Here is a 225,322-nt window from a genome sequence, read left to right on the forward strand (position 1 = left end):
GTGCAAATTGGGGGCGCTGAGCCAAACGCTGCAGGACAATGCCATCGAAAACCCGGCCATTCTGTTTCTCAGCCATAAAAAGACGGCAAGCCACCTCGTATCTGTGCAGCGAGGAGCGTAACGCCCCCCTGTACACGCGGATCTTATCCGCACCCTTGTTTCCCCTTGGCCAATCACTAGCGGGCCGACCTGTCATGTTAGGCAATAGTTCACGCCTGACGCAGCGACAGCGACGCCAGTGCGCGTATCCATCCGCAACTTTCTATGGCCAAGGCTATGAAGACAGTGATCGCCGGATGCCGGATATCTCGAAGCTGTCGTCGATCGACTGGAAGCCACAGTTTGGGCTAGAGGAAACTGTTCTCAATTCCATGGAATATTTCGTGCGCAACAAGACGCGTCTTGTTGAAATGCTGGGTGACTGAGGTCTAGCAGGTGCGACCACTCCTTAACACATTAAAAATCAATGCGTTAAGGAGTAACTCAACCCTATCGTCAGCCAAATAAAGCCCGCTCTGACGTGTTCTTACGGTTAATCAGAACGCAGCGATATTCGGCCTCGGCCTGCCGTGATATCCGCGCGATTTCAGCGTTTACATCGGCCCGCGCCCCAAGCCCGCCAAACGACTGCTGATTGCCGGCGACGCGGCGCTCGGCCGAGAGAATCCCGCTGTCCACATATCGATGCGCAGAGGCCGCATTCGATCCGTTCAGGCAGGCATAGGTCAGAACATGGATGCCATCGGCGCTTTGAAAGGAATGCTGGCTACGATCAGGATAGGCCTGGCTGCCAAAGCTCGATACATCACAGGCGGCAAGGGCACAACATACGCCGATCATGGCAAGTTTCTGGATATGACCCATCTGAAATCTCCTCATTGTTAGGAAATTGTTAACGCGTAAATGAGGCCGATTTTCGGCATAAATACTGCGTACAGAAGCTGTACATAAGGCGTATGTACAGCATGGCCGTCGCCCCCGGGGCAGGCATTTTTAAAGGTGAGTACCGAATAGGACAGCGGATCTTTCTTCAGCTTCTAACGTGAACTGAACGAAGATCATATTCAGAGATAGCACATGTCCTATATCGACAACATCCCGTCAGCCCGCCCCATCCTGCCAAATGAAATGAGCCAGATCAACGCAAATGATATTCCGCTGGCCGAAGAAGTATCAAACCTAGGTAGTCAGCCCTTTCAACCAAATGAGGGACGGCGACCTGCAGGCAGGCTACGTCAAGCTGGGAACCGCGCCCTATCCAAAGCCAGTGCTTTCAAGGATATGGTTTTCAGCAAATTTGGCCGCGATCATGGGGATGCCCAACGCCTTCCCAAACTGAAATGGAAACAACTGCCCGAGCCAAATCAACAAAGGGTCAATGCACTGACTGAACGAGGCCCGCTTGAGATCAGCCAGATGCTCGATGCGACCGATACAGCCGGCGGGTTGGATCAAGACATCCTGACTATGCGCCACCCAAAAATTGAGTTGCTTCAGGAGCAGATGAAGGAATCCAAACCGTTTTTGGCCGCCATGACCCGTTTAAAAGATATGGGCGTGACGTTGGTCTTTGATGGCACCGGCGACACGCTGGGCCTGGGGATCAGGGACCGTGTTTTCATCGATCAAGATGGGACGCGCAAAATCAAGATTGCGACGGGCACTGAAGAGAGTGACGCGCAGTTTGCAAAACGGGTTGCCGAAGATGCTTTGACAGTGCTTGCAAGCCTTCAGACATCTGACTTTGCCACCACAAAGGCTGCGACATACCTTGGTGCGATCAGGCAGGATCTGGATGCCGCTGAGCAATAACTGCCCAGCCCCAAAACGCACAAAATGCAAAATTTCGCGCACCCAAAGATGATCATCACAAGCAGTACCGTTTGGTACATTGGGCGCAGATAGAACCTGCATAATCAGCACAACGCAACACCTATCGGGGCACAAAATGACTCATATCGACGGCGCCGGAAGCGCAGCCCAAATGTCACGCGCGAGCCTGGACAATTACTTGGACGATAACTTTCTTGATGATGAGGCAACCGCGACATTCGGCGGGCGCGCATTCGCACCAAACGACGAAGCAAGACCAGCGCAGAGCAGGATTTCCCAACTCTTTGACAAATTTACATCGACCGTCAAAGGGCTGCCCAAAATGATCAGCAAGAAGATCTTCGGCGATTATCATGGGACGGCCCAAGGCGATCTTGGTGTGAAATTGAAGCGATTGCCGACACCCAACCAGACTGCCGTCAATCGCATGCAAGAGAGGGGTGCGGTTGAAATCACCGATTTAGGCAAATGCACCGATCTAACAACCGATCTTTGCGGCGCTGGTGTAAATCCGAAGGTGCGGGATAACCTTTGCAGCGCCTTGAGTAATTCCAAGCCGTTGTTTACGGCCTTATCCGTATTAGAGAACCGGGGCTTCACATTAAGCATTTCGGATGAGGCAAGAGATCAAGACATAGCGGAGCGCGCTACGCTGAGCCGCGACACAAAATCCATCACGCTCCATTTTGATCCTTCTGAGTCCGCTGAGGAATTCGGAGCGCGGGTTGCCGAGGATGCGTTGACTGTCCTGGCCAGTTATCCAGGCGTTACAGTTTCGTCGAAACTGGCGGCAAATTATCTGAAGGCCATTTCAGAGGATCTTGACGTCTAAGGCGTGAAAGCAATTTGCGTCAAACCTCGATCATCTGACGCGCCCCCGTGGCTTGGGTTTTACCTATCCTACGGGGGCTGCTAAAAGTGTCTGGGCGTTCGGCCAGCTTGGCAATCAGCCATTGTGCAAAAAGTGCATCACGTCGCCGTCTTTGACAATATATCCCTTGCCTTCGGCCCGCATCTTGCCAGCTTCTTTGGCGGCTTGTTCGCCGCCCAGTTCGGTGAAATCCTCATAGGCGATGGTTTCGGCGCGGATGAAGCCCCGTTCGAAATCGCCATGGATCACGCCTGCCGCCTGCGGTGCTGACGCGCCCTCTTTGATTGTCCAGGCACGCGCCTCTTTCGGGCCGACGGTGAAATAGGTTTGCAGATGCAAGAGCGCATAGCCCGCCCGGATCAACCGGTCGAGACCTGCCTCTTCCAGCCCCATTTCGCCCAGGAACATCTCGGCCTCATCGGCCTCAAGTTGGCTGATCTCTTCCTCGATCCGCGCTGAGATAACGACGTGGGAATTGCCCTGGGCTGCGGCCATTTCGCCGACCCGGGCCGATTGGCTGTTGCCTGATCCAGCGCTGTCTTCTTCGACGTTGCAGACGTAAAGCACTGGTTTTGTGGTCAAAAGCTGCAACATGCGCCAGGCTTTGGCGTCGTCTTCATCCACTGCGACGGTGCGGGCGGGTTTGCCGTTTTCTAGCGCCTCTTGCGCTAGCTTCATCAGGCGTTCCTGTTGCACTGCGTCTTTGTCACCGCCGCGCACTTTGCGCACGATGTTCTGCAGGCGTTTTTCGATGCTTTCGAGGTCTGCCAGCATCAATTCGGTTTCGATCACCTCTGCGTCGGCGACCGGGTCGACCCGCCCGTCCACGTGGGTGATGTCGTCATCTTCAAAGCAGCGCAGCACATGGGCGATGGCGTCGCATTCGCGAATATTGGCCAGGAACTGGTTGCCCAGCCCCTCGCCTTTGGAGGCGCCTTTGACGAGCCCGGCAATGTCAACGAAGGTCATGCGCGCGGGGATCACCTGTTTGGAACTGGCGATGGCCGCAAGCTTGTCGAGCCGCGCATCAGGCACTGCAACCTCGCCCACATTGGGTTCAATTGTGCAGAAGGGGAAATTGGCGGCCTGCGCCGCGGCTGTTTTGGTCAGCGCGTTGAACAGGGTCGATTTGCCCACATTTGGCAGACCCACGATACCCATTTTGAAACCCATGTCGGCACTCCTGTTTGTCGGGCTGCTTCTAGGCGGCGTTGGCCTTGCGTGCAATGCCCCATTGATTTTCCCCGCTTCATCGCGCACACCGTGCCGAGTTTGCAGACCAGAGGCCATGACATGAGCAGAATTGACGCGAAATTTGCTGAATTGAAAGCGCAGGGCCGCAAGGCCTTTGTGGCTTATGTTATGGCAGGCGATCCTGATTACGACACCGGTCTTGAGGTCGTCAAAGGCCTGCCTGGCGCAGGCGTTGACATTATTGAGCTGGGCGTCCCGTTCACTGATCCTATGGCCGATGGCCCCACGATCCAGCTGGCCGGACAACGCGCCTTGGAAGGCGGCCAAACCCTTGAGAAGACCCTGGAATACGCCCGAGAGCTGCGCAAGAGCGATGACACTACCCCGATTGTCATGATGGGATATTACAACCCGATCTATGCGCGCGGTGTCGATGCCTTTCTCGCCGATGCTGTGACGGCGGGTATTGACGGGCTGATCATCGTCGATCTGCCCCCTGAAGAGGACGAAGAGCTTTGCATTCCCGCCCAGAAGGCCGGTATCAACTTTATCCGTCTCGCCACCCCAACCACCGATGACAAGCGCTTGCCTGCTGTACTGAAAAACACCTCGGGCTTTGTCTATTATGTCTCCATGACCGGGATCACCGGCACAGCCGATGCCCAGGCTGGGGATGTCGCCCCAGAGGTTGCCCGAATCAAATCCCAAACCGACCTGCCTGTCATCGTCGGCTTCGGGATCAAAACCCCCGAAGCTGCCGCTGCTATTGCAGGCGTTGCGGATGGTGCGGTTGTTGGTTCGGCGATTGTAGAGCGTATTGCAAAGGGCGACAGCACCGCCGCAGTGCTGGCTTTTGTAAAATCACTGGCTGACGGCACCCATAGCGCCTGAGCTGCCGTCAGGCCCCATTGATCATAAAGCGCAGCGCCTCTGGCAGCCGCAATTTCCAGAACGTGTCATAGTGCGACGCGCCTTTGTCGATCACCATCTTAAAGTCCTGCCCGAAGTTGTAGCCCTTTCGCAGCAAGGCCTCGGCCGTGGCTGTGTGTGATCCGCCATAGAGCGCGTCCAAATCGACCGTTCCCCGTTGGAAATAAAGCCGGTTGCCGTTTGGTGCGGGCAGATGCGCCACGAGCGCTTCACGCAATGCAGCCTCAACCCGGGCCCCGGCATCAGCCGGGTAGTCGGAAAATTGCAGCCCCGGCCCGAACAGGACCAGATGCGCTGACATGCCAATCCCGCCCGCAAACACATCCGCATGGGACAGCTGTGCCTCAAGCGGAAGCATCCCCCCCATCGACGCCCCGATCATATAGGTGTTATCCCGGTCTGGCAGCGTGTCGAAATTCGCATCGACATAGGGTTTGAGCTCATTGATGATGAAATCAAAGTAGTCGCCGGTCAGGTTTTCGCCCCCGCAGGACCGGTTCAGAAGATCGCCAAGCACATCATCGAAATATGCCGCCACAGTGGGCAGGTTGTATTCTCGCGACCGTCTTTCTGCATCGGCCGCAATCCCGACCACCATCACCGGCCCCACCCCTTGATGTGCCAGCATATGCAGGATCAGGTCCATTTCCCATGACGTGCCATAGGGCGATGCATTGGCGTCAAAGATCGCCTCGCCATCATTGACATAGATCACGGGAAGCGGCCCTGTCCGCATTTCTTCGGGCGGCAGCCAGATCACCACGTCGCGCGCGGTGACGGCTTTGGCATCAAACATCGGCAGATAAATAATCTCGCCTTTTTCGACTTTTGGTTCCTGGGTGAGTGGCATGGCATTTGCAGGCGCCCCGATCAGCGCGGGTGCGGCCAGACCTGTGGCGCCCCCGGCCATCAAGAGGTGACGCCGGTTGAGTTGTTGCTGTTTTGCTTGCTTTTTTGCGGTCATGAGGTGGTCCTGCCGTGTTGGGAATTTGTTTGCGATTTCCATAAGCCTAGCGCGCTCTGCCCTGTCCTTGCCGGTCAATTCCTGTTCATTTTAGGTCAAATATTGCGCAGATCAGACCCGCAGCACCTCGGGCGTTTCGGTGGCGTCTGCGGGCGGCTTCACTGCACTGCCCGCCGCATCCCGGGGCGCAACCCCAAACTGCCGCCGAAAGGCCTGCGCAAAGCTTGAGCCATTTGCATAGCCCAGAAGATGCGCCACTTCCGATGGTTTCCGTCCCGATACGGCCAGCAAATGCCACGCATACCCCATCCGGCGCGTATCCAACCACGCTTTGGGTGACATCCCATAAAGCGCTTGCACCCGCCGTTTAAACGTGGACGGCGACATCGCTGCCAGAAAGGCAAGTTCGTCTACGTTCAGCCCTTCTTGCCAATGTGCCTCAAGCACTTGGGAAATCCGCGTGTCCCCATCGACGGGCTGGTGGCTGCGCAAGGTACTGAAACCCACGTCCCCATGCGTGTCGTACAGCCCGCGCAGCGCCTGATGGCACCACAAGCGCCGCATCTGGGGCGACATCGCCCCATGTTTGCCCGCCAATTCTGCCATGGCTTGCCCCATATCCCCCAGAAGCGCTGACTGCGCAAAGGCCCGGTGCCGCTGTCCGTCAGCATCCCCCGTAGGCGTGATATTTTGCGTGTTCAAAAAATCGGCCAACACGTCATTCGAAAAGAACAGCATGAGCGAGCGGTAGTCAGGGCTGTCTTCGACAACAAGCTGCGCGCCTTGCGTGTAAAGCATCATTGCCCCTGCCGTCAGCACAGTCGTCTGCGCCCCATCCGCCAGCCGCTTTTGCCCGCGCAGCACAAATGAGATCGCATGGGTCGACAGGGTGATCATGATCCGCCGTGGTTTGCGCGCACCGTCATGCAGCACAATCGCCACCCCGCCTGTTTGATCCTGGACGGAAAACACATCGGGCAAGGCAAAACTATGCGCCGTGTCCATCAGGCCTTCATCCTTCGGTAGGAATTCCTGCTTTGGCACATTTCCCTCCCCAGACCTAACGTCAGGGTAAGTGCGTTCATTGCGCCAAACAAGACAGAGGATTTTTGCTTTTCTTTCTGCTGCCCCCTTGCTCAAAATAGTCAAACTGGTAAGTAATAGTTACCAATTTGAGGATTTAGCATGTCTGTCATTACCACAATCGCCGATCTCAAGCGCCTCCATAAACGCCGGACACCGCGGATGTTTTATGATTATGCCGAAAGCGGCAGCTGGACCGAACAGACCTTTCGCGAGAACACATCAGATTTTGATCAGATCCGCCTGCGCCAGCGCATTGCGGTGGATATGACAAATCGCAATACCGCGTCCCAGATGATCGGCGAAGACGTCGCGATGCCCGTTGCCCTTGCCCCCGTTGGTCTGACCGGCATGCAATCTGCCGATGGCGAGATTAAAGCCGCCCGCGCCGCCGAGAAATTCGGGGTACCCTTTACCCTATCCACGATGTCGATTTGTTCGATTGAGGACGTCGCTGAACATACCACCAAGCCATTCTGGTTTCAGGTCTACACATTACGCGATGATGATTTCATGAAGCGCCTGTTCGACCGGGCCCGCGCCGCGAAATGTTCGGCCATCGTCATCACCCTTGATCTGCAAATTATGGGCCAGCGCCATAAGGATTTGAAAAATGGCCTGTCCGCCCCGCCTAAATTTACGCTTTCGAGCATGGCCAACCTGGCCACCAAGGTGCCTTGGGGACTTGAGATGTTGCAGACCAAACGCCGGTTCTTTGGCAATATCGTTGGCCATGCTGCCGGCGTTGAAGATCCGTCATCCTTGTCGTCCTGGACGGCTGAGGCCTTTGACCAATCGCTTGATTGGGACCGCGTGGCCGAGCTGATGAAGATGTGGGGCGGCAAGGTGATCCTGAAAGGTATTTTGGATGCCGAGGATGCCAAGAAGGCTGTCGCGCTGGGCGCTGACGCAATTGTGGTTTCAAACCATGGCGGCCGTCAGCTGGATGGTGCCCTGTCCTCAATCCGGATGCTCCCTGAGATCATGGATACGGTCGGCGACAAGATCGAGGTGCATCTGGATAGCGGCATCCGGTCGGGGCAAGACGTGCTGAAGGCGCTGTCATTGGGGGCGAAGGGCACTTATATCGGCCGGGCCTATATTAACGGGCTGGGCGCAATGGGCGAAAAAGGGGTCACAAAGGCGCTGGAGGTCATCCACAAAGAGCTGGACACAACCATGGCGCTGTGCGGTCGGCGCGATGTTAAGACGCTTGACCGAGATGTCCTATTGGTCCCCGAAGGTTTTGCCGGAAAATGGGAATAACTGCCTAAAACGCAGCATGAGTTCAGGTTTTCCGGAAATTCTGGGGAAAATATGCCCGTTCTGCACAAGAATTGATTGACGTTGCGCCAAGGCAAGTTATCAAAACGGGCGTAAGGCGTCCGTAAGAGGCGCATTTTATCTGTATGTCCAACTGAAGGAGCTTTTACATGCGCATTTTTCAAACGCTGGCCGCGACGGCTGCGATTTCTGCATTTGCTACAACAACATTGGCTGGCGGCTTATCCGACGAGATTATCGAACCAGAAGTTGAGGTCATGGAAATCGATGAGCCACCCACATCATCCGTGAGCCCGGTTTACATCATCGTTGGCGTTCTGGCCGCATTGCTGGTTGTGGCTGCGCTGGATGAAGATGATGACGACGATGAGGTCGACGACTTATAAGGGCAAATTGCTTGTTTTGATCAAACGCAAACTTGTGTTTGGTACCAAAATTGTTGTTGCCAGATCAGCTTGAGAAGGCCCTGGCGACAACCAACGCTGTTTGCTGCCAGCAAACGCAACTTTCTCATAATCCAAACGAGGGACAAGGATTAACACTATGAAAATCAACAAAGCACTCATTCTTGCAGCACCGATCGTCGCTGCTTCGACTTTCGCCTTTGCCGGTGGCCTTTCCGACGAGATTGTCGAAGCACCCGTTGAGGTGATGGAGGTGGAAGAACCATCCACATCGTCCATCAGCCCGGTTTACATCATTGTTGGCGTTTTGGCCGCATTGCTGGTTGTTGCTGCGCTGGACGAAGATGAAGAGGACGACGATGACGACGTCAGCTAATTGAAAAACAAGGCGGCGTCTGTAACCCGCCGAAGACTCAATTATTATACAGAGGGCAGCATCTGCGGATGCTGCCTTTCTGTTTTTCGGCGGGTTCAAATGGGCTGTTCACCATCCTTTTGATCGCACCAGGCCCGGATGATCTGCTGCAACTCATCCCGTTTTGCCCCAAGATCATCAAGATCGTGCACTTTGAAACTGCGCGCCTCTTTTCCATCGCCGATCAGATTTGGAAAATCGCCGGCGATCTGGGCCCCTTTGTGAAACATCAGTGATGCATGTTTGCGTGCCTTGGGAAAGAAGCTGGCGATGTTCCCCTGATACACAAATGTCGGCGCCTGCCATTTGATGCACTCACCCACCCTTTCATCAGCGCTTAGGATCAGATCGCGCATCGCTGCAACCACGGGCTTCATGGGATTGTCATAGGCGTCCAGCCAGCGATCCACTTCGGGGGTTTTCATGGCATATCCAGTGTTGTCACAAGCGATTTAATCAGACCGTCCTGCATTTCAAAAACATTCGTTCCGCTGCCCTGCCCGCCTGGTATGGCCTGTGAAATGCAGGTCCATTTGACGGTGATTTGCGTATCCTGAACGCTGACGGCCCCAAGGCTGATCAATGCATCATCAAAGGCGTCAGTCCTGCTGGCTTGAAATGCGGCCATGATCGCCTCGCGCCCCTGATGCGGGGTGCTTTGTGCTGAAAAAGGCTCTGCATAGGTTGCATCAGGCGCAAAAAGCGCGCCCAGCCGCTCGAACCCGGCCGGTCCGGCTTGCATTGCCAGGAAGAAATTGCTGATCTGAAGTGGCATCTGGTTCATAAAAAAGGCCCTTTGTGATGTCGGTTGATCCTGAAGTTCTTGCTGCGCTGCGCCACAGTCTGGTTGCATTGCAAAATGGCGCCCCCCGTCCAATCCCGGAAAACGTGATCGCCGCCCTTGCCGATATTGCCAAACCCGGCACCCAGCTGAGCATTGATCTGGAGGCCAGCGCCGCCATTGGAGCACCGCTTGTCACCGTCCGGGCGCAACCGGGTATCGACAAGTTTCTTGCCCCCCTGACGGCCCGCCAACGCGAGGTCGCGAGCCAGATCATCGCGGGTAAATCGAACAAACAGATCGCTGCATCTTTGGGGATTTCGCTGGCCACCACAAAGGATCATGTTCACGCTATTTTGCACCGGCTTTCCCTTCCATCGCGCAGCGCTGTCATCGCTGCTGCACAAGCATCGCAATCAGGTTAAGCCGCGCCCAACTTTCGAACAATCCATCCAAAGATGGATAGGCAATCTGCTTTGCAATCCTGCCGCGCCGGGCTAGCGTGGTTGAACCGATTTATCCTGACGCGTGTAGATTTTGGAGCCAGCCTAATGCAAAACACCGATGCGCACACCGTCCGATGGGGTATCCTGGGCTGCGGTGATGTCACCGAAGTCAAAAGCGGCCCTGCCTTGCAAAAGACTGCACGCTCGCAACTTGTCGCGGTCATGCGCCGCGACGCACAGAAGGCGGCCGATTATGCCCGCCGCCATAATGTCGCCCGCGCCACGGATGACGCGGATGCGCTGATCAACGATCCTGATATCAATGCGATCTACATCGCGACACCGCCCAGTTCCCATGCGGGTTATGCCATTCGCGCCCTGCAAGCGGGCAAGAATGTGCTGGTCGAAAAGCCGATCGCCTTAAATGCCAATGAGTGCGACGCAATCGAAGACGCCATCCGTGAGACCGGCGGCAAGTTATGCGTCGCCTATTATCGCCGCGCCCTGCCCCGGTTTGAGAAGCTCAAAGAATTGATCGCCGACGGCACGATAGGGCCCTTGCGCCTGATCGAAGTCAGGCAATTCCGCCGGGCCGACCAGCAATCTGCCCAGCACTGGAAAACCGATCCTTCGATTGGCGGTGGCGGCAGTTTTGTGGACATGCAGACCCATACGCTGGACTGGCTGACTTATGTCTTTGGATCGCCTGCAGCAGCCACGGGACTAAGAAAGAACCAAGCCAATTTGCATGCCGCTGAGGACCTGGTCCAATTCATGCTGGATTTTAAGGAATTTCCGGCAATGGGGCTTTGTGCATATGCCGCTGCGGCGGATGAGGAAGCCGTTATCTTTCATGGCGCAAAGGGCCGTGCGGAAATGGGCTTTTTTCGCCCCTCTGCGATTGACCTGCAGATTGAAGGTGCCCATAGTCAGATCGACCTGCCGGACCCGCCCCATGTTCATCAACCGTTTATTGCCCGGGTCGTTGCGCATTTTCTGGATGATGCGCCCAATCCGTGCAGCGCCGCTGCGGGCCGTCAAAGCACAGAATTGGTCGAGACGATCTTTGCCGGGCTGAGGTCTGCATAAACCCCTTTCCAAAAAAACGAATCCCCCCTATAGAGCGGGCTTCACCGGGCTCGGACACCCTTGGAGGCGGGCCCCTACATATCGGAGAAATACTATGGCTGGAAAGATCCCAGATCTGAACGCCAAGGTACGCGCGGGGACAGGCAAGGGGGCCGCCCGCCAAGCTCGCCGTGATGGCGACGTACCTGGCATTGTTTATGGCGGCGGCGCAGACCCGCTCGCGATTAGCATCCCATTCAACTACCTGCTGACAAAGCTGCGCAAAGGCGGCTTTATGTCCACGCTTTTCAACCTGAAGGTCGAAGGCCAGGAAGATGTCCGCGTGATTTGCCGTGGCGTCCAGCGTGACGTTGTCAAAGATCTGCCCACGCATATCGACCTGATGCGCCTGAAGCGCACCAGCCGCGTGAAGATCTTTATCCCTGTTGAGTTCCTGAATGCAGACACATGCCCCGGCGTCAAAAAGGGCGGCGTTCTGACTGTTGTACGCAACGAAGTTGAGCTGGAAGTTCTGGCTGGCGACATTCCTGAAAACATCGAAATCGATCTGGCCGAAGTTGAAATCGGCGATACGATTTCCATCAGCGATGTCACATTGCCCGAAGGCGCAACCCCGGCCATCACCGACCGCGACTTTGTGATCGCTAATGTGGCTGCGCCTCGCGCGCTGCTGGCTGACGACGACGACGAAGATGAAGCCGGCGATGAAGCCGAAGCAGCAACTGAAGAGGCCGCTGAGGAGTAATTCCTTCGCCATCTTCAAACGATTAAGAGGGCACCCCAGCGGGTGCCCTTTTTCATTTTCTGTTCGGGTCACGCTCACACGCGATCACGTCAAATTTAGTCATCCTTGCCCGGGTTTTGTGACAGGTTCCCTGCATGAACCTGAGGATGTCATGAAAAAGCAGCGCAAACGCCACCAACCCAAAAAGAAACCTCACGCCGCGCAGGCCGAGGCCGGGCCAGCGAAGGCCCCAAATCGCCGTGCTTTGCTGCGCAACGGGCTGATTGGAGCCGCTGTTTTGGGTGTTGCTGGTTTTCTGACGGCAAGCACCGTGATGGCAACCATATCCGAACATGATCTTAGCCGTGTTGGCCAAGGTGTTCCCATGGTTGTTCAGGTCCATGACCCGCAATGCCCGTCATGCCGCGATTTGCAACGCGAAACCCGCACCGCATTGGAAGCCTTTGACGAATCCGAGCTGCAATATGTGATTGCCAGCCTCACCAGCACCACGGGCGCCGCCTTTGCTGCCCAATATGCCGCCCCGCGCATCACCCTGCTACTCTTCGATGGCGCGGGCAATCTGCAAGAGACCATCAATGGCGTGCATCCCTATACCGACCTTCAATTACGCTTTTCCCAGCTGGTTGCATTAGACCGCTAGCGCCGCATTGCAGCATCCGTTAAGATGCGCGCATGAAGTTACTTGTTGGTCTTGGCAATCCTGGCGCAAAATATGCGCGCAATCGCCACAATATTGGTTTTATGGCCATGGATCAGATCGCCTCTGATCATGGGTTTGGGCCGTGGCGCACGAAATTCCAGGGGCTAGTCGCCGAGGGCCGTTTGGGCTCTGATAAGGTGACGCTGCTTAAGCCCGAGACCTTTATGAACCTTTCGGGCCAATCGGTTGGCGAGGCGATGCGCTATCTTAAGCTTAGCCCAAGCGATATCATTGTCTTTCATGATGAGCTTGATCTAGCCCCCGGCAAAGTGCGCCTGAAGACAGGCGGCGGCCATGCCGGCCATAATGGGCTGCGTTCGATCCACGGCCATATCGGCCCTGACTATGATCGGGTTCGGCTGGGCATTGGCCATCCCGGCCATAAAGACGCGGTGCCTGGCTATGTACTGCGCGATTTCCCCAAGGCCGATGCTGACTGGCTGGATGATGAAATGCGCGGGATTGGCGATGGTATTGCTGATCTGGTGGCCGGTGATGGCCCAAAGTTTCTCAATGCGATTGCCTTGCGTGTGAACCCGCCCCGCTCGTCAAAATCATCCCCGAAACCCAAACCTGGCACGGCGCCGGAGCCTGCCAAGGCATCGCCCGCCGCCCCAGCTGATGACAGGTCCGCCTTGCAAAAGCTTGTGGATCGGTTTCGCTAGCGCCCCCGCACATATCAACCGCTTTCCAGCGGCAAGCCAAGGCTTGCGAAAGCCTCGGTTCGCCCTTTATGGGGCAATTGATCCGACTTTTCGAGACCCGCCCATGGCCTGAGGGCCAGATCCGCGACCGTATGTTTCATTGGCCCGGCGATATCAGCCCGCGCAGCCAATCGATTACGTTGCGCCTGACCGGCGCCTTGCACGCGCTGCGGCTGGATGGCCATGATGGTCTGGCGCAGGTCTATCCGCCTGCGACGCCTGATGATGATACGCTTTGGGGCGCTATTTCAGCTGCGCTGATCACGGATGCGGCAAAGATTGACCGCTGGCTTGATAGCCCGCCGCAAACGAATGAAGTCCGCCGCTCGGCCACGTTGATCGCTGTGGGCCATTGGCTGGCCGACCGTTTTGGGTTGCCGATCCGATGCTCGGAATTGGGCGCAAGCGCTGGGTTGAACCTGAACTGGCATCGCTACGCGATGACGGCCCAGGACAATCATTTCGGCGCGGCGGATCCTGTCCTGACATTGTCCCCTGATTGGACCGGCGTTTTGCCCCCAAACACCCGGCCTCAGATCGTCGCCCAAGCCGGTGTCGATTTGAACCCGCTTGATCCACACCGCGATGCATTACGCCTGCAAGCCTATCTGTGGCCCGATCAACCACATCGTTTGGCCTTGACCAAGGCCGCGATTGGGGCGGCAGACACAGCCGTGACGCGGGGCGATGCGATTGACTGGCTATCGGGGCGGCTGTCGCATGAACCTGGCCAGTTGCATCTGATCTACAGCACGGTGGCCTGGCAATATTTCCCCGAAACAAAACAGCACGAAGGCAGGGCGCTGATTGAGGCCGCAGGCAAAGCGGCCACAGATGCCAATCCGCTTGCCTGGTTTGGGATGGAAGATGATGGCGGCAATGCCGGTGCGGCCCTGACACTGCGGCTGTGGCCCGGTGATCTGCGTATTGATCTGGGACGCGCTGATTTTCACGGTCGCTGGATCAATTGGACGGCGCCCGCAACCAACGCTTGAAACGCACCCCACCGCGCGGCATGCTCACCGCTGGGCGGAGAGGAATATCACATGAAAAGACTGTTGAAATTAATGCTGGTGACGGCGCTTGTTCTATTGGCGTTTGGCGTCTGGAAACGGGCCGAAATCATCCGCTTGATGGGCGTGCTTGATCTGTTTTCAGATGAAAAGATCGTCGCCAATTTTTCTGGTATGGACCAGATATTCCTGCACCAACAGCTTAGCGGTGAAGAAACAGATGTCAGCCCCCTGCCCCAAGCTTTGCCCGCCACGCTGCCGCCCGAGGTCACCGATTGGGTCACAGCCCGCAGCGTGACATCACTGGTCGTGCTGAAGGACGGCGCGGTGGTGTTCGAAGAATACTACCAGGGCACCGCCGCCGATGATTTGCGGATCAACTGGTCGATCTCAAAAAGCTATCTCTCCGCGCTTTTCGGCGTGGTTCTGGCAGATGGCGATATCGAGAGTATCGAAGACCCGGTGGTGAAATACGTGCCTGAATTGGCCAATTCGGCCTATGCCGATGCGCGCATTGTCGATGTTTTGCAGATGCAATCAGGGATCACGTTCAACGAAGACTACCTGGATTTCTTTTCGGATATCAACCGGATGGGTCGCGTGCTGGCGCTGGGCCGGTCGATGGATGCGTTTGCTGCCAGCCAAGACGAAAACTTTGCTGCCCCAGGGGAAAAGTGGCAATATGTCTCCATCGATACGCATGTGATTGGCATGGTCATTCGCGGTGCGACAGGCCGTACGATCCACGATCTGATGCGCGAAAAAATCCTGCAACCGATGGGTTTTGAAGCCGATCCCTACTTTCTGACAGATGGGTATGGCACGGCCTTTGTGCTGGGCGGGCTGAATACGACGACCCGCGACAATGCCCGGTTTGGTCAGATGTTCGCAAATGGCGGCGCTTGGAACGGGCAACAGGTGGTCCCTGCCGATTGGGTCGCCGCATCAACCCGCGCCAGCGCCAATACAGCCCCCGGTGCGATTGGCTATGGGTATCAATGGTGGATGCCCGATGGATCAGAGCCCGGTCAGTTTTTGGGACGTGGCATTTACGGTCAGTATCTTTATGTTGATCAGGTCAATGACGTCGTTATCGCCACCCATGGGGCGGACCGCCTGTTTCGCGAACCGGGTGTGCAGCGTCAAAATGAAGAGATTTTTCGCCTGATCGCAGAAAGCCTAAACTGATATGGAAAAAGACCCCTCATTCAATGTGCTTGGTAGCACGCTTGCGCCCTGTTCAACGGAGCCGATGACCGGTTTTTTCCGTAACGGAGCCTGCGACACCTGCGCCGCCGATACCGGCAGCCATACGGTTTGCGCCGTGATGACGGATGAGTTTTTGGCTTTTTCAAAATATGTCGGTAATGACCTGAGCACTCCGCGTCCTGAATATGGGTTTGCGGGCCTCAAATCCGGGGATCAGTGGTGTCTTTGCGCCAGCCGGTTCCTGCAAGCGCACGAAGAAGGCTGCGCACCGCAAGTGAACCTGCATGCGACACATGTCCGTGCGCTGGATATCGTGCCGATCGACGTCTTGCGCGAATATGCCGTGATTTTGGATTAAGTGCTGATCAACCTACGGGTTGAAAGCGCGGTTTTCCCCCGCCAGAGTGATCGCACTGGCCCATGATTGTTGCTAGATCGGACCAAACAGCATTTGGAGCAGCCAAGATGAAACATTCCCTTGCCATAGCCGCCTTGATCATTAGCCTAGTACCGTCTTTGGCCATCGCGCAGGACGCGTTTGACGATGCCACTGGCGCTTATGTATTGGCGCAAAACCGCGATTATACGGACGTCATCGGCGGCCTGCAGGCAACCAATTACGACATCGAGGATGTGTCCACGACCCTTTTGGGCCGGACCATGATCGTTGCCAATAACGGCCTGCATCGCCGCGAAATCGTGGTCAGCCGCGCCACTGGTGAAATCCTGTCTGACGTGCTGCTTGATATGCCCATTGATGACGATGCCGCCGCCCTGCAGGCCGCGATGGCCGCGGGTAGTGAGCCTGTTCCCGAAGATGATGGGATCAGTTTTGACATCAGCGGATCGGTTACGGTTGGGATCAACAGCGGTTCTGGCGCTTATGGCAGTGGCTCAGTCAGTGCCAGCCAGGACAATATCGGCGGGTCCGGCGTGGACGCGACGGTGACGTATTCGCGTGGGTTTGACTAAACCCAATGCGCCGCCCGACATCCCAAAAACAGATATCCCTCGTCTTTCTAGGATGTCTGACGGCCTTTCAAATACTCTGCGCCGGGTTTTTCGTGGCCGAGTTTTTGACTGAAGTCCTGGGCCTGCGCCATTGGGCGCTGCCCTTTGTCTGGCGGGAAATACTACAGATCCTGGCGAGTCTCGGGCTGGTGATCGGTTCGGTCACAGCTATCCTTTTGCTTCGCCAGATGCGGCGGCGCATGAACGATGTGGACCGGCAATTGCGCGCGGCCTCGGGCGCGTTTGGCGACGTGATGACCGAGTTCTTTGACGAATGGTCCTTATCCCCGTCCGAACGGGATGTCGCCATGTTCGCCTTGCGCGGTTATTCCAATAGCGAGATCGCGGATTTGCGCGGCAAAAGCGAAGCAACCGTCAAAACGCAAATCAATGCAGTGTTTCGCAAAGCCGATGTCACTAGTCGGGCGCAGCTGATGGGGCTGTTTGTCGATGCGATCATGTCGGAGGCGCCGCAAAAGACAGCGCCAAATGCGGTCCCCGCGGCCGCATAGTCGCAAAAGTCTGCACCATTGAAATGCTCACTCAGATGTGGATTTCGGTGGTTTTTGGAGCAGCGCCTCATCAAGCAATGCGTTGGTCTTCCGCCCCATATTATACAAGAACAGGAAATATGCCCCTAGCAATATCGGGAAAATACCAATCAGGAATTTCAACAAGGACAAGCCAAGCAACACAAAGGCCCCGCCGACGACCAATAACCAGTTTTTAAGCGGCTCACGATAGGTATTGCCGGTGGTGTAGTTATGCATGCCCATCACAACAAGTTCTGAGTTGCGGGAAGCGCCGGCGACTGCAACCTCATCGCCATCTGCGACGCTGGCCGAAATCGGTGTGACAACGGGCGTTCCGTCGACCCGAAAACTCATCCATTTGTCAGAGCGGACACGCCCCCCGCGTCCACGGATTTCGGTCGACTGGTTCACATGGGACACTGTCCCAGAGAGTGATGAATACTTCATATTTTGTTGCGCTCCATCTTATTTTGGCACGCTTTGCCAGCAATCAATCAGTGGCGCGCCCATCGCGGCGCAAACAGTCTTAAACACGTGGCACAAAACAGATCATAACAACGACGATACGCAAGCCGCGCCAAAAACACCCTTCATTATATGGATTTTTGATATCAATTCCGGGCCCAGCCCGCAATAACCCACCCGAGGTTCCCCCCGGATGGGCCGTTTTTAGTCACGCAATTTGGCCACGTCGCCCAAAAGGCCTGCGGTGCCGTTATGCACGGTCAGCCGCTCGACCTTGCCTGCGATCACCTCGAGCGCTTCAAGCTCTTTGAGCCGCAGCATCACGGGGTTTTCGGCCATCACCTTGGCTGTGTTCAACAGCGACCGGGTGGCGTTGGTTTCTTCGCGGCGCCGGATCACGTTGGCCTCTGCCTCTTTTTCGGCAGCGACCACCGCGGTCAGGATATCGCGCATCTCGCCCGGCAGGATCACGTCCTTCAACGCGATTGCCCCGACTTCGACCCCCAAGGTGGCCATTTCTGCACGGACCGCATCAGCGGCCTCGGCATCCACAGCGACCTTATCGGCCAAGAGCGCATCGAGGGTCAGTGCCCCCAATGTCCGGCGAAAGGCCAGACCCAGTGCCCGGTGCAACGCTTCTTCAAAGTCGCGGACCTTGGTGACGGCTGTCACAGGGTCCACCACCCGAAAGTCAGCGGCGAGGTTCACCCGCAACGTGACACGGTCACGCGTCAGGATCTCATGCCCGGTGACGTCATGGGACCGCAGACGCATATCCACATGTTTGACCGCCACGCGCGCGCCCGCGTTCCAGAACATATGCGCCCCGGATGCCAGCACAGTGGGGTTGGCCCCATCGAGGGTCATAACACCCACATGACCTTCGGCCACCTCGGCTGCGGTCATGAGCGATGTCAGGCGCGCCCGCATCAACCGTTTGGCCAGATCATCGGGTACACGGACATCGGCCGCCACATCATGCCGGGTCACATCGAAGGGCCCTGCATCAGCCCACAAATGCATCCGGCTATCAGGTGCAAGTGCCGTGAAAAGACGCCCCTCGCGCATGACGACCGCCACCTCGTTTGCGTCCGTGCGCAATTCGACAAGGTGCTTTGCCGCCAAATCAGGTGCATCCCGCAACAGCGCATCCACGTTTCCGCCCGAGAAGATCGCCGAAGTCAGCTTGTGCTGTTCGACAACATCGTCGCGTTTGATCCGGTGTTCGCCAGCGCCCAGCATATCAACGGTACGCCCTTTACGCGTCAGGATGGCCCGGTCATTTTCTGTCAAGACCAGCCGACGATGGCCAGTCAGTGTATCAAATATCCGCAACATGATGTTTTCTCCTTATATATCTTGCGGTTAACGTCGGTGTCGCAATGCGATCTCCTTTGAGGGTTTGGTGGGTTGCATCCAGAATGGATGACAGGTGTGAAAGATATCCGGGGCCGCCCCGCGCCATGCCCGTTCAGGGGCAGACAAGAGAGCGGACAGCCAAGGCCAAGGGCGCGGTCGTGGATGATCGAAATCACCGCTGACCGGACCCAAAGCCGTGGATGCCATCACCTGCCGCCGCCAAACCAGCAGAGCAGTGATGACCAGTCGTTTTCCGACAGCAGTGCCATCGAAAGCGGGCAGATCACCCCTGCTGAGGCAACCCCGGATACCCACTTGAAAGACGTTTGGAAGACGTCTGAGAGAGGAGTCGAACCTCAATGCTTTCGCATTTACCGTGGTTTCAATGGCGGGAATCGAACCCGCTACAGATAGATTAAAAGTCTATTGCTCTACCAAATGAGCTACACTGAGTGGTGCCTTTAAGGGCATCCCAGATGACATTTCGGCCCTGGCATACGGGGCTGGCAGCGCCGCCCGCACCGGCAGAGTGATCACCTCTGGCCGCTAGGGTCCGATCCGTCTGATTGGGAGGCGTTGAATAGGCGAAAGGGCTGGATTCGCTCAACAGAGAACATGCGCAGTCGAGGACAGCTGTGGCGAAGACGCAACAAAATTACCCACTTGCGCAACAAACGAAAAGCCCGCTGCGCAGAAAACGCGGCGGGCACCAGTTGACCACGGGTCAGCTTTGCAATTGTTTCAAATCACAGCGCCCTATTCAGAGGACATATCGAAGCCAAGATGTTTGGCCACGGTGAAAATGTCTTTGTCCCCGCGACCACACATATTCATCACCAACAGATGGTCCTTGGGAAGCTCAGGCGCAATTTTCATCACATGGGCCAGGGCGTGCGAGGGCTCAAGCGCGGGAATGATCCCTTCTTGCGCGCAGCAAAGTTGGAATGCCTCAAGCGCTTCGACATCTGTAATCGCGACATATTTGGCCCGCCCGATATCATGCAGCCAAGCATGTTCTGGCCCGATCCCGGGGTAATCCAGCCCTGCAGAGATGGAAAATCCTTCAAGGATTTGCCCCACATCATCCTGCAAAAGATAGGTCCGGTTGCCGTGCAAAACGCCCGGCCGTCCGCCTGTGAGCGAGGCGCAGTGTTCCATCTTTTGGTTGACGCCTTTGCCGCCAGCCTCAACCCCGATGATGTTCACCTCTTTATCGTCGAGGAATGGGTAGAACAGCCCCATCGCATTGGAACCGCCCCCGATGGCCGCAATAATCGTATCGGGTAGACGCCCTTCGGCGGCCTGCATCTGCTCACGGGTTTCCTTGCCGATGATGGCTTGGAAATCACGTACCATTGCAGGGTAAGGGTGCGGACCAGCGACAGTCCCGATGCAGTAAAACGTATCACGCACATTGGTCACCCAGTCGCGTAGCGCGTCGTTCATTGCGTCTTTCAATGTACCGCGCCCGGATGTGACCGGCACCACCTCGGCCCCAAGAAGACGCATGCGGAACACGTTAGGTGCCTGCCGTTCGACATCATGCGCGCCCATATAGACCACGCATTTCAACCCGAATTTGGCGCAAACGGTGGCCGTCGCCACGCCGTGCTGCCCCGCCCCGGTTTCAGCGATGATCCGGCTTTTGCCCATGCGCCGGGCCAGAATAATCTGTCCCAGTACATTGTTGATCTTATGCGCGCCGGTGTGGTTCAGCTCATCCCGTTTGAGGTAGATCTTGGCGCCGCCCAAATGATTGGTCAGCCGTTCGGCAAAATAAAGCGGGCTGGGACGGCCGACATAATGCGTCCAAAGATCATGCATCTCTGCCCAGAAAGTTTCGTCCGTCTTGGCGTGCTCATATTGCTGCTCAAGCTCAAGAATAAGCGGCATCAGTGTTTCCGAAACAAAACGCCCGCCAAAATCGCCAAAACGCCCCTTTTCATCGGGACCGGTCATAAAGCTGTTAAAGAGATCATTGGCCATCAGAACACCTGCTAGTTTGCGCCCGCCAGCAGTACCGTCTTCGTCGGCAATGGTAAATCCCAGATGCGGGGATCGGGTTGCGTCAAATGTCGCGGACCGCAGCCATGAATGCCGCGATCAGCTTGGGGTCTTTGACACCAGGTGCAGATTCGACTGCAGATGACAGATCCAGCTGCTGCGCGCCCGTTACCGCGACCGCCTCGGCCACATTCACCGGATCAAGCCCGCCCGCCAGCATCCAAGGCACCGGCCAGCGGCGCCCCGCGATCAGCGTCCAGTCAAACCGCGCACCGTTGCCACCGGGCAGTTTGGCGTCTTTGGGCGGCTTGGTATCCACAAGAATTTGGTCGGCCACGGCGGCGTAGCTGTCGATTAATACCAGATCATCCGGGCCTGCGACACCAACGGCCTTCATTACCGGCAGCCCGTACCGCGCCTTGATTTCCGCCACCCGCGCGGGCGCCTCGGATCCGTGTAGTTGGATCATGTCCAGCGGTACAGTGTCCAAGATGCGATCAAGCAGCGCATCGTCAGGGTTCACCACGAGCGCGACTTTCGCTACGCCCGCAGGCACACCGGCCGCAAGTTTTGCCGCATCCGCAACACTGATGTGACGTGGGGATTTTTCGAAGAAAACAAAGCCGATATAGGCCGCGCCCGCCTGAACAGCCGCATCAATGGCCGCCGCATCGCGCAGCCCGCAAATCTTGACCCGCATGTCAGTGGCCATCAGCCTGTCTTTTCAAGCAATGCCAGCACGTCATCATCGTCTTTAGCGCCGGCGGCAGCCCCTTTGAGCTGGTCAACTTCGCGTTTGAGCCGTTCGACCTCACGCGCTTTGACGCGCCTTTCGGCGCGCATCCGGCTTTCGCGCAGCCATTCCCACAAGAAGCCAATTAACAAACCCGCCCCGACGCCGATGAATAGCACGACGTAAAGCGGCAGATCGATATCTGGTGAAATCCCAAACAAATCACCAAGCGCGACAGGCATCGCGCGCAGTGTGACATAGCTGCTATTTGCCAGCCCAACGAGCACAAGCAAAACAAGGATGATGCCCCAAAAGGCGTAACGGATCGTTTTCATGGGTCTGTCCTATCGCAAACGGCCAGGGAAATGAACCAGAATTCAGTTCCCGTTCAAGCGATCACGCAAGAGTTTCCCCGTCTTAAAGAAAGGAACGTGTTTTTCTTCGACATCGACAGATTCGCCTGTACGGGGGTTCCGGCCGACGCGTTGATCCCGCTTTTTGACCGAGAACGCGCCAAAACCACGCAGTTCGACCCGGTCACCATTCGACATCGCAGTCGTGATTTCTTCAAAAATGGTATTTACGATTTTCTCGACATCGCGTTGATAAAGATGCGGGTTTTCATCGGCGATTTTCTGAATCAATTCGGAACGGATCATAATTTTGGCCTCCCGCCAGTAATCTAACACTTAACACGCAGTTCTTCTTGCCTTTCAGCGACTATAGGCAGTTTGGTGCCATGGTGAAATAGCAGGAATCCCCACTTTCGCGTCAAAATCAGGGCAGATTTCGAATAATTCGCTGTGTTTTGATGGGATTACCGCAATCAAGGGGCATCGGCCAAACCATGCTCGCCTGTTTTGACAGCTTGCGATTCGGGTCACAGTTTCGAAGGGTTCGCCGTGGACATACCCTGCCTTTTTCGACGTTGCGTTCAGCAAATGGACATAGAAAAGGCCCCACCGCATGAATGCGATGGGGCCCAATGTTGCTTCGAACTCAGTTCGGGTCTTTAGTCGTCGCCCTTCAGAGCTGCACCAAGGATATCGCCCAAGGATGCGCCGCTGTCAGAGGAACCGAATTGCTCAACCGCTTCTTTTTCTTCTGCGATCTCACGCGCCTTGATCGACAGACCCAGCTTGCGGGTCTTGCTGTCGATATTGGTCACGCGCACGTCGACCTTGTCGCCAACGCCGAAACGCTCTGGACGCTGCTCGGCACGGTCACGGGACAGGTCAGAGCGACGGATGAAGGATTTTGCGCCTTCATAATCCACCTCGATGCCACCATCTTCGATCTTGGTGACTTCAACGGTGATAACCGAACCACGCTTGACGCCGCCAACAGCCTCGGCGAACGGATCACCGTCCAGGGCTTTGATCGACAGGCTGATACGCTCTTTTTCCACGTCAACTTCAGCAACCTTGGCCTTGACCACGTCACCTTTGCGGAAATCACCGATGACGTCTTCGCCGCGGCCTTCCCATGTCAGGTCAGACAGGTGCACCATGCCGTCGATATCACCTTCAAGGCCAACAAACAGACCGAATTCGGTGATGTTTTTGACTTCGCCTTCAACTTCAGTGCCTTCAGGGAACTGCTCGGCGAAGACTTCCCATGGGTTGCGCTGTGTCTGCTTCAGGCCAAGGGAAACGCGGCGCTTGGTGCTGTCGATTTCCAGAACCATGACTTCGACTTCCTGAGAGGTCGACACGATCTTGCCGGGGTGGACGTTTTTCTTGGTCCAAGACATCTCGGAGACGTGTACCAGACCTTCAACACCCGCTTCCAGCTCAACAAATGCACCATAGTCGGTGATGTTGGTTACGCGGCCCTGATGAACCGAACCAAGGCTGAACTTGGCTTCAACAGCATCCCAAGGATCGTCCTGCAGCTGCTTCATGCCCAGGCTGATACGGTGAGTTTCTTTGTTGATCTTGATGACCTGCACCTTGATCGTTTCACCAATTGTCAGGATCTCGGATGGGTGGTTGACCCGGCGCCATGCCATGTCAGTCACGTGCAACAGACCGTCAACACCGCCAAGGTCAACGAACGCACCGTATTCGGTGATGTTCTTGACGACGCCGTCAACTTCCTGGCCTTCGGTCAGGTTGCCAATGACTTCGGCGCGCTGTTCGGCACGGGATTCTTCAAGGATCGCACGGCGGGAGACAACGATGTTGCCGCGGCGGCGGTCCATTTTCAGGATCTGGAATGGCTGCTTGAGACCCATCAATGGGCCCGCGTCACGCACTGGGCGGACATCAACCTGAGAGCCTGGCAAGAACGCCACAGCGCCACCAAGATCGACGGTAAAACCACCTTTGACGCGGCCAAAGATCGCGCCATCGACGCGTTCTTCGTCGGCATAGGCTTTTTCCAGACGGTCCCAGGCCTCTTCGCGGCGGGCCATTTCGCGGGAAATGACGGCTTCGCCTTTGGCGTTCTCAACCTGGCGCAGAAACACTTCAACAGTGTCGCCAACGGCCAGTTCGGGGTCTTCGCCTGGGTTTGCAAATTCTTTCAGCTCAACGCGGCCTTCCATTTTGTAGCCTACGTCGATGATGGCTTGGCCCGCTTCAATTGCGATGACTTTGCCTTTGACAACAGACCCTTCGCTGGGCGTGTCCATTTCGAAGCTTTCATTCAGGAGCGCTTCAAACTCTTCCATTGTGTTAGCCATTTGGCGTCGTTTTCCTAACGTTTGGTTTATACGGGCCGAGCGGTTGTCTCCGCCGGTCTTTGGATAAATGCCCATCAAAGATGAGCGGGGTTTCATTGGTCTGGCGTCACCCACGGACATAAAATAACAGGGCCGGTATAGTACCGACCCCGCTCAAGTCTCACGCCCGCGCCTGTCTCGACGCTTCGACAAGGCCGCGTATAAGGCCCCGCGCCCCTTAAGACAAGGGGTTTTGACGCCTATGCCACGGCCTTCATGGGATGTCCTTGTCCGCCGCTTTGTTCGACCTCAAAGACGGCGACCATTTCCATCATGGAGCGCGATCCGTTGCTCAGCTCATGCGCCAATTCGGAAGTTTCATTGACCACGGCGGCATTTTCCTGCGTGCTGCGATCAAGATCGGTGATAGCCGAACGGATTTCATCAATAGCGGTCGCTTGGTCGCTGGCCTTGGCCGAAATGTCTGCAATCTGGTTGCCGAGTTGATCAATCGATTCGACGATCTCGCCAATGGATTGACCCGCTTGCTGTGCCTGCTCCACGCCAAGCGAGATTTCCTCTGAACTTGTCGCGACCAAGGTCTTGATGCTGGACGCGGACTCCGACGTGCGCTGCGCCAGCGCCCTGACCTCTGAGGCAACGACAGCAAAACCGCGCCCGTGCTCACCCGCCCGGGCAGCTTCGACACCTGCGTTCAAAGCCAACAAATTGGTTTGAAACGCAACATCATCGATCAGTGTTACGATATCCGAGATACTCATTGAACTGTCGCGAATACCGTTCATCTTTTCGACTAAGCCAGTCACAACTTCCTGACCCTTACGTGCGTGCATATTTGCGGTATCTGAGATTGATTTGGCATCATGCGCGATCTGCGCCGTGCTCGATAGCGCGTCCGACACCACGGAAATAGAGGCAGTGGTTTCCTCAAGCGTCGCAGCATTATTTTGTGACCGGCGGGACGATTGATCTGACGAAGCGCTGAGCCGGCCTGCCGCTTGCTGTACTTCTCTGGCCCGTCCTTGGATCGCTTGGATGGTCGCATTCAGCTCACTTGCTGTGCGGGCGACATCGTCGCGCAATTTGCCAAACGCACCTTCACCATCACCGCCCATACGAACGGTGAGGTCACGGTTGGACAGCCCTTCAAGCGCGCGTATGGTTTCCTTCAAACCGGTATCGACCGCCACCATCAGACCGTTGACAAGATTACGCAGATTATTCCGCTCATCCGCTGCATCACCCTCAATCTGAACACGCCCTGAGAAATCACCGTGCTTTGCCTTTTCCATGACGACTGACAGATCCTCAAGCAACCGCGCCCGTTCTTTCGTGATACCCAAGAACACCTCAACAGTGTCGACCATTTGACGCACCTCGGTCGTGTTAGAACGCGGCAAATGAACGTCCGTGCGCCCCTGCGCTACAGCAGTCAATGCGCTGACCATCCCCGAGAGCGGGCGCCCGATAATCATGTAGATGCTGATCATCAAGGCCAATGCAACCGCACCGGCCGTCGCCAAAAACGCATTACGCAGAAAACCGGTCAAAGCCGCCGCTGATCTGAGATATTCTGACTTATCCCAAACGACCACAAGTTCGCCAACCAGCGTGGCGTTCTCACCCGCCCCCAAGATAATTGGCGCACGCACTGACATGAAGCTGCCTTGAATCTCGGTGGTCGGCTCTAGTGAAAAATCCGGTGCAGACATCGCAGGGATATCGCTGGCAACCTGATCCTCGGCCACCAAATTGGCGACCTCAACACCTTCGACATGCGTAACGCGCAAGGCTGCCGCATCCAGTGAAGGATCTTGCAAAAGCGCGTTCAACTGGGGCTCAATCATCGCCGCACGTTTTAGACGCGTTCCCGTGTTAATTTGGTTGGAAATGAAGCCGGTGATTTCGATCGACTTTTTGGCGAAATCATTCTCCAAATTCAATTGGATTCTGTTATTGGCCGTCGACAACAGAACTGCCATACAGGCGCCAAGTACCAGCGTGGTGACCAAAACCGAACGCGTAATAACCGACTTCATAAACTTCATTTTACGGCCCTCAAAAATATTAACGGCACACCATGATGAGTGCTGTTCCTTCGATTGCCCACTCGCTGTAACACGCGTAGGTGTACTCAACTTCTGTGTCGTAGTGGTACCATTCCAACATCGCGTCATCGCGCATATCCGCTGCCGCAACGATCCGAGGCCACATTGGCTCGCCCGTCAAATCCTCAACCTCAGTATAGGCTGCAGCAAGCAATTCAGGCTCTCGGTTATCGCCGACGATAATACCGTCCTCAAACAGGTGAATCCCCAAGGTTGATGTCGAAAACGGTTGGGAAGGGTCGTGCATTGCGTCAATCCCAGCGTCTACGCCGCCGGTTTGCACGATCGCGGACAATTGACCCGCGATATCTTGTGATTGTTCCTTTGTACCAAAATCGCTTGCCACGGCCACCGAGCCGCAAGACAACAACAGACTTACGAAAGTTATCAGTCGCTTCATCATCATACCTCCTACAAAGCTTGATGATGGCTACGCACCAAAATTTAATATTCGGTCTACGACGTCCAAACTCGTTCGAATTTGCGATACTTTGGCTTAGGATTGCAGCAATCCCTGCTTGGCATAAGAGGCAAGCGCGATCATGCGCTAAATAGCGTCCAGCGCCTTCTGTACTGCTGCGAAATAGGCACCAACCTGCGCGCCATCCACAAGCGCGTGGTGGACTTCCAGCGTCATCGCCATGTCCCAGCGCCCGTCTTGTTCGACGAATTTGCCCCATGACACGCGCGGGATGCAGTCATCCGGGCCCGGCAAGGCATTATTCATCGACGTGTAATCAAGCCATGGCATACAGGACAGATAGGCCAAATCATCCCGTTCACCGCTATTGGCGTTCAACGGCCCACCGCGTGCGGCCTGCGCAATCAACGACTGGGCCTGAGCATCAAATGCTGCGAAACCCGCCAAATAAGGCACATACGCATAATTGAAAGACCCCGCATCTGTCGGCACCGACATCGAAAGCGTGACCATGTCATAACGTAAGACCTGATCGCCGCGAAAACGCATCAACAGCTCGGGCACCGCATGCAGGCCGGTGCCAATCGCATAAAGGCAGGCGCGATAGGCCGAAACGCCCTCGGCTTTGCGGGCCCTCAGATGCGTTACATCCAGCCGCGATGTCACCGCATAATGCGGCTTTTCATAACTGCGAAAGAACCGGAACTGCGCGGCGCGCGGCCACGTAGATTGATCAACAATGTGATGGGCCATGGACGTATCATGTCAGATATCCTGACCGCGCTCCAGCAATTCTTCGATCAACTCGCGTTGCAGATTGCCACTGTCACCAGCGCCAAATTGGCCCGCGCCGCTGGTGTAAAGCGTGCCATAGGTCTTGGCCACATTCACTGTCTGCGCCAGGCCAGAGATCAGCTGGTCGCGCTCCAGCTCTTTGAAAGGATGAATGAATATTCCCCAAAGGCGGCCCTGGGCCACAGCATAGCGCGCATCCAGGGCACTATCGAAATTGGCCTGCATGACGCGCAGCATTTCCTCGGGTGTCATCCCCTCGGCCGAGCGGATCGGCACCATTGCCCGCATCCGGTTGGCCCTGACATCCGTCACAATCAACACAGGGATATCATCAATGGAAAACTCAAAACCTGCGCCTGCGATCCGGGCATCGGGGTCAAGCGCCTGCACGATCTCTGCCATGCGTGGCAGGGTCATATGCGGCTCTGCCTCTTGGGCAGGCAAGCTGATAGGAAATAAGATGGCGATCAGGGCGAGGATACGGATCATGGGGCAAACTCCTTTGCACCCACGCTGCCCCAAAACAGTGCAGTTTGCCTATGCAAGCTTTAGTGAGTTTCTGAAACGCGGCTGATGACAGCGACCGCACGGGCCACCGCATCGTCGATCGCCATATCGGTTGTGTCGATCAAAACAGCATCTGGTGCAGGGATCAGGGGGGCCGTGTCACGGCTGCGGTCCCGTTCGTCACGTTTGCGCACATCGGCCAGAACGCTGTCATAGGTCAGCGACATGCCTTTATCCGAAAGCTCTTTGAAACGCCGCATAGCCCGGCATTCGGGGCTGGCGGTGACGAACAATTTCACATCTGCCTGGGGACAAATCACTGTTCCGATATCGCGGCCATCCAGCACTGCCCCGCCGGGGCGCGTGGCAAAACTGCGTTGAAAATCCGTCAGGGCCGCCCGCACCTGCGGATCCACCGCGACCTCACTGGCTGCCTGCGCCACTTGCGGGGTGCGCAATTGATCCCCCTCAAGGTCTTTGGGATCAAGCTGCTGCGCTGCGATTAGCCGGTCAGCGCCTGCCAGAACCTTGGCCCCCACCGCACGGTAAAGCAGCCCGGTATCCAAATGCGCAAAACCAAAATGCATTGCCACAGCCTTGGAGATCGTGCCCTTACCCGCCGCTGCAGGCCCATCAATTGCGACAGTGAAAGTCACCAAATGCTCCTCAAAAGATGCGCAAAGCGGGGCCAGATTGCAGACATCCGACACCAAGGGGCCGCCCATGCGCATCACATTGCTTCACCCACCGCATACATCCATCGGAAGCCGTATTCCACGCGAAAATCTACCGCCGTTCGGCCTGCTTTGTATTGGTGGGCCGTTGATTGACGCAGGGCACAGTGTGAACTTGATCAACGCTGATATCGGGCCGATGACATCGGCCCAAATCATCACAGCCATTATCGACAGCGCACCAGAGGCCGTTCTGATCGGGCATTCCGGGTCAACCTCGGCGCATCCGGTGGTGGTCAGGCTTGCGACAAGGATCAAGGCAGTATTGCCGGATGTGGCGATCATCTATGGCGGGGTTTGGCCCAGCTACCACTGGGCCGAAGTGCTGAATGAATGCCCTGCAATTGATGTGATCGTGCGCGGTGAAGGCGAGATGACCGCGCCAAAATTAATGGCCGCGCTGGGACAGGACCTACGAAGGATCAATGGTATCGCTTATCGGCGCGGCGGCACACCCTATGCCACGGCGTCCGCCCCGATGGTCCAAGACCTGGATGCAAACCGGATCGGATGGGAGCTGGTCGATATAACCCAGCACGGGTATTGGGGCGGTAAGCGATCAGTAATCATGCAATTTTCCCGAGGCTGCCCGCATCTTTGCACCTATTGCGGGCAGCGGGGCTTTTGGACACGGTGGCGGCACCGGGATCCTGTGAAATTCGCAGCCGAGATCGCTTGGCTGCATCGCACATATGGGGTTGAGCTGGTCAATCTGGCGGATGAGAACCCGACCACCTCGCCCAAAGCATGGCGCGCTTTTTTGGATGCCATGATCGCAGAGAACGTCCCAGTTCAAATCATTGGCAGCACCCGCGCCGATGATATCGTGCGCGACAAAGATATCCTGCATCTTTATCGCAAAGCCGGGGTCATCCGCTTTTTGATGGGGCTGGAAGGCACCGATGAAGCAACGCTTGAGGCTGTGAAAAAGGGCGGCAGCCGTGCCAAGGATCGACAAGCGATCCAACTGCTCCGGGCGCATGGGATCATTGGATTATGCACATTTGCAGTCGGGTTTGAGGAAGAAACAGATCGCGACTATTGGCGTATTCTCAAGCACTTACTAGTCTATGACCCAGACCAGATCATGTCGGTTTACGCGACACCGCACCGCTGGACCCCCTTTTTCGACAAGGTGAAACATCGGCGCATTATCGACGCGGATCTGCGCAATTGGGACTACAAGCATCAGGTCATAGAGGTCCCCGCCGTCCCCGCCTGGCGTGTGTTTCTTTGGGTCAAACTGATTGAGATTTGCCTGCAAGCCCGGCCCAAAGCGCTTTATCGCAGCTACCTGCATCCAGATCCTGATCTCCGGCACGCGATGCGTTGGTATACCGCAATGGGCCGCCGGGTCGTCCTGCGCGAGATATACCATTGGCTGCGCCACAAACGGCGGCCTGGGATATCCGTCGGTGCATTCCTGGGGCAAGACCGGCTCGAGGAACATGCATTGGCACTGCCCCAAAAGACCAAATCACGCGGCCGCGTCTAAACGCCCTCTTTGATCATCTGGCGAATTTTCACAGCCTTTTCAAAATGATCCAATTCATGGGTTTTAATCCACCATTCGGCAGCTTCCATCAGCAAAGCGGGATCGTCATTCTTATTGGCAAAGAAAGCATAGAAGGACAGACCGACGCCCTCGCCTTTCTTGGCGATCTTATCATTGCAGATGGCAATGGCCTTGGTTCTAAGGGATTGGCGCATTTGTGATAGTAGACCCTAGCTTGGCAGCGTTCCGTTCAGCACATAGGTCAGAATATCAACCACTTGCTGCGGTTCAGTGACAACTGCAAGGGCGGCGGCGTCGACCTCTTTGAGCGCATGTTGATGATCATCGCCATGCATGACGATCAACGATTTGCCCAAAGCCGCCGCATAGCCCGCATCAAAGGCGGCATTCCACTGTTTGTACTTTTCGCCGAAACGAACAACGACAATATCGGCCATCTCGATCCCGTGGCGGGTGCGGATAGCGTTCAGCTTGGCGCCCTTATTATCGTGCCAGAACTTATTCGGCTCATCACCCATGATGGCCACACCGCAATCATCCGATGCAGCATGATCAGTGACGGGCCCGGTAAAATGCACGTCCAGACCTTGTGCGCCGGTCGTGATCTGTTCGCGCCAATCGGTATGGATTTCACCGGAAAGATAGATTGTCAGCGTCATCAGGCAGCTCCTTTAATTCAGTTGCGTCGCAAAATAGACCTTGTCGCCATCACGGCCAGTCTCGGTCCAGCCATGGCGGCGGTAAAAACCCTGCGTGCGGGTCATGCCACAATGGGTCACAAGGTGCACCTGCCCGTGACCGGCAGCCTTGGCAGCGGCCAAGGCCTGGGCGATCAGTTGCGGACCAACCCCCTGCCCGCTGGCATCAGGATGGACCGCGAGATTTGCAATATAGGCCCGTTTACCAAGAACCAAAACGACACCACCGCGTAAGGTGCCGTCTACTTCAGCAACCCACACATTGTGATCGGCGATGTCCGCATCGACACCTTCGGTTACCGGGGGCAGTCCCAGATGTTGAAACGGCGCATAGGCCGCTGCGTAACAACCGGTCAGGGCCGGAACGTCAGCAGAGGCGGCCTTGCGGATGATCAAGCTCACCCGCGCAGCGTCCCGCCAGTGGCCTTTGTGACCTTTTCGACAATCTTGGCGCTGACCGCCTCGATATCCGCCTCTTTCAGGGTCTTTTCAGTGGGTTGCAGGCGGACCGTGACGGCAAGCGATTTTTTACCTTCACCCAACGCGCCGCCGATAAATTCGTCAAAGACGCGCACATCAGCGATCAGTGCCTTATCGGCGCCCGAAGCCGCATTGACCAAGGTCAGCGCCTCAACTTGCGCATCGACGACAAAGGCAAAATCACGCTCAACCGCTTGCAGATCAGTTGCAGCAAGCGCTGTGCGGGTGGTGCTTTGCTTCTTCGGTTCAGGCACTTCGCCAGGCCAGATGGTAAAGGCCACGGCAGGGCCTTTGATATCCATTTCGCGCAGGATTTTGGGGTGCAATTCACCAAAGACGGCCAGGACCTTTTTGGGGCCAAGGCAAATCTTACCATGGCGACCAGGATGCCACCAATCTGCAGCGCCGCGCAAAATTTGGACCTTGGCCGGGGCGCCTATCGCTGTCAGCACGGCCTCGGCGTCGGCCTTGGCATCGTAAAGATCAACCGGCCGCGCAGCACCATGCACATCTTTCGGCCCGGTGCGTCCGATCAACAGACCCGAAACAAGCATATGCTGCTCGCCCGGCTCACCGCCATGAAAACCCGCACCGACCTCAAACAAGGCCATATCCATAAAGCCGCGCGCCTGATTGCGGGCTGCAGCACGCAAAAGCCCCGGCAGCAAGCTTGGCCGCATATGCGACATCTCTGAGCTGATCGGGTTTTCAAGCATCGTCGCGTCGTCACCGCCACCGAACAAAGCTGCGGCTTGGGCATCAATAAAGCTGTAAGTGACGCATTCATTATAGCCCAGCGCAGCAGCAGTGCGGCGTGCGGCCTGCTGACGGGTTTGCGCGATAGTCAAAACCGGCTTGGGCACGCCTGCATCCAGGCGCGGCAGGGGTTTGCCTTCCAACTGGGTCAGCGACGCCACGCGCGCGACCTCTTCCACCAGATCAGCCGTGCCCTGAACATCAGGTCGCCAGGATGGGACATGGGCCAAATCGCCGTCCATCTCAAACCCGAGCGCCGTGAGCGTCGCGCGCTGGGTCTCGGCCGGAATTTCCATACCCACCAGCGAAGAACAGCGGGCGGTGTCCAGCTTATAGGACCGGGCCGTATCTGGTACGGCACCCGCAACGATCACTTCAGAAGCTTCGCCGCCAGCATGATCAACGATCATTCGCACAGCATGTTCCAGCCCAACTGGGGTAAATTCCGGATCAACACCGCGCTCAAACCGGTACCGCGCATCCGAATTAATCTTGAGCGCGCGCCCCGCATAGGCGATCTGCACCGGATCCCAATAGGCGCTTTCAACAAAGACATTCACGGTCTCATCGGTACAGCCAGTTGCCGCCCCGCCCATGATACCGGCGATGCTTTCGGGGCCAGTATCATCAGAGATGACCATTTGTCCCTTAAGGAAGGTGTATTCCTTGTCATCGAGCGCGATCAGGGTCTCGCCGCCTTTGGCGCGATGAACCCGCAGATTGCCATTGACCTTATCAGCGTCAAAAACGTGCAGCGGCCGGTTCAGATCGTAGGTGAACCAGTTGGTCACATCGACGAGGAAACTGATCGGGCGCAGGCCGATGGCGCGCAGCTGTTGTTGCAGCCAATCGGGGCTAGGTCCGTTTTTGACGCCCTTGATCAGGCGGCCATAGAAAACCGGGCAACCATCCCGCGTATCATCATCAATCGAGACCTTCAGATCGGTCGTGAAAGACGGCGCAACCGGATCGACGCTAAGCGATTTCAGCACGCCAATGCCGCGGGCGGCCAGATCACGGGCAATGCCATGCACACCCAGCGCATCGGGGCGGTTGGGTGTGATCGCGATCTCAATCACCGGATCGACTTTGGAGGGGTCATTTGCGCCCAGCCAATCGGTAAAGCTTTGCCCGACCTCGCCTGATGGCAGCTCAATGATGCCGTCATGTTCGTCTGACAGCTCCATCTCGCGCTCAGAGCACATCATACCGTAGCTTTCGACGCCCCGGATTTTGCCGACCCCAATCGTGGTGTCGATACCAGGCACATAAGTTCCGGGGGAGGCGATGACGACGGTGATCCCTGCACGCGCATTGGGCGCACCGCAGATGATCTGCGTCGGGCCATCCTTAGTGTCGACCTGGCAAATTTTCAGCTTGTCCGCATCGGGGTGCTTTTCGGCCTGGGTCACCTTGCCGATGGTGAAATCGGCCAGCCGTTCAGCCGGGTTTTCGATGCCTTCCACCTCAAGCCCCAGATCGGTCAGCGTATCTGCGATCTCGGCAACCGAGGCGTTCGTGTCGAGGTGGTGCTTTAGCCAGGAAAGGGTGAATTTCATCAGTCAGGCCCATGGTTCAGATAAGTTGATCCGGGCTTAGCGGATTACAGAGATAGGGGAAAGAGCCGGGGCGCGATCTTGCCCTTCAAACCGGGCTTTGCCGTTAACTAGCTCACTAAAATCAATCTTGCTCAAACAAATTTGTATCGTATTAGAGACAATATTGAAGCTTCACATATCAGGGGGCGGCACAATGACAGGCTTAAAATATATCGGAATAGCGTTGATACTTGCGGTTGTAGCGGCCTTCATCGCGCTGGACTTTGACCCGTTTGGCGAAAACGGGCCTGGCCTGACGTTGTTCTCAACAGCTAATATGTGCACGGACCCAGAACTGAAAGAATATGTCTTCTGGCCGTTCTCCTGCGACGAATTTAATCAGATCAAGGTTGTCGATTTTGGCGGCTCGGGGCCGATCAGCTCGCGCGACAAAATCCACGAGCTTAATCGAAACACCGATATCGTGCATATCGGCCAGTAGCTGATATCGACTACACACCACCATGCAATGTCGGAACGTCCAGCGCGCTGAAACCGTAATGGCGCAGCCACCGCAAATCCGAATCGAAGAAGGCGCGCAGATCAGGGATACCGTATTTCAGCATGGCAATCCGGTCGATCCCGACGCCAAAGGCAAAGCCTTGCCATTGATCGGGGTCAATCTTGGCCGCTTGCAGCACTTTGGGATGCACCATACCGCTGCCAAGCACCTCTAGCCAGTCATCGCCCTCGCCGACTTTCAACTGCCCATCAACCCATGAACACTGGATATCGACCTCAGCCGAGGGTTCGGTGAAGGGGAAGTGCGAAGCGCGAAAGCGCGTTTTGACCTTGGCGCCGAAATAGGCGCTGAAAAACTCTTCGAGCACCCATTTCAGGTTCGCCATGCTGATATCCTTATCGATAGCGAGTCCTTCGACCTGGTTGAACATCGGCGTATGCGTCTGGTCGTAATCGGCGCGATAGACGCGGCCAGGGCAAATGATGCGCAAGGGCGCGCCCTGCGCCTCCATGCTGCGGATCTGCACGGGGCTGGTATGGGTACGCAACACATGCGGCGGGCGGTTATCGCCTTCGCGCCGGTGGGTGTAGAACGTGTCCATTTCCGCCCGGGCGGGATGGTGGCCAGGGATGTTCAGCGCGTCGAAATTGTACCAATCGCTTTCGATCTGCGGACCTTCGGCAACAGAAAAGCCCATTTCAGCAAAGATCGCCGTGACCTCTTCGGTGACCCGGCTAATCGGATGGATGGTTCCTTGTCCGCGCCCGCGCGCGGGCAACGTCACGTCCAGCCATTCGGTGCGCAGACGTTCATCCAGCGCCGCATCCGCAAGGGCCGCTTTTTTGGCCGCCAGCGCGCTGTTGATCTCGTCCTTCAGCGCATTCAGCGCGGGTCCCGCGACTTGGCGTTCCTCGGGGGTCATCTTGCCCAGCTCGCGCATTTTTAGGCTGATCTCGCCTTTTTTGCCAACGGCCTGCACGCGCAGGTCCTCAATCGCCGTCTCATCCGCGGCATCAGCAATCAAAGAGAGATATTTTGCTTTCAGATCGTCCATGGCACTGCCCTTTTTGTCCGGTCCCCTGCTAACGCGGCTACGAAGGCCTTGCAAGCCAAGGGTGGTTAAGGGTTTACGTAACGTTAACCATTACGAATTAGGTTTTTTGGATGGGCGACACGAGGATACTTGCTGCGCTTTTTGAACAAACGCGTCCATTGCTTGATAACGCGTCCAAATCGGACGTGTCTTTGCCCGTTTCTTTTCTAGATGATCTGTACATGTCCCGGGATACTGAGGACCTGCTGCTTATCTATTCCAAATGGTGCCGCCGTCTGACCAAGTCGGATCGATGCTCGGTCTCGCTTGATGACGGGGCCGATGCGGTCGTCAAACACGCGCTGGACAGTGATTTTGCTTACGGCAACGGGATCCGGCATGATGTGAACAACACCGCGGTGGGTGAAGTTTTTCAGTCCTGTGAAACGGTCTTTATCCCTGATCTGTCAGAAATCTATCTTGAGGACACACAGCAAGTGTCGGCGATGGGGTATCGCGCTGCCATTCTGGCCCCGATCGTCACCGGCAGCCGCAGCTTTGGCACCCTTGCCAGCAGCTATCGCGAGCTGCCTTGCGATACCGGCATCCTTCTGGTTCTTACGCAGGCGATTGCGCGCTGTCTTGCTACGCAGCTTTTGGTCATCAAGCAGATGGAAAACCTTAATGAGATGGCACAGACCGACGCGCTGACAGGTGCCAAAAACCGGCATTTCCTGATGAAGCAACTCGGCCCCCTATGGGAAGGTTGGCGCAAAAGCGCAGCACCGTTTTGTTATGTATCCATCGATATCGACCATTTCAAACGGATCAACGATGCGCATGGTCATGATGTCGGCGACGCTGTTCTGTGTGAGATCGTGCGCCGCCTACAATCGGTGTCCCGCCAAGGCGATCATGTTGTGCGCACCGGCGGCGAGGAGTTTGGGATCATCCTGCGTGACTTGCCCTTGGCGCAGGCCATTCCGATCACCAGACGTCTCAAGGCCGCCGTCACCGCCAAGCCATTTGATGTGGGTGACACCGCCCTTGATGTGACAATCAGTGTTGGGCTGGCAAATGTCACAGATGATGACCGGGGTATCGATGATGCGCTCAAACGCAGTGATGCAGCGCTCTATCACGCCAAGAAGGTGGGGCGCGATCTGATCGTCGTTTCAAAAGAAAACGAATTCTTCCCGCAGGATGAGGTCTTGACCTAGAGCATTTTGCGTCGGAACGGGATCGCAAATCGCTGCCTCTCCCTGCGGTCGAACGCAATTTGCGATGCGGGTGGCTCAGATAAAACGCAGAACGTTTTAACAGCGCGATAGACAAGCCAGCATTTTCAGCTTGGCCTAATCTTGGCGATCTCCGCCCGAAAATAGGCAAGGGTCACAGTCGCGCGGTTGCCAGCGACGCCGTGATATTTGGAACGCCCCGAGGTCGAAGGCAGCCCAGCCCAGATTGCAGCCAGATTATTCATGAACCGTTCCTGACTGAGTTGACCGGCCATGAAGTCGGCGAAACCAGCATCATCCAATAACACGTCAGCCAGACGGTCCTGCATTGCGGGGCTGAAGCGATCTTGCGGGCGCGCACCGACCTGATGGACAACGCGGGCCAAGGTATCGGGAATGAATTGATAACGGCCAATGGCATGCGGCTGGCCAGGGGTGGCTTCGATCCATGCAAAAATCTCAGCAAGAGTCATTTGGGTGGGCGGTTTCGTGGGTTTGATCCGGGCACCGTGCTGGACCGCATCATAACCGTCACGCGGCGATTCGGCCTGACCGATGATGTACCGCAAATGCTGGACGGCATTTGTATTCCGCCCAAACAGGCCCAGCGCAGGCGGCGCAAAGAAGGTGCCGTCAGACCGGCCGGCAAACAGGCTGGCGCCGCCCTGCATCGGCGTCTGCGCATCATCACCGCCAAGCAACGCATCGCGGCTCTGCGCGAAACCCGCCCCCAAAAGCGAGGCGGTTTCAGACCAGCACAGGGCGGGCCAGGCAAGAAACACACAACATATGATCCACCGAACCAACTCCATGATGATCGGTATCGATCAAATTCGTTGCGTTTTCGTTTCGCATTACGCGAAAGACACAAAAAAGGGCCGCGTCAGCAATCTGACGCGGCCCTAATATCATTAACTGGACCGGCGATCAGGCCATTGCAGCCTTGGCTTTGCCAACAATGGCAGCAAATGCCTCAGGCTCGTTCACGGCCAGGTCAGCCAAAACTTTCCGGTCAACTTCGATACCGGCCAGGTTCAAGCCATTGATAAACTTCGAATAGTTCAGTGTTTCATCAACCGAACGCACACCGGCGTTGATCCGCTGGATCCACAAAGCGCGGAAGTTGCGCTTGCGGTTGTGGCGGTCACGGGTTGCATATTGGTTGGCTTTGTCGACGGCCTGCTTGGCGACCTTGAAGGTCTTGGAGCGGCGATCGTAATATCCTTTGGCAGCGTCGAGAACTTTCTTGTGCCGACGGTGCGTGACGGTTCCACCTTTAACGCGCATATCAAATTCTCCTTATTTTGCGTAGGGCATCATAGGCTTGATGATACCTTCATCAGCCTTGCACAGGGTTGTTGTGCCGCGTGCATTACGCAGGAACTTGTTGGTGCGCTTGATCATACCGTGGCGCTTGCCCGCCTGGGCCGCCACGACACGGCCGGAGGCCGTCGTTTTGAACCGCTTTTTGCAGCTCGACTTTGTCTTCATCTTCGGCATTTCCGTCTCCATCTTTTGGTCGGTCGGACGCGACGCCTCGGCATGCCATATCGGCCGGACGCGCGGGTTAGGTGGCGGCGTATAGGACGCATTGCGCTATCGCGCAAGCACTATTCGTTCAAAAAACGCCCTATCACAGTGAGGATCGTGTCATCGATTGTCGCCAGACTATAGGCGCCCGGGTTCATGATAATTGCATAGTAAATCATGGCACCGCCAATCAGGAAAACCACGATCGCGCGGGTCGGCCTACGCTTTTCCGCATAAGCCCCCGCAAAAGACGGTATCCCAAAGGCGACAACAAGCAGCCCCAGCACAAAGATAATGTCAAATTCCACGCGATCCTGCCCTTTTGATATCGCCCCCGGCGCAGACTACTCTGTCTCGGAGGCGTAAATCAAACGCTCTTCGCATGGAGCGACGCGCAGGATGTTTGTTGAGCCCGGCGTGTTGAACGGCACACCTGCGGTCACAACAACCATGTCCTGCTCGGTCGCCAGACCTTGCGCGATCGCTGCCCGCACCGCCGCGATCACGGCATCCTTAAAGCGACTGACTTCGCCGGTGACGACGCAGTTTGTCCCCCAGGACAAACACAGACGGCGGGCCGTACGGATATGGCTGGTCAGCGCAACAATAGGCACGCGCGGGCGTTCACGCGAAACCAAAAGGGCCGTGGTCCCCGATTGCGAGAAGCAGCAGATCGCCTTGATATCGGTTGTCTCTGCAATTTCACGGGCAGCAGACACGATCCCGTCCGCAACGGTGATCCCGTCTGAGCGGCGCGAAGCTTCGATAATTTCAGTATATGTCGGGTCGGTCTCAACCTCGCCTGCGACATTGTTCATCGTGGTCACAGCCTCAATCGGATAGGATCCGGCGGCAGATTCCGCAGACAACATGATCGCATCGGCGCCTTCATAGATCGCTGTGGCCACGTCCGAAACCTCGGCCCGCGTAGGCATCGGGCTGTCGATCATCGATTCGAGCATCTGCGTGGCCACGATAACGGGCTTGGCTGCGGCACGGCATTTGCGCACCAGTTGCTTTTGGATAGGCGGGACGTTTTGGACCGGCAGTTCAACACCCAGATCACCCCGGGCAACCATGATCCCGTCAGACGCCTCAAGGATCGCGTCAAAAGACTTCACTGCATTGGGCTTTTCAATCTTGGAAAGAAGCGCAGCGCGGCCTTTGGCCAGTGCACGCGCCTCTTCAACATCCGCAGCTCGCTGCACGAACGACAAGGCCAGCCAGTCAACGCCCAGATCGCAAACAAATTCCAGATCCTTGCGGTCTTTTTCTGACAACGCCGCAAGCGGCAGCGTCACATCGGGGACATTCACACCTTTGCGGTTGGAAATCGTGCCGCCGACAACGACCTCGCAATCGGCAAAATCGCCGCCGCAATCCTTGACGCGCAGCTTGATCTTACCGTCATTGACCAGCAGATGGGCACCAGGCTCAAGAGCGTCAAAAATTTCCTTATGGGGCAGCTTGACGCGGTTCACATCACCTTCGGCATCATCCAGATCCAAACGGAAGGCAGCGCCTTCGACCAGCTCTTCTTCACCGTTTTTGAAGACCCCGACACGCAGCTTGGGGCCCTGCAGATCAGCCAAAATGGAGATCGGGCTGTTCAGATCCTTTTCCACCTGGCGAATGATCTCATGGCGCACCTTGATCTCGGCATGATCACCATGGGACATGTTCAAACGGAAGACATCAGCACCTGCTTCGTGAAGCGCCCGGATCATCTCGTAATCGTTTGAGGCCGGTCCAAGGGTGGCAACGATCTTTACATTCCGGTGGCGTCTCATTTTCATTCCTTCGCATCATATCCGTTAGCGATAACGGGCTTTTGAGGGGTCTTATAAGCAATTCACGCTGCGTCACAACTGCCGCAGACCGGTTTTTATCAAAACGTCACACAGGCGATGCCCGTCACGCCGCCGCCGCTTTCAGCGGTTCCCAATCCGCAGCCTTTGCCATACATCGCATGGGAAAGGAAAGCAGACATGACCGATCACCCCTTCGAAATTCTCGGCGCCGCGCGGCAGGGGCGCTGGCTGATCACAGCCGATCACGCATCAAACCATGTGCCATCCTGGGTAAATGGGGGGACCTGGGGCTGACTGCCGCCGATATGCAACGCCATATCGCCTATGATATCGGCGCGGCCGGGGTAACCCACCATTTGGCGGCGCTGATGGACAGCCCCGCGATCTTGTCGCATTTTTCGCGTCTCGTTTGCGATCCCAACCGGGGCGAAGACGACCCGACCATCCTGATGAAGCTGTATGACGGCACGATCATTCCCGGCAACCGGCATGCGGATGCCACTGAAAAAGAACAGCGCCTTGCACAGCTTTATCGGCCTTATCACGCGGCCTATGCGGATTTGCTGGATAAGATGTCACAGCCAGCCATCTGCGCCGTGCACAGTTTTACGCCGCGACTGCGCGGCAGACCGCCCCGCCCGTGGGAGATCGGGATCCTTTATGCAAGCGACGACCGGCTGGCAAAGCCCTTGATCGAAGCCTGCCGCGCCGCAGGGTGGTGCACCGGCGATAACGAACCCTATGCAGGGCATCTGCCGGGGGACGCGATTGACCGGCACGCCTTGCAACATGGGCGGCCCAATGTCTTGATCGAGCTCAGACAGGATTTGATTGCCGATGACGCGGGGCAAAAACTTTGGGCCGCGCGTCTTGCACCTATATTAACAGATATACTGGCCCGATCCGGCCTTTGAATGGGAGAGTGACCATGGATGATCAAACGCGTATCGAAATCGAAGCCGCCGCCTTTCGCCGTCTGCAGCAGCATCTGATGGACGAGCGTAAAGACGTGCAAAACATTGATATGATGAACCTTGCGGGCTTTTGCCGAAACTGCCTGTCGCGCTGGTATCAGGAAGCCGCCAATGAACGTGGCATCGCGATGACCAAAGATGAAGGGCGCGAAGCTTATTACGGAATGCCCTTTGCCGAATGGAAAGAGAAGTACCAGACCGAAGCCAGCGCCGACGCGCAAGCTGCTTTTACGGAAAGCCATAAGTAACGCACCGGTCGCAGCATCGGCATCTGAGGCAGGGCGCCCGGTTTAGGCATCGTCCTGAAATATCTCTTCAATCGATTTGCCAAACAAGCGCGCAATCTGAAAAGCAAGCGGCAAGGACGGATCATATTTTCCGTTCTCAATCGCATTGACCGAGTTGCGCGACACGCCAAGATGCTTTGCCAGATCGGCCTGCGTCCAGCGCCGCTCAGCACGCAAAACACGTATAGTATTCTTCATCTAAGGCCTTTCCCGGCAGCAACAACAGCAGACAGGCACCCGGTCATCGCTTGGCGGCCCACCAGCTCAGAACACCGGCCACAAAGGCCAGGGTCAACGTCAACATGGTGAAGGTGACGCCCATTCCAAAGCCAGCCGCCGCAGGGTGCAACCCGCTTCGTGCATAAGAGGCAAGCGATGCGATCTCGTTTTGTATGCCGCGTGTTTCAATCATCAACACAACGAAAAGACATGTGCAGGGCACGCCGACGCCACTGGCAAAGGCCAACGCGTATTTGATGCCCGCCGCCACTACCTCATCCCGGCCGCGGAATATGGATATGAAGTGCCAGGCAGACCAGCCGATACAGGCCAGAACAAACAAGATCCGCACAGCCCGCGGTGCCCCGATCAAAACGCAATAAGCGGTACCAATGACGACAGCCACAAAGGCCAAAATTTGTGTCGGTTTGTTAAACAGCATTACAAGCACCCTTTTCATAATGTAAAGTTAACTTGTCACCGAGTCGTGAAAATGTAAAGGCCCCAAGGAGCCGACAAAGCAAAGACCAGCGATCACCCGCACAGAATTGCCAAACTATTGCTATGACTTGTGCGCTTTTTGTTAGAATAAGGGGCCGACATCAAAGGCATTGATCCGCAATTGGGCAAAGGACGCACCCATGGCCTTACGAAAACAACAAGAAAAAGGGCCAAATATCCGGTGAAACAGGGTTTTCTGACCTTCGCGCTTATCTCTGGGACGGGGTGGTTATTGGATGTGGGAACAACCATGGGACTAGTCCACATGGGAACCACGCCGTTTGTGGCCAGCATGGCGGGTGCAGCGCTGGCTGTCACATTTGTATATGTCGTCTCGCGATTGGTTGTTTTCAGCGGGGGTCAGATTGGCACGACCACCGATTTTGTTCTTTATATAATCTGGCAAATATGCGCGATTTCGGTCGCATCTGCGCTGGTTGGCTGGATTGCATTTGCAATCACACCAGCCCTGAACGGGGCAAGTGCTTTCACAGGGATCGCGCCGCTAACGCTTGGGGCTGGCCTTGCAAAAGCGATTGTTACGCCCTTGACGCTCGGTATGAACTTTCTGTTTATGAAATGGCTGACACATCGGGGCAGCAACCCGGCACGTAAAGGACAAACATGAGCATCCTGGTCTTCATCCCGATGTATAATTGTGCGCAACAGATCCCGCGCGTGCTGGATCAACTGCGTGATCCACGCATCGCCAAACTGATTGACGGGGTTGTTTGCGTCGATAACCGGTCGACCGATGGGACCGCCGAGGCAGCCGAGGCCGCCCTTGCGGACCTGCCCCTGCCGTCACGCACGCTTTTGCGCAATGATGACAATTACGGGCTGGGCGGGTCGCATAAAGTGGCGATCAACTTTGCCCGTGACAATGGATTCACGCATTTAATTGTCCTGCATGGGGACGATCAGGGCTCTATCATTGATATTGCAGCGCATCTGGAAAACGGCACGTATGAAAACTGCGATTTTCTGATGGGCGCGCGGTTCATGCGCGGATCACAGTTGCAGGGGTATTCGGCACTGCGGACCATAGCGAACCGTGTTTTTAACATGATTTTCTCAGTTGTTTCGGGCAAGCGGCTGTATGATCTGGGCTCAGGTTTGAACCTGTTTCGCGTGTCGGCTTTTCAGGACGATTTCCATCTGAAATTCGCTGATGATCTGACCTTTAACTACTATCTGATCCTTGGGGTCGTCGCATACAAACACCGGGTCACTTTCTTTCCCCTGACCTGGCGCGAGGATGATCAGATTTCCAACGCCAAGCTCAGCAAGATGGGTTTTCAAATCCTGCGGCTTCTCGGCGCACGGATCATGAGCAAACGTAAGTTTTTGCAAAGTGACCACCGCGCCGTGGCACGGGGCAGCTACCCATCAACACAAATCGGCCATTGGACAGAATGAGCATCGCCCCCCTCACCTATTGGCGCGGCGCGGGGCGGTCGCAGCGGCTTGGTATTTTAGCAGGCTATCTTGTCGTCTACGCCGCAACCGTTGGCATCCTGCTGATCATAAGTAACGCGGTCTCGCCATTTGTGGCGATCGCAGCCGGGACAATCTACATTTTCAGCCATATTTTTCGGGCATTGCGGCTGGCCGCCTTGTCGGTTGATGCGTTGGGGCTGTCGGCGCGCACCACCGCGGCAATGCATTTTGCAACGGCACCCTTTTCGCTGCTGCTGCCATTCAAATTGGGCGAGCTGGTACGCTTTTTCGCTCTGTACAAGATGGGCGGCAAAGCGGCCCATGCGGTAACGGTTCTGCTGCTGGATCGCATGTTCGACTCGCTCTTACTGGTGCCGATTCTGATGCTGCTGATCTTGCAAAGCGACGCCTCTATGGCACTGGCAACCTTCACGCTTTTGGCGGCGACACTCCCACTGGCAGTGATCTGCATTGGCCCTGGCCTTCTAAGCGAGGTGCAACGCTATGTGGTGGCCAGCCATGACAATCCGATGTCACTCAAATCGCTCAAGACGTTGGACCGGCTACGCCGCCTTGTTATTCACGCCACCCAAGTTGCCTGGCGTCAGGCCCCGCAGATGTTCGTTTTATCCCTGCTGATCTGGCTTTGCGAATTTGTGGTTTGCATGATCCTTGTGGCACATGCAGACGCGCTATTTCAGGCCGCACTTGATCTGCTTGGCGCAAGACTGGTTGCGTTCTGGACCCATGGCGGAATGGCACAGCCGCTGGCCGTCGCGATCGGGGTGACCTTGATGGCACAATTATTACTGTGGCCTATGATGGCGCTTTATTTCATGGACCGCTTAACGTCGCGCGGGGCAGATCCCGAGCAGAAAAAGAAAGAGGTCGCAGGATGACCCCGGAATTCAATGTCATCATCGATGATCGCGAAGCCCCGCCCCCGGAACTGGAAGGGCTGATCGGGTTTATGCATTTCGGCGATCTGCTCCGCCGGCGCAAACGGTACATTGATGAGATAACAGTCGCCGCGGCCAGCGCCGACGACACGATTGTCCTGCGCACACAAGCCGATGCCGAAAAGCTGGTCAGCCGGATCGAAGCCACACGCGGCGAGGCGCTTTGGCTTCGCCTACCGGCGGTCTACGCACCGCTGAACATGGACGCCTTGGATCACGTCATTCAAAAGATGCGCTTTGCACTCGACCCGATTTTGCTGGCGCCCGTGGATATCGATGATGCGCCTGCAGTGCTGTTCGGGACAGACGCCATTGACCTTATTGCCGCCGCCCCTGGAAAAGAACGGCGCTCATACCTGCTGCAATTCGCCCAAAAGGCCCAGGACATAAATCACAAGGCGCAGTTCATCGATCTGCGGCAACCCGGGGCGCTGCGCGACTTTCTTTCCAATGCGACTGAGCCCCGAAACTTTAACAGCTTACGTGCCGAAACCGGCGTTTTCGTCAAAAGCTCATCTGACATTGCGAAGATGAAGGCGGAACATTCTTATTTCGGCATCGCACCCGAACAGATGCGGCGCTTTTTCCTGCCGACATTCGGCTACGAAGAAACCAAAGATGGCGCATCCTACCGGATGGAACATCTACGTGTTCCGGACGCCGCATTGCAATTCGTCTTGGGTGCGATGCAGCCGACGCAATTCGATCAACTTCTGGACCAGTTCTTTGCGTTTGCAGGGTCGCGCGAACAGGACACCATCGGGCGCAAAGCGGTGTCAGCCAAGGGCAAAACGCAGATCATCGATAAGATGCATGACCGCCTGACTGTGTTTCAAACGACGGCTGAAGGGCAGAAAGTCAATGCGCAACTGTTGGCCGGGGGCATTCCAGACGGGCTTGACGGGCTGACAAAGCGGGCGGCCACATTGCTTGGCAAGGCCCTGGATGACTTCACGGGCAGCACATTGGCCTTTAGCCATGGCGACCCCTGCCTGTCGAATATCCTGTTTGACGCACGGATCGGGCTGCTGCGCCTGATCGATCCGCGCGGCGCGCTGGAACGGGCGGACGCGATGATGCACCCGCTCTATGACATTGCGAAGCTGTCGCATTCGATCTTGGGCGGCTATGACTTTGTCAATAACGGTCTGTTTTCGGTCGAGGTGAACAGCGACCTTGCGCTCGAGCTGAACCTACATCGCGGAGGCGCCGCAACCTGGATTGGCGCGGCGTTCCAAAAGCGGCTCGCGGCCGAAGGGTGGGATTATCAGCAGGTCCGCGCCGTTGAGGCCTCGCTCTTTTTGTCGATGCTCCCGCTACATCTTGACCATCCGCGCAAACTGCTGGCCTTCGCGTTGATCGCAAACACCATTATCACAGAGCTGGAAACATCCGCATGATCGAAACAGACCGCGCACTTGTCGTCGATATCGACGGTACGCTTTGCCCGATAAAGCAATCGCACGAAGACTACGCGGATATGGTGCCCGAACCATTGATGCTAAAGAAAATCCGCGAATTGCAGGCAGAAGGCTGGCATATTATCCTGTCGACCGCACGCGGGATGCGCAGCAATGATGGCAATCCGGGCAAAATCACCAAACATGTCGGGCCCACCCTGCTCAACTGGCTGGCCAAGCACGATATCCCATTTGACGAACTTCACCTGTCTAAACCATGGCCTGGACGACAGGGGGTGTATATCGATGACCGGGCCGTCCGCCCCCGTGAATTTGTCGAACTCAGCTTTGCTGAACTTGAGGCGCTCATGGAACGCGACCGTATCGCAGTACCCACGCCGGACCGGAACACATGACCGGCACACTTGCAATCACAATGGCAGGGCTGGGAAGCCGGTTCGCCAAGGCCGGGTACACACGTCCCAAATATGAGATTGAGGCCCATGGCAGACCGCTCTTCGATTGGTCGATGCTAAGCCTCGCCCAATTCAGGGATGCAGGCTATCGCTTTCGCTTTTTGGCGCGCGATGGGCTCGGCGCACCGGATTACATTGCACAAAGGGGCAAGATACTGGGCCTTGGGGATGTTAATGTCGATGTGATTGATCACGTGACAGATGGGCAGGCCACCAGCGCATATCTGCTTGCTGCCGATGCCCAACAAGACGCGCCCTTCGCCGTCTACAACATCGATACGTTCGTCAATCCAGACGTCATCGCGCCGCCGCAGGAAGCAGGGCTCGCCGGTTGGATCCCGTGTTTTCCCGCACCGGGCGACAGCTGGTCCTTTGCGCGGCTCGACCCCGATGGCAAGGTTGTCGAATTGCGCGAGAAGAAAAGAATATCAGATCACGCCACTGTTGGGCTTTATTGGTTTGACAGCGCCGCGCGATATCGCACGCTTTACGAGACTTATTTCGCATCCGGTGACGGCGAGGAAATGGGCGAACGCTACATCGCCCCGCTTTACAACCAAATGATCGCCGAGGGTGCACCGGTGAGCATATCGCAGATGACAATGGATGATGTCGGCATGCTGGGCACACCAGATCAGGTTGCCAGCTTTGCCGCAGCCCCGCCGGGTTCGGCGCAAAAATTCATTAAACTGGGTTGAGTCGCGGATACAAAGCACACGCGGCGGATAATCGCCCCCTGATCGGTTAGCCTTCTGCAAAGATTATGAAACTTCCGTAACAAAACGGGCATTCTTTAGACACATAGCGTAACTTCGCCGCTTAAATGGTAGGATTTCGCTTATCAAAATGTCACTTTACGCGCGTAAAATCATTTCGGACTTGATTGACCATAAGTTAACGGCGAGGTTTGCTTCAGTTTAAGGTTCGTCTTTCATGTGGGGGGAGGAAGAACCGCAATGATATTTTTTGAAAGACGCGCCGATAGCCGGGTTACCGGCACTTATTGTTGGATCGTAAGTGTTCTTGATCGCAAAGCCCAAAATGGGCTGCGCCAGCGGGAACACGAGGAGTTTAAAGTTGACCAAGTTTGAAGATTTTCAATTGGCGATCACGCCACCCAACCGCGGTTCCAAACAAACCGTATTGGTGTCAGATCGTAATCCGATGTTTGCCGAAATGCTGGTCAATGAACTCAGCGTGACAGCGGCTCTGGATTGCCATTTTGTGCCGCAAGGCGCCGATCTCTTCACGCTTGTGACATCTTTGAAGCCCGACATTCTAATCCTGGACCCCGCTAATCTACAGCTTAGCCCAAATCAGGATCTGGTATCATTCGGGCGTCAAATCAGACACGCCAACCCAACAACGCGCTTGCTTAGCTATAGCTTCAAGATCAGCGATTCGATGGTGCGCGGCGCGCTTGAGGCGGGATTCTCAGGCTGTATCGCAAAGGACGTCAATCTGCGGCAGCTGACAATTGCACTGGCGGTCATTCTTGATGGTGGGCTGTATTTCGACAAGCGCTATGGCGCCTTCCTGCGGCCCGTTATGGCCGAGCGTACGCCATCAAATGGCCTTAGCGAACGTGAACAAGAGGTCCTGGTGGGTTTCGCGCGCGGGTTGAGCGCAAAGCAAATATCGCGTGACCTGAATATTAGTGACAAGACCGTCGATACGTATAAGGCGCGCGCCTGTAAGAAGTTGAACCTGACGGACCGTGCGTCATTGGTCCAGTATGTGTTCGACAACGGCTGGATCACTTCAGCCTAAATCTGCCCTCAGTTTTTCAAAAAGTATAATGCAGATGCAGCATAAATCGCCCCTGCATTGTTTCCATTATTACGAAACAGTGTTTCGCTTACTTTACAGTTAATTAAGCAGCAAATCGCCTTTTATTCGCAAAACCCCTACAGTGTAGGGGATTTTCCTGACTGGCTTATTTTCTGCATCGCAGCAACTCTCCTCATACATATTTTGAAATCACGCCGAGGGGAAAATGGCTCGTATAAGTATATTTGGAATTGGGTATGTCGGCGTCGTTGCGGCGGGCTGCCTCGCGAAAGATGGTCACACCGTTATCGCCGTTGACGTCGATCCCGGTAAAATTGATGCAATCAACTCTGGATTGTCACCTATTGTCGAAAACGGCCTTGATGATCTGATCAAAGAAGTCGTCTCGGCAGGCCGGCTCAGCGCGACCGATGATGTCGCATATGCGGTCGAAAACACCGATGCGTCATTCATTTGCGTCGGCACACCCAGCGCCCCTGATGGCTCGGTCGGTTTGAAATTTGTAGAAATCGTTTGTCAGAATATCGGCGAGGCGCTCGCCAATAAAGAGAGCTTCCACTCGGTCATCATCCGCTCAACGATTGTACCGGGTAGCTGCGAAGGCACCTGCATTCCGACCCTCGAAAAAGCCTCTGGTAAGACAGCGGGCACCGAGTTCGGCATCGGCTACTATCCTGAATTCTTGCGGGAAAGCACCGCTATCGAAGACTATTACGACCCCGGTCTGATCGTCTTCGGCGCGATGGATGACGGTACACGCGCGATCCTGACCGAGCTGAACGAGAACCTGAACTGCAAGATCCACATGGTCGATCTGCGCACCGCCGAGATGGTGAAATACACCTCGAACACATGGCGTGCGGTCAAAGTGACCTTCGCCAATGAGATCGGGAATATCGCCAAATCTTGCGGCCTTGATGGGCAAGAGGTGATGGAAATCCTCTGCTCGGACGACAAGGTCAACATCTCTCCCTATTTCATGCGACCCGGATTTGCTTTTGGCGGCTCTTGCCTGCCCAAAGACGTCCGCGCTTTGCGCCATCTGGCCGCCGAGAAAGATACACCGGCCCCACTTTTGAACGCCGTTTTGGACGCCAATGAGGCCCAGATTGTCAAAGCACAAAGCATGATCGTTGCGGCCAAAGCGAAGAATGTCAGCATGATCGGCGTCAGCTTCAAGCCTGGTACAGATGACATGCGTGAAAGCCCGCTGGCTGAACTGGCCGCTCGGCTGATCAAGGACGGGATCAACGTGGAAATCTACGACCCCTTCGTTCACGAAGCCTATGCGAACGACAATTCCACTGCCGGGCGGGGCAATGATGTGATCCCCGATCTGAAACAGCGGCTGAACCCCGACCTGTCAGCGGTGATCGATGGGTCAGACATGATTGTGGTCGGCAATATCTACAAAGACACGCTGCCCCAACTTGATGCTGCCATTGCCGCCAAACCGATGGTTGATTTGACACGCATCAGCCGTGCCCGCGCATCGGGCGGTGGTTACGACGGGATCTGCTGGTAATCCACCATGATCAACGCCCTCAGCCATATTACCTATCTTTCGGTCGCCGTCATGCTTGCCGCGCTTGTCCCCGCTGGCTTGCTGGGCGAGGTCGAAGGCACGATAATTGTGCTGGGGGTGCTTGGTGCCTGGCGGTATTCCTGGGCCGTCATCAATTTCACACGCGCCGCGATCTTTTTGCGGCTCGTGTATCCGCGCCGCAAAGCCAGGGCTATGGCCCGCTATGCCGAACGCGGCGTCGGTGCACATGCGTTCTTTTTGACAACATCCTACATGATCGAAAGCAGCGTCACGATTCCGGTCTATCGCAGCATCTTTTTGGCGGCGTCAAAGTCTGAAAACGGGGCAACAATCGTATCATCTGTCGTGGATGGCGCTGATGAACGTCTGATCCAGGACATTTACGCGACAATGCCAGTGGACATGTCGTCGGTGAAGCTGATCATTGACCGGATCCCCGGCACTGGCAAACGCGATGCGCTGGCCAAATCCCTGCACTTGATCGATCGCGAATGCCCTTCGCACAATGACATCGTCATCTTTGTAGACGGTGACAGCTGCGTGCCCGAAGATATCGTCGCACAAGCCGCCCCAATGTTCACCAACCCCAAAGTTGGCGCGCTGACAACCGACGAAGCTGTTGAAATCCCCGATCCGGGTCTTTTCCGCGATTGGTTTGAGCTGCGCTTTGACCAGCGGCAGGTTATGATGTGCTCAATGGGGCTTAGCAACCGTGTGCTGACACTGACCGGGCGCATGTCTGTTTTCCGGGGTGATCTGGCGACCAACCCTGATTTTATTCGCTCAGTACAACATGATTATATCGATCATTGGCGCCTGGGCCGGGTCAATTTTTTGACCGGCGATGACAAATCGACATGGTATTGGCTGATGAAAAACGGCTTTGAAATGGCCTATTTGCCGGATGTTGCCAGCTCTTCGATGGAAACCCAACCCAAGCCAACCTTTGTCGGCAGTGCAAGCGCGCTGATGGTCCGCTGGTTCGGCAATATGCTGCGAACGAACGGGCGCGCGCTGGAATTGTCACCGCGTCAGATCGGCTGGTTTACATGGTGGTCCATCCTGGACCAACGCATGTCGATGTGGACAACCCTGGCCGGACCACTTTGCATGTTGGCCGCCGCGATCTTTTTCGACCCGATGGTTGTGCCCGCCTATATCGCCTGGGTGATGCTGACGCGCTACGTGTTCTGCACAGCGATCTGCCTTTTTCGGGGGCACAGCTTCCCGATTGTCTATACAGGGCTGCTCTATTTCAGCCAGCTCTTTGGCGCCGCAGTCAAAAGCTATGTGCTGTTCCGGCTGGACCGCCAGAAATGGACCCGCCAAGCCAGCGCTTCGGCTGGCAAGAGCGCCCGCAAACCACTCGGCGAACGGCTGCGCACCGCCAGCTCTGCCTATCTTCACGCACTTAGCCTTGGATGGCTCGCCATGGGTACGCTGTACCTGACCGGCGTTCTTTAAACCTTTCGCGACGAACGGATCTTCAAATGAGTGATACGCAACCAACGCAGACGACCGAACCAAAAGCTGAGGTTTCAGGCAGCTTCATCTACGAGACCGAGCATCCTCAGCTTGCCCTGCCCTTTACCGCGCGCGTCGGTGACCGCCGGGTCGAAGGCAAATCGATCTCAATCACTCATGCGGTGGTTTCTGGGTTGATGCCGCCCAATGGGAATTTCGAAAAGGTGCCGACATCGCTGCAATTCAACTTCGAAGGGTTTTCCGTGAACCTGTTCGTCGAGGTGAATGTCGAAAAGATCGGCGATGCGGAAAACCCCGATCTGCGGCTGCAGTTCTGCGATCCGGCAGGCAGTCATCTGCCAACTTTGCGCTACATCATGAACAGCCATCTGGCGGGCGATCTCGTGACGGTGGGCCGCTTTTTGGGCTATACCGGTCCAACACAAGTCAAAACCAAACCGCCCGCAGCCAAGCCCGGCACGGTCCAGCGTGTCGCGCGGACCATCCGGCAAGGCGGGATCCTTGCGCTTAGCCTGGTTCTGATCGGGCTCGCCGCAAATGTGGTGCACGAACGGATCATGTTCCAATATGAAGGACGGCCCGTTGTCATCGCGCAAAGCGGCGAAACCTTGCGGGCCACCACAGCCGGTCAGATCACATATGTGAACGAAGACGCAGGCCTTGGGGATGTCGTCTATTCGGTCGCGGCCAATTCAGGCTCTTTGCTGAGCGTCAGAATGCCATGCGACTGTACGATCTTGCCAGGTGCCGAGTTCTTTGAAGGGGCCACGGTTTTGGCAGGCGCACCGCTTGTGACATTGACCGAAGATAGCGCCGCGATTGAGGCATCGGCCCTTGTCAGTTTTGAAGGGATCGCCCGCATGATGGCGGGCGACACGCCCCAGCTTGAATTCAGCGACGGGCGTATTCTGCCCGTCTCGCTAGAGGTCACAGAAACGGCGGACACGGCCCAAGCTAACGCTGCTGTTCCGGTGCAGGTCATCCTGCCCGAAGAAAACATCGATCAAGTGGCGATCGGCGACACGGCGCGCTTGCGCTTCAAACGGAACATTCTGCCCGAAGGTCTGCAGCAAACCATCTGGGGCAGCATTTAACCACGGCCCCATCCCGCATCCAGCCAGATCGGGGCAGACCATCTTCATCTACCAGTAAGTCAGGTTTCAAAACAGGACGATTAGATCAATGAGAGATATTAGACCAATTATTCTTTGCGGCGGGACTGGCTCGCGCTTGTGGCCCATGTCCCGGACCAAAAGCCCAAAGCAGTTTCAGACTGTGGCCGGTCCCGGCTCCCTGACATTTTTTCAGGCAACCGTTCAGCGGCACCGGACCAAAGGTTTTGGTAAGCCCGTTGTCGTCACGGCCCTGCAGCATGTGCGGACAGTGCAGCAGCAGCTGACCGAATTGCAGTGTGACGCCACCATCATTTGCGAACCAATGGCGCGCAACACCGGGCCCGCTGTGCTTGCAGCAGCGCGGGTGCTGGCCAAGGAAGATCCCAAATCACTGATGCTGATCCTGCCTGCTGATCATATCATTTCAGGCAATCTGAACACGCCAATCCTAGCGATGCGGCAAGCGGCCTCTGATGGGCGGATCGTGACTTTTGGGATCACGCCAACCTATCCCGAAACGGGCTATGGCTACATCACTGACGGGGGCAAATTCACGAATTACAACGGTCTGCATAACGTAGCCGAATTCGTTGAAAAGCCCCCCCTCAGCCGCGCGACCTCGCTGGTGGCAACGGGTATGGCCTATTGGGCTTCGGGCATTTCGCTATATTCGGCACAAACGATTATGGATGAATTTGCGCGGCTCGACACGGTCTCATCCGAGGCCGTCGCGCAAGCCGTCGATCAGGGCGAATGGGCCGATAACTGCCTGACGCTCCATCCTGACAGCTTCCGCAAATCCACCAATGAACCGACCGAGCGGATCATCTTCGAAAGAGCCAAATCTGTCGCGCTCGCACCACTTGATGTGGAATGGAGCGATGTGGGCTGCTGGACCTCTATGCAGGCGATCGGCACCGCCGATGACAACGGCAATGTGCTGACAGGTGATGTGATCTCGGTTGATACCAGGAACACGCTTGTCCGCGGTGACAAACGTCTTGTGGCCGTTGTGGGTGTGTCAGATGTGATCGTGGTTGATACGCCCGATGCGGTTCTGGTGACAGCGCGCGGTAAATGTCAGGACGTCAAGAAAGTGGTCGAAACGCTCAAAGGCGAATCCCGCCGCGAGGCCGTGCGCCACAGCGCCCAGGATCACCAATGGGGGCAAAGCCAGCATGTGATGACATCGCAGGATCACGACATGACCATGCTCAGCATCAATCCAGGCTCTTCGATCACGGTTGATCCGCTGCCCGGGCGGCAAATCATCGCCGGGCGCGGCGGTCTGTCGGTCTTTGACGGGATCAGCAACCGAACCTTGGAACAGGGCGAACGGACGATGCTGGATATTATCGACCGGACCAAGCTGACCAACACCTCTAGCGACAAGATCGATGTGCTGATGGTGACGCTGCATTCGTCCATATCGACACCCGAAAAGGTGGATGCAGTTCTGAATGCTTAACCGCTGCCATCATATGCTTTGGGCCGGCTGCATGGCCGTCTGCACCGCCCTGCCCCAAGGGGCAGCGGCGCAACGCGACATGCAAAGCTATGCTGCATTGCAGGCGCAGCTGACCGATCTGGACGCAGCGCTGACCGATGTGGCGGGCACCATCCTGTCGGTCAGCGATCTGCCTGAAACGGCCACACAGGTGATCCCTGGCGAGAACGCGGCGATGCGACCTGCCATGGACGCGCAGCAGATGGCGCCCGCCTCGATCACAATGGTCGATCTGCGGGTGGCGCTGTTGCAACTGGCCTTTGCAGTTGGGGGCAATGATCAGATCCCGTTGGTACGGGCACAAAATACGCAAGCACCCCAGGTGATTGGAATCCGGGGCGGCAGCGTTGATCTGGCCACGCTGCAGGAATGGGCGGCAGAACAGCCCGGCGCTATCTTCGACGGAGATACACTGCGCCGACCCATCATCATTTTTCAGGACGGGCGGCTTGCGCTCAAAGCCGGCGATCAGCTGACCTTGTCACGCGAAGACGGGGCATTTGTCGTCAACCTAGGCAAACTGACCGCCCAAAACGCCATGATCCTTGGCACAGCCGAGGCTAGTCCCGGCGATGACAGCTTCGCCCCCTTCGTGACAACGGTCGGCACCGGCATGGCGCAGGTGTCAGATAGTTTGATCGAAAACCTGGGCTTTGGATCAACCATCGCATTCTCGGGCTTTTCTGTGGTCAATCGGGGGCTTTACGCACCCGTTGGAACCTCTTTTTTGACCGATAGCGTGCTACGCGATGTGGGGGTTGTCGGATTCGACAGTACCGAAGACACGGTGATTGCCGGGAACCTGTTTACCGGCGGCGATGCAGGCGGGTTGGAACTGCGCGGCGTTGAAAGGGTGCAGGTTTCAGAAAATATCTTCGCAGCTAATGAAGATGGCAGCGCGCTGCTGGTCACAGACGGATCAACCGGCGGGACGATCGCGAGCAACACGATCCTCAGCAGCGCCGGCACCGGGATTATCGTGAACAAGGGCAGCGACAATACGGTGATCACCCACAACGTGATCTGGAATGCAGCGGGCAGCGGCGTGACTATTGCGGATTCCGATTGCGGCTATCTGGATGCGAATATCGCGATCGAAAACCGGCGCAAAGGGATCGAGCTGCGCAGTAGCCAACGATCAGCGGTCGTCGATAACAGCCTGATGGGCAATCGCAGCGCGGGACTATTCATTAGCGATCAGCCCCAAGGGACCGAAACAACCGTGCGCGGGAATGCGTTTATTGGCAATCGGATCGGCCTGTCTTCGGCATCGGCCGATCATGTGCAGCTTTATGGCAATGATTTCACCAACCAATTCCCACGCTTTCTGGACGGCGATTTCGCGTCAGACAGCTTGGCGATCATGGCCGATTTACGCGGGCAGCAAAGCCTGACCCTGACAGCAACCGGCATCGCCTCATTCACCGGCGCCCCCGCAACCTGCACCTACAAACTGGAAGGCTAGAACATGGTTTTCTCATCTGAATCGTTTCTCTTCCTGTTTTTGCCAGTGTTTTTGCTGGTCTATTACGCGACACCAGAACGGATGAAATCCTACGCGATCCTGGCAGGGTCTTATGTGTTCTACGCCTGGTGGCGGGTGGATTTTCTGGGGCTTTTGTTCCTGACCACGGCCTTTGCCTATGTGATCGGACAAAAAATATCGCAGCACCGGGGCACCGCGAAAGGGCGGAGCTATCTGACCATCGGGGTCATTGGGTGCCTTGGGGTGCTTGGGGTGTTCAAATACCTTAATTTCTTTATCGACAGCTTTGCGGTGCTGCTGGGTACAGATGCAGCGGGGCTTGGAATTCACTGGCGGCTGATCCTGCCGATTGGGATTTCCTTCTATGTGTTCCAGGCGCTCAGCTACCTGATCGATGTGTATCGGGGCGACGCCAAGGCAGATGCACCCTTCATCGATTTTGCGGCCTTTATCGCGCTGTTTCCGCAGCTGATCGCCGGGCCCATCCTGCGCTACAAAGACCTTGAGGATCAGTTCCGCAAGCGTACCCATTCGGTTGAAATGTTCTGCGACGGTTTCGCGCGGTTCATCATCGGGCTGGCCAAAAAGGTCATTCTGGCAGATGCGGTCGCGCCGCTGGCCGATTTGGCATTCGCCACCGAAAATCCAGGCATGGCTTTGGCTTGGGCAGGGGCGATTGCCTATATGCTGCAGCTCTATTTCGATTTCTCGGGATATAGCGATATGGCCATCGGTCTGGGCAAGATGATGGGGTTCAATTTTCTGGAAAACTTCCGGTTCCCCTATATCAGCAAATCAATCACCGAGTTCTGGCGGCGCTGGCACATTTCGCTATCGAATTGGCTGCGCGATTACCTCTACATTTCGCTTGGCGGCAACCGCAAAGGACCCGGGCGCACCTATTTCAACCTGATGGCTGTGATGGTGCTTGGCGGGCTTTGGCACGGGGCCAACTGGACCTTCGTTCTCTGGGGATTCTGGCATGGCGGTCTGCTTGCGGCAGAACGCTATCTCGGCTGGGACCGGAACGCAGCACGCTACTGGTTTGCGCTGCCGATGACACTGACCTTCGTGCTGATCGGCTGGGTAATGTTCCGCGCAGCCTATGTCGGCGAAGCGTTTGAGATTTACGGCGGAATGATCGGTCTAAACGGCCTGCTGGGCGACCCCGCGGTCTGGATGCAGATGACCCGCGAAAGCGTGGCGCTGATGATGCTGGCGATCCTCGTTGTCTTTGCAGAGCCGCATGCCTGGAACGCAGTCGCATCACTGCGGTCCCAAGATGGGCAAATCAACCCTGACGGGACAATGTCCGCATCCGCGACGGGTCAGGCTGTTCTGACCACGGCTGTTTTGGTGATTGGTACAATCACGATTTTGAAGCTGGCCGAGCAAAGTTTTTCACCCTTCCTGTATTTCCAGTTCTAGGTGGCAATGGGCATGATGATCACAACTGCAATCAGATTAACTGCACCGCTTGCGTTCTTTGGATACGCCGCCTTCGCCAATCTCAGCCTGCTCCAGGGCGATGTCGAAGGCCCCGATGCGGGCGGTTTCCTGAAGGGCGAATTTTCCCAAGAACTCGACACGCTCTATCGGACGAACCTGCCCCACCGTGAAGTGGCCGTCGGTTGGGTCGGCATGGCACGTTATGCGCTTTTGAATGAAGGGCGTGATGGGGTCGTACCGGGATCGGATGATTGGCTTTTCAGTTCGGAAGAATTCCGCAGCCATGATCCCGATACGATCAAACTGAATGATACGCTGGACTACATGTCGCAAGTTCATATGGCGTTGCAGGCGATGGGCAGCGAGCTGGTCATCGTCCCCCTGCCCGCCAAAATCGACGTTGCGCGCAGCTATGCACCAAGCGCCGATCAGATCAACGTGATGAGCGCGGCCTATGACCAATTCCTGACCGATTTGGATACGCGGGGCATCAAAGCCGTCGATACACGGCCCGCCCTGGTAGCGGCTGACCAGCCGTTCTTTCAGACCGACACCCATTGGACAGATAGCGGTGCGCTTGCGGTCGCCGGCGCTGTCGCGGCCTCTGGCTTGATCGCGACGGGCAACACCGAATTTACTCGTACCGATCAAGCGCCCGTCTCTTTCGCAGGTGATCTGGTGGCATTCGTAACATCAGAAACCCTGGGGCCAATTGTCGGGCTGCATAGCGAAACGATCACGCCCTATGTGGCCGAAAGCGCCACCGGCGATACGGGCGGCGGCGGGATCGATCTGTTTGGCAATAGCGGACCAAAGCCGGTTGATCTGGTGGGCACCAGCTATTCAGCCAACACCAATTGGAGCTTCGCCGAAGCGCTGAAACTGAGCCTCGCACAAGACGTTTTGAACCATGCCGAAGAGGGGCAAGGACCCGTTGCTCCGATGCATGCATATCTTGAAAACCTAGACCCGGCCGACGCACCGCCCGCCGTGATCTGGGAATTTCCTGTGCGGTATCTCAGCGATCCTAAACTAATGGATGCACTGACGGATGAAGAGGAGGCCAGCGATGAAAACGCTTAAACTTGCCGCCGCGCTTGTCCTGATGGCCGCACCGGCCTTTGCGCAAACAAATGATGCCTCTGTCGATCCGAACCGGATCACGGTGCAGATGATGCCAGGGCTGACCTCGTCCAATCAATTGCCAACTGAACGGCTGATCAACGCGCGCAAGGCGCTGGCGGCGGGGCAGTCGATCTACGTGTCCGACATGCGGGCGATTGCCGATTTTGGGGATGGTTTTGCCGCCTATCGCTTTGCGGACTGGCTGGCCGAAAATTCGGACGATCCATCTTATTCGGATATCGCGCATTACTACGGGATTGCGGCCGCAACAGCACGCGGCGGGGCGATCCGGCAAATGATCCGGGCCCTTGACCAAGTGAACCCCGAAACGCTTGTCCGGGCGCGCAGTGACGTTCTGGAAAACATCCTGTTTACCTATGCCAAAGCGGGCAATGCGCTCGCGGTTGAGGCGGTGATCCGCTATGATACCGCCCAGCGACCCTTCGGCAGGCTCGGATCCGAAGTTGCAACCTTGCTTGACCATATCGACGGGGAAAACGCAGTGCAGGTTTCCCTGCATCTGGCCGCTGGTATTTTGCAGAACCCGCAAGCCACGCAATTCGATCTGGATCAGGCACAGACCTATCTGGACATCGCCATGAGCTCGCAATCGCTTGAATCGCGGCTTGTGGCGTCCAACCTTGCCCCGCTTTTGGATGAGGCATCCATCAAACTCACCAGCGCGTCGACGGAGACATCCCAATGAACCAGCTCCCCCGCCAGATTTTCACCATCGCCCTTGGGATCGGATTGGCGCTTGGCGCCAGCCCGCTTGCAGCGCAGTCGCAATATGGCTGCACCGGGCTTGAACTGCATGACACGGTACCCAGCTTGGAAGGCAAGGACGGTGTGTTCTTTCGCGTGAATCTGGATATCCGCATGCACCACCCCTTTTCGGACGAAAGTGTCGCTTTTCTGTCCGATTTCTCCGATGCGCTGGCAGAAAGCGGCACGACGCTGGTTTTCGTGCCGGTCCCAACAAAAAGCGTCACAATGCCAGACCATCTGCCCGAAGAGGCTGCGCTTTACGGCTTTGATCTTGATGTGGCGACAGCCGTGCACGACGACATCTTAAACCGGCTCGAGGCGGCAGGGGTCGCGACCGTGGATGCCCGGGCGGCAATGCGGCAAGCACCAGAAGGGGAATTGCCGTTCTTTAAAGCCGATTTCCACTGGTCCGCCGTTGGCGCGCGCGAAACGGCTCGGGCAGTGGCAGAACGCATCAAAGCGCTGCCCCTCTATGACGAGTTGCCCAAAACCACATTTGAGACAAACGAAACAGGTGTTTCGGTCGCGTTCTCAGGGATGCGGCGCGAGCTGCAGGAACATTGCCTTGAAACGCTGCCAGAAGCCGAAAGCATGACCTATGAAACGACGATCGTACAAAGCGGCGGTCAGGACGGCACTGTGGATCTGGGGCTTGGCACCGTTGATTTGGGGCTGGGCGGCGACAGCGGCGGGGGCATTGATATTTTCGGCAATACCGAAGAATCGACCGTGCCTATCGCGCTGCTGGGCACGTCCTTTTCGGCAACAGATATCAACAACTTCTCCGGTTTCATCGCCGAATTTACCGAAGTGGAATTGGTCAATTACGCCCTGACAGGGGGGAACCAATTCGGGGCGATGATCTCTTATCTGACCTCTGCCGAATTCCGCGAGACGCGGCCGCGCGTGCTGATCTGGGAAAACCCGATCTATACCAATCTGGCCCAATTCGGGGATCAACCGACCCGTGAACTTGTGGCGGCTGCGGGACAGACCTGCACCTTGCCGCTTGATCCGGTGGTCAGCGAAGACCGGCAGGTCATGAATGTTGATCTATCCGGCTATGATTTCGGGCCCGAGGACACGCTTTTCGTTGATCTGAACCAATTGGCAGGCAGCGAAGCCGTGTTCAGATTTCATTCCAGCGAAGGATACACCCGGACCAAAGTCATCGAACGCGGCGAACGCCTGAAACGAACCGGGCGGTTCTACATGCCACTTTCGGGGCTATGGGATGACGGGGCCGTTTCCGTCGATATCACCAGTTCACTACCGTTTACCAACCAACCAAGCGTGTTTGCTTGTACCACTCAACCAACGGAGAAAACATGAGACAGACATTCCTATCCACCTGTGCATTTGTATTGGTGAGCAGCGTGGCGATCGCCGATACCGGGCTGTATGAAGGTGTTGTTGATCCCAATTCCAGTTTTGTACGTGTTGTTACCCAGGACCAAACAATTGCAACCATCGGCGGCGAAAATATCCGTGATATCGACAGCGGGATCTCGGGCTATGTGAATGTGATGCCCGGTGAAATCGACGTCGTCTTGCCAACCGCTTCGGAAGTGATCGAAGTCGGGCCAAGCAGCTTTTACACCGTCGTCTTTGACGCTGATGGTGAGGCCGAAGTTTTCACCGATGACATCACAAACAGCCCCTCGAAGGCAGATGTGTCTTTCTACAACCTGACCGATACAGCTGATATCTCTGTCTACGTGCCGCAGGCAGACGCAGTTGCGCTTGAAGCCGTTGGCGCCATGCAAGGGCAATCGGTTGCAATCAACGCACCGCTGACCTTGGATTTCGAGCTGAGGGCAGGCGATGAAACGCTTTCCAGTGTCTCTGGCGTCGATCTGGTGCGCGGCGCGGGCGTGTCCATCGTGCTGCTGGAATCCGATCAAGGCTATGCCGCCTTTGCCACGGCCAATTCCTATCTGAAATAAACGCCACCGACAGGAGTTTCACATGCTTAAAAGAATATCCTTTTCGCGACCTGCACTCACGGTTTGCGCCGCTTTGTGGACTTCTGTCGCGCCCTTTGCGACCAACGCACAAGAGACGAACGCCAACGCGCTCGCACTTTCATTTGTCCCGCCCGAGATTGACCCGGTAAAGGTCTGCGTCCCACGCGAACCCGATATCGATACGGTCGCCAAATGGGAAGAGTGGGACGGACAGCGCCTGCCGAATATCTCGCCTGCGCTGATCAAACGGGATGTGAACCGCCTGCTCCAGATCGACCCCGATTATTGGGGGGCAACGGTCCAGCTGGTCATCACCCGGCTGGAAGAAGCAGACCCTGCATATGCTGGGCATAATGCACTTCTGGCGCGGATTAACGCTTATGTCGCTGCTGGTGATTATGCGACGCTGAATGATCAACAATTGGTCGCCCAACTGGCCGAAGATGGCACGACGCATTCACCGCGCATTCAAAACGCACTCGCCGAATTCTACCGCGATGGCATCGGGGTAGAACGCGATATTGACCGCGCGAACGCACTTTTGGTCGAAGCCGGTTTTGCGGGCAATGCCGACGCGCTTTTGGCACTGACAAAGATGCAGCTCGACGGCGATGGCGTTCCCGGCTGGGATCTTGACCCCGGCCTGGCGGTGACCATGGCCTTTGGTAGCCTTGTGGGCGAATTGGATGCGTCCATTTGCGACCGGGTGACACGTATCGCCCGCGAATATCACAACGGCGAAATCGTCGCGCCGAACACGGATCTTGCCCATGATTGGTACCGTTTTGCGGCGGATCTTGGGGATTCGAACGCGGCTTGGAAGGTGGCCGAATACCACCTGCAAGCCGAAAACTTCACAAAAGATAATGACCTGCTTTTGCATTATCTGACGCAAGCCTCTGACGACGGTCTGCCATATGCGCAGATCGCACTCGGCGGCATGTATGAGGCTGGATCCCTGGTCGAGCAGGATCTCGACAAGACGCTGGAACTTTACCGCGTAGCGGCCACATCAGGCCTGCGCCCGGGACTGACCCGGTTGACCCTGTTCCTAGAATCCCATGCAGATCGTTTTGGGGAATTCGATATCGAAAGAGTGCGCGCACTTCAGGCGCTCGCGACACTCGATGATGTTCCTGGCTGGGTCTACACCCGGCTCGCGAAAGAAGTCTATGAAGACAAGGGCATATGGGCCGGTCAGGACGAAGCCATTGTTTATCTGGAACGTGCCGCTGAGCTGGGCGACATGGATGGGATGATTGCTCTTGCCGAAGCGCTTGTCGCGCGGCGCGGCGATCCTGCCGAATTTGAACGTGCGGTTGACCTGCTCAGCTACTCGGTTTCGACCTTGGGCGGCGTGTTGCCATCGCAAACACTGCACGGGATGTTCATGTGTCAGGCCACCGATAGCCCGCGCGTCGCTGAGGCCGAACATTGGGCCGCGACCCAGTTTGCGACAGATACCGCAAATCTCGAAATCGCTGCGCGCGAACTGACCCAGCTGGACCCTAGCGAAAATGCATTGACGGTCGCGTCGCTCCAGTCGCATGCACTTTATGGACGCCCAGGGGCTTTGGCCAACTATCTGAAATTCCTTGAAAGCTCTCCCGACACCGATCCGGCGCTCCTGGCCTTCTGGCAGGAATATGCAGACCGGTATTCCAGCGTTCTTGAGGCGCTTGCCGAGCTGGAATTCGAATTGGCCGCAAACCCGCAACAACGCCTGGTCGCTTTTGATCTGCTGCGGCGGCAATATCAGCGCGCTGGCTCGGATGCGGCCCTGGCGCTGGCGCAGGCGATGCTGGACTACGAAATCAGCGATGAAGATTTCAACACAAACGAAGTGCGGGCGCTACTGGAGCAACCTGCATCACGCGGTCAAGGCGCGGCGATGCACCTGCTGACCTCTCTTAGCGGGTCAGAGAGCGGCGGGCGCCACGTTTATCTGCAATATGCGGATGTGATCGCGGCCAATGGTGATTTCGACGCCCTGCTGTTTGCGGTGCCATTCGTCGATGAACAGACGCAGAAAACCTACCTTTCGCGGGCGGCAGGGATCATCCGTTGCGACTACAAAAACACCATGACCATGGCGCAGATCTATCTCGATATCGGCGATCAGGATTTAGCCATGCACTGGATCGACGTGGCCGAGAACCTGTTGGGCGACAATACATGGGCGATGATCGATCTGGCCGAAGTCAAACTGGACCTGCACGGGACTGCGGCGGCCGAAAGCGCGATGGCGCTGTTTGAAACAGCATTGGCCAGGGGCGATGTGAATGCGGCACGCGGGGTCTTTGATCTGGCACTCGACACCGAAGCGGCAACCTTTGACCCCACCCGTGCGGCCGAATTGATCACTGCGGCGCTTGAGGATCCAAATAAGGAAAATCTGGCGCGGTTCCTGGGGCGCTACCGCCGGGCGGGCGAAGCCGTGCAGGCGCAGATCGGCCAACAGCTTGATATGCCGCAGGTGTTCCTTGCCTCGGCACAGACGGGCGATATCTACTCAATGCGGGTCTATGCAATGTATCTGCGCGAAACTGCGGCAAACGGCGATCAGCTGATGGAATCGACGCAATGGCTAGCGCGTGCGGCCGAAGGCGGGGACACAACGGCAATGGCCGAATATGGCTATGCGCTGGCCTTTGGCATCGGGACCGAGGCTGACTTGCCCAGCGCGCTGCAATGGCTTGAACAGGCGGCCGCAAACGGATCAATCAAAGCCGGGGCAATCACTGCTCTGCTCGACCTGAACGGAGACACCTAATGCGTGGATTACTGGCCATCACAAGCACCGCCCTCGCCGCAGGACTGACCACGCCTGTGCTGGCCGCAGCCGAAGATTGCATCGCAGCGCCCACACCGGTGATCGCGCTCGGGTTCGGCAGCCGCTACACCGATGAAAGCGAAACACGCTCTGATATCGATGAAGCAGGCAATGCCGAGGTGAACGCGGCACTTGGCCCGATTGATGATTTCATCCGGGATCTGACGAACACAGCGAACGACGTGACCGAAGGCAAGGACGGACAGCTTGAGATGGCCGAATGCGCAATCGCGCAACTGGCCGCCTGGGCCGAAGCCGATGCTCTCAGCGAGATGAACACGATCACCGCGAATTTCTCTGTCGGATCACGGATCGCGGGGTTTGCGCTGGCCTATGTGCAGCTGGCGCCGTTCAGCACCAATCTTGAAGCACGCAGCACAATCGAAGACTGGCTGGGACGCCGGGCGGCAGATCAAATGACCTTCTGGGAAGAAGACGCGACACAAGGGGCCAAATCAGGGAACCTGCGGGCTTGGGCCACACTGGGGATCAACGTGGTTGGCGATCTGCGGGATGATCCGGTTGCACTGCGCTGGTCGGCCTGGTCGGCGACCTTCCTGCAATGCGAGGCGCTTGACGATGGCAGCCTGCCGCAGGAAATGCGGCGGGGGAAATATGCGCTGCATTACCAACTGCATGCGGTGGCACCACTGGTGCTGACAACGCTGCTTTTGGAAAAGCAGGATCTGTCGATCCGGGGCGTCTGCAACAATGCGCTGGATCGGATCGTGGAATTTACGATCAATGACCTAGAAACAGGCGCCGCAAGCGAAGCCTATTCCGGGGTACCGCAAAGTCTGTTTGACGGCACGGATGAACTAGAAAGCTTCCAGCTGGCCTGGCTTGAGGCCTATCTAGCGCTTGAACCCAACCCAGAGCTTGATGCATTTGCCGAAGCCTACCGGCCCTTCGGGCACAGCAAAATGGGTGGGGATCAGGCACTGCTTTGGGCGGTCGATTAGGACAGCCCGAATGGGGGGCGGTGCCCCCCGGGTCAGGACCTCAAGCATACAGATCAGTCATCCTTGGCCAAAAAGCCACCCGATTGGCGGGACCATAGATCGGCATAAAGGCCGTTCTGGGCCAATAGCGCCTCATGGGTGCCGTCTTCAACAACGCGGCCCTGATCCAAAACCACGATCCGGTCCATCTGGGCGATGGTGGATAGACGGTGGGCAATGGCAATAACGGTCTTGCCTTCCATAACGCCATAAAGGGTCTTTTGAATGGCGGCCTCGACCTCACTGTCCAGGGCGGACGTGGCCTCATCCAAGATCAAAATCGGGGCGTCCTTCAGGATGACACGGGCGATGGCAATCCGCTGACGCTGACCACCGGACAGTTTGACACCGCGCTCACCAACTTGGGCATTGTAACCTGCGCGGCCCTCAGGATCACGCAGGTCCTGAATGAACTGATGGGCCTCGGCGCGTTCAGCGGCGGCAATCATCTCGGCCTCGGTCGCGCCGGGCTTGCCGTAAAGGATATTAGCACGGACCGAACGGTGCAAAAGCGAACTGTCCTGCGTGACCATCCCAATCTGCTGACGCAAACTGTCCTGGGTCACACCAGACACGGACTGACCGTCAATCAAGATACGGCCACTTTCGGCATCGCGAAAGCGCAGCAAAAGGTTCACAAGGCTGGATTTACCCGCGCCGGAACGACCAATCAGACCTATCTTTTGACCCGCAGGGATCGTCAGGCTGACATTGTCCAGACCGCCATGGCCTTTGCCATAATGATGGGTCAGGTTTTCAATCTGAACAGCTGCATTCGTGACAACCAGTGGCTTTGCATCCGGGGCGTCGACCACATCCTGTTTGACGGCGATTGAACGCAGACCTTCACGCATGACACCGGCATGCTCAAAAAGGCGGATCGTGACCCACATGATCCAACCGCTCATGCCATTCAGGCGAATGACCAGTGCAGCAGCCGCGGCCACCTCACCCACTGTGACCAGCTCAAGGGTCCACAGCCAGACAGCCGGGGCAATGACGCCCACCATCAACAGGCCATTCAGCGCGTTCAGGCCAAATGACAGCTCGGTCATCAAGCGCAGGAACCGCTGAAAGCGCAGACGCAAACGGCGCATCGCGGACAGGGCATAGGCCTCTTCCCGGGCGCCATGGGCAAATAGTTTCACCGTTTCGACATTGGCATAGGCATCAACAACGCGGCCCGTCACCAGCGACCTTGCATCGGACCATTTTTCCGAGGCCGAGGCGACACGGACCGCAATTTTGCGCACATACATTATGTAAAGCGCCAGCCAGATGGCCATCGGGATACCCAGACGATAATCGATCTGGGTCAGCACCAATGTGGCACCGACAACATAGGTGACCGAATACCAGATCCCTTCAAACGCCATATAGACACTGTCTTCCAGGGCGGGGCCCATCTGCATAACGCGGTTGCTCAGACGGCCGGCAAAATCGTTCTGAAAAAAGCTGGTCGACTGGCCCAGCAGATGTTTATGGGCGCGCCAGCGCACCTGCTCTTGCATGTTCGAGGCCAGGGTTTGCTCAAGAAACAGGTGGTTAAAGGTGATCACCAATGGACGCAGAAACAGGATGAAGAAGGCGACGCAAAGCACTTCAACCTTATGGGCGTCCCAAAAGGCTGCCGCGCCCGCCGCGTTCATCAAGTCAATCAAGCGGCCTGAATAAAACACCAACCCGCTTTCCATCAGCGCAACCAACATACCCGTCAGCGCCATCCAGGGCAGCCATTTATGGAACGGTTTCAGCTCGGTGCGCAGATAGGTCCAAAGCGACGCAGAGGGCGTCCCGTGGTCAGCAGGCGTAAAAGGATCGATGAGGTCTTCGAATTTGCGAAACATGTCTGCCCTCCAACGGGCGAAAGTAGCAGTAAGATGGAGAAAGAAGGGGGGTGGCATTTGCCAACCCATCAGGACCGGCTTCAGCGCAGCGGTGAAAAGATCCTGATATTATCCATCTGTATGCTCTCCGACATGAATCGTTATGGAGTGCATAACGCATTGATCACCTTCTGTCAGGCCTAAATTTGAGGCGATCCGCAAAGAGAAGGTCATGGCCCGCGCCCCATCATCATGGAATGGCGCAATTGGGGGTCCGGGGGCTGGCCTGCAGTTCTTCCGTTTCGTCAGCACATCTGTACGTACAGATTATGTACGCGGTATGTACGGTTTCTGTACGGCGATCAGACCATCCCTACGGCGATGACGCCCCGCGAACCGAACCCAAAAGACCTCAGGCCAAAGTGCGGCTATGGTCCGCTATGAGCCCTTCGTGTACGATGCTGCGCGGCGCATGAATGTCGGCTTGCGCCAACTCGACAACCCAATTGCTGTCTGGCAGTCTCGACATCATCTTATCAATTGCAGTTGGTGACTTAAAATGGACCCAGTCCTTTTCGCGGCTTTTTTGACGACAACTGTGGTGTTCTTGGCTGTGCCAGGGCCATCCGTTGCATTTGCCACCGCACAAGCCATCCGACATGGACCAAGAGCAGCTTATATTGCTGTTGCAGGCGACGCCCTCGGAACAATGGTTCATGTCACTGTTGCTGTTGTAGGGCTAACGGCACTGGTCGCGATCTCAGAAATGGTTCTCCCATTCCTGCAAATCTTGGGCGGTTTGTTCATTCTTTGGATGGCGGTGAGTGCGTTCAAGAACATGGGCAAACCAGCTGGATATGTCGCTATGCAATCGGACCGGACAACGTTTTGGGCGGGCTTCTTTGCCTGCGTGACAAACCCCAAAGCAATAGTGTTCTTTGTGGCGCTGTTCCCGGCCTTCATTTCATCCGACCACAACGTGTTTGTTCAAGGTGCTGTTTACGGCATCATCTTTATTATCTTGGACGCAATGTCCATTTTGGCCTACGCATTTTTCGCCACCGCAGCGGTAAAACGCACGACATCTCGTTGGCTGAATCCAGAGCTTTTAAGTGGCTTAGGGCTCACTGGGGCAGGCATTGGTATGGTCATCAAAGGATACCGCTCGATTCCATCAAACTAGCTCCAGAACGGACATTGGCGCAGCCGCAGCGAAATGGAACTTCGTCCCGCACATCGGAACCGAATTTAGCATCGCTGCAACGCCGCAAGTCCGCTTCGCGCCCAAACATACCGAGGATAACCCATGTCATTGTTCTAGCTCGGTTGCGAAATCCCATGACATTTGTTCCGGAATTGGTCGATCTTTGGTCGCGCGCAGGTAGAGAACAGGAACGTCCAAGTTTTTCAGCGCATCAACGACATCGACCTGTAAGACGCTGATGAGACGCTTGGCTAGGGTTGCAGGCGGGAGGTTTTGCAATGCTTGCCGGAACTGATTTGTGAATGCAGGATTTGCCCATTTTCCCATCAAAAACGGCTGCGCCAAGTTGGTCATGAGCGAAGACTGGAGCGCAAAATCTCGATTAGATTCGCGTGAAAAGCAGGCAGTTTTCGCGGTTTTCGGGCGAAGGTGGCAATGAACACGATACCTTTCAGGCCAAGAGGGTTTTGCGCCCCAACAAGTACCGCAACAGGCCCGGAAAACGACTCTGCAACCAGAATGTAATCCTCGCGGGGAAGCCGTGGGAGGATCCATTCAAGTATATCTTCGTACCGAAATAGGTGATGTGGATAAGAAAATACTGTGACGGAATGGCCGCCGTACAGCGCATCTTGCAGTTTTGGAATGAGCCGCCCGGTGCCGTCCAGGCCAGGTAAGACAACAATCTTCATTCGAACACGCTAGCGCCCGCGCTCAACAATGTCTTCAAGGTTTGAACGGCAGTTAGGCCCGCATTCAAGAACAATTCCACGTGATAGAATCCTGGCGCGCGGCAAGCGAGCACTGGGCCATTTCTGCAATTTTAATAAGCAACAATATTGCGAGAGCGCTCCCCTATTTGCCGTAAAATTAGCCATATATCTAAATTTTAGTCATTTTTTTGGGCAAATGCGGTGAATCGATAGTGTCACCGATCCATTTTCTGGAGAATCTTTAATCATTCGCCCCAAGTAACTGTGCCTTCATCTTAGAGGGCGCACGCCGTGCGGAGGGTTATCTTGGCAGATTACGCCCATCGCGCGACTACAACAACACTGTTGCGGGTTCTGACTTTGTGAGTTGGGCTGCCTTTGGTACGCATGTTGCGTCCCTAATTCGCCCGCAGCAACAACTGGGACGATGAACCTATGACAATTAAATTCTCATCTCTTGTGACGGTTGCTTTGATGGGCTCCGCAAGTATTGCAGCGGCTGAATGCGCTGACCCGATCAAGGTCGGTGTTCTGCACTCGCTGTCGGGCACCATGGCGATCTCCGAGACGACATTGAAAGACACAATGGAGCTTTTGATCGAAGAGCAAAACGCCGCTGGTGGCCTGCTTGACTGTCAGATCGAAGCCGTTGTGGTTGACCCCGCATCCGACTGGCCACTGTTCGCTGAAAAAGCACGCGAGCTTTTGACCGTCCAAGAAGTTGACGTGATCTTCGGGTCATGGACCTCCGTCAGCCGCAAATCCGCCCTGCCTGTTCTGGAAGAGCTGAACGGCCTGATGTTCTACCCAGTGCAATACGAGGGCGAAGAAAGCTCGCGCAACGTATTCTACACAGGTGCGGCACCAAACCAGCAGGCTATCCCTGCGACAGATTACTTCCTGGAAGAGCTGGGCGTTGAGAAGTTCGCGCTGTTGGGCACGGACTATGTCTACCCACGTACAACAAACAACATCCTGGAAAGCTATCTGCAAGATAACGGCATCCCTGCCGAAGATATCTTCGTGAACTACACCCCATTCGGTCACTCTGACTGGGCAACAATCGTCGCAGACGTTGTGGCACTTGGCGAAGACGGCAAGCAGGTTGGTGTGATCTCAACCATCAACGGTGACGCAAACATCGGCTTCTACAAAGAACTGGCTGCGGCTGGTATCTCGGCTGATGACATCCCTGTCGTTGCTTTCTCTGTAGGTGAAGAAGAGCTGTCCGGTCTGGACACATCCGACCTTGTTGGTCACCTGGCTGCCTGGAACTACTTCCAGTCCGCTGAATCTGACCTGAACGACGAATGGGTTGCCGCATGGAAAGCCAAAATGGGCGAAGACCGTGTGACCAACGACCCAATGGAAGCCCACTATATCGGCTTCAACATGTGGGTAAACGCGGTCACTGAAGCAGGCACAACAGACGTGGATGCGGTGCGTGAAGCCATGTACGGTCAGGAATTCCCGAACCTGACAGGCGGTACAGCGGTCATGCTGCCAAACCACCACCTGGCCAAGCCAGTGCTGATCGGCGAAATCACAGCTGACGGTCAGTTCGACATCATCAGCCAGACAGAAGAAGTCCCCGGCGATGCATGGACAGACTTCCTGCCAGAATCTGCTGTTCTGACATCTGACTGGAAAGATCTGGGTTGCGGTATGTACAACACCGAAACTGAGACCTGTGTTCAGCTGACTTCGAACTACTAATAAGCCTCTCGTGTGGCGCGCGACCTTTCGCGCGCCGCACACAAATGACAGATCGGCCCCTTCCCATGCTACGAATATTCCTTCTGGCGCTCGCGATGTGCCTGATGACCCCTGCGATGGTGGCAGCCCAGTCATTACAATCCCTGCTGCAAACCCACGCAGAAGAAGTTCTTAAACCCGGCCGCCGCACTGTCGGCGTTGTGCTGGATGATCTGGTCGATAGCGGCCTGCCCCAAGCCCTGCCCTTTCTCGAAGCCTGGCGTGACCGCGCCATTGTCCAACGCACCAGCGACGGGCTGTTTTTCCGCGCCGAGGAAACCGGGGATGAGGTCGCCCTATTTGATCTGGACAGTGGCGAGGCCGTGGCCACAGTGCCGGAGGATGACGTCACAGAATCCCGCCCCAACGGCGGTGTCCGCCGCGCCATTGGCGACGCGCTGGTCCAGTTCCAACTGTCCGATCCCGATATCGAAAAACGCCGCGCGGCGGTTGAGGCGATTGCCCGCAGCATGGACGCCAGTCAATTGGCACCGCTGCAAGCCTCAATCGAAGGCGAACCCGACGCGGAGCTTCAACAGATCAAAACCCGCCTGGCAGGCATGCTGGGCGCGCAGTTCGCGGAAACAACCGACGAACGGATTGCGGCAATCGAAGCGCTCTCAGGCGATCTGTCCGTCGACGTGCGCGCCGTCCTGAACCGTATTCTGTCAACAGACACCGGCGTCGCGACCGACGTGCCCGAAGATGCCAACATCGCCGCGATCCTGACCCCCGGCGTGGATTTGACCGAGGCCGAGGCTTACGACCAACTTGTCGCCGCAGAACTGGCCCCGCCCCTGATCACAGCCGCCTATATCCGCGCAGAGCTTGAGGCCAATATCGAAGGCGCGTTCGTCGGCGGCCAGCCTGTCGCAAAATTGAACACGGATGCGAACCGCGAAATCGCCTATGATGCGCTCGCAGATGCAGGCATTGTTCCACCGCGCGTCACACCGGCGCAGCAGTCCGAAGCACTTGATGCCCACGTCTTCTTTGCCAGCTACGCCGAGCCCGACACCGCCATCACCGATGCCGCACGCAGCGCGTTGGACGCGATTGAAACCCGCGTGGGCTTTAGCCAAGCCGCTGACCTGGGACTGGACGCGCTATCGCTCGCTTCGATCTACTTTCTAGCCGCGATTGGTCTGGCGATCACCTTTGGTGTGATGGGCGTGATCAACATGGCCCATGGTGAGTTTATCATGATGGGCGCCTATACGGGCTTTGTCGTGCAGCAGTTTGTGCCGGATTACACACTGTCGATCCTGATCGCCCTGCCGCTGGCCTTTGCCATCACCTTTGGCGCGGGCGTTGCCATGGAACGGCTGGTGATCCGCCATCTGTATCACCGCCCGCTTGAAACACTTTTGGCCACCTTCGGGATTTCGATTGCTCTGCAGCAGCTGGCCAAGAACATCTTTGGCACACAAGCCCGCCCGCTGACCTCACCTGAATGGCTGGACGGCGCCTGGGTGCTGAATGACGTGATCGCGATCAGCTATATCCGGATCGCCATCTTCGTTCTGGCGCTGATCTTCCTGGCGCTGATCCTGTTTGTGCTCAAACGCACCCGGCTTGGGCTTGAGGTGCGCGCAGTCACACAAAACCCCGGCATGGCCGCATCCATGGGGATCAACCCCGACCGGATCAACATGCTGACCTTTGGGTTCGGCTCTGGCATCGCCGGGATCGCGGGTGTTGCGATTGGGCTTTATGCCAAGGTGACCTCGGAAATGGGTGCGGATTACATCGTGCAAAGCTTCATGACCGTCGTTGTTGGCGGTGTGGGGAACGTCTGGGGCACGCTTGCGGGTGCGTCTTTGATCGGTTTCCTGCAAAAAGGGATCGAATGGTTGAACCCGTCCAACACGTTGGCAGCACAAACCTATATGATCCTGTTCATCATCCTATTTATTCAATTCCGGCCCAAGGGCATCGTCGCCCTCAAAGGCCGTGCGGCGGCGGATTAACCCATGCGCAGACCATTTCTTATCGAAAATCCCTCCGTCATGTGGTTTCTGGCCGGGCTTGGCCTGTTCACCATCGTCGTGACGCTGATGTCAGAAGTGACAGGGGTTGGCCTGATCTCAACCTCATTCGTCAAGACCTTGGGCAAGACCCTGTGCCTCTGCCTGATCGCCATCGCGATGGATGTGGTCTGGGGCTATTGCGGGATCCTGTCGCTGGGCCACTTCGCCTTTTTCGGGATCGGCGGCTATGCCATCGGCATGTGGCTGATGTATGCGCGGACCGAGATCGTGGTGCTGGACAGCCTTTCAGGCCAAGCCATCCCCCCCACCCCGCAAGAGATATCAGATGCTATCGGCAACCAGATCTTCGGGGTTGTGGGCAGCTCTGAATTCCCCCTGATCTGGGCCTTCGCGGACAGCCTGTTTTTGCAGCTTGTGATGGTCATCCTGATCCCCGGACTGCTTGCGCTGGTCTTTGGCTGGCTCGCCTTCCGGTCACGGGTCACGGGTGTCTATCTGTCGATCCTGACGCAAGCGATGACCCTCGCCCTATCGCTCTACCTATTCCAGAACGACAGCGGGTTGCGCGGCAACAACGGCCTGTCCGGGTTGCAGAACATTCCCGGCTATGAAGGGACATCGCAAGCGACGATATCAATCATCTTCTTTGTCGCTTCTGCCATCGCCTTGGCCGCAGGCTATGTCTTCTTTGCCTGGGTCGTCTCGGGCAAGATGGGCAGCGTGATCAAAGGCATCCGCGATAACGAAGCCCGTGTGCGGTTTCTCGGCTATCACGTCGAAAGCTACAAACTGTTCATCTTCACCATCACTGCCGTCGTGTCGGGCATCGCAGGCGCGCTCTACTACCCACAAGCGGGCATCATCAACCCCGGTGAGATCGCACCTATCGCGTCGATCTATCTGGCGGTCTGGGTCGCCATTGGCGGACGCGGGCGGCTTTACGGGGCGGTCATCGGGGCGGCCTTCGTGTCGCTTGTCTCAAGCTGGTTCACCGGAGGCGGCGCGCCGAATGTCGATCTTGGGTTCTACACCATCCAATGGACCGATTGGTGGCTGATCGTCCTCGGGCTGTCCTTCGTGGCCGTAACCTTATTCTTCCCCAAAGGCATCGGCGGGTTGTTCGATTATCTGGTGAGGAAGCCATCATGAGCATGCTTCTGGAAGTCTCGGGCGTGTCCGTCACCTTTGACGGGTTTCGCGCGATCAACAACCTGTCGATCAACTTTGCCGAGGGTGAATTGCGCGCCATCATCGGACCGAATGGTGCAGGCAAGACGACCTTTATGGATATCGTGACCGGCAAGACGAAACCGGACGAAGGCACCGTGATCTGGGGAGAGCGGAACATTTCGCTGCTGGGCATGTCCGAAAGCAAGATCGCGACCGAAGGCATCGGGCGCAAGTTCCAGAAACCCACCGTGTTTGAGGCCCAGACCGTGCGCCAAAACCTGGCCATGGCGCTGAAAAACCCGCGCAGCCCATTTGATGTGCTGATGCATAAGAAAACCAAGCATAACGCGGAACGGATTGAGGCGATTGCCGAGAATATCGGCCTGTTGGACAATCTGACCCGTATCGCCGGTGAACTCAGCCACGGGCAAAAGCAATGGCTTGAGATTGGTATGTTGCTGGCGCAGGAACCCCGGTTGTTGCTGGTTGATGAACCTGCGGCAGGTATGACCGTGGAAGAGCGGGAAAAGACGACCGATATCCTCAAAGAGGCCGCCAAGACACGCGCCGTTGTGGTGGTCGAACACGATATGGAATTCGTGCGCCGCTTGGATTGCAAGGTCACCGTGCTGCACGAAGGGTCTGTTCTGGCCGAAGGTCGCTTGGACCACGTGACCTCTAATCAAACCGTCATCGACGTATATCTGGGACGCGGCCATGCTTGAAGTCAGCAATCTTGATCTGCATTACGGGCAGAGCCAAATCCTGTTCGGCATTTCCATGTCCGCCGTGGTGGGTGAAATTACAGCCGTGATGGGCAACAACGGGGTAGGGAAAACCAGCCTGCTCAAGGCCATCGCCGGGCGGCACGGCGCGAGCAGCGGTGATGTGCAGATCAACGGCACAAACGTGCGTCTCTCCTCGGCTTTTCACGCCGCACGCGCCGGGATCGCCTATGTCCCGCAAGGCCGCGAAGTCTTTCCGATGATGACCGTGTTGGAAAACCTAGAGACCGGCTTTGCATGCCTACCAAAGACCGATCACAGCATCCCCGATCACGTGTTTGAGCTTTTCCCCGTCTTGGCCGAGATGCGGTCACGCCGTGGCGGTGACCTGTCCGGCGGGCAACAGCAACAGCTGGCCATCGCGCGGGCGCTGATCATGCGCCCCAAGGTCTTGTTGCTGGATGAACCGACCGAGGGCATTCAGCCCAACGTAATCCAGCAAATCGGCGATGCGCTGGAACAGCTGCGCGCGGGTGGCGATATGGCGATTGTTCTGGTCGAGCAAAACGCCGACTTCGCCTACCGGCTGGGGGATCGGTTTGTGGTTGTCGAACGCGGGCATGTGAAGCAAAGCAAGCTGCGCGCTGACTATTCCCGCGATGATCTGTTAGAAGACTTGGCCCTTTAACGCCCTTTCCAGACCGGGTCGCGCTTTTCGGCAAAAGCGCGTGCGCCTTCCAACTGGTCTTCGGATGTATAAAGCCGCTCAACCGTTTCAAACTGGCTTTTCGTGATCTTGTTCATCGCGTCTTGGAACTTCATATCCTCTGCCTCGCGCACCACCTCCTTGATCGCGGCATTCACCAAGGGCGGACCAGAGGCGATCAGGGCCGCCATTTCGCGGGCCTGTGTCATCAGATCAGCTGCAGGCACAACCCGGTTCACTAACCCCCAACGGGCCGCCTCTTGCGCGTCGATCCAGCGCCCGGTTAGCAACATCTCCATCGCGATGTGATAGGGAATACGTTTCGGCATTTTGATTGATGCGGCATCTGCGACCGTACCTGACCGGATTTCAGGCAAAGCAAATGATGCATGATCCGCCGCCAGCAAAATATCTGCAGACAGCGCCAGTTCCAGCCCGCCGCCGCAGCAAATCCCGTTAATGGCGGCAATCACCGGTTTGTTCATGCGGGGCAATTCCTGCAAGCCACCAAAGCCGCCGCGCCCGTAATCCCCGTCCACCGCGTCGCCGTCAGCCGCCGCTTTCAGATCCCACCCGGGGCAGAAGAATTTCTCGCCCGCACCCGTGATAATCGCCACGCGCAAATCAGGATCATCCCGAAAATCGGCAAAGACATCGCCCATGATCCGGCTGGTCGCCAGATCAATCGCATTGGCCTTGGGCCGATCCAAAGTCACCTCAAGCACATGGCCGTCGCGTTGCGTCTTGATGGGGCTGTCGGTCATGGGGTGTCTCCTGTGATGATCAATGCGTCCGCCGCGATGGCCCCGTCAGGGCAACACAGCAGCGGGTTTACTTCAACTTCGATGGGCCTCTGCGCGCAGACATAGGACTGGATGGCCAAGACCGCGTCAATGACCGCCGCGCGATCCGCGGCAGGTGCGCCGCGATAGCCTGACAGCACGCGGTCGATCCGCAAACCGGCGAGGGCTTGGTCGATGTCCAGCGCGGTCACGGGCAACAGCAAGGACACGCGGTCATCGAAAAGTTCCGCCAAGACACCGCCAGCGGCCAGCGTCAGCACAAACCCATGCGCCGGGTCAGACACGACCCCGACCAGCAACTCGGCCACAACGCCTTGGATCATTTGCTCGGCCAAAAACTGGGTGCAAGGCATGGCCTCCGCCGCAGCCAGGACCGCAGGCAAGTCTGCTAGGTTCAACGCCACCGCACCGGCTTCGGTCTTATGGGCCACCCCCTCGCCTTTCAGGACCAAGGGGAAACCTACGGCTGCAACGGCATCAGGCAATGCCTCAGGCGTCGCGGCACGTTTGGCGCGTGGGACGACCAAACCGTGCTCCTGCAAAGCCAGTTTCGCCGTAACCTCTGACATGGCGGTGCCGGTCAGGGCATCTGCAAAGGGCAACACCAACGGCCCAGAGGCATCAGATGCTTGGCCAATCGACGCCGCAACCGAGATCGCCTGCATCGCCTCAGGGATACCGCAGAGCGGCACAACCCCGCGCGCGACCAATGCCCGTGCGACGTCCTCTGGCATGGTTTCCACCAACGAGCTGAGCAGACCAACGGGCTTTCCTGCGGCGGCCTGCGCGCGGGCAACGGCGTTGATCACCAGTGTCCATGCCTCAAAACTGCAGCGATCAGAGCGCGGAAAGTCCAAGACAACGACCCCAAAGGCCATCCGGTCATCCATCATCGCGGTAAACGTCGCCGTCATCGCGTCCTCATCACCCCAGATATAGGTGTGGTAATCCAATGGGTTAGCCAAGGCGACCAAGGGACCAAGGGCGGCACGCAGTTGCGACGATTGATCCTCTGTCAGCGCCGGATAGAACACGGCGGTGCCATGGGCCGCATCCGCCATCAGGCTGGCCTCGCCCCCGAACATGACATCGATGCGATCTGCGCCGACGGCAGGGGCCCGCAGACATGCAGCAGTTTCAACGCCTCAAGTAACCCCGACAGCGAGGTTGCCTGCCCAATCCCAAGCCGCGCAAATAAGGCACGCGCGCCCGCATCACTTCCCGCAAGCGAGGCCGTATGCGACACCGCTGCGGTTCGGGCTTGCTGAGATGTCCCAACCTTCAACGCCACAATTGGCTTGCCCTTTTCGCGCGCCATCGCCGCCAGTTTTTCAAACGCTCGAAGGTCACCAACCCCTTCGATATGCAACCCCAAAGCCGTGACGTTAGGATCATCCAGCAAGGCCATCCCAATTTCCGCAAACCCAGTCTGCGCCTGATTGCCGACCGTGACCACATAGGCAATCGGCAAGCCGCGCTTTTGCATGGTCAGATTGATCGCAATATTCGACGACTGCGTGATCAGTGCGACCCCTTTGTCGACCCGCACGCCGCCATGCTGATCCGGCCAAAGCGTGGCCCCGTCCACATAGTTCAGCAGCCCATAGCAGTTCGGCCCGATGATCGGCATATCACCAGCCGCCGCCAGCAGCTCAGCCTGCAAATGCGCGCCGCCCGCGTCTTCACCCGCAGCTTCCCGAAACCCCGAGGCAAAGCAAATCGCCCCACCGGCCCCCATGCCCGCCAGATCACGCACGACATCAATCGTGGCCTTGCGGTTCACACCGACAAACACGGCGTCGGGTACGCCGGGTAACTCCGCAAGGCTCCGAAACGGGCGCAGCCCTGCGATCTTGTCTTTGGTCGGATGCACGACCCAGAGACCACCTGCAAAGCCGATTTTTTGGCATTGCAGCAGCATATCCCGGCCCCAGGTGCCTCCGCCGACCACAAGGATCGACTTGGGGCGCAGCAGACGATCAAGCCGCCCCATTTAGGCGCCCAAAGGCCGCAATAATTCGCGGCTGATGATATGGCGTTGGATCTCAGACGTACCGTCCCAAATCCGCTCCACACGGGCATCGCGCCAGAACCGTTCAATCGGGAAATCCTGCATCAGCCCCATGCCCCCGTAAATCTGCAGTGTCGCATCCGTCACGCGAGCGAGCATTTCACTGGCATAGAGTTTAGCCGACGCAATTTCCCGGTTCGCGGGCAACCCCTGATCCAACCGCCAAGCTGCTGCGAGGGTCAGCATGTCAGCCGCGTCGATCTCGGTAATCATGTCTGCGATCTGAAAACCCACACCCTGAAACTTGCCGATCGGCTGGCCAAACTGTTCGCGCTCAGCCGCGTAGTTCAACGCATAGTCAAAGCATCGCCGTGCCCGGCCCACCGACATCGTGGCAACGGTGATACGCGTCGCATAGAGCCACTCATTCATCACAGCAAAACCGCCATCGACGTCACCTAGAACCTGCGCATCGGGCAAGCGGCAATCGTCAAATTCCAGAATGCAATTTTTGTACCCTTTGTGGCTGACCGAGTTGTAACCATCGCGCACCACAAATCCCGGCGTGTCCCGATCCACCAGAAACGTGGTGATCCGTTTCTTGGGCCCGCGCGGGGTTTCATCCACGCCTGTGGCCACAAAAACGATAAAGAAATCGGCATGATCCGCGCCCGATATAAAATGCTTGGAGCCATTGAGTACCCAATCGCCCCCATCGCGCACAGCCGTGCATTTCATGCCGCGCACGTCCGATCCGGCGTCCGGTTCCGTCATCGCAAGCGCATCCATTTTCTCGCCCCGGACAGCAGGCAGCAGATACCGGTCTTTCTGATCCCCTTCACAGGCCATCAGGACGTTTTGCGGACGTCCGAAGAAATGGTTCAAAGCCATCGATCCGCGACCCAGCTCGCGCTCAACCAGCGCGAAATCGAGATGGTTCAGGCCTGCGCCGCCGACGCTTTCAGGGAAGTTACAAGCGTAAAACCCCAGCTCAATGGTCTTGCGCTTGATGTCATCGGCAATCTCGGCGGGCACTTCGCCAGTCCGTTCGACCAGGTCCTCATGCGGGTAGATTTCGTTTTCGACAAAAGACCGGACCGTGTCGACGATCATCTCTTGTTCCTGGGTCAGGCTGAATTGCATGGGCAGGCTCCGCTTGTTGACAGCAGCGTAATCCGCCTTGCGCAGGAAATCATGCCAATTTGGTCATCACATGCATAAAACAAGCAGGGCATTCAGGCCATCTTGTTCGACGATTTCTCAAACTCCTGACTTACCAATGCAATGAAACCGCTGCGGCTACGGTTTGGGATGACGCCATCAACGCTTAAGCGACCTGACGCCCCTCGGACCACACCGACCGCACCACAGGCATATCATCCAGCACAGAAAAGCGAATGATATCAGCGCGTTTGCCGATCTCAATCACCCCGCGATCCGCCAATTGCACATGCCGCGCGGGGTTCGCCGTGACCGTCGCAATGCCCTTGGCCCAATCATCCCAAAGCTGGGCGACACGCACCGCCCCCATCAGCAAGGCGGCGGGCACATAGTCTGATGACAGGATATCCAACCGGTCCAGACGCGCCAATTCATGTGCCGCGACATTGCCCGAGTGTGATCCGCCGCGCACGAGGTTCGGGGCACCCATGATCGTGGCGATGCCAGAGGTGTGACACGCCTCGGCGGCTTCCACCGTTGTGGGGAATTCGGCCAAGGTCACGCCGTGCGCTTTGCTGGCCGCAACCTGATCTGCTGTGGTGTCATCATGGCTGGCCAAGGTCGCGCCATAGCGCTTGGCGGCGGCGACGGCGGCGGCCTCGTGGACCTTGCCATATTGGTCCTGCAATCCGTACAGAAACTGTACATATTCGGTAAAGCCATCGCGGTCGAGATTGTGCTTGCCGCAAACGTAATCCTCAAACTTGCTCAAATCCCGAAACTGGCGCTGCCCGGGCGTGTGATCCATCAAGGATACGATGCCCACCCGGTCGGCCTCGCCGAATTCGGCCAATTCATCGGCCAAAGTCTCGGAACAAATCTCGGCCCGCAGATGGATATGGTGCGATATCTTTAGCGCTCCCGCCGCGCGCATCTGCAAAATTTCATCCGCCATCTGACGCGCGTATTTACCGTAGCCCTTGCTGCCGGACAGGATCGAGCCTACCCGGATCGCATCAAACACCGTGGTAATACCCGTACCCGCCAATTCGCGGTCGTGGGCCACGATGGCTTCGCGGTGCGGCCAGTCGACCTTGGGACGCGGGGTCATGTGCCGCTCCAGATTATCGGTGTGTAATTCGATCAGGCCCGGGCAGACGAAATCAGCCGCGCAATTAATCGCCCCAGCGGGCACCACTGTGCCTTGGGCAATATCCGCGATCTGCCCGTCTTTGATCTTTAGGCTGCCCGTAACCACCTCATCAGATAGGATAATCTTAGCATTGGCGAGAATTGTTTCTTCTGTCATGGGTTTGTCACGCTACCTTGGCAATGAGGGTTTCATGTTTGAACGCTACGCAGTCTTTTACACAGCGCCACCGGGCGCATTCGCGGATTTTTGCGCCAGTTGGCTGGGCTGGGATAGCCGGGCGGGCGCCTATATCCCGCACCCGAATATCGGCGATCTTGACGTGGCCACCTTGACCGCTGTCCCACGCAAATACGGGTTTCACGGGACGTTGAAAGCGCCGTTTCGGCCGGCCCAAAACGCGGGTGAGGCGGTTTTGCGCGACGCGATTGCAGCTTTCGCCAAGACCGCCGCTCCGATTGAAAACCTGCCGATGGCTTTGCAACTGCACCGGGGCTTCATTGCGCTGCGCCCGACGGGCGAGACGCCCGCGCTGAATAAGCTCGCCAACCGGATTGTGACCGACCTTGATAGCTTCCGCGCCGCCGCCCCGCCCGAAGAGCTGGCGCGCAGGCGTGCGGCCGGGCTGACCCCCCGGCAGGACCACAATATGATGACCTGGGGCTATCCATACGTGCTGGAGGATTTCCATTTCCACTTGACCCTGACCGGCAGGCTGGATGACGCCATCGGCGCCCATGTCATGGATGTGCTGAGGCCGCATATGGAGCATGTCTTGCCCCACGCGATCTCGGTCGATCATATCGCCCTGATGGGGCAGGCCAGCGATGGGATGTTTCATGAAATCCACCGCTATGCGCTGACCGGATAAAGCGCAGCAAGGGCCGCAGTGACGGTCGTCTGCAGCGGTCCATCATTGGCGATTGTCAGCGGGGTAAATTCCGGCGGTACATCGAAATCGGCCTGCGCCAAACGCCGCGCGACCTCATCCGCATTTTCGCGCCCCCGGGCGGCAAGCCTTTCGGCCAAAACCTGGCGCGAAGCTGTCAGCGAGATGACCATGAAGTTCTCATACCGGGCCTTTGCCGTCGCCAGACTGCGTCGCGACAGGTTCGCCACCACATCGCGCCCGGCATCCAATTCCGCATCCAGCGTCACGGGAATGCCATAGCGCAGCCCATGCGCGGGCCAATGCAACGCGAATGCGCCCTCCGCCACCATATTAGTGAAGCGGGCATCATCGACGCCATCAAAATCCTCGCCCCCTGCATCTGAAGGCCGGGTGATCACGCGGCGGGCCAAGACGATACGTGGTTCGGCTGCGGCCATCGCCCGCATAACGCTGTCCTTGCCCACACCAGAGGGGCCGACGACCGCGATGAAACGCCCCGTCATGCAGCGGCCTGTGGGGTGAAGCCGGTGACGTCGATCTCCTTGTCGCAAACCCGCGCCCGCGCCGCGTCATCGTGGAAAATCCCGATGATGGCGGCACCGCGCGCTTTGGCGGCCTCAATCATTTGCAACACAACCTCGCGATTGGCCGCATCAAGGCTGGCTGTGGGTTCATCCAGTAACATGGCCGGGTAATCATAGGCAAAGCCGCGCGCGATATTCACGCGCTGCTGTTCACCGCCCGAGAACGTCGTGGGGCTAAGCGCCCAGAGCCGTTCGGGGATGTTCAGATTGGCAAGCAAGGTTTTTGCCCGCGCATGTGCCGCATCCCGGTCAGTACCTGTAGCCAGCAAAGGTTCGGCCACGACATCCAACGTGGACACACGCGGTACCACCCGCAGGAATTGGCTAACATAGCCCAAGACGTGACGGCGCAACTGCAAAATCTCGCGCGGTTCGGCCTGGGCCACATCCACGTCGCCAATCATGATCCGACCGGAGGCCGCCAGATAGTTCCCATAGATCATCCGCATCAGCGTGGATTTGCCCGCGCCCGAGGCACCTACAAGGGCCACGCATTCGCCCGCAGCGACCTGCAAATTGGCCTCGGCCATCACAGGAATGACCGCCGCCCCTTGGTTATGCAGCGTGAAGGATTTTGAGACGTTTTCGACGTTGATCATCGGTTCATACCTGCAAGACTGAGGAAACGAGAAGCTGGGTGTAGCCATGCTGTGGATCGTCCAGCACCTGATCAGTCAGGCCGGTTTCAACCACATGGCCGTCTTTCATGACCATCAACCGATCCGCCAGCAATCGCACCACGGCCAGATCATGGGTGACGATAATCGCGCTAAGGTTCATTTCCCGCACCAACCCGCGTAGCAGATCAAGCAGACGTGCCTGCACGCTGACATCAAGGCCGCCGGTGGGTTCATCCATGAACACCAGACGCGGGCCAGTGACCAGATTACGGGCAATCTGCAGGCGTTGTTGCATACCGCCTGAAAAGGCTGTGGGGCGGTCATCGACCCGGTCGGCGCTAATCTCAACCCGGCCGAGCCAGTCGGTCGCGCTCTCCCTGATATCGCCATAATGCCGGGCACCCACAGCCATCAACCGTTCGCCCACATTGCCGCCCGCGCTGACATTCATCCGCAGCCCGTCCCGGGCATGCTGATGGACAAAGGCCCAATCGGTGCGCGACAACATCCGCCGCTCAGGCTCGGACATGGTGACAGTGTCGCGCAACCCGCCCACACGTGTGTCGAAATTGACCTGGCCCTGATCTGGAGTCAGATGCCCGGCAAGGCAGTTCAGCAGCGTTGATTTGCCCGAACCGCTTTCGCCGACGATGCCCATGACTTCGCCGGGGTAAAGATCAAAGGACACGTCCTTGCACCCAATCCGGTGGCCGTAGAACTTTGCGATATCAGTGACTTGTAAAAGCGGTGTCATGCTGCGTCCCCCTGCACTGGCACGCCTTGTGCGCCGACATGGCCTGCGGCGCGGCGTTTGGCGCAGTAGTCCGTATCCGAGCACATGAACATCCGCCCGCCTTCGTCATCGACGATCAATTCGTCCAGATAGCTGTCCGTGGCCCCGCAAAGATCGCAGGCGCAATCGGCCTTAGAGGCTTCAAACGGATAGTCTTCAAAATCGAGGCTGACGACTTGGGTATAGGGCGGGATCGCATAGATGCGCTGTTCGCGCCCCGCCCCGAAGAGTTGGATACCCGCCATTTCCAGCTTGGGGTTGTCGAACTTCGGGATCGGCGATGGATCCATCACATAGCGCCCTTCGACCTTGACCGGATAGGCGTAGGATGTCGCAATCGCCCCGTGCTGGCTGATGTCTTCATACAGTTTCACATGCATTAGCCCGTATTCCTCAAGGCTATGCATCTTGCGGGTCTCAACCTCGGAGGGTTCCAGGAACCGCAGGGGTTCAGGGATGGGCACCTGATAGACCAATATCTGATCGTCCCTCAGGGACTGTTCAGGGATGCGGTGACGGGTCTGGATCACACTGGCCTCGGTCGTGGCTTCCGTCACAGCTACCCCGGCGGTTTTTTCAAAAAACCGCCGGATTGAAACCGCGTTGGTTGTGTCATCCGCCCCTTGGTCGATGACTTTGAACGTATCTTTCGGGGTCAGCACAGCGGCTGAGACCTGCACGCCGCCCGTACCCCAACCATAAGGCATCGGCATTTCACGGCTGGCGAAAGGGACCTGATAGCCGGGGATCGCCAGACCCTTCAGAATGGCCCGGCGGATCATCCGTTTGGTTTGCTCATCGAGATATGCAAAATTGTAATCAGACATAAGATCGCTCATGTTGCGAAGAAATGGTTGCATTGCGCAAAGGAGGCCACGGATGTTCGACAGCTGCCGCGAGACAGTCAGTATCCTTCACGCGTTGATATTTGGCGCAGATGGGGCTTGCGTCAGTATCGGGATCAGTTCGCTTTTGTGGGCCTTCGGCGCGTTCATGGTGTTGGTCGTCATTGCCCAATTTGCCGCACGCAAACTGTGGAACGCGCTGCTTGGCACAGGCCCACGCAAAGAGGCCCGGAGCGTCGGCACGATCTATGACGACCCGCCCCCGCCCGATGACGGACCGATACGCTAGACCGGTCATTCGGCAGCCTCTTGCAAGCCTTGCGCCTCGCGGCGCAGTTTGCGGATCAGTTCCAGCTCGGACTGGAAATCGACGTAATGGGGCAGTTTGATATGCTCCAGGAACCCTGTCGCCTGGATGTTGTCGGAATGATAAAGGACAAATTCTTCGTCCTGCGCAGGCGCGCCAACGTTGTCTTCGCCCAGTTCCTTCCAGCGCAGCGCCCGGTCAACCAGCGCCATGGAAATCGCCTTGCGTTCGGTCATACCGAACACCAGCCCATAGCCCCGCGTGAATTGTGGTGGTTCGGTTTTTGAGCCTTTGAACTGGTTGACTGTTTCGCATTCGGTCAGGGTGATCTCGCCAATTTCGATGGCAAACCCCAGCTCGGGGATTTCCATTTCGACGGGCACCGCGCCGATGCGCAGCTCGGCCACAAAGGCGTGGTTGCGCGCATAGCCGCGCTGGGTGGAATAGGCCATGCCGAGGATAAAGCCCTCATCCCCGCGCGTCAGCGATTGCAGCCGCAGGGCACGCTCAGCTGGAAGTTCTAGCGGCGTTCGGGTCAGATCGGGTGGTACATCGTTGCCGGAAACTTCGTTTTGGATCAGGTCTTCACGATCCAGAAAGTCCATGATGTGGGGCGTGGGGGCTTGCGTGGCCTCGGCCTTGACGCCCTCGGGCACCTCACCATCTGCGGCCAGTTTGAAATCCAACAGCCGGTGCGTGTAGTCAAAGGTTGGCCCCAGCACCTGCCCGCCGGGCGCGTCTTTGAAGGTGGCCGATACGCGGCGGTCGCAGGCCATGGCTTCGGTATCCACCGGCGCGGTCCCGCCAAAGCGCGGCAGGGTCGTCCGGTAAGCGCGGATCAGAAAGATCGCCTCGATCAAATCGCCACGGGCTTGTTTGATCGCCAAAGCCGCCAAGTCAGGATCATAAAGTGAGCCTTCGGCCATCACCCGGTTCACCGCCAGGCTCAGCTGTTCGCGGATTTGTTCCACCGACAGTTCAGCCACAGATAAATCGCCACGCCGCTCTTCGGCCAGCCAGGCATGCGCATTGTCGATGGCCTTTTCGCCACCCTTTACAGCCACATACATCAGGACACCTTTGTCGTTCGGGGCAAAGCCGCCAAGCGGCTGTCGCAGGTGAAAATGAAGTCAAGGCCCAGCGGGAACAGGGCGGCGTTGGCCTGAAAAGCTGATATTTCAGGCAGGGATAGGGCGGCGCTGTCCTTGATCCCCGGCCCGCTGAGCGCGGCACCTTGGGCCGCAAGCTCTGCGCATTCCACGATCAGGGTCGCAGAGCGGTCAGGGTACTCGGACGTACCAATGGCAAAGTCGCTCAATTGCAGGTCGGTCCAATCACCGATGGCGAACATAGCCTGATTTGCGGCAACCAAGGGGGCGCTTGTGTGAAAGGTAATCCAGTCGCGCAGCGCGTCGGTGTCAAACCGCCCCGCCAGATGCACCGGCGTTTCAGCATCGCAAAGCGTCAGCACTGCGGCACCCGCCGCGACAGACAAAGGTGCGGGGGGCGCGGCGCCCGCAACCGTTTGGATCGTGCCGGGACAGGCCATCGCTGTCATGATCCCGCGAAACGCCTGGGCAGAGGCGATGGGTGCGTTTTCGAACCCGCCTTCAAGTGCGGCCAGCTGCATCAATCCTCTCCTCGGACCATGGTAAAGAAATCCACTTTGGTGGCAGCCGCCTTGGCCGCCCGCGCCGTTTTGGCCGCGTCATAACCTGTGCGCAGAGGGGCCAGCACCTGCGCCTCGACCTTATCGGCCTGCGCGGTCTGCATCAGCGCATCGACCAGCGCCGCTTGCAACGCTTTGTCCCGGCTGCGCCCTTGCACATAGGCGTGACCGACAGCGCCGCAACCCAGCTTGACCGAACAACGAGTGATGGTCATTTCGCCCAAGTTGAACGGAGCACCCACGGCCCCGGCCCGCCCGCGGACCATAACGCCGCCGATCTCGGGGGCGCGCAGCAGGCTGTAGTCTGGCTTGGCATCCAAGGCGTTCCACAGTTCGGCCAGCGCTGCCTCTGGCGCTTTGGCAAGAAGGCTCATCCACACTTTGCGCGGATTTTCGGCCTGAAAACTCCCGTCCATCTAGACACCTTGCGTAGTTGTCGAAATAAATATACAACTAGACAACTATAAAATTTCGGGCCGCCACGCAAGGCGCGGCATGTGAAAGTTTCATGACAAATGGCACGCACAGCAATCTGGACATCCATCAGCGAGGCGCTGACCAGCGACATCGCAGAAGGGCGCTATCAACCCGGGGACAAACTGCCGACCGAGGCCGAGCTGTCGGTCCGTTTTGGTGTCAATCGCCACACCGTGCGGCGCGCTTTGCGCGCCATGGCCGAGGCCGGGCTGGTGCATGCGCGGCGCGGCGCGGGTGTATTTGTTGCTTTGACACCAACAGATTACCCCATCGGGCGCAGGGTTCGGTTCCACCAGAACCTGGCGGCGGCGGGGCGCAGTCCGGGTAAGACCCCCCTGCTGACCGAAACCCGCATGGCGGGCGAACGCGAGCGTGAGGCTTTGGGGCTGGAAAAGGACGCCGAAGTGCATGTCTATGAAGGCCTTTCCTCTGCTGACGGGCAGCCTATCGCCCTGTTTCGCAGCGTTTTTCCGGCGGCGCGCTTTCCCGAGTTGCTGACCTATCTGAATGAGACGGGGTCAGTGACCCAAGCGCTTGGGAAACATGGGGTCAGCGACTATACCCGCGCCTCAACCCGGCTGACGGCCAAATCCGCCACCCCGACCCAAGCGCTGCATTTGCGGATCGCTGAACGTGCGCCCATTTTGCGGACTGTGGGGATCAACGTTGATGGCAGCGAAGCGCCCATCGAATACGGGCACACCTGGTTTGCCGGGGACCGGGTGACGCTGACGGTCGACAACCTCTGACAAGCGACAAGCGAGGCGACCACCGAACGGTACCCGACAGCCAGCTTCGGGCCTGTCCAGCCGAAGCGTTGGTTAACGCCTATTTTGTTGGGAATCAGGTGGTGAGACATATGTCGGCCTTACGTCTGCAAAACGTCGGTCGACTGCTGGGACATACACATGTTAACGATACGCGTGCTGGGTTTTGAAACCATACTGAATTGATGCTCGCTACCCGCATAGCGGGACGAAGTTGTCATTGGTCGTCAGGCTTCCTTCGGCAACTTTGGGATTTGCCAGTTCATACATTCCAAACTTTTGTTGCGACCTTCAGCAACTTCTGGAAGCGAGAGCATTCGAAGTGATCCTCGTGCGGGCAGTCCGCGACATGGCGCAGCATTTTTGCGAGGTTGACCAGCCGCTCAGCCTGTTTTTCCAGCATGTTTGCCTTATCGACCAGAGCGTCGCGAGGTATTACTGCCGTTCCGGGTCGGCGTAAAACGGAGCCTATCTCATCAAGCGAAAATCCTGCGGATTTGGCCAAGTTGATGAGTGCCAGTTCCTGAAGGACTGTCGGCTCATACTGACGCCGTAGCCCGTTGCGGGCGACGGCTTCGATCAGCTTCCTTTTCTCATAATAGCGCAGGCCCGAGGGGCTGATACCAGAACGGCCTGACACCTCGGCAATATCCAAAAGTGTTGTCATATGAATGTCTCTTGACTTAAACTTGGCTTCAAGTTGTAGGGTGATTGCTCCGAATTTGCAATGGAGCGTTTAGTTGATCAATTCCTCTCTATCCACGGACCCGAAAAGAACGTTAGCGGTACTGTCGGGGCCTGGCCTCTCGATCATGCTTGCGGCTTATGGAATAAGTTCTGCTGCCGTAACGTTACCGGACATATCGTTAGCCTTCGGTGGCCAAAGCCCTAACCCAACATTGGTTGTCTCGATGTACATCCTCGCCGTTACAGCACTTATTGTGCCGGTGGGACGCGCAGGCGATGTCTATGGCAAGCCAACTGTGCTGGCTTCGGGCTTGTGCCTCTTTACTCTTGGCGCAGTTCTTGCGTTCCTCGCGCCGACGCTGACGGCTTTGATCGCCAGTCGATTTGTCCAGGGCGCAGGTGCAGCGGCCATGATGGCGATACCTTTGGCGATGGTACGCGATCTGGTGCCTTCTGGCCAAATCGGGCGTTGGATGGGCGTGCTAGGAAGCATGACAGCCATTGGTACAGCGTCAGGCCCTGCGATTGGGGCTGCTGCTGCGGCCGCTTTTGGCTGGCGTTCGGTGTATTTTCTTCAAGTCCCCTTTGCTCTGGCAACACTTGTGCTTTGCCTCGTTTGGCTTCGAGGCAGCACAGAACATGCGGAGAAAGGTTCAGTTGATCTTCCTGGCGCGGGTGCATTGGCCGCTTTCCTCACTGCCCTGACGTTCCTCGTGACTGAATTGGCCAATGGATTGGACGTCACGGATGGTTTGCTCGCAGCTCTAGCGATTGGCGCATTGATGGCGCTTTATGTGATCGAAAATCGCAGTTTTTCGCCCATCATCCCGCTTGATCTACTAAGTTCCAGCCGTTTGCGCATAAGCCTTGCAATGAACGTTATCGTTTCACTCGTTATGATGGGCATGTTGGTGGTTGGGCCTTTTTTCCTCATTGATGGACTTGGGCTAACGACCGCGCAAATGGGCCTAGCGATGTCTGTCGGCCCGATATCGTCGGCGCTGAGCGGCATTCCTGCGGGGCAGTTCACAGAGAAAATGGGGACAGGTTATGCGGTGACGGCAGGCGCGTCTGCAATGGCCTTTGCGTGCGCTGCCATGGCGACGCTTCCTTATCTGCTCGGCCTTGGCGGATTCATTCTGGCATTCATTTTTCTGGCACCCAGCTACCAAGTTTTCCTAGCCGCGCTAAACACCTCGGTGATGGAGACTGCGTCAGAGCAAGATCGGGGCGTAACGTCGGGCATCCTCAATCTGAGCCGCAACTTTGGCTTTATCCTCGGGGCCGGATCGGTCAGCGCAGTATTCTGGTCCCTTGCTTACTTTGATTCCGGCATCGAAGACGGGACGCCCCTCGTAAGCTTTGCCATGGCGGGAACCTTTGCGATGTGCAGTGTCCTGATACTGGGTGTCGTTTTGCTTTCGGTGTTTTCGCACCGAAACACCGGCACGCGACGGGGAACCGGACATTCATAAGCAGTGCAGCATTTGTTAAAGTGGGCTCATACCCGCAATGCGGCGCGTTTATTGCTCAAGGCAAGAAGAACCTTGGCCTGAGCGGGCTATTCGTATTTTTCCAAAAAGGCTTCTGCCTTCAGGGTGCGAAAATCGTCCAGCGCGGTCCTTAGCAGGTCGTGCTCCCAGTCCCACCAGGCGAGCGACATCATCCGCTCTGCAATCTCCTCGGGGAACCGTGCGCGCAGGGGTTGGGCGGGGATCCCCGCCACGATCATGTAGGGTGGGACGTCCTTTGTCACAATCGCTCCGCCCGCCACGACGCTGCCGTGCCCCAGTGTTACTTCGGGTCGGATTTGTGCCCCGTGTCCGATCCAGGTGTCATGCTCGATTACCGCTCGCCGTGACCTGCGGTGTGCGAACCAGGCTTCATCGTGTTCCGCATCGTCGAAGTAATCCGCTGACCGGTAATGAAAATGGTGCTGGCTTGCCTTATCCATCGGGTGATCTGTGGCCCCAATCCGCACGTAGCTGGCGATGTTGGAGAACTTGCCGATCTCCGCATTTGCGATATCCGCAAACCGGTCGCAGTAGGAATAATCGCCCATATGCGAATGGGCGATGCGCGTGCCTTGGCCCACTTCGGTGTAACGCCCGAAGGTACTGTCGGTCACGCTGCAATCAGGATGCACAAAGGGCGCGTCTTCTGTGAGCCGTGCCACTTAGTGCCCGCCCTCATCACCTTTGATCAGCTTGCGCCGGAGCCAGCCTGATAGACTATCCATCAACATCACCATGATGATGATCAGGATAATGTAATAGGTGACCTCTTCCCAGTCTTTTTGCGTGATGATCGCTTGGGTCAGGAGTAACCCGATGCCGCCCCCGGTGATTGCCCCGATGATCGTGGCGGACCGGGTGTTGGATTCCAGATAATAAAGGATTTGGCTGAGCAAGACCGGCGTGACCTGCGGGATCACCCCGAACCGATACCGCTGCAGTGGTTTCGCGCCGGTTGAGGCGATCCCTTCGATTTGTTTGTTGTCGATATTTTCAAATGCTTCCGAGAACATTTTGCCGAATGATCCGGTGTCTGTCAGCAAGATCGCGAGCGAGCCGGTCATGGGCCCCGGCCCAAAGGCCCGCGAGAGGATGATTGTCCAGATCAGCCCGTCGACACCGCGCAGGAAATCGAAAATCCGCCGCATACCGAACCGGATCGGCCCCAGCGGGGTGAAGTTTTTGGCAGCAAGGAACCCAAGCGGAAGGGCGATGATTGCCGCGCCGAAGGTGCCCAGGAAGGCCATCAGGATGGTTTCCCCAATCGCCCAGACCACATCGGAATGCCGCCACATGTCGTTGCCCCAGAAGTCTGCCCAGATCGCGCCTGCTTCGCCGCTGACGGCCCGTGACAGCACCGCTGCGAACCCCAGCCCGTGATAGGGGCTGTCGAGCGTGAAAAAGAATAGCTCCCACCCGCCGAAATATCGAAAGACCTCGGTTCTGTTGCGGGTGACGGTCAGCCGTCCTGCTTCGGTTGTGATCGCCAGCCGGTTTTTGGAGGCGTTGATCCAGGCGGGCACATCCCCTGCGGGGAGGGTCGCGTTCACCCCGTCGGAATTGGGCCGCGCTGTGACCAGACCGTAGCCGGGGATATCGTAGCGGATTTCTTCGGGGTCAAAGATGACCTCATGCCCGTCTTCCAATTGAATGACGGTGGTTTCGCCAAGCGTGACCCAGGATGGTGCCTCGCCTTCGGGGTATCGCCCTTTGCGTTCGCCCTCGATAGAGACCCCCACACTGCCGTCCCGGTTATCGCGGGTGACGTGCGTTTTGTAGCTATAGCTGTCGGCCACCAGAATACGGGCATCGTCCCCATCGATATCGCTGATCACTTCGGGGATATCGAAAGCAAAGAAGATGTAGGTCAGATAGACCAGCACGGCGGCCACGATCCCGAAACCGACCATCCGCTTGCGGCGCATGCCTGCGACGGTCACCTGCATCATATCGGTCATATTGGTGTCAGCGGTGGTCATAGCACTGGCTTTCCGTGGGTCAGGCGGTCGCGCACTGTCGATGACAGTTGGTCCACCAGAACGATTGTGACGAACAAAAGGATGAAGATCGCGGCGGCTTCGTCGAACTTGCCCATCCCGAAGGTGATCGTGTTGCGGAGGTCATAGCCAATGCCCCCTGCCCCCACGAAGCCCAGAATGGCGGAGGCGCGGATGTTGATTTCAAACCGTAGTAGCGCGTAGCTGAGGTAGTTGGGGGCCACCTGTGGGACGATACCCAAGAGCATCCGTTGGCTCCAATTTGCGCCCACGGATTCGAGCCCTTCCAGCGGGCCGAGATGCGCGTTTTCGTTGATTTCGGAAAAGAGTTTGCCCAAGGCACCGGCTGTGTGCAGGGCGATAGCGATCATCGCGGGCACCGGCCCGCCGCCGATGATAAAGATCAGCACCAAGGCGATCACGATTTCGGGGAAGGCACGCAGCAGATCCATGGTGCGCCGGAAGACGGGCACGAGCCGGGGGTATTTTGCCAACCCGCGTGTGGCGAACAACGACAGCACAATGGCGGCCAAGCCACCCACAAGGGTTGAGAGGGCGGCGATATTGATTGTCTCAATCAGGGACGGGAAGTAGGTCGCCAGAAAGCCCGGCAATTGCGCGCGGTTTTCCCAGGCCTCGCTGACCACATCGCTCGGGAACCCCAACACATTGGACAGGCCGGGCAGGAAATCCCCTGCGTTCCGTTCTTGCGCGACAAGAAAGCCGCTGACCAACAGGACGACGAAAATCGCCAGCATGATCCCGGACATCATCCGCTTGCGGCGGATCATCGCCATATAGCTGGATGTCACGGAGGGAGAAATCTCTGAGGTTGTTTCGGCAAGGGCCATGGGGGGTCCTGTTCACACAAAAGGCGCACCGACCCCGCAAAGGGATCGGTGCGTTTTTTCAAACCGGGAGGGTTTAGTTGATGACCGAGCGGCGTGCTGCCACGATCGATTCATATGTTTCGTGTGTCACTGGCTGGAAGCCCAGGCTTTCACCGGCAGACACGCCATATGCACAATCGCGGTCTGCTTCGTAGAGGTTGTCAACCAGCTCAGTCATAGTCGCTTTCACGTCAGCAGGCAGTGCTGTGCGCAGAACGATTGGGCCTTCTGGGATCACGTTGGAGCGCCAGATTTCAACCAGGTCGTTCATGTCCACAAGACCTGCATCAACCGCACGGCGCAGCGCCCCAGAGTTGTAGCCATCTTCCCAGTTGCCCTGACCATCGGCCCAGGTCACACCGCCGTCAACATCGCCTGCGTTCACAGCAACGATTGTTTGCTCATGCCCACCAGTGAATTTCACTTCGCCGAAGTAATCACCGGATTCCATTGTGCCGCCAGTGGCCGCAGGGATTTCGATGGATGGGATCAGGAAGCCTGAGGTTGAGTTTGGATCACCGAAGCCAAAGACCTTGCCTTGCATGTCTTCCAGCGATGTGATGCCGCTGTCGGCGCGGGCAAAACCGATGGAGTGGTAGCCGATGGACCCGTCGAGGTTCACTTTGACCAAAACAGGCTCAACTGCGTCGGGGTCCTGAATGTGCACGGCTGCGTAGGATGACGCACCCATCCATGCCATGTCGATTGTGCCGCCCAAAAGGCCCTGGATCACACCGTTATAATCGGCAGGTGTGAAGATGTTCACGTCGATGCCGCCCAGCGCTTCTGAAGTGTAATCAGCCAGGCACTGGTTCGCTGTCATCCGGTCTTGGGCGTTTTCGCCGCCAAGTACACCGATGTTGAATTCTGTGATCTCTTGCGCAAAGGCCGCACCGGTCAGCGCGGTTGTCGCAAGTGCAGCAGCAACTAGGTTTTTCATTGTCTTCTCTCTCGTTAAGCACCCCAGCAGAGGGGTACGGGGGGTTGATAGGTGGGGATGGCTCAGACGCTTTCAGCGACCTCAGCCAGCTTGACGACCTCGGCATTCAAGGTCTCAATCTCGGTGGATGTGGCGGCTTCTGAGAACGTCTCATCCGCGCCGTAGATGTCGCGGGCGACACCGGTGGTCAGTTGGTCAGGCGTGCCATCAAACACGATTTTACCGTCCCGCATGCCGATCACACGGTCGCAATAACGGCGCGCCGTATCCAGCGTGTGCAGGTTGGCGATGACCATCCGGCCGTCTTCTTCATGGATCTGGCGCAAGGATTGCATCACGACCTGCGCATTCATCGGGTCGAGCGAGGCGATGGGTTCGTCCGCCAGAATGATCTTGGGGTCCTGCATCAGCGCGCGGGCAATCGCGACCCGTTGTTGCTGTCCGCCGGACAAGGCCTCGGCCCGTTTTGGGGCGTGTTCGGCGATGCCCAGACGGTCTAGAATGGCGATTGCCTTGTGGATATCTTCGTCTGGATAAAGATTGAACATGGTCGCCAGCGTTGAGCGGCGGTTCAAAATGCCGTGCAGCACGTTTGAGACGACATCCATCCGGGGCACCAGATTGAACTGCTGAAAGATCATCGCGCATTGCGATTGCCAGTTCCGCTTAGCCGCACCGCGCAGCGCCGTTACATCGACGCCATCAAACATAATCGTGCCCGCGCTGACCTCGGTCAGGCAATTCAACATCCGCAAGAGCGTTGATTTTCCCGCGCCAGAGCGCCCGATAATCCCGATCATTGCGGGCTTTTCAACGGTAAACGTCGCCGCTTTGACGGCCGTCTTCGCCCCAAATGTTTTGGTCAACTGATCAATCTGCAGCATCTACACCCTCCAAGGTCCGGACTTGTTTGCGGGCGCTCATTTGCAGATTTGTTTCAAAAATATGAAATTTTTGTAACGGCGCCAGATGCGCTTTGGATTGGTCTTTGACCCACAGCTTTATGCATAAAAAATGGGCGCCGCAGCCTGTGCTGCAACGCCCAATGTCAAAGCCGCGCCTTATCGATGCGGCATTTCTTGCCGGATTATTCGGGATCTTTGGGCAGAATCAGGTTCAACCCGATTGCCATCATCGCTGTTGGTGCAACGGCTGATGTCGCCAAAGTCTTGATCACACCCGGCAGGTACTGCACGGCTGTTGGCACCAGATTCAGCCCTAGCCCAAAGGCCAATGACACCGCGATGATGATCATCGTCCGGCGGGTCATCTTTTCCTCAGCCAGCACGTTCAGACCTGCAGCAGCCACCATCCCGAACATCACGATCACACCGCCGCCCAGAACAGGCAAAGGCATGGAGGCGATCACGGCACCGATTTTTGGGATCAAGCCGCAGATGATCATGATGATCCCCGCGATCGTCACAACGTGGCGGGACATGATCCCGGTCATCCCAACGATCCCAACGTTCTGACTAAACGACGTGTTGGGCAATCCGCCAAAGATACCCGCGATCGCCGTGCCCAGGCCATCGGCATAGGTGGCCCCTGAGATTTCCTCATCCGTCGCATCGCGGCCTGCACCGGCCTTGGCTGTAGCTGACGCATCGCCAACGGTTTCAATCGCCGACACGATTGACACCAATGTCACAGCAATCACAGCACCGAGGTTGAATTCAAACCCATAGGGCAACGGGCTAATTGGTGTGATCCAGGCGGCACCGGCGACGGGTGCGAAATTCACCATGCCCAAGGCAAAGGCCAGAACATAACCCGCCAGCAGGCCGATCAGAATGCCCGAGGCGGACAATGTGCCCTTGGTGAAAAACTTCACGCCCAGCGCCACGACAATGACTGTTAGGGCCACAGACCAATGCTTGAGCGAACCAAAGCTTTCGGCCTCCATCTGGAAATCAGCCGCCCCGCCCGCGGCGTATTTGATCGCCACCGGGATCAGATAAACCCCGATGGTCAGGATCACGAGGCCGGTCACCAGTGGTGGGAACAGCCACCGCAGATGTTTGATGAAGGCCCCAAGCGCAAAATGTACTACACCGCCGATGATACATGCGGTCAAGGCCACGCTGAGCCCCATGGTCGCGGCCACACCGGCCAAGACGCCCACAAAGGCAAAGCTGGTGCCTTGCATGATCGGCAGGCGCGCGCCCACAGGCCCGATACCCACAGTCTGGAACACCGTGGCGATCCCCGCAAACAGCATCGCCATCTGGATCAGGTAAATCTGTTCCGGCCCGCCAAAGGCCAGCCCTGCGGCCCCTGCCACAATAATCGAAGGCGTCACGTTGGATGCAAACATCGCCAGCACGTGTTGCAGTCCAAGTGGCACCGCCTGCACCAGCGGCGGCGTCACATTCGGATCGCTATAAGTTGTATCAGTCATTTCATTGTCCCTTGTTGCTTGGCCGGTCTTCCCGCCGGACCAATCCCTAAACGACCACGCGGTAAGGCGTGGCAAACACATGTTCCTCCAGATTTGGGCCATCACCGATCCGGTCGATCACCGCAAACAAGCCCGGGCCCGACAGGGGGGTCAGCACCCCATGCCAGACGTTGCGATGAAAATTGATACCTTCGCCCGGGGCCGTGATGAACGCTTGCGGGCGCAGGTCATCGTCTGCCACCACCACCAAAAACGGATCGAGGCTCATAGGAATGAAGGCCTGTGATCCTTCAGGATGCCGCTCGACCAGATCTAGCTGGTAGGGCAGTTCCCGCAATTCAGACCGAAATAGGCTGATCCCGACCCTGCCGTCGCCCGCATCGACCTGCGCGCGGTCGTGGAACCGGCCACAGAGCCCTGCATTGATCATCTTGTCCGGATCACCGTCACAATTCAGGACATCCCCAAACGGTGCAAAAGCCGCAGCCGTCAGTGGGGAGATACGGATATCTGAGGTCATCGAGGCAGCAGTTCTTTCAAACGATGAAACGCGATCCGCTCAACCTGATGGCAGGCCTGCGCAAATTCGGCATCGCGATCATTCTCTAAACGCGCGGCAAACGCAGCCTGGATCGACGCCTTATCATGGTCCCGGACCGCAATGATGAAAGGAAAGCCAAACTTTTCAACATATGCCGCATTTTGCGCCGCAAACGCAGCCCGCTCTGCATCCGTCAGCGCGTCGAGCCCGGCGGATGCTTGCTCTGCCGTGCTTTCCGCCGTCAGTCTTTTGGCCGCCGCGAGTTTCCCTGCCAAGTCAGGATGCGCGGTCAGCACGCCAAGCCGCTCTTCCTCAGAAGCTGACCGAAACGCCCGGCACATGGCGTTATGCAAGCCCACAACAGTGTCATGCGCAGGGCCAAGTTCCAGATCAAAGGCCCGTTCTTCGACCCATGGGGAATGCTCAAACACATGGTCAAACTTGGCCATGAACGCGCCCTTATCCATTTGTGAAGGACGCTCCCAACGCTGATGCGGGTGCTTTGTCGCCCAATGATCCGCAATCTGTTCCCGGGTAGCGAACCACACGCCTTCATGCCCTTGCGCGTATTCAATGAACTGACGCAGGGCCTCGGCCCGCCCCGGACGGCCCACAAGGCGGCAATGCAAGCCCACCGACATCATGCGCCCGCCTTCGCGGTAGAGCGTGTCAAAGCTGGCCTTGAGATAATCAAGGAACTGCGCGCCCGCGTTGAACCCCTGCGGCGTCGCAAAGCGCATATCATTCGCGTCGAGTGTGTAGGGCACGATCAGCTGGTCCCGACGGCCAAATTCCATCCAGTACGGCAGATCATCGGCATAGGTATCGGCCACATAGGCAAACTGGCCTGTTTCAGCGGCCAATCGGACCGTATTCACCGAACAACGCCCCGTATACCAGCCGCGCGGCGGGGTGCCCACAACTTCGGTATGGAGGCGGATCGCCTCGGCCATATGGGCACGCTCCACATCTTCGGACGCGTCTTTATATTCGATCCATTTCAACCCGTGGCTGGCGATTTCCCAGCCTGCATCCTGCATCGCTGCGACCTGCTCGGGCGCCCGCGCAAGGGCCGTGGCCACGCCGTAAACCGTCACCGGCAAATCGGCCATCATCCGGTGCAAGCGCCAGAACCCGGCCCGCGCGCCGTATTCATACATGCTTTCCATGTTCCAATGGCGCTGATCAGGCCAGCTGGCGGCACCCACAATCTCGGACAGAAACGCCTCGGACCCCGCATCCCCATGCAGGATGTTATTCTCGCCGCCTTCTTCGTAATTCAGCACAATCTGAACCGCGATGCGCGCACCGCCCGGCCATTGGGGATCGGGTGGCGTCGGGCCGAAGCCGCTCATATCTCGGGGGTAACGGTGCATTCTTGACCTCTTGTTCATTCACACCGTATTCCTAAAGAATAGGTGTGTTTTTCAAATAATTTACGAAACACTTTCGGCGGCCCGAATGGCGCCGGCGATGCGCTCGATCATGAAATCCATGAACAGACGCGTCTTTGGATCTTGGTGGCGACGATGCATGTAAAGGCAAGCCATCTGCACGGGCATCGGCGGGGTCGCTGCGGCCACGATCACCAGCGCGCCTGCGGCCAGATGATCGGCCACCTCAAAGCGCGGTTTCATCGCAACCCCTTGGCCCGCCAGCGCCCAATCGGTCAGCACATCACCATCATCCGATTCCAAACGGCCCGCGATCCGAAACCGTTTGGGACCTGCGTCTGTTTGCAAGCGCCACTGGAACTCCGACGCGCCGGGAAACCGCAGGTTCAGGCATTCATGCTTGCCCTTGACCAAAGCATCGCCATCCACCGGATGCCCATGTGCGGCGATATAGGCAGGCGAGGCCACCAGCACCCGCCCCACATCGGCAATCTTGCGGATCCGCAGATTGCTATCGGCGGGCTGCCCCAGATGAAACGCCAGATCGAGCCCCTCCGCCGTCATATCCACATTCCGATCCGTCATCCGCAGGCGTACATCAATCAACGGATAGGCCTGTGCAAAAGCGGGCACATGGGGCGCGATCAACCGGCGCCCCACGCCTAAAGGGGCCGCCACATGCAGCAGGCCCTTGGGGTTTTCGGTCAGCTCAGTCACCTGCGCTTCGGCATAGTCCACCGCATCCAGCACACTACAGGCCCCGCCATAAAAGGCCTTTCCTTGGGCGGTGGGGGTCAAACTGCGCGTGGTCCGTTGGAACAGGCGGACGGACAGATGATCCTCAAGCTGCGATATCCGGGCCGAGGTGACCGCCGGTGAAATCCGCAAATCACGGCCCGCTGCAGACATTGAGCCCAATTCATAAACCCGCACAAAGGTGCGTATGTTTTCCAGATAAGACATTATTCCGCATTTTTTGATAGAGCCTTGCAATATCAGGGAATACAAGAGAACCAAAGCGCTGACTAGACTGCCCGCAAAAGGGGACGCCATATGTATGATATCGCAATACTCTGGGACTGGATCGCCTTTGCAGTGCGCTGGTTGCACGTGATCACAGCCATCGCCTGGATCGGATCGTCGTTCTATTTCATTGCCCTTGATCTGGGGTTGAACCGCGACATTGATGGCCCGGCCGACGGCGAAGAATGGCAGGTGCATGGCGGCGGATTTTACCACATCCAGAAATACTTGGTGGCCCCCGAAGCCATGCCCGAGCACCTGACCTGGTTCAAATGGGAAAGCTATGCCACATGGCTGTCCGGGGCTGCCATGTTGGCGGTGGTCTATTGGGTCGGGGCAGAGCTTTACCTGATTGATCCCAACAAAGCCGATATCAGCATTTTCACAGGCATCCTGATCTCAGCCGCATCCCTTGGGGTGGGCTGGGTGATCTATGATTTCTTATGCAAATCCCCATTGGGCGACCGGCCGACGACCCTGATGGTGTTGCTGTTCATTCTGCTGGTGGTGATGTCTTGGGGGTACAACCAGATTTTCACCGGGCGGGCCGCCCTGCTGCATCTGGGTGCGTTCACTGCCACGATCATGACCGCCAACGTCTTTTTCATCATCATGCCAAACCAGCGGATCGTGGTGGCCGACCTGAAGGCCGGGCGGACGCCCGATCCGAAATACGGCAAAATCGCAAAGCTGCGCTCGACCCACAACAACTACCTGACGCTGCCGGTGATCTTCCTGATGCTATCGAACCACTACCCGCTGGCTTTTGGCACGCAATACGCGTGGATCATCGCGGCGCTCGTGTTCCTGATGGGCGTCACGATCCGGCATTACTTCAACTCGATGCATGCGCGCAAAGGCAAGCCCAACTGGACTTGGGCGGTCACTGTGATCTTGTTCCTCATCATTGCATGGCTCTCAACCCAGCCCGGCCATGATAGCTATGAGCAGGCCGAAGCCAGGGCGCTGACACCCTACGAACAAAGGTTTGCCAGCGCAGACGGATTTGATGAGGCCCATGACATCGTCATCGGGCGCTGCTCAATGTGCCATGCGCGCGAGCCTGTCTGGAACAACATGCAATGGGCGCCCAAAGGGGTCTTTTTGGAAACGGAAAGCGATATCGCGAGGCACGCAAGGCAGATCTATCTGCAGGCGGGGGTCAGCCATGCGATGCCACCTGCAAACATCACCAATCTGCCTGCCGAAGATCGGCAAAAACTGATTGCATGGTATCGCAGCGGGTCCTAACCCATGACTATCCGGCTTGAAAATCCGAAATAATGCGCCGGGCAAGCCCGCTTGATTGGCCATAACTGACCAAGAACACCGAAAGCCCGGCCTGCGCGTGCAGACGTAAGGCGCGCAGCACCGCTGCTGCAATCCAATCAGGCCGGTTTCCAAAGGCGCCCCCGCCCAGCATTGTCAGAAAAACCCGTCGGTTTCCGGTCCGGGCGGCATTTTCGATAGCCGCCAGCAATGTGGCCTCATAAGCCGCCTCAAGAATGATCTGCGCAAAACCGGCCCAAAGATCAGCGGGCAGATCAGAATAGGCGACCGGCATGGCGCTACAATAAATCTGGGAAACCAAACGACCTGTATCATGCAGCGTCACCTGCACATCGCGGTGCACACCCACACGCAATGCGGCGCGCACGGCGTCCGCATCCAACTGAGCAAGCCGAGCATTGATCAAATGCAGACTTTCAGACGTAGGCAATGCATAACCATTGCGCATGTCCCACAGAAAATCCTGACCTGCGCCAAGCATCACCCCAATATCGGCAAGACAATCAATCTGCCGATCCGTGCTTTGGCCGATGCCCCCCTTAAGCGGAACAAAGTAATTGCGGTAGATCGTTCCGGCCAGACAGGCCAATGCGCAGGCCGGGCCTTGCGTGCGATCATGCTCATATCGTGCCACGCCCATTTCGGGTGTCACTGACGGGCCGATCATCTCCAGCAGATTGAATTGCGAGGCAACCTGAAAAACGGCGCCCTCATTCTCTGGGTATGTATGAAGATGCTGAACGTCGGTGACCATTTCTTCAACGCTCAGCGGTGCTGGATCAGGGACAGGCACATTTGCGCGCAAATGCCCAAGGGACGGGATATCAAGCGTTCCGGCCTCGGCCCGCCAGCCCGATTTCGCCGAAACCAGCGTCGTCCCTTCCATGGACAGGTATTTATAGACCTCTTCAGGGGTCTCATTGGCAATGCCAGTCTGTTCTTCAAACCAATTCATTGCGGCTTATCTGATCACATTGCGGGATGGGTGAAAACCCATCTGGCGCGGTTTCAGAACCGTATCTCAAAAACGGCGCCTGGCCCCTCTGCCAAAGTAATTGCCGCGCCATGCGCCTCAAGCATCTGGCGCACAATGGGCAAACCCATCCCTGTCCCGCCTGCATCGCGGTTGGTTGTGAAAAAGGGTTCAAAAATGCGTTCTCGATTGCCGCTTGAGACGCCGGGGCCGTCATCGGACACGAGCAGCACATCACCCCGCACCTCAAGCGTGACTTCGCGGGCACCGTGGGTCATCGCATTATCGATCAAATGCCCAAGCACGATCTGCATGACCTGATCGCTGAGCGGAACAATACCATCGGATATGATCCGCACAGCGTCCCGGCCTGCGGCGACATCTGACAAAAGACAGCGGCCATCGGCCATCGGCTCATGCGCGCGGGCCAAGGCGCGTTGGCTTTCCAGAAGATCGGCCATGCGCGCAGCCGCCATGGCCACATTATCCACCAATTTAGCGCGATCGGCGGCGGGCAAACTGTCATCTGCAAGCAGCTCGGCCGCGCCGCGAATAGCGCTAAGCGGCGATTTAAACTCATGCGTCACATGGTCGGCATATGACCGCAAGACGGCTTCGCGGCCACGCAGGCGGGTCGCCATCGCGATCACTGATTGGGTCAGTTGGGACAATTCAGGCGTTCCGACATGCACGGGGGCGTCAGTCTTACCCTCGCTTTGGGCATAGCCTGTCAGGGCGCGCACCGGGCGCAGTACAAGGCGCCAAAGCAAGAAACCCAATATGGCGGTGGCGACAAAGGCCATCCAGCCGATCATCCATGATGTCTCGGCCCAGCCCAGAACACCGCCAGCGACACGGAAATAGGCGATACCGATCAGCGGCAAACAGAAAACAGCCGCCAAAGTGCCCCCCAGCACAAAGGCCAGCGGTGGGCGCCATTTATGAATCACGCGTCGCGGCACGCACCCATCCGTATGCCCACGCCATGCACGGTCTCAATCGCATCACCGCAGCCCGCCTTGGTCAGTTTGGCGCGCAGATTGCGCAAATGGCTATCCATCGTGCGATCACTGACATGCACATTGGTTCCATAAATCGCGTCCACCAATTGCGGGCGCGACATCACGTGATCGGGGCGGGCCATCAACCGTTCCAGCAGGTCCATTTCACGGGCTGTCAGCGTGACCGGCAGATCCCTGACATGGCATAAATGCCGGTCAGGATCGACGCTGAGCACCCCACGCCGCAGCACCGCCTGCGCCGCAACCACACCGTTTGTACGTTTCACAATAGCTTTGATGCGCGCGATCAATTCGCGCGGGGAAAACGGTTTTGAGATATAATCATCAGCGCCCAGCTCAAGCCCGACAATCCGGTCGATCTCATCCCCTTGCGCGGTCAGAAACAGCACCGGCACGTCAGAGGTTTTGCGCAGCTCGCGGCAGACGGAAAGCCCGTCCATCTCGGGCATCCCGATGTCTAAGACGACCAAATCCGGCGACAGGCTTTGCGCCATTTCCAGCGCGCTGCGGCCATCTGCAGCCTCTGCCACCGCAAAGCCCGCTTGGCGCAGCGCAATCCGCACAACGTCGCGTATCTGCCCGTCATCATCCGCCACAAGGATCATTGATCGCTTCCCTTTTGCGGCAGATTAGGACGCGGGCCACCGGCTTGATAGCCCCAATCGCGCTTGGCCCCTGCTGGAATTGGATCGTCGAGCCACCAAGCATCTTGCGCCAATCGCTCCGGTACGCCGCGTATCACCATGATTGTTCCCTTCATCCTATGCGTTGGATGCCGGGATAAAGCGATGCTGTGCATCAAGGCCTGCAAAGATGTGCAGATTTTGCGCAGATCGGTATATGTGCGGCTATCCTGCCGCGGCGGCGCGGATCGCCCGGATGTTTGCCCCATAAGGCGCAGGATTATCGACCGATCCGCCCCGAAAAACGGCCGAGCCCGCAACCAGCACATCCGCACCGGCACCCGCCACCAAAGGCGCAGTGGTCGGATCAACCCCGCCGTCTATTTCAATATGGATCGGGCGATCACCGATCATCTGGCGCAGCGCGGCCACCTTCGCCACCTGAGAATGAATGAATTTCTGCCCCCCGAAACCGGGGTTCACCGTCATAACGCAAACCAAATCAACCATGTCCAGCAGATGCGCAATGGCATTGGCAGGGGTTGCGGGGTTCAGCGCCACACCCGCCTTGGCACCTGCGCCGCGAATGGCTTGCAACGTGCGGTGAATATGCGGGCCCGCCTCAACATGCGCCGTGATGATATCAGCGCCGGCCTTGGCGAAATCCTCAATAAAGGGATCAACGGGGGCGATCATCAGGTGAACATCCATGACCCCCTTAATATGGGGCCGGATGGCCGCGCAGGTGGCCGGACCAAAGGTGATATTCGGAACAAAATGCCCATCCATCACATCCACATGCACCCAATCGGCGCCCTCAGCCTCAACCGCGGCGCATTCCGCACCGAAATTGGCAAAGTCAGCCGCCAGAATAGACGGGGCGATTTTGATGGAACGATCAAAAGACATCGGCGCAGGCCTTTCATATAGAAGAACGCCTTGCGGATAACGCGCATCGGCGGGCTTGTCACCATGGGCCGTCAGTTTCCACAAGCCGGATGCAAAAACATGTGCTAGTTTGAGATCATGCGCATGACACTGCATCACAAAGACATCCTGCAGACGGGCCAGCAAATCCGGCTGACCCGGGCCACGCTGACATCGGCGCGGCCGAAGATACTGCACGATCACGACTTTTTTGAACTCTTCTGGGTGCAAAACGGGCAAGTGCGGCATCATTTGCCCAAAGGCGCCCAGACGCTGACCGAAGGCGACATGGTCTTTCTGCAACCGGGGCATCATCATGGTCTGCAAGGGCGCGGCGATCACGCGCTGGTGGTTTCGCTCTGCATTCATCCGCAAACAATCAAATCGTTGGCCAAACGCCATACCAGCCTGAACGGCCATCTTTTCTGGTCCAAAGCCGGGCCGGTGCGGATGCACCGGGACATCCGGCAGTTGGCCGCGCTGAACCATGCCGCCGTCATGCTGGAACGCAGCGCGAATGACACGTTAGCGGCCGAGGCATTCCTGCTGCCCCTTTGTGCCGATCTGACCGCCGAGGCACATCCCGATACAATCCCGCAATGGTTGGCGGATGCCTGCAATGCAGCCCGCGATCCAGCGGTCTTTCGCGAAGGGGCTGCCGGGCTTGTCAAACGCAGCGGCAAGGCACACCCGCATGTCAGCCGAATGATGCGCAAACATTTTGGTGAAACACCGTCCGACTACATCAACCGGATCCGTATGGAACATGCATCGCGCGCCCTGACCACCGACAGTGACCCGGTCAGCCAGATTGCAGCCGATTGCGGGATTCCCAATATGTCGCATTTTCACAAATTGTTCCGGGCGGCGCATGGGCTGACACCGCTGCAATACCGGCAAAAATACCAACGCCAGATTGTCCAACCGCAATAGCATTTGACCAACTGGTCAAAACTTGCCAAACCATAGGCAAAGTGCGACCCTACCCGCACGCAGGAGGCTGACTTGCAAACCACGACAACGTCCCCAATCACAACGGCAACGCAATTGCCGCAGGTGCATTTGCCGCGCAATACAGGCACAGCGCTGGATCTTGATTGGGTGATGGCAGTGCAGGCGAATACATCCGCAATTGAACGGCGGGCCAAAACCCTGCCCGGGCGGCGCAGCGTGAAAAAGGATTATCAGGCGGCGTGGCTGTGCAAAGCGATCAGCCTGATCGATCTGACAACGCTATCGGGCGATGACAGCGAAGGCCGTGTGCGGCGGCTCTGCGCCAAAGCGCGCCAACCTGTGCGGGCCGATATTCTGGACGCTCTTGGCATGACCGGGCTGACCACCGGCGCGGTTTGCGTCTATCACGACATGGTGGAAACCGCCGTTGCCGCGCTTGACGGAACGGGCATACCCGTCGCCGCCGTCTCGACAGGCTTTCCCGCAGGCCTATCCCCTTTTCATCTGCGCATCGCCGAGATCGGCGAAAGCGTCAAAGCCGGCGCCGAAGAGATCGACATCGTCATCAGCCGCCGCCACGTGCTGACGGGCAATTGGCAGGCGCTTTATGATGAGATGAAGGAAATGCGCGCCGCCTGCGGTGATGCGCATGTCAAAGCGATCCTGGCCACGGGTGAGCTGGGCACGCTGCGCAACGTCGCGCGCGCCTCGCTGGTCTGCATGATGGCCGGGGCTGATTTCATCAAAACCTCCACTGGCAAGGAACCCATCAACGCCACCCTGCCCGTCACCCTGACAATGATCCGGGCGATCCGGGATTATGAGGCGCGGACAGGGATCAAGGTCGGCTACAAACCCGCAGGCGGCATCAGCAAAGCCAAAGACGCGCTGGTCTATCTTGCGATGATCAAAGACGAACTCGGTGACCGCTGGCTGCAACCCGACCTCTTCCGCTTCGGGGCCTCCAGCCTCTTGGGCGACATCGAACGCCAACTCGAACACCATATCAGCGGCGCCTATTCGGCTAGCTGGCGGCATGCGATTGGATAACGCTATGAATTCGGACTGGTCGATACTATATGATATGAGATTAAGCTTCGGCTTTTTTCTTATTGTATCACTGACATCATTGGTCATGATAGCCCGAGCACTCAAGCGCTCGCGAGAAGTGGATAAAGGTTTCAGCGCTGATGAAATCGAATATTATAATACAAACTTCGGGGGCCCAAAAAAACGGAAGGACGCGCCTTTAAACTTCCAGCCTATCACTGAGGCGCTAGAACATTTTCTGAAGGTCATTCGCTGGAGTACAGCAATAATGTTTTTGGCGGCTCTAACAGTTCCAACCCAGGCGTTTTTCGTATTATGACCATCAAAGAAATCTTCGACACCATGGATTACGGCCCCGCCCCCGAAAGCGCCGCAGAGGCGCTGCAATGGATCGCCGATCGCGACGGCAATGCCGGGCATTACATCGGCGGCAAATGGGGACCCATCCGCGATGATTTCCCCACGAACAACCCGGCCACGGGCGACAAGCTGGCAGGCGTCACCAAGGGCACGGCCGAGGAAATCGAAACCGCCGTCGCTGCCGCCCGCAAAGCCCAACCCGCATGGGCCAAGTCAGGCCACAAACGCGCCCGCGTCCTCTATGCCATCGCCCGGTTGATGCAAAAACATGCCCGCCTGCTGGCTGTCATGGAAAGCCTCGACAATGGCAAACCGATCCGCGAGAGCCGCGACATTGATGTGCCTCTTGCGATCCGGCACTTCTACCATCACGCAGGCTTTGCCCAACTGATGGACAGCGAACTGCCCGAACGCGAGCCGCTTGGCGTTTGCGGGCAGATCATTCCGTGGAACTTCCCGCTTTTGATGCTGGCCTGGAAAATTGCGCCCGCACTCGCGATGGGCAACACAGTCGTCCTGAAACCCGCCGAATACACGCCCATGACCGCGATGATATTCGCTGAAATCTGCGCGCAGGCAGGCGTCCCCCCCGGCGTCGTCAACATCGTCACGGGCGATGGGGATACAGGCGCGGCTCTCGTCAACGCGGACGTGGACAAAATCGCCTTCACCGGCTCCACCGAAGTCGGGCGCAAAATCCGCGAAGCCACCGCAGGCTCCGGCAAAGCGCTCTCGCTCGAACTGGGCGGCAAAAGCCCCTACATCGTGTTTGAGGATGCGGATATCGACAGCGCCGTCGAAGGCCTCGTCGACGCCATCTGGTTCAATCAGGGGCAGGTCTGCTGCGCAGGCTCGCGGCTTTTGGTGCAGGAAGGCATCGCCGAGGCATTCTACGCCAAACTGAAATCCCGCATGGACGGGCTGCGCATCGGCGACCCGCTCGATAAATGTATCGACATCGGCGCCATCGTAGACCCGGCGCAGCTGGACCAGATCAGTAAAATGGTCAGCGCCAACACCGAAGGCGAGACCTACCAAACCAAAGCGCCCGAGGGCTGCTTCTACCCGCCCACGCTGATCACCGGCCTGTCGCCCGCATCGACGCTGATGCAAGAGGAAATCTTCGGGCCCGTGCTGGCCGCAACCACCTTCCGCACGCCTGCAGAAGCGGTGCAAATCGCCAATAACACGCGCTACGGGCTGGCGGCTTCCGTCTGGTCCGAAAACATCAACCTCGCCCTTGATATTGCACCTAAACTGGCCGCCGGGATTGTCTGGATCAATGGCACCAACATGATGGACGCGGCCGCTGGCTTCGGCGGGGTGCGCGAAAGCGGGTTTGGACGCGAAGGCGGCTGGGAAGGGCTGGCTGGCTATACACGCGCGAAAGGAACGACCAAAGCGCTGAAACCCATCGCGCCCTACACGACCAAAGATGGCACACCCGCCGACCCGCTCGACCGGACAGCGAAACTCTATATCGGCGGCAAACAAGCGCGGCCCGATGGGGGCTATTCCAAACCGGTCTACAGCCCCAAAGGCAAGCTGCTTGGAGATGTCTCTGTGGCGAACCGCAAAGACCTGCGCAACGCGGTTGAGGCGATGAACGGGGCCAAATCCTGGGCCAAAACCACTGGCCACCTGCGCGCACAGATCCTCTATTATATTGCCGAGAACCTATCGGCCCGCAGCGAGGAACTGGCCAAACGGATCAAGGACATGACTGGCAAATCCGGCCAGGATGAGGTGGATTACTGCATCGGGACCCTGTTCACCTTCGCCGCCTGGGCCGACAAATATGACGGGCAGGCCCATGGGGTGCCAATCCGGGGCGTGGCGCTTGCCATGAAGGAACCGGTCGGCAACATGACCGTCTTCTGCGACGACGGCTGGCCGCTTTTGGGGATGATCTCACCGATGGCGGCGGCGATGGCCATGGGAAACCGGATCACCTTGGTGGCATCCGAGCCATTCCCGCTCATGATTGCCGAAATGTATCAGCTCCTGGAAACGTCTGACGTGCCCGGCGGAGTGGTGAACATCCTGACAGGTGATCACAGCGAACTGGCGCCACATGCCGCCGCACATATGGATATCGACGCGGTCTGGTCATTCTCGGGCGCCGATATCTCAGCCGTTATCGAAAAGGGCAGCGCGGGCAACCTGAAGCGAACCTGGGTGAACTACGGCAAACAGATCGAACCGTCAGCGACAGATATGCTTGCCGCGGCCACCGAGGTCAAAAACATCTGGATCCCCTACGGCGAATAACCGCTCCCCCAATTTCTCATTCAACAAATACTCTGGGGAGGCCGCAAGGCCGGGGCGAAGCCCCTAAGCCCAAGAATCGTGTCGGCGAAGCCGTCATTCTGGCGGCTGGCGCTTATTCTCTTTTGAGCGCCATGTATCCAGCCAACGGTTCAAACGGCCTCGGCGTTCGGCGACACCGGCCTGCACCTCATCGACGCGGTCACCGGCGCTGTCCAAAAGCGGATCAATGCTACGTTCGCGGAACTGGCGCCACATTGAACGGATGAACACCATCGCGGCGGCCAGAGAAATAAAGAAGAAGATGTTAAACCATGGAATGATCCGCGCATCAGGCCCGTCCACCGGATCAATGGCAATTGCATTTGGGAAGATCGACAGAAACGGAATGCGCCAGCCATAATGGGTGATCACAGCCCAGTTTCCACCCTCATCATCGGCGTCTTTGCGGGCCTGCGCAGTGGCCTGTCCATGCAGGTTTGAGCTGTCAAACTTGAAATAGGGGGGCCAGATCCATCCGGTATCCTCGTTGCGGTAGACCATGGTTTCGGTGCTGTCACGCGGGACAAACCCCAGCAAAAAGGTACGGCGCTTTTCGGTAAAGATATAAAACACATCTCGGTTTTCCATTTCCGACGCACCGCCATCGGCCTGCGCATAGAAATAGCGGTTGAAGGATCCAAAATCGGTGCGGCGGGGCTCGGCCTGATTGACCTGGACGATATCATGCTGAGGCAAAACATAATGCAGCAGCAAACCCGCCAACAAAAAGGACAGGACACGAAAAGTGATTTTTATCTGACGCATTTTGGATCCTCAATAGGCGTTGATCACATAGACAATAACAGAGATGGCGATAACCGGCACGACATAGACAAGCCCAATCAGCTTTGGACGGATTGAGCTGTCATAAGCCTTCAGCCCCTCTTGGACAAAAGCATCGCGTGCGCCGTCAGGCGCTCCGTTTGGATGCGCTTCATCAAACTCGTTCTCAAGACGTTCGGTCCGGACCGACCGGGAATAAAGCGAGATACAGAAATAAAGGATCGTCAGGATGATAAAACCAAAGACGAATAATCGGACAAAAGCCATCAGCGCCCCCGTGGTCGCACCGCGCCCCAAGGGCCGACGCGGGTGATCAGATCTGGTTGACGGGGCACGGGCATTTCTTCCATCCCCGCCTCATGGCCGAAAAGGGCCGCCCGGGTGCCCGCCTTATCAACCTGATATTCACGTTCAAGAAAATCGGCCACATAGGTCTTCTTTTCGTCAGGCCAGGTGGCATAGGCGCGATAAAACACCTCTTTGTGGCAGATGAACAATTGGCGGATATCCAGCGGCGTCAATTCGGCCAGCAGCATATTCACCAAATCAGCATCGGCATGGTTCTTGGCCCGCAATGTATAAAAGTAACACGGATGTTCTGATGTGATCTTGGGCCAAGGGCCATGGTTCTCGGCCCAGCGGACCAGCTCGGCCAGCCCCTGCCATTCAGCAGGCAAAAGCTGCGCATATTGGCGGCCCAAACGGCGCAGGTCATGGCGGCGGGCCCCTGTCAAATCCTCGTCCATCGTGGCCGCAACGGACATAACGATGAAATCCATCTTTTGTTGCAGGATCGCCGTGGCATCGACGCCACGCGCGTCTACGATGGATTCCACCAAGTCATTCATCTCAAGAAACTTGGCGATGGCCGTCCGATCGCGGAAATCAAAGACGTGATCAATGGGCAGCGTGCCAATCTCAGCCTTGTCCCTGGCCACGATCGCAGCCGGATGCGCGACCCCGCGAAAAATATACATGCCGCCAAAATGATCGGTCCAATAGTTTTCCTGCAGAAAGCTCATCTGCCGCACATTGACCGGATTGCGCATCACATCACCGGTGCGCTTGGCCATTCCAATCATCTGGGCGATCAGCACATCATCATGCCAAGCATCCGGCTCTGTCTTGAAGCGGTCAATCAGCGTGCCCAGTTTTGCGGCCGTCGCGATGGTCTCATTTGTGGTGTCGGCCTCGACCTTGATTTGCCGGATATCAAACAAACGGGCGGGCGTATCGGCCAGATAGACCGAATTAACCAATTCGCCCGCAACAACATCAAAGGCCGTCAGAGCAAAAAGCTCGGACCGGTTCTCTTCAATGAATTGACGCAAAATACCGCGCGAGGTCGAAAACTTCGCATTCAAAAGCGGGGCATGCATCTGGTCGGTGCTCAGCAAGATGAACTGACGGTTGACCCCGTGATGGTTCAGATACAGCGGGTCATCCAACTCATCCCCAATCTCGGGGCTGTAGCCTGAAATATCAATATGGAACACATCTAATCCGGTTTTCTTGCCCGTAAGATGCGTAAGCGCACGATTATAACGCTCCACCAATACCGAAGAATCCACCCGCACGAGGTTGCCAAACATCAGACCCTTTTCGATCAAACGATGCATGCTACCACGTCTCCTTTACCCATTTGCGGGGCAAACCGGCCACCGACAGAACCATGATCGGCGCCCAGATCAAAGCTGCCGCCAAGCCCAACTTACCAAAATAGAAGATATTGGAAACGGCCCCAAGCGATAGCAGCTCAGACAAACCGGCCCCCTGCCCCGCATAAAGCAACATGAAGAAGCCCGCGCTGAGGATAAACAGGATCAGGGTCGACAAAAACGCATTCAGCATCAAGGGACGCACGCCCTCTGGCAATAACCTGGCCAGCAGCCGGGGCACAGCAAAGCCCAATGCGGCGATCATAATCGCTGGAACAAGCAGGCCGTCAGCCACGGGCAACATGAAACGCCCTCCAAATACGCCGACCAGCCAACAGGCAAAGCGTGACGCAGATCGTCAACACGCCAGCGCTGCTCATGTTCAGCCCAGCCTCTATCGCGCCCATCATATTGTGCCAGGTCAGCGCGCCGAAATGCCCGAAAAACTGGGGCCAATGCGCAGCAAAGCCCAGCAGCAGCCCCGATGCGATGACGCAAATCAACGCAAGCACGCCTGCAAAGGGGGTCGCCACCCAGCCCGGAAGCCCTGAGAGGTAGAACCGCCTGGCCGTAAATACGCCAATGATGCCAGTCACAGCAGACCCTGCAAAAAGCGCATAGACATCATAGGCGGATTGATGGCTCACCCTTTGCTCTCCAAATACCGTTTCTTGGCAATCTCCTGGCGGCCAAAGTCACGGACCATATTTTCAATTGCGACTTCGTCAGACTTATCCGCATAACGGAATTCACTATCCGCATAGCGGTTGATTTCCTGGATCACCATCTGAACCGTGATCGGTTGGCGCAGTTCGGAAATCATGCCTTTCTTGGTCTCGTAATCCTTGAACAGGAACAATTCAGGCTCTTCCATCCATTCATCGGGCAACTCAAAATCCATGGCGCGGACCTTGACCGCATCCGTGATGTTCTTGATGGCCCGCCCGGTAAAGCGTTCATCCGCCTCCTGAATCCCCTTCAGATAGGTGCCCAGCTTCGCAATCGTATCCAGATCACCGACCTCGCCCTGTACACGGTCAAAGACCTTCATCAGCCCCTCTTCATGGGGTTTGGCATGGGCATCAAAACTCGCGGCGACCGCCTTTTTGATCTCTTGCGCGCTGAACACCTCATGGGCACCCACGGGGATATCGTGGTTCTTGCCCATAAGCAGATACAGGATGTCGATATAATCCTCTCGGGTCTGGGGACCATCCACCAGAAAACGGGCACCGGCCCGCTGGCGCAGGGCGTCATCGACATTTTCGGGGTAGTTGGAAAACATCCCAAAGGTACAGTTACCCCGGACAACCGTATTGGCGCCCGCAAAGCTTTCCATCAGCACGGCGGTAATCTCAAGCTGCCCGGCGGAGGATTGACGATCCCCCCGCTTACCCGCCAGCTGATCGATGTCATCGATGGTGCCAAAGCCGATCACATGAGGATCAAGGACATTGTTGATAAAGGCCTTGGCGTTCTGGCCCGATTTACCCTGATAACTGTCGATATTGTCGGTGCTCAGGTTCTGATAGCGAAACGGGTAGCCCGCGATCTGGCAATAATCATTGACCAGGCCTGCCATCATCTGGATCAGGGTCGTCTTACCGGTGCCCGGCTTGCCGTCACCCATGAAGGTAAAGATAAAACCGCCCAGTTCGGCAAAGGGGTTCAGCTTGCGGTCAAAATCATAGGCCATCAGCATCTTGGACAGCTTCATCGCCTGATATTTAGCGATATGGTTGCCGACGACCTCATTTGGTTTTTTGAAGGTCATGGTCAGGGCGCTGCCCTTGGCCTTCAAAGCCGGGGTAAAGCCCTGGACAACAAAATCATCCTCTTCGACACGCCACGATACCTGATTAAAGCTCTCCAAACGACCCGCGGTTGAGGCGCGCAAAGACACTTTGCTCATCAACTGCTCGCAATAGGCAAGCATCGTGGCGATCAAACTGGCTTCATCCTTGGCAAATTGGCCGAGCTTCTGGTCAAGCTCCCAAATCGCACCATGCAAGGCTAGCGGAGCGTTATCCGTCAGCACCTCATCCACGGCGCCCACTTCGACGCTTGTTTCGGTGGCTTGGGATGCCAATTGGAAAGAGGCGGCATTGGCAAAAGTGTAAAGGGCAACAAGCGATTCAGCGGCCAGATATTCGGAGAATTCCGCGCTACGTTCCTGCGGCAAACGACCTTCAAGATTGATACGCTTAAGTTCGGTCAACGGGGTCTGATCAGAAAAAGCATCGGCCACGGTCAAAGCAATCGACAAAGCACGGCGCAACGCATGCGCGACCGAGGCCTGGGCAGGCGATGTGAGCGGATCATCATCGTCGCTTTCGGCGATGCGGTCCAGCAGACGTACGCCATCTGACGGGGCCGCTGTACGGGTCAGCAATCCGGGGGTGGTCGAACGGAACCTACGGCGGGTGGCTGCAACATCAGGGGATTTCTCGGGCTGTTCCAAAGACAGCCGGGCCTTGGCCAAGCGCGGGCTGTGATCAAGCTGCATGAGCATCTCAGCAGCAGCCACATAATGCGCGCGAATATCTTCTTCGCGCAATTCCATCTGATCACTTGATTGGCTCATCTTAACCCTATCATTTTGCTTCAAATACTCCCGCCGGAGGCGAACAAATTTCGCGAAATTTGTTCTTGCCTACCGGTAGCTCAACACACGGCCGCCATCGCTGACGATGAATTTACGTACCTCGCGAAACCCCGGCGGGTTGCGTTCGGCCAGCGCCTGATATGGGCGCTCTGGCATGATCAGAGACCGCTCCATCCGGCTGGCACCCATGTCATCACTGCCACCTTCAAATGGATCGATCGCAAAGATCTGCCGTTCAACTGATCCAAACCACCCCGATTTCACATGCTCGACGCGGGCGGAATGCAATTCTTCTTCGGTCCAGACCAGCGCCCAATCCTCGCCCACCGGGGCATTCGCCGCCTTCAACACATCGCGCAAGGGCCCTGATTGCTTGGTGAAGGCATAAGAGTACATCGGGCCAATATGAAACCGGCGCAGGCGGGTTGGGTGCAGATCATTGAAATCCTCGTCAAACCCTTTCGCGATGGTCAGCAGTTTCAAATGGGCCACCGATTGGGCCATCAAATGCGCCTTTGCTTCTGGCCAGCGATGTTCATCTTTGGGCAGGCCAGTGCGGCCCGTATCCTCAACATCCATCAGGTATATCGTGGGCAGGTTCACCTGACTGTCATAGACGGCCCAATGGATCAAAAACCGGCGGCGGTCCTTTTGATTGCCCAGCCAAACGGCCTGCGGGTCATTGCGCGCCCAGAACTGATCGCCGCGGGCCAGCTCTTCGTAATATAGCCGTTGGGACAGCGCGTATTGCAGCTTGGTCGGGATTTCCTGATCGCGCAGGATCACGCGGACCATCTGATCCTTCAGCGCCTCGGCCGAAGGCTGAGAGGCCAGATGCTGCTGCGCCTGCTGCGCATCATTGGCCATCTCCAAAAGCTCTTGATAGACCGGAAAACCACTTTCACGGCGATCAAAAGTCAAAGCCCCCGAATGGGCAAAACGGCCCGAGAAATGGTATTTATGCGCCAGCGCCGCAAAGGTCCAATTCAGGCCCACAAGATAGCGGGCAATCGCCTCAATATCATGGCGGGCAAAACGACCCTCAGCCTCCATCGTGGCGGCAACCTTGGTCAGATAGCCGGTGATTTTGGCGAATTTGCCAAAATAACGGCGGGTGACACGGGTGTCCTCCAGCTTCATATGGTCGGCTTGAAGATCAGTCACCAAAACCGCCGCCTCCCCCGCTGCCGCCAAAACCAAAGGTGTCATCACAGGCGCGACTACGGTCCCCCCCGTTATGACCCTCCTTTGGCTCAATAGGAGCAGGCAAAGCACCATTCGCCAATGCGAGCGCAATCAACAAGATAAACAACACGCCCGACAAAATGGCTAATGCTGTGCCAGATCCGACAATCCATGGCGCATCTTGCCACTCAAACGCGGATGCCAGCACAATCCCAATCACGCACAAAATAATCAGGCCAATGCCGATCGCCCAGGCAACGCGCGGCATTCCAATCGCTTCATCAGGGTCGCTCATTCAGCCCCATACTGATTGCTATCGTGCTTCTCGACGATCTTCTGGAACCGGCGGATAAAGCGTTCATCCGCCTTGGCCTTCTGCTCAAGCACTTCGCGGGCAAAGACCATGTGGTCTTCATGGGCCTCAAGCATATCGGCCATCCGGGCATTCGTGGCCGAGCCGATAGCAGCCATGGCTGTCTGCGCTTCTTGGTCGGTTTGCACACCAATTTCGTTGATCTGGTGGGCCACATCTTGTTGCTGGGCCGTTTTCAACGATTTGGACAACGCATCATAAAGGACAACACGCTGTTTGGTGTCTGTCTGCAATTTGTTGATCAGAACCTTCTGGGTCGCTGACTGGTTTTGCAGCGAGTCGATCCAGGTTTTGCCCTTTTCGATATAACGCTCAAGCGTTTGGGACTTGGCAAGCTGCACCTGCTCATTCTGGACCATCTCGTTATATTGGGCATTCAGAGCAGCCAATTCAGTTTCCAGCTTAGTGCGGGCAGAGGCATCCTGCTCGACCGAGATTTTGCCCTCAAGATCAATGATCTTAGGGTCCATCGCCAAAATATCCGCGCGCAGGCTTTCCAGTTCGCCCACGGTCATTTCACGCTCTTCCAACGTCCCGGCAAGGTTTTTTTCAACAGACACCTTTTGCTCTTCCAGGACGGTCAGCTGACCCTGCAGCAACTTCATGATGACGTCGGATTTGCCGATCAAATCCTGCAACTTGTCATCGATTGAAGCCGTGCGCATCCGTTCCTCGCGCATGCTGTCAGCCTTGGCCTTGCTGAAAAACCCGATAAAGCTTTCCATGCCGGTTTTCGAACGCATCTCGTCGAAGTCTTTGGAAAAGGCCGAAGTCACATCATCAAGCCCCATAATCAGCTCGGCGATGTTGGCATTCATCAGCTCGGTGTGGGAATGCACCTCTTCAAGGCTGGCATTTTCGATATCCACCGCAATATCGGTGCCGTCGGCCATTTTTTGGCGGGCGCTTTCAATCCGGCTGGTCAGTTCTGAAATTTTGCTTTGTGCTTCGGCGACTTGCGCTTGCGATTCCTGAATTTGCGCTTCGAAATTTGCCATCCTATCCCTCTTTTGTTCTATATTAACAGTTACATAAGAACTGTGTTCACGTCTTTAAAGTACGCGCGCATCAAAAAGCACCCGCTTCGCGGGCGATTGTGGCCTGACATGCGGATAAAGAAAAGCGCTTATGCTTCGTCCAAAACCGGCGGGCGATCAAGCGCCTCAGCCTCGGGGCCTAGCAGCTCTTCTGGGTCGATGATCTTGGGTGGCAATTCGATGCCCCGTTCATAGTTTTCAGGATCGACGCGCAAGGATTCCGCACGGTCACGGATGTGAACCTGCATCGGCACCTCAATCTGATCATACAGATGGATGATGTCCTGATTGAACATGCGGATACAGCCCGCCGAGCCGGAGTTTCCGATGGATTCCAGATCATTGGTGCCATGGATGCGGTAGAAGGTATCGCGGCTGCCGCGGTAAAGATACAAGGCGCGCGACCCAAGCGGGCTGCGCAGCCCGCCCGGCAAACCGGCGGCGAAGGGGCCGTAAACCTCGGGCTCGGTACGCAGCATATTTTGCGTCGGGGTCCAACCGGGCCATTTGCGTTTCAGCCGGATAGTGGCCGAGCCCGTGATCGACCGACCCTGCCGGCCAACGCCCACAGGATAGCGCGTCGTCGTTCCATCGGCGCGGATATGATAAAGAAATTTGGCAAATGGATCGATATCAAGCGTATTCGGCCCCTGTTCCCCATTGTAAAAACCGGTCATCCGGCGGTTCACACCTTGCAGATACTCGGTCGGAATACCGGGCAGCGAGTAGCCTGAATCAGGCAGCGGGCCATAGCCTTCAAGATAGTCATCGCGGGATGGGATGTCGGCGCGCGGGGCACATGCGGCAGCAGAGCTTGCCAAAATCATCGCACCAAAGCTACGCCGTGTTAGTCCAGTCATATCGGGCCATTTCTCAGGGTTTTTCGTCAGAATCACCTGATAACACTATGGCGGGGCGGGGCAAAATACCGCGCAAGCGGGATTGTGTATTTGCGTTACAAAACGTGACAATCCGGCACGTGGTGCCACGACAAGATGCATGCAGGCGCGCGCGGGGCGCACCTGCATTGGTCAAATCAGACTTCCAATGGGGTATCGCTGCGTGTCCACTTCAGCGGGTGGAACACTTCGTCCACTGGTGTCTCGGCCACGTGGTTGATGTAGTTGGACATGGTCTTTTGGGCCAGGCCAAGGATCACATCAAGCACAGCACGGTGGCCATAACCGGCATCAAAGAAGGCTTGCATCTGCGCTTCGGACACATAACCGCGCTCGCGCACCATCTGCACGGTGAATGTGCGCAAGGCTTCCAGCTTGGGTGATGGCAACGGTGTTTCATTGCGCAGCGCCTCGGTGATCTCGTCCGAGACCTTCATCATCTTAGCGATGCCGGTGTGGGCAGGCACACAGTAATGGCAGGCATGCTCAACATTGATCGACTGCCATACGACAGTCAGCTCATCGGCGTCAAAATCGGTTTCGGTGAACAGCTTGTGTAGCAGCTGATAACCTTCAAATGCCTGGGGGCTTTCGGCCAGAACCTTGTGCAGGCCGGGCAGACGACCAAAGGCCTTTTGCGAGTTTTCCAAAAGCGGCTTTGAGGCTTCAGGCGCAGTTTCAAGATCGTGGGATGGGAAGGTCATGATGCGTTTTCCTTTAAAAAGCGAGACGTTCACCCCATTTAGGGTTTCTTGAGTGATCACTCAAGTATATAATTGAGCAATCATTCAACAATAGGTGATCTTGTGCCCCGCAGACCGAACTATGACCGCGAAGACCTGATTGCGCGTGCGCGCGATCTGTTCTGGCAACGTGGATGGGCGGGCACATCACTGAAAGATCTTGAACACGCTTTGCAAATGAAGCCGGGCAGCTTCTATGCAGCCTTCGGATCAAAGGATGCGCTGTTTGCGCTCGCCTTGGAAAAATATGCTGGCGACGGTTTGGGGCGCTTGAACGCTCTTCACCGCGAACACGGGCCTTGCGCGGCGTTGCAACGGTTTCCGGCCATGGTCATCGCAAATGGCACCGCCCCGGCCAAAGCCTGCATGCTGTCCAAGACCTTTCTGGAACTGCACGCCCATCAACACCCCTTGGCTGAGAAAGCAAATCAGCATCTCAGGCAAATGGAAAAACGGTTTGCCGAGCTGTTTGCGGCCGCCCAGCAGTCCGGCGAGATCGACAATACGCGCGATCCCAAGATGCTGGCGCGGCGCTATCAGTCAGACCTGCTTGGCCTGCGTGTCTCGGCAGAACGGGATGCGGATGCGGCCCAAACCATCGCCGCTGAGATCGCGCAATCGATCACAGGGCGTCAGCCCGAACAATCCAACATCTAAACTGAAATCACATTGTCCGCCGGACCAACCGGCGTTTCGGCAACCGTTTCGGCCCCGTCATCGGTTACAAAAACCACGTCTACCTCGCGGTAGCCACCGCCACCGGGCTGATCGGCAGGTACAGACAGGATTGGGCCAAGCGAAAGCCCCATACCGGGCATCAGCAAGGTCTCATTATCAGGGCGCAAATCCAAGACGGTGGCCCCGCCCTGTACATGTGTCATAGCGCCCAAAGCCTGACCAAAGGCCATGGTGCAATATTGCAGCGCATCCCGCTCGGCATAAAAGGCGGCCATCTGGCGGGCGATTTCGGCGCAGCTTTGTCCGGGCGCGATCAAAGACAGGGCATGATCACGGGCGGCGCTTTGCAGCTCCCAATGGGTCTGATGCGCAAGCTGGCCAAGCGAACAGGTCCGCGCGAGCGGCGCGCCATACCCATGGATCAGCGGGTGCGCGACAAGGGTCAGAAGATCACCCTTCTCAAGCGCCCGGGGGGTTGCGGGGTGGCACACCGCATCCGTATGCGGGCCCGATTGGCAATGCAGCGCGCCCCGTTCATCGGCGGCATGTGGAAATGTCTCGGCGAACTTGGATGCCATGGTCGCGGCCCCAGCCATGGTGACATCAATTTCCCGGACCCCCGGCTTGATCGCCGCGCGCATGGCAGCAACGGCATGATCGGCAACAGCTGCGCCAGCGCGGATCAAGGAACGTTCGGCATCTGACAGAACAGCGCGCTGGCGGGCCGTATCGGCCGAGATGTCGATAAGCCCTGTGGGATGCAAATGATGGCGCATCGCCTGAGCCTGGGCCACGGGCATCTGGTCAGCTTCATAGCCAACCACACGGCCAATCCCCGCAACCGAACGCAGGGCGCGGTGAAAACTGTTCCGCTCCCAATCGGGGTAGCTTTGCACATCACCATGGGCTTGCCGGGACGGGCGGCCCGCCTCGCCAGCGGGGGCGATCGTGGTGCAGTCATGTTGGGTGACAACCAACGCATAAGCACGGCCAAAAGGACGACAAATCAGACCAGTGTAATATGCGATATTCTGCGCCGTGGTCAGGATGACAACGGCCAGATCATGGTCATACATGATCTGGCGGAGACCGGTCAGCCGGGCGGTGTATTCCTCGGGGGGAAACGCTAGCTGGCTTGGGCCGTCTTGGAATTGATAACTCTGAGGAAAAGCAGCCATGACAGACCCTTGATCGATAAAAGCCCCGGCACGCGGAACAGGAAAATGCGGCATCGCGTCATGCCACCCGGTCAAGGCTAGCCGCCGGGGCGGCGCAAATCAACGGCCATCGGGATATTCAGCGGGGCCTTTGATCTCAAGCTTATTTTCAAAGGGATCGCGGATACAAAACCAATAAGCCCAGACCTGCTCTATCCCCATGGCGGGGTAGGAGTAGCCGGGCACGCAGCCCAGAACGTCTTGATAAAAGCGCAGGGCGCGGGCCATGCCATCGACCAGAAAGACAACATGATCGATGCCGGTAGGGCTAAACGGGCCAGCCATCGTCATCTCCATATGCCGCGAGAGGCGCGCAGACGATGACTTTGCTTGCGGGCCACTCGGTCAGCAATCCCGAATAATAGACCCGATCCGCATTGGGGTCGTAAGCAAAATCAGTCGATTCAACAAATCGGGTCGCGATGAAATTGGTGAACACGCGATGCTGCTCCTCAGCCTCCAACCGGGCAGCCTTCAAAAGATCAGGGTCTTGGAAAAGTCTGTTTTGCCTCTCCATTCGCGCGCACCAATCAGTCGCGCTGCGGATGGCGGCCTCGTCGACCAATAACGGGACGACTGGGGCAATATCTCGTGCAAAAGCCTTCAGATCGTCCTGCGACAGAATATCAGGGCCAAACGCAATTTGGACTGTTTTACGAATAGCGGATTGCAAGCTAGACTTGCTTGCCTTGTACCATATGGCGCCCGAAATCGGGATCGCGCTGAACGCCGCCAATCGCATCATGTGTCTGCGGGTGAATTGCAGGTTCATAGCCGGCCTATGCCCTTCCTAGGATAGTGCGATCAGCAGACCGCAAAGACATCGCGGCAATGGTCAATGTTGGATTGGATCCTGGCGAAGTGACAAAAGCACCAGACCCCAAAACCGCAAGGTTACGCACACGGTGATGCAGCAAATCCTTGTCGACAACACTCGCAGCCGGATCGCTTCCCATCACTGTTGTTCCTTCAATATGCGAATGTGATCCGATCAAGTCATAAGACACCTCAAACCGCTCAACGCCCAAGGGGGCCAGAAAATTCTCAATATTGGTCCTGATATGTGCGACGCCATTATACGCGTAGGGGCTCCAATCGTTGAATGACACAAGGGGGCGGTCAGGCGCATCTGGGTCAATCGTGACGCGGTTATCGTCTTGGCGCATGTCACCCATCAGAAATGTAAACGCGGCGCGATTATTCCATTTTTCTTTATGCGGACGCACCTCAAACTTGTTGACGACCTCCAGGAAACCGCCGGAAGCGTTGCGTCGGTGCGGGCCGGTCGAAAATGAATAATTCACCGCTCCAACAAACGAGCTATAGCCTTCGGTTTTTGCCGTTTCAAAATCGACAGTCAGGTAGATAGGTATCTGTTCAACGACACCTCGCCCCACGGGGCCATCATCGATACCCGATTTCAAAAGGATAAACGGATTGAAAATACCGTTCGCACCAAGTGCCACAAAGTCTGTTTCGACGCGAAATGCACGATCGCCCTTACGGTAGGTGACAGCTGATGCCAGTCCGGCCGATGTTTCAATCCCATCCACTTCTGCGTCAAGGATCAAGGTCACCCGGGGATCGTCAAAAAGATAAGCCATCTCCTCAACAATGGTGAACTTCGCCTTGTTCGGACAAAGATTGCAGCGTCCTATCGCACAGCACACACCCCGGCTGTCATTGGCGACACGCGCACGGGTCGTCGGCATTGCAAACGTATGTTCTGGATACGCCATCTTCAGTGCAGAGCCGACACCAGAATAGCGGTGGCGGGGTTGCGGAAACGGGCGTGATCTTGGAAACAAAACGGCCGATGAATTATCCCCCGATACCAACATCTCATCTTCTGCATCACAGTAATAAGGCTCAAGATCTTCGTAAGAGATCGGCCAATCATCGCCCACCCCGTAACGTGTTCGCAGTTCGAACTCTTCGGGGTGAATCCGCATGGTGTTCGTCCACCAGCAGTTCGATCCGCCGCCAAAACCTATATTATAGTTCCAGAATTTCTTCTCTAGCCCCGCTTCATTATGCGGGCGCCTGTCGGCCAGATCGTTGTTGCGTTGATGATCTAACTGCCAATCGTAGGAATGTCGTTGTCCTCTTTCGAGCACAAGAACGCGGCTGACATCAGATCCCTCAAGGACCCTTTTCAGGAAGAATGCAGATGCAAAGCCCGTACCGACAATTACGACATCGTATTTCTTGTCATGTACCAAATCGCTGCCACCTACCGCGCAAAACTATTTTACGAAAACATGTACGTAACAGATCAGATAAGCAATGCCCGTACCTACACGACATCCCATTGCGGACACCATGGGCCATCGACAAGGCGCATGTCGCGGTTCAGTTGATCAATCTCGGCGATCTGGGCGGCGGACAACGCGATATCCTGAGCGGCAAGATTTTCGGCAATCCGCGCAGGGGTGCCCGATGAGGGGATCACGATATGCCCTTTGGCCAGAAGCCAGGCCAAAGCCACCTGCGACGCGGTCGCACCAAGCGCATCGCCAATTGCACGCAACACCGGATCATCGGTCACAGCCCCACGGGCCAGCGGGGAATAGGCGGTCATCGGAATGCCCTTCGCGGCGCAATGATCGACGATGGGGTTGTTGTGCAGGAACACATGCAGCTCAACCTGATTGGTCATAATGGGGCGCGTGCCCAGCAAAAGCTGGGCCTGATCGATATAGGTCTTGGTGAAATTCGACACGCCGATATTCCGGCAAAGACCGGCATCATACACCTCGGCAAACTGGGCCATGTAATCGATGATTTCATATTCATCATCGATCGAGGGGTAATGCAGCAGCAAAAGATCAACCGGGCCAACACCCAGCTTTTCAAGCGACGCCTCAACATGGGGGCGGATTTGCCCGGGGCCAAAGCTCTCGGGGGCGACTTTGGTGGTCACCCACAGCTCATCGCGGGCAAGGGCTGCATCGGCAATGGCGCGGCCGACAAATTCTTCGTTTTCATAACCCTCGGCACAATCAAGATGACGATAGCCCGCTTCGAGTGCAGCCAGCGTGCCGCGATAAGCGGCCTCATCCGGGCGGTTCCAGGTGCCGTAACCAATTTGCGGAATCGTTTCCATGTCATGTCCTCCCCAATGGCAATGAATATCTGTAACGATTACGGCTGCAATAGGCGAAGACACAGATTCCGATCAAAATCAGATCAGCCGGTCGCCCAGATCAAGCCCCTTCAGCACCTCCACGGCAGGCAAGGGTTTCTTGCCGGAACGCTGGGCGCGCGTGATCTCAACCGCGCCATCACCACAGGCGATGGTGAAGCCTTCCAGCACAGTGCCAGGTGCGGCACTGCCCGGCGCAAGCCGGGAGGCCAGCAATTTCACACGCTCGCCTGCAACATCACACCAGGCGCCAGGAAAGGGAGACAGGCCGCGGATCAGCCGGTCAATCTGGGCGGCGGGCAATGTCCAATCAATACGGGCCTCGGATTTGTCGATCTTGGCGGCATAGGTGACACCTTCGCCGGACTGGGCCTGGGCGGTCAGATCTGGCAATTGCGCCAGCGCCTGGGTGATCAGCCGCGCGCCCATTTTGGACAACTGATCGTGCAAACTGCCCGTGGTGTGATCAGGGCTGATGGGCATCGCCTCGCGTATCAGGACAGGTCCGGTATCCAGCCCGGCCTCCATCTGCATGATGCAAACGCCGGTTTCAGCATCGCCCGCCATAATCGCACGGTGGATCGGCGCCGCCCCGCGCCAGCGCGGCAAAAGCGAGGCGTGGATATTCAAACAGCCATGGGCGGGCGCATCCAAAACAGGTTGCGGCAGGATCAGGCCATAGGCGACGACAACAGCGATATCGGCTTGCAGGGCGGCGAATGCGGTCTGCTCATCCGCGCCTTTGAGCGAAACAGGATGCCGGACAACCAGACCCAGTTCTGCGGCGCGGCGCTGGACGGGGCTGGGGCGGTCTTTCTTGCCACGGCCTGCGGGGCGTGGCGGCTGGCAATAAACCGCGGCAATGTCATGGCCTGCATCCACCAATGCATCCAGAACCGGCACCGAGAAATCAGGTGTCCCCATGAAAATAACGCGCATCAGCCCCTCCTTTTTCGCCGCCTGGCCAAGATCAAATTTCGCGAAATTTGATCGCCGTCACCCTTGCGCCAATTTGCGCGATTTCTTGATCAGCATATCGCGTTTTACCCGGCTGAGATGATCGAAAAACATCCGGCCCGCCAGATGATCAATCTGATGCTGGACCGATGTGGCCCAAAGCCCTACAAAATCCTGCCGGTCCCACTGGCCCTGATCATTCAGAAATCGAACGGTCACCGCGCGCGGACGTTCCAGCTTTGCCCAGACCCCCGGCAAATTGGGGGATCCTTCCTCATGGGCGCGCATCTGGGCGCTGGCATGCAATATCTCAGGATTGGCCATGCGCACCGCGCGGCCACGCTCCTCTGATGCATCAACAACAGCCAGGGCCATTCCCACACCCAATTGCGGGGCCGCCGGCCCAACGCCGGGCATCGTATCCATAGCCGTGATCATCTCATCCCAAAGGGCGCGCACCTCGTCGTTGACGGCATCGACCGGGGCGGCAGGGCTGCGCAAAACCGGATGGGGCCAGGGCACGTAAGGGCGATGGGTCATTGGGCCACCCGATGATCGGTGATCAGCACACCGTTTAGATGGTCCAGCTCATGACAAAAACAAATGGCCTGCGGACCGGTCAGGCGGGCCTCTTGCGCCCTGCCCTCGGCATCCTGCCAGCGGGCATCGACCCAAACCGGGCGCGACACACCAAAGGCGCGGCCCGGGATCGACAAACAGGCCTCGGTGCCTATTACCACCTCATCGGCCTGACCCCGTATTTCAGGGTTCACAAAGGCAATGGGGGTCGGATCCTGATCTTTCCAAGTGACATCAGTGACAAAAATGCGGCCGGTCACGCCAACCTGCGGGGCCGCCAAGCCACGTCCGGGGGCGGCATACATGGTTGCAAACATATCCGAAATCAGATCGGCCAAAGCCGGATCAAACACCGTCACGGGCGCGCAAACCGTGCGCAGCACCGGATCACCCTCAAAACGCAGATCCAGCTCAGCCATCAGCCGCGGGCCATCTCGCGTTTCAGCTTTTGCATCTTGCGCGTGATCATCTGACGCTTGAGCGGCTTGAGATAATCAATAAACAGCTTGCCATCGAGATGGTCGATCTCATGCTGCACGCAGGTCGCCCAAAGCCCGTCAAAGCGTTCACGTGTGGTCTGACCATCAAGACCCATCCATTCCACCTCAACCTCGGCGGGGCGCTCAACTTCCGCATATTGTTCAGGAATGGACAGGCAGCCTTCGTCATAGACAGATCGCTCCTCGGATGACCATGTAATCTGCGGATTGATCAGGACCATTGGCGCGGGCGTTGCGTCGTCTTCCTTGGTGCAATCCATCACCAGCATGCGATGCATCATGGCGACCTGGGGGGCAGCAAGGCCAATCCCCGGGGCGTCATACATCGTCTCAAGCATATCATCTGCCAACCGGCGGATATCATCATTCACCGCCGAAACGGGGTCTGCCGCCTTTTTCAAACGGGGGTCGGGATGGATCAGTATCTTGCGTAAGGCCATACCGGGGGATTTAGGCGGCATGGGCGGAAAAAGCAATGCGGCAGAAGTGTAACCTTGACGTTACAAAATAGCCGCGATATGTAACGCCAAGGTTACTTGCAGCAGAAAGGAGCCATCATGCCCCCCAACCCCATCAGTCGCGCCCGCCTGATCGGAAGCGCCGCGATCGTTATCGTGACAAGCACCGCCCTGCTGGCCGCTTGGTTTTCGGTCGGGCCATCCGGGCTAACCTGGGCCTTTATCATCGGGGGCGTTGCGATCAGCTACGCGATCTTGTCTTTCGTCCTGCATCTGCGGCACCCAGAGGCGGCAGATGCTGCGTGGGATGAACAAAACACCCAGGCCCATCGCAGCAGCTTGATCTTCGGATTTTGGGCGGTATTGGCCGTTTTCCTTGTTTTCCTGGGGCTTAGCCTGACGGGCCGGATGGACCCAGGAATGGCCTTTTATTGGCTCGGGCCGGTTTTAGGGGCGGTCCCCCCCGCCCATTACCTCTATTCCATCGCACGCGGGCGCGCTGAATGAGCGCGCGACTGATCGTGCATCTCCGCCGGTACCGCACCAATGCCGCACTGACCCAGGCCGCGCTGGCAGATGCGGTCGGGGTATCGCGCAAGACGATCAACACAATTGAAAACGGGGTGTTTACACCGTCCACGATCCTGGCACTGACCCTGGCCAAAGCGCTTGATTGCAGCGTGCATGATCTGTTTGAATTACCCGATGAACCCGCATGAGACGACCATCACCAATGCAACATCTGCCAATTTGCAGGATCTCTGCACCGCGATGGCGGATGCATTTTCCGACTATGCGATCCCGGTCAACCTGACGCTGCCAGCCTTCCGGTTCATGATGCGGCAACGCGGGCTTAGCCCGGATGCGTCCCGGATCGCGTTGATTAACGGCGAAATCGCCGCAATCTGGCTTGTCTCAGTGCGCAGGCGCCAATCCTATTTGATCGCAAGCGGAACAGTTCCGGCCTATCGCGGCTTGGGGCTGGGAACACAGCTGGCTCAGGCGGCATTGCAGCATTTGCGAGGCATGAAGATTGAGAGCTTCCAAACCGAAGTGTTGATCGAAAACGAAAAGGCCGCGGGGCTTTACAGGAAAATCGGCATGCAAAGGCAGCGCGAATTTGCGTGCTACAACATCAAGTCAACAAACCCGGGCGGCGATACGCCCGCAATTGGCCAAACGCCATGGGCGCAAATCGCCGATGAAGCCCAAACGCTGCTGGATTGGGCGCCATCATGGCAGAACAGCGCGGCATCAATCGCGGCGACCGGCGATGAAATCCAGTACTTTTGCAGCTACGACAACGGCGCGCTCATCGGCTATGTGGCGGTGAACCCCAGCAACGGAACCGTCCACCAAATCGGCGTGCACCCCAACGCAAGGCGGCAAGGGATCGGGACGGCATTGATCGACCACGCGCTTGCGGTCTCAAACGGCCCACTCCGGCTGATCAACTTGGATGCAGGGGATGCGGGTTTTGCCGCATTTATACGCAGCTTTTCCTACGAACAGACCGCGGGGCAATTTGAATTGCTGATGCGGCTCTAGCACCCCGATTTTCCAGCTTGCACTCTGCCGCGCCTTCCGTAGCCTGCAGGCTGATCAGCAGGAGAGCCCATATGACATTCGACAACGCCCCCGACCGCCGGAACACCCATTGCATCAAATGGGACGGGATGGAGGCACTTTACGGGGTCAGCCCGGATGAAGGGTTGTCAATGTGGGTCGCTGATATGGAATTCAAGGCAGCACCGTGCATCCAAAAAGCGGTGCAAGACATGGTCGATCACGGGGTCTACGGGTATTTCGGCGATGAAAGCGCCTATCGCGGGGCGATCCAGTGGTGGATGGACACGCGGCATGGCTGGCAGATCGATCCGTCCTGGATCTTTACCACCCATGGGTTGGTGAACGGGACGGCCATGTGCGTGGATGCCTTCACCAATCCAGGCGACGGGGTGGTGCTGTTCACGCCCGTCTACCACGCCTTTGCCAAAGTGATCAAAGCGGCGGGACGGCAGGTGGTCGAATGCGAACTGACCAATACGTCCGGGCGGTACGAAATGGACTTCACCGCCTATGACGCACAAATGACCGGGAACGAGCGGATGGTGATCCTCTGCTCACCGCATAACCCCGGGGGCCGGGTCTGGACCAAGGCCGAACTGCAGGCGGTTGCGGCCTTCGCCAAACGGCATGAGCTGATCCTGGTATCAGACGAAATCCACCACGACCTGACAATGCCCGGGGCCACACATATCCCGATGGCGCATATCGACGGGATCACAGACCGGCTGGTGATGATGACGGCCACGACAAAGACCTTCAACATCGCGGGGAGCCATTCGGGAAATGTGATCATCGAAGACCCGGACCTGCGGGCGCAGTTCGGGGCGCGGATGGCAGCACTGGGGATGTCACCCAACAGCTTCGGGCTGTTCATGGCAACAGCGGCCTACACGGCCGAAGGGGCCGCATGGGTGGATGAACTCAAGGCCTATATCAACGAAAACCGGAAAATCTTTGACGCCGGGATTAACGCGATCCCGGGGCTGGCCTCGATGAACCTTGAGGCGACCTACCTTGCCTGGGTTGATTTCACAAATACCGGGATGAGCCGGGAAGACTTCACCAAACGGGTCGAACAAGAGGCAAAGATTGCCGCCAATCACGGGCCAACCTTCGGCACAGGGGGGACAGCTTTCTGCGGTTCAACCTCGGCGCGCCACGTGCGCAAGTCGAAGACGCAGTGGCGCGGATGCAAAAGGCGTTCAGCGACCTGCAATAGACAATCCCAAAGGGGCACCACGCCGCAGCGCTTACAAAGATGATCTGGCCAGCCAGCCTGTAGAGCTCAACGGCAAACGCGGCGCCACAACAGCTGCGGACCAAAGCCGTGCCCCCCCTTTGGTCGAGCTTCACACGGGGCATCTTCGACCGGCTGCACACCCTAGCAAAAACCTGCAATCACAACCGCGACATAAGCAATGTGATGACCCTTTTTACGTCAGCGGTCGTTTCCACCTGCCTGGGCAATTACAGCGGGCCCAATCCGAATAGACAAAACGCGGCCCAATGAAACAAGTATCACGCGAACGGCATTTTCGGCGCAAAAAAGTAATATTTCAATTATTCACGACCGAAAGCACAGACCATCAACAAGCCGTGTAATTGATAAAATTACGAAACCGCAAAACACTTCATGTGCTACGAATTCAGGAAGTAAATAAATTTTACTTTCGTGCGTTCTAATAATGGCACGATCCAACTGGCATGAAGGAGTTCTAATAGTGAAACCTATTACGCGAAGAGGATTGCTGAAAAGCTCTGCGACAGCAGGTGGCTTGAGCATACTCGCAATCGATGCAAATGCTGACGTCCCGGCGGGACGCGATCCATTTGATTACGAAATTAATCGCTCTGAAGCGGAGTGGCGCGCGCTATTAAGTGATGGCGATTATTCCATACTACGCGAAGGCTCAACAGAAATACCGAAGTCCAGCCCGCTTTGGAACGAAACGCGCGAGGGCCAATATAACTGCAAGGGTTGTGACCTGCCGCAATACAGCTCAGCGACAAAGGTTGTACTGGACAAAGGATGGTTATTTTTCACGGCTTCCGAACCAAATTCCCAACTGATGTCGCAAGACATACAAGGCGAAATGGCCGAAGCCGTCGACCTTGACCCGTTTGATGTTCTCATAGAGGCGCATTGCAGACGTTGCGGTAGCCATATCGGACACATTCTCCCAGTCATCGGCAAAGCGCTACATTGTGTAAATGGCGCCTCGCTAAATTTCGAGGAGATATCAACCTGAAAATGAGATTTTCCGAAATCTAATTACACGCATCGGCAAATAGAAGATCGTTATATTGCAACAGCAATTTAGCGACCAGTTTTTTGCGGCCTGTAACCAGAATCGATATTAACAACAAATAGGAGGGGCACTCAAAATACAAACCTACTTGCATCAAATTTTTCGTGGATCGGAAATATATCGATCCTAATTGACGCATCAATAGACTAAGTAAAACACTACCTATAATTGTAAGATTGCACAAGTCTAATTCGCAAACTTACATGAATAGGAATTTTGGAGATACGAAATGAAAAAGATACTATTAGCTACTGCAATGATGGCAGCAATGACGACAGCTGCGACTGCACAAAACATGTTCGCACTGATGGGCGACCAGAGTGCTTCAAACACCATCATCATTGAACCACTCAATGCGACTGCCGATGGTTATGTCGCTGTGTATGATCACCATACCGGCGTTGTCGGTGACCTGTTGGGTGTGGCACGCGTTTATGAAGGTGCCAACAGCCAGACACGCGTTCAAGTTGGACGTACTGTGAACAGAGACGTCATCGCGTTTCTCTTCGTCGGTAATGACTTCAGCGATCCAACGACTGCCGTTGACAGCGTCGAAATCGACATCGAGGATTAAGACGACTGAGCGGTCGTTTCGGTTTCAAACCGTTTGACAAGTCAACACTCAGACGGGGTCTTTGACCCTCCGAAAGAAGGCGGGCGGCGCGTAAATGCACCGCCCGCCAGCACGCTTCGTGCTGCGCAACCCTGCGCAACGTCTCAAACTGCAAATCTCAAAACCACGCGCAAACCGCGTCGTTAACCTTTGCGCACGGTCAAACTCGGCGACCGATCAGCCCTGCAGGTACAAAGTCAGGCCGCGCAGTGTCACGTGACGGCCCTCTGACAAGGGGCATGGTTCTACAACGCCCGCACCCGGTTGTTGCGGGCGTTATGCTCAAGCGTAACGAGACCAAGCAGCTCCAGCGTGGGGGCGACATAATTGGCAAAACGGCCACGATACCCTTTGCGCAAGCCATAGTAACCGCCAACCGGATTATCCGCAGAGCGGGCCCAATGCTCAAGCGTGCCTTCCTTGGTGGGCTTGCCCTCATCCGCATTGCCCAGCGGCATCCAGTCACCATGGGCTCTCAGCATGGCATGGGCATCGTCCAAAGCGCGCAATTGATAGGACAAACGGGTTTTGCCAACCTGCACCACAAGAGCAGCCGGGTCTTGTGTCTCATCCTTCCAAACTAGAAACTCAGACGTCAAAGGCGGCGTTTTCAATATCCACGGGTCATCCGGCAGGCCCGATCCAAAAGTCACATCTGTCATCACATCTCCGCCTTTGCCTTCAGGGCCTGTGCAAATTTTTCAAAACTTGGGGTCAGATCAGGCATTGATTTTGTGATCAGCCCCGACATCAGCCCAGTGAAGGTCTCGCGCATCTCAAACACGCAGCCATTATCATGTGGGGTCAGCGTGAACCGGCGCAGCCCGGTGAACAGACCCAATGGCATGCCGCCACGCCAGACCAACTGCCTTTGGGCATCAAAATGTTCCACCCGTAAAACAAAGGCCCGGTTGGGCGCAACCTCTGACCACAGTTTCAAACGCGCACCAGGCGCGATCTGCCCTTCAAACCGCAGGATACCAAAAGGCTGCGGGTCCTTGGGCATCTGCACGGTCAATACCTGCCACAGCTTCTGCGGTGTTGCGGCGATATCGATCCGAATTTCATAGCTTTTCATGATCCATCCTTGTCTTGACCTCTGCAGCGGTATCAGCCCTTATATGACACCTTTTGTCATATTTGGATTTCCGCCATGCGCGCCGCCAGATTGCTGCAAATCCTGCTCATTTTACAAAACCGGGGGCGGCAAACCTCTGCAGAATTGGCACATGAATTAGAGGTAACCCCCCGGACCATCCTGCGTGATGTCGATGCCATGACCGAGGCCGGACTGCCGATCATTGTCTATCAGGGAAACCGGGGCGGGATTGAACTTGGGTTCAATTACCGGACACGGCTGACCGGCTTGGCGCAGGACGAAGCGCAGGCACTGGGGCTGATCCTAAACGCGGAAAATCCGATGATCGCGGCGCTTGGGCTTGCCGGGGCAGCCGCGCAAGCCCGCACAAAACTGGTTGAGAGCTTCCCAGACAAAACCCGCGAGCACGTCAAACGCATGATGGCGCAGTTTCGTATGGTCACACCCGCACCCGATGAAGATCCTCGGGTCAAGGCATTGGCCATGGCCGTGCAAACCCGGCGCCAGACACGGATCGGCTTCACCACGCAGGCCGAGCAACTGATCCACCCTATCGCAATGACGCTGAACGGATTTGACTGGCAGGTGAAAGATGCGCGCAGCGGCGGCTGGATCAGGCGCGAAAACTGGGGGCGCGTGAATATTTCCGCCAAACGGTTCTCAGATGATAGCGGCTTAACTGCGGCACACAGCGTTCGGCCTTTCACCTAGGACATCCCTTATCGCCCGGGATCATCAAAGGAGGCCGCGAATGGCGATGCAGTTCAACCGCAATTCGCTCTCAGCCGGCCTCGGCTTAAGGAAAGAAAATGTCCAGCGAAGGGGGGGCTGCGCACCGTTCGGCCAAAGGGCCGTACATACTGTTTCCGTACAGCATATGTACGCAATCTGTATGGGGCAAAATCCACTCAGCACATCCGCCTAAAACACTTCATATCAAGTCAACGCAGCGCGCGCTGACCCGTGCAAAATTAACGCGTTTTCACTGCGATCTTAGCGGCCAATCAGACCTGCAGGCACGAAATCTGGCCGCACGAAATCCGCCGCTGGCGCATTCGCTACCGGGGTCAGCCATTTGAATTCGAACACCCGCTCGCCATCCTCTGCAATCGAATTGACGACAAGACATTGGTACAAATGTTTGGGACCATCATAGATATCAACATGGCCGCGCAGCCGCTCTGACCCTTCTAAATCAAGGGCAAAACCGCCATCCCAAAACCTGCGAATACGATAGGTATCATCGCCATCATGCACCGATAGACGATCCTTGCGCTTCAACGCAGCTTTGCGTGCTTCTTCCAACCCCTGACGCACAGCATCAGGCAAAAACGTATACATACCAGCTTCCCTCCAGGCACGCTTAAGCATGCCCTGAAGAAGGTAAATATCAAGTAACAAAATTCGGGATAACGCTGCGGCGCATGAAATTAAGCCTTTGCGGTGGGGCGCAGCACATGGGTTTTGGTGGCATCATAAAGCGCACTATCGGGAAACCCATGCGAATCGGCCAATGCAGGCCCGACCAAAATCAACGCCGTCCGGGTAATCTTCGCCTCCCGCACCCGCGCCCGCACATCCGTCAATGTGCCGCGAATAATCATCTGATCTGGCCAACCAACGCGGTACACCACGGCCACCGGGCAATCCGCCCCATAGTGCGGCAACAGCTGACGTTCGATCTCACGCAGGGCGCGAATACCCAGATGAATGGCCAATGTGGCACCGGTCCGCGCAAAGTTTTCTAACGTCTCGCCCGCAGGCATGCCCGTCGACTGCATCGACACCCGGGTCAGCACGATGGATTGCGCCACTTCGGGCACGGTCAATTCAGTCCCCAACGCCGCCGCCGCCGCCGTGTATGCAGGCACACCAGGAATAATCTGGTAGTCGACACCATCGGCCTTCAGGCGGCGGATCTGCTCGGCGATTGCGCCATAAAGCGACGGATCTCCCGAATGGACGCGGGCGACATCCAGGCCGGCGGCATGGGCTTTCATGATCTCGGCATGTGTCTCACCCAGGGTCATGGGGGCAGTATCCATCACCAGGGCATCTTCAGGGGCGCAGGCCACAACGGCCTCTGGAACCAGTGACCCGGCATAAAGACATACGCGGCAATCGCCGATAATCCGGGCCGCTTTCAGTGTCAGCAATTCCGGATCGCCCGGACCTGCACCAATAAAATAGACAGTCATGACTGCTCCTTTCGGGATGGTGGGCTGGGGCGCGTTTCGCAAGCGCGAAACAGCGTCAGCCCGCCAGATCCCCATCAATTTTGCGCGCATACCCGCGCGGCGTGTACATACGGTGGCCGTCACCCAATGCGGCCAACCGAGAATGAGACGAACCAACCAGCACAACGGTCAACATATCCACCTCATCAACATCCAATTCATCCAGCCGGCGATAGCGCACACTCTCTTCGGGGCGGCCAAGGGACGAGGCCAGCATCACCGGCGTATCGGCGGGGCGATGGGCCAGCAGAATATCCCGGGCCTCAGCCAACAAAGTCCGGCGGCGCTTTGAAACAGGGTTGTAAAAGGCAATGACAAAATCACCCTCTGCCGCAGCCTTCAGGCGCTTGATGATATCCGCGCGCGGGGTCAGCAAATCAGACAGCGAAATCGCACAAAAATCATGACCCAGCGGCGCGCCCGCGCGGGCTGCGGCCCCTTGCAAAGCGCTCACCCCAGGCGAGCAGACCACCTCAACCCGCCGGGCGGCATCCGATACACCCATTTGATCCGGGCCACGATCAAGCAGCTCAAAGACCAGCGCGCCCATCGCATAGATCCCGGCATCACCCGAACAAACCAGGGCAACGTTCAAGCCCTTGGCCGCCTGTTCCAGCGCATAACGGCATCTATCCTCTTCACCCCCCAGCGGAAAATCTGACCGGGTTTTACCAGCAGCCAGGGGACCCAGCAGATCGATGTAAAGCCCATAGCCCACCAGCTCGTCCGCATCGGCCACCAGTTTTGACACTTCAGGCGTGCGCCAGGTGGCTTGGCCCGGACCGATGCCGACAACAGAAAGCCGGCCACGCGCCCGGCCTTTCAAACCAATCAAAGGCTGATCGGCAACAGCAAGTGCACAGGTCGCATTGGCCGATTTGCGTTTCGGCAAGGCCAGGACCGCTTCATCGGCTTGGGCCAAAGCGGCAGCCTCTGCAACGCCATGGGTGCCTACTTCCGCAAAAACAACATCCGATGGGGTCATCAGCCGCGGGGTCTCCGCTTCAAGCGTTTGGGCTTCAAAAACGCGCAAAGGCACGCCAAAACGCTGGGCCAGCGCATGAATAGCCGGTTCATCCGCTTTCAGAGTCAAAGTACTGACCGAATGAAGCGCTGCAGGAATAATATTCGCCTCGGCCAGCCCATCGGCGACCAGGGCAGCCATCTCATCGGCAGGGCAATTTCGGGCGCAGCCCACGCCAAGGGCGTATTTTTGCGGCGCAAACTGAATGTGATCCGGGCCAAGATCGGGGACAGGATGAACCGTGCAAGTGATGCGCAAGCCATCCCCCTTTGGCAGGTGATGCAGCCACGCCGCGCCCGTGGCATCTGGGCCCACAAGCTGCACGCCGCCGCCCGACAGCAACAAGGCCATGGCCTCTTTGGCGTGCTGAGGATTGACCAACCGCCATCCCGCAGGCGGGGCATCCAGGGCCACGCCCAGCGCCACATCGCCCGCCGTGGTGACAGCCGCGACAGCCTGCAGCCCTTCGGCAATGTCGGCCGCCAACCTATTCGCCCCGCGATGCCCGCCCAAAAGGGGCACAACAACAGCACCATCATCGGACACGGACAAAACCGGGGGCTCGGTCCGCTTATCGGCCAGCAGCGGCGCCACAGCCCGGATCAAAATCCCAGAGGCACAGACACCGATTACAGGCACACCGGCGGCAAATAAATCGCGGGCGTGCTCCAGCGCATTGGGAAAAAACGCATCGGCCTGCGCGACACGGCCCGCACGGCCATGGACCTGGGCATCCAGCAGCCGCGCGACACGATGGGCCGTTGGCTCACCAGAGCGCGACAAGGCCAAAACAACAGGTTTGCGCACAACATCCGGCGCGGCGGGCTTCACAACCATGGATCTGCCCCTTTCGTCAGTAAAATCATGGAAAAATAGGGGGCGTTCTCGGGGGCATCGGCCAGCGGCAGGACAACCTCCTGCGGCAGACTGGCGCGTTCAATATAAACAGCCGCATCGGTCAGACCCAAAGCGTCAATCACCTGGCGGATTTTGGGCAGATGGCGGCCAACCTTCATAATTGCGACACTTTCAGCGTCCGCGATCCGGGCGCGCAGCTCATCCTCGGACAAGGGGCCAGGCAGCACGGTTAACCGCTCATTACGGGCGGCAAGGGGCATGGCCGCGCGGGCGGCACAAGCAGTGATCGACGTCACGCCGGGCACAACTTCGACGTCATAACGGCCGGACAAACGGGCGAACAGATACATGAACGAGCCATAGAAAAAAGGATCACCCTCGCACAGACAGACAACATCCTGACCACCATCCAGGGCGGCAGCGATCGCGGCCGCGCCTTTGTCATAAGCGGCCTGGGCCGGGGCACGGTCGGTAGACATCGGAACATCCATCACGATTTCCCGGGCGCCGGGCGCAATCAGATCAGCAGCAATAGCACGCGCAAAACTGTCGGCACCGGCAAGGGCAGGATAGGCAATCACAGATGCACGCTCAATCAGGCGGGCAGCACGCAAGGTGATCAGGTCCGGGGCACCGGGGCCCAGGCCCACCCCATAAAGCACCCCACGGGATGGTGGGAGGGGCGCATTGGCAGCGCCAATAGCGTCTCCCATCATCGTTTTACAAGGCTCCATTGGGTGACCGGCATCAGCGGGCGCCAACCGGTCAGGCTGCCAACAGGGGATGCACGATGCACGGACAATTTCACCAGATCACCGCCATAGGCCTTATGCAAAGCAATCAACGCCGCCTCACTTTCCAACGTCACCGCATTGGCCACCAACCGGCCCAAAGGGCGTAGCGCATCCCAGGCGGCCTCAAATGTCGGGCGGCTCAAACCACCGCCAATAAAAATCGCATCCGGGGCGGCAAGCCCGTCAAGGGCAGCAGGGACAGTGCCATCCACCAATGCCAGCTTGGGCACGCCCAGCGCCAGCGCATTCGCAGCAGCCATCGCGCGCCTGTCCGCGCGGGGTTCAATGCCGATGGCGCGGGCATAGCGGGCCGCACGCATCCACTCAATCGCGACAGACCCGCAACCGCAGCCGATATCCCAAAGCAGGGCGCCGCGCATCGGCATCAGCTTGGCCAGGGTGGCCGCACGGATCTCTTGCTTGGTCATTGTGCCATCTGACTGAAACAAATCATCGGCCAGGCCCGGCACACGGGGCAGCAATGCCGCATCAGGGGCGGCAATGCATTCAACGGCAAGCGTATTGAACGCAGGCACATCATGGTGCCAACTTTCGGCGATACCATCAAAACGGACCTCATCCTTGCCGCCCATAGCCGCCAGCACACTCATCCGGGATGCACCAAAACCCCGGGCAGTCAGAAACTTCGCGATCTGGGCAGGGGTCTCTTTGCCTGTGGTGAGAACCAAAAGCCGCAGATCAGGCTGGATAAAGGCAATCATCTGCTCAACCGGGCGGCCATGCACGGTCAGGGTCTCAACATCCGCGAGGGACCAGCCCATGCGGGCCGCTGCCAATTGAAAGGCGCTCAGCTGCGGGTGGTATATGATCTCAGCGGGGTCAATGGCCCGCCCGATCCGGGCACCCACCGAATACCAAAGCGGATCACCCGTGGCGAGCACGACAACACGCTGGCCCTTCAAACCTTTGATCGTGTCGATCAACGCATCAAACGGGTGCGGCCAGGCCAAACGCTTTGCGGGCAAATCCCCAGTCAAACGATGATGCCGATCCCCGCCAATGATAACGTCGGCGGCAGTAACAACAGCGCGGGTGGCAGGCAAAAGGCCATCCATCCCATCCTCGCCGATACCAACAATATGCAACCAAGGCTCAGCCATCTTCAGGCAACCCCGCAGCCAATGCATTCACCGCAGCCGAGGCCATCGCCGATCCGCCGCGGCGGCCGCGCAAAGCAACATAGGCCGCACCGCGCGGATCGCGGGCCAGCTCTGCCTTGCTTTCTGCCGCGCCAACAAAGCCAACGGGAAAACCCAGGATAATGGCAGGCTTGGGCCAGCCTGCGTCCAAAAGCTCAAGCAAATGAAACAGCGCTGTGGGTGCATTGCCCACCGCGACAACCGCGCCATCCAAATGATCTTTCCAAAGTTCAACCGCGGCGGCCGACCGCGTATTGCCGATTTCAGCTGCGCGCTGCGGCACGCAAGGGTCATTCAAAGTGACGATCACATCATTGTCTGCAGGCAGGTAACGGCGAATAATGCCGGCCCCGACCATTTCGCAATCACATAAGATCGGGGCACCAGCGCGCAGCGCTTGGCTTCCAACCGCCGCTGCCCCTTTCGAAAACGCCAAACGATCGACGACATCCACCATGCCGCAGGCATGGATCAAACGGGTCATCAATGGATGCATATCCGGCGCAAACCGATCCAGCCGTGCTTCAGACCGCACAGTCGCAAAGCTTTCGGCATAAATCGCCTTAGGGTCTTTTTCATAAGGCCTGATCATCAGCAGCACATTTTTAGATGAAAAATGTGCGCGGCGAAGAATTTTCGCGAAAATTCTTCCACGCTACCGCCCCTTCCGCGCACTTTCAGGACCGTGCGGGTGATCTGCATGGGGATAAACCGCATGATGGTGATGGTGGTCATGATCGTTGCCATGATGATGGTGGTGGTGGTCATGGTGATGCTGCGCCTCGAGGCGGCACAGCCCGGTACAAAACATCTCACAATGTGTGCAATCAGCCACGTTTGAGCCCGGCGCATGCGCCCCCTGCCCCTCAACATGGTGGTGATGGCTTTCCTGCACGGCACCCACCTCTGCCTCAAAGCCGAGAACCTTGACGCGGTATTTACACAAAACACAGGTGGGCGGGGGAACCGCACCAAAGGCCGGGTGCTTACGGTCGGCCACGCTGATATGGTGATGCGCGCCATCTTCAAGCGCCAATACCTGTTCGCGATAGCCACAAATCCCGCAATTGGGCGGGGGACTGTCGCTATCCTGCTCCATGATACGCTCGGCAAAGGTTTCCAGCACTTTAGGATGATCACCCAGATAGCCAGCCTTCACGAATTGAATATCAGGATAGGCGGCGGCAACCTGATCGGCAAAACCGTAAATCCGGTCAATCAGGATGCCGGAAAACAGAAAATATGGAAACACAATGACGCGCTGATAGGGCAAGCGGGCCACGTGCTGCAGGCAAGGTTCAACCAGCGGAAAGGTCACGCCGGAATAACCTACTTCGCACCAGCCAAAGCCCATGCCCTCTTGCAACATCCGGGCGATCTTGGACACATTCCCATTGGCATCAGGATCCGAAGCACCACGGCCAATCACAACCAAACATGTCTCGGTCAGGGGCAATTCACCGTGATCGGCATTGGCCTGATCCACGGCGGACTGGATACGGCCCGCGGCCGCCGCAATCATCTTGGGGTCAACGCCCAATTCGCGGCCATAGCTAACCGTCATGCCATGCTTGGCCGCATAGGTATTCAGGACTGTGGGAATGTCATTCTTGGCATGCATGGCGGCAAATAGCATGCCGGGCACCGCCAAAATCCGCTCACACCCGGCCGCGCGCAATTTGTCCAACCCATCACGGATCACCGGATTGGCAAATTCCAGATACCCATAATCTGTGAGCCAATCGGGAGGCAGATAATCAGGCAGCTTTTCGGCCAACACAGCAAACTCATCGACAGCCGACTGGCTGCGCGAACCATGGCCGCAAATCATGACCCCGGTTTTCATGCAGGCTGCTCTTCGGCAGATTCCTCGGCCGGTTCTTCATCTTCTTCGGTTTTACCCTTCAGCGCGCCCCATAGGGCGGCAAGCCCGGCAATGCCAATCGCAGCACCCGCCAACCAGTGATTATGCCCCGCCAATTCCGCCAAATGACCGGGATGGGCCATGGCCGATTGGGCCATCAAACAAAATCCAAAAGTCAGTACCAAGCGCATGCGCCTCTCCCTTCATTGCATCATCAGAGAGGCCGCAAGCGCAGCGCCCGACGATGTGCCACATAAGTCCCCGTCAGGGTCGACCGCCTGTGTCACCAACCTCTCTGGCCCCGAAGGGCTTCGTCCTTAGGGCACCATAGGGACAACCCGCAGGCAGAGCAATTCGATAAACGACGCTTTGCCGCCTTTACCAGACGAAAGATAAAGACAACCCGGCGGCCTTCTGCCGCTACGCGCCAAATGCATTCACATAATCGCTGACATGGATACCAAAGCGGCGTTTAAACGCGCGGCGCATGCGTTGCAGATCACCAAAGCCGCTTTGACGGGCGACCTCTTTCAAAGGCAGCTTATCGGCCAAAAGACCCCTTGCGTGATCGACACGCACCCTTTCCACGAACTGACCGGGGTTTTCGTGCAAATCGCGTTTGAAATGACGCGACAGGGTGCGGGGGTTCATGCCTGCGGTCTGGGCCATAGCATCTAATGTCCAGTCCAGCTGAGGCTGGGCAACGATACGCTCAACCAACTGTGTCAGCGCGTCTTCGCCGGTGAATTGGCCGGCCAGATGCATCGCATATTGGCTCTGCCCGCCCGTGCGCCGCAATTGAACCACCAATTCGCGGGCAACAGCCAGGGCAGCAGAGGGCCCGCAATCAGCGCGAATGACAGACAGGGCCAGATCGATCCCCGTGGTCACCCCTGCCGAGGTGAACACACGGTCCTCGGCTGCGAAAATCTGATCCAGGTCCCAAAAGACACGGTGATATCTTTGGGTATCAGCCCGCCGCGACCAATGGGTTGTGGCGCGCCGCCCGTCCAGGACACCGGCCGCCGCAAGCAGCAACGCGCCCGAGCAGATCGACATAACGCGGCCATCTGGTTGACGGTCCAGATGCCCGGCAATGAGCGCGCAAAGGGTCCGGTTCGGGATCAACGCATCCACACCTGCGCCGCCGGGGATCAACAGATCATCGCGGTCTGTCTCTGCCGTCAGGGGCGCCTCAGGAACCATGCGCAAACCGCAACCAGCTGTCACAGGCTGGCCGTCGAGCGAGACATAGCGAAGCCGATAGCGTTTCCGCCCGCCGGTCATCGCCGTGTCAAAGGCCTGCACCGGGCCCGAGACATCGAGCAAATTGACGTTATCAAAAAGCACAACATCAATGGTCCGGCATCTTTGGGGATTGTCTATTTTTGATATCATTTTGACATTTTAGACACAACGCAGCTGAATTACCACGTGCAAAGACACTCAATTTTTCAGGACAGCACATGGCGCACACATTCATTTCACGAAACGGCAATTATCTGGGGCTGCTTCTGGCGAACACGATCCTTGGATCGGCCATGCCGATGCTGATCATCTTGGGTGGGCTGGCGGGGTTGATGCTGGCGCCGTCTGCGGCATTGGCGACCTTCCCCGCCTCTTTGCAAACGCTGGCCGGGCTTTTGGCTGCAGCACCGTTTTCGCTGATGATGGGCAGATATGGCCGCAAAACCGGTTTTATCATCGGCATTGCTTGCGCTGTGCTGGGGAGCATGGGGGGCGTCTGGGCGCTGTCTGCGGGTAGCTTTCTGGCGCTCTGCGCCGCCCATTTTGCACTGGGGGCTGCGCTGGCCTGCTTTCAGTATTTCCGCTTTGCCGCAGCCGAAACGGTAAGCGCCGAATGGCAACCTGTGGCGATCTCACTGATGCTGACATCGGGACTGATTGCAGCCTTCGCCGGGCCACAGCTTTTCATCCTAGCAAAGGATAGCCTCGCGCCCGTTCCGCTGGCAGGTGCTTATCTGGCGATTGCGATCTTGTCGCTGGTCGGGCTGATCCCGCTTGCCATGACCAAACTGCCCGCCCCGGCGGCAAGCACCCCGCAAACGCTGAAACAGCGGCTCGCGGCGCTGGCGGTCCTACGACAACGGCCGGTGCGGCTTGCGGTTGGGCTTGGGGCGGTAACGCAGGGGATCATGATGTTCTTGATGGTGCCCACACCGCTGGCGATGATCGGATGCGGCTTTACCGATGCCGTGGCGGGGGATGTGATCCGCTGGCATGTGGTCGCAATGTTCGCGCCCAGTTTCTTCACCGGTTTCTTGATCAAGCGGTATGGGGTGCGCCCTGTGGCATTCAGCGGATTGGGGCTGTTGATCACTTCATGTATTGCCGCGCTCAGCGGGCTGACAGAGGCCCATTTTTACGGGGCGCTTATTCTGCTGGGGCTTGGCTGGAATTTCGGCTTTATCGGCGCGACCACAATGCTGGCCAATGCTGCAACGGAGGCGGAAAAATCGGTGGTTCAGGGGGCCAATGATACGGTGATCGCGCTGGTCTCAACCATTTGCGCCTTCCTGGCCGGGGCGATTGTCGCAGGGTCCGGCTGGATCCTATTGGCATTGGTGGCACTGGGGCTGCTGGCCGGGGCAACGGCGCTATTCTTGCGCGAGGCGCATGTGACAACGTAGGGGAACTGCCGGGGGCCAACTTGGGCGCCCGGCAGGACCACCGCACATCACTGGGTCGTCATCACGCGGGCGCTGTCGCGCCAACGGCACCAAAGACCGCAATGACCAAAAACAAGATCGCAGGCGGAAATGTCATGGGATTATGCGACAACCGCAACGCTACGATCACGCCCCAAACAGCCAGACAGATCGAAAGCGCGGTCACAAAATAAACCAATGACGCATCCCGCTTGACCGCCCCCAAAAGAAAACCCACCGCCATGAACATCATCAAAATACTGTTGGATTCCCATGAAAAGGTCATGGTCGTGCGCGGCCCTTCTTCCAGCGAAAGATTGTTCAAAATCGGGGCCGCGTTCTTGGCTGTCCCAACCAGAATATGGGCAAGACATGCAGCGCAAGACATGCCAGCGGCAGCATAAAGAAAGATCGTGTGTAGCATCAGAACATCCTTTTTTCTCAGTTCGCACCAAGAATAGGGACTATGGCGGCGGCGGATACTTGCAAAAACGAAACTGATGATTGCATATTCGCAAACATGTATGATTGGGACGATTACCGCTACATCCTGGCCATTGCGCAGGCCAAAAGCCTGCCATCTGCGGCAAAGCACCTTGGCGTTGCGGTCTCGACGGTGATGCGGCGGCTGGATAAGATACAATCACGCTCGGCCATGCCGCTTTTTGAAAAAACGGCGCAGGGGTATCAACCGACCGATCTGGGCGACCGGCTTTGCGGTATTGCCGAAGACATGTTTGCACAGGCCATGCTGGCCGAAGGCTGCCTGCGCAACGCAACCGAAAGCTATGAAGGGCAGCTGCGCATCAGCGGCAGCGAAGTGATCGTTCCCTATTTTCTGGCGCGGCATATTCCTGCCATTCAGCAGAGCGCCCCGGGGCTGCGGGTCGCGCTTAGCGTCCATAGCGATAGCCCCAGCCAAACGGCGTCCGAATTTGATCTCTCGCTTTGGCCGAAATGCCCATCCAACCCTGATCTATTTGGGCGCAAGCTGACCAATATCCGCTGGGCACTTTACGGCACCAAAGATGCACCTGGCGGGCAGGTATCGCTGGGAATGTCCGGCAGGGGCGGCGCACAACATCCGGCAGGTGGACAACCCGAACCGCAGATGTTCACAAACAGCCTGATCGCGGCGGCAGCCATTGCAGCGGCGGGCGGGCCTGCGGCCTTCATACCCTGCCTTCTTGGTGAAAGCTGGCCGGGGCTGACGCGGCTCTCGGCCCCAACCGATCACGACATTGGCGAACTCTGGGTCATCTACCGCAAAGACCTGCGCCGGACCGCCCGGATCAAGCGCGTTCTGTCGCATCTTGTCAGTGCCGCGCGCGAAGATGCGCATCTGTTTCTTGGCGACGCGCCGTGAAGGCGGAACGACAATCGGCGTACATACGCATTCTGTACGCCATATGTACGCGATCTGTATCGTCAAAAGCCTATGTTTTCAGGGCGATCCGTACCCGCGTGGTCACAAAGCCCCGTTTTCTGCCCAAGCCCTGCAAACAGCCTTGCGCAACGGGCCAGCCCTGCTAACGTCTGCGCGCATTTCAAATCGGAGCCACACCATGCGCCTCGCCCTCGCTTTTAGCCTCTTTGCCAGCGCCGCAACCGCCCAAACCTGCGGCGGCCCCGTCGGGGATTTTATCAATGGAGTCAAGGCCGAAGCCGTGGCCAGCGGCATCCCAGCCGAGACCGCAGATCAGTTCTTTCGGGGCGCACAGATCGACCAATCCGTCATCCGGGCCGACCGGTCGCAGGGTGTTTTCCAAAAAGACTTTGTCAGCTTTTCGCGTGCACTGATCTCACAAAACCGGATCGATAACGGACGGATCTATGGCGAACGGTATGACAGCACCTTTGATGAGATCGAGCGGCGCTTCGGCATCTCGCGCGGTGTCCTGCTTGCCTTCTGGGCGTTCGAAACAGATTACGGCCAGGTGCAGGGCAGCTTTAACACGCGCAACGCCCTTTTGACCTTGGCCCATGACTGTCGGCGACCAGAGCTGTTCCGCCCGCAACTCATTGCAGCAATTGAACTTTTCCGGCGTGGCGGCATGGATCCGGCCAGTACAACGGGGGCCTGGGCAGGTGAGATTGGACAGCTTCAAAAGCTCCCGCGTGAGATCGTTTTGCAAGGGCTCGACGGCGACGGGGATGGTGTTGTGAACCTGAAAACCTCTGCCCCGGACGCGTTGATGACGGGGGCAAATGTACTGTCTTCGCTGGGCTGGCGCGCGGGCGAGCCTTGGCTGCAAGAAGTGGTTTTGCCAGACAATCTCGATTGGTCACAAACTGGGCTAAACCACAAAAACAGCGTCCGGGACTGGGCCGCACAAGGCGTGACCGCACGGCAAGGCAGCCTTGGCCCCGCGAACCTGCAGGCTTCGATTCTTTTGCCTATGGGGCGCAACGGCCCGGCCTTTCTGGCCTACCCGAATTTTGAGGTCTATTTCGACTGGAACAAAAGCTTTGTCTACGTGACCACAGCGGCCTATTTCGCAACCCGGCTAAGCGGCGCGCAAGTCTATGATGCGGGCAATCCCAGCGCACCGCTGTCAGGGCCGCAAATGCAACAATTGCAGCAAAAGCTGACAGCATTAGGCCATGATGTGGGCGGTATTGACGGCATTCTGGGGGCCAAGACACGGGCGGCGGTTCAGGCCGAACAAGTCCGGCTGGGCCTGCCTGCAGATGCCTGGCCAACGCTTGAATTGCTCAATCGTCTCTAGGGTCAGGACCCATTAATCTTGCATCGTCAGCGGTGATTTCACGAAATATCAGTGGTTTGCGGCGTGCGGCCATAGTGTTCTACGGCCAAGCGGCGCACGCCGCTGAGATGAAGTGAAATCGCCGCCCTTCGGGTTTGCCGGATTTTCTCTCTGACCTGTGGCACATCTGCTTGAAATAGAACCACTATTTTTGCGCAGATGCTTCTTGTCAGAGAAAAAATCTGGTAAACTGACGGTGCCAGATTAATGGGTCATGACCCTAGGGCTTAGCGGATTTCACGCACGGGGTAGCGCTGGCCGTCCTCGGTCAGCAATACCAACCGCTGATCATCCTGGACGAACAGATCACAGCGGCTGCGCAAGGTGCGAAACTCGATGCAGACCGCGCCGGTCTGATCAAAAGCATGGGTGCCAAACCAATTGCCCCCGCCATTGGCTGCCGAATAGGTCCAGCTATAGCTGCCCCCTGGGGAATAACGCGACATGCCGCCATCGAAAAACTCTAATTCACGGCCAAGAACAAGCTGCGCAAACGCATCAGCATCAAGCACCGTGTCAGAGGGGCGGATTTCGTAAGCTTGGGCCTGCGCCAAACCGGCACCAAATATGATCGGGATCAAAAAACGTATCATAGACAGCAGCATAGCCGCTCAGGATAGTGGGCCAAGTCACGAATTGGTGTCTGGATCAAAGCGTCGCTTCGGCCACAGCACGGCGGCGCGCGCGCGCATCGACAGCGCGGACCATCATAAACCGCCCGGACCACATCGGCTCTTTTGGGAACCGCCAGGTGCCATCAATCCGGGTCAGCGCCCCATTCAGCTTACCAGCATAAAGCGGGTCATCACCCTGTTCAAAACCGTCATAAGTCTTGCGAAATGACACATCAAAGCCGGTGCGGGTGCCAATGATGATAGCGGCCAAATGCCCGCCCATATCGCGGCGAAAGGTATTGGGCTCGGTGATCTCGCCGGAAAGCGTCCGTTCGATTTCATTGATCGTCGCTTCAAATGGCACAGGCCCAAGCCCGTCGCCATAATCATATCGGCCCGTCCAACGGCCAGTCAGGGTATCGTTACAATCCATGGCGCGGCGCTACGGGATGGCGGGTGGGGCGCATTGCGCCAGCAAAAGCGGCACCAGGCATCACGCCACCATAGCCGCAGCCTTTTTCAGATCAACCGAAACAAGCTGCGATACCCCTTGCTCGCCCATGGTCACGCCGAACAAACGATCCATCCGGCTCATGGTTACTGCGTGGTGGGTAATGATCAAAAACCGGGTTTCGGTGCGGCGGGTCATTTCGTCCAGCAGATCACAGAAACGGGTGACATTGGCATCATCAAGGGGGGCATCAACCTCATCCAGCACACAGATCGGGGCGGGGTTGGCCAGAAACACCGCAAAGATCAGCGCCAAAGCGGTCAGGGTCTGCTCACCGCCCGAAAGCAGCGACAAGGTGCTCAGCTTCTTGCCGGGCGGCTGACACATAATCTCAAGCCCGGCCTCAAGCGGATCTTCGGATTCGACCAAGACCAGCTTGGCCTCACCGCCGCCAAAAAGATGCTTGAACAGCAACCCAAAATTGTCATTCACCTGCTCAAAAGCGGTCAAAAGCCGCTCGCGACCCTCCTTGTTGAGACTGGCAATACCCGATCGGAGCGCAGCAATCGCCGCTTCAAGATCAGCCTTTTCATTGACAAGCCCGTCATGCTCGACCTGCACCTCTTTGGCGTCTTCTTCGGCGCGCAGATTTACGGCACCCAGACTATCACGCTGGCGCTTCAACGCGTTGACCTCGTTCTCAATCTGCTCTGATGCGGGCATCTGATCCACCTCCACATCCAGCGTCTCCAACAGCTGATCTGGCGTGACCTCTTGCGCCTCCATGATCCGCTCAGCGGCATAGGCAACCGTTTCGCGGGCGGCATCATTGCGCGCCTCCGAGCGGGCACGCGCCTCGCGCGCTTCAGAGGCCAGACGCTCCGCATCGCGTTCCAAATGGCCAGCCTCGCGCAGGGCTTCATCCGCTTCAGCCAGTTTGTCTGCAGACGCTTTGCGGCGCGTTTCCGCCTCATCAATAGCATCGCCCAACTCGGCGCGCTTTGCGGCAATTTCCTCGGGCGCCGCAGTGGCTTCGGTCAGTTCAGCCTCAGAGGCCGCCTTGCGCTCAGCCAGCTCTGCGGTGCGCTTATTCGCCGTCTCCAGCCGGTGCTTCCATCCGGAAACTTCCTTGGTGATTTCCTGACTGCGCTTGAGCCGCTGCTCGCCTTCGCGCCGGACCTCATCATGGGCCGACCGGCGCGACATCATCGTGATCCGCGCAGCCTCGACCGTCATTTTGACGTCTTCAACAGCGGCGCGCGCTGTTTCAAGATCACCCAAGGATCCGGCGGCTTTCTCAGCCTCGGTCAGGGCTTTGCGGGCATTCATCGCCTCCTCTTCATGGCGTTTCACAGCCAATCCAAGGCTTTCCATCTTCCCATGGGACAGGTTGCGATCCGCTTCGGCACGGCTGGCCGCGCGATTGGCATCGGCAACCGCCCGATCTGCATCGCGGCGGGCCGTGCGGGCCGCATGATCAGCCTCTGTCTGCGCCTTCAACAAGGCTGTCAGCGCCTCATGCGCCTGCGCTGCACCGATCGCCGTTGCAGATGCTTCTTCCAGATCACGTTTCAACTCGGTCAACCGGTTAAGCTGCTGAAGCCGCAGGGCCGCCGCCGATGGCGCATCCTCAGCGCCCGCGCGGAACCCATCCCAACGCCACAGATCGCCCTCAATCGACACAAGCCGCTGGCCGGGTTTCAAATCAGCCTGTAAACGAGGGCCATCTGCCGCATCAACCAACCCGACCTGGCTCATCCGGCGGGCCAAAACCTCGGGCACGGTGACGTAATTTGTCAGCGCCATCACGCCTTCGGGCAAGGTCTGCAACGTGGCATAGCCGGGCAATAACGCCCAGCCCGATTTGGCACTGGCATCAACTTCTGGCGCGCGCAGATCATCGGCCAGCGCCGCACCAAGCGCCTTTTCATAACCGCCCTGCACGCGCAAAAGATCAAGCACCTGCCCGCCTTCGGCCGTGTCTCGCTCGACCAATTTGGCCAGCGCGGCCACCTCGGCGCGCAGCGCATTGGCCTCGCCTTCAGCCTCAGACCGCAGACCGCGCGCATCGCTTTCGCGCGCTTGAGTGTCCGCGCGGGCCGCTTCGGCCTGGGTCAGCGCCTTATCTGCCGCCTCAGCCGCAACAACGGCTGCTTTCTCAGCCTCGCCAGCACGGGCAAAATCTGCCTCTGCCTGGGTCAGGGCCGTGCGCGCCTCTTCCATAGCGGTCTTTGCGCGGGCAGCCTCAGCTTCGCTTTTGTCCAGGGTTGTGCGGTTATCATCCACAAGACGCTGCGCCGATTGGTGACGGGCCGCCAGCCGGGCCACATCTTCGGTCATCTGGGCTGCATCGGCCTCACGTTCTTGCAAAACACCCGCTGCTTCGCGCGCTGCCACATGGGCGGCCTCAAGCCGTTCGGTATGCCCCTCCCCGGCTTTTTCCAACTCGCGCGCTTCCCATTCCAGGCGTTCAATCGTCTCGCCGGCATCCTTGTTCAGCCCGCTTTCGCGTTCCATATCGCGGCCAAGCTGATCGATCCGGGATCGCAGCGTGTCGATCATATCAAGCGCGCGCTGTTCTTGATCTTTCAGCGTATCGCGCTGTACCTGCAGACGCTGCAACACCGCGGCGGCAATCGCCTCTTCCTCGCGCAGGGGCGGCAGAGCGTCTTCGGCAATCTGGCGGCCCTTTGACGCCTCACGCGCCGCTTTTTCCGCCTGCGCCGCGGCGGTCGTGCGCTCGCGCAATTGCGTTGTGGCGGCCAAAAGAGCCTCATCCGCCTCTTTCCAGCGCCGGAACAGCAGCATGCCTTCCGATTTGCGCAGCTTGTCCCCAATCTCGCGATAACGGGCTGCCTGACGGGCCTGACGGGCCAATTGCGCAAGCTGCGCTGCCAGCTGCTCAATCACGTCATCCACGCGGGTCAGGTTGGTCTCTGCACCCTTCAGCTTCAACTCAGCCTCATGGCGGCGCTGATAAAGGCCCGAAATCCCCGCGGCCTCTTCCAGAATACGGCGGCGGGCCTTGGGCTTGGCGTTGATCAACTCCGAAATCTGCCCCTGCCGGACCAGCGCAGGCGAATGGGCCCCGGTTGAGGCATCAGCGAACAGCATCTGCACATCGCGGGCACGGACATCTTTTGCGCCTACCTTATAGGCAGATCCCGCATCACGGGTGATCCGGCGAATGATCTCCAGATTATCTGCATCATTAAAGGCGGCGGGGGCAAGACGCTCGCCATTGTCGATGATCAAAGACACTTCGGCAAAGTTACGGGCAGGACGCGAGGATGCACCGGCAAAGATCACGTCCTCCATGCTGCCGCCGCGCATCGCCTTATGGCGGTTCTCACCCATGACCCAGCGCAAGGCTTCCAGCAGATTGGATTTACCGCAGCCATTGGGACCGACAACACCGGTCAAACCATCAGCGATGATCAGATCGGTCGGATCAACGAAACTCTTAAAGCCGTTCAAACGGAGCTTACTAAATCGCACGGGGACTACCTGCTCTTGATTCCCTGACGTTGAACAAGACTGTCCTGTGGGCCGCGCTCGTGTCAACGAAAGCAAACAAGATAAGGGGATTTCCCCGCACTTATCCACAAGATATTGCGGATATCCGCTTCTTATTTCCCAAAATACTCCCGCCGGAGGCAGCAAAAGGCGCAGCGCCGCGCCATTTTGTCGGTTTCGGCCTTGACGGAGCCAATGGCAAAAGCGCACACCTTTGCACATATGGTTCCCCGATCCGTGCCAAGCACAGGGGATGAAATGGGAATGTGGATAGGGCCGATCTTCATCAGAGGCCCCAAGCCACAGCCGCCCCCGCGACTGTATGCGCAGAGCGCGTTGCGACAATGCCACTGGGACACCGGGAAGGCCGCAACCCGCAGCGACGCGCAAGCCAGGAGACCAGCCATACAAGAACAATGCAACTTGCCGTCGGGGTTGGCGGCACAGGAGGAACAGATGTGTAGAACACCCGATACCGCACACGGCAGCAAATCGGATCCGATGCCAGACCGCGCCCGCATTCCAGCCATTTGGCTGCATCCGAACATCACCTGACGCGCCAAACCAATCTTGTCGTATGGCGGCCCCGCAGGGCCGGCATTCCATTTGGAAACAGCCAGATCAAAGAGACCACCATGCCCGCAAAAATCCCAGCCACCGTTGTCACCGGCTTTCTAGGCGCCGGAAAAACCACACTTATCCGCCACATGCTGCAAAACGCCCAAGGCAAAAAGATCGCGCTGATCATCAATGAATTCGGCGATCTTGGGGTCGATGGCGACATTCTCAAAGGCTGCGGGATCGAAACCTGCACCGAAGACGATATCGTTGAGCTCTCCAACGGCTGCATCTGCTGCACCGTGGCCGATGATTTCATCCCCACAATGGAAACGCTTCTCGCCCGCGAAGACAAACCAGATCACATCGTCATCGAAACCTCCGGGCTCGCGCTCCCGCAACCTTTGGTGCGGGCGTTCAACTGGCCCGGCATATCGACCCAAGTCACCGTAGATGGCGTCGTCACCGTGGTCGACGGGCGCGCCGCGCATGATGGGCAATTCGCGCATAATGTTGCGGCGGTCGACGCCCAGCGCGCACAAGACGAAAACCTCGACCACGAAACCCCACTTTCCGAGCTTTTCGAAGATCAGGTGGCCTGCGCCGATATGATCGTCGTGAACAAAACCGACCTGCTCAGCGCCGATGAGGCGACAACGCTGACTGGCCAGCTCAAATCAGACGCCCGCGACGGGGTTCAGGTGGTCAAAGCCGCCATGGGCGCGCTGCCCGTTGACGTTCTTCTGGGTCAGGGGATCGGTGCCGAAACGGACATGGCCGCGCGGCATGAACACCACCATCATTACCACCATGATGATGAAGACGACCATGATCATCACCATCACGATCATGACCATGATGATTTCGAAAGCTTCGTTGTCGGACGCGGCGAAATCGAAGATGCAGATGCCTTCACTGCCCAAGTGGCCAAAGTGATCAACGACCATGGCATCCTGCGACTCAAAGGCTTTATCGCCGTTGCGGGCAAACCTATGCGGCTGACCTTGCAGGCGGTCGGTCCGCGCATCGACACGTATTTCGACCAGCCCTTTGGCGATACTCCCCGCGCAACAAAGCTGGTCGTCATCGGCGAGGCCGGGCTGGATCACGCCGCCATCAGCGCTGCCTTGCAAGCATGATCATCGTCGAACGGACAGATCCGCATCACCCGCAGGCCACCGCGCTATTGCAGCAAAGCCACGCGCTGATGCAAAGCCTCTTTCCGCCCGAAGACAATTTCTATCTGGAAATCGACGATCTGGTTGCCGATCACATCCATTTCTTCACCGCACGCGAAGGCGATCAGATCCTGGGCACCGGGGCCATCGCGCTCAAAACCGGCTATGCCGAAATCAAATCAATGTTCGTCGATGAGGCCGCGCGCGGCAAAGGGATCGCAGACGCGCTCATGCGCCAGCTTGAGGATACCGCGCGCGACGAGGGGGCAAGCATCATAAAGCTCGAAACCGGCAACCTCCTCCATGCCGCGCATAAGCTTTACAAACGGCACGGGTTCACCGAATGCGGCGTCTTTGGCGATTATGTCGAAGCGAACAGCTCGATCTTCATGGAGAAACCCCTGTGATCCCCGGTTGCGCCTGCCCTGGACCCCGATCCGGGGCCTCGACCTGACATGCATCTGCTCGCCGCCACCCCCGGGGCCATCAGCGACGGCAATGAGCCGGTCGATCTGGCCCAAACGCCCGCCGATCTGGTGATCATCTCCGCCGCCGATACCGAGCTTGCGGCGCTCTCGGCCGCACGGTCCGAAATGACCGACCCACCCAGTCTGCGGCTGGCCAATATGATGCATCTGACGCACCCGATGTCCGTCGATCTGCATCTGGACAATTGCGCCACAAAATCACGGCTGGTGATCGCGCGCATCCTTGGCGGCGCGGGCTATTGGAAATACGGGCTCACGCAATATTCGGCGCGGCTGCATGCGGCGGGCATCCCCTTTGCGGCGCTGCCCGGCGATGACAAACCTGATCCCGAACTACGCGCGCTTTCGACAATTCCCGAAGAGGATTACGATCGCCTGTGGTCCTATTTGGTCGAAGGTGGGCCAGAGAATTGCACCAATCTGCTCGCCCACGCCAAAACGATGCTGGATGGCAGCGAGACGCCCCCTGCCCCCGCCTCGCTCTTGCGGGCGGGTGTCTACTGGCCCGGCGCAGGCATCGCCGATCTTGCCGCAGCGCAGGGTGATTGGAGGGCAGATGCACCCATCGTGCCGATCATCTTCTACCGCGCGCTGGTCCAAGGCGGCGGCCTGAACCCGATCAACCGGCTCACCCGCAGCCTTTTGCGCGCAGGATTGAACCCCTTGCCGATTTTCGTGGCCAGCCTCAAAGACCCGGTCAGCACCGCCACACTGCACAGGCTATTGGCCGAGGCCCCGCCCGATGTGATCCTCAACTGCACCGCCTTCGCGGTCGGCTCTCCTCATGACGGCGACGACAGCCCGGCCAACCCGCTGCTGGCCAATAACGCGCCGATCTTTCAGGTCATCCTGTCGGGCGCCTCTGAGGACAGCTGGGCAGGCAGCCCCCAGGGCCTCACTGCCCGCGACATCGCGATGAATGTCGCCCTGCCCGAGGTGGACGGGCGGGTCCTGGCGCGCGCGGTCAGTTTCAAAGGCGAGGCATTCTTTGACGAAGCTACCGAATGCCCTATCGCCACCTATCAGGCACGCGGGGATCGGATCGACTTTACCACAGCGCTCGCCAAAAACTGGGCACAACTGCGGCACACACCCGCCAGCGCCAAGAAAACCGCGCTGATCCTCGCCAACTACCCCAACAAGGACGGACGGCTGGCCAATGGTGTCGGACTGGACACGCCTGCAGGCACCGTTCACGTGCTGAACTTGCTCAAGGCCGAGGGTCACAAAGTCACGCCGCCCAAAGACAGCGCCGCCCTGATGGATCAGATCATGGCCGGTCCCACGAACTGGCTGACCGACAGATCCGATAAGGAAGGCGGCGAAGTCCTACCGCTCGATATCTACAAAAAACATTTCGAAACGCTCCCCTGGGACCTCAAGGATCAAATAAACACACGCTGGGGCAAACCGGAATACGATCCTTTCTTTTGGCCAGAAATATCCCCGCCGGAGGCAAAAACCAGCGCCGGTTTCGCCCTCTCCATCCACCGTTTCGGCAACGCGGTGGTAGGCATCCAACCCGCACGCGGCTACAATATCGACCCTACAGAGACCTATCACTCCCCTGACCTGGTTCCGCCGCATAACTATCTGGCCTTCTATTTCTGGCTGCGGCACCACTGGGGGGCGGATGCGATTGTGCATATGGGCAAACATGGCAATCTCGAATGGCTACCGGGCAAAGCGGTCGCCCTTTCAGAAAACTGCTGGCCCGAGGCGATCTTCGGCCCCACTCCGCATATCTACCCATTCATCGTGAACGATCCCGGCGAAGGGACCCAAGCTAAAAGGCGGACATCTGCGGTGATCATCGACCACCTGACCCCGCCACTGACGCGTGCCGAAAGCTACGGGCCGCTGCGCGACCTCGAGGCGCTGGTGGATGAATATTACGAAGCCGCTGGCGTCGACCCACGACGGATCGATCACCTGCGGCGCGAAATCCTCTCGCTTTCTGAAGTCAGCGGGCTATCCAAAGACGCAGGCTTCACCGGCGACACCGATAGCGACCTTGGCAAACTCGACGCTTATCTGTGCGAGCTTAAAGAGGCGCAAATCCGCGACGGGCTGCACATCTTCGGGCGATCTCCGCAAGGACAACAAGAACGGGATCTGGCAATCGCTCTGGCGCGAGTGCCACGCGGGAACGGCAAGGGGGAAAATGCCTCACTGCTGCGCGCGCTGGCAAAAGACCTCGATCTCAACATCGACCCGCTTGATTGCGACCTCAGCGCGCCAGCAACCCAAAAACCCGACATACTCAAAAACGACACAATCTGGCGCACGAATGGCGACAGCGTCGAACGGCTCGAAAACCTTAGCCAGCAGCTCCTGCGGGACGGGGGGTGGGGCGATGTGGGGGTCACCCCACGAGCGTCACAATCCGTCCTCACCCATATCCAAAATCACATATTGCCCACGATCCGGGCCTGCGGCGGGGCCGAGGGGGCGGGCCTCCTCACCGCCCTCAAGGGGCACTTCGTCAGCCCAGGCCCGTCCGGCGCACCGACGCGCGGGCGGCTTGATGTGCTACCCACAGGGCGCAATTTCTACAGTGTCGACAGCCGGGCCGTCCCCACCCCAACCGCTTGGGCGCTGGGATGGAAATCGGCCGGGCTGCTAATCGACAAATACCTGCAAGACCATGGCGATTGGCCGCGCCATTTGCTGATCACCGCCTGGGGCACAGCCAATATGCGCACGGGCGGTGACGACATTGCCCAGGCGCTCGCGCTGATGGGGGTCAAACCCACCTGGGACAGCGCCAACCGTCGGGTCACCGGGTTTGACATGCTGCCCCAATCAATCCTCGGGCGGCCCCGGGTCGATGTGACCTTGCGCATATCGGGCTTTTTTCGGGATGCCTTCCCCCAACTGGTCGCCCTGGTCGACAGCGCAGCCAAAGCGATTCAGGACTTGGACGAAGCGGGCGACATCAACCCCGCCGCCGAAGCTGCGCGGCAGGGTCAAGACAGCGCTCGCGTTTTTGGCTCAAAACCCGGGGCCTATGGGGCGGGGCTGCAAGCGCTGATTGATGAACGGATCTGGGCTGACAAATCCGACTTTGCCGAGGCCTATCTGGAATGGGGCAGCTACGCTTACGGGGCTGGAAAGGACGGACAAAAGAGCCGGCCCTCCTTCGAAACCCGGCTCAAACAAACCGACGCCATTGTCCAAAACCAGGACAACCGGGAACATGATCTCTTGGATAGCGACGACTATTACCAATTCGAAGGCGGGGCCGCCGCGGCGATCAGCACGCTGCAAGGGCAAGACAGGCCGATCTACCATAATGATCATTCCCGGCCCGAACGGCCCGTCATTCGGACGCTGGATGATGAAATCGGACGGGTCGTGCGCAGCAGGGTGGTGAACCCCAAATGGATCGATGGGGTCAAACGGCACGGGTACAAAGGCGCGTTCGAAATAGCCGCAACGGTCGACTACCTCTTTGCCTTTGCCGCGACCACCAGGGCGGTGCGCAACCATCATTTCGATCTGGTCGAAGAGGCCTTTATCAAGGATGAGGCCACCCGGGATTTCATTGCCGAGGCCAACGCTCCTGCGCTCAAAGAAATCGCCGAACGGCTGCAAGAGGCGATTGATCGGGATCTTTGGCAGCCGAAATCAAATTCAGCGCGAGCGCGCATCGCGGGGTTATTGACTTAGGATGAGCCTCCGCCCCGAAAATAACGCGCATCTGCGCTTTGCCGATGGGTCCGATGCGGTGCAGAAAAGCGCATTGGTCAATATCGTCAAAGCCTGCCCGCCGCTGATGGATGCTTTCAAACAGGCCCGGTCCCTTAACCTGCCCGATTGGTGGATCGTATCGGGGGCGATCTACAATCAGGTTTGGAACCACCTGACCGGCAAGCCCGATCTTTACGGGGTCAAAGATATCGATCTGTTCTATTTTGACCCCGATACCAGCTATGCCGCAGAGGATAAGATCATCGGGCGCGCCGCAACGCATTTCGACACGCCTGTCCCGATTGAGCCACGCAATCAGGCCCGGGTGCATCTTTGGTATAAGGACCATTTTGGACAGGATTACGATCCGCTGCGCAAAGCCACGGACGGGATTGATAATTTTGCGTGCAAGACCCATGCGGTCGGGATGCGCCTGAATGCAGATGATGATTTCACCATCTACGCGCCGTTTGGGTTGAATGACATATTCAGCTTTCGACTGACCCCGCATACGATCCGTGACAACAAAGCCAGCCATCTGGCCAAGGGTCAACGGCAGATGGCGCTCTGGCCGCAGCTGACCTTTGTGCCCTGGCCAGATTGAACCCCGCCCCCCAAGCCGATACGCTGATCCCCAACACAGGAGCCGCCGATGACTGATGACACCGACCGCCACGCGATGAAGATGGCCAAGAAAAAGGCCGCCCGCGATAAGATCATGGCGACCAAGACCGACAAAAAAGGCCTCGTCATCGTCCATACGGGCAAAGGCAAAGGTAAATCCTCTGCTGCCTTCGGGATGATCTTTCGCTGTATCGCCCATGATATGAAATGCGCCGTGGTCCAGTTTATCAAAGGCGGCATGTCCACCGGCGAACGGGACCTGATCTTGAATAAATTCAGCGACACCTGCGCTTTTCACACGATGGGCGAGGGCTTTACCTGGGAAACCCAGGACAAATCACGCGATATTGAAATGGCGCAGGCTGCCTGGGCAAAAGCCAAAGAGCTGATCCTGGATGAAACAAACCACATGGTGCTGCTTGATGAGATCAACATCGCCATCCGCTACGACTATGTCAGCGCCGCCGAGGTTGTCGATTTCCTCAAAAATCATAAGCCCCAGATGACCCATGTGGTCCTGACCGGGCGCAATGCGCATGAGGATCTGATTGAATTGGCCGATCTGGTGACCGAAATGGAGCTTGTCAAACATCCCTTCCGGTCAGGGATCAAGGCCCAAATCGGGGTTGAATTCTAAACCTGCTAAGATGTGTCTGTGCAACGCTGCCTCTTTTGGCATCAGAATTGCGCACCAGAGAATTGCATTGGTCGCCCGGTCGCTTATGTAACGTCATTATGACACAGATGTTGATGCTGCAGGAAACGGATCTTGTCGCGCGCGGTTTGCAGCGCGCGGTCTATCTGCATCCGACAGACCCCGACAAACTGGTCAAAGTACTGCTCCCTTCGCCCGAGACGGCAGGCCGGTCTGGCTTTGGCAATTTCATGGAAAAGCACTTTCCGCTGACCCGCGTCAGGCACATTCGCAAGGAATATACCGAATACCTGCGTCTGATGCTGTCCCACCAGGACCCCGCATTTCGCCCGCCGATCACCCATATGTACGGGTTCGCCAACACGCAACTTGGGCTTGGCTGCGTCACCGAACGGGTCACGACGAAGCAAGGGAATTTGGCGAAAACCCTCGACGTATTGGTAAAGGGTCAAGGCGTGACGCCGCGCAATCTGGATCTGCTGAACGATACGATCAGGCGACTTTACCAATGCGATATTCGCACCAGCGACCTGACCGCCAAAAACCTCGTCTTCGGACGCAGAAATGGCGGGCCAAAGGAATGTGTGCTGGTCGATGGGTTTGGCGACATCCATGCAATCCCGGTGCGTTCGATGGCCAGTTGGTCCAACCGGCTGGGTCTGGACGACAGCTGCAAACGGCTGGCGCAGCGCACCGGGCTTTTGTGGAACAACAAGTCCCGAGAGTTCTCGCAACCCGGCTGACAACAGGTTAAGCTCCGTTAGAGGTAGCAAAGGACCCGATCATGCCAAAACACCGCGTTCTGACCGAATTTGGCATGGGAACCAGCCTGCGCCGTCAGGATTATACCCAAGCCGCGCGGCGTGGCTTGCAAGACGCCCTATGGCACAATTCGATCAACATGGCCGAGCTTTTTGGCTTTGAAAAAGAAGCGATGCTGATCGATGTGCAGATCGCCGTTCAAGAGCCCGATCAGGTGGATACGAGCAGCCTGTTGGATATCTTTCCTTACGGCCAACCGACAATTGCGGTGCATCACGGCGGCCTTGATGTCCCCCGCCCTGATGGTCCGCCAACGGTGATCGCCAATGTGGCTATCAATGTCTCATTCGAAATGGAGCGCCAATGACCGACCAACGCGTGATCATCGAAATGGGCATGGGCAACGACCTGCACGGTATGGATTATCAAAAGGCCGCCGCCCGCGCGATTGAGGATGCGATCCGGCATTCGACCTTGCCTATCTTTCAAAGCATCGGGCTGGACCACCGCGATATGCGTGTGCAGGTGACTGTTGGCGTCCAAGAGCCGGGCAAGATCGATACCGCCGCGCTTAGCGCTGGGTTGCCGCGTGGCCGGGCAAGTGTGACGGCTGTCAAAGGCGGGATGAATGTACCCAACCCCGAAACCGGCGACACCGCCGTTGTGGCCACTGCTGCGGTTGAGGCCTTCCTGCCCCCTCAGCATGGTCGTTGGAAAACCACCTGAATGAAGCTGACCGAAACACACCGCCACGCCTTGCAGGATATTTTGCAATGGCGCCGCGATGTCCGGCATTTTTTGACCGATCCCATCCCGGCTGAAACGCTGGAACGCTTGCGGGCGGCGATGGCGCTGGCGCCTTCGGTCGGCAATGCCCGTCCCTGGCGGGTCTTGCAGGTCACGACCCCCGCTTTACGCCAGGCGGTCATCGCCAATTTTGAGGCTGCCAATAAGGACGCAGGCACAATCTATACAGGTGAAAAACGAACCGCCTACAACGCGCTGAAACTGGCCGGGCTGCGGGATGCGCCGGTGCATCTGGCCGTTTTCACCGAAGAAACACCAGATGAGGGGCACGGGCTTGGGCGCCAAACCATGCCCGAGATGCTGCGCTATTCGACGGTTGCCGCAATCCATACGCTATGGCTTGCAGCGCGCGCGGAAAACCTGGGGCTGGGCTGGGTATCGATACTTGATCCAGGCGGGGTAGAGCGCATTTTGGATGTCCCAGACAGCTGGACGCTGACCGGTTATCTGTGCCTCGGCAAAGCAAAATTTGATGATGATACGCCATTGCTCGCCCAGAAAAAGTGGCAGAAAAATACGCCCACGACATGGCAGGACATATGATCAAACGCCGCCCCGGCTTGCGCAATAACGCGGCCGTGCTAGCTGTTGGTCAAACGCGAGAAAGGACAGAACCATGACAACGCTTCTTGGGATTTCAGGCGCGCTGCGGCAGGCCTCAACCAACCGTTTGTTGCTACGCAATGCAGCCGAGATTTTCGGACCGGACAGCTATGTTGAGGCCGATTTGAACTTGCCCCTTTATGATGGCGATCTGGAAGAGGCCGGAGGCATTCCAACAGCGGTCCAGACCCTTGCCGATCAAATCGCTGCGGCAGATGCTGTCATCATCGCAACCCCTGAATATAATAAGGCCATATCCGGCGTTTTGAAGAACGCGCTTGATTGGGTCAGCCGCACGAAAGGTGGGGTTTGGCGGGACAAGCCGGTTGCGATCATGTCGGCCGCCGCAGGCCGCGCGGGCGGTGAGCGGGCGCAGTTTTCCTTGCGTCTGGCAATGATGGCCTTTCGCCCGAATATCCTGCAAGGCCCCGAGGTTTTGGTGGCAAATTCCGCCAATGAATTCGACGCCGGGGGCAAGCTGACCAATGAACGTTACCGCGCCCAGATCACCGAATTGATGGACCAGCTGCGGGCCTTGGCCGAGGCATAGACAACAGCAAGACTGCGTACAGAACCTGTACATATCATGTATGTACAGCGGCAGCTTTCAGGGGCTGATCACTGGAAAATGGCAACCCGGCCGCATAAGTAAGGCCGGAAGGAAAAAAGCGGGGAGAGTGTGAATGGCACGCGGCGCAGGTGGCTCTGACGGGGGAACAGGCAGTTTCCTGATCGGTTTGATCATGATGATCGGGGGCGGCTATCTGCTGCTGGACGGGATTGTGGTACGGCCCAATTTCGGGCTGGGCGCCCGCGCCTTTGGGATCGGCGGCGTGTCAATTACCAGCGGCATGATCCTGATCCCGTTTATGTTCGGGGTCGGCATGATCTTTTTTAATTCCAAGAACTGGATTGGCTGGCTGCTGGCTGGCGGATCACTTGTGGCGTTGGTTTTTGGCGTGATTGCCAATATGACCTTGCAGCTTGACCGGATGACAGCCTTTGAGCTGATCACGATCCTGGTGCTGACCGTCGGCGGCATCGGACTGTTCCTGCGATCGCTGCGCGCGGGATAAGTTTATCGGCCAGGGCTGGGCACATGACCAAAGACAGATATGCGCGACAGAGCCCAAATTTGTTTCAAATTCTGGGATGACTGTTTTCGGGAAACTGATGCAAACCGCTGTTTCCCGAAAACGCCAATTAGAATGATCAAGCTATCGGTGCTAGTAGAATTCCAAGCGACGAACGCCCAATTAACGCGACAACCAGCCTTTTAGTGCGTCAAAAAACGCGGCTTCCTCTTCAATAAATGGGTAGTGGCCTGATGCTTCGAAGATCAAAAGCGTTGCATTTGGCATCAATCCTGCGATGCGTTCGGCGCCATGTTCTGCGACGGTGATCGGATCATGTTTCCCTGCAATTGCCAGTGTCGGCGTCTCAATTGTGGGAAGCTGCTCTAGCATATTGAAGCTGCCCAAAAGCGCACCGCTCGCATTCCAAGCTTTGTGGTTATAGACCGTGCGCGCATCCAGGTCGGCACCGACGGCTGCGTCCCATTGGTGAAAATACATTTCGACAACAGGGTTCCACGTGGCCTGCCAATCTGCATCATCCGCCATGGGCTGGGAGAACAGCTTGCCAAAGGCCGCCATTTGTTCGTCTGTACCCGCGACGGTTGGCTGATAATCAAAGGCTGGTACAGTGTCGATCAGCACCAAACCATCAAGCCGGTCCTGGTACCGCGCGGCAAATTCCTGGGCGATGAACCCGCCATAAGAATGCCCGATCAACGTGAAGGTTTCATGCCCAAGTTGGGTCATCAGCGCATCAGCATCAGATGTCATGCGATCGAATGTCATCTCGCCATAATCATCCGGCGACGCTGACCGACCGTTGCCGAAGTGGTCGTAATACACGACCGTATGTGTTTCGCTGAGCTGATCAAAGTAAGGGCGCAAGTAATCATGGCTTAGCCCAAGGCCACCATGCATCATCAAAATTGGCGGGCCAGTGCCAACAGTCTCATAGTAGAGCTGCGCCCCGTTAACAGAAGTTGTCTCTGCCAATACGGTGTTTGCCCCAGTGGCCAACACAGCCGCTGTTGCAGCGGCCTTAAGGTCATATCTCATGCTTTGCTCCCTTGCTACGCTCATCGGATGCTAGGCGAATATGTCAAAAATCTGCAAACTCTCTTTGGAATGAATGCCATGAAGGCCGAAATGCGCCATTCGCTGCGCTGCGGAACACCGATCATTTTCGGCTCTTTTCGGACGGTATTTCATGGTGACCGCTTTTTCTGTGTCCAAGTGAAAAGACCGCAATGTTATGGATAGTCAGCAGTAGGGCTGATCCCGGCAATAGCGGGGAAAACTGTGCCGCGCTCTTTCTTTCTGAGCTTCATCCGCGCAATAATCGATCATCGTCGCGGCATGTCGGATCTTCGGCTGGATTGTGTCTGTGACGGCGTGACCCCAAACTCGGCCACATAGGCGCGGGTCATTGCAGAGGCATTTTTGTAGCCGCAGCGCAGTGCGATTTCGGATACCGAAAACGGGGAATGTTGAAGGTATTCGCGCGCGGTGGAAAGACGCAAATGCCGGTAGACCTGCTGCGGTGTTGCGCCAAGCTCTTGCTGGAACAGCCTTGCGAGGTTGCGTTGGGACATTTCAACTGCTTGCGCGAATATGGCAATCGGCAAGGGGTTTTCGATGTTGTCAGACATCTGCGCCAGAACCTGTGCCAGCTTGGGGGATCGCGTTTTTATGGGCACGCCCGCTGCGCCTGGGTCCAGGCTGGCATCCAGAAACATGCTTGAGACGTCCAATTTCAGGGCCTCCCCATGACTGCGCGCGATCAGATGTAGTACCAGTTCGAACGCCGTCGTCGCTCCGCTGCAGGTCATGATATGACCATCGACAACATACCTGTCGGCAACGACCCTCACATCGGTAAAAGCCTCGGAAAACCGGACCCGTTCAAGCGGGTGAATGGTGGCCGCTTTGCCGTCCAGAAGCCCTGCCCGTGCCAGCAGCCAAGGTGCCGTATCCATGCCAATTATGTGCGCGAAGCGCCTGCTTGCTGATTGCAGTGCACGCGCTGTTTTATGATGGGCATAGGATTGAACATCATAACCAGCCAGAACGCATAAATGATCGCCCCCCTGATGGTCGCTGATGTGTCGCTCTGGCATGACCGGTAGCCCGCTTGACGATATGACCTTGTCGCCTTCCAGCGAAGCAAAGCTCCAATCATAATAGTTGCGGCCCAGAAATTCATTGGCCGCCCTGAGCGGTTCAACGGCATTGGCGAGGCAATGATTTGAGAACCCCGGATAGAGCAGAAGTGCGACACTTTCTGAAGTTCTGGCTGATACTGTCCAATTTGGCATGGTTTTTGTCTAATTCAGCACGCCATGTCGATCAACTTAGATTAGCCTTCGGGCGCGCGCCCGTTGCAGCGCTAAGCCCGACGATCACAAAACAGGTGGACCATATGCCTTTGGAAATGAACCGATCCGTCTTTATCACATGCGCTGTGACAGGCTCGGGTGGGACGCAAGACAAATCACCCCATGTGCCGCGCAGCCCCGCGCAGATTGCCAAATCCGCCATTGAGGCGGCCAAGGCCGGTGCCGCGGTTGTGCATTGCCATGTGCGCGATCCTCAGACAGGTGCGCCAAGCCGGGATCTCGCGCTTTATCGCGAGCTGACAGATCGCATTCGCGACGCGGATGTTGATGTTGTGCTGAACCTTACGGCGGGTATGGGCGGCGATATGGTGTTCGGCTCAACCGAAGCGCCATTGCCACTGAATGATGCAGGCACAGATATGGTCGGCGCGACCGAACGGATGGCCCATATTGCCGAATGCCTACCCGAGATTTGCACCCTTGATTGCGGCACGATGAACTTTGCCGAGGCCGATTATGTGATGACCAATACGCCTGGCATGTTGCGCGCGATGGGCCAGATGATGACCGATCTTGGCGTAAAGCCCGAGATTGAGGCCTTTGACACCGGCCATCTTTGGTTCGCCAAGCAGTTGGTGAAAGAAGGTATTTTGACCAGCCCTGCGCTGGTGCAGCTTTGCATGGGTGTACCTTGGGGGGCACCCAATGATCTGAACACGTTTATGGCGATGGTGAACAATGTGCCCTCTGATTGGCACTGGTCCGCGTTCTCGCTTGGCCGCGACCAGATCCCCTATGCCGCGCAGGCCGTTCTGGCCGGGGGCAATGTGCGTGTCGGGCTTGAGGATAACCTTTTCCTGGAAAAAGGCGTGCTCGCCACCAATGCGCAACTGGTCGAACGCGCGGTAGGTGTGATCGAAGGCATGGGCGCAAAAATCATCGGGCCGCAAGCTGTACGCGAACAGCTTGGCCTGACCAAACGCGCCCCTAACGAGGCTGTATCAACATGACGCATAAGGTTGCAATCATTGGGGGCGGCGTCATAGGTGGCGGCTGGGTTGCACGGTTTTTGCTGAATGGCTGGGACGTCGCCGTCTTTGATCCTGACCCGGAGGCAGAGCGCAAGATCAGCGAGGTGTTGTCAAACGCCCGACGCTCCCTACCCTCGCTTTACGACAAGGCATTGCCGCCCGAAGGCTCTTTGCGATTTCATGACGACATAGGCCCGGCTTTGGACGGGGCTGTTTGGGTGCAAGAAAGCGTGCCGGAACGTCTTGAACTGAAACACAAAATCCATAGCCAGATTGTGAATCTTGGGCCTGCGGATGCGATCATCGGCTCGTCCACCTCTGGCTTTAAGCCGTCAGAGCTGAACGCACATGGTGGCAGGGTCATTGTCGCGCATCCATTCAATCCGGTGTATCTGCTGCCGCTGGTAGAGCTGGTCGGCGACGGGCAAACTTGCGCGCGCGCTTCTGATCTTTTGCGCGCGGTCGGTATGTATCCTTTGACCGTGCGCAAGGAAATTGACGCACATATCGGTGACCGCCTGCTAGAGGCGGTCTGGCGCGAAGGGCTGTGGCTGATCAAGGATGGAATCTGCACAACAGAAGAGCTGGACGAAGTGATCCGCATGGGCTTTGGTTTGCGATGGGCGCAAATGGGCTTGTTTGAGACCTATCGCATCGCGGGCGGCGAAGCAGGCATGAAGCACTTCATGGCGCAATTTGGCCCGGCGCTTGAATGGCCCTGGACCAAACTGATGGATGTACCGGAATTTACGGATGAATTGGTCGATCTGATCGCAGATCAGTCCGATGCGCAATCGGGGCACATGTCGATCCGCGCGCTTGAGCGGCTGCGCGATGACAATCTGGTTGGCATGATGCGCGCGCTGAAGAAAACCGGTAGCGGTGCGGGCGGCGTATTAAACGCGCATGAAGCCGCCCTGCCCCAGGCTATCACGCGCGATCTGCCCGTCACTGTTGATCGCACCGTCCCGCAAAGCTGGACCGACTACAACGGCCATATGAACGAAGCCCACTATGTCGAAGCCTCGGCCCAGGCCACGGACCGTTTCATGGAGATGATCGGCGCAGACGCGGAGTATGTGGCGGGCGGCCAAAGCTATTTCACGGTGGAAAACCATGTTTGCTATCTTGATGAAATGAACGAAGGCGACCGGCTGACCATCACCACACAGGTCTTGATGGGCGAAGGGAAAAGGCTGCATCTGTTCCATCGCCTATTGACCGCCGCAGGGGATGTGGCGGCCACCGTCGAAACGATGTTGCTGCATGTTGACCTGACGACCAGACGCACATCCCTACCGTCCGAGGCCGTGGCGGAACGCCTGGGCCAATTTGCCCGAAACCACGCAGATCTGCCGCGACCAGAAAGCGCCGGACGCGGGATAGAAGGCGGCAAGTGATGGCCTGCCCGTTAGCGGCAACTCACGCATGTGTCCGGGGGTGAGGAGCCCAGTTGGCTGAGCTGCAGACAAAAGGGCTCCTATTCGGCGTCGAAACCTTCGGAAACAGATCCCTATGCCCTTAGATGCCCCACGTGTCGACGCGCTTGGCGCAAGTGTTATGTTAAGATGCAGCTCAAACTGACTGGACCCGCGCCCGCCATCACCGTCACCACGAGCAAGGCGGGTGATGGGGCCGCCGTCCTCTAACGTCTTAAGGTGCCGAAATAGCGCTGTGCGGCTTATCTTGCATTCGTCCCCAACCGCTGGGCGCTCGGACTACACCGGCCAGTTTCCTTGTTGTGAAAATTAGCAACATCCTCGCGGCGGGTTTCAAGCCTTTGATATTCGCGGCCCAGATCAATGCGATGCCACTCATAATGCCACCTGCCGTGCCAGAAATAGGCAGCATAGGTGTTTCAAGGTGGAAGAAGACTTTTCGAATTGGCCCTTGAGGTGAGTGCCAGCTCTCTCAACGGCTTTTCTTTGTCTGATATCCCTACACGGCCGTTTCTGATTAACTGAACCGCCTGATTCCCGGATCAGCGATGGCGGAACAAAGCGTGATCCCCACGTGACAGATTTGTGCCAATAGGAAACCTGCGTTCCTGCATCGGTCTGCAAAAGGCTACAATTACCTGCAAGCCGCGTCCCTTTGCCTGTTGCTGTTCTTATTGAGTTTCCGTATGTCCGGCGGTGGGACACCCTTCCCCAACGAAGGGCGCATATCTGTGAGGATACCATCAATGGTAATGACCAAACCGGCGACGCGGCCGGCCAATCCGCGTTTTTCCTCTGGCCCCTGTGCCAAACCCCCTGTCTGGAATCTAGATGCACTGCGCGACGCCCCATTGGGCCGCTCGCACCGCGCGTCTGTCGGCAAAGCGAAGCTGGCCGAAGCGATTGAGCTGACGCGCGACATTCTAGGCATCCCGGCTGATTATCGGATCGGCATCGTACCTGCGTCTGATACCGGCGCATTCGAGATGGCCATGTGGTCGCTCTTGGGTGAACGCCCCGCCGAGATGGTCGCTTGGGAAAGCTTTGGTGCAGGCTGGGTGACGGATGTGGTCAAGCAACTGAAGATCGAGGCGACAACGCACGTGGCCGCTTATGGCGAAATCGTTGATATGGCCGCACTGAATTACGATCATGATATCTGCTTTACCTGGAATGGAACCACATCTGGTGTACGTGTGCCAACCGGCGATGTCATCCCCGGTGACCGGGCGGGTCTGACCCTATGCGATGCGACATCCGCCGCTTTTGCGCAGGCTTTGCCCTGGGAAAAGCTGGATGTCACAACATTCTCTTGGCAGAAGGTTATGGGCGGTGAGGCTGCACACGGGATGCTGGTCCTGTCACCACGGGCAGTCGAACGGCTGGAAAACTATACGCCTGCATGGCCCCTGCCCAAGATTTTCCGGCTGACCAAGGGCGGCAAGTTGATCGAAGGGATTTTCCGGGGCGAGACGATTAACACCCCGTCGATGCTGGCTGTTGAGGACTACCTTGTCGCGCTGAAATGGGGCCGTTCGATCGGCGGGCTGGACGCCTTGATCCATCGGGCTGATGCAAATGCACGGGCAATTTGGAATTTCTGCGCCGAACACGACTGGATTGATAACCTGGCCGTAGATAAAGCGACACGTTCAAATACCTCTGTTTGCCTGAAGTTTACCGATGATCGGATCACGGATGGTGCCGTTTTTGCCAAGGCTGTTGCAAAACGGCTGGAGGCGGAAGGTGTTGCCCTGGATATTGGCGCTTACCGCGATGCACCCGCAGGCCTGCGGATCTGGTGCGGCGCAACGGTTGAGACCTCTGACATCGAAGCCATGCTGCCATGGCTCGCTTGGGCTTTCGAGACTGAAATCGCTGCCCTCTAACCCGAATTTTCTAGAAAATTCGGCCCCAGAACAAATTTCGCGAAATTTGTTCGCGCCGGGCCGACCATAAAGGACAGATAAAATGGCTCCTAAGGTACTTATCTCTGACAAGCTCTCCCCTGCTGCCGTACAGATTTTCAAAGATCGCGGCATCGATGTCGATTTCCAGCCCGATCTGGGCAAGGATAAAGACAAACTGCTCGACATCATCGGACAATATGACGGGCTTGCCATCCGCTCGGCCACCAAAGCCACGGAAAAGATCATCGCAGCTGCCGAAAACCTTAAGGTGATTGGCCGTGCCGGGATCGGTGTGGACAATGTTGATATCCCCGCCGCATCCAAGAAGGGGATCATCGTGATGAACACGCCCTTCGGAAATTCCATCACAACCGCCGAGCACGCCATTTCCATGATGATGGCCGTCGCCCGCCAAATCCCCGAGGCCAACGCATCGACCCATGCCGGCAAATGGGAAAAATCCCGCTTCATGGGGGTGGAACTAACAGGCAAGACGCTTGGCATCATCGGCGCCGGTAATATCGGTTCTATCGTGATTGACCGTGCGCAAGGGCTGCGGATGAAGGTCGTCGCCTATGACCCATTCCTGTCCGAAGAGCGGGCCGTTGAAATCGGCGTCGAAAAGCTGGAGCTGGACGAATTGCTGGCCCGTGCTGATTTCATCACCATGCACGTCCCCTTGACCGAGCAGACCAAAAACATTCTGTCTGCCGAAAACATCGCGAAACTGAAAAAAGGCGTGCGGATCGTGAACTGCGCACGCGGCGGTCTGGTGGACGAGGCCGCATTGGCCGACGCACTGAAATCCGGCCATGTGGCTGGCGCGGCCTTTGATGTGTTCGCGGTTGAGCCCGCAACGGACAGCCCGCTTTTCAACCTGCCTAATGTGGTTGTCACCCCGCATTTGGGCGCTGCAACGACCGAGGCACAAGAAAACGTGGCCCTACAGGTTGCCGAACAGATGTCAGATTACCTGCTGACGGGGGCCGTGCAGAACGCGCTGAACATGCCATCGGTGACAGCCGAAGAGGCCAAGGTCATGGGACCTTGGATCAAACTGACCGAACATCTGGGCAACTTCATTGGCCAAATGACGGATGAGCCGATCAAAGCGATCAACATCCTGTTTGACGGCGAAGCATCCGAGCTGAACCTCAAGGCCCTGTCTGCTGCGACAATCGCGGGCATCATGACCAAGGCGAACCCTGACACCAATATGGTCAGCGCGCCCGTGATCGCCAAAGAGCGTGGGATCAAAGTCTCGACCACAAAGCAGGATCAATCCGGCGCGTTTGAGGGTTATGTGAAAGTCACTGTGGTCACCGAAAAGCGGGAACGGTCGGTCGCGGGCACCGTGTTCAGCGATGGAAAGCCGCGCTTTATCCAGATCAAAGGCATCAATATCGATGCCGAGGTCGGCGCGCATATGCTTTACACCACCAATAAAGATCGTCCGGGTATCATCGGCACGCTTGGCAGCATCATGGGACAGAACAACGTGAATATCGCGAACTTCACGCTGGGTCGGTCCGAGGCGAATGGCGAAGCAATCGCGCTGCTTTATGTGGACGAGCCTGTTCCGGCAGAAGCCATCGAGGCGCTTGGGGCAACCGGCCAGTTCCAGCAGGTCAAGCCGCTTAGCTTTAGCGTGTGATCGCATGACGGAAACGGTTTATGCTATCGGCGATATTCATGGTCAGAAGGCCATGCTTGATCATGCACTTGCGCTGATCGAGGCCGATGGCGGGCCGGATGCTCAGATCATCTTTCTGGGCGACTACACTGATCGCGGCCCGGACAGCCGGGGCGTGATCGACACGCTGATAGGTGGCCTGAACGCAGGGCGTAACTGGACCTGTCTTATGGGCAATCACGACCGGATGTTCGCGCGTTTCGTCCGGGATGGTACGGAACATGACGCCCGGGTGAAATCCGGGCTAAGCTGGTTTAACCCCCGCCTCGGCGGGGCCGCCACCTTGGAATCTTACGGAGTGACATCCGATACGTTACCGCTGCTCGAGAAACGGCATGACGGACTGGAATGGCTAGTTGGCTATCCTATGAACGTCTACGTGCAACAACCGGATACTGTACACAAGCTTGCCAAATCAGCCGTGCCTGAAAGCCATCTGACATTTCTGGAAAAATTGCCACGCTATTATCAAACCGATGATCTGATCTTTGTGCATGCGGGGCTGCGCATGGAGCTGCCGCTGGAATGGCAAGACCCTGACGATCTGATTTGGATCCGCGATGGGTTTCTTGAAAGCCGGATCAATTATGGCAAGCTGATCGTTCACGGGCACACGGCACTGGATTACCCCCAGCATTTTGGAAACCGGGTCGATTTGGACGGGGGCGCAGGCTATGGACGCCCGTTGATACCCGCTGTGCTCGAAGGCCAAGATTGCTGGCTTTTGACGGATAAGGGACGCGTTGCACTGCGTCCATAGGCCTGCATCGGATCCGCCATGCCGTGCAAACTAGAACGAACCGCTGACGCAGTCGGTGCCATCAACGAAATTGCACATCTCATATGTCAGCGTAAACGTGGCCTCTTTGGTTGAGGTCCAGCTGGCATCGAATGTCCGCCGGACAACCCCATTTTCGGCCTCGGCAATATAGCCTTCACCCGAACAATCGGACCGCTCGGTATAGCGGATGACATTCCCGTCGCCGCCATTGCCCTCATAGGTCTCTGTTCCATCGCCTGCGCGGCTCCAAGACGAGGTTGTGACCGTGCCACCCTTTGTCGATGTCAGTGTCATATCATCATAGCTACGGTTCCCGACCACGATTGTATTCACCACACCATCCTCTTCGTCGATCAGGGTAAATGACAATCGTTCGCCGGTCCGGGTGACATCCTCAACCTTTTGACTGGCGCCGAATAGGAAATTCGTTCGGCAGCCCGTCGCATCGTAGGCCTCATAGGAACACGGCACCATAAGCAGTGGGACAAACGCATCATGGATCGCAAAGCTGCTGAATTTTCCCAAAGCCAAGAGATCCGGCAGATCTTCGGTGTCAAAATCACGGTCCATCTTTTCGGCGACAGCCGGATAACTATGCGCGCTGAAGATGATAAAGGGCGCATCATCGCTTGGGTCAAAATCCACGCCATGGCAGGCCCGCAAAGCCGCACTGCTTTGTGCTGCAGCCACTGTTGGGATGATGCAGAGAAGGCCAACCGCCTTGCGCAATATTGATGGCATTATCTTTCCTTTCATGTCGCGACTTGCGCGCCGTCCTAATCCCGCCTGATCACACCCGTCACAGCTGCGGCCCCAATCGCCGTGACAATCCAACCTAGCGCAATCAGCCACCAGCGCGCCCACCATAGCACCTGCCCCCATGGCCCGCGCGTCGTTGATGGCGCCCAGGATGCCTCTTGCCCCAGTGAAACAATCGGGACCACCAGATCAACGGCATAGGACAGGGCGTGGAAGGTTTCATAGTCGCGCCCGGGGGTCAGGATCGGCGTGCCATCAGCCGAGAGCATATATTTATCCGACCAGACCTGCGCGGGGTTCATGATCCGTTCATCTGCGGCCAATGCTTGCCACCCTTCGGACATCAGGATCGGACCAGCCGTCGGGGCGAAATCGCCCTTGTTCCATGCGTTGCTGGCCAGCATCCAGCCGATCAGCACAAGTGCGGCAAGCACGACAAAGCTCCGTTCAGGGCGGTGTCCATATCCGACAACAAAGCGGAGCACCCCATCGGCGATCACACTGCCGAAATGGCGACCGCGGCTACGGAAATTATGCCAGCGCTGCTCGCCCCGGAACTGCCGCTGGGCATAGGCCAGGGTCAGATCACCGACATCCAGATCAGCGGGGTTCTCGGGATGAAGCAGAACCAGACGGGCGACATTGTCGTCATTGGGCCGGCGCGTCTGCAAGCTCTGCACAGCCTCGGGACGGGCATCAGCAGGCATCTGGCTGGCCGCGAGCAAGTCACGCCGCCAGGCCCGTTCACGCGCCCAGCGGGTGCGCGAGGCTTTGCGCTGTTCCTGTTCCTTGGCGGTCATAATCGCGCGGGCATGCGACCGGTGGCCAGTGTCCCGCAGAAGCTTGGCCAGCTGCTCATAGGGTTGCGGATAAAACTCGCGGCGGGACACGGCACCTTGTTTGAGCCAGACCAATCGGTCGGGCACATCAATACCGCCATGCAGCACATCATAGATAAAGCCACTTAGAAACAGCCCATCACAAAGCGCCCAGCTTTCCGGATCATCCCACAGATCGCCGACATGGGCCGAGGTCAGATCCACGATCCCCGACACCCCCTTAATATTGCGCCAAATGAAGCCTTCACGGACAATCAGACGCTGCGCATTCAGCGCATTTCTGTCCGGGCTGCGCATCTCTGCATGGCCGCAATCCAAAACGCCGTTCACCTCAGCCCCCAAAAAGCTGACGTCACCCAAGGTGCTGACATAGCGCAGGGAAACATCGCCGCGTATCACCGCGCTTTGGGCGTTTAGCGCATGCGCACCCGGGTTATGAAAAGCCGCACCGGTGCAGACAAGCTGACCACCGATACGGGCGCCCAGAAGGCTGACCAATCCGGTCGCGGTTGTCCCTTCCAGCAGAACGCTACTGGCAACGTGCAAGCCCTGGGCTTTGAAGGCCGAACTTCCTTCATTGCGCAAAACTGCGTGGGTGCAGGACAGATGGCCGCGAATATCGCCCCCCGAAAGCGAGACCTTCCCGTCAATCCGGCTGCCATTGAAAGTGACGTTCCCCTTGATCTGAAGCCGGGCCGCGTTCAGCCCTGCGGCCAGGGTACATCCGACAAGCGCCAGCCCATCGGCATTCAACTGTAACAATTGCGGGGTCTCGGCGATGTAACAATTGAACAGATCGACCGGGCCGCGCGCGGTGGTAAAGCTGAGATCCAGGACACCGCTGATCCAGGCGCCGTTGACCGTAATGCCCGATGGCTGCGTGCGGAAATCATTGCACCCGCCCAGGATCAGATAGCGTAGCAGGGTCGCCCGGATCTGGACGGACTTGGCCTTTAAATTGGGAACGGTCAGGCTGATTTGCGCTGTTTTGCCTTGTTCTGCGGCCTCCAGCAGGATCAGCTCGGCCGGGGTCAGCAGGTCATCGTCGCGTAATTGAACCACCTGGGCCCATTTCGTGATCAAATGCAGGTCTTCAAAACTCATACGGCTAGGCTAGGCGGGGATCGCAAAGCCCGCAACGAAGAATTAAGTTTTGGCCTTGCATGATGACCTGCACGGCACGAGGACCCCGCACACACGAACGATCACTCCCGCGAGAGGCCATCTACGCAGACAGGGTCCAAGCGGTTATCCATTTTCCACGCACCCCGACTCAAAAGGAGACCCCTCGTGAAGTGGCTACTTGCACCCGCCTTTGTGGCGCTCAGCTCAACCATCGCCCTGGCTGGCGATCAATATGTTGACGAAACCGGCTTTGCCGTCTCTGGCTACGACGTTGTGGCCTATTTCGATCTGGCACAATCGCCCGTTGGCACCGCGCAACCCGAAGCGGTCCCCGGCAATGCCGATATCACGGCCGAATATAATGGCGCGACGTTCGCCTTTTCGACCGAAGAAAACCGTGATGCATTCCTGGCAAACCCTGCCCGTTTTGCACCTGCCTATGACGGGCACTGCGCCTACGGCGTCTCGCGCGGCGGCAAGGTTCCAGCAAACCCCAACCTGTGGCGGATCGTGGATGACACGCTATATCTGAACATTACCAAAAATGTGGTTGGGTTCTGGGAAGAAGACATTCCCGGCAACATCACCCTTGCCGAAGGCAACTGGGGTGGGATCGAACCTGACCCGGCATCAGAAAACACCATTCCCAGCTTTTCTTCCACGGCACCTTTGAACTAGGCTGCCATTATGATGCTTCCACGCCGATCGTTTCTCGCCCTTGGCGGTACTGCAACTGTCGGCGTGGGGGGCTACGCGGTCTTCCGCTTTTCCTTTGCAAGGGCAGAGACTGCAGCCATACTCACCCCGCCCGAGGCACTTATCGCCGCAACGGCGGGGGATATCCTGCTTGTCGATATCCGCCGCCCGGATGAATGGCAACAGACAGGCATTGCCGCACCCGCGCATCCTATTGATATGCGCGACGACGACTTTCTAGATCAGTTACGCACGCTTCGCACAGCGACAACACAGCCCATTGCCGTCATATGCGCCCGGGGCGTTCGCTCGGCCCGGCTGACGCGGCGCCTGGAAGAGGCGCAGCTTGGGCCCATCATTGATATTCCCGAGGGCATGCTTGGCTCGGTCGCCGGCCCCGGTTGGCTGGAACGGGGGCTTCCCACGCGAAAGGTGGATTAATGCGCAATTTCATTGCCGGAATCATCGCCGCGATCGGGTTTGGCACAACGGCGCAGGCCTGTTCTATCGACACGGCCTGCTCGGTCGGCGCCCGCGATTATTACATCGCGATGCCCGAACAAACGGGCGAGCCCGTCCCTGCCGTTGTCTATTTGCATGGGGCCGGCGGCAGCGGCGCAGGCGCATTACGTAACCGCACCATGGTATCAGCTTTTAACGCGCGTGGCTTTGCGGTGATTGCACCTGATGGGGTAGCGCGCGCCGGGCGTAATGGGCGCGGCTGGGGGTTTCATCCCAGCTCTGGCAGGCAGATGGATGAGGTCGCTTTTCTGATCGCGGTCCGGGATGATGCAATCGCCCGGTTTGGGCTTGATACGGATCAGATCGTGCTGGGCGGTTTTTCCATCGGTGGCTCGATGGCCGCTTATACGGCCTGCCTCGCACCGGATGCGTTTTCAGCCTATGCGCCCATGGGCGGCAATTTCTGGCGGCCACATCCGGTGGAATGTGAAGGGCCTGTGCGCCTTTTACACACCCATGGTTGGACCGATGGCACCGTCCCGCTTGAAGGGCGGGTTTTGAACAATGTGCCTGCAAATGATCCGGGTGCACGGGCGCAGGGCGATGTCTTTCATGCCATGTCGATCTGGCGCGAAACCAATGAATGCATGTATCTTAAGGCCGATCGCTTTGTCACCGAAGGCGCATTCTGGCGTCGCATCTGGGACAGATGTGCAGATGGTACGGCCTTGGAATTGGCGATTTTCCCAGGTGGGCACCGTGTCCCGCAAGGCTGGGCAGATCTGGTTGTTGATTGGTTTGAGGACCTCTGATGCTTGTGATTGCGATATCTGTCGTAGGCGGCGTGCTTGGTGCATGCCTTCCGCTGCGCTGGGGGCTGATTGGCTTTCTTAGCAGCGTCTTTTTGCTGTTTGCCCTGCAGGCCGGGATCAACGTGGCTGGCGGCTTTGCCGGTGCCTCGATTGAGGAAAGCCTGCTGTTGTTTAACGGCTCATACCTGTCTTATCTGGGGTTTAACCTGCAGATCACATATCGGGCCTTCACCGGGCCAATTCTGGCCCTGACCATCCCTTTCATATTCCGCCTATTCCGCCGCGATTGACCCTGGCCCAGCAGGCCGGTCCAGCAGGATCGCCTTCATCCAAGCCCGCTCGCGCCTGGCCAGTTTGACGATCTTGGGTTCAATCAATGTATGCGGGGTATCAAGCCGAATAACGCGCGATGCGGCATTCGCGACCGGTACCGAACTGAGCCTGGACAGCGGCACCGCAGCCGCCAGACTGATCGCGATGGGCAGGATCAGCAGCGACACATCCGCAAAGATCACACCGCCCAGCAGCGCGGTGCCGAACACCGTCTCAATCCAGTGAAAGCGCAAGCTGGCCCACCAGCCATAACCACCACTGCCGCGGTTTTGCGGGGACCACCCACCGCCCAGCCCCAGCAGCGCATGGAAGGTAGCAATCGTGTGCTGGACCATCATGATCGGCGCGTAAAGGACAGCTAGGAACAGCTCAATCATGATCGACCCGATATAGACCCGGCGCGATCCATATGCGGTCCGGGTGCGTGGCTGCAGGCCAAAAATGACGGCGCCGGCGATCTTCGGGAAAAGCAGCATGCCATAAACAAATAGCAAAAAGAACCAGGCCATATTCGTGGTCGCTTCGGGCCAGATCGGCATCAAAGGATTGGCCTGCGAAAAATAGCCGACCGCGCTGTCATCACGGACGCTGACAAAGGCCCAAAGGACAATGGCCGCCAGCCAGGCAGGCGACATCAAGAAGGCCAAGGCACCCTGCAACAAATGCACGCGCGATATCATGTGAAAGCCCCGCGCGGCCAGAATACGCAGATGCTGCATATTACCGTGACACCAGCGCCGGTCACGCAGCGCGTAATCGATCAGGGTCTGCGGGGTCTCTTCATAGCTGCCGGTCACGCGGGGCAACAAACGCACCGCCCAGCCCGCACGGCGCAGCATTCCGGCCTCAACAAAGTCATGGCTGAGCAACAATTGCGAGGTCCCGCGCCATCCGCGCAAATATGGCAACCGGGCGCTTTCGGCAAAAGCGCGGGTGCGGATGATTGCGTTATGCCCCCAATAATTACCCTCTTGCTGGGACCAGCTGGACAGGCCTTCGGCAACCAGCCAGCCATAGACCGAATTGGAAAACTGCTGCACACGGCCAAACAGGGTCTCGGCGCCAATCAGCATCGGGCGGCTTTGGATCAAACCGGCCGAGGGATCAGCGGCCAAAGCACTGGCCAAATGGCGGATGGCGCGGCCGCTCATCAGACTGTCAGCATCCAAAACCAGCATGGCGTCATAAGCGGCGCCCCAATTCTCAATCCAATCGGCGATATTGCCGACTTTCTTGTCGGTATTTTCGCTGCGGCGGCGATAGTGGACCTCAATACTGCCAGCCATGTCACGTTTGAGCGCGGCGAAAGCGCGCTCTTCCAAGGCGGCGATGTCAGGATCGCGTGTATCGGACAGAATGAACAGACTATAGCGCCCGGCGCCCGGACCATTGGCCAACTCGCGCAGCATGGCCGAAGCATTGCCGAACACATCCCAGGGCGGTTCATTATAGACGGGCACCAACAGGGCCACATCCATCTGGATCTGCGCGGGATCATGGCGCATCACCCTGCCCCGGGTCAGCATGAAACTGACCAGACCAAGACAGGCCGTCGTGACCGAAAAGATCAGCCAAAGCGACGTCAGCGCGACCAGCGCGACGACCGCCGCGTCGACCTTGGACACACCACCCTGGCTTAGATATTGGATCAGCCAATAACAAATCATCGCGCTCAGCACGATTGTCGGACCAAAAGCCGCCAGACGCCACAGGCGCACACCGGTCCGGCCAGGCGAGGCCCCGATATCACGCTTATGGGTGACCTTCGAAAAGGTCTGCGGCGACATCGCAAGCGGCGCGCGCGCAGGCATATCAGCGGCGGCATAAGGCATTATGCGGTCCACCGGTAGAGCCACACTTCGCTCAGCGGGGCGCCGTTCAGACGCAGCTGGGCGCGGAATTCGATCTGGGTCTCTTCGCCGGGTTCAAACTTGAACGCCAGACGCGGGCCGTTGGTTTCAGGGTTGCGCTGCAACACGCCCGATGACACCTCACCGGCGCTGCCTTGGACAACGATGTCCACCTCGCTCAAGTCTTCTGGTACCGCCTCGCCTGCGGCAAAATCAATCAGCACGATCGTGCCGCGATTTTCAAAGGCCGAGCCGATCATCGTATTCAGGACAATCAGCCCCTCACCGTAATTGACCTCTTCGCCCCAAGTCAGGCGATAGGAATAAGTGGCCTGGGCCCCGGCCTGCACCCCATTGGCGGGACGCCAATAGCAGACGATATTGTCAAAAATCTCAGACGGTGTCGGTATTTCGATCAGCGCGACCGACCCGCGACCCCAATCGCCTTTGGGTTCGATCCAGACACCGGGGCGGCGATGATAAAGCGCCTCCAGATCCGCAAAATCGCTGTATTCGCGGGCGCGCTGCATCAGCCCGAACCCTTTGGGATTGTTATCGACAAAGGCACTGATTTGCAGATTGGTTGGGTTGGCCAATGGGCGCCAAATCGTCTCGCCCGCGCCATTCATGATCTGCAGACCGTCTGAATCATGCACTGCCGGGCGGAAATCGGTAAACCGATGCCGGTTTGTCTGATCATATTGAAACATCGACGTCAGAGGCGCGATACCGACATTATCGATATCACGACGGGGGAACAGATGCGCTGTTACGTCCATGGTCAAAGGACTGCCGGGCGTGATCTCAAACCGGTAGGCCCCTGCACAGCTGGGGCCATCCAAAAGCGCATGCAGCACAAAAGTCGTGGCGCCCGGGCTTGGTTTTTCCAGCCAGAAAGACCGGAAATCGGGAAATTCTTCGCCATCGGGGCTGGCCGTATCAATCGCAAGCCCGCGTGCCGACAGCCCATAAATATTGCCCGTGCCAATCGCGCGGAAATAGCTGGCACCCTGAAAAACAGCAAATTCCTGATAAATTCCCTGTTTTTCCAGCTCGGCGCGCAGACGCAATCCTGAATAGCCCAGCGTGTCATCCTGCGGCAAATCAGGGAATTTGTCGGTCGTGTCGAAAACACCAAAATCAAAGCGCAAAGGACGCGCTTCGCCATTTTCGACAACCGAAATGTCAATCGGGAAAGGAAAATAAAGCCCGGGCGCAAACACATCCATGCGCAGCGGGGTTTCATCCTGATTTTGCCAAAGCGCGTTGCGGCCATCAAACCAGATGGTCTGATAATCCTCAAAGCTGATATTGGTCCATTCCTCGGGAATGCGCGCGCGCGGCTGGAAATCATGATCGGCCAGCATCCGGGCGAGATCGATCACATCATCAGGATTGAACGGAACACCGGGATCGGTCTGCAAACCCGGCTCTTCCTGGGTCTGCGCAAAGGCAGGGGTTCCCACCAAGGCCGCAAGACTGGCTACAAATTCACGCCGCAGCATTGCTCTGCCTCCTTGTTTTCCATGGTTGGGATTTAAACCAAGCCGCCAGATAGGCAATGCCGATGATCGCAGCAAATCCGATTGCGTTGACCAGAACCATCGTGGCATGCGAACGCCCCATCAGGTCAAACATCACGCCCATCAGCCGGGCGAAGAACATCGAGAAGACAAAGACAGCAAGCGATTGCTGACCCACTTTCATGATAACCGCCAGCACCATGGCCCAGATTTGCGCGCCGATACCGCCGCCCTCACGGGCCCTGATCCGCGCGCCCATTGGACCGGCCAAAAACCAGGCCACATAGGCCAGCGCAAGGAATTGGACGTAACGCAAAATCCCGAAATCGGATTTGAAGAACAGCGCCGAATTTGCACTGCGCCAATCGCGGGCCCAATCCAGATCCAATTCGCGCGTGCCGATATTGGACAGCGGAATATTCGCCAACACGACAGCCAGCGCGACCAGAAACAACCACCCCGCGCGCGGCGGCGCGGGCAGCCAGCGCATCATAAAGGCAAAGCCGGTGAAGAAGACCAGCTGCCAGCCGAACGGGTTAAAGAACCATGTGCGCTCTGACCAGGGCTCGGCCGGGAAATCAAGGGCGAAGGCCTCGAGCCCGATCATTTCCAAAATGCGGCCCTGCGCGAAGGCCCACAGGATGAACATCGCCGCAAAGACCAGCCCGACATGGGCGCGCGACAACAAGACCATCAGCGGCAGCATCGCCAGAATGACCAGATACATCGGCAAAATGTCAAAGTAATTGGGCACATATGTCAGGGTCAAAAGCCCCAAAAGGTTGGTCTGCGCGTTGTTGAAAAACGGATGCAGGTTCAACTGCCCAACATAATCGCGCCCATCGGGGAAGATGCCGTTTAGCGCGACCATCGTGGCCGCAATGGCAAAGAACAGGGCGATATGCGCCCAATAGACCTGCCAGGTCCGAAAAGCCACGCGCGCGGTGCCCATCCACATGCCCCGCTTGGCAAACACAGCGCCAAAAGCGATGGCCGATGCCATGCCCGAACAGAATACGAAAATCTCGGTCGCGTCCGAAAAGCCCCATCGGGCCGGAATCCAACGTGTGACCCAATTGCCGGGTGTATGCGCGATCAGGATGATAAACATCGCAATCCCGCGAAAGAAATCCAGCCGCACATCGCGCGTTGTTGCCGCCGGTTTGGCGGCGGCTGCGGAATGTGGCGTAGTCGCAGTCGTTGCGCCATGGGGCGCTGCGGTCCCTGCTGCTAAAGTCGTGGTCTGCACCGTCTTGTCCTGATACCGATCTTATTCTGCTGCGGTCGATTGCGCGCCATAGCTGCGAAGCTGGCCAAGCTGCTGCATCCGCGATGCGGCAAAGCTGTCTTCACACCCGGCGCGCAATGCCGTCCGGGCGCGCAATAGCACCTCTGTCTCAGCAAGGCGACCCGCCCGCAATCCGGCCTCAATTGTCAGACGCTCAAAGACGTCGCGCTGCGCATGGCTACCGCCCATGGCCTGAAAATCAGGCTTTGCAGTGCTCAGATGGGCAAAGGCCTCGGCATAGTTTGCTTCGCCAAAAGCGGCCAGACCCGTTGCCGCAGCCTTGCCCGGCGACAACATCACCTGCGCCATATCGCCATCCTTGCGGGCATTCTGGGCGACTTGCGCGGTCAGCCGGTCCGTTGCATCCGCGCGGGTGTCGCCGATCAGGGCCAGCATGTAATGCATATCGGCAAAGGTCAGGCAGCCGTCATCGGTCCGGCTTTCGGCCAGATCGGCCAGCTCAACCCAGCGATCACCGACATCGATCCCTTCCAGCTCAAGCCGCATCAAAAGCGAGCTGGCATTGGAAAAGTCGCGGTAATCATCGGTTTTTTCATCGCGGACCTTGCTGTCATACAGATCCAGAACCGTGGGAATGTCCCCTTGATCAAGATGCAAAAGGGCCTTGTGCCACCAGACGTGGAAGCGGAAATTGTTGCAATGGCTCCAGGCGGATAGATTGTTGTCAATCAGGCTGATCCCCTGATCCGTCCGGTGGGTCATGTCATAGACATGGGCAACCGCATGCAGACCCCAGGCGTCATCCTTGGCGAATTCCAAGCCGCGCAGACCGGCACGTTCAGCAGCCTCGTACTGGCCCATTTCCTCAAGGGCAAAGGCATGACAGCCCAGCACATAGCCATAAAGGGGATGGGCCGGATCATGGGCAGGCAGAACCTGCTCAACCGCGTGCAGCATGCCGCGATTATCACCCAGCATAAAGCGAATACCATGGGACAGTTTCATGCTGATCGTATCGGCCGGGTTCAGGCGCACGGCCTCTTCCATGCGGGTAATCGCAGCCGAAGGACGGCCTACCAGCCAATCATCAAGGGCAGCACACCACAAACACTCGCGCTTTGTGGTGCCGCCAAGGGCCAAGGCACGGGCCGCTTCAACCTGTGCGGCCTGTGCTGGGGCAATCATCTCACTGCGGCCAAGCATCAAACAGGCCAACCCGCGCATGGCATGGCCCATGGCAAAGTCGGGCGCATGTTTGATCAATGCACCCAGATGATCACCGGTTGACTGACCATGTGACAACACACCCAGAATGACACCATTCCAAGCGTCCAAAGCGGGCGCGCTGTCCAAGCTCACCTGGCAAGTGCTGATATCTGTCAACATGTTCATCGTCCTTTGACCAAAGCCGTTTTGATGGTCCATGTATAAAGGAACATCGATTACACAGGGATCACCCATCCGTCAGATCGCGAAAAGGTGAGGCGGGATGAAACTATCGTGATGAGCGGCTTTTCGCATGTTGCGCCAGCAGCGCATCTATGACTGCGCTATCTGCACCAAAGCGGGGTGGAGATTTTGCATATTGAACAGGCGTTTCGGACAATTTGAGTGGATTCCCCAGCAATTCGACAAATCCAGGTGCCGCATCGGGCGCAGGAACCTTGACAACAGCCCCGCGCGCCTGTGCCTGTTCTGATCGCAGGGCCTGATCAACCGTGTGAATTGGCCCGCAAGGCACGCCATTTTCCGCCAATGCGGTGATGATCTGATCTGCGGTTTTGGTTGCAAATGTTTCAGAAATCGCCTGTTCCAGCGGAACACGGTTCTGCAATCGCAGCGGATTTGTTGCAAAACGCGGGTCTTCAGCCAGGTCCTTGCGTGCAAAAATTCGGCAAAAGGCCTGAAATTGGGTATCATTTCCCACCGCAAGGATCAGATGGCCATCACTTGCTGCGAAAACATTATAGGGCGCAATATTTGGGTGGCCGTTGCCACGGCGTTCCGGGCGCTGGCCCGACGTCAGATAATTCGTGCCTTCATTAATTAGCCAGGCCATCTGGCTATCGACCAAAGACAGATCAATCTGCTGGCCTTGGCCGGTGGCCTCAGCATGGCGCAAAGCGGCCAACATGCCAACGGCGGCATACATGCCGCACATCACATCGGCGATGCCGACACCCACTTTCATGGGCGGGCCTTCCGGCGCACCGGTCAACGACATGATCCCGCCATAGCCCTGCGCCATCAGGTCGTAACCCGGACGGTCCCGGTGCGGGCCGTCTTGCCCAAACCCCGAGATTGAGCAGTACACAAGGCCCGGGTTCAACGCGCGCAGCGCCGGATAATCCAGCCCGTATTTTGCCAGACCGCCGGGTTTGTAATTTTCAATCAGGATCTGGGCTTGGCCCGCAATCCGCTTGACCAATACCTGCCCTTTCGGGGTCGACAAATCCGCCGCGACCGAGAATTTGTTGCGGTTTGCAGCCAGAAAATAGGCGCTTAGATCACTGTCGCCATCGGGAACATCCACATAGGGCGGACCCCAGCTGCGGGTGTCGTCACCGCCGGTTTTTGGATTTTCAATCTTGATCACAGTGGCGCCCAAATCACCCAAAAGCTGGGTCGCGGTCGGGCCTGCAAGGATCCGGCTCAGGTCCAGAACCAACACCCCCGCAAGGGCACCGGCATGGGGCGCGTCAGAATTTTCCATCGTAGGCTTGCCTGTCAATTTGCACCGCAATCACAGTGAATGTATCGGCGGTTTTGGCGGCCTCAAGCGCATCGCGCAACTGATCCGCATTCGACACATCGATGCCCTGCCCACCAAAGGCGCGTCCGATTGCGGCAATCTGGCTGCCGGTAAAATCAACACCAACATTGGTCATCTGGCGGCCGCGTTGTTTCAATTCGATCAGCGCCAGCGAGGCATCGTCAAAGACCACAAAAATGGTACGCAGGTCATTCTCGGCGGCTGTTGCAAGCTCGCCCACGACCATCAGGAAACCGGCGTCACCGCTGAAGGAAACAACCGTGCGGTCCGGTTCGACCAATTGGGTGCCAATGGCCAGCGGAACCGCGCAGCCCATGGTGCAAAACCCCGAAGATTGGGTCAGTGCGCGCGGAAAACGGCAGGTCCACATCTGGCTTAGCAAGATACGATGCGCACCGCTATCGGCGGTCGCCAAAGTATCCGCTGGCAACACCTCTTGGCACACGGCTATGGCCTGCGAAGGGCCCCAAGCGTCATCTGCCGCAAATGTGCTGGCCAGGGCCGATTTCGCCTGCGCAACCTGATCCCCCGCCCAGGTTTGGCTGGTCTGATCGGGCAGGATCGCCGCCACCGAGGCCGCACAATCGCCAATGAAACTATGGGTCGCGTGATGCATGTAATGATGGTTCGGCGCCGCGGTGATATCGATAATGGTCTGCCGCTCTGGATCCCATGGGGATTGCCAGCCGATGCGCATCTCAACCGGATCATAGCCAATCGCCAGGATCACATCGGCTTCGCGCACAAGCGGCAGCAGGATCTCATCAGCTTTCGGCGAAAGCCCAGCACCGCCCAGCGCCAAGGGGTGATCTTCGGGCAGCAAACCTTTGGCCTTATAGGTCGTGATAACGGGTGCATTCAGCCGTTCAGCGGCCAGTTGCACCGCCTTTGCGCCAGCGTCTGAAACTGCATCAACACCGGCAATAATCAACGGGTTCTTGGCCGCAGACAGCTGCGCCCGCGCCGCCTCGAGCCCCGTGCCAGCAGGCATCATCGGCAATGTATCGCGGCGCAGCACATCGCCGCCTTTGGATGGGGCATCTGCAACCGAAATGGGCACATCGATATGCACCGGACCCGGGCGGCCCTCGGTCGCGATCCCAACAGCCTTGTCGATGATCACATCAGCCGCGCCTGCATTCAGGGTGAAACTGGCCTTGGTGACAGCCTCAAAGACGCGGGTTTGGTCAAGCACCTGATGGGTGTAAACCTGTGCCGTTTCAGGATCGACACAGCCTGCAAGAACGATCAGCGGGACGCGGTCTTCACGGGCGTTTTCAACGACATTGATGCCATTCAGCGCGCCGGGGCCAACCGTGGCCAGCAAAATCCCGGGCGCGCCCGTCCGGTGATATGTCGCCTCGGCCATGAAACCAGCTGCGTTTTCGTGTCGGCACAGAACAAAACGGATGCCCACTTTGTTCAGCGCATCCAGCAGTGTCAGAACCTCGCCGCCGGGCATCCCAAACGCCCATCTGCACCCCTGCTCATAGAGCCTTTTTGCGACGACATCGGCTGCACGCATCTTTGAATTCTCCTGATTGCCTTCCCGTCCATGCCCGATGGTTTGGGGCAAGACAAGCGGACATACGAGAAGGTTATGCCCTGTAACAAATTCCAAACCAGAGTGCGTACATACAGGTTCTGTACGCTATATGTACGCCGTGCATACGGCTTGAAACAGCGTTGCGGCCCGGTTATCCCAAATCCCATGCCGATCACATTTCCAGACCTGAACGCGCTCTTGACCCATGGGTTTGATACGGTGATTGACGTCCGCTCACCGGCTGAATTCGCCCAGGATCATATCCCCGGCGCCATCAATCTGCCAGCGCTTGATAATGCGCAGCGGGCTGAAGTCGGCACGATTTACAAGCAAATCAGCCCCTTCGACGCCCGCAAAATCGGTGCGGGCATGGTGATCCGCAATGTCGCAAACCATATCGACGGACCGCTATCGGACAAAGACGGCAGCTGGCGCCCGCTGGTTTATTGCTGGCGCGGCGGGCAGCGATCGGGCGTATTTGGCACGCTTTTGTCCGAAATCGGCTGGCGCGCCCAGACCATCCAGGGCGGTTATCAAAGCTTCCGCCGCCTTGTGCATAGATCCCTTTATGATATTGATTTAAATCATAAATTAACCCTTCTAGACGGCTATACCGGCACCGCCAAAACAGCGATCCTGCCGCGATTAAAGGCACGGGGTTTGCAGGTGCTCGACCTTGAAAAACACGCCAATCATCGCGGCTCACTTTTGGGCGCATGTCCCGGCGGGCAACCCGCGCAGAAAAGCTTTGAAACGGCGCTCGCAGTCGCGCTGAACGCGCTCGACCCCACCCGCCCCGTGATCGTCGAAGCCGAGAGCAGCAAGATCGGGCGGCTGGTGTTGCCGCCGATGCTTTGGGCGGCGATGATTGGGGCGCCGCGGATCATTTTGGATGCCCCGCTTGACGCGCGGGCTGCCTATCTGGCCGGGGCTTATCACGATGTGATTGCCGATCCTGATAGCCTGGCCGAGAGGCTGAAACCATTGCGTCATTTGCGCGGTCATGCGGCTGTCGATCATTGGATCAGCCTATCTACGGAAGGCGAATTGCTTCGCCTTTCCAGAGCCTTAGCAGAAGAGCATTACGACCCCGCTTATCACAAGGCACGCCATGCCAAGCCGCGCGATGTGCTGGCCAGAATTACCGTGCCAAGCCTTGATGATGCGGGCCAGGAACAGGCGGCAGATGTGATCGCCGCTAAGGTACAACATGCATGTACATAATGCGTACAGAAGCTGTACAGATCCTGTATTGCTGCCACGCCTAGGAAGGGATCAGATGCCCCTGGCCCAGGGCCTGCAAAGCCCGCACCAAAGAGGCGTTTTGGATTTCCGCATAAAGCGCCATTTCATCGATCACCTTCGCGCCCAACGCATCCTCAAACGCGTCCTGGTTTGCATTGGCGGCGTAGTTTGATTGATCATCCGCCCCAAGATTTGACTGGAAAATTCCCGCCGCAGAGACGGGCAAAAAATCCTCATAGATTTGCGGATCAGCCGCCAGCGCGCCGGATCTAATCAGGGCCGCAATCGATGCCGCTTTGCCCTGAAACGTACCAGCCGCGCGGTAGCGGAAATAGGCCAGATCCTGTTCGCGCAAAGCCGCATCATCATCGGGGAAATCGGCAAAAGCCGCTGTGAGACATTGCACATAATCGCCGCCCCCTGCTGCATCAGCACGGGCCTTGGCCAATGTCTGATCATAAAGCGTACGGCCTGCGGGCGTCAGGGCGATGCCCCTTTGTTCAATCTCGCCAAAGCGGGCGGTGTGATGCCCGGGCTGACCCTGAAAGGTCACCTGTTCCTCGAGCGCCTTAAACGAGGTTTGCCGCAGCAGGATCGCAGCCTTGCGATGCGGCGGCCCCTCAATCACCGCTTTGGGATCGATACCGCGCGCTGGCATTTCCCGCTGAACGGCGTCGATATCCAGCGTGCGCGGCGTCAGATGGTTGATATGCGGGCCCTTGAAGCTGACCACATCGGCAATCAAGCGATGCGCGGCAACAAGATCGGCATAGGTCTGCCCGTCAACTGTGGCGTCGGCATGCCAGCGGAAAGTCTCAAGCGCCTCGCGTACAAAGGCCTGTGCTTCATCTTGGGTCAGACCGCCATGGGCCTCGGCGGTGGCGATCAGGTCTTGCGCCCGATCGGTGACGATTTGCCGCCCGCGCAGGATGCCTTCAGCCTTGGCGGCCAAAGCACGATCGGCGACCAGATCAAGCCGCAATAGAGAGGTGAACACCCGAAACGGGTTGCGTTGCAGCGCGTGTTCATCAACCGGGCGGAAAGCGGTGGAATGCACGGGGATGCCCGCCACCGATAGATCATAGTAGCCTACGGGGTGCATCCCCATCACAGCGAACATGCGCCGGATCAGGCGCAGCTCTTGGCCCGTGCCGAGCCGGATTGCACCGTGCCGTTCGATATCCAAACGATCCAATTCACCGGCTGCCGCAAGCTGGGCCCGCAATGCGGGGTCAGCCTGAAGGGTGGCGGCGTTCACATCACGCACCAATGTGATCAGGCTGCCATATTGCGGCACCTCATCGCGATACATGTCTGACATGGCTTGCGAGAACAGGCTGCGGATATCGTTAGGGTGATGAAATTGGGGCATCTTAATCTTCTTCATTGAGTGGCGCGCCAGCTTTGCATAGCGATGCATGCGCTGCTCCTCCGCGTCAATGACCTATCCGGCATTAGCGTAGTCGCAGGCTGGATCCGGCAACGATTTCGCCAATAATTGCAGCGCTATACCCCGCCTCTTGCAATTTCTTCAGAGCTGTTTCAGCCGTTTTTTGCGGCAGCGCCGCCAGCAAGCCGCCCGCTGTTTGCGGGTCGTATAGCAGATCACATTCCAGCCCATCGATGGGCCCTGCCCCGATTTTATTGTCTTCAAAAAGACTGGACCGCACGCCTGCATCCGACAGTGCAAGGGCGCCGTCCATCAGTGGGATTGTGTCCCGATCCAGCACCGCCCCAACCCCAGAGGCATCGCAAATCCCCCGCAAATGGCCTGCAAGCCCAAAGCCGGTTACATCCGTCATTGCATGGGCTTTGGCCAAAATCTCGGCCGCTTTGTCTTGGGGTTGCATCATCTGGTCAAAACAGCTGATCACATCCGCCCCGCGCGCGCGCCCGGTCATTTCCGCGGCCATGATCGTGCCGCTGCCAATGGGCTTCGTCAGAATCAGCGCGTCCCCAACCACGGCCCCATCAAGCCCAATCGGCGCTTTGGTCAGCCCTGTGATGGTGAAACCGATTGTCATCGTCTCGCCCAGCGTGGTGTGCCCGCCGACAACCTGCGCCCCGGCTTGCTCCATCACCATATTCGCTGTCGCGCTGATCTCTTGCAGGCTGCGTTCCTGAAGCGCAGCTGTCATCCGCGGCAGGATGATGTTGATCGTAGCCGCTTGCGGTTTGGCCCCCATTGCCCAGATATCGCCCAGCGCATGGATCGCGGCAATCTGTGTCATCAACACCGGATCATCTGTAAGCGCGGGCAGGTGATCGGTGCTGATCACCTGTCCCTTTTGCACCAGTGCCGCATCATCGCCAAATTGGCTGCCCAAGGCATTACGTAGCGCGTTGCGCCCCGCCTTGGCCCCGCACCCACCGCAGGGCGGCGCCTTGTCGACCGCTTGATGCACCCCAAGCGCGGCGGTGCGCGGGATTTGCGGTGGCTCCATCATCGGTAATGTATCAAACTGCGTCATGAATTTGCGATCGATATGATCTTTGAGCTTCCAAAGCAGCGGCCCGTGCCGGGCGGTGCCGAATTTTTCTGCCAGTGCCGATTTCCGCCCCAGCGAGATCAGCTTGAGGTAATCCCGTTGCGGTTTGTAGGGCCGCATATCCCCGCCCGATAGCACAGCCCGCAGATTATCAAACAGCACCGGCGCTTCGCGCACCGCATAGACCCCCGCCTTGGGCCTTGGGTCAAAGCTGAGATGTGCGCAATCGCCGACCGCAAAGATATTCGGATCGCTTGATTGCAGATTTGCGTCGACCGTGATGAACCCTTCATGCAGTGCAAGCCCGGTTTGGCCGATCCAGTCATGTGGTTTGGCCCCTGCCGCCCCCGTCGTGAAATCGCTTTCGATCCTCCGCCCGTCTTTCAAAAGCACCCCTTGGCCGAAAATCTCGGACACTTCGGCGTCTTCGATGATCTCAACCTTTTCCGCACCCAGCGCCTGCAGCATCTGTTCGCGTGCTTTATGCCCCAACGCGCTGAGCACCCGCGACCGGTCAAGCAGCCGGATCACCGGCCCTTTGCCGCGCAGCGCATGGGCCATGGCCATCGCCAGTTCCGCCCCTGCAACCCCGCCACCGATGATCACGATCTGCGGTTTGTCTGCCGTCGCCCGGAACGCATCCCAGCGCGAGGCGAAGATGCCCAATGGTTTGGCCGCAATTGCATGTTTTGCAAATCCCGGCAGGTTCGGCATTGTCGAGGTGATCCCCACATCCACCGCTGTGACGTCATACCCAATCGCCGGCCGCCCCGCGACGCTGATGGTTTTTGCCTGCCGGTCGATCCCGGTCGCATATCCGTTGATCAGCCGCGCCCCCGCAAACCGCGCCAGCCGCACCAGGTCGATATCCAATTCATCCCGCGTGTAATGCCCGGCCACAAACCCCGGCAGCATCCCTGAATAGGGCGCCGTTGGCCCGGGGTTGATCACCGTCAGCCGCACCCCTGGCAGCGGGTTCATCCCCCATTGCCGCAGCACGAGCGCATGGCTATGCCCGCCCCCGATAAGAACAAGATCACGCGTGAAGGGAAAATCAGTCATGGCTTTGTTCTATCCGCCCCATGCTTAGGGCGAAAGCCACTGCCCTTGCCAATGACGCGCACGTGAATAGCCCGCCCGCCGGTGCTGCGCCCCCAGATGCACCAGATCGATTGTGCAAAGCGCGCAATGCAGCACTGCAAAGCAATGCGGACCTGGCTTTTTCACATAGTCCAGCGCCTGTGCCAGCCGGGTCCCGGGCGCGGGCACAACCCCATAGGATTGCCGCGCGTGGTCTGGGATCTGGTCCCAAAGCGCCCGTGTGCTGGCCCCGGTTTCAATCGTTACTTCGGCCTGCAGCCGGATTTGCAGATCAAGCGTCGCGTCCCAGATATGCAACGCTGCGCGCGGGGTGCTGCGCAGACTGGCCATTTTGCCCGAATTTACATCGGTATGCAGCGTCAGCGCCGCATCGGCCCGGTCTGCTGATCGCAGCACCAGCGTGCGTGCTTCGGGCCAGCCATCGCCCCCCACCGTTGCAAAGGTCGGCCGGCGCGCGGGGTGTTTTGCGTCGGCCACGCCCTGGGTCAGGACTGTCCACATTTTGTCCAGCAAGCCGCTTTGGGTTTCGAACCAATCAGTCATAGCCTGTCATCTCAAGATATCCTGTACCCTCATGGCTGCCTGTCACGGTCACCGGCCCTTCCCAATAGGGGATCACGGTGGTCATCCATGCATTTTCATTGATCGCAGTGACGGTCACATCCAGATCCCGCTGTGGCAGCACAACCCGCCACTCAATGGGCACGTCTGCTGCGTTTTGCGCTAAAGGCGTCGCGCGTAGCGCCCCGTCCTCATAGGGTGTCGCCGTCCCATCTGGGCTGATCCACGTTGCCGATGTATAATGCATCCCATCGGTCTGCTGCAGCCGGAACCCCATCAGTTTCTCGCCTGTCTCAAAGGACAAGGAAAACCAATCCCAACCGGTTTGATTGTCCGCCAGAGGTTGCGAGGACCATTCCCGGTCAAGCCATGCCGCGCCGCTGACCGCAACCGGCCCCTCTGGCAAGGTCAATGTGCCTGCGATTTCAAAAAACGGTTGGGAGTAATAGTAAGAGGCCTGCCCCGAGGCTGATTTCACTGAATAGCCCGCATCGCCGTGAAACACCAAAGGCCCTTGCGCTGTGAGCGTCATGTCATAGGCAAAATCACTGCCACTGGCCGTCATCCGCAGGCTGTTCCAATCGCCCTGTAGAACCCAATCATCAATCCATGCCTCAAACGGGTCTGCTGTCACCCCGGCCTGCCCCACCCAGTCCCGCGCGAGCCGTTCGCTGACGTAGTGCTGGTCGGGTGTCGTGACAGCCGCGTGCCCCATCCAAAACTGCGGCGAGCTCCAATCGTCGCGCGTCTGCGGTGCCGCAGCTGAGCGAAACAAGGTCCATTGCAGCCCATAGGCAGTGCCGTCATCTGCTGTCAGGTTTGCGGTCAGATACCACCATTCGATCCTGAATTCAGGATGCGCCCCGTGATCGGCCGGAAAAGCAAAGGCATAGCCCCGCTCGGGCCGCGCGAAACCATCGACACCTGTTCCGAGCCCGGCAAAGCCTTGTGCTGCGGCGCTGATCGGCCAAAGAAACAAAAGCAGGATTTTAGCGTTCATTGGAAAACACCTTGAGCAATTCAGCAGGCGGCGTGCGCGCAAGCCGCTGCGCAGGCCAGAGCGCCGCAAGCGCTGCGGCCAGCAGCGAAAAAACACCAAGCCGTGCATAATCTGCCGGGAAAAAGTAGAGCGGCAATTTCCACCCGAAAGCCGCAACATTGACGATGGCCAGCAATGTCCAGGCCAGGATGAGCCCAAGCGGCAGGGCAATCACGGCGGTCAGCACGGCCAATATAATGGCCCGCAGCAGTTCCAACTGACCGATCCGCCGCCGGGTCATACCCATCGCCCAAGCCGGTGCCAATTGCGGAATACGCATTGTTGCCAGCGTGAGAAGGCTCATTAAAATGGCGAAACCTGCCACGGCCAGCGTCAGGATATTCAGCGCCGTGGTCACCGTGAAGGTCCGTTCAAAGACGCCCAGCGAAAAGGCTTTGATATTCGCCTGGTTGATCGTCTGTCCCGCCGAAAGACTGGTCTGCGCAGCCATGTCGGCCACAAAATCATCAACTGTATCGGGATCAAGATATAGCCCGAAATTATCTGGGCTGATATCGGGATAAAGCCGCGTGAAAACGGCCTCGCCAATCAAAGCCTGCCCAATGGGATTGCCGTAATCCCCAAAAGCACCCGCCACCGTGAAGGACACGCCCCCTACCGCAACCGCATCGCCGATCCCCAGCCCGGCCCGCCGCAAAAGCTGTTCATTGATCAGGATCGTCTCGCCTGCGAATGTCGTATCCCACGGGTTTTCAGACTGCTCTAGGAAGGTCCAACCGTCCCTGTAACTGCTGTGATCGCGCACTGCGTAAAGATCCGTGGGTTGCCCCGCGATTTGGATTTCCACCCGCTTTCGCGGAATGATCGCATCAACCCGTGGTCCAGCGAAGGCGACCAGTTCGTCTGCCTGCTCTGAGTTTTCGGGCCTGACGTAAAGATCAGATGATAGCCGCTGATCCAGAAAGTCCACAAAGGTCAGCCGGAAGCTGGACACCATTGTCGAGACCCCCACATTGGCCGCCATCGCCAAAAGCAATGCCATCAATGCCAAAGACAGTCCGGGCAGTTGCTGCCTTGTGTCCGACCAAAACCATTCAGCGGTGATCGATTTCGCCATCCGGCTGCTCTGCGCCAACACCAGATCAAGGATCAGTGGCAGCGCCAGTGCCGCCCCGATCAACAGTGTCGCCAATAATGCAAAGCCTCCGATCAGCCCCTTGGCCGTGAACATGAGTGCAACTGACACCGTTAAAAGCCCCATTGCCACATAGCCCTGAAGCCGCGCCCGTCGCCCGGCTGCCATGGCCATTGCCCGTGGCTGCGCCGCTGCAAGAAGCGGCATTTTCGCCAGATTGACCAGCGCCCCGCTGGCCGCCAGCGCAGTGCCCCCCACGGCGATGCCAAGTCCAGATAGCCACCAAACGGGCCGCAGCTGCAACGTGCCGGACACATCCGCCCCGTAAAGCCCCCGCAGCGTTGCAGCCACATCGGGCAGCAAGATCGCCGCGATCACATAGCCCAGCGCCACCCCGATCCCACCCGCCAGCAGCGCGAAGCACATCAGCTCGGCCACCATCAGCGCGATCAGCCGTCCTAGGGGCACGCCAAGCGCCCGGAGGCTGCGCAGAACGGGCCGTCTTTGTTCAAAGGCCAATCCGATGGCCCCATTCACGATGAAAATCCCCACCGCAAAGGACAGCATTCCAAACGCCGTCAGGTTCAGGTGAAAACTATCCGTCAGCTTGCCGATATCCGTCCCCCCTTGCGCCGGTTGCCGGATCAGTTGCGGTGCAATTTCCGCCAGCGGGACCTGGGTGATGGGTTGATCGGGCAGCACGATCAACGCGTCGATCTGCCCTGTTTTTTGCAGCAGCCGCTGCGCCACCCCAATATCGGTAATCGCCGTCCCGGGCGCCGTGTCTGCATCAATGATGACCCGCAGATCAAAATCCTGCAGGTTTTCGGCGGTTTCTTCGGCGGCAAAAAGCACCCCGTCCGCATCCAGAAAATCATCCAGTTCAGCGGTACCGCTTGCCGGATCCGGACCGATCCCGCCGGGTGCTGTCAGGGGCTCAATCCCGACGATCCGCACCCTGTTCAGCCGCCCTTGCACCACCGGGCTGACAAGCCAGCCTGCCCGCCGCAGTTGGACATAGGTGGCTTGCGCCATTGGCTGTCCATCGCGTCTTTGCAGCCGGTCATATTGCCCCTCGCCCAAGGTGGCTGCGGCTGCATCATAGCTGGCCCGAGCTTCGGCATTGACGGCTTGCACACCTGACCAAAGTGCCGTTGCCAGCGCCAGCCCCGCCAAAAGCGTGAAAAGCTGCAAGGGGTTGCGCCACCAATGCGACAGCAGGGCCAGCAAGACGGGTCTGGTCATGCAACAAGACCTGCCCGCAGATGCAGCCTGCGTGACAACCGGCCGGCCAGGTTTTCCGAATGTGTCACCATCAGCAGCCCCGCATTGGTTTCACGCACCAGTTCAAGCATCAGATCCATGACCGTTGCTGCCGTTGTCTCATCCAGGTTGCCGGTTGGTTCATCCGCCAGAACCAGCCGCGGTCTGGGTGCCAATGTCCGCGCGATGGCCACCCGTTGTTGTTGCCCCCCGGAGAGCTGTTCGGGGTATTTGTTCAGATGGTCCGCCAGCCCCATCCGATCGGCGAGCGTTCCGGCCCACTGCGCGTCATGTTGTCCCGCAAGCCGTGCTTGAAAGGCGATATTGTCCCGCACCCGCAAGCTGGGGATCAGGTTGAACTGCTGGAACACGACGCCCAATGTGCCCCGCCGCAGATGCGCCCGCCCATTGTCATCCATCGCCCCGATATCCTGCCCATCCACAAGGATTTGCCCCTGATCGGGCGTATCAAGCCCCCCGATCAGGTGCAAAAGCGTGCTTTTCCCGCTGCCCGATTCCCCGGTAAGCGCCAGTGTTTCCCCCGCTGCAAGCGACAGTCCGACACCGCGCAGGACCGCAGAGGGCCCGTCCGCGCTTTGATAGGTTTTGTGGATGTTTTGAACGTCTAACAGCATGGCCCCTCGCATTTGCCCAAGAGGTAACACGCCGTGCCCTAAAGGAAACGCCCCAAACCCGAAATCAGGCCCCGATCAGTGCGATCTGGTTGCCCGCCGGGTCGGTCAGAAGCAAACGGCGCACATAGTCCCGTTCGTTATCCCAACGCACATTCCAACCCGCGTCCGTCAACCGGATCGCGACCGCGTCAAGGCCGGGATAGACAAAAGCCGGCGGCTCTGCCCGTTTTTGGTAGGGGTTTTCGGGGCGTCCAAAATAAACCTGCCGTGTGCCGCAAACCGCCCAGAACCCATCTGCTGCATCCGCCCCATCGGGTGGGCGCATTTCGACCATGCCAAGCAAATCCAGATAGAAACCGCGCATCTCGGCCTCATGCTGGGGCAGCATTGGCACCGGGATCTGCCGCAGCCCCCGCCCCGTCCAGTTTTCGGTATTGTCCTGATGGTCGTACGGTTGCCCATCCCAGCGCAGATCATCCATCGTCGTGCTTAGCCGGGTCTGGTCATGTCGCGGCCCGCGCGTGACAAGCCGATAAACGGACCCGCGCGCGTTTGAAGCAACAAATCTGAGGCCCATGAGCACAAACCCCACCGCAATGGTCAGCATGGCCAGGATAAAATCGACCACTGGATGCCCTGTGACCGGCGCCAGACTGTCAAAAAGCGCTTCGATCATCGCTCAATCAATCCAACCTCGTTTCCGATGGGATCGGTCACGATCAGCCGGTCAACATATGGGTTGCTGCGATCCAGCATCGTCTCGTACCCCAATGCGGCGAGACGTTCAGACGCACCGCGCAGGTCCTCTACCGAGAATGTCGGCAATTCGCTGCGGTCGACGGGGAAATCCGGCATCGTTCCAAAATAGACCTGGCGTGTGCCGGTGATGGCCCAGAAACCGTCTTGTTCCAGATGAGCGTTGGGCGCGCGCATTTCCATCAGCCCCAATTCACCAAGGTAGAACTGGCGCAAGGTGGCGTCATGTTCCGGCGGCATCGGAATAAAGACCTGCCGGAGCCGCGTGTTTTGATGGGCCGGATCACGCCCCGCACTAAACGCCATATCGGGGCCGCGCCGCCTGCGCGGCACGTCGTCATAAAGGCTTTTGCGCCGCAGAAATGTTTCAAATAACGCAGGGCGCCAGTCAAAACTGTAAAAGGACCGGTCCACCCGCCGTCTTAGATAAATGATGAGAACAAAAAGCAGTGCGAGCCCCAAAATGGCGAAGGGCAAGATCACTTCAAAGGTCATATCGTTCATGTCAACTCGGGTCTTCTTTTAAAATTTCGATGCGGTTTTGTACGGGGTCATTGACGAAAAACCGCGTTACATCGGGCAAGCTTGTATCCCATTTTGGCGTGTGGCCGCGCGCGGTCAACAGGCTGTGCAATGCGTGGATGTCTTTGACAATAAAAGCGGGATGCGCTTTGCGCGCCGGTTGAAAGTCAGGATCGACACCAAAATGCACATCAATCCCGGGCCCTTGCGCCCAAAAACCGCCGCGCCCTTGTAGCGCTGTTGGTTTTGGGCACGCATCAAGCCTCAGCAGATCACAATAGAACGCACGCATGATCGTCTCGGAGCCTGCTGGAAGGGCGATTTGGATATGGTCGAGGCCGACAATCACCCGACGCGCCGCTTTCGCAAATTGTGATTGTCGTTCAACATACTGTCCCCCTATTTGTTTGTATACGTTGGTATACATTTGAGGTTGACCCGGCTGATTTTCAAGTCGTGCCGTGACGTTTTACTGTCTGTTTGCGCACAAACCGATATCTTTCAGACAAGTTAATCGGGAGGAACTTATGACTGATATTGTCATCTTGGCAGGCGCACGCACAGCGATTGGAACATTTGGCGGCGCGTTATCTGGGACCTCGCCGATTACGCTGGGCTCTGTCGTTGCTGAGGCCGCATTGGCCCGCGCTGATCTTGCCCCGGCGCAAATTGGTCATGTTGCCATGGGCCATGTGATCAATACCGAGCCAAAGGACATGTATGTCAGCCGTGTCGCAGCAATGAATGCGGGCGTGCCCGACACCACCCCGGCGATGAATGTAAACCGCCTTTGCGGATCGGGTGTGCAGGCGATCGTGTCGGTCGTCCAATCGCTGATGCTGGGCGATGCTGAATTTGGCCTCGCGGGCGGCACCGAAAATATGAGCCGTTCGCCCTTTATCATTTCGGACCAGCGTTGGGGCGCGAAGATGGGCGATATCCGCACCCAAGACATGATGCTGGGTGCGCTGCATTGCCCCTTTGGCACCGGCCATATGGGTGTCACGGCTGAAAACGTCGCGAGCGAACACGATATCACCCGGCAGGATCAGGACGCCTTTGCCCTGCAAAGCCAAGAGCGGGCGGCGGCGGCCATTGCTGCGGGCCATTTCGAGAGCCAGATCGTTCCTGTGCAGGTCAAGCAGCGCCGCGACATGGTTGATTTCGTCACTGACGAGCATCCCAAGGCAACAACCGCTGACGGCCTTGCTGCCCTGCGCCCCGTTTTTCAAAAAGACGGGACGGTGACAGCGGGCAATGCCTCGGGCCTGAATGACGGTGCGGCGGCGATTGTTCTGGCCACCGCAGATGCGGCTGAGAAAGCCGGGCTACGCCCAAGATTCCGCGTTCTTGGATATGCCCATGCCGGTGTGCGCCCCGAAGTGATGGGCATCGGCCCGGTTCCGGCGGTCCGCAATCTGTTTGAAAAGACCGGTCTGACCGCAGCTGATTTCGACGTCATCGAGTCGAACGAGGCTTTTGCCGCCCAAGCCCTGGCCGTTACAGAAGAGCTGGGGCTTGATCCGGCCAAAGTGAACCCGAATGGCGGCGCCATCGCCTTGGGCCACCCGGTCGGGGCAACAGGCGCAATCATCACGGTCAAAGCCATGTATGAATTGGAACGGACAGGCGCCAAGCGCGCCTTGATCACGATGTGTATTGGAGGCGGGCAAGGGATCGCCTTGGCGATTGAACGGATCTAGACCTGTTGCCCGCAGAACACGAAAATTAGCCTGTTTTCCTGCTGCCGCAATTTGAGCAACAAACCGGTCGATTTTTGACGTTTATGCACGAATAATGAACGCGTGGGGGTGGATATAGCGACTGACAAAGAGAGACGCCATGCCGCCGATTCTGAGACTATTCGCACTATCAATTCTGTGCTTTTCATCACCTGCCCTACAAGCGCAGGAAAAGCCGATCTATGAGCAGGTCGTCGACATTGTCGCGTCTGAAACCGGGACTGTGCGCCGTTGGGCCTATCCGCCCAAACTGACCATCATTCACGATGGTGATCCCCATCGTGAGTTGATCCATGGCCTTGTCGATATGGTCAATGCGCGCATCCCGAACTTTCCGGGCGTTGGCGAGGTTGAGTTTTTCGATATGACCCAGCTTAACCGCCGTCTGGCCGGAAACACCCAATTCCGTATGCCAACCCGGGATTTCAACGGTGTTGAGGGCTCTATTGTTCGTGCCTTGTTTCAGGGCGAGACTGAAGGCGACGATCTGTCCGTTACCGGCAGCATCTTTATCTTTCTGACCGGGCTTGAAAACGGCATCACATTTGGCGCCTTGACCCAAAGCACCAAAAGGCTGAGCCGCCAATTTGCCGAAGGGGGCGAGACCCGCTGTTATTTCAATCTGATGTCCAAGAATGACGAGTTGCGCGCCGGGTTCATCTTTATCAACAACGAAGATGCCCAGACCCCCGTTGCCGAGTGCATTTATGAAGAGTTCATGCAGACCTTGGGCTTGCTTAACGACTCGCAAGGGTCATCCGTTTTCACCTTCGACAATACTGGCACCGTGCGCCAAAACCGCGACCCCGATTTTCAACTGCTTGAGGCGCTTTACAGCACCGAAGTCTCGCCCGGGGATAATGCAGAAAAGGTCGCCGATCTTTTCCTATCCATCGCCCCCATGGGATTGGTCGAGGTTGCCGTTCAGCCTTAGCTTTCGGGATAATCCCGCAAAAACACCCATTTGTCCCCTTCCGACAGGTCGGGGTCAAAGCTGTAGCCGCCGGTATTAAATGATTTGATATCATCGGCCTGTTGCAACCGGTTCACCACCACATAGCGCGCCATCGCCCCCCGCGCCCGTTTGGCGAAAAAGCTGACGATCCGCGGCTTGTCATCCTTTAGCTCCATGAAAACCGGGGTGATCACCCGCAGTTTCAGAGCCTTGCGGTCCGCCGCGCCGAAATATTCCTGGCTGGCGCAATTGATCAGCGTGTCCGTTCCCACCGCTTCGGCCTGCGTGTTCAGTGCTTTGGCGATGGTGTCGCCCCAATAGTCATAAAGCGATTTGCCCCGGCGCGTCTTTAGTTTGCTGCCCATTTCAAGCCGGTAAGGCTGGATTGCATCCAACGGTCGCAGCAGCCCATAAAGCCCTGAAAGCAGCCGCAGATGGTCCTGCGCCCAAGTCAGATCATCCTCGGACAGGGTCTTGGCCTCAAGCCCCTGATAGGTGTCCCCGTTAAAGGCAAGCGCTGCGGGCTTGGTCGTCTCAGGCGCCGGATCGGCAGCGAAGGCTTTGAACCGGTCTCGGTTCAGCCGTGCCAAATCATCGGAAATGCCCATCAGGTCTTTGAGTTGTCCCAATGTCAGATTGCGCGCTGTCTTCGACAGCCGCACCGCATCCTCCTGAAAATCGGGCTGGGTCGCGGTGATATCCACCGGCGCCATATCAAGTGATTTTGCGGGAGAGACGACAACAAGCATGCGCAATTTCCTTTTCGGGGCTCCGACAAGGATTTAACACGCTGAACCGCGTTGACCAGACCCCGGCGCGCAAACACCAGGTCCTTTAGTTCAACTGTACCTGCAGGGGATATTGCCCGTCTTCAAACGGCCCAAAAAGGTCGTCCAGATCGGGATGATCGACCGGCTCGCCCGAGTGATCGGCAACCAGGTTCTGTTCGGAGACATAGGCCACATAAAAGCTTTGGTCGTTTTCCGCGAGCAGATGATAGAACGGCTGGTCTTTTTCGGGCCGGCTGTCTTCGGGAATCGCGTCATACCAGGCATCGGTGTTCGAAAACATTGCATCCACGTCAAACACAACACCCCGGAAAGGATGTTTACGGTGGCGTACGATTTGCCCCAGATGATATTTGGCGTGCGTTTTGAACATTTGTCTCTGCCTTGCCCCTAGCATATGGGTGCTGCAGGTGCAAAGTCTATGCCCAAACGCCCGAATTGAAGGAAACAGTCTGTGAACCTCGCCCTGACAGTGCTGAACATTACGGCACCCGTGTTCCTGTTGGCCGCCGTTGGGTTTGCTTGGGTCAAGCTGGGCTTTGAATACCGGGTTGAGTTTGTCACCCGCATGGCGATGACCCTTTCGGTCCCTTGTCTGATCTTTGTCGCCCTCATGCGGATCGAGGCTGAGCCTGAAGCCTTAGCAGCATTATCGCTTGCCGCGCTGAGCGCATACGGGATTGTAATGATTGCCTGTTTCGCGTTGGTCAAAGTGATGCGCCTTGACGTTCAAACCTTTCTTGCGCCGCTGATCTTCGGGAATACGGGCAATCTTGGCCTGCCGCTGGCGCTTTTTGCATTTGGCGAGGTTGGACTGGGCTATGCCGTCGTTGTCTTTGCTGTGATGGCGATGCTGTCCTTTACCATCGGCATTTGGATCGTCGCTGGGCGCGGATCGCTGAAACGTGTGATCCAAGAACCGCTGGTCGCCGCCACTTTGCTGGGCGGCGTTTTCTTGTGGCAGGGATGGCAGACTCCGGAGTTCCTGACCAACACTATCGATCTGATTGGACAGATGGCGATTCCCTTGATGCTGATTACCCTCGGCGTGGCCGTCGCCCGCCTGGAAACCAAGGCGATGGCGCTGGCGGGTTTTCTGTCGCTGATCAAGGTGGTGATCTGCGTTGGCGCGGCATGGCTTGCGGCCACATTCTTTGGGCTTGAGCCTGTCGCTGCTGCCGTTTTAATCGTGCAGGTCGCCACGCCGGTTGCTGTGACGTCCTATCTACTGGCCGAAAAATACGGCGCGGATGCGCAGCCCGTCGCTGGGCTGGTTGTCGCCTCAACCTTGCTATCGGTCATCGCTTTACCGCTGATCCTTGCATTTGTGATCTAACCTGCACCGGTTTGGGATTCCCAGCGCCTGCCGTTCCGGTTATGATGACAAAAAACAAAGATAAGCGAGAGGCAGATGAGCAGTTTCTTTCGCGCCATGATATGTGTGCTGTTGCTTGGCAGTTGCGGATCAAGTTCGGGGAATTTTTCCGCCCCGCGTGATCTGGACGACGCCTGCAGCATCGTGTCTGAGCGCCCCGAATACCTAAGGGCTTTCCGCCGGGTTGAGCGCCGCTATGGCGTCCCGGTCCCATCGCTGATGGCGATCATCTATCAGGAAAGCAAATTCATTGGGAACAACCGCCCACCCCATCAATATGCATTGGGTGTCATTCCGATTGGTCGGCAATCATCCGCATTGGGCTATTCGCAGGCGCTGGACGGCACCTGGAAGGAGTACCAGGACGAAGTTGGCGGTCGCCGTGCCAGCCGCGAAGATATTGACGATGCCACCGATTTCATGGGCTGGTACATGATCCAGACCGTTGAAGAGACGGGCGTGCCAATCACAGACACCCGCAACCAATATCTGGCATATCATGATGGCCGAACCGGGTTTAACCGCGGCACATGGCGTTCAAAAAGCTGGCTGATCCGGATCGCCGGAGAGGTCGAAGCCCGCGCAGCCCTTTATGCCACACAGCTGCAATCCTGCGGCAGGCTGTAACAAAAAAGCCCCGGATGTTTGATCCGGGGCTTTTCTGATTTCTGGCGTGCGACGTCTAATAACCGCGTTGCCGCATCTCAGCGACGATATTGAACTGGATGTCGCCGATCGCACCGCCGGTTTCCAGATCGTTCAGAATAACTGTGGTTTCGGTGCCCAGTTCATCTGTGATGATCCACTGACGCAGCTCAACCGGGTTGGCCGTGAACACCAGCTTGATATTCCCATATTGCGGGTTGTCCGGGTCTTGCGCCGTAATGGTCGTTGTTGTCCCATCTGAGACGATATTCGTCACCATCCGTTCCCGGTTAAGATCAACATTCGCCTCAAGAATGATCCCAAGCGGGGTTTGATTAAGCGGATAGCGGTCCGGCCCAATATTGGAACGTGGGTCAAACACGGCCAATTGCCCGCCCCCGGCCATAACAAGCGCGTCATTGGGCGCATTGTATTCAAAACGGATCCGCCCCGGCCGCTTGATATAGATCTGCCCGGTCGAAATCGTGCCATCTTGGTTGATTTGCGTGAACCCACCCTGCGCGGTTTGCAACTGGTTGAGATATTGGGACAACTGCCCCAGCGATAATTGTTGCGCCGACGCAGCGCCCGCATAGATCGCGAGCGCCATGGTCAGCACCATAAAGAGGATACGTTTGCTCATTTGCCTTACCTATGTATTTGGCGGGATGTTTGCACCCCTTGGACATGTTTCACAACAGCACGCATGCCGATGTTAGGCGATATCACGCCCGTTGTTTCTTGATATCTTGGGTAGTTGCAGCCTTAAAAATAGCGGCATTCCTAGAGGCAAGACCCAAAGAAAACACCCCGGATGGGCCGGGGTGCTTGAAGGTTTTGCGATGTTTGGCGATCTAGCGCGCCCAAACCTCAACCCGGGTTGGCGTTGGGCCCGAAGTCTGGCTTTCATAGCAGGTTGCCGGTGCCAGCCCGCCAAACCCATAGGACGACAAGGTCAAATCATTATCCCCGATCACATCCCCGGCGATTTCACGAAATGCGGCCTCTATTTCAGCTGCAGCGCGCTGGGATGCCAGACGTGCGGCCTCGCCGCCGGCTGCGCCATCCCCGAGACCAACAAAATAGATGTTCCGCCCCGCAAATCCGCCGTCTGCCACCAGATCAATCAGATCAAGCATCATCGCCCGGTTCCACGCTGCTTCCGGCCCACTGGTTGGCCCACCGACCATGCTGGGCGACAAACGCTCGCTTGCGAAGAGAAGTTCAAACATTTCGGCGGCGGTTGCGCGCGCATCCTCGTTGAGTGCTGCGTTCAGCAAGCTGCCCAGCCGCGCGCTTTTGGCGTCACCGTCTTGGGCAAATGCAGTCCCATCGACGAAGCCTTCGCGTGCAATAAGTTCCTGCGCGGTGTCCGAGGTCGCGAAGTCAAACAGTTCGGTCACCAACGATGTATTCGGCGCCCGGTCATATGTCGCCATGATCGGCCGCACGAGCGGGTAATCCCCTGAGACGATGTTGAAAGCGTTCGGCGTCACCGGGACCCCGCAGGCGCCAGAGACCGCGGCAATGTTGCTACCATCGGCGTTTTCAAGACTGACAACGCTGATGCTGCCCGGAAATTGCCCCACGGAGCCCGCGATGCTGGTCTCATCGCCCATTGTCAGGATGCTGTTGCTGATCGATTTGCCTGCAGGTTCCATCACCAATGTGATCAGTTCAGAGCGGAGTGGCGAATCCACCGGAAGCTGCAACGGTAAGATATTCTGGTCCGCCCCGCCAATCTGCGACCAATTGGTGATTTCACCAGCATAGATGCCTGCCAACTGGTCCATCGTGATCATGTCAACCGCAACATCTGCCGCAATGATCACCGCAAAAGCATCAAGCCCCAAAAGCTGATATGGCGGTGTGGACGTTGTCGCCCATCCACCAGATGCTGTAAATGCAGCCGATTGCGCCCCCCGAAGAGACTGGGTCGCAACGCGCAAATCCGAAGCGGCATTGCCTGTCGCCAGCGCCACGGTCGCAGTTTCATTACCCGTGTCATTCTGGAGCGACATTTGCCCTGCCGCAGTCAAAGCAACGGTGGACGTTGTTTCATTCGACACTGCAAACGCACCCGCAATCGTCCGGTAGAGTGTATTGAAGGAAGGCGATGCAAAGCTGATCACATAATCATCGGATAGGTCTTCAAGGATCACCGCTTCGGCAATGACCACATCTTCAAAATCATCTGCAGTCAGCCCAAAATTGTTGCTTGCCAAGATCGCGCTGCAACCTTCGCCGTAGCAGATCACTTCTGAGGCGGGGACACTGACCTGCCCCACCAGCGTGTCGACTGACACCATTACGCCGTTAAAACCAACAATTTCACCGGCTACGCTGATAAACGCATCAGAGGATCTAAGTTCGACTTGCTGTGCCAAGAGCGCCGTCGGCGCAGCAGTACACAGCAGGAATGGGATGACATTTCGCAGCATTATTTAATCTTAACTCCAGTCTTCAGTCGGCATACGGGCGGTCAAAACAATCATAACTTTGGACGATCCGCGCAACACACCACAGCAAATATCTGCATTTAGTGTTACAATCGAAAAATGTCCTGGAACCAATACCCATTGGGACAACCCAATTTCAAAGGAGACTACACCCAAAAACGCGCATAACAATCACGGATCGGCATCATTTCAAAGAATTTTGGTGGTTTCTTGGTCAAAAGCACAGTTTTCAAGCGAACTTTCCGCCAAAACATCGCCCCATGCGTGACCTGCGCAATACCGTCCGGCCGCAGCCAAAAGATACATTCACCTATCACATCACGAAATTTCAGGCCGAGTCGTTGCCTTCATTCGCGACCAACCCGGCAAAATCAAATAGCTTGGGATCCAACAAATGTGAGGGGCGTGCATTCATCAACGCCCGGAACATCACTTGCCGCCGCCCGGGGCTGTTTTTTTCCCATCCATCAAGGATTTGCTTAACTTGTTGACGCTGAAGGCCGTCCTGGCTTCCGCACAAATCGCATGGGATGATGGGGTAGTTCATCGCCTGTGCAAATTTTTCGCAATCCACCTCGGCCACATGGGCGAGCGGGCGGTAGACGAATAAATCTTTTTCCTCATTCAGCAGTTTGGGCGGCATCGTCGCCAGCCGTCCGCCATGAAAGAGGTTCATCATGAAGGTTTCCAGAATATCATCGCGGTGATGCCCAAGAACGACGGCAGAGCAGCCCTCTTCACGCGCGATACGATAGAGATTTCCGCGTCTTAATCGCGAACAGAGCGCACAGAAAGTGCGGCCTTGCGGCACTTTATCCATCACGATTGAATAGGTGTCCTGATATTCGATCCGGTGCGGCACACCCATTTTTTCCAGAAACGCGGGCAGAACGGTTGCGGGAAAACCCGGCTGCCCCTGATCAAGATTGCAGGCCAAAAGCTCAACCGGGAGCAAACCGCGCCACTTCAATTCATACAGAACCGCCAACAGAGTATAGCTGTCCTTGCCACCCGACAGGCACACCAGCCATTTTGCATCGCGTTCGATCATGCCATATTGCTCAATCGCTTCGCGCGCGTAGCGCACGATCCGCTTGCGGAGCTTCTTGAACTCGGTCGTTGACGGCGCACCATAAAAGAGCGGGTGAATTTCAGTTTCATCAAGCATAGCTGCGATATGCCAGAATGCGCGAAGCCTGCCTAGGGCTAGATCATCACCAATCTTTCGCCATTTACCTCAACCACCGGCGCATCGGTGCCAAAGACATCGCGCACCAGCCCGGCATCTACAATCTGCGTCGGGCTGCCGTGGCGGACGATTTGCCCCCCCTTCATGGCGACAATCATGTCGGCATAGCGGCTGGCGACGTTGATATCATGCAGGACAATCACAATCGTTTTGCCATGGTCGCGGCACATATGCTGCAAGGTCCACATCAACGATCGACTGGCCGCGATGTCCAGATTGTTCAGCGGCTCATCCAGCAGCACGTAATCGGTATCCTGCGCAAAAATCATCGCGATCTGCGCGCGCTGGCGTTGGCCACCCGATAGCGCCTCAAGCGGCCGCTGCGCCAGCTCCGACAGCTCAAAAACCTGCAAGGCCCGGGCGACTTGTGCGTCATCCTCGGCGCCCGGACGCCCACGGTGGTAGGGATAGCGCCCGAATGCGACCAGTTCTTGCACGGTCAGGCGCGGGGTCTGCGCGGCCATTTGCGGCAGGATCGACAAATGCTGGGCCAGCACCCGGTCCGCACAATTGCCGATCTGCATGTCATCGACCCAGATCGCCCCGTTTTGCAGCTGTTGCAGCCGCGCGATCAGGGAAAGTAACGTCGATTTCCCCGCCCCATTTGGGCCAATCAACGCCGTGATCCCACCCTTTGCAATATCGACCGAGACATCTGTCAGAACTTGGGTGCCATCAATTTCATAAGACACATCTTGCACGCGGATCATCGTCTGGTCCCCTTTAACAACAGGATGAGGAAGATCGCCCCGCCCAGCAAATCAATCACGACTGACAGGGGTGTTGAAAGCCCCAGCGCACGCTCCATCACGGTCTGTCCCCCGACCAAGGTAATGGCCGAGATTAGCCCGGCACTTGGCAGCAAAATCGCGTGTCTTTCAGTGGGCGTGATGAGCCGGGCGAGGCTAACAACCAACAGCCCCAAAAAGGCCACTGGCCCCACCAATGCGGTTGAGACGGCAACAAGCACAGCGATCAGGATCAGCGCCTCAAGTTCAAGTGGGCGCGGCGGCTCGCCCAATGTGGTTGCGCTGTCTTGGCCAAGCGTCAGAACATCAAGCCGGTGCCTGATCCACCATGCACGCCCCAGCGCGGCGCCAGCGATCAGGGCGGATATGCCCAGCAAATCTTTCTCAATCTGGGTGAACCGCGCGTAAGAGGCAACCTGAATGACCGTGAACTCATTGGGGTCGATCATCCGCTGCAAGAGGCTGGTCAATGATTGAAAAAGAGCCGCAAAGATGATCCCTGTCAGGATCATGCGCAAAAGATCACCCCGTGCCCGGTGCAAAAGCGTCCCGAACAGGGCCAGCGCAGCCAATGTCAGCGCCCCTGCGGTTACAATGAAGCTGACATAAGGGGGGATTTGCACCACGGTCATCGCCCCCAGAAAAAAGACGGACGCCGTCAATAGCAGAACATAAAGCGCATCAAATCCCATAATGGATGGCGTCAAGATCCGGTTTTGACTGATGGTTTGAAAAAGGACTGTTGCGGTCGACACGGTTGCCCCCACAAGGATCAGCGCAGCCAGCTTTGTCCCCCGGAAGGGTAAAATAAAGCTCCATGATCCGCGTGCGCCCAGCACCATGAAAGCGATACAACAGAGCACCAGAAGAATGGCCATGATCCAAAGCCGCCTAGCCATGCTGCGGCTTTCGATAAAGCAGCCACAAGAACAACACCGCCCCGATGACGCCCAGAACGGTGCCCACGGGGATCTCAAAAGGAAACCGGACCAGACGTCCGATAATGTCGGCGCTCAGTGTCAAGAACGCCCCCAGGATCACGATCAGCGGCAAGGTTCGGCGCAGATTATCCCCCGCCAGACGCGAGACAACATTGGGCACGATCAGCCCCACAAAAGGGATCATCCCAACCGTCGTGACCGTCAGCGCCGCGACGATTGATATCCCCACCAGCCCCAGCAAGACAACCTGCCCATGGTTCAGTCCAAGATTGATCGCAGCCGTCCGGCCCAACCCGACAATCGCGAATTGATCGGCAGCAAAGTAGATCAAAACAGCAACCCCGGCGGCCAGCCAAAGCAGCTCATACCGCCCTTGTAGCACGCCAGAAAACTCACCATTCATCCAAATGCCGATATATTGCAGCAGGTCTGCTTGATAGGCGACAAATGTCACCGCCGCCCCGATGACCCCACCATAGACAAGCCCCACAAGCGGGACCAGCAGGGGCTGGGTGGGCGGCAACCGGTTTACAATCGCCAGAAAGCCAAGGCTGGTTGCCATTGCCGTCACAGCCGCAAGCGCCATTTTGGTCAGAATAGACGCCGTGGGCAGCGCCATTGTCACGATCAAAATACCCAGCGCAGCCCCCTGCCCTGTACCTGCGGTCATCGGTTCAACGAAGCGGTTGCGCACCAGCATTTGCATCACGGCCCCGGCTACCGCCAAAGACGCCCCGCAAATCAGTGCTGCGGCGGTTCGCGGAAAGCGGCTGATCGCCAGCAATTGCAGACCTTCAGGATCGGTAAAGATATCGCCGACGGATAGCTCAATCACCCCCACAAAGAGGGATAGAAAAGACAAAAGGGCGAGCCCGACAAGGCCCGCCCAAATCAGCATATGCCGTGACAATCAGCTGTCCGAAAAGGCTTGGGTAAATTGGCCAAGCGTGCTGATCATCGATTGGATACCGCCGCCCGCGATGTAGATCGACGCGCTGTCCAGATAGATCACATTGCCCGCTTTCCAGGCATTTGTTTCCTGCACCAAGGCATTATCCAATGTGGTGGCAGCTGCTTCGCCATCTTGGCCGATCGCAGCGGCCCGGTCGATCACAATCAGGATGTCAGGGTTGGCGTCGCGGATGAACTCAAAGCTGACAGCCTCGCCATGGGTGGTTGTTTCGACGTCTGCAATGGCCTCGGGCAGATCAAGCGCTGAATGAAGCCAGCCAAACCGGCCCTCGGCCCCATAAGCGGACACTGTTGGGCCATTGGTCATCACAATCAACGCCTTCCCCTGGTCCGCAACGGCGCCCTTGGCTGCCGCCAAAGCGGCGTCAAAATCAGCGCGCAGGGCATCGGCTTCTTCTTGTTTGCCAAAAATCGCACCATAGGCTTCGAGCCGGTCAAGACCCTGACCGACCGTGTCTTCCCAGATCGTCATGTCAATCGTGGGCGCAATCTTGGCCAGATCAGGCGCTACCCGCGAAGAGCGGCCACCGGCAACCAGCAGATCATATCCGCCTGCGGCAATTGCCTCATAATCGGGTTCAAACAGCGAACCGACGCTTTCGGCCCCTTCCGCAGCACCGGCGACGTAATCGACATATTGCGGCGCAACGACGCCGGCCACATCGACGCCAAGCGCATCCAGCGTATCAAGCGCGGCGATATCAAAGACCGCAATGCGGGCAGGATTGGTTTCGACCGATGCTGAGCCGGTATAAGTGTCGATGGTGACAGTGTCGGCCAGTGCTGGCGTCCCAGCCAAGGCAAATGCGAATAGCGCATGACGAAGCATAATCAGTTCCCCTTAAGTGATGGCGTGGCTGACCGTCAGGGTTGGCTTCGCAGATTGGGACCTTGACTAATGGGCGGGCACGGACGAGTCCAGCCTGACCGACAAATTTTGTCAGGTTTTACGCACGCGCCGACAAAGACGTGTTCCACCTGGCACGATACCTTCAAAACGAAGACGCTATTTGGCGACTTCGTCTTCAGGGGTCAGCACCAGGGCCTCTTCCACGTCTGTTGTGACGGTCAGGGCCGTTTCGGGCTGCTGGCCGACAATAAGCGGCAGCATTTCGGTGCCGGCTGGCATAGCGACGTCACTTGCGGGCGGGGTTTTCCATGACAACGTATCAAAAGACCCGCAATTGCTACAGGTCGCGGCCCAGGCCGTGTGAATATGCTGGCAATTATTGCAGATCCACTGGGGACCGCGCGGCGCTGTCAGGGCGCGGGTCAGCCAGCCCCGCACAACGGAATCCTCTGCCCCTTCCCCACGTTCAATTGCAGCCATCAGCGTCAGATTACGGGCCGTTGGGGCGGTTTCAACTTGATCACCAAGGGCGCGCTTGGCCTCTGGAAAATCCTCGGCTGCGATATGCAATTCGGCCAAGAGCATCTGGGTTTCGGGATGATCCGCGGTGGTCTTGGTCAATGTCCGGAACCGTTTCAGCCGTTCTTGCGGAGTTTCATCCGGCGCAATATCGGCAAAAGCAGCGGCCAGGTCAGGATGCGGCTGTGCGCCCCATGTTTTGGCAAGAACCCGGGTCGCATAGCGTGGATTCCCGTCCGCAATATAGCCGCGTGCGGCCATCACGGCGGCAGGGATCAGATCCGGTGATAATCTGTTGGCTTCGATTGCGGTTTCCCGGGCCTCAATCGTTTTGCCACTGTCCAAAATATCCCGCGCCTCGGACAGGGCAAGCACGGCATCCCGGCGTTTATGCACATCGCGCGGCAGACCGCCCGATTTCAATTTGGCCGCCAGCGTATCGCGCGCGCCAGCCCAATCCGATTTCTCGGCCTGCAATTTCAGCAGTACGTCCTGGGTTTCTTCATGCGCAGGCTTGAGCGCAAAAGCCTTTTGGGCCAGTGCAAGCGCCGTTGTCGTATCCCCTTCGGAGAGTTTTTGCTTCATGATCCCGCGCACGCCAACAAAGCGGGTTTTGTCATCCGAGAGCAGCTTTTTATAAGTGTCTTCAGCCTTGCGCCGGTCGCCTGTCATCTCGGCCGCCTGGGCGGTCAGCAAATTGGTCAGTTGAGGCTGTTTGAGATATTTATCCGCCCGCGCAGCTTTGGTCATCGCCAGATGTCCTTCGCCAGATGCAAGGGCCATCATACCTTCGGACAAGGCTTCATACCCTTTGCGTTCGCGGTTGCGGTCCAGATAGCGCGAAATGGCTGTTTCATCACCGTTGAGGAATTTAAAAAACGCGACACCAAATGCCAGTAATTTCAGTCCCAGCCAAACCGCAACGCAGAGCGCGACAAAGCCAAAAGCCATTTCCAGCGGGCTAAGTGTGAATTCACTGCCCATCACATTGACGGTTGCACCGCCTTCAACCTGCATCAGCAGCGTGCCACCATAGGTCAGCACGGTGACGGCTGCGACGAAAGCCAGGATTTTAATCAAAGACCAGAGCATATGTTTCGCCTTCAGTTATCACTTAAAGAGGTGGACAATATATCAACAGCGGCAATGGCATCGGCACGAAGCTCTGCCTGGGCAAGCCATTCGGACAGTTCGGCGCGCGCCACTTCCGGCAAGGCCCCGATTTCGGCCAGCCCGTCAGAAAGCCGCCCTTCGCGCACCGCAAATTCCGCCCGTGACAGGATGGCATCAACGCTGGTGCCCTCTTGCGGCGTGACCGAACGGACATCAAATTGATTTCTCAAAAATCCGCCAAAACCGCCCGTATCCTCACCCGATACGCCTTCGCGTCGCGCCGTCGCCAATGCAGCGCGCGCTGCATCGGGAAATCCATCTTGCAAGCTGGCCAAAGTCGGCACGCCATCTTGTGCAGCCAGCAGCGCATCTGGTGCGGGCGCGCCCAGCGCATCTTCAAGATCGGCCAAAGCGGCCCCCAATGGCGCCCCGTTTTCCATACCCGTGCGCAGACGCGCCAAGGCGGCACGGCCCGCCGCTGCCCGCGCAGCAGCTTCGGCATTTTCCTCGATTGCCGCGGCCTCGGCACGGGCGGCGGCCAGTTCGGTCTGGGCAACACCGGTCATATCGGTGATTTGTGCGCGCAGCGCATCAAGCTCAGCCTCATAGGCAGCAATTGCCGGAACCGATCCGACGCCTTCCCCGCGCGGCAGGTTTTCCAGAGCCGTCAGACGCGCATCAAGATCACCCATTTGAGCGGTCAGATCTGTCAACGCGGCGGCCTGTTCCGTTTGTGCCGTCTGCAAACCGCTTAACCCGTCGACCTGCGCCTCAAGCGCGGCAATACTGCGAGCCTGACTTGCGAGTTCAAGTTCAAGCGTATCATCACCTGCGGGACGCGTCAGATTAGCCACGGCAAACCCAATGCCACCGGCCAAAACACCGCCAAACAAAAGCGGCAAAAAGATCGATTGCCGTTTTGCAGGCGCGGCTGGTGGCGGTGTTGCAACGGGTGCCACAGCAGGTTCTACCGGTTGCGCCGCAGCGGGTTTGGCTGGCTCAGCGGCGGGTTTTTCAGTTTTTGGGGTGTCGTCAGCCGGTTTTGTCAGATGCTCGGCCGGAATTGCATCAAGCATTAGCTTTTCTGGCTTCGCCGATTCGCCTGTCGCTTTGCCGCTTTGCGTGGTTTTTTCTGGTTTTGCTGGGGGTTTGCGCCCCTTGGCTGGCTGTTTTGCCACTGTTTCACCCTTTTAACGCCCGCACCGGCAAATTGCTGGTGTCAGGTTATGCTATCGCGGCGGCGGGGAACCCTCAAGCGACCCGCCCCCTAAACGCGACGTTCTGTCAGCCCCTGCAGCACCTGCAGGCTTGCCGCAATCATTGCCGCCTCATCCGGTCGCGCCGCCAAATGCAGACGTGATGCTGAAAACCCGACCGCATCAATGACCGCTTCGCTCATCGCGATAACATGTGTTTGCGCAGCGAAAGGCCCTTGATCAGACAATATGGTGGCGGATCGCGGAGAAAACAGGGGGAAAAGCACAGGTTCTTTGCCCTTCACGGCATTTTTAGCCTCATTGCTCAATATAAGGGCGGTCTGGTCATAGGCGGGAATATCAATGCAACGCAGACCCGCATCTGTCAGGCGGGCGCAAATATCGCCCCGCGCGTGTTCCCCCCGGATATGGGCACATATGCCATTTGGCGCAGCCGCAAGGATCATCGTCACCAAGCCATCCGCATCACCCGGCCCGGTGATGGGCAAGAAACCGGCCGCGCGCGCGGCAGCAGCCGTTTTTTGCCCTACGCACCACGCAGTCAACCCCGCCAGCAAACCAAGGCGCTGTGCGGCGGCCACCCCATGCACCGAAGTAAAGATCAGATCGGTCACGCCCGTCAGATCAGCCCTGACCAAACGGGGCTCAATCGCAATCAAAGGCGATTGGATGATACGCAGAGGGGCGCTCCATCGGGATGCAACGGCCCTTGCAAAAGCCCCTGCCTGTAGCGCGGGCCGTGTCACGATTAAAACCGGGTTCATCAACGCCCCATTGTTTGCACCTGCCCGCAATGTTACCTGCGATGGACGAACACGCAACCGGACGGCACATGACAAAAGCCCTGACAGTTCTTGGGATCGAAAGCAGTTGTGATGACACGGCAGCCGCCGTTCTGCGCGGCAGCGATATTCTGGCCTCTGTGGTTTATGGACAAACCGCGCTTCACGCTGATTTTGGGGGTGTCGTCCCCGAGATCGCAGCCAGGGCCCATGCCGAAAAGCTTGATCATTGCATCGAAGAGGCGATGGGCAAGGCGGGCGTTACGCTGCAGGATATCGATGGGATCGCCGTGACAGCCGGGCCCGGTCTGATTGGCGGGGTCCTGTCGGGGGTGATGTGCGCCAAAGGTCTGGCGGCAGCAACCGGTCTGCCATTGATTGGCGTCAACCATCTGGCCGGACATGCGTTGACACCCCGGCTGACCGATCAGGTTACCTATCCCTATCTGATGCTGCTTGTTTCGGGCGGGCATTGCCAATTCTTGATCGTCTCGGATTACGACAGCTACCAGCGGATTGGCGGTACGATTGATGACGCGCCGGGCGAAGCTTTTGACAAAACGGCCCGTATTCTGGGTCTACCCCAACCGGGCGGGCCATCGGTTGAAAATGCCGCCAAGCGGGGTGATCCCAAACGGTTTAACCTACCTCGTCCGCTCTTGAACCAGCCGGGATGCGATATGTCCTTCTCGGGGTTGAAGACGGCGATCTTGCGGGCAAGGGATGCGATTATCGCCGAGAAAGAGGGGCTGACGGTGCAGGACCAGGCCGATCTATGCGCCGGTTTCCAGGCCGCAGCTTGCGATGTTCTGACGGAAAAAACCAGGCGGGCGCTGGATATCTATCTGGGGCTTAATCCGGCTGTGCCAACTTTCGCAATTGCTGGCGGCGTTGCCGCAAATACCGCCATTCGCGCAGCGCTGATGCAGCTTTGTTCTGAGACAGACACCCGTTGGGTGGCGCCGCCATTGGCGCTGTGCACCGACAATGCCGCGATGATTGCCTATGCCGGGCTTGAACGCCTGCAGCACGGAGAAACCGACGATCTGACCCTATCCGCGCGACCACGCTGGCCGCTCGATCAAAGATCGACACCGATGTTAGGGTCCGGCAAAAAGGGGGCGAAGGCATGAAAATCGGGATTGCGGGTGGCGGTGCGTTTGGCACAGCCTTGGGTGTTGCACTTGCGCTGGACGGCAATGATATTCAGCTTTGGGCACGCAGCGCTGATGCGGTCAAAGCAATGGAAAGCACTGGCGAAAACAGCCGACTTCCGGGCGTAAAGCTGCCCCCAAACCTGCAGGTTTCATCGGACACCGGACCGCTTTTTGCCTGCCAGATTATTCTGCTGGCCGTTCCGGCTCAGACCTTGCGGGACTTCCTGCAAACCCATACGGCCGCGTTGGGTGGCAAATATCTTGTGGCCTGCTGCAAAGGCATTGACCTAGAGCGGATGACCGGCCCGGCCAGCACGATCCGTGATCTGGTGCCCAGCGCGATCCCCGCGATGCTCACCGGCCCTAGCTTTGCCGCAAACATTGCACGCGGGCTGCCCACCGCACTGACCATTGCATGCCCTGATGAGGCCGCAGGCGAGATCCTGCAAACGGCGCTCTCAACCACAGCGATGCGGCTGTACCGAACAACAGATACGATCGGGGCTGAGCTGGGCGGTGCGTTGAAAAACGTGATGGCCATTGCCTCGGGTGTGACGATCGGGGCGCAGTTTGGCGAAAGCGCGCGGGCGGCGCTGATCACCCGGGGATTTCCAGAGATGCAGCGCCTTGCGGCCACATTCGGGGCGCAGCCGGAAACGCTTGCCGGGCTGTCGGGTTTTGGCGATCTGGTACTGACCTGCACGTCCGAACAATCGCGCAATTACCGCTATGGGCTGGCCCTGGGCCGGGCAGAGCCGTTCGACAGCGGCACAACCGTTGAAGGGGCGGCAACCGCGCGGGCAGTGCGCCAATTGGCCCAAAAGCTTGACCTTGATATGCCGATCTGCAGGGTTGTTGCAGATCTTACAGACGGCCAAACCGACGTGCCAACCGCGCTGAACGCGCTTTTGTCACGCCCATTGAAGGAAGAATAAATGCGTGTTGCCCTGATGACCAAAGACAAACCCGGCGCCCTGCAAACACGCCTGGACAACCGCGATGCCCATCTGGCCTACATCGCCGACACAGGCGTGGTCGAAATGGCGGGGCCCTTTCTGGATGCGGACGGGCAGATGTGCGGCTCGCTGATCGTGCTGGAAGTCGAAGGCATGGCCGCCGCCCAGGCCTGGGCCGATAACGATCCATACGCCAAGGCGGGGCTGTTCAGTGAGGTCACATTACGTGCTTGGAAAAAGGTGGTTGGCTGATGGCCTATTGGCTTTTCAAATCCGAACCCGATGTTTGGGGCTGGGACAAACAGGTCGCCAAAGGCGCAGCCGGCGAAGAATGGGACGGCGTGCGCAACTATCAGGCGCGCAATAACATGCGCGCGATGAAGTTGGGCGATCAGGGCTTTTTTTATCATTCTCGTCAAGGGCTTGAGATCGTGGGCATTGTCGAAATCTGCGCCGAGGCGCATCCCGATAGCACCACAGATGACCCCCGCTGGGACTGCGTTGATATCAAAGCCCTGCGTCCGATGATCAAACCGGTCAGCCTGGCGCAAATCAAAGCCGAACCGCGCTTGGCCGAGATGTCATTGGTCAAAAGCATGCGGCTTTCCGTCCAACCTGTCACGGACGAAGAATGGACCATCGTCTGCGCGATGGGCGACACGGCCCCCTAAAAAGACAGGCGTCTGGCCCGTAACCGTGTTACACGACGCGACACACCGGTGCGCTCTTGATGTCGCAGCCTGAGCTGTGCCAGTCATGCCATGCTAATTTGGGTACTCAGTTCATCAACCGTGATTGGGACGCAGCATGAACCTTCAGAACATGCAACCACTATGAACTTCTTTTGGCTATTGAAACCCGAGAAGATCAGGTGGACGCGTCGCGGTTCCCCGCCTTCGTGTTCGCGGTATGAACGACGGAGTGGTCGGCCAATAGTAAGCGTTACATCTGCCCTCCAATCAGCCTCTGACACGACAAAGCCCGTGTCATTACATACTGCTGCAAAACAGTACTAGGCGGTAGTCAGGGGCGAATTCCCGCAATACTTCTGAGTCCACGGCTTCACCATTGAAGCCCACGCTGGCGGCCGGTGGGTCTGACCACCCAGCTTCAAACGGTTCGTGAAAGGTAAGCTCGACAGAGGCGAACCGGTTGTCGGTGTTAAAGCGACAACACCATTGCCATTTACTGGTTATGAATCCCGACCCTCAGCACTCAAGCAGTTTGCGGCACCGGCTGCATAACTGTGTCCGCAAAATACTTCACCTTAAGCCCGATCAAATTTGCGATGAATTCCTGGGCGGTCGCACTGGCGACCGCCCTTTTTAGTTCAGACTTCGTGTTTATTGAAGCGGAATAGTTAGTCCGGCAAAGATTGACGTGGACGAGACATCGGCAAACTCATCGCCTTCATCAAATGCCAAAATATTGCCGTGCTCTACGACATTGCGCGTGTCGATAATGCCAGACAACAGCTTGTAGCTGAGGCCAAATTCCATAGTGGCTCCGTCGCCGGCCCATGCGGCATTCATCATGACCGATGGTGTCAATTCGAATGTCGTTACATCAATAGTGTCTTCGTATGACGCGTCCTGTTCATCATTGAACGAACCGCTAGATGTCTCGAGATCGTTAATATCCATTGTGCGGTCACCACGATACTGTGCGACAAAGCCTTCGATCTGAACAGTCATTCCGTTTTGCAGCGGGATCTGATGGCGCGCCCCAATTTTCAAACCAAGGCCTGAAAATTCGGTGTCGCGTGAGACAAAGTTTTCAAACCCCCCTGGATATAGATATTCTGCATCAACTTCGTTTTTAAGAGCAAGGTATGAAAGTCCTGCGAGCAGTTCTGTCTGGCCAGAACCAAGTGCATACCGACCAAGAGCAGAAACATCAGCATATGCCGTCATGTTTTCCGTATCCGCGCGGTCTTGGCAATCGTCGAGAAGTCCAAGGTAGGTCGTAATATAGCAGGAGTTATCCAATGGATCGCCGCTATCGTCATTACCGGAAAGAACACCGAACTGAAGGCTTAGATCCAGCCCAAAGTTGTTATAGACATCGTCCATACGGTAGGTCGCTGACGCCATTCCGCCCAGGCCGTAATCGGTGCTGATCGGGGTAGTTCCGTCAGCTTCGTCGAGTGCATACACATACTCTTGCTCGAAACCTGATGCGATTCCGCCGCGCAGCGTCAGCTCATCCGCACTTGCAAATTGCGGCAGTACAATTGTAGCGGCCAGTGACAAGGTTACTAGTCTGTAAGACATAATCGTTATCCTAGGAAAATTGATGTAATAAAGGGGAGACGCCACAATATCGAATTGACGTCAATGGCGATTAACTCGCACGGCCCTAAATAATTCATAGCCAGTCAACATTGTTGCACTAAAGACCCAATCTACATTTCTGGCGGTTCTGTCGCAAATTTTCAAGTGACCGGAAAAACTAGAGTTTTGTTCTTCCGCTCCCCGATTTAGCTGACTGAATTGGCCAGAAGGGGGCTCAATTTGTCGAATTCTGAGCTTTAGTTGGCAACTTTGGCGGAAGGTACAGGCTAGGCTAAGGACAAAATGCAGATTGATGCTGCTTTGGGATGAGCAGTTGTTGTAAATCTGATTAAATTTTGCTCATTATGTTCTTTGGCTTCTGAGCCTGAAAGATCCTTTCGTAAATTTTATTTTGATTTTGATGAAAAATATGAGGGTGTGCGTCCATTGATCTCATGCAAGGAGCGAATTTCCTCCTACATCCGCGTTGTACTTTGCTTTCACTATTATCAAGCACAGCGCCTAAAAATGTCGGGGAACCGCACCAAATGTTTCCAAATCATTGATCAACTTTCCTGCCAATAACAGGCTGGTGGCACTGGTCACGCAAAACTCAGGTAGGATGAGCCATTCAAGCGCCCATGCTTGCCCGGAGCGAAACCCTTCGTGGCGTGCCGACCTCGTCAGCCCTGACTGCAAGCTGCTGGCCAAATCAGCTAGAGAGATCAGCGCCTCAGCCTTGATCGGGTTGTTCTTATGCGTCATCGCGGATGAGCCGCCGCCGACTAACGTGATCTGTTCAGGACCCAATGCGGCCATCAGTGCGATGTCTTTCCCGATCTTACCCATGGCGATAGTGATGCGCGACAGGATGCCCCCAACGCTGAGCACAATGGTGCGATCCGTGTGCCAGGCTTGACCCGGATCGTGCATGTTCAGATTGTGTGCAAAGCACACCCCCAGCTTATCGGCGTTTGTATGATCGCGTACCCCAATCGGTCCGCCCCATTGGATTTGGCGCAGGTCCGTTTGGCAGTGCGCAAGATCGCTTAGCAGCCGGGGCAAGGGTTGCCGCCACCGCCCGATCAGCTCTTGCGCGGTGGTTTCAAGGGCAGGCTGCATGCGCGTATAGGCCATCAGCCGCGCCGCGCCAAAGCGGTCTTGCAGCGCGGCCAATTGTTGATCCAGCGCCTTAAGCCGCCCGATCAACAGTTCTGCCACCTGTCCCAGAACCATCATCAGGCTGGTATCCATCACATCCTGCGATGTCAGCCCGCGATGGATGAGGGCGTCATTGCCAAGTTGCCCCTTCAAAGCCTTTACAAGCGCGGGGATGGGCAGCCCGTCGCGTTCTGTTCCGCCCCGCAAAACCTGCGTTTCGATCACGGCCTCTTCAATGCCTTTGGCCACAGCTTCGGCATCTTCGACCCCTTCGACTGTGCCCAGCGCGCGGGTCCATGCGGCCTCAATCTGAAGAAAGCGCTTCAGTTCTGCATCTGCCGAAAAAAGCGTTGTGCATTCGGCATCCCCGAAAAGGCCGCCCATCCACGGATGTTCGCTGAGGCTGATCATGCGGCGCGCAAACCCAATATGTCCCGCGCCTGGGCTGGTGCTGCAACGGGCCGTTCGTATTTTGCGCAAAGCTCTGCTGCTCGTTTGATCAAAGCGGCGTTTGAGGGGGCCAAGGTCGCTTTATCAAGGCGGACATTGTCTTCGAGACCCGCCCTTGTATGCCCACCTGCCGCAATGGCCCATTCGTTCACAACCAACTGACCGGCCCCGATCCCGGCTGCGCACCATTCTGCCTTGGGCGCGCGGCGTCGCATGGTTTCCACGTAGAAATCAAAGACCTCTTTATCGACGGGCATCGCATTCCTTACGCCCATGACGAATTGCACATAAAGCTTGCCGTAAAGGACGCCGCGTTTGCTGAGGTCAATCGCTTGCAGGATATGGCTCAGATCAAAGGCTTCGACCTCTGGCGTGATCTCATACTTCTGCATCTTGGCGGCGAGCCAGTCGATCAGATCGGGCGCGTTTTCATAGACGCGCGTGGGGAAATTCGTGGAGCCAACCGAGATTGACGCCATATCAGGGGCCAAAGGCAACATTCCGCCCCGCTCGCGCCCGGCGCCAGAGCGTCCGCCGGTTGAAAACTGGATGATGACGCCGGGGCAATGTTTCAATAACCCCTCTTGCAGCGCTGCGAATTTTTCGGGGTCGCTTGTTGGGGTCTCATCATCATTGCGCACATGGGCGTGGATGATCGACGCACCTGCCTCGACCGCCGCATGGCTGCTTTCAATCTGCTCTGAGATCGAGATCGGCACCGCCGGATTATCGGCTTTGCGTGGCAGTGATCCGGTGATTGCACAACAAAGAATGCAGGGTTTCCCAGCGATATCAGACATCAAAGAACACCGTTTCCTGAGGGCCTTGAAGGTGAATGGTATGGGCGTAGCCCGATGGTGCTTTTTCCGCAATCAGCGTTCCGGCGCGTGTTCCGGCCAAAGCCAGCACCGGGTCTGACCCATTGTTTTCATCTGGAAAGTAGATCCGCGTTGTCAGCCCCAAATTGATCCCGCGCGCCACGATCCAGACAAGGATATGCGGTGCCTGGTTCGCCGATGCCGGGGGTTTGATGGTTTCAAAGCGGGCCAACCCTGTTGAAAGATCGGTCGCCTGACGCCCCCAGTTGGAAAACCGCTCATCCGCCGCATAGCCGCCATCCGCATTGGCTTGCCAGATTTCAATCAGCGCGTCTTTCACCAGATCGTCCGCCCCGTCGCGCACAGTAAGCATCAAATCGATCTTCTCTGCGGTGTCACTGCGAACCATGTCGCGCCCCAGTTGCGGACCCATGCCGCGTCTTTCAAGACCGGCGGTTTGAGGGGCGCAACCGATATGCACATAGGGTCCTGCCGTCTGGGATGGGCTTTCCTTGAGGCGCATCAGGTGCCCTCCATCTGGTTTTCGAATATGGTGGCGTTCCGTCCGCGCAAGACAATATCAAAGCGGTAGGCACGAATATCCATTGGTATCGTCCGTTCCATATCCAGCCGGGCGACAAGCCGATCAATGGCATGATCATCCGGGATCGCCTGTACAATGGGGCATAGCGGGATATGGGGATCGCCTTCGAAATACATCTGCGTGATCAGGCGCTGGGCAAACCCATCCCCAAAAACAGAGAAATGGATATGTGCGGGCCGCCAATTGTTTCCCCCATTGGGCCATGGGTAAGGCCCGGGCAGGATTGTGCGGAAACTGTAGCTGCCATCGTCCCCCGAAAGACAGCGCCCGCAGCCGCCAAAGTTGTCATCAAGCGGGGCGAGGTAGCCGTCATTCACATGCCGGTAGCGACCGCCAGCGTTGGCCTGCCACACCTCAATCAGCTTGCCGGGGACAGGCCGGCCGTCTTCATCCAGCAGCTTGCCATGCACAATGATGCGCGGCCCTTGCGCCATCTGCCCGCTGGCGGCGTAATTCAGGATCAGGTCGTCGTCCAACGGGCTGAGATCCGCCTGCCCAAAGGTTGGCCCCGTCAGTTCGGTTTTGGTCTGCGGCATATGCAACAGCTGTTGCTGCGGCGCGCGCAGATGCGTTGACCGGTAATCGGGATAGAGGGCGGGAGGGTGCCAGCTCAGGTCCCGGGGTTTGAAAGCCTGTTCAGTCATCAGCGGCCATTTCTTTTAGCGTTTGCTTTGCCAGTTTCAGCGCGTGATTGGCTCGCGGCACGCCCGCATAGATCGCAACATGCTGAAAGCACTGCGCGATATCGCGTTCGCTGGCACCGGTACGCCGGGTGGCGCGGATATGCATCGGGATTTCTTCGAAATTGCCGGTGGCCGCCAGAAGCGCGAGCGTCAGCATGGACCTCTCGCGCGCTGAAATATCGGGATTGGCCCAGACCGTGCCCCATGCGCCTGATGTGATCAGCGACTGAAACGCGGCATCGAGCGATGTGGTTTGCGCGACGGCGCGGTTCACATGCTCGGCCCCCAAGACTGATTTGCGAATGGTCATCCCGGCATCCGCTTGGTCATCCGCTGCCGGGTCGCTTTGCACGATCAAACGCGCCAGTGTTTCTGGCGCCTCTAGGCAGGGTAAGTGGCCAATGCCCTCGATGATCTCCAGCGTCGCATTCGGGATTGTTTGCGCCAAAGCCTGCACGGCGTCTGGCGGAACGGATTGATCGTGACTGCCGCCAATGCAAAGCGTGGGTACGGTGATAGAGACCGCGAAATCGGTCAAATCGGCATCCCGGATCGCGCGGCAGGCGGCTGTATATGATGTGTCCGGGGTGCGCCCGACCATCATTTGATGCAGCGCCAAGTGATCCTTCTGTGCAGTATAAGCGGGACCGAACCACGCGCCGACGATGTCAGCGGCGATGCCGGCGACCCCGTTTGAATCTACTGCGGATATGCGGGTTGCCCAGCGCTCTGCCGTGCCGATCTTTGGTGCGGTGTTGCATAAGACCGCGGCCCGGATCACATCGCTGCGTTTGGCGGTCAGCACCTGCCCGATCATGCCGCCGATCGAGACACCGCAAAACAGGATATCCTTTAAACCCAGCGCATCAATCAACTGACTGACATCGTCAGCCAACCCTTCGATTGTTTCTGCCAACCCGTCGCTTTGGCCATGCCCGCGCAGATCATAGGTCAGCACCCCATAGCCGCGGGGCAAGGCGGCGATGACCTTGTCCCAAATGCTTTGATCGCTACCCAGAGAATTGGCAAATACAACCGTCCGACCAAGCCCCGGGCGATGACAGTAGGCGATATGCGCCTCGTTGATTTTCAGGACATCCATCAGGCTACTCCAGCGGCAGGCCAACATAGTTTTCAGCAATCACCTGTGATGCTACTTCGGACGAGGCGATGTAATCAAACTCAGCCCGCTGCATCCGCCGCTCAAACGGGGAATGGTCCGGGAACTGGTGCATCAGCATCGACAGTTGCCAAGAGAAGCGCTCAACTTTCCAGACCCGTTTCAGCGCGACCTCTGAATAGGTTTCAAGATAGGCGCCATTGCCTCGGGTGAAGTGTTCAATCAAGGCCCGTGACAAGAGCCGTACATCAGCCACCGCCAAATTCAGCCCCTTTGCGCCGGTTGGCGGGACGATATGTGCCGCATCCCCGGCCAGGAACAAGTTTCCATACTGCATCGGTTCGGCCACGAACGACCGCAACGGCGCAATGGATTTTTCAAATGAGGCCCCGATCTGCAGCTTTGCGGCCGTGTCTTCACCAAGCCGGGTGGCAAATTCATCCCAAAACCGATCATCGGACCAATCGGCCACGTCATCACTAGCGTTGCATTGGATGTAGTACCGGCTGCGCGTTTCTGATCGCATCGAGGCAAGGGCAAAGCCGCGCTGATGGTTGGCATAGATCAATTCATGGCTGACAGGGGGTTTTTCGACCAAGATGCCCAGCCAGCCAAAGGGATAGACCCGCTCAAATGTCTTCAGCACATCCGCCGGGATCGCCTTGCGGGACACCCCGTGATACCCATCGCAGCCCGCCACAAAGTCGCAAGTGATCTCATGGGCCTGCCCGTCGTGTTGAAAACGCACTTTGGGGGCGCCAGAGGTCAACGCGTCCAAGGTCACATCTTCGACGTTGAAAAAGAACTGCTGGCCGTCTGCGGTGCGCGCGTCAAACAGGTCTTTTGTGACCTCGGTCTGCCCATAGACCATCACCGATTTCCCGGTCAGCCCTTTAAGATCGATCCGGTGCCGGTCGCCGTCAAAAGCCAGATCAAACCCGTCATGCAGCAGCCCTTCGGTATGCAGGCGGTCTGACACCCCGGCCTCGTCCAGCCCGGCGACGGCCCCCTGTTCAAGCACCCCGGCCCGAATGCGTCCCTCGATATAGGCGCGATCCTTGCGATCGATGACAATGGTATCAATTCCGGCCTTTGCGAGGAATTGCGCAAGCAAAAGCCCGCTGGGGCCAGAGCCAATGATGCAGACTTGCGTCTTATGTGATCGGGTCAAAAGATCACTCCTTACAAGACATGTGGAAGATAAAGGGACAGGACCGGCAGTAGTACCAGAACGGCGACCCGGATCAATTCGATTCCAAAGAAAGGCGCAACCCCGCGAAAGATCACGCCAAGCCCGGTATTTGGCGAAAAGGATTTGATCACAAAGACATTCAAGCCAACCGGCGGTGTGATCAAGCCTAATTCGACTACAATGAGCGCAAGTATTCCAAACCAGATCCGCAGGTCATCTGTGCTCATCCCGAAAGCAGCATCATCAGCGCTGACCCATTCACCGCCATTCAACTGAATCAGGACCGGCCAGAAAAACGGAACGATCACCAGGATCATGGACAGGCTTTCCATGAAACAGCCCAGAACGATCAGGATCAGCAACATGGCCACCAAGATCATGTAAGGCTCAAGCGTCGATGTCGCCGCCCATTCGCTGAGCCATGCGGGCAGGCCTGTGCGTGCAAAGAACCCTTTGAGAACGTCCGCAGAGAACAAGATGAAGTAAATCATCGACGCGGTTTTTGCGGTCGCCAGCAAGGCCGCTTTCAGCCGCGCCCATGTCAAACCCTCATCGGATACCCATCGCAGAATAAGCCCGTAAACAAGGATCAGGAACACGCCGACACCGGCGGCAGGTGTCGGGGTAAACAGCCCCATGCCCAGCCCCAGAATGATTGAGCCAAAGATCAGTCCAACGGGCCAAAGGCGGCGGATGGCTTTTCGTATCTCGGCCTTCTCCATTTCCTCTGGGATGGGCGCAAGCGATGGGTTGCGCGCGATCCGGATACGCACGACCACAAGGAAAAAGAGGACAGCCAGAATGCCGGGGATGATCGCGGCCTGGAACATATCTATGATCGGCGCTTCGACGACGATCGCGTAAATCACCAGTGCCACAGAGGGCGGGATCAAAATGCCCAATGTACCGCCAGCGGCCAGCACCCCTGTTGACAGGCCCTCATCATAGCGAAGCCGGCGCAGTTCCGGCAATGCCACCCGGCTCATGGTTGAGGCGGTTGCGATAGATGATCCGCTGACCGCGCCAAAGCCCGCACAGGCCAGAATCGTCGCCATCGCGACGCCGCCGCGGAACTTGCGGGTCAGGGCACTTAGCCCTTGAAACAGATCGCGGCTTAGGCCCGTTTCGGCCGCCAAAAAGCCCATCAGCACAAACAACGGCACAACCGACAGATCGTAATTCGCAACCGAATTCCAAAGCGCAGTTTTGAATTGCAGCATGTAAGGGCCGAATTTGATGAAGGGTGAGAACAGGCTAAGCACCCAAGTCCCAACAATGCCTGTGATCAGCATGGCCAATGCAACCGGGATACGCAGCACGATCAGGACAAATAAAGCGCCAAGTCCGTAGACGCCGATTAGTTCACGCTCCATCGGCGGACTCCATGGGTGAGGTGATGTTCAGAATGGCTGCAACAGCCCAAAGAAGGCATGACACGACAGCAGAGGGCATAAATATCCAGACAGGCCAGCCCAAAACGGTTGTCTCGATATTGTCTGAACGCACCTCAAGCGTGCCGATGCTGAGCATGTAGGCCATCCAGGCCGCGATCCCCGCCAGTACAAGCCCCGAGGCAACCATCACAACGCGATTGGCCCAGTTCGGCGCATATTGCATGAACACATCAACCGCCGCATGTGCGTTGTGTAGCTGTGCGTAAGGGAACATGGCGAGCGCAGCAACCCCGACAAACATGCGCACCGCATCTTCATAACCGGGCAGCCCCGAGACGTTTCCGTCCCAAAGCCGTGCAATCGCATCACCGGTGAATCCGGCCGCATTTATCGCGGTCACAAGAACAATCAGCAAAAGCAAAGCGCCGCCCAACAAGGCCCAAATGGTTATGATTTTGGCCAGAAAAGCCTTGATGGACATTTACGGTTCTCCTTACTGGCTGTTTGCCGCAATCGCAGCCCGCGCTTTTTCCAAAAGCGCCTCTGCATCAATGCCGTTTCCGGTCGCCTCTGCAACCCAACGCGCAACTGTCGCATCGAAAGGGGCCGCAAATTCGGCAGATACTTCGGCGGACAGCTGCACCACGGCTTTGCCCGCATCCAGCGCGCGTTGTTTGCCGATAGGTTCGATGTTGTTCCAAGCCTCGCCCATTGCGGCAGCGATTGCCATGCCGGACCGCTCATCAATGACTTGCTGCAGATCAGCGGGAAGTGAGTTGTAGCTGTCCTTGTTCATGGCGAACAGGAAGGTCGCCGTACCAAAACGGTTCCCACCATCAAGTTCGACCGAAACGTCCGTCAGATCAGCAAGCCCCAGTGGAATCGCGACCTCAAACGGAACAAGCCCAGCGTCAACCGTCCCCCTGGCCAGAGCCTGCGGTAAATCCGGAACGGGCATCCCGACAGGTTCGGCGCCCAGCTCTTCAAGCATCCATGCACCGGTGCGCGATGGGCTGCGGACTTTCAAACCCTCAAACTCAGCGGCATTGACGACTTCGGCATTCGCCACATGCAGCGCGTTTCCGGTATGCACATGGGCCAGCAGCAAATGGATGTCTTCGAAATCGGCGGACAGATCGTCCATCATGTCCTGAATGGCCAGATTGGTTGCGCGTGCGTCGCCACCGTGAACGCCTGGCAGTTCAAAGACCTCAAGTCTTGGGAAAATCCCCGGCGTGTATCCGGGCACCGTCCAGACGATGTCGGCAACGCCGTCCCGAACCTGGCTGTAAAGTTCGGGTGGCGCGCCACCCAATGCCATTGCCGGGAAAATTTCGAACGCGATGCGCCCGTCCGAGGCCTCTTCCACCGCTTTTGCCCACGGCTCAATCAGCACCGTCTGCGCGGGCGCTTGCGGGCTAAGAAAGTGCTGTATGGAGAATGTGAATTCTTGCGCCTGTGCGGATGACGACAACAGTATTGTGGTCCCAACTGCGCCTGCGCGGCTACGTACACTTTTTGGATATGTCACAACGTCCTCCCTTAGTTTTGAAGCAGGATAGAAATTTAAAGGATAGTCAGAATGAGCAAAATGCGCCAAGTTTTGTACTATCCGATCATTTTGCCAATTGTGACCTGACGCAAATTTCGAGATGGGTGTATTTCTGATCTGTTGTAGCGCAGTAAAACCGTATCGCTGTCTCACCCGGGGCGACCCGCCGCGAAGTCAACATTTAGAATAGTAGAGAAGATCATTGAACTATTCGCGTGAAACGGCCTGCCATCGCACGCCCCAGCTTTCGATTAAGTCAGCCACAACGGCGGCGCGACCAAAATGGTCTAACCATTTGCTGCAACGGCGACCGCCTGTTGATGTACTATAAGACGATGGGTTGCGACTTCAGAGACATTCTGACACCCGCAGGGATCGCCGTCTGTCACGTTGAAATCGACTTTGACGTCAGGCAAGGGAACCAGCTTAAACGGCGGGCAGACGATCCTCACAAGCTCAGTAAGGCCTTCGAAATCTGGAACGCGGCAAAGCCTGTCAGCGGCACCGCAGGCGCGGCTTATTTGCATGGGCCGGGGAACTACGTGCGTAACTGCCCGCAACCTTACGTAGGGCGGATCATCTTTTTCAAGACCCTATGTCAGGGATAATTCGATCGCCGGTCCTCGCGCCTGAAGCCCCTAATAGGTCAGCCCCCCTCTTAACTTGTCTTCTGACCCTCATGTTCTGACGGTTATTGCCGGTTTGAGGGTTGAAGAAATCCAGCAGAACATCGCTGATTTCATGCAATCACGCGCAAGCCAAACCATCGCAGCCCAACCTGATCTGATTGGCTTACTGTCCGGTACGGCGCAGGATGGGTTCAATTTGTCGGCGACACAAAGCGATGGTAGCTTTGATGTTTCGACCGGTGCAGGTTACCCAGTATGGGGCCGTTTGCAGGGTAGCTGGGCTGAGTCCGGCGACGCAGAAAACAGCTACTTCTTTGGTGCTGCAGGTGCCCACTACGCAATTACACCCGATGCGCTGGTCGGTGTCATGTTGGAGTTTGATAGCGCCAGCCAAGACAACGAGGATGTAACAACGGAAGGTACTGGCTATCTTGTTGGCCCTTATTTCGTGGCGAAGCTACCCGAGCAGCCGTTATATTTTGAGGGTCGGTATCTTGTGGGTAAGACCGAAAATGAGGTGAGCGCGGACGATACGACTGTTGCTGAATTTGACACCGAGCGGACCCTAGCAAGTGTAAAGGTTGCGGGTGCACTGGAATACAGCGAGCTTACTTTCACCCCAAGTCTATCTGCAACGCAGCTACAAGATGAACAACTGTCTTTTGTAGATGCCGCTGATCGCGAAATTGCGGCCCAAAGCATCACCATGACAGATGTAGCTCTTGGCGTAGATTTTGCGATGCCATTGTCAGTTACTACTGGTGAGTTCATCTTGACGGGTGGTCTGTCGGCCGTCATGTCCGAGACATCAGGCGAGGGTTATGCTGAAGATGTCATTCCAAGCTTTGAAGGGGAACGCGGTCGTGTTCACGTTGGTGGTCTCTATACACTTATGACCGGTGTGGTTTTAAGTGCCGGTGCCAATTATGATGGTATCGGTACCAATGACTATCAAAGCTGGGGACTAAGGCTAGGTTTTGACATGGAGTTCTAGTTTTAGATGACTTGAAAACGGAAGGGTGGCCAGTGTGCCGCCCTTTTTTGTGCAAATACGAGATTTATTGCGCGTTACTATTAGCGTTCGCTGTGACTGTCCTGCCGGAGGGGTGCCAGGATAGGCGGCGGGCCTTCAGGGCTAGTGAACACCGTCTTAAAATAGGCGGGGTAGCAATAAGCCCAAGGGGGGTGAAAAACCGCCCAGACGCAAAAATATCACGATAGCAACAGCTACTTATTTAGTGAAAATGGTGCCGCTGATAGGACTCGAACCTACGACCCCATCATTACGAATGACGTGCTCTACCAGCTGAGCTACAGCGGCCAACCCAACGTCTGATAACATCGCAGAAAACCGTGGAAAAGGATTATCTTCGCCCTTTTTCAAATCAGAGCAAATGCCCTGACTTGGCCGCTTTCGTCGCCAGATACGCAGTGTTGTGCTGGTTCTCTCCGACTTTTAGCGGCACCCTTTCTGCCACTTTGATCCCGCTTGCTTCCATCCGTTCGACCTTGGCGGGGTTGTTTGTGAGCAATCGGACGGCAGAAAACCCCATCCGTGCGAGGATCTCGGCCCCGATCCGAAAATCCCGTTCGTCATCTTCAAAACCCAGGCGGTGATTGGCCTCAACCGTGTCAAACCCCTGATCCTGTAATGAGTAGGCCCGCATCTTATTGGCCAGCCCAATCCCCCGCCCCTCTTGATTAAGATACAACAGCACACCGACACCTTCGGCCCCCATCTGGGCCAGAGCGCCGCGTAACTGCGGCCCGCAATCGCATTTGAGCGAGCCGAGCAAATCGCCGGTCAGACAAGCCGAATGCAAGCGGGACAGAACGGGCTGGCTGCGGTCTGGGCTGCCGATCTCAACAGCATAATGTTCTTCCGCACCATCATCGGGGCGGAAAATATGCAAACGGCCTGCTTCGGATACCTCAAGCGGCAGCCGGGCATGGATAATACGACGCAAAGTGCCACGCTCTGCGTTCAAAACGGCCTCGGCCGATATCAACGTCAAATCATGCGCGGCGGCAAAACCTACCGGATCACCGATATCGGCACTGATCACGGCCGGTAACAGACGGGCAGCCTTGGCCAAAGCGATTGCAGCGCGGTGCGGGCCTGCCGACCCCTCACGCAATGTCTGCAGCGGGCCTTTCATCGGATGCGCCAGATCCCCGGCAGGATCAGCGACCGATTGCACCCAATTCAACCCCATATTCTCCGGGACTAGAACCCGGGCGACATCCCCATCATATGCGCGCGCTTTGAGAGTTTTGGCCCGCCAGCCGGTAATACTCAGCACTGGCGCACCATTTATTGTGCGTAAATGCGCAAATCTTTCAGAATCAAGCGTTTCGACTGCAAGGACGATCAGCCCTTCAGACAAAACAATCGGGACGCCCATGCGCAAATCCGACCGGGCGCGGGCCAGCCGTTCTGTAATATCGGGAGAAAATCCCATGGGCTTCACCTCTCATTTGTTTCATCAAATAGCCGTTTCGGCGGCAAAGTGAAACAATTGCCGGATAAATCACACGTCCGTGTGAAACTGCGCAGGAGATGGTTGTTCTAAACGTAATAGAGGCACAATTCTAAGAAAGAACATAAGGAGCATGTCATGGGACAACTCAAAAAGATTTTGCTCGTCGATGATGACGATGATTTGCGCGAAGCACTGGGTGAACAGTTGCTGATGACCGAAGAATTTGACGTCTTCGAAGCTGACGACGGGGCCAGCGCGCTCGTGAAGGCGAAAGAAGGCCTCT

General features: G+C 57.4%; 234 protein-coding genes, 2 tRNA genes, 3 pseudogenes and 1 riboswitch (2 of these 240 running past the window's edge). Of the genes and pseudogenes, 99 read left to right on the forward strand and 140 right to left on the reverse strand.

Features of this window, described 5'->3' with window-relative positions:
• Together cysG and AABB29_RS01155 are read left to right on the forward strand one after the other, a co-directional pair.
• Positions 1-121, forward strand: the end of a protein-coding gene (cysG, locus tag AABB29_RS01150) for a siroheme synthase CysG (protein ID WP_341368688.1). The gene continues 1,265 nt to the left of window position 1, outside the view; the window shows 121 of its 1,386 coding nt (coding positions 1,266-1,386); its start codon lies off the left edge, out of view; its stop codon occupies positions 119-121.
• 175 nt (positions 122-296) lie between these two features.
• Positions 297-425, forward strand: coding sequence for a hypothetical protein (locus AABB29_RS01155; protein ID WP_341368687.1), 129 nt, complete (start codon positions 297-299; stop codon positions 423-425).
• Between the two features lie 70 nt (positions 426-495).
• On the opposite strand, the gene AABB29_RS01160 is transcribed toward AABB29_RS01155, so the two are convergent.
• Positions 496-864 carry a hypothetical protein gene (locus AABB29_RS01160; protein ID WP_341368686.1) on the reverse strand — a complete coding sequence of 123 codons (369 nt, stop codon included), beginning with the start codon at positions 862-864 and terminating at the stop codon, positions 496-498.
• Positions 865-1,077: 213 nt separating this feature from the next.
• Here AABB29_RS01160 and AABB29_RS01165 point away from each other — a divergent pair, with 213 nt between their 5' ends.
• Positions 1,078-1,812, forward strand: coding sequence for a hypothetical protein (locus AABB29_RS01165; protein WP_341368685.1), 735 nt, complete (start codon positions 1,078-1,080; stop codon positions 1,810-1,812).
• Between the two features lie 343 nt (positions 1,813-2,155).
• Positions 2,156-2,665, forward strand: coding sequence for a hypothetical protein (locus AABB29_RS01170; RefSeq protein ID WP_341368684.1), 510 nt, complete (start codon positions 2,156-2,158; stop codon positions 2,663-2,665).
• Positions 2,666-2,779: 114 nt separating this feature from the next.
• Here AABB29_RS01170 and ychF read toward each other — a convergent pair whose 3' ends face one another.
• Positions 2,780-3,877, reverse strand: coding sequence for a redox-regulated ATPase YchF (ychF, locus tag AABB29_RS01175; RefSeq protein ID WP_341368683.1), 1,098 nt, complete (start codon positions 3,875-3,877; stop codon positions 2,780-2,782).
• A 120-nt stretch (positions 3,878-3,997) separates the two neighbouring features.
• Between ychF and trpA the strand changes: the two genes are divergently transcribed.
• Complete coding sequence (gene trpA, locus AABB29_RS01180) at positions 3,998-4,789, forward strand: tryptophan synthase subunit alpha (RefSeq protein WP_341368682.1); 792 nt, start codon at positions 3,998-4,000, stop codon at positions 4,787-4,789.
• A 7-nt stretch (positions 4,790-4,796) separates the two neighbouring features.
• Here trpA and AABB29_RS01185 read toward each other — a convergent pair whose 3' ends face one another.
• Together AABB29_RS01185 and AABB29_RS01190 are read right to left on the reverse strand one after the other, a co-directional pair.
• Complete coding sequence (locus AABB29_RS01185) at positions 4,797-5,792, reverse strand: alpha/beta hydrolase-fold protein (protein WP_341368681.1); 996 nt, start codon at positions 5,790-5,792, stop codon at positions 4,797-4,799.
• Between the two features lie 111 nt (positions 5,793-5,903).
• On the reverse strand, positions 5,904-6,836 hold the full coding sequence (locus tag AABB29_RS01190; RefSeq protein ID WP_341368680.1) for an AraC family transcriptional regulator: 933 nt from the start codon (positions 6,834-6,836) through the stop codon (positions 5,904-5,906).
• A 141-nt stretch (positions 6,837-6,977) separates the two neighbouring features.
• Between AABB29_RS01190 and AABB29_RS01195 the strand changes: the two genes are divergently transcribed.
• From AABB29_RS01195 to AABB29_RS01205, 3 genes are all read left to right on the forward strand, one after another.
• Positions 6,978-8,141, forward strand: a complete 1,164-nt coding sequence (locus AABB29_RS01195) for an alpha-hydroxy acid oxidase (protein ID WP_341368679.1) — start codon at positions 6,978-6,980, stop codon at positions 8,139-8,141.
• Positions 8,142-8,308: 167 nt separating this feature from the next.
• Complete coding sequence (locus tag AABB29_RS01200) at positions 8,309-8,545, forward strand: hypothetical protein (protein WP_341368678.1); 237 nt, start codon at positions 8,309-8,311, stop codon at positions 8,543-8,545.
• A 157-nt stretch (positions 8,546-8,702) separates the two neighbouring features.
• On the forward strand, positions 8,703-8,939 hold the full coding sequence (locus AABB29_RS01205; protein WP_341368677.1) for a hypothetical protein: 237 nt from the start codon (positions 8,703-8,705) through the stop codon (positions 8,937-8,939).
• 95 nt (positions 8,940-9,034) lie between these two features.
• Here AABB29_RS01205 and AABB29_RS01210 read toward each other — a convergent pair whose 3' ends face one another.
• Complete coding sequence (locus AABB29_RS01210) at positions 9,035-9,403, reverse strand: DUF1801 domain-containing protein (RefSeq protein ID WP_341368676.1); 369 nt, start codon at positions 9,401-9,403, stop codon at positions 9,035-9,037.
• The gene (locus AABB29_RS01215; protein WP_341368675.1) at positions 9,400-9,762 is read right to left on the reverse strand and encodes a nuclear transport factor 2 family protein; all 363 of its coding nucleotides are present in this window, start codon (positions 9,760-9,762) and stop codon (positions 9,400-9,402) included. Before AABB29_RS01215 ends, AABB29_RS01210 begins: the two co-directional genes overlap by 4 nt.
• 17 nt (positions 9,763-9,779) lie before the next feature.
• Here AABB29_RS01215 and AABB29_RS01220 point away from each other — a divergent pair, with 17 nt between their 5' ends.
• From AABB29_RS01220 to AABB29_RS01265, 10 genes are all read left to right on the forward strand, one after another.
• Entirely contained in the window at positions 9,780-10,184 is a 405-nt protein-coding gene (locus AABB29_RS01220) for a LuxR C-terminal-related transcriptional regulator (protein WP_341368674.1), read from the forward strand.
• Positions 10,185-10,310: 126 nt separating this feature from the next.
• Positions 10,311-11,294, forward strand: a complete 984-nt coding sequence (locus AABB29_RS01225; protein WP_341368673.1) for a Gfo/Idh/MocA family oxidoreductase — start codon at positions 10,311-10,313, stop codon at positions 11,292-11,294.
• Between the two features lie 94 nt (positions 11,295-11,388).
• The gene (locus AABB29_RS01230; protein ID WP_341368672.1) at positions 11,389-12,039 is read left to right on the forward strand and encodes a 50S ribosomal protein L25/general stress protein Ctc; all 651 of its coding nucleotides are present in this window, start codon (positions 11,389-11,391) and stop codon (positions 12,037-12,039) included.
• Positions 12,040-12,190: 151 nt separating this feature from the next.
• Positions 12,191-12,682, forward strand: a complete 492-nt coding sequence (locus AABB29_RS01235) for a hypothetical protein (protein WP_341368671.1) — start codon at positions 12,191-12,193, stop codon at positions 12,680-12,682.
• A 32-nt stretch (positions 12,683-12,714) separates the two neighbouring features.
• Positions 12,715-13,407 carry an aminoacyl-tRNA hydrolase gene (gene pth / locus AABB29_RS01240; RefSeq protein WP_341368670.1) on the forward strand — a complete coding sequence of 231 codons (693 nt, stop codon included), beginning with the start codon at positions 12,715-12,717 and terminating at the stop codon, positions 13,405-13,407.
• Between the two features lie 11 nt (positions 13,408-13,418).
• A complete protein-coding gene (locus tag AABB29_RS01245; RefSeq protein WP_341369029.1) occupies positions 13,419-14,441 on the forward strand; it encodes a DUF2332 family protein in 1,023 nt (340 codons plus the stop codon).
• A 51-nt stretch (positions 14,442-14,492) separates the two neighbouring features.
• Complete coding sequence (locus tag AABB29_RS01250; protein WP_341368669.1) at positions 14,493-15,647, forward strand: serine hydrolase; 1,155 nt, start codon at positions 14,493-14,495, stop codon at positions 15,645-15,647.
• A gap of 1 nt (position 15,648) precedes the next feature.
• Positions 15,649-16,026 (forward strand): DUF2237 domain-containing protein, encoded by a 378-nt coding sequence (locus AABB29_RS01255; RefSeq protein ID WP_341368668.1) that lies wholly within the window; start codon positions 15,649-15,651, stop codon positions 16,024-16,026.
• Between the two features lie 107 nt (positions 16,027-16,133).
• Positions 16,134-16,640: a hypothetical protein gene (locus AABB29_RS01260; RefSeq protein WP_341368667.1), complete on the forward strand. Its 507-nt coding sequence runs from the start codon at positions 16,134-16,136 to the stop codon at positions 16,638-16,640.
• A 5-nt stretch (positions 16,641-16,645) separates the two neighbouring features.
• Positions 16,646-17,191: a helix-turn-helix transcriptional regulator gene (locus AABB29_RS01265; RefSeq protein WP_341368666.1), complete on the forward strand. Its 546-nt coding sequence runs from the start codon at positions 16,646-16,648 to the stop codon at positions 17,189-17,191.
• A 27-nt stretch (positions 17,192-17,218) separates the two neighbouring features.
• Here AABB29_RS01265 and AABB29_RS01270 read toward each other — a convergent pair whose 3' ends face one another.
• From AABB29_RS01270 to AABB29_RS01330, 13 genes are all read right to left on the reverse strand, one after another.
• On the reverse strand, positions 17,219-17,659 hold the full coding sequence (locus tag AABB29_RS01270) for a hypothetical protein (protein WP_341368665.1): 441 nt from the start codon (positions 17,657-17,659) through the stop codon (positions 17,219-17,221).
• 222 nt (positions 17,660-17,881) lie between these two features.
• Positions 17,882-19,015, reverse strand: coding sequence for a slipin family protein (locus tag AABB29_RS01275; RefSeq protein ID WP_341368664.1), 1,134 nt, complete (start codon positions 19,013-19,015; stop codon positions 17,882-17,884).
• Between the two features lie 398 nt (positions 19,016-19,413).
• Positions 19,414-19,489 (reverse strand) — tRNA-Lys (locus AABB29_RS01280).
• A gap of 303 nt (positions 19,490-19,792) precedes the next feature.
• Positions 19,793-21,022: a tryptophan synthase subunit beta gene (gene trpB, locus AABB29_RS01285; RefSeq protein ID WP_341368663.1), complete on the reverse strand. Its 1,230-nt coding sequence runs from the start codon at positions 21,020-21,022 to the stop codon at positions 19,793-19,795.
• 82 nt (positions 21,023-21,104) lie between these two features.
• Entirely contained in the window at positions 21,105-21,752 is a 648-nt protein-coding gene (locus AABB29_RS01290) for a phosphoribosylanthranilate isomerase (RefSeq protein ID WP_341369028.1), read from the reverse strand.
• A complete protein-coding gene (locus AABB29_RS01295) occupies positions 21,752-22,108 on the reverse strand; it encodes a LapA family protein (RefSeq protein WP_373636728.1) in 357 nt (118 codons plus the stop codon). The genes AABB29_RS01290 and AABB29_RS01295 overlap by 1 nt, the downstream gene beginning before the upstream one ends.
• A 42-nt stretch (positions 22,109-22,150) precedes the next feature.
• Positions 22,151-22,432 (reverse strand): integration host factor subunit beta, encoded by a 282-nt coding sequence (gene ihfB, locus AABB29_RS01300; RefSeq protein ID WP_341368662.1) that lies wholly within the window; start codon positions 22,430-22,432, stop codon positions 22,151-22,153.
• Between the two features lie 353 nt (positions 22,433-22,785).
• Positions 22,786-24,459, reverse strand: a complete 1,674-nt coding sequence (gene rpsA / locus AABB29_RS01305) for a 30S ribosomal protein S1 (protein WP_341368661.1) — start codon at positions 24,457-24,459, stop codon at positions 22,786-22,788.
• Between the two features lie 239 nt (positions 24,460-24,698).
• Positions 24,699-26,507: a methyl-accepting chemotaxis protein gene (locus AABB29_RS01310; RefSeq protein WP_341368660.1), complete on the reverse strand. Its 1,809-nt coding sequence runs from the start codon at positions 26,505-26,507 to the stop codon at positions 24,699-24,701.
• Between the two features lie 19 nt (positions 26,508-26,526).
• Complete coding sequence (locus AABB29_RS01315) at positions 26,527-26,973, reverse strand: hypothetical protein (protein ID WP_373636729.1); 447 nt, start codon at positions 26,971-26,973, stop codon at positions 26,527-26,529.
• 141 nt (positions 26,974-27,114) lie between these two features.
• Positions 27,115-27,741, reverse strand: a complete 627-nt coding sequence (locus AABB29_RS01320) for a CatA-like O-acetyltransferase (protein ID WP_341368658.1) — start codon at positions 27,739-27,741, stop codon at positions 27,115-27,117.
• A 12-nt stretch (positions 27,742-27,753) separates the two neighbouring features.
• Positions 27,754-28,272: a hypothetical protein gene (locus AABB29_RS01325; protein ID WP_341368657.1), complete on the reverse strand. Its 519-nt coding sequence runs from the start codon at positions 28,270-28,272 to the stop codon at positions 27,754-27,756.
• Between the two features lie 59 nt (positions 28,273-28,331).
• A complete protein-coding gene (locus AABB29_RS01330; protein ID WP_341369027.1) occupies positions 28,332-28,946 on the reverse strand; it encodes a d(CMP) kinase in 615 nt (204 codons plus the stop codon).
• Between the two features lie 67 nt (positions 28,947-29,013).
• Here AABB29_RS01330 and bchE point away from each other — a divergent pair, with 67 nt between their 5' ends.
• A complete protein-coding gene (gene bchE, locus AABB29_RS01335; protein WP_341368656.1) occupies positions 29,014-30,519 on the forward strand; it encodes a magnesium-protoporphyrin IX monomethyl ester anaerobic oxidative cyclase in 1,506 nt (501 codons plus the stop codon).
• Here the strand turns inward: bchE and AABB29_RS01340 are convergent.
• From AABB29_RS01340 to pheT, 4 genes are read right to left on the reverse strand one after another with little or no spacing between them, the layout of a single operon-like run.
• Positions 30,516-30,734, reverse strand: coding sequence for a DUF6500 family protein (locus AABB29_RS01340; RefSeq protein ID WP_341368655.1), 219 nt, complete (start codon positions 30,732-30,734; stop codon positions 30,516-30,518). The two genes, bchE and AABB29_RS01340, sit on opposite strands and share 4 nt — an antisense overlap.
• A gap of 15 nt (positions 30,735-30,749) precedes the next feature.
• Positions 30,750-31,199, reverse strand: a complete 450-nt coding sequence (locus AABB29_RS01345) for a YtoQ family protein (RefSeq protein ID WP_341368654.1) — start codon at positions 31,197-31,199, stop codon at positions 30,750-30,752.
• Positions 31,200-31,211: 12 nt separating this feature from the next.
• Entirely contained in the window at positions 31,212-31,640 is a 429-nt protein-coding gene (locus AABB29_RS01350; protein ID WP_341368653.1) for a GNAT family N-acetyltransferase, read from the reverse strand.
• Positions 31,637-34,033, reverse strand: a complete 2,397-nt coding sequence (gene pheT, locus AABB29_RS01355; protein WP_341368652.1) for a phenylalanine--tRNA ligase subunit beta — start codon at positions 34,031-34,033, stop codon at positions 31,637-31,639. Before pheT ends, AABB29_RS01350 begins: the two co-directional genes overlap by 4 nt.
• 193 nt (positions 34,034-34,226) lie before the next feature.
• Here pheT and AABB29_RS01360 point away from each other — a divergent pair, with 193 nt between their 5' ends.
• Positions 34,227-34,514, forward strand: a complete 288-nt coding sequence (locus AABB29_RS01360; protein ID WP_341368651.1) for a hypothetical protein — start codon at positions 34,227-34,229, stop codon at positions 34,512-34,514.
• Positions 34,515-34,524: 10 nt separating this feature from the next.
• Here AABB29_RS01360 and pheS read toward each other — a convergent pair whose 3' ends face one another.
• Positions 34,525-35,589: a phenylalanine--tRNA ligase subunit alpha gene (gene pheS, locus AABB29_RS01365; protein WP_373636730.1), complete on the reverse strand. Its 1,065-nt coding sequence runs from the start codon at positions 35,587-35,589 to the stop codon at positions 34,525-34,527.
• 110 nt (positions 35,590-35,699) lie between these two features.
• Between pheS and AABB29_RS01370 the strand changes: the two genes are divergently transcribed.
• Positions 35,700-36,788 (forward strand): diguanylate cyclase, encoded by a 1,089-nt coding sequence (locus AABB29_RS01370; RefSeq protein ID WP_373636731.1) that lies wholly within the window; start codon positions 35,700-35,702, stop codon positions 36,786-36,788.
• Positions 36,789-36,913: 125 nt separating this feature from the next.
• Here AABB29_RS01370 and AABB29_RS01375 read toward each other — a convergent pair whose 3' ends face one another.
• The 5 genes from AABB29_RS01375 to pyk all read right to left on the reverse strand — a co-directional run bounded on the left by AABB29_RS01375 (position 36,914) and on the right by pyk (position 40,126).
• Entirely contained in the window at positions 36,914-37,588 is a 675-nt protein-coding gene (locus tag AABB29_RS01375; protein ID WP_341368649.1) for a hypothetical protein, read from the reverse strand.
• Positions 37,589-37,733: 145 nt separating this feature from the next.
• Positions 37,734-38,093 carry a 50S ribosomal protein L20 gene (gene rplT, locus AABB29_RS01380; protein WP_341368648.1) on the reverse strand — a complete coding sequence of 120 codons (360 nt, stop codon included), beginning with the start codon at positions 38,091-38,093 and terminating at the stop codon, positions 37,734-37,736.
• Positions 38,094-38,105: 12 nt separating this feature from the next.
• Positions 38,106-38,306 carry a 50S ribosomal protein L35 gene (rpmI, locus tag AABB29_RS01385; RefSeq protein WP_341369026.1) on the reverse strand — a complete coding sequence of 67 codons (201 nt, stop codon included), beginning with the start codon at positions 38,304-38,306 and terminating at the stop codon, positions 38,106-38,108.
• A gap of 110 nt (positions 38,307-38,416) precedes the next feature.
• Complete coding sequence (locus tag AABB29_RS01390; RefSeq protein WP_341368647.1) at positions 38,417-38,644, reverse strand: hypothetical protein; 228 nt, start codon at positions 38,642-38,644, stop codon at positions 38,417-38,419.
• Between the two features lie 36 nt (positions 38,645-38,680).
• The gene (gene pyk, locus AABB29_RS01395; RefSeq protein WP_341368646.1) at positions 38,681-40,126 is read right to left on the reverse strand and encodes a pyruvate kinase; all 1,446 of its coding nucleotides are present in this window, start codon (positions 40,124-40,126) and stop codon (positions 38,681-38,683) included.
• A 198-nt stretch (positions 40,127-40,324) separates the two neighbouring features.
• Between pyk and AABB29_RS01400 the strand changes: the two are divergent.
• Positions 40,325-41,061, forward strand: a pseudogene (locus AABB29_RS01400) (N-formylglutamate amidohydrolase).
• A gap of 14 nt (positions 41,062-41,075) precedes the next feature.
• Positions 41,076-41,369, forward strand: coding sequence for a DUF1244 domain-containing protein (locus AABB29_RS01405; protein ID WP_341368645.1), 294 nt, complete (start codon positions 41,076-41,078; stop codon positions 41,367-41,369).
• Positions 41,370-41,411: 42 nt separating this feature from the next.
• On the opposite strand, the gene AABB29_RS01410 is transcribed toward AABB29_RS01405, so the two are convergent.
• Positions 41,412-41,606 carry a helix-turn-helix transcriptional regulator gene (locus tag AABB29_RS01410; protein WP_341368644.1) on the reverse strand — a complete coding sequence of 65 codons (195 nt, stop codon included), beginning with the start codon at positions 41,604-41,606 and terminating at the stop codon, positions 41,412-41,414.
• Positions 41,607-41,649: 43 nt separating this feature from the next.
• Positions 41,650-42,069 carry a hypothetical protein gene (locus AABB29_RS01415; RefSeq protein ID WP_341368643.1) on the reverse strand — a complete coding sequence of 140 codons (420 nt, stop codon included), beginning with the start codon at positions 42,067-42,069 and terminating at the stop codon, positions 41,650-41,652.
• Positions 42,070-42,378: 309 nt separating this feature from the next.
• Between AABB29_RS01415 and AABB29_RS01420 the strand changes: the two genes are divergently transcribed.
• From AABB29_RS01420 to AABB29_RS01510, 19 genes are all read left to right on the forward strand, one after another.
• Positions 42,379-42,756, forward strand: a complete 378-nt coding sequence (locus tag AABB29_RS01420; protein ID WP_373636732.1) for a hypothetical protein — start codon at positions 42,379-42,381, stop codon at positions 42,754-42,756.
• Positions 42,753-43,547 carry a glycosyltransferase family 2 protein gene (locus AABB29_RS01425; RefSeq protein ID WP_341368641.1) on the forward strand — a complete coding sequence of 265 codons (795 nt, stop codon included), beginning with the start codon at positions 42,753-42,755 and terminating at the stop codon, positions 43,545-43,547. Before AABB29_RS01420 ends, AABB29_RS01425 begins: the two co-directional genes overlap by 4 nt.
• On the forward strand, positions 43,544-44,467 hold the full coding sequence (locus AABB29_RS01430) for a lysylphosphatidylglycerol synthase domain-containing protein (RefSeq protein ID WP_341368640.1): 924 nt from the start codon (positions 43,544-43,546) through the stop codon (positions 44,465-44,467). Before AABB29_RS01425 ends, AABB29_RS01430 begins: the two co-directional genes overlap by 4 nt.
• Positions 44,464-45,927 (forward strand): hypothetical protein, encoded by a 1,464-nt coding sequence (locus AABB29_RS01435; RefSeq protein ID WP_341368639.1) that lies wholly within the window; start codon positions 44,464-44,466, stop codon positions 45,925-45,927. The genes AABB29_RS01430 and AABB29_RS01435 overlap by 4 nt, the downstream gene beginning before the upstream one ends.
• Complete coding sequence (locus AABB29_RS01440) at positions 45,924-46,343, forward strand: hypothetical protein (protein ID WP_341368638.1); 420 nt, start codon at positions 45,924-45,926, stop codon at positions 46,341-46,343. The genes AABB29_RS01435 and AABB29_RS01440 overlap by 4 nt, the downstream gene beginning before the upstream one ends.
• A complete protein-coding gene (locus AABB29_RS01445; protein WP_341368637.1) occupies positions 46,340-47,101 on the forward strand; it encodes a glycosyltransferase family 2 protein in 762 nt (253 codons plus the stop codon). The genes AABB29_RS01440 and AABB29_RS01445 overlap by 4 nt, the downstream gene beginning before the upstream one ends.
• Positions 47,102-47,480: 379 nt before the next feature.
• Positions 47,481-48,173 carry a DNA-binding response regulator gene (locus tag AABB29_RS01450; protein WP_373636733.1) on the forward strand — a complete coding sequence of 231 codons (693 nt, stop codon included), beginning with the start codon at positions 47,481-47,483 and terminating at the stop codon, positions 48,171-48,173.
• Positions 48,174-48,399: 226 nt separating this feature from the next.
• A complete protein-coding gene (locus AABB29_RS01455; protein ID WP_341368634.1) occupies positions 48,400-49,719 on the forward strand; it encodes a nucleotide sugar dehydrogenase in 1,320 nt (439 codons plus the stop codon).
• Between the two features lie 6 nt (positions 49,720-49,725).
• Positions 49,726-51,204 (forward strand): glycosyltransferase, encoded by a 1,479-nt coding sequence (locus AABB29_RS01460; protein ID WP_341368633.1) that lies wholly within the window; start codon positions 49,726-49,728, stop codon positions 51,202-51,204.
• Positions 51,205-51,230: 26 nt separating this feature from the next.
• Positions 51,231-52,319 (forward strand): hypothetical protein, encoded by a 1,089-nt coding sequence (locus AABB29_RS01465; RefSeq protein ID WP_341368632.1) that lies wholly within the window; start codon positions 51,231-51,233, stop codon positions 52,317-52,319.
• 88 nt (positions 52,320-52,407) lie between these two features.
• Entirely contained in the window at positions 52,408-53,808 is a 1,401-nt protein-coding gene (locus AABB29_RS01470) for a mannose-1-phosphate guanylyltransferase (RefSeq protein WP_373636734.1), read from the forward strand.
• Positions 53,801-55,312, forward strand: a complete 1,512-nt coding sequence (locus AABB29_RS01475) for a right-handed parallel beta-helix repeat-containing protein (protein ID WP_373636735.1) — start codon at positions 53,801-53,803, stop codon at positions 55,310-55,312. Before AABB29_RS01470 ends, AABB29_RS01475 begins: the two co-directional genes overlap by 8 nt.
• A gap of 3 nt (positions 55,313-55,315) precedes the next feature.
• A complete protein-coding gene (locus AABB29_RS01480) occupies positions 55,316-56,761 on the forward strand; it encodes an MBOAT family protein (protein WP_341368627.1) in 1,446 nt (481 codons plus the stop codon).
• 12 nt (positions 56,762-56,773) lie between these two features.
• A complete protein-coding gene (locus AABB29_RS01485; protein ID WP_341368626.1) occupies positions 56,774-57,865 on the forward strand; it encodes a hypothetical protein in 1,092 nt (363 codons plus the stop codon).
• Positions 57,852-58,613: a hypothetical protein gene (locus AABB29_RS01490; protein WP_341368625.1), complete on the forward strand. Its 762-nt coding sequence runs from the start codon at positions 57,852-57,854 to the stop codon at positions 58,611-58,613. The genes AABB29_RS01485 and AABB29_RS01490 overlap by 14 nt, the downstream gene beginning before the upstream one ends.
• On the forward strand, positions 58,610-60,007 hold the full coding sequence (locus AABB29_RS01495) for a hypothetical protein (protein WP_341368624.1): 1,398 nt from the start codon (positions 58,610-58,612) through the stop codon (positions 60,005-60,007). Before AABB29_RS01490 ends, AABB29_RS01495 begins: the two co-directional genes overlap by 4 nt.
• Complete coding sequence (locus tag AABB29_RS01500) at positions 60,004-60,621, forward strand: alginate O-acetyltransferase AlgF (RefSeq protein ID WP_341368623.1); 618 nt, start codon at positions 60,004-60,006, stop codon at positions 60,619-60,621. Before AABB29_RS01495 ends, AABB29_RS01500 begins: the two co-directional genes overlap by 4 nt.
• A gap of 22 nt (positions 60,622-60,643) precedes the next feature.
• Positions 60,644-63,415, forward strand: coding sequence for a hypothetical protein (locus AABB29_RS01505; protein ID WP_341368622.1), 2,772 nt, complete (start codon positions 60,644-60,646; stop codon positions 63,413-63,415).
• Positions 63,415-64,437, forward strand: a complete 1,023-nt coding sequence (locus tag AABB29_RS01510; RefSeq protein WP_341368621.1) for an alginate lyase family protein — start codon at positions 63,415-63,417, stop codon at positions 64,435-64,437. The genes AABB29_RS01505 and AABB29_RS01510 overlap by 1 nt, the downstream gene beginning before the upstream one ends.
• 53 nt (positions 64,438-64,490) lie before the next feature.
• On the opposite strand, the gene AABB29_RS01515 is transcribed toward AABB29_RS01510, so the two are convergent.
• Complete coding sequence (locus AABB29_RS01515) at positions 64,491-66,323, reverse strand: ABC transporter ATP-binding protein (protein WP_341368620.1); 1,833 nt, start codon at positions 66,321-66,323, stop codon at positions 64,491-64,493.
• 565 nt (positions 66,324-66,888) lie between these two features.
• On the opposite strand from AABB29_RS01515, the gene AABB29_RS01520 reads away from it, so the two are divergent.
• The gene (locus AABB29_RS01520; RefSeq protein WP_373636736.1) at positions 66,889-67,485 is read left to right on the forward strand and encodes a LysE family translocator; all 597 of its coding nucleotides are present in this window, start codon (positions 66,889-66,891) and stop codon (positions 67,483-67,485) included.
• A gap of 126 nt (positions 67,486-67,611) precedes the next feature.
• Here AABB29_RS01520 and AABB29_RS01525 read toward each other — a convergent pair whose 3' ends face one another.
• Both AABB29_RS01525 and AABB29_RS01530 read right to left on the reverse strand, forming a co-directional pair.
• Positions 67,612-67,860, reverse strand: coding sequence for a hypothetical protein (locus tag AABB29_RS01525; RefSeq protein ID WP_341368619.1), 249 nt, complete (start codon positions 67,858-67,860; stop codon positions 67,612-67,614).
• Positions 67,857-68,198 carry a hypothetical protein gene (locus AABB29_RS01530; RefSeq protein ID WP_341368618.1) on the reverse strand — a complete coding sequence of 114 codons (342 nt, stop codon included), beginning with the start codon at positions 68,196-68,198 and terminating at the stop codon, positions 67,857-67,859. Before AABB29_RS01530 ends, AABB29_RS01525 begins: the two co-directional genes overlap by 4 nt.
• Before the next feature lie 456 nt (positions 68,199-68,654).
• On the opposite strand from AABB29_RS01530, the gene urtA reads away from it, so the two are divergent.
• The 5 genes from urtA to urtE all read left to right on the forward strand — a co-directional run bounded on the left by urtA (position 68,655) and on the right by urtE (position 74,548).
• Positions 68,655-69,935, forward strand: a complete 1,281-nt coding sequence (gene urtA, locus AABB29_RS01535; RefSeq protein WP_341368617.1) for an urea ABC transporter substrate-binding protein — start codon at positions 68,655-68,657, stop codon at positions 69,933-69,935.
• Between the two features lie 65 nt (positions 69,936-70,000).
• The gene (gene urtB / locus AABB29_RS01540; RefSeq protein WP_341368616.1) at positions 70,001-71,944 is read left to right on the forward strand and encodes an urea ABC transporter permease subunit UrtB; all 1,944 of its coding nucleotides are present in this window, start codon (positions 70,001-70,003) and stop codon (positions 71,942-71,944) included.
• Between the two features lie 3 nt (positions 71,945-71,947).
• Complete coding sequence (gene urtC, locus AABB29_RS01545) at positions 71,948-73,114, forward strand: urea ABC transporter permease subunit UrtC (protein WP_373636737.1); 1,167 nt, start codon at positions 71,948-71,950, stop codon at positions 73,112-73,114.
• Positions 73,111-73,860 (forward strand): urea ABC transporter ATP-binding protein UrtD, encoded by a 750-nt coding sequence (gene urtD, locus AABB29_RS01550; RefSeq protein ID WP_341368615.1) that lies wholly within the window; start codon positions 73,111-73,113, stop codon positions 73,858-73,860. Before urtC ends, urtD begins: the two co-directional genes overlap by 4 nt.
• Positions 73,853-74,548, forward strand: coding sequence for an urea ABC transporter ATP-binding subunit UrtE (gene urtE / locus AABB29_RS01555; protein WP_341368614.1), 696 nt, complete (start codon positions 73,853-73,855; stop codon positions 74,546-74,548). The genes urtD and urtE overlap by 8 nt, the downstream gene beginning before the upstream one ends.
• Here the strand turns inward: urtE and AABB29_RS01560 are convergent.
• The 5 genes from AABB29_RS01560 to AABB29_RS01580 form a co-directional block, all read right to left on the reverse strand.
• Positions 74,545-75,330, reverse strand: coding sequence for a carnitinyl-CoA dehydratase (locus tag AABB29_RS01560; RefSeq protein ID WP_341368613.1), 786 nt, complete (start codon positions 75,328-75,330; stop codon positions 74,545-74,547). The genes urtE and AABB29_RS01560 overlap by 4 nt on opposite strands.
• Positions 75,327-76,454 (reverse strand): acetate--CoA ligase family protein, encoded by a 1,128-nt coding sequence (locus tag AABB29_RS01565; protein ID WP_341368612.1) that lies wholly within the window; start codon positions 76,452-76,454, stop codon positions 75,327-75,329. The genes AABB29_RS01560 and AABB29_RS01565 overlap by 4 nt, the downstream gene beginning before the upstream one ends.
• The gene (locus AABB29_RS01570) at positions 76,430-77,362 is read right to left on the reverse strand and encodes a CoA-binding protein (RefSeq protein ID WP_341368611.1); all 933 of its coding nucleotides are present in this window, start codon (positions 77,360-77,362) and stop codon (positions 76,430-76,432) included. Before AABB29_RS01570 ends, AABB29_RS01565 begins: the two co-directional genes overlap by 25 nt.
• Positions 77,363-78,523 (reverse strand): acyl-CoA dehydrogenase family protein, encoded by a 1,161-nt coding sequence (locus AABB29_RS01575; RefSeq protein ID WP_341368610.1) that lies wholly within the window; start codon positions 78,521-78,523, stop codon positions 77,363-77,365. It lies immediately after the preceding gene.
• A gap of 184 nt (positions 78,524-78,707) precedes the next feature.
• The gene (locus tag AABB29_RS01580; protein ID WP_341368609.1) at positions 78,708-79,850 is read right to left on the reverse strand and encodes an alpha-D-ribose 1-methylphosphonate 5-triphosphate diphosphatase; all 1,143 of its coding nucleotides are present in this window, start codon (positions 79,848-79,850) and stop codon (positions 78,708-78,710) included.
• 34 nt (positions 79,851-79,884) lie between these two features.
• Here AABB29_RS01580 and AABB29_RS01585 point away from each other — a divergent pair, with 34 nt between their 5' ends.
• Positions 79,885-80,562 (forward strand): DUF1045 domain-containing protein, encoded by a 678-nt coding sequence (locus AABB29_RS01585; protein ID WP_373636738.1) that lies wholly within the window; start codon positions 79,885-79,887, stop codon positions 80,560-80,562.
• Here the strand turns inward: AABB29_RS01585 and phnN are convergent.
• Genes phnN through AABB29_RS01605 form a run of 4 tightly spaced genes read right to left on the reverse strand, consistent with a single transcriptional unit; the run spans position 80,544 to position 83,407 of the window.
• Positions 80,544-81,086 carry a phosphonate metabolism protein/1,5-bisphosphokinase (PRPP-forming) PhnN gene (phnN, locus tag AABB29_RS01590; RefSeq protein ID WP_341368606.1) on the reverse strand — a complete coding sequence of 181 codons (543 nt, stop codon included), beginning with the start codon at positions 81,084-81,086 and terminating at the stop codon, positions 80,544-80,546. The genes AABB29_RS01585 and phnN overlap by 19 nt on opposite strands.
• Complete coding sequence (gene phnL, locus AABB29_RS01595; protein ID WP_341368605.1) at positions 81,083-81,766, reverse strand: phosphonate C-P lyase system protein PhnL; 684 nt, start codon at positions 81,764-81,766, stop codon at positions 81,083-81,085. Before phnL ends, phnN begins: the two co-directional genes overlap by 4 nt.
• Positions 81,767-81,770: 4 nt before the next feature.
• Positions 81,771-82,541 carry a phosphonate C-P lyase system protein PhnK gene (phnK, locus tag AABB29_RS01600; RefSeq protein WP_341368604.1) on the reverse strand — a complete coding sequence of 257 codons (771 nt, stop codon included), beginning with the start codon at positions 82,539-82,541 and terminating at the stop codon, positions 81,771-81,773.
• On the reverse strand, positions 82,538-83,407 hold the full coding sequence (locus AABB29_RS01605) for an alpha-D-ribose 1-methylphosphonate 5-phosphate C-P-lyase PhnJ (protein WP_341368603.1): 870 nt from the start codon (positions 83,405-83,407) through the stop codon (positions 82,538-82,540). The genes phnK and AABB29_RS01605 overlap by 4 nt, the downstream gene beginning before the upstream one ends.
• 52 nt (positions 83,408-83,459) lie before the next feature.
• On the opposite strand from AABB29_RS01605, the gene AABB29_RS01610 reads away from it, so the two are divergent.
• Positions 83,460-83,714 (forward strand): hypothetical protein, encoded by a 255-nt coding sequence (locus AABB29_RS01610; protein WP_341368602.1) that lies wholly within the window; start codon positions 83,460-83,462, stop codon positions 83,712-83,714.
• 5 nt (positions 83,715-83,719) lie between these two features.
• Here the strand turns inward: AABB29_RS01610 and AABB29_RS01615 are convergent, their stop codons facing one another.
• From AABB29_RS01615 to phnG, 3 genes are read right to left on the reverse strand one after another with little or no spacing between them, the layout of a single operon-like run.
• Positions 83,720-84,802: a carbon-phosphorus lyase complex subunit PhnI gene (locus tag AABB29_RS01615; RefSeq protein ID WP_341368601.1), complete on the reverse strand. Its 1,083-nt coding sequence runs from the start codon at positions 84,800-84,802 to the stop codon at positions 83,720-83,722.
• Positions 84,802-85,362, reverse strand: coding sequence for a phosphonate C-P lyase system protein PhnH (gene phnH / locus AABB29_RS01620; RefSeq protein ID WP_373636739.1), 561 nt, complete (start codon positions 85,360-85,362; stop codon positions 84,802-84,804). The genes AABB29_RS01615 and phnH overlap by 1 nt, the downstream gene beginning before the upstream one ends.
• Complete coding sequence (gene phnG / locus AABB29_RS01625; RefSeq protein WP_341368600.1) at positions 85,362-85,817, reverse strand: phosphonate C-P lyase system protein PhnG; 456 nt, start codon at positions 85,815-85,817, stop codon at positions 85,362-85,364. Before phnG ends, phnH begins: the two co-directional genes overlap by 1 nt.
• 99 nt (positions 85,818-85,916) lie before the next feature.
• Here phnG and phnF point away from each other — a divergent pair, with 99 nt between their 5' ends.
• Positions 85,917-86,627 (forward strand): phosphonate metabolism transcriptional regulator PhnF, encoded by a 711-nt coding sequence (gene phnF, locus AABB29_RS01630; protein WP_341368599.1) that lies wholly within the window; start codon positions 85,917-85,919, stop codon positions 86,625-86,627.
• Between the two features lie 280 nt (positions 86,628-86,907).
• On the opposite strand, the gene AABB29_RS01635 is transcribed toward phnF, so the two are convergent.
• The gene (locus tag AABB29_RS01635; protein ID WP_341368598.1) at positions 86,908-87,312 is read right to left on the reverse strand and encodes a helix-turn-helix domain-containing protein; all 405 of its coding nucleotides are present in this window, start codon (positions 87,310-87,312) and stop codon (positions 86,908-86,910) included.
• Positions 87,313-87,457: 145 nt separating this feature from the next.
• Here AABB29_RS01635 and AABB29_RS01640 point away from each other — a divergent pair, with 145 nt between their 5' ends.
• Positions 87,458-88,807 carry an MFS transporter gene (locus AABB29_RS01640; RefSeq protein WP_341369024.1) on the forward strand — a complete coding sequence of 450 codons (1,350 nt, stop codon included), beginning with the start codon at positions 87,458-87,460 and terminating at the stop codon, positions 88,805-88,807.
• 86 nt (positions 88,808-88,893) lie between these two features.
• On the opposite strand, the gene AABB29_RS01645 is transcribed toward AABB29_RS01640, so the two are convergent.
• The 9 genes from AABB29_RS01645 to AABB29_RS01685 form a co-directional block, all read right to left on the reverse strand.
• Positions 88,894-89,508: a chloramphenicol acetyltransferase gene (locus AABB29_RS01645; RefSeq protein ID WP_341368597.1), complete on the reverse strand. Its 615-nt coding sequence runs from the start codon at positions 89,506-89,508 to the stop codon at positions 88,894-88,896.
• Positions 89,509-90,825, reverse strand: a complete 1,317-nt coding sequence (gene phnE, locus AABB29_RS01650) for a phosphonate ABC transporter, permease protein PhnE (protein ID WP_373636740.1) — start codon at positions 90,823-90,825, stop codon at positions 89,509-89,511.
• Positions 90,822-91,694, reverse strand: coding sequence for a phosphonate ABC transporter, permease protein PhnE (gene phnE, locus AABB29_RS01655; RefSeq protein ID WP_341368596.1), 873 nt, complete (start codon positions 91,692-91,694; stop codon positions 90,822-90,824). The genes phnE (AABB29_RS01650) and phnE (AABB29_RS01655) overlap by 4 nt, the downstream gene beginning before the upstream one ends.
• A 73-nt stretch (positions 91,695-91,767) precedes the next feature.
• A complete protein-coding gene (gene phnD, locus AABB29_RS01660; RefSeq protein WP_341368595.1) occupies positions 91,768-92,673 on the reverse strand; it encodes a phosphonate ABC transporter substrate-binding protein in 906 nt (301 codons plus the stop codon).
• Between the two features lie 62 nt (positions 92,674-92,735).
• Positions 92,736-93,557 carry a phosphonate ABC transporter ATP-binding protein gene (gene phnC / locus AABB29_RS01665; RefSeq protein WP_341368594.1) on the reverse strand — a complete coding sequence of 274 codons (822 nt, stop codon included), beginning with the start codon at positions 93,555-93,557 and terminating at the stop codon, positions 92,736-92,738.
• Positions 93,558-93,760: 203 nt separating this feature from the next.
• Positions 93,761-95,074, reverse strand: a complete 1,314-nt coding sequence (locus tag AABB29_RS01670) for a nucleobase:cation symporter-2 family protein (RefSeq protein ID WP_341368593.1) — start codon at positions 95,072-95,074, stop codon at positions 93,761-93,763.
• Between the two features lie 46 nt (positions 95,075-95,120).
• Entirely contained in the window at positions 95,121-95,594 is a 474-nt protein-coding gene (locus AABB29_RS01675; RefSeq protein ID WP_341368592.1) for an ureidoglycolate lyase, read from the reverse strand.
• Positions 95,591-96,991 (reverse strand): allantoinase PuuE, encoded by a 1,401-nt coding sequence (puuE, locus tag AABB29_RS01680; RefSeq protein ID WP_341368591.1) that lies wholly within the window; start codon positions 96,989-96,991, stop codon positions 95,591-95,593. Before puuE ends, AABB29_RS01675 begins: the two co-directional genes overlap by 4 nt.
• Before the next feature lie 60 nt (positions 96,992-97,051).
• Positions 97,052-97,972, reverse strand: coding sequence for a LysR family transcriptional regulator (locus AABB29_RS01685; protein ID WP_341368590.1), 921 nt, complete (start codon positions 97,970-97,972; stop codon positions 97,052-97,054).
• 90 nt (positions 97,973-98,062) lie between these two features.
• On the opposite strand from AABB29_RS01685, the gene AABB29_RS01690 reads away from it, so the two are divergent.
• Positions 98,063-99,283: a urate hydroxylase PuuD gene (locus AABB29_RS01690; RefSeq protein ID WP_341368589.1), complete on the forward strand. Its 1,221-nt coding sequence runs from the start codon at positions 98,063-98,065 to the stop codon at positions 99,281-99,283.
• A gap of 7 nt (positions 99,284-99,290) precedes the next feature.
• Here the strand turns inward: AABB29_RS01690 and AABB29_RS01695 are convergent, their stop codons facing one another.
• The 5 genes from AABB29_RS01695 to rpe all read right to left on the reverse strand — a co-directional run bounded on the left by AABB29_RS01695 (position 99,291) and on the right by rpe (position 102,849).
• On the reverse strand, positions 99,291-100,277 hold the full coding sequence (locus tag AABB29_RS01695) for a hypothetical protein (protein ID WP_341368588.1): 987 nt from the start codon (positions 100,275-100,277) through the stop codon (positions 99,291-99,293).
• Between the two features lie 53 nt (positions 100,278-100,330).
• Positions 100,331-101,257, reverse strand: a complete 927-nt coding sequence (locus AABB29_RS01700) for an ATP-binding protein (protein ID WP_341368587.1) — start codon at positions 101,255-101,257, stop codon at positions 100,331-100,333.
• Entirely contained in the window at positions 101,242-101,922 is a 681-nt protein-coding gene (locus AABB29_RS01705) for a response regulator transcription factor (protein WP_341368586.1), read from the reverse strand. The genes AABB29_RS01700 and AABB29_RS01705 overlap by 16 nt, the downstream gene beginning before the upstream one ends.
• Positions 101,919-102,062 (reverse strand): hypothetical protein, encoded by a 144-nt coding sequence (locus AABB29_RS01710; protein WP_341368585.1) that lies wholly within the window; start codon positions 102,060-102,062, stop codon positions 101,919-101,921. The genes AABB29_RS01705 and AABB29_RS01710 overlap by 4 nt, the downstream gene beginning before the upstream one ends.
• Positions 102,063-102,165: 103 nt before the next feature.
• Positions 102,166-102,849 (reverse strand): ribulose-phosphate 3-epimerase, encoded by a 684-nt coding sequence (gene rpe / locus AABB29_RS01715; RefSeq protein ID WP_341369022.1) that lies wholly within the window; start codon positions 102,847-102,849, stop codon positions 102,166-102,168.
• 123 nt (positions 102,850-102,972) lie between these two features.
• On the opposite strand from rpe, the gene AABB29_RS01720 reads away from it, so the two are divergent.
• From AABB29_RS01720 to AABB29_RS01730, 3 genes are all read left to right on the forward strand, one after another.
• Positions 102,973-103,800, forward strand: a complete 828-nt coding sequence (locus tag AABB29_RS01720) for an AraC family transcriptional regulator (protein ID WP_341368584.1) — start codon at positions 102,973-102,975, stop codon at positions 103,798-103,800.
• 72 nt (positions 103,801-103,872) lie between these two features.
• Positions 103,873-104,871 carry a deoxyribose-phosphate aldolase gene (gene deoC / locus AABB29_RS01725; protein ID WP_373636741.1) on the forward strand — a complete coding sequence of 333 codons (999 nt, stop codon included), beginning with the start codon at positions 103,873-103,875 and terminating at the stop codon, positions 104,869-104,871.
• 315 nt (positions 104,872-105,186) lie between these two features.
• Positions 105,187-107,502 (forward strand): aldehyde dehydrogenase family protein, encoded by a 2,316-nt coding sequence (locus tag AABB29_RS01730; RefSeq protein ID WP_341368583.1) that lies wholly within the window; start codon positions 105,187-105,189, stop codon positions 107,500-107,502.
• Between the two features lie 93 nt (positions 107,503-107,595).
• Here AABB29_RS01730 and AABB29_RS01735 read toward each other — a convergent pair whose 3' ends face one another.
• The 11 genes from AABB29_RS01735 to AABB29_RS01785 all read right to left on the reverse strand — a co-directional run bounded on the left by AABB29_RS01735 (position 107,596) and on the right by AABB29_RS01785 (position 116,785).
• Positions 107,596-108,306 (reverse strand): DUF1523 family protein, encoded by a 711-nt coding sequence (locus tag AABB29_RS01735; RefSeq protein WP_341368582.1) that lies wholly within the window; start codon positions 108,304-108,306, stop codon positions 107,596-107,598.
• A gap of 9 nt (positions 108,307-108,315) precedes the next feature.
• On the reverse strand, positions 108,316-108,591 hold the full coding sequence (locus AABB29_RS01740; RefSeq protein ID WP_341368581.1) for a hypothetical protein: 276 nt from the start codon (positions 108,589-108,591) through the stop codon (positions 108,316-108,318).
• Entirely contained in the window at positions 108,591-109,943 is a 1,353-nt protein-coding gene (locus AABB29_RS01745) for a DUF6638 family protein (protein WP_341368580.1), read from the reverse strand. The genes AABB29_RS01740 and AABB29_RS01745 overlap by 1 nt, the downstream gene beginning before the upstream one ends.
• A 1-nt stretch (position 109,944) precedes the next feature.
• Positions 109,945-110,286 carry a hypothetical protein gene (locus tag AABB29_RS01750; protein ID WP_341368579.1) on the reverse strand — a complete coding sequence of 114 codons (342 nt, stop codon included), beginning with the start codon at positions 110,284-110,286 and terminating at the stop codon, positions 109,945-109,947.
• Positions 110,270-110,629, reverse strand: a complete 360-nt coding sequence (locus AABB29_RS01755) for a hypothetical protein (protein WP_341368578.1) — start codon at positions 110,627-110,629, stop codon at positions 110,270-110,272. Before AABB29_RS01755 ends, AABB29_RS01750 begins: the two co-directional genes overlap by 17 nt.
• Complete coding sequence (locus AABB29_RS01760; protein WP_341368577.1) at positions 110,626-112,566, reverse strand: ATP-binding protein; 1,941 nt, start codon at positions 112,564-112,566, stop codon at positions 110,626-110,628. The genes AABB29_RS01755 and AABB29_RS01760 overlap by 4 nt, the downstream gene beginning before the upstream one ends.
• Before the next feature lie 69 nt (positions 112,567-112,635).
• On the reverse strand, positions 112,636-113,751 hold the full coding sequence (locus tag AABB29_RS01765; RefSeq protein ID WP_341368576.1) for a hypothetical protein: 1,116 nt from the start codon (positions 113,749-113,751) through the stop codon (positions 112,636-112,638).
• Positions 113,744-114,067, reverse strand: a complete 324-nt coding sequence (locus AABB29_RS01770) for a hypothetical protein (protein ID WP_341368575.1) — start codon at positions 114,065-114,067, stop codon at positions 113,744-113,746. The genes AABB29_RS01765 and AABB29_RS01770 overlap by 8 nt, the downstream gene beginning before the upstream one ends.
• Positions 114,064-115,143 (reverse strand): hypothetical protein, encoded by a 1,080-nt coding sequence (locus AABB29_RS01775; RefSeq protein WP_341368574.1) that lies wholly within the window; start codon positions 115,141-115,143, stop codon positions 114,064-114,066. Before AABB29_RS01775 ends, AABB29_RS01770 begins: the two co-directional genes overlap by 4 nt.
• A gap of 128 nt (positions 115,144-115,271) precedes the next feature.
• Positions 115,272-116,042, reverse strand: a complete 771-nt coding sequence (locus AABB29_RS01780) for a L,D-transpeptidase (protein ID WP_341368573.1) — start codon at positions 116,040-116,042, stop codon at positions 115,272-115,274.
• Positions 116,043-116,218: 176 nt separating this feature from the next.
• Positions 116,219-116,785 (reverse strand): carboxymuconolactone decarboxylase family protein, encoded by a 567-nt coding sequence (locus AABB29_RS01785; protein WP_341368572.1) that lies wholly within the window; start codon positions 116,783-116,785, stop codon positions 116,219-116,221.
• A 102-nt stretch (positions 116,786-116,887) separates the two neighbouring features.
• Here AABB29_RS01785 and AABB29_RS01790 point away from each other — a divergent pair, with 102 nt between their 5' ends.
• The gene (locus tag AABB29_RS01790; RefSeq protein ID WP_341368571.1) at positions 116,888-117,481 is read left to right on the forward strand and encodes a TetR/AcrR family transcriptional regulator; all 594 of its coding nucleotides are present in this window, start codon (positions 116,888-116,890) and stop codon (positions 117,479-117,481) included.
• On the opposite strand, the gene AABB29_RS01795 is transcribed toward AABB29_RS01790, so the two are convergent.
• From AABB29_RS01795 to def (AABB29_RS01835), 9 genes are all read right to left on the reverse strand, one after another.
• Entirely contained in the window at positions 117,478-118,680 is a 1,203-nt protein-coding gene (locus tag AABB29_RS01795; protein WP_373636742.1) for an aminopeptidase P family protein, read from the reverse strand. The two genes, AABB29_RS01790 and AABB29_RS01795, sit on opposite strands and share 4 nt — an antisense overlap.
• A gap of 99 nt (positions 118,681-118,779) precedes the next feature.
• Entirely contained in the window at positions 118,780-119,004 is a 225-nt protein-coding gene (locus AABB29_RS01800) for a VOC family protein (protein WP_341368568.1), read from the reverse strand.
• Positions 118,988-119,491 (reverse strand): hypothetical protein, encoded by a 504-nt coding sequence (locus AABB29_RS01805; RefSeq protein ID WP_341368567.1) that lies wholly within the window; start codon positions 119,489-119,491, stop codon positions 118,988-118,990. The genes AABB29_RS01800 and AABB29_RS01805 overlap by 17 nt, the downstream gene beginning before the upstream one ends.
• Before the next feature lie 7 nt (positions 119,492-119,498).
• On the reverse strand, positions 119,499-120,941 hold the full coding sequence (locus AABB29_RS01810) for a GMC family oxidoreductase (RefSeq protein ID WP_341368566.1): 1,443 nt from the start codon (positions 120,939-120,941) through the stop codon (positions 119,499-119,501).
• A gap of 74 nt (positions 120,942-121,015) precedes the next feature.
• A complete protein-coding gene (locus AABB29_RS01815; RefSeq protein ID WP_341368565.1) occupies positions 121,016-121,825 on the reverse strand; it encodes an aldo/keto reductase in 810 nt (269 codons plus the stop codon).
• Between the two features lie 78 nt (positions 121,826-121,903).
• Positions 121,904-122,803 carry a methionyl-tRNA formyltransferase gene (fmt, locus tag AABB29_RS01820; protein ID WP_373636743.1) on the reverse strand — a complete coding sequence of 300 codons (900 nt, stop codon included), beginning with the start codon at positions 122,801-122,803 and terminating at the stop codon, positions 121,904-121,906.
• Between the two features lie 57 nt (positions 122,804-122,860).
• A complete protein-coding gene (gene def / locus AABB29_RS01825) occupies positions 122,861-123,361 on the reverse strand; it encodes a peptide deformylase (protein ID WP_341368564.1) in 501 nt (166 codons plus the stop codon).
• Entirely contained in the window at positions 123,358-123,819 is a 462-nt protein-coding gene (def, locus tag AABB29_RS01830; RefSeq protein WP_341368563.1) for a peptide deformylase, read from the reverse strand. The genes def (AABB29_RS01825) and def (AABB29_RS01830) overlap by 4 nt, the downstream gene beginning before the upstream one ends.
• Positions 123,819-124,340 (reverse strand): peptide deformylase, encoded by a 522-nt coding sequence (def, locus tag AABB29_RS01835; RefSeq protein ID WP_341369020.1) that lies wholly within the window; start codon positions 124,338-124,340, stop codon positions 123,819-123,821. The genes def (AABB29_RS01830) and def (AABB29_RS01835) overlap by 1 nt, the downstream gene beginning before the upstream one ends.
• A 117-nt stretch (positions 124,341-124,457) precedes the next feature.
• On the opposite strand from def (AABB29_RS01835), the gene AABB29_RS01840 reads away from it, so the two are divergent.
• The 6 genes and pseudogenes from AABB29_RS01840 (at position 124,458) to AABB29_RS01865 (ending at position 128,810) form a co-directional block, all read left to right on the forward strand.
• Positions 124,458-124,865 carry a hypothetical protein gene (locus AABB29_RS01840; protein ID WP_373636744.1) on the forward strand — a complete coding sequence of 136 codons (408 nt, stop codon included), beginning with the start codon at positions 124,458-124,460 and terminating at the stop codon, positions 124,863-124,865.
• A complete protein-coding gene (locus AABB29_RS01845) occupies positions 124,862-125,077 on the forward strand; it encodes a helix-turn-helix transcriptional regulator (protein ID WP_373636745.1) in 216 nt (71 codons plus the stop codon). The genes AABB29_RS01840 and AABB29_RS01845 overlap by 4 nt, the downstream gene beginning before the upstream one ends.
• The gene (locus AABB29_RS01850; protein ID WP_341368562.1) at positions 125,043-125,906 is read left to right on the forward strand and encodes a GNAT family N-acetyltransferase; all 864 of its coding nucleotides are present in this window, start codon (positions 125,043-125,045) and stop codon (positions 125,904-125,906) included. The genes AABB29_RS01845 and AABB29_RS01850 overlap by 35 nt, the downstream gene beginning before the upstream one ends.
• A 71-nt stretch (positions 125,907-125,977) precedes the next feature.
• Positions 125,978-127,146, forward strand: a pseudogene (locus AABB29_RS01855) (MalY/PatB family protein).
• Between the two features lie 502 nt (positions 127,147-127,648).
• Positions 127,649-128,176 carry a peptide-methionine (R)-S-oxide reductase gene (locus tag AABB29_RS01860; protein ID WP_341368561.1) on the forward strand — a complete coding sequence of 176 codons (528 nt, stop codon included), beginning with the start codon at positions 127,649-127,651 and terminating at the stop codon, positions 128,174-128,176.
• A 289-nt stretch (positions 128,177-128,465) separates the two neighbouring features.
• Positions 128,466-128,810, forward strand: coding sequence for a hypothetical protein (locus AABB29_RS01865; RefSeq protein ID WP_341368560.1), 345 nt, complete (start codon positions 128,466-128,468; stop codon positions 128,808-128,810).
• Between the two features lie 284 nt (positions 128,811-129,094).
• On the opposite strand, the gene AABB29_RS01870 is transcribed toward AABB29_RS01865, so the two are convergent.
• Positions 129,095-129,511, reverse strand: a complete 417-nt coding sequence (locus tag AABB29_RS01870; RefSeq protein WP_341368559.1) for a DUF6855 family protein — start codon at positions 129,509-129,511, stop codon at positions 129,095-129,097.
• On the reverse strand, positions 129,511-129,927 hold the full coding sequence (locus AABB29_RS01875; protein ID WP_341368558.1) for an SRPBCC domain-containing protein: 417 nt from the start codon (positions 129,925-129,927) through the stop codon (positions 129,511-129,513). The genes AABB29_RS01870 and AABB29_RS01875 overlap by 1 nt, the downstream gene beginning before the upstream one ends.
• Before the next feature lie 75 nt (positions 129,928-130,002).
• Between AABB29_RS01875 and AABB29_RS01880 the strand changes: the two genes are divergently transcribed.
• Entirely contained in the window at positions 130,003-130,659 is a 657-nt protein-coding gene (locus AABB29_RS01880) for a helix-turn-helix transcriptional regulator (protein WP_373636746.1), read from the forward strand.
• Between the two features lie 282 nt (positions 130,660-130,941).
• Here the strand turns inward: AABB29_RS01880 and AABB29_RS01885 are convergent, their stop codons facing one another.
• From AABB29_RS01885 to AABB29_RS01925, 9 genes are all read right to left on the reverse strand, one after another.
• The gene (locus tag AABB29_RS01885; protein ID WP_341368556.1) at positions 130,942-131,289 is read right to left on the reverse strand and encodes a hypothetical protein; all 348 of its coding nucleotides are present in this window, start codon (positions 131,287-131,289) and stop codon (positions 130,942-130,944) included.
• A gap of 89 nt (positions 131,290-131,378) precedes the next feature.
• Positions 131,379-132,146, reverse strand: coding sequence for a precorrin-4 C(11)-methyltransferase (gene cobM, locus AABB29_RS01890; protein ID WP_341368555.1), 768 nt, complete (start codon positions 132,144-132,146; stop codon positions 131,379-131,381).
• A 55-nt stretch (positions 132,147-132,201) separates the two neighbouring features.
• Positions 132,202-134,046, reverse strand: coding sequence for a precorrin-3B C(17)-methyltransferase (gene cobJ, locus AABB29_RS01895; RefSeq protein WP_341368554.1), 1,845 nt, complete (start codon positions 134,044-134,046; stop codon positions 132,202-132,204).
• Complete coding sequence (gene cobI, locus AABB29_RS01900) at positions 134,037-134,783, reverse strand: precorrin-2 C(20)-methyltransferase (protein WP_341368553.1); 747 nt, start codon at positions 134,781-134,783, stop codon at positions 134,037-134,039. Before cobI ends, cobJ begins: the two co-directional genes overlap by 10 nt.
• On the reverse strand, positions 134,780-135,982 hold the full coding sequence (gene cbiE, locus AABB29_RS01905; RefSeq protein WP_341368552.1) for a precorrin-6y C5,15-methyltransferase (decarboxylating) subunit CbiE: 1,203 nt from the start codon (positions 135,980-135,982) through the stop codon (positions 134,780-134,782). Before cbiE ends, cobI begins: the two co-directional genes overlap by 4 nt.
• Positions 135,975-136,610: a precorrin-8X methylmutase gene (locus AABB29_RS01910; RefSeq protein WP_341369018.1), complete on the reverse strand. Its 636-nt coding sequence runs from the start codon at positions 136,608-136,610 to the stop codon at positions 135,975-135,977. The genes cbiE and AABB29_RS01910 overlap by 8 nt, the downstream gene beginning before the upstream one ends.
• A gap of 66 nt (positions 136,611-136,676) precedes the next feature.
• Positions 136,677-137,867 (reverse strand): sirohydrochlorin chelatase, encoded by a 1,191-nt coding sequence (locus tag AABB29_RS01915; protein WP_341368551.1) that lies wholly within the window; start codon positions 137,865-137,867, stop codon positions 136,677-136,679.
• Positions 137,864-138,076: a DUF6732 family protein gene (locus AABB29_RS01920; protein WP_341368550.1), complete on the reverse strand. Its 213-nt coding sequence runs from the start codon at positions 138,074-138,076 to the stop codon at positions 137,864-137,866. Before AABB29_RS01920 ends, AABB29_RS01915 begins: the two co-directional genes overlap by 4 nt.
• Before the next feature lie 229 nt (positions 138,077-138,305).
• Positions 138,306-139,283: a helix-turn-helix domain-containing protein gene (locus AABB29_RS01925; protein WP_341368549.1), complete on the reverse strand. Its 978-nt coding sequence runs from the start codon at positions 139,281-139,283 to the stop codon at positions 138,306-138,308.
• 68 nt (positions 139,284-139,351) lie between these two features.
• On the opposite strand from AABB29_RS01925, the gene AABB29_RS01930 reads away from it, so the two are divergent.
• Entirely contained in the window at positions 139,352-140,536 is a 1,185-nt protein-coding gene (locus AABB29_RS01930) for an MFS transporter (protein WP_341368548.1), read from the forward strand.
• Positions 140,537-140,597: 61 nt separating this feature from the next.
• Here the strand turns inward: AABB29_RS01930 and AABB29_RS01935 are convergent, their stop codons facing one another.
• Positions 140,598-140,978 (reverse strand): hypothetical protein, encoded by a 381-nt coding sequence (locus AABB29_RS01935; protein ID WP_341368547.1) that lies wholly within the window; start codon positions 140,976-140,978, stop codon positions 140,598-140,600.
• A gap of 96 nt (positions 140,979-141,074) precedes the next feature.
• Here AABB29_RS01935 and AABB29_RS01940 point away from each other — a divergent pair, with 96 nt between their 5' ends.
• Positions 141,075-141,920 (forward strand): LysR family transcriptional regulator, encoded by an 846-nt coding sequence (locus AABB29_RS01940; RefSeq protein WP_341368546.1) that lies wholly within the window; start codon positions 141,075-141,077, stop codon positions 141,918-141,920.
• A 199-nt stretch (positions 141,921-142,119) separates the two neighbouring features.
• Positions 142,120-143,283 carry a lytic murein transglycosylase gene (locus tag AABB29_RS01945; RefSeq protein ID WP_341368545.1) on the forward strand — a complete coding sequence of 388 codons (1,164 nt, stop codon included), beginning with the start codon at positions 142,120-142,122 and terminating at the stop codon, positions 143,281-143,283.
• 266 nt (positions 143,284-143,549) lie between these two features.
• On the opposite strand, the gene AABB29_RS01950 is transcribed toward AABB29_RS01945, so the two are convergent.
• The 3 genes from AABB29_RS01950 to smc are packed head-to-tail and all read right to left on the reverse strand — an operon-like array spanning position 143,550 to position 147,885.
• A complete protein-coding gene (locus AABB29_RS01950; RefSeq protein ID WP_341368544.1) occupies positions 143,550-143,915 on the reverse strand; it encodes a hypothetical protein in 366 nt (121 codons plus the stop codon).
• 55 nt (positions 143,916-143,970) lie between these two features.
• On the reverse strand, positions 143,971-144,369 hold the full coding sequence (locus tag AABB29_RS01955; protein ID WP_341368543.1) for a hypothetical protein: 399 nt from the start codon (positions 144,367-144,369) through the stop codon (positions 143,971-143,973).
• 60 nt (positions 144,370-144,429) lie between these two features.
• On the reverse strand, positions 144,430-147,885 hold the full coding sequence (gene smc / locus AABB29_RS01960) for a chromosome segregation protein SMC (protein WP_341368542.1): 3,456 nt from the start codon (positions 147,883-147,885) through the stop codon (positions 144,430-144,432).
• A gap of 224 nt (positions 147,886-148,109) precedes the next feature.
• A riboswitch (cobalamin riboswitch) is annotated at positions 148,110-148,326 on the forward strand.
• 212 nt (positions 148,327-148,538) lie between these two features.
• Between smc and cobW the strand changes: the two genes are divergently transcribed.
• The 11 genes from cobW to AABB29_RS02015 all read left to right on the forward strand — a co-directional run bounded on the left by cobW (position 148,539) and on the right by AABB29_RS02015 (position 158,347).
• Positions 148,539-149,600, forward strand: a complete 1,062-nt coding sequence (cobW, locus tag AABB29_RS01965; RefSeq protein WP_341368541.1) for a cobalamin biosynthesis protein CobW — start codon at positions 148,539-148,541, stop codon at positions 149,598-149,600.
• Positions 149,597-150,046 (forward strand): GNAT family N-acetyltransferase, encoded by a 450-nt coding sequence (locus AABB29_RS01970; protein WP_341368540.1) that lies wholly within the window; start codon positions 149,597-149,599, stop codon positions 150,044-150,046. Before cobW ends, AABB29_RS01970 begins: the two co-directional genes overlap by 4 nt.
• 48 nt (positions 150,047-150,094) lie before the next feature.
• Positions 150,095-153,799, forward strand: coding sequence for a cobaltochelatase subunit CobN (gene cobN / locus AABB29_RS01975; RefSeq protein WP_373636747.1), 3,705 nt, complete (start codon positions 150,095-150,097; stop codon positions 153,797-153,799).
• A 1-nt stretch (position 153,800) separates the two neighbouring features.
• Positions 153,801-154,424, forward strand: coding sequence for a nucleotidyltransferase family protein (locus AABB29_RS01980; RefSeq protein ID WP_341368539.1), 624 nt, complete (start codon positions 153,801-153,803; stop codon positions 154,422-154,424).
• 48 nt (positions 154,425-154,472) lie between these two features.
• On the forward strand, positions 154,473-155,081 hold the full coding sequence (cobO, locus tag AABB29_RS01985) for a cob(I)yrinic acid a,c-diamide adenosyltransferase (RefSeq protein WP_341368538.1): 609 nt from the start codon (positions 154,473-154,475) through the stop codon (positions 155,079-155,081).
• Between the two features lie 98 nt (positions 155,082-155,179).
• Positions 155,180-155,842, forward strand: a complete 663-nt coding sequence (locus AABB29_RS01990; RefSeq protein WP_341368537.1) for a YrbL family protein — start codon at positions 155,180-155,182, stop codon at positions 155,840-155,842.
• Between the two features lie 41 nt (positions 155,843-155,883).
• On the forward strand, positions 155,884-156,228 hold the full coding sequence (locus AABB29_RS01995; RefSeq protein WP_373636748.1) for a Lin0512 family protein: 345 nt from the start codon (positions 155,884-155,886) through the stop codon (positions 156,226-156,228).
• Positions 156,225-156,587 (forward strand): Lin0512 family protein, encoded by a 363-nt coding sequence (locus tag AABB29_RS02000; protein WP_373636749.1) that lies wholly within the window; start codon positions 156,225-156,227, stop codon positions 156,585-156,587. Before AABB29_RS01995 ends, AABB29_RS02000 begins: the two co-directional genes overlap by 4 nt.
• Positions 156,588-157,211 carry a 5,6-dimethylbenzimidazole synthase gene (gene bluB, locus AABB29_RS02005; RefSeq protein ID WP_341368535.1) on the forward strand — a complete coding sequence of 208 codons (624 nt, stop codon included), beginning with the start codon at positions 156,588-156,590 and terminating at the stop codon, positions 157,209-157,211.
• 73 nt (positions 157,212-157,284) lie between these two features.
• Positions 157,285-157,821 carry an NAD(P)H-dependent oxidoreductase gene (locus AABB29_RS02010; RefSeq protein WP_341368534.1) on the forward strand — a complete coding sequence of 179 codons (537 nt, stop codon included), beginning with the start codon at positions 157,285-157,287 and terminating at the stop codon, positions 157,819-157,821.
• A 133-nt stretch (positions 157,822-157,954) separates the two neighbouring features.
• Positions 157,955-158,347, forward strand: coding sequence for a hypothetical protein (locus AABB29_RS02015; protein WP_341368533.1), 393 nt, complete (start codon positions 157,955-157,957; stop codon positions 158,345-158,347).
• 180 nt (positions 158,348-158,527) lie between these two features.
• On the opposite strand, the gene AABB29_RS02020 is transcribed toward AABB29_RS02015, so the two are convergent.
• On the reverse strand, positions 158,528-159,403 hold the full coding sequence (locus tag AABB29_RS02020; protein WP_341368532.1) for an alpha/beta hydrolase: 876 nt from the start codon (positions 159,401-159,403) through the stop codon (positions 158,528-158,530).
• Between the two features lie 287 nt (positions 159,404-159,690).
• The gene (locus tag AABB29_RS02025) at positions 159,691-160,662 is read right to left on the reverse strand and encodes a GlxA family transcriptional regulator (protein WP_341368531.1); all 972 of its coding nucleotides are present in this window, start codon (positions 160,660-160,662) and stop codon (positions 159,691-159,693) included.
• A gap of 104 nt (positions 160,663-160,766) precedes the next feature.
• Here AABB29_RS02025 and AABB29_RS02030 point away from each other — a divergent pair, with 104 nt between their 5' ends.
• The 5 genes from AABB29_RS02030 to AABB29_RS02050 all read left to right on the forward strand — a co-directional run bounded on the left by AABB29_RS02030 (position 160,767) and on the right by AABB29_RS02050 (position 167,516).
• Positions 160,767-161,693: a 3-keto-5-aminohexanoate cleavage protein gene (locus AABB29_RS02030; RefSeq protein WP_341369017.1), complete on the forward strand. Its 927-nt coding sequence runs from the start codon at positions 160,767-160,769 to the stop codon at positions 161,691-161,693.
• Entirely contained in the window at positions 161,690-163,114 is a 1,425-nt protein-coding gene (locus AABB29_RS02035) for a carnitine 3-dehydrogenase (protein ID WP_341368530.1), read from the forward strand. Before AABB29_RS02030 ends, AABB29_RS02035 begins: the two co-directional genes overlap by 4 nt.
• 785 nt (positions 163,115-163,899) lie before the next feature.
• On the forward strand, positions 163,900-165,042 hold the full coding sequence (locus tag AABB29_RS02040; RefSeq protein ID WP_373636750.1) for a phosphoserine transaminase: 1,143 nt from the start codon (positions 163,900-163,902) through the stop codon (positions 165,040-165,042).
• 82 nt (positions 165,043-165,124) lie between these two features.
• Entirely contained in the window at positions 165,125-166,717 is a 1,593-nt protein-coding gene (gene serA, locus AABB29_RS02045) for a phosphoglycerate dehydrogenase (protein ID WP_341368529.1), read from the forward strand.
• Positions 166,718-166,721: 4 nt separating this feature from the next.
• Positions 166,722-167,516, forward strand: a complete 795-nt coding sequence (locus tag AABB29_RS02050) for a metallophosphoesterase (RefSeq protein WP_341368528.1) — start codon at positions 166,722-166,724, stop codon at positions 167,514-167,516.
• A 30-nt stretch (positions 167,517-167,546) separates the two neighbouring features.
• Here AABB29_RS02050 and AABB29_RS02055 read toward each other — a convergent pair whose 3' ends face one another.
• Complete coding sequence (locus AABB29_RS02055; protein WP_341368527.1) at positions 167,547-168,278, reverse strand: hypothetical protein; 732 nt, start codon at positions 168,276-168,278, stop codon at positions 167,547-167,549.
• Positions 168,279-168,313: 35 nt separating this feature from the next.
• Complete coding sequence (locus AABB29_RS02060) at positions 168,314-170,239, reverse strand: hypothetical protein (RefSeq protein WP_341368526.1); 1,926 nt, start codon at positions 170,237-170,239, stop codon at positions 168,314-168,316.
• A 186-nt stretch (positions 170,240-170,425) separates the two neighbouring features.
• Between AABB29_RS02060 and AABB29_RS02065 the strand changes: the two genes are divergently transcribed.
• From AABB29_RS02065 to AABB29_RS02080, 4 genes are read left to right on the forward strand one after another with little or no spacing between them, the layout of a single operon-like run.
• Entirely contained in the window at positions 170,426-170,938 is a 513-nt protein-coding gene (locus AABB29_RS02065; RefSeq protein ID WP_341368525.1) for a YHS domain-containing (seleno)protein, read from the forward strand.
• 9 nt (positions 170,939-170,947) lie between these two features.
• Complete coding sequence (locus AABB29_RS02070; protein ID WP_341368524.1) at positions 170,948-171,397, forward strand: rhodanese-like domain-containing protein; 450 nt, start codon at positions 170,948-170,950, stop codon at positions 171,395-171,397.
• On the forward strand, positions 171,397-172,230 hold the full coding sequence (locus AABB29_RS02075; RefSeq protein ID WP_341368523.1) for an alpha/beta fold hydrolase: 834 nt from the start codon (positions 171,397-171,399) through the stop codon (positions 172,228-172,230). The genes AABB29_RS02070 and AABB29_RS02075 overlap by 1 nt, the downstream gene beginning before the upstream one ends.
• Entirely contained in the window at positions 172,230-172,520 is a 291-nt protein-coding gene (locus AABB29_RS02080; protein ID WP_341368522.1) for a hypothetical protein, read from the forward strand. The genes AABB29_RS02075 and AABB29_RS02080 overlap by 1 nt, the downstream gene beginning before the upstream one ends.
• Here the strand turns inward: AABB29_RS02080 and mdoH are convergent.
• The 6 genes from mdoH to AABB29_RS02110 form a co-directional block, all read right to left on the reverse strand.
• A complete protein-coding gene (mdoH, locus tag AABB29_RS02085; RefSeq protein WP_341368521.1) occupies positions 172,503-174,395 on the reverse strand; it encodes a glucans biosynthesis glucosyltransferase MdoH in 1,893 nt (630 codons plus the stop codon). The genes AABB29_RS02080 and mdoH overlap by 18 nt on opposite strands.
• Positions 174,395-175,918 (reverse strand): glucan biosynthesis protein G, encoded by a 1,524-nt coding sequence (locus AABB29_RS02090; protein ID WP_341368520.1) that lies wholly within the window; start codon positions 175,916-175,918, stop codon positions 174,395-174,397. The genes mdoH and AABB29_RS02090 overlap by 1 nt, the downstream gene beginning before the upstream one ends.
• The gene (locus AABB29_RS02095) at positions 175,905-177,185 is read right to left on the reverse strand and encodes an OpgC family protein (RefSeq protein ID WP_373636751.1); all 1,281 of its coding nucleotides are present in this window, start codon (positions 177,183-177,185) and stop codon (positions 175,905-175,907) included. The genes AABB29_RS02090 and AABB29_RS02095 overlap by 14 nt, the downstream gene beginning before the upstream one ends.
• A gap of 21 nt (positions 177,186-177,206) precedes the next feature.
• Positions 177,207-178,571, reverse strand: coding sequence for a tetratricopeptide repeat protein (locus AABB29_RS02100; RefSeq protein ID WP_341368519.1), 1,365 nt, complete (start codon positions 178,569-178,571; stop codon positions 177,207-177,209).
• A gap of 109 nt (positions 178,572-178,680) precedes the next feature.
• A complete protein-coding gene (locus AABB29_RS02105) occupies positions 178,681-179,898 on the reverse strand; it encodes a CoA transferase (protein WP_341368518.1) in 1,218 nt (405 codons plus the stop codon).
• Positions 179,885-181,483: a thiamine pyrophosphate-binding protein gene (locus tag AABB29_RS02110; RefSeq protein WP_341368517.1), complete on the reverse strand. Its 1,599-nt coding sequence runs from the start codon at positions 181,481-181,483 to the stop codon at positions 179,885-179,887. The genes AABB29_RS02105 and AABB29_RS02110 overlap by 14 nt, the downstream gene beginning before the upstream one ends.
• A 186-nt stretch (positions 181,484-181,669) precedes the next feature.
• Here AABB29_RS02110 and mnmH point away from each other — a divergent pair, with 186 nt between their 5' ends.
• The gene (mnmH, locus tag AABB29_RS02115; protein ID WP_341368516.1) at positions 181,670-182,728 is read left to right on the forward strand and encodes a tRNA 2-selenouridine(34) synthase MnmH; all 1,059 of its coding nucleotides are present in this window, start codon (positions 181,670-181,672) and stop codon (positions 182,726-182,728) included.
• 40 nt (positions 182,729-182,768) lie between these two features.
• Here mnmH and AABB29_RS02120 read toward each other — a convergent pair whose 3' ends face one another.
• The 9 genes from AABB29_RS02120 to AABB29_RS02160 form a co-directional block, all read right to left on the reverse strand.
• Complete coding sequence (locus tag AABB29_RS02120; protein WP_341368515.1) at positions 182,769-184,169, reverse strand: VOC family protein; 1,401 nt, start codon at positions 184,167-184,169, stop codon at positions 182,769-182,771.
• A gap of 34 nt (positions 184,170-184,203) precedes the next feature.
• Positions 184,204-186,300: a selenide, water dikinase SelD gene (gene selD / locus AABB29_RS02125; protein WP_341368514.1), complete on the reverse strand. Its 2,097-nt coding sequence runs from the start codon at positions 186,298-186,300 to the stop codon at positions 184,204-184,206.
• A 24-nt stretch (positions 186,301-186,324) separates the two neighbouring features.
• Positions 186,325-186,882 (reverse strand): pyridoxamine 5'-phosphate oxidase family protein, encoded by a 558-nt coding sequence (locus tag AABB29_RS02130; protein ID WP_341368513.1) that lies wholly within the window; start codon positions 186,880-186,882, stop codon positions 186,325-186,327.
• The gene (locus AABB29_RS02135) at positions 186,875-187,900 is read right to left on the reverse strand and encodes a lipocalin-like domain-containing protein (RefSeq protein ID WP_341368512.1); all 1,026 of its coding nucleotides are present in this window, start codon (positions 187,898-187,900) and stop codon (positions 186,875-186,877) included. Before AABB29_RS02135 ends, AABB29_RS02130 begins: the two co-directional genes overlap by 8 nt.
• Complete coding sequence (locus tag AABB29_RS02140; protein WP_373636752.1) at positions 187,890-190,280, reverse strand: FtsX-like permease family protein; 2,391 nt, start codon at positions 190,278-190,280, stop codon at positions 187,890-187,892. Before AABB29_RS02140 ends, AABB29_RS02135 begins: the two co-directional genes overlap by 11 nt.
• Complete coding sequence (locus AABB29_RS02145) at positions 190,277-190,933, reverse strand: ABC transporter ATP-binding protein (RefSeq protein WP_341368511.1); 657 nt, start codon at positions 190,931-190,933, stop codon at positions 190,277-190,279. Before AABB29_RS02145 ends, AABB29_RS02140 begins: the two co-directional genes overlap by 4 nt.
• Positions 190,934-190,997: 64 nt before the next feature.
• Positions 190,998-191,609, reverse strand: coding sequence for a hypothetical protein (locus tag AABB29_RS02150; RefSeq protein ID WP_341368510.1), 612 nt, complete (start codon positions 191,607-191,609; stop codon positions 190,998-191,000).
• Positions 191,606-192,193 (reverse strand): hypothetical protein, encoded by a 588-nt coding sequence (locus tag AABB29_RS02155; protein WP_341368509.1) that lies wholly within the window; start codon positions 192,191-192,193, stop codon positions 191,606-191,608. Before AABB29_RS02155 ends, AABB29_RS02150 begins: the two co-directional genes overlap by 4 nt.
• A gap of 1 nt (position 192,194) precedes the next feature.
• Positions 192,195-192,560 (reverse strand): glyoxalase, encoded by a 366-nt coding sequence (locus AABB29_RS02160; protein WP_341368508.1) that lies wholly within the window; start codon positions 192,558-192,560, stop codon positions 192,195-192,197.
• A gap of 178 nt (positions 192,561-192,738) precedes the next feature.
• On the opposite strand from AABB29_RS02160, the gene AABB29_RS02165 reads away from it, so the two are divergent.
• Entirely contained in the window at positions 192,739-193,914 is a 1,176-nt protein-coding gene (locus AABB29_RS02165; protein ID WP_341368507.1) for an acetyl-CoA C-acyltransferase family protein, read from the forward strand.
• 139 nt (positions 193,915-194,053) lie between these two features.
• Entirely contained in the window at positions 194,054-194,887 is an 834-nt protein-coding gene (locus AABB29_RS02170) for a DUF2927 domain-containing protein (protein WP_341368506.1), read from the forward strand.
• Here the strand turns inward: AABB29_RS02170 and yaaA are convergent.
• Together yaaA and hspQ are read right to left on the reverse strand one after the other, a co-directional pair.
• A complete protein-coding gene (yaaA, locus tag AABB29_RS02175; protein ID WP_341368505.1) occupies positions 194,884-195,657 on the reverse strand; it encodes a peroxide stress protein YaaA in 774 nt (257 codons plus the stop codon). The genes AABB29_RS02170 and yaaA overlap by 4 nt on opposite strands.
• Before the next feature lie 85 nt (positions 195,658-195,742).
• Positions 195,743-196,069, reverse strand: coding sequence for a heat shock protein HspQ (gene hspQ / locus AABB29_RS02180; RefSeq protein ID WP_341368504.1), 327 nt, complete (start codon positions 196,067-196,069; stop codon positions 195,743-195,745).
• Between the two features lie 81 nt (positions 196,070-196,150).
• Here hspQ and AABB29_RS02185 point away from each other — a divergent pair, with 81 nt between their 5' ends.
• Together AABB29_RS02185 and AABB29_RS02190 are read left to right on the forward strand one after the other, a co-directional pair.
• Positions 196,151-197,032 carry an AEC family transporter gene (locus tag AABB29_RS02185; protein WP_341368503.1) on the forward strand — a complete coding sequence of 294 codons (882 nt, stop codon included), beginning with the start codon at positions 196,151-196,153 and terminating at the stop codon, positions 197,030-197,032.
• Between the two features lie 75 nt (positions 197,033-197,107).
• The gene (locus tag AABB29_RS02190) at positions 197,108-197,698 is read left to right on the forward strand and encodes a transglycosylase SLT domain-containing protein (RefSeq protein WP_341368502.1); all 591 of its coding nucleotides are present in this window, start codon (positions 197,108-197,110) and stop codon (positions 197,696-197,698) included.
• Between the two features lie 55 nt (positions 197,699-197,753).
• Here the strand turns inward: AABB29_RS02190 and AABB29_RS02195 are convergent, their stop codons facing one another.
• The 10 genes from AABB29_RS02195 to AABB29_RS02240 all read right to left on the reverse strand — a co-directional run bounded on the left by AABB29_RS02195 (position 197,754) and on the right by AABB29_RS02240 (position 208,549).
• Entirely contained in the window at positions 197,754-198,359 is a 606-nt protein-coding gene (locus AABB29_RS02195; RefSeq protein WP_341368501.1) for an outer membrane lipoprotein carrier protein LolA, read from the reverse strand.
• A gap of 211 nt (positions 198,360-198,570) precedes the next feature.
• Positions 198,571-200,157, reverse strand: coding sequence for a substrate-binding domain-containing protein (locus tag AABB29_RS02200; RefSeq protein WP_341368500.1), 1,587 nt, complete (start codon positions 200,155-200,157; stop codon positions 198,571-198,573).
• Between the two features lie 346 nt (positions 200,158-200,503).
• A complete protein-coding gene (gene ttcA, locus AABB29_RS02205; RefSeq protein ID WP_341368499.1) occupies positions 200,504-201,343 on the reverse strand; it encodes a tRNA 2-thiocytidine(32) synthetase TtcA in 840 nt (279 codons plus the stop codon).
• Between the two features lie 38 nt (positions 201,344-201,381).
• The gene (locus tag AABB29_RS02210; RefSeq protein ID WP_373636753.1) at positions 201,382-202,134 is read right to left on the reverse strand and encodes an ABC transporter ATP-binding protein; all 753 of its coding nucleotides are present in this window, start codon (positions 202,132-202,134) and stop codon (positions 201,382-201,384) included.
• On the reverse strand, positions 202,131-203,072 hold the full coding sequence (locus AABB29_RS02215; RefSeq protein ID WP_341368497.1) for an iron chelate uptake ABC transporter family permease subunit: 942 nt from the start codon (positions 203,070-203,072) through the stop codon (positions 202,131-202,133). Before AABB29_RS02215 ends, AABB29_RS02210 begins: the two co-directional genes overlap by 4 nt.
• Positions 203,065-204,012: an iron chelate uptake ABC transporter family permease subunit gene (locus AABB29_RS02220; RefSeq protein WP_341369015.1), complete on the reverse strand. Its 948-nt coding sequence runs from the start codon at positions 204,010-204,012 to the stop codon at positions 203,065-203,067. The genes AABB29_RS02215 and AABB29_RS02220 overlap by 8 nt, the downstream gene beginning before the upstream one ends.
• Positions 204,013-204,024: 12 nt before the next feature.
• Complete coding sequence (locus tag AABB29_RS02225) at positions 204,025-204,915, reverse strand: siderophore ABC transporter substrate-binding protein (RefSeq protein ID WP_341368496.1); 891 nt, start codon at positions 204,913-204,915, stop codon at positions 204,025-204,027.
• Between the two features lie 177 nt (positions 204,916-205,092).
• Positions 205,093-206,547, reverse strand: coding sequence for a heme biosynthesis HemY N-terminal domain-containing protein (locus tag AABB29_RS02230; protein WP_341368495.1), 1,455 nt, complete (start codon positions 206,545-206,547; stop codon positions 205,093-205,095).
• 11 nt (positions 206,548-206,558) lie between these two features.
• Complete coding sequence (locus tag AABB29_RS02235) at positions 206,559-207,746, reverse strand: hypothetical protein (protein WP_341368494.1); 1,188 nt, start codon at positions 207,744-207,746, stop codon at positions 206,559-206,561.
• Between the two features lie 89 nt (positions 207,747-207,835).
• Positions 207,836-208,549, reverse strand: a complete 714-nt coding sequence (locus AABB29_RS02240; RefSeq protein WP_341368493.1) for a uroporphyrinogen-III synthase — start codon at positions 208,547-208,549, stop codon at positions 207,836-207,838.
• Positions 208,550-208,617: 68 nt separating this feature from the next.
• Here AABB29_RS02240 and tsaD point away from each other — a divergent pair, with 68 nt between their 5' ends.
• The 4 genes from tsaD to AABB29_RS02260 are packed head-to-tail and all read left to right on the forward strand — an operon-like array spanning position 208,618 to position 211,351.
• Positions 208,618-209,700: a tRNA (adenosine(37)-N6)-threonylcarbamoyltransferase complex transferase subunit TsaD gene (gene tsaD / locus AABB29_RS02245; protein WP_341368492.1), complete on the forward strand. Its 1,083-nt coding sequence runs from the start codon at positions 208,618-208,620 to the stop codon at positions 209,698-209,700.
• Positions 209,697-210,659 (forward strand): NAD(P)H-dependent glycerol-3-phosphate dehydrogenase, encoded by a 963-nt coding sequence (locus AABB29_RS02250; protein WP_341368491.1) that lies wholly within the window; start codon positions 209,697-209,699, stop codon positions 210,657-210,659. The genes tsaD and AABB29_RS02250 overlap by 4 nt, the downstream gene beginning before the upstream one ends.
• Positions 210,660-210,932 carry a YciI family protein gene (locus tag AABB29_RS02255; protein ID WP_341368490.1) on the forward strand — a complete coding sequence of 91 codons (273 nt, stop codon included), beginning with the start codon at positions 210,660-210,662 and terminating at the stop codon, positions 210,930-210,932.
• Entirely contained in the window at positions 210,932-211,351 is a 420-nt protein-coding gene (locus tag AABB29_RS02260; RefSeq protein ID WP_341368489.1) for an EVE domain-containing protein, read from the forward strand. The genes AABB29_RS02255 and AABB29_RS02260 overlap by 1 nt, the downstream gene beginning before the upstream one ends.
• Positions 211,352-212,023: 672 nt before the next feature.
• Here AABB29_RS02260 and AABB29_RS02265 read toward each other — a convergent pair.
• The 11 genes and pseudogenes from AABB29_RS02265 to AABB29_RS02315 all read right to left on the reverse strand — a co-directional run bounded on the left by AABB29_RS02265 (position 212,024) and on the right by AABB29_RS02315 (position 221,906).
• A complete protein-coding gene (locus tag AABB29_RS02265; protein ID WP_373636754.1) occupies positions 212,024-212,953 on the reverse strand; it encodes a hypothetical protein in 930 nt (309 codons plus the stop codon).
• 522 nt (positions 212,954-213,475) lie between these two features.
• The gene (locus AABB29_RS02270; protein WP_373636755.1) at positions 213,476-214,525 is read right to left on the reverse strand and encodes a lyase family protein; all 1,050 of its coding nucleotides are present in this window, start codon (positions 214,523-214,525) and stop codon (positions 213,476-213,478) included.
• A complete protein-coding gene (locus AABB29_RS02275) occupies positions 214,522-215,364 on the reverse strand; it encodes a 3-keto-5-aminohexanoate cleavage protein (RefSeq protein WP_341368485.1) in 843 nt (280 codons plus the stop codon). Before AABB29_RS02275 ends, AABB29_RS02270 begins: the two co-directional genes overlap by 4 nt.
• Complete coding sequence (pcaG, locus tag AABB29_RS02280; protein WP_341368484.1) at positions 215,357-215,905, reverse strand: protocatechuate 3,4-dioxygenase subunit alpha; 549 nt, start codon at positions 215,903-215,905, stop codon at positions 215,357-215,359. Before pcaG ends, AABB29_RS02275 begins: the two co-directional genes overlap by 8 nt.
• The gene (pcaH, locus tag AABB29_RS02285; protein WP_341368483.1) at positions 215,905-216,630 is read right to left on the reverse strand and encodes a protocatechuate 3,4-dioxygenase subunit beta; all 726 of its coding nucleotides are present in this window, start codon (positions 216,628-216,630) and stop codon (positions 215,905-215,907) included. Before pcaH ends, pcaG begins: the two co-directional genes overlap by 1 nt.
• Positions 216,623-217,021 (reverse strand): 4-carboxymuconolactone decarboxylase, encoded by a 399-nt coding sequence (pcaC, locus tag AABB29_RS02290; protein ID WP_341369014.1) that lies wholly within the window; start codon positions 217,019-217,021, stop codon positions 216,623-216,625. The genes pcaH and pcaC overlap by 8 nt, the downstream gene beginning before the upstream one ends.
• Positions 217,022-217,030: 9 nt before the next feature.
• Positions 217,031-217,798, reverse strand: a pseudogene (gene pcaD, locus AABB29_RS02295) (3-oxoadipate enol-lactonase); the annotation flags it as partial.
• Positions 217,776-218,960: a 4-hydroxybenzoate 3-monooxygenase gene (pobA, locus tag AABB29_RS02300; protein WP_341368482.1), complete on the reverse strand. Its 1,185-nt coding sequence runs from the start codon at positions 218,958-218,960 to the stop codon at positions 217,776-217,778. The pseudogene pcaD and the gene pobA, both read right to left, overlap by 23 nt.
• Before the next feature lie 11 nt (positions 218,961-218,971).
• On the reverse strand, positions 218,972-220,354 hold the full coding sequence (locus AABB29_RS02305; protein WP_341368481.1) for a TRAP transporter large permease: 1,383 nt from the start codon (positions 220,352-220,354) through the stop codon (positions 218,972-218,974).
• Positions 220,344-220,856, reverse strand: a complete 513-nt coding sequence (locus AABB29_RS02310) for a TRAP transporter small permease (RefSeq protein WP_341368480.1) — start codon at positions 220,854-220,856, stop codon at positions 220,344-220,346. The genes AABB29_RS02305 and AABB29_RS02310 overlap by 11 nt, the downstream gene beginning before the upstream one ends.
• Before the next feature lie 12 nt (positions 220,857-220,868).
• The gene (locus tag AABB29_RS02315; RefSeq protein ID WP_341368479.1) at positions 220,869-221,906 is read right to left on the reverse strand and encodes a TRAP transporter substrate-binding protein; all 1,038 of its coding nucleotides are present in this window, start codon (positions 221,904-221,906) and stop codon (positions 220,869-220,871) included.
• Positions 221,907-222,244: 338 nt separating this feature from the next.
• Between AABB29_RS02315 and AABB29_RS02320 the strand changes: the two genes are divergently transcribed.
• Both AABB29_RS02320 and AABB29_RS02325 read left to right on the forward strand, forming a co-directional pair.
• Complete coding sequence (locus tag AABB29_RS02320; RefSeq protein ID WP_341368478.1) at positions 222,245-222,535, forward strand: hypothetical protein; 291 nt, start codon at positions 222,245-222,247, stop codon at positions 222,533-222,535.
• Between the two features lie 94 nt (positions 222,536-222,629).
• Positions 222,630-223,550 carry an autotransporter domain-containing protein gene (locus tag AABB29_RS02325; protein ID WP_373636756.1) on the forward strand — a complete coding sequence of 307 codons (921 nt, stop codon included), beginning with the start codon at positions 222,630-222,632 and terminating at the stop codon, positions 223,548-223,550.
• Positions 223,551-223,801: 251 nt separating this feature from the next.
• On the opposite strand, the gene AABB29_RS02330 is transcribed toward AABB29_RS02325, so the two are convergent.
• Together AABB29_RS02330 and ribA are read right to left on the reverse strand one after the other, a co-directional pair.
• Positions 223,802-223,877, reverse strand: a tRNA-Thr gene (locus AABB29_RS02330).
• A 64-nt stretch (positions 223,878-223,941) separates the two neighbouring features.
• On the reverse strand, positions 223,942-225,018 hold the full coding sequence (gene ribA, locus AABB29_RS02335) for a GTP cyclohydrolase II (protein ID WP_341368476.1): 1,077 nt from the start codon (positions 225,016-225,018) through the stop codon (positions 223,942-223,944).
• 156 nt (positions 225,019-225,174) lie between these two features.
• Between ribA and AABB29_RS02340 the strand changes: the two genes are divergently transcribed.
• A protein-coding gene (locus tag AABB29_RS02340) for a response regulator transcription factor (protein ID WP_341368475.1) crosses the window boundary here: on the forward strand, positions 225,175-225,322 show its beginning. The gene runs 539 nt beyond the window's last position; the window shows 148 of its 687 coding nt (coding positions 1-148); it begins with the start codon at positions 225,175-225,177; its stop codon lies off the right edge, out of view.

This window comes from Yoonia sp. BS5-3 (genome assembly GCF_038069655.2).
Classification (GTDB): domain Bacteria; phylum Pseudomonadota; class Alphaproteobacteria; order Rhodobacterales; family Rhodobacteraceae; genus Yoonia; species Yoonia phaeophyticola.

Bases quoted from the DNA above. Each gene is read 5' to 3' on its own strand.
- AABB29_RS02010 (WP_341368534.1), top strand. From the start codon at position 157,285: ATGACAACGCTTCTTGGGATTTCAGGCGCGCTGCGGCAGGCCTCAACC.
- AABB29_RS01560 (WP_341368613.1), bottom strand. From the start codon at position 75,330: ATGACCGACAGCCCCATCAAGACGCAACGCGACGGCCATGTGCTTGAG.
- AABB29_RS02190 (WP_341368502.1), top strand. From the start codon at position 197,108: ATGAGCAGTTTCTTTCGCGCCATGATATGTGTGCTGTTGCTTGGCAGT.
- AABB29_RS01990 (WP_341368537.1), top strand. From the start codon at position 155,180: ATGACACAGATGTTGATGCTGCAGGAAACGGATCTTGTCGCGCGCGGT.
- AABB29_RS02200 (WP_341368500.1), bottom strand. From the start codon at position 200,157: ATGCTGCGAAATGTCATCCCATTCCTGCTGTGTACTGCTGCGCCGACG.
- AABB29_RS01510 (WP_341368621.1), top strand. From the start codon at position 63,415: ATGCGTGGATTACTGGCCATCACAAGCACCGCCCTCGCCGCAGGACTG.
- AABB29_RS01210 (WP_341368676.1), bottom strand. From the start codon at position 9,403: ATGAAAACCCCCGAAGTGGATCGCTGGCTGGACGCCTATGACAATCCC.
- AABB29_RS02270 (WP_373636755.1), bottom strand. From the start codon at position 214,525: ATGATCAGCCTCAGCGAACATCCGTGGATGGGCGGCCTTTTCGGGGAT.
- AABB29_RS01730 (WP_341368583.1), top strand. From the start codon at position 105,187: ATGACCATCAAAGAAATCTTCGACACCATGGATTACGGCCCCGCCCCC.
- AABB29_RS01795 (WP_373636742.1), bottom strand. From the start codon at position 118,680: ATGGCTGCTTTTCCTCAGAGTTATCAATTCCAAGACGGCCCAAGCCAG.
- AABB29_RS01705 (WP_341368586.1), bottom strand. From the start codon at position 101,922: ATGATCCTTGTGGCGGATGATGACGGGCAGATACGCGACGTTGTGCGG.
- urtD (WP_341368615.1), top strand. From the start codon at position 73,111: ATGAGCATGCTTCTGGAAGTCTCGGGCGTGTCCGTCACCTTTGACGGG.
- AABB29_RS02050 (WP_341368528.1), top strand. From the start codon at position 166,722: ATGACGGAAACGGTTTATGCTATCGGCGATATTCATGGTCAGAAGGCC.
- AABB29_RS02110 (WP_341368517.1), bottom strand. From the start codon at position 181,483: ATGCGTGCAGCCGATGTCGTCGCAAAAAGGCTCTATGAGCAGGGGTGC.
- mnmH (WP_341368516.1), top strand. From the start codon at position 181,670: ATGCCGATCACATTTCCAGACCTGAACGCGCTCTTGACCCATGGGTTT.
- AABB29_RS01570 (WP_341368611.1), bottom strand. From the start codon at position 77,362: ATGGGGCGGCTTGATCGTCTGCTGCGCCCCAAGTCGATCCTTGTGGTC.
- AABB29_RS01460 (WP_341368633.1), top strand. From the start codon at position 49,726: ATGATCAACGCCCTCAGCCATATTACCTATCTTTCGGTCGCCGTCATG.
- AABB29_RS02150 (WP_341368510.1), bottom strand. From the start codon at position 191,609: ATGATCGAAGCGCTTTTTGACAGTCTGGCGCCGGTCACAGGGCATCCA.
- AABB29_RS01490 (WP_341368625.1), top strand. From the start codon at position 57,852: ATGAAAACGCTTAAACTTGCCGCCGCGCTTGTCCTGATGGCCGCACCG.
- AABB29_RS02220 (WP_341369015.1), bottom strand. From the start codon at position 204,012: ATGCTGATTTGGGCGGGCCTTGTCGGGCTCGCCCTTTTGTCTTTTCTA.
- AABB29_RS01805 (WP_341368567.1), bottom strand. From the start codon at position 119,491: ATGAACCTGCAATTCACCCGCAGACACATGATGCGATTGGCGGCGTTC.
- AABB29_RS02090 (WP_341368520.1), bottom strand. From the start codon at position 175,918: ATGCTGCGGCGTGAATTTGTAGCCAGTCTTGCGGCCTTGGTGGGAACC.
- AABB29_RS01310 (WP_341368660.1), bottom strand. From the start codon at position 26,507: ATGAAGTTTATGAAGTCGGTTATTACGCGTTCGGTTTTGGTCACCACG.
- cbiE (WP_341368552.1), bottom strand. From the start codon at position 135,982: ATGGCTGAGCCTTGGTTGCATATTGTTGGTATCGGCGAGGATGGGATG.
- cobM (WP_341368555.1), bottom strand. From the start codon at position 132,146: ATGACTGTCTATTTTATTGGTGCAGGTCCGGGCGATCCGGAATTGCTG.
- AABB29_RS01425 (WP_341368641.1), top strand. From the start codon at position 42,753: ATGAGCATCCTGGTCTTCATCCCGATGTATAATTGTGCGCAACAGATC.
- AABB29_RS01200 (WP_341368678.1), top strand. From the start codon at position 8,309: ATGCGCATTTTTCAAACGCTGGCCGCGACGGCTGCGATTTCTGCATTT.
- AABB29_RS01885 (WP_341368556.1), bottom strand. From the start codon at position 131,289: ATGTATACGTTTTTGCCTGATGCTGTGCGTCAGGGGTTGGAAGAAGCA.
- AABB29_RS01220 (WP_341368674.1), top strand. From the start codon at position 9,780: ATGTCGGTTGATCCTGAAGTTCTTGCTGCGCTGCGCCACAGTCTGGTT.
- serA (WP_341368529.1), top strand. From the start codon at position 165,125: ATGGCTCCTAAGGTACTTATCTCTGACAAGCTCTCCCCTGCTGCCGTA.
- AABB29_RS01995 (WP_373636748.1), top strand. From the start codon at position 155,884: ATGCCAAAACACCGCGTTCTGACCGAATTTGGCATGGGAACCAGCCTG.
- phnF (WP_341368599.1), top strand. From the start codon at position 85,917: ATGGCACGCACAGCAATCTGGACATCCATCAGCGAGGCGCTGACCAGC.
- AABB29_RS01750 (WP_341368579.1), bottom strand. From the start codon at position 110,286: ATGTTGCCCGTGGCTGACGGCCTGCTTGTTCCAGCGATTATGATCGCC.
- AABB29_RS02260 (WP_341368489.1), top strand. From the start codon at position 210,932: ATGGCCTATTGGCTTTTCAAATCCGAACCCGATGTTTGGGGCTGGGAC.
- AABB29_RS01720 (WP_341368584.1), top strand. From the start codon at position 102,973: ATGACACTGCATCACAAAGACATCCTGCAGACGGGCCAGCAAATCCGG.
- phnC (WP_341368594.1), bottom strand. From the start codon at position 93,557: ATGCTGCAGATTGATCAGTTGACCAAAACATTTGGGGCGAAGACGGCC.
- AABB29_RS02080 (WP_341368522.1), top strand. From the start codon at position 172,230: ATGCTTGTGATTGCGATATCTGTCGTAGGCGGCGTGCTTGGTGCATGC.
- trpA (WP_341368682.1), top strand. From the start codon at position 3,998: ATGAGCAGAATTGACGCGAAATTTGCTGAATTGAAAGCGCAGGGCCGC.
- cobN (WP_373636747.1), top strand. From the start codon at position 150,095: ATGCATCTGCTCGCCGCCACCCCCGGGGCCATCAGCGACGGCAATGAG.
- ribA (WP_341368476.1), bottom strand. From the start codon at position 225,018: ATGGGATTTTCTCCCGATATTACAGAACGGCTGGCCCGCGCCCGGTCG.
- puuE (WP_341368591.1), bottom strand. From the start codon at position 96,991: ATGCACCGTTACCCCCGAGATATGAGCGGCTTCGGCCCGACGCCACCC.
- AABB29_RS01470 (WP_373636734.1), top strand. From the start codon at position 52,408: ATGAGAGATATTAGACCAATTATTCTTTGCGGCGGGACTGGCTCGCGC.
- AABB29_RS01920 (WP_341368550.1), bottom strand. From the start codon at position 138,076: ATGCGCTTGGTACTGACTTTTGGATTTTGTTTGATGGCCCAATCGGCC.
- AABB29_RS02240 (WP_341368493.1), bottom strand. From the start codon at position 208,549: ATGAACCCGGTTTTAATCGTGACACGGCCCGCGCTACAGGCAGGGGCT.
- trpB (WP_341368663.1), bottom strand. From the start codon at position 21,022: ATGGCCAATGATCTCTTTAACAGCTTTATGACCGGTCCCGATGAAAAG.
- AABB29_RS01970 (WP_341368540.1), top strand. From the start codon at position 149,597: ATGATCATCGTCGAACGGACAGATCCGCATCACCCGCAGGCCACCGCG.
- AABB29_RS02275 (WP_341368485.1), bottom strand. From the start codon at position 215,364: ATGTCTGATATCGCTGGGAAACCCTGCATTCTTTGTTGTGCAATCACC.
- AABB29_RS01465 (WP_341368632.1), top strand. From the start codon at position 51,231: ATGAGTGATACGCAACCAACGCAGACGACCGAACCAAAAGCTGAGGTT.
- AABB29_RS02305 (WP_341368481.1), bottom strand. From the start codon at position 220,354: ATGGAGCGTGAACTAATCGGCGTCTACGGACTTGGCGCTTTATTTGTC.
- phnD (WP_341368595.1), bottom strand. From the start codon at position 92,673: ATGAAAAACCTAGTTGCTGCTGCACTTGCGACAACCGCGCTGACCGGT.
- AABB29_RS02075 (WP_341368523.1), top strand. From the start codon at position 171,397: ATGCGCAATTTCATTGCCGGAATCATCGCCGCGATCGGGTTTGGCACA.
- cobO (WP_341368538.1), top strand. From the start codon at position 154,473: ATGACTGATGACACCGACCGCCACGCGATGAAGATGGCCAAGAAAAAG.
- AABB29_RS01440 (WP_341368638.1), top strand. From the start codon at position 45,924: ATGATCGAAACAGACCGCGCACTTGTCGTCGATATCGACGGTACGCTT.
- AABB29_RS02195 (WP_341368501.1), bottom strand. From the start codon at position 198,359: ATGAGCAAACGTATCCTCTTTATGGTGCTGACCATGGCGCTCGCGATC.
- cobW (WP_341368541.1), top strand. From the start codon at position 148,539: ATGCCCGCAAAAATCCCAGCCACCGTTGTCACCGGCTTTCTAGGCGCC.
- AABB29_RS01360 (WP_341368651.1), top strand. From the start codon at position 34,227: ATGACAGGCTTAAAATATATCGGAATAGCGTTGATACTTGCGGTTGTA.
- AABB29_RS01800 (WP_341368568.1), bottom strand. From the start codon at position 119,004: ATGGCTGGCCCGTTTAGCCCTACCGGCATCGATCATGTTGTCTTTCTG.
- AABB29_RS01315 (WP_373636729.1), bottom strand. From the start codon at position 26,973: ATGATGATGAAGCGACTGATAACTTTCGTAAGTCTGTTGTTGTCTTGC.
- AABB29_RS01265 (WP_341368666.1), top strand. From the start codon at position 16,646: ATGCGCCGCCCGACATCCCAAAAACAGATATCCCTCGTCTTTCTAGGA.
- AABB29_RS01940 (WP_341368546.1), top strand. From the start codon at position 141,075: ATGTATGATTGGGACGATTACCGCTACATCCTGGCCATTGCGCAGGCC.
- pheS (WP_373636730.1), bottom strand. From the start codon at position 35,589: ATGGACGATCTGAAAGCAAAATATCTCTCTTTGATTGCTGATGCCGCG.
- urtA (WP_341368617.1), top strand. From the start codon at position 68,655: ATGACAATTAAATTCTCATCTCTTGTGACGGTTGCTTTGATGGGCTCC.
- AABB29_RS02135 (WP_341368512.1), bottom strand. From the start codon at position 187,900: ATGAACGCTAAAATCCTGCTTTTGTTTCTTTGGCCGATCAGCGCCGCA.
- def (WP_341369020.1), bottom strand. From the start codon at position 124,340: ATGGCCTTACGCAAGATACTGATCCATCCCGACCCCCGTTTGAAAAAG.
- def (WP_341368564.1), bottom strand. From the start codon at position 123,361: ATGACCCATCGCCCTTACGTGCCCTGGCCCCATCCGGTTTTGCGCAGC.
- pcaG (WP_341368484.1), bottom strand. From the start codon at position 215,905: ATGCGCCTCAAGGAAAGCCCATCCCAGACGGCAGGACCCTATGTGCAT.
- AABB29_RS01205 (WP_341368677.1), top strand. From the start codon at position 8,703: ATGAAAATCAACAAAGCACTCATTCTTGCAGCACCGATCGTCGCTGCT.
- urtB (WP_341368616.1), top strand. From the start codon at position 70,001: ATGCTACGAATATTCCTTCTGGCGCTCGCGATGTGCCTGATGACCCCT.
- AABB29_RS02265 (WP_373636754.1), bottom strand. From the start codon at position 212,953: ATGTCTTACAGACTAGTAACCTTGTCACTGGCCGCTACAATTGTACTG.
- AABB29_RS01690 (WP_341368589.1), top strand. From the start codon at position 98,063: ATGTATGATATCGCAATACTCTGGGACTGGATCGCCTTTGCAGTGCGC.
- AABB29_RS01295 (WP_373636728.1), bottom strand. From the start codon at position 22,108: ATGAAAACGATCCGTTACGCCTTTTGGGGCATCATCCTTGTTTTGCTT.
- AABB29_RS01495 (WP_341368624.1), top strand. From the start codon at position 58,610: ATGAACCAGCTCCCCCGCCAGATTTTCACCATCGCCCTTGGGATCGGA.
- pcaH (WP_341368483.1), bottom strand. From the start codon at position 216,630: ATGACTGAACAGGCTTTCAAACCCCGGGACCTGAGCTGGCACCCTCCC.
- AABB29_RS01945 (WP_341368545.1), top strand. From the start codon at position 142,120: ATGCGCCTCGCCCTCGCTTTTAGCCTCTTTGCCAGCGCCGCAACCGCC.
- AABB29_RS01405 (WP_341368645.1), top strand. From the start codon at position 41,076: ATGGATGATCAAACGCGTATCGAAATCGAAGCCGCCGCCTTTCGCCGT.
- AABB29_RS02170 (WP_341368506.1), top strand. From the start codon at position 194,054: ATGCCGCCGATTCTGAGACTATTCGCACTATCAATTCTGTGCTTTTCA.
- pth (WP_341368670.1), top strand. From the start codon at position 12,715: ATGAAGTTACTTGTTGGTCTTGGCAATCCTGGCGCAAAATATGCGCGC.
- rpsA (WP_341368661.1), bottom strand. From the start codon at position 24,459: ATGGCTAACACAATGGAAGAGTTTGAAGCGCTCCTGAATGAAAGCTTC.
- AABB29_RS01785 (WP_341368572.1), bottom strand. From the start codon at position 116,785: ATGACCTTCCCATCCCACGATCTTGAAACTGCGCCTGAAGCCTCAAAG.
- tsaD (WP_341368492.1), top strand. From the start codon at position 208,618: ATGACAAAAGCCCTGACAGTTCTTGGGATCGAAAGCAGTTGTGATGAC.
- AABB29_RS01415 (WP_341368643.1), bottom strand. From the start codon at position 42,069: ATGCTGTTTAACAAACCGACACAAATTTTGGCCTTTGTGGCTGTCGTC.
- AABB29_RS01500 (WP_341368623.1), top strand. From the start codon at position 60,004: ATGAGACAGACATTCCTATCCACCTGTGCATTTGTATTGGTGAGCAGC.
- AABB29_RS02120 (WP_341368515.1), bottom strand. From the start codon at position 184,169: ATGCATCGCTATGCAAAGCTGGCGCGCCACTCAATGAAGAAGATTAAG.
- phnE (WP_341368596.1), bottom strand. From the start codon at position 91,694: ATGGCCCTTGCCGAAACAACCTCAGAGATTTCTCCCTCCGTGACATCC.
- AABB29_RS01255 (WP_341368668.1), top strand. From the start codon at position 15,649: ATGGAAAAAGACCCCTCATTCAATGTGCTTGGTAGCACGCTTGCGCCC.
- AABB29_RS01580 (WP_341368609.1), bottom strand. From the start codon at position 79,850: ATGACAGAAGAAACAATTCTCGCCAATGCTAAGATTATCCTATCTGAT.
- AABB29_RS01430 (WP_341368640.1), top strand. From the start codon at position 43,544: ATGAGCATCGCCCCCCTCACCTATTGGCGCGGCGCGGGGCGGTCGCAG.
- AABB29_RS01185 (WP_341368681.1), bottom strand. From the start codon at position 5,792: ATGACCGCAAAAAAGCAAGCAAAACAGCAACAACTCAACCGGCGTCAC.
- AABB29_RS01640 (WP_341369024.1), top strand. From the start codon at position 87,458: ATGCTTGCGGCTTATGGAATAAGTTCTGCTGCCGTAACGTTACCGGAC.
- AABB29_RS01670 (WP_341368593.1), bottom strand. From the start codon at position 95,074: ATGACTGATACAACTTATAGCGATCCGAATGTGACGCCGCCGCTGGTG.
- AABB29_RS01410 (WP_341368644.1), bottom strand. From the start codon at position 41,606: ATGAAGAATACTATACGTGTTTTGCGTGCTGAGCGGCGCTGGACGCAG.
- phnK (WP_341368604.1), bottom strand. From the start codon at position 82,541: ATGACACCGCTTTTACAAGTCACTGATATCGCAAAGTTCTACGGCCAC.
- AABB29_RS01225 (WP_341368673.1), top strand. From the start codon at position 10,311: ATGCAAAACACCGATGCGCACACCGTCCGATGGGGTATCCTGGGCTGC.
- AABB29_RS02215 (WP_341368497.1), bottom strand. From the start codon at position 203,072: ATGGCTAGGCGGCTTTGGATCATGGCCATTCTTCTGGTGCTCTGTTGT.
- AABB29_RS02020 (WP_341368532.1), bottom strand. From the start codon at position 159,403: ATGAGATATGACCTTAAGGCCGCTGCAACAGCGGCTGTGTTGGCCACT.
- AABB29_RS01435 (WP_341368639.1), top strand. From the start codon at position 44,464: ATGACCCCGGAATTCAATGTCATCATCGATGATCGCGAAGCCCCGCCC.
- AABB29_RS01760 (WP_341368577.1), bottom strand. From the start codon at position 112,566: ATGAGCCAATCAAGTGATCAGATGGAATTGCGCGAAGAAGATATTCGC.
- AABB29_RS01770 (WP_341368575.1), bottom strand. From the start codon at position 114,067: ATGAGCGACCCTGATGAAGCGATTGGAATGCCGCGCGTTGCCTGGGCG.
- pheT (WP_341368652.1), bottom strand. From the start codon at position 34,033: ATGAAATTCACCCTTTCCTGGCTAAAGCACCACCTCGACACGAACGCC.
- phnH (WP_373636739.1), bottom strand. From the start codon at position 85,362: ATGCAGCTGGCCGCACTTGAAGGCGGGTTCGAAAACGCACCCATCGCC.
- AABB29_RS01775 (WP_341368574.1), bottom strand. From the start codon at position 115,143: ATGGCAAATTTCGAAGCGCAAATTCAGGAATCGCAAGCGCAAGTCGCC.
- mdoH (WP_341368521.1), bottom strand. From the start codon at position 174,395: ATGCCTTATGCCGCCGCTGATATGCCTGCGCGCGCGCCGCTTGCGATG.
- AABB29_RS02255 (WP_341368490.1), top strand. From the start codon at position 210,660: ATGCGTGTTGCCCTGATGACCAAAGACAAACCCGGCGCCCTGCAAACA.
- AABB29_RS01345 (WP_341368654.1), bottom strand. From the start codon at position 31,199: ATGACGCTGACAATCTATCTTTCCGGTGAAATCCATACCGATTGGCGC.
- AABB29_RS01610 (WP_341368602.1), top strand. From the start codon at position 83,460: ATGTTCGACAGCTGCCGCGAGACAGTCAGTATCCTTCACGCGTTGATA.
- AABB29_RS01235 (WP_341368671.1), top strand. From the start codon at position 12,191: ATGAAAAAGCAGCGCAAACGCCACCAACCCAAAAAGAAACCTCACGCC.
- AABB29_RS01480 (WP_341368627.1), top strand. From the start codon at position 55,316: ATGGTTTTCTCATCTGAATCGTTTCTCTTCCTGTTTTTGCCAGTGTTT.
- AABB29_RS02155 (WP_341368509.1), bottom strand. From the start codon at position 192,193: ATGAACGATATGACCTTTGAAGTGATCTTGCCCTTCGCCATTTTGGGG.
- AABB29_RS01955 (WP_341368543.1), bottom strand. From the start codon at position 144,369: ATGGATTGTAACGATACCCTGACTGGCCGTTGGACGGGCCGATATGAT.
- phnL (WP_341368605.1), bottom strand. From the start codon at position 81,766: ATGATCAACGTCGAAAACGTCTCAAAATCCTTCACGCTGCATAACCAA.
- AABB29_RS01875 (WP_341368558.1), bottom strand. From the start codon at position 129,927: ATGAAAAGCTATGAAATTCGGATCGATATCGCCGCAACACCGCAGAAG.
- cobJ (WP_341368554.1), bottom strand. From the start codon at position 134,046: ATGGTTGTGAAGCCCGCCGCGCCGGATGTTGTGCGCAAACCTGTTGTT.
- AABB29_RS01930 (WP_341368548.1), top strand. From the start codon at position 139,352: ATGGCGCACACATTCATTTCACGAAACGGCAATTATCTGGGGCTGCTT.
- AABB29_RS01485 (WP_341368626.1), top strand. From the start codon at position 56,774: ATGATGATCACAACTGCAATCAGATTAACTGCACCGCTTGCGTTCTTT.
- AABB29_RS01880 (WP_373636746.1), top strand. From the start codon at position 130,003: ATGCGCGCCGCCAGATTGCTGCAAATCCTGCTCATTTTACAAAACCGG.
- AABB29_RS02040 (WP_373636750.1), top strand. From the start codon at position 163,900: ATGGTAATGACCAAACCGGCGACGCGGCCGGCCAATCCGCGTTTTTCC.
- AABB29_RS01160 (WP_341368686.1), bottom strand. From the start codon at position 864: ATGGGTCATATCCAGAAACTTGCCATGATCGGCGTATGTTGTGCCCTT.
- urtC (WP_373636737.1), top strand. From the start codon at position 71,948: ATGCGCAGACCATTTCTTATCGAAAATCCCTCCGTCATGTGGTTTCTG.
- AABB29_RS01740 (WP_341368581.1), bottom strand. From the start codon at position 108,591: ATGGCTTTTGTCCGATTATTCGTCTTTGGTTTTATCATCCTGACGATC.
- AABB29_RS02310 (WP_341368480.1), bottom strand. From the start codon at position 220,856: ATGTCCATCAAGGCTTTTCTGGCCAAAATCATAACCATTTGGGCCTTG.
- AABB29_RS02015 (WP_341368533.1), top strand. From the start codon at position 157,955: ATGGCACGCGGCGCAGGTGGCTCTGACGGGGGAACAGGCAGTTTCCTG.
- AABB29_RS01420 (WP_373636732.1), top strand. From the start codon at position 42,379: ATGGGACTAGTCCACATGGGAACCACGCCGTTTGTGGCCAGCATGGCG.
- AABB29_RS02225 (WP_341368496.1), bottom strand. From the start codon at position 204,915: ATGCTTCGTCATGCGCTATTCGCATTTGCCTTGGCTGGGACGCCAGCA.
- AABB29_RS01935 (WP_341368547.1), bottom strand. From the start codon at position 140,978: ATGCTACACACGATCTTTCTTTATGCTGCCGCTGGCATGTCTTGCGCT.
- AABB29_RS01475 (WP_373636735.1), top strand. From the start codon at position 53,801: ATGCTTAACCGCTGCCATCATATGCTTTGGGCCGGCTGCATGGCCGTC.
- AABB29_RS01780 (WP_341368573.1), bottom strand. From the start codon at position 116,042: ATGACTGGACTAACACGGCGTAGCTTTGGTGCGATGATTTTGGCAAGC.
- hspQ (WP_341368504.1), bottom strand. From the start codon at position 196,069: ATGTTCAAAACGCACGCCAAATATCATCTGGGGCAAATCGTACGCCAC.
- AABB29_RS02105 (WP_341368518.1), bottom strand. From the start codon at position 179,898: ATGGAAAATTCTGACGCGCCCCATGCCGGTGCCCTTGCGGGGGTGTTG.
- AABB29_RS01370 (WP_373636731.1), top strand. From the start codon at position 35,700: ATGGGCGACACGAGGATACTTGCTGCGCTTTTTGAACAAACGCGTCCA.
- AABB29_RS01515 (WP_341368620.1), bottom strand. From the start codon at position 66,323: ATGTTTCGCAAATTCGAAGACCTCATCGATCCTTTTACGCCTGCTGAC.
- AABB29_RS02055 (WP_341368527.1), bottom strand. From the start codon at position 168,278: ATGCCATCAATATTGCGCAAGGCGGTTGGCCTTCTCTGCATCATCCCA.
- cobI (WP_341368553.1), bottom strand. From the start codon at position 134,783: ATGATGGGAGACGCTATTGGCGCTGCCAATGCGCCCCTCCCACCATCC.
- AABB29_RS01950 (WP_341368544.1), bottom strand. From the start codon at position 143,915: ATGATACGTTTTTTGATCCCGATCATATTTGGTGCCGGTTTGGCGCAG.
- AABB29_RS01605 (WP_341368603.1), bottom strand. From the start codon at position 83,407: ATGTCTGATTACAATTTTGCATATCTCGATGAGCAAACCAAACGGATG.
- AABB29_RS01695 (WP_341368588.1), bottom strand. From the start codon at position 100,277: ATGAATTGGTTTGAAGAACAGACTGGCATTGCCAATGAGACCCCTGAA.
- AABB29_RS01155 (WP_341368687.1), top strand. From the start codon at position 297: ATGCCGGATATCTCGAAGCTGTCGTCGATCGACTGGAAGCCACAGTTT.
- pyk (WP_341368646.1), bottom strand. From the start codon at position 40,126: ATGAGACGCCACCGGAATGTAAAGATCGTTGCCACCCTTGGACCGGCC.
- AABB29_RS02145 (WP_341368511.1), bottom strand. From the start codon at position 190,933: ATGCTGTTAGACGTTCAAAACATCCACAAAACCTATCAAAGCGCGGAC.
- AABB29_RS01270 (WP_341368665.1), bottom strand. From the start codon at position 17,659: ATGAAGTATTCATCACTCTCTGGGACAGTGTCCCATGTGAACCAGTCG.
- phnG (WP_341368600.1), bottom strand. From the start codon at position 85,817: ATGGACGGGAGTTTTCAGGCCGAAAATCCGCGCAAAGTGTGGATGAGC.
- phnN (WP_341368606.1), bottom strand. From the start codon at position 81,086: ATGACGGGGCGTTTCATCGCGGTCGTCGGCCCCTCTGGTGTGGGCAAG.
- AABB29_RS01870 (WP_341368559.1), bottom strand. From the start codon at position 129,511: ATGACAGATGTGACTTTTGGATCGGGCCTGCCGGATGACCCGTGGATA.
- AABB29_RS02060 (WP_341368526.1), bottom strand. From the start codon at position 170,239: ATGAGTTTTGAAGACCTGCATTTGATCACGAAATGGGCCCAGGTGGTT.
- rplT (WP_341368648.1), bottom strand. From the start codon at position 38,093: ATGCGCGTTAAAGGTGGAACCGTCACGCACCGTCGGCACAAGAAAGTT.
- AABB29_RS01260 (WP_341368667.1), top strand. From the start codon at position 16,134: ATGAAACATTCCCTTGCCATAGCCGCCTTGATCATTAGCCTAGTACCG.
- AABB29_RS02035 (WP_341368530.1), top strand. From the start codon at position 161,690: ATGACGCATAAGGTTGCAATCATTGGGGGCGGCGTCATAGGTGGCGGC.
- AABB29_RS01230 (WP_341368672.1), top strand. From the start codon at position 11,389: ATGGCTGGAAAGATCCCAGATCTGAACGCCAAGGTACGCGCGGGGACA.
- bchE (WP_341368656.1), top strand. From the start codon at position 29,014: ATGCGCATCACATTGCTTCACCCACCGCATACATCCATCGGAAGCCGT.
- yaaA (WP_341368505.1), bottom strand. From the start codon at position 195,657: ATGCTTGTTGTCGTCTCTCCCGCAAAATCACTTGATATGGCGCCGGTG.
- AABB29_RS01170 (WP_341368684.1), top strand. From the start codon at position 2,156: ATGATCAGCAAGAAGATCTTCGGCGATTATCATGGGACGGCCCAAGGC.
- AABB29_RS01685 (WP_341368590.1), bottom strand. From the start codon at position 97,972: ATGTCTTATCTGGAAAACATACGCACCTTTGTGCGGGTTTATGAATTG.
- AABB29_RS01915 (WP_341368551.1), bottom strand. From the start codon at position 137,867: ATGAAAACCGGGGTCATGATTTGCGGCCATGGTTCGCGCAGCCAGTCG.
- AABB29_RS01675 (WP_341368592.1), bottom strand. From the start codon at position 95,594: ATGACCTCAGATATCCGTATCTCCCCACTGACGGCTGCGGCTTTTGCA.
- AABB29_RS01845 (WP_373636745.1), top strand. From the start codon at position 124,862: ATGAGCGCGCGACTGATCGTGCATCTCCGCCGGTACCGCACCAATGCC.
- AABB29_RS02100 (WP_341368519.1), bottom strand. From the start codon at position 178,571: ATGTTGACAGATATCAGCACTTGCCAGGTGAGCTTGGACAGCGCGCCC.
- AABB29_RS02130 (WP_341368513.1), bottom strand. From the start codon at position 186,882: ATGACTGATTGGTTCGAAACCCAAAGCGGCTTGCTGGACAAAATGTGG.
- AABB29_RS01530 (WP_341368618.1), bottom strand. From the start codon at position 68,198: ATGAAGATTGTTGTCTTACCTGGCCTGGACGGCACCGGGCGGCTCATT.
- selD (WP_341368514.1), bottom strand. From the start codon at position 186,300: ATGACTGATTTTCCCTTCACGCGTGATCTTGTTCTTATCGGGGGCGGG.
- AABB29_RS01195 (WP_341368679.1), top strand. From the start codon at position 6,978: ATGTCTGTCATTACCACAATCGCCGATCTCAAGCGCCTCCATAAACGC.
- AABB29_RS01565 (WP_341368612.1), bottom strand. From the start codon at position 76,454: ATGTTCGGGGGCGAGGCCAGCCTGATGGCGGATGCGGCCCATGGCACC.
- AABB29_RS01980 (WP_341368539.1), top strand. From the start codon at position 153,801: ATGAGCCTCCGCCCCGAAAATAACGCGCATCTGCGCTTTGCCGATGGG.
- bluB (WP_341368535.1), top strand. From the start codon at position 156,588: ATGAAGCTGACCGAAACACACCGCCACGCCTTGCAGGATATTTTGCAA.
- AABB29_RS02250 (WP_341368491.1), top strand. From the start codon at position 209,697: ATGAAAATCGGGATTGCGGGTGGCGGTGCGTTTGGCACAGCCTTGGGT.
- AABB29_RS02070 (WP_341368524.1), top strand. From the start codon at position 170,948: ATGATGCTTCCACGCCGATCGTTTCTCGCCCTTGGCGGTACTGCAACT.
- AABB29_RS02025 (WP_341368531.1), bottom strand. From the start codon at position 160,662: ATGCCAAATTGGACAGTATCAGCCAGAACTTCAGAAAGTGTCGCACTT.
- phnE (WP_373636740.1), bottom strand. From the start codon at position 90,825: ATGACCACCGCTGACACCAATATGACCGATATGATGCAGGTGACCGTC.
- AABB29_RS01850 (WP_341368562.1), top strand. From the start codon at position 125,043: ATGATCTGTTTGAATTACCCGATGAACCCGCATGAGACGACCATCACC.
- rpe (WP_341369022.1), bottom strand. From the start codon at position 102,849: ATGTCTTTTGATCGTTCCATCAAAATCGCCCCGTCTATTCTGGCGGCT.
- ttcA (WP_341368499.1), bottom strand. From the start codon at position 201,343: ATGCTTGATGAAACTGAAATTCACCCGCTCTTTTATGGTGCGCCGTCA.
- AABB29_RS01840 (WP_373636744.1), top strand. From the start codon at position 124,458: ATGCCCCCCAACCCCATCAGTCGCGCCCGCCTGATCGGAAGCGCCGCG.
- AABB29_RS01455 (WP_341368634.1), top strand. From the start codon at position 48,400: ATGGCTCGTATAAGTATATTTGGAATTGGGTATGTCGGCGTCGTTGCG.
- AABB29_RS01325 (WP_341368657.1), bottom strand. From the start codon at position 28,272: ATGATCCGTATCCTCGCCCTGATCGCCATCTTATTTCCTATCAGCTTG.
- AABB29_RS01275 (WP_341368664.1), bottom strand. From the start codon at position 19,015: ATGTTGCGGATATTTGATACACTGACTGGCCATCGTCGGCTGGTCTTG.
- AABB29_RS01320 (WP_341368658.1), bottom strand. From the start codon at position 27,741: ATGGCCCATCACATTGTTGATCAATCTACGTGGCCGCGCGCCGCGCAG.
- AABB29_RS01815 (WP_341368565.1), bottom strand. From the start codon at position 121,825: ATGGAAACGATTCCGCAAATTGGTTACGGCACCTGGAACCGCCCGGAT.
- rpmI (WP_341369026.1), bottom strand. From the start codon at position 38,306: ATGCCGAAGATGAAGACAAAGTCGAGCTGCAAAAAGCGGTTCAAAACG.
- AABB29_RS01505 (WP_341368622.1), top strand. From the start codon at position 60,644: ATGCTTAAAAGAATATCCTTTTCGCGACCTGCACTCACGGTTTGCGCC.
- AABB29_RS01290 (WP_341369028.1), bottom strand. From the start codon at position 21,752: ATGGCCACTGACATGCGGGTCAAGATTTGCGGGCTGCGCGATGCGGCG.
- def (WP_341368563.1), bottom strand. From the start codon at position 123,819: ATGGCTGAGCTGGATCTGCGTTTTGAGGGTGATCCGGTGCTGCGCACG.
- AABB29_RS02165 (WP_341368507.1), top strand. From the start codon at position 192,739: ATGACTGATATTGTCATCTTGGCAGGCGCACGCACAGCGATTGGAACA.
- AABB29_RS01585 (WP_373636738.1), top strand. From the start codon at position 79,885: ATGTTTGAACGCTACGCAGTCTTTTACACAGCGCCACCGGGCGCATTC.
- AABB29_RS01445 (WP_341368637.1), top strand. From the start codon at position 46,340: ATGACCGGCACACTTGCAATCACAATGGCAGGGCTGGGAAGCCGGTTC.
- AABB29_RS02140 (WP_373636752.1), bottom strand. From the start codon at position 190,280: ATGACCAGACCCGTCTTGCTGGCCCTGCTGTCGCATTGGTGGCGCAAC.
- ychF (WP_341368683.1), bottom strand. From the start codon at position 3,877: ATGGGTTTCAAAATGGGTATCGTGGGTCTGCCAAATGTGGGCAAATCG.
- AABB29_RS01615 (WP_341368601.1), bottom strand. From the start codon at position 84,802: ATGTATGTGGCTGTAAAGGGTGGCGAAAAGGCCATCGACAATGCGCAT.
- AABB29_RS02030 (WP_341369017.1), top strand. From the start codon at position 160,767: ATGCCTTTGGAAATGAACCGATCCGTCTTTATCACATGCGCTGTGACA.
- AABB29_RS01710 (WP_341368585.1), bottom strand. From the start codon at position 102,062: ATGGTGATACGCGGCGTACCGGAGCGATTGGCGCAAGATGCTTGGTGG.
- AABB29_RS01250 (WP_341368669.1), top strand. From the start codon at position 14,493: ATGAAAAGACTGTTGAAATTAATGCTGGTGACGGCGCTTGTTCTATTG.
- AABB29_RS01865 (WP_341368560.1), top strand. From the start codon at position 128,466: ATGAAAAAGATACTATTAGCTACTGCAATGATGGCAGCAATGACGACA.
- AABB29_RS01215 (WP_341368675.1), bottom strand. From the start codon at position 9,762: ATGAACCAGATGCCACTTCAGATCAGCAATTTCTTCCTGGCAATGCAA.
- AABB29_RS02230 (WP_341368495.1), bottom strand. From the start codon at position 206,547: ATGCTCTGGTCTTTGATTAAAATCCTGGCTTTCGTCGCAGCCGTCACC.
- AABB29_RS02210 (WP_373636753.1), bottom strand. From the start codon at position 202,134: ATGATCCGCGTGCAAGATGTGTCTTATGAAATTGATGGCACCCAAGTT.
- fmt (WP_373636743.1), bottom strand. From the start codon at position 122,803: ATGCGCGTTATTTTCATGGGGACACCTGATTTCTCGGTGCCGGTTCTG.
- AABB29_RS01925 (WP_341368549.1), bottom strand. From the start codon at position 139,283: ATGATATCAAAAATAGACAATCCCCAAAGATGCCGGACCATTGATGTT.
- AABB29_RS02000 (WP_373636749.1), top strand. From the start codon at position 156,225: ATGACCGACCAACGCGTGATCATCGAAATGGGCATGGGCAACGACCTG.
- ihfB (WP_341368662.1), bottom strand. From the start codon at position 22,432: ATGATCCGTTCCGAATTGATTCAGAAAATCGCCGATGAAAACCCGCAT.
- AABB29_RS01735 (WP_341368582.1), bottom strand. From the start codon at position 108,306: ATGCGTCAGATAAAAATCACTTTTCGTGTCCTGTCCTTTTTGTTGGCG.
- AABB29_RS01575 (WP_341368610.1), bottom strand. From the start codon at position 78,523: ATGCAATTCAGCCTGACCCAGGAACAAGAGATGATCGTCGACACGGTC.
- AABB29_RS01745 (WP_341368580.1), bottom strand. From the start codon at position 109,943: ATGCATCGTTTGATCGAAAAGGGTCTGATGTTTGGCAACCTCGTGCGG.
- AABB29_RS01635 (WP_341368598.1), bottom strand. From the start codon at position 87,312: ATGACAACACTTTTGGATATTGCCGAGGTGTCAGGCCGTTCTGGTATC.
- AABB29_RS01165 (WP_341368685.1), top strand. From the start codon at position 1,078: ATGTCCTATATCGACAACATCCCGTCAGCCCGCCCCATCCTGCCAAAT.
- AABB29_RS01340 (WP_341368655.1), bottom strand. From the start codon at position 30,734: ATGCGCCAATCCCTTAGAACCAAGGCCATTGCCATCTGCAATGATAAG.
- AABB29_RS01525 (WP_341368619.1), bottom strand. From the start codon at position 67,860: ATGACCAACTTGGCGCAGCCGTTTTTGATGGGAAAATGGGCAAATCCT.
- urtE (WP_341368614.1), top strand. From the start codon at position 73,853: ATGCTTGAAGTCAGCAATCTTGATCTGCATTACGGGCAGAGCCAAATC.